Origin of the sequence: Mesorhizobium sp. ORS 3428 (assembly GCF_001854785.1) — a bacterium.
GTDB lineage: Bacteria > Pseudomonadota > Alphaproteobacteria > Rhizobiales > Rhizobiaceae > Mesorhizobium.
On sequence record NZ_MDFL01000159.1, the window covers coordinates 57,672 to 288,357 of the forward strand.

Here is a 230,686-nt window from a genome sequence, read left to right on the forward strand (position 1 = left end):
ATAGACCTTGTTGGGGTTGGCAAGCGGCGTCGCCGACAATTGCTGGCCGATCTTGACCGCGGCGGCGAAGCGTTCCGGCACCCAGAAATCGACAAGGATGCTGGAGCGGTCGTCAAGGGTGGCGATCGCCGACTGGCTGGTCACATAATTGCCGGCGGCGATCGGCAGGATGCCGACCGCGCCCGCAATCGGCGCCGCGATCGAGCGGCGCTCGAGTGCGAGCTCGGCGTCCCTGAGCGCGAGCTTGGCGTTGGCGAGCGTCATCTCCGCATCGGCGACGGCCACCGGCGTCGCGGCGTTGGAGGCGCGCAGCGACTTCACCCGGTCGAGCTTGGCCTGGGCGTCGTCGAGTCCGACCCTGGCCCGGTCGCGCGCGATCACCTCCGTCTCGGAATCAAGCCTGGCAATAATATCGCCCTTCTCGACATGGGCGCCCGACTGGACCAGCAGTTCGGTGAGACGGCCCGAGGCATAAGGATTGACGGTCACCGTCGCGTTGGCGCGGCCGGTGCCGATCGCCTGTAGCCGATCGTTGATGGTGGCGGTGCCGGCGGGTGAGGCGACGATGGTCACGACCTGTCCTGCTCGGCCACGCCCGGCCTGTCCGGAGCCCGCTATGGCGTTTTCGGTAGACGGCGGCATGGCGCCATAGGCCCAATCGATTCCCCAGCGCGCAAGCACCTCAGGCGCGCCCGGATAAAAGCGCCACCAGGCGGCCGCAGCGGCGACGAGGATCACAACAGCAAGGACGGTCTGCTTCCAGCTCGGCATCGACACTCCAGCGGCAGGAATCGTCTGTCGGTTCCAAGCGGAAGCGGACACAGCGACGACAAGGGCCGGCGGCGAAAACCGGCCTCGCCAAGCCCCGATATCACCGGTTTATGGCAATTATCACGCGATCGTGCACATTAAATCTCGGTAACGTGAAGCCGGATCGCACCCCCGGCCTCCATTTTTGCCGCATTTTTCGCGGGCGCCATTACGCGCTGTGCTGGGATGGTTTCAGCGCAGGCTCTCCAGGTCACGGATGCGCCTGGCGCCGGCGGCTTCAAGGTGCCTTGTGACGGCGCCAATCAGCGTTTCGGCGACGACGAAGAGAGCGGCGGACGAATCCCATGCCGATGGCACCGCTGTACGCCCGGCGATCACATGGCGGGCAAAGCGGGCGATCGGYGACAGCCACTGGTCGGTGAAGAGCACGATCTGGACGCCGCGCTGATGCGCCTTCTCGGCAAAGCGGACCAGGCTCTCCTGGTAGCGGCGGATATCGAAGATCACCAGCACGTCGCGCTTGCCCATATCGATCAGCCGGTCGCGCCAGATGCTCTCCTGGCCGGCCAGGTGATAGACATCGGGCTGGATGATGGCGAGGTGAGCGGCCATGTAGCGCGCCAGCGGGTCGGTGAAGCGCCCGCCGATCAGAAAGGTCTTGCCGCGCCGTTCGGCAAGTGTCGTAGCAATGTCGGCCAGTTGCTTGTCGGAAAGATGCCGGAACGTCTCGCGCATGTTGTCGAGCGTCGCCTCCAGCATCGGCGAGACGGCACCGCCGCCGGCGGGCGATGCCGCCGGGTTGAGCGTGCGCGATGCGGGGGATTGTAGCTGCGCCGCCAGCTCGTCCTGCAGTGCCGACTGGAATTCGGGATAGTTCTGGAAACCCAATCTCGCGACGAAACGCAGGATCGTCGGCGAGGAAACCCCCGCCGCGGCCGARAATTCGGCGACCGTCTTCAGTCCGGTCAGAGGATAGTTGGCAATGAGTGTTTGCGCGGCGCGGCGCTCKCCCGCCGGCATGGTGCCGATGCGGTCCGAGATCAGTTCGGCAATGCTGGAGATCATCGTTTTCCCCACCCCTTTTGGCCCGGTGGACGCCGTTTTCGGAATTCGCGTTTGACAAAGCCGGATAAAGTGTATGAAATCATTCACAGGGGCGCAATGAGACAAAATACGTAACATACGATACAGCGCTCCCCAAGGGGACGGCAGTATGGAGAAAGCACGGCCCGCCAGCCTTGCACCGTCGGAGACCRTAAGGGTGACCACCCCTGGCGGCTCGAGCCCCTTCGTCTTCACCTGTGACCACGCCTCGAACTTTCTGCCGGCCGAATTCGGAACGCTCGGCCTGCCCGTCGAGGATCTTTCCCGCCACATCGCCTGGGATCCGGGCGCTCTACCCGTCGCCARCCGCATGGCCGAGGCGCTCGACGCCACGCTGGTCGAGACCCGCATTTCGCGCCTCGTGATCGACTGCAACAGGCCGCTCGACGCACCGGACCTGGTGTCGCCGGTCAGCGAGACGACAGCCATCCCGGGCAACACCGGTCTTTCCGACAGAGAGCGCGCTGCGCGGGTCGACCTGGCTTGGCGTCCGTTCCATGACACGATCGCCGGGATCATCGAGCAGCGGCTCGCGCGTGGCCAGGAGACGCGGCTGGTCTCGGTGCACTCCTTCACGCCGGTCTACAAGGGCAGGAGCCGGCCCTGGCATATCGGCATCATCCACGACGACGACCGCAGGCTGGCGGCGCCGCTGATATCGGCGCTGCAGCGGCTGTCCGGTGTCAGCGTCGGCATCAACGAACCCTATTCGCCGGCCGACCGCGTCTATTTCACGCTGGAACGGCACGCGCGCTCGCGCGGCCTTGCCTGCGCGATGATCGAAATCCGCAACGACGAGATCTCCGGCGAGACCGGGCAGCGGAAATGGGCGGATCTGCTCACAGGCATATTTTCGGATCTGGAGCCCGAGGAGGCCATGGGCTCCCGACAACGCGTAATGGGAAAGTCAGTACAGTCGGCCAGCTAGAACAACAGGGGACTTCCAAATGACGACAAACGACTATACCGAAGTCGATAAGGCGGAGGACATAAAGGTCCTCCACAGCATGGGCTACGCCCAGGAATTGGAGCGACGCCTCAGTCGCTTCTCGAACTTCGCGGTTTCCTTCTCCATCATCTGCATCCTGTCCGGCGGCATCAACTCGCTGGCGCAGGCGACGTCGGGCGCCGGCGGCATCGGCGTCGGCATCGGCTGGCTGGTCGGCTGCTTCGTGTCGCTGACCTTCGCCGTCGCCATGTCGCAGATCAGCTCGGCCTATCCGACGGCCGGCGGCCTCTATCACTGGGGCTCGATCCTCGGCAATCGCGGCACCGGCTGGGTGACGGCGTGGCTCAACCTGCTCGGCCTCATCACCGTGCTCGGCGCCATCAATGTCGGCACTTGGACGTTCTTCGTCGGCGCTTTCGGCCCGGCGCTTGGCATCGAGGGCACGCTGACCAACCAGATGATCTTCCTGGTCATCATCACCGGCGCCCAGGCGCTGATCAATCACCTCGGCATCAAGCTGACGGCGAAGCTCACCGACTTCTCGGGCTACCTCATCTTCTTTGGCTCGATCCTGATCGCGGTGGTCTGCCTGCTTTCGGCCGAGACCTGGGACTTCAGCCGTCTCTTCACCTTCCACAACTACTCCGGCGACGCCGGCGGCGGTGTGTGGCCTCAGGTGTCGAATGCCTGGGTGTTCGCGCTCGGCCYGCTGCTGCCGATCTACACGATCACCGGCTACGACGCTTCGGCGCATACGTCTGAGGAGACCATCAAGGCGGCTTCTTCCGTGCCGCGCGCGATGGTGATGTCGGTCATCTGGTCCGCGCTGTTCGGCTACCTGTTCCTGGCCGCCTTCGTGCTGATGATCCCGAACATGGACGATGYCGCCAAGCAGGGCTGGAACGTGTTCTTCTGGGCCTTCGACCAGCGCGTCAGCCCCGGTGTCAAGGAGTTCGTCTACCTCGTCGTCTTCCTGGCGCAGCTCCTTTGCGGTCTCGCCACCGTCACCTCGGCCTCGCGCATGATCTTCGCCTTCTCGCGTGACGGCGGCCTGCCGGGCTCGGCGGSGCTCGCCAAGGTCAGCCCGGTTCATCGCACCCCGGTGGCGGCGATCTGGACGGCTTCGATCCTGTCGGTGCTGTTCGTGTGGGGCTCGTCGGTGGTCTCGGTCGCCGGCACCTCGGCCTACACGATTGTGGTGTCCTGCACCGTCATCTTCCTGTTCCTCTCCTTCATAGTCCCTATCGGGCTCGGCATGCTGGCCTGGGGAACGCCGAAGTGGGACAAGATGGGGCCGTGGAACATGRGCCGCGGCATCTTCATGCTGTTCGGCTTCCTGTCGATCGTGTCGATGATCCTGATCTTCGTCATCGGCATCCAGCCGCCGAACGACTGGGCGCTCTACATCACCGTCGGCTTCTTTATCCTGACGGCGATCGTCTGGTTCGCCTTCGAGCGCAACCGCTTCCAGGGTCCGCCGCTCGGCGACATCATCGCGGCGCGCCAGGCGGCAATCAAGGCGGCGGAGCAGGCGGTCGGCGAAACCGGCCACTGATATTTCGCCTCATGACCATGGCCGGCGTGGCGCCGGCCATGGCTTCGTTCAATCGACCAGTATTGGAGTGCCAAAGGAATGGCCGTGAATTTCTCGTTCGATCAGTTGAAGGAAGCGGTCTCGAACGGCGAGATCGACACGGTGCTGGCCTGCATCGTCGACATGCAAGGCCGGCTCGCGGGCAAGCGCTTCCTGGCTCAGTATTTCGTCGATTCGGCACACGGCGAGACGCATGGCTGCAACTATCTCCTGGCCGCCGACATCGATATGGAGCCGGTGCCCGGCTATAAGGTGGCAAGCTGGTCGAAAGGTTATGGCGACTTCGTCATGAAGCCCGACCTTTCGACGCTGCGGCGGATCCCCTGGCTGGAGAAGACGGCGCTGGTCATCTGCGACGTGCTCGACCATCACACGCATGAGGACCTCTCGCATTCGCCGCGCGCCATCCTGAAGAGGCAGGTCGAGCGGCTCAAGGAGCGGGGCTATATCGGCTATTTCGCCTCCGAACTCGAATTCTACCTGTTCAGCGAAACCTACGATACCGCCCGCAAGAAGCACTGGCAGGGCCTCGACACTGCATCGCCCTATATCGGCGACTACCAGATCGGCATCACCACCAAGGAAGAAGGCGTCATGCGCCGGCTTCGCAACGAGATGGAGGCGGCCGGCATTCCGATCGAGAACTCCAAGGGCGAGTGGGGTCCCGGCCAGGAAGAGATCAATGTGCGCTATGCCGAGGCGCTCGAAATGGCGGACCGCCACGTCATTCTGAAGAACGGCGCCAAGGAGATCGCCGATTCCGAAGGCAAGGCCATCTCCTTCATGGCCAAGTACAATTACGGGCTCGCCGGCAATTCCAGCCACATCCACAATTCGCTGTGGAGCGCCGACGGCAAGACGCCGCTGTTCTTCGACAAGAACGCGGAGTGGACCCTATCCACTCTCGGCCAGCAATGGGCGGCCGGCCAGCTCAAATATGCCAAGGAGTTCACCTGGTTCCTGGCGCCTTACGTCAATTCCTACAAGCGCTTCCAGGCCGGCACCTTCGCGCCGACCAAGATCATGTGGAGCGAGGACAATCGCACCGCCGGCTTCCGGCTCTGCGGCGAGGGCACCAAGGGCATCCGCATGGAGTGCCGCATCGGCGGTRCCGACCTCAACCCCTATCTCGCCTTCGCGGCGCTGATCGCCTCTGGCCTTGCCGGCATCGACGAGAAGCTGGAATTGCAGAAGCCGTTCGTTGGCGATGCCTATCAGGCGTCGCAACTGCCGGAAATCCCGAAGACGCTGCGCGACGCCACCGAGACGCTGGCGAACTCCACGATGCTGAAGCTGGCCTTCGGCGAGGAGGTGGTCGAGCACTACGTGCACACCGCCCGCTGGGAGCAGTTCGAATACGACCGGCGCATCACGGATTGGGAGCTGCACCGGGGTTTCGAGCGGTACTAGCAACTTCGGCAACCGTAGTGCCGCCCCTTACCCTCTCCCCGTGAAGGACGGGGAGAGGGAGTCGCCAGCGCAGGAGCTTCTCCTGTCTTCCCGTCACGATACGGGGAGACGGTACCGGCAGGCGGATCCAGGGGCGGCCGATACGCCATGTGATTTTCGATTGTTGTAAAAACTGCGAGGAAGAAATGACCGAAACGGTCAAACTCAAATCCCCGATCGACGGCTCGATCTATGCCGAGCGGCCGGTCGCGACCGACCAGGCAATCAACGCGGCGGTGGAGCGCGCCAGAGCGGCGCAGGAGAAATGGGCCGAGACGCCGATCGCCGAGCGCGGCAAATACATGCTGGCGATGCTCGAAGCTCTCATCGGCATGAGCGACGAGATCGTGCCGGAGATCGCCTGGCAGATGGGCCGGCCGGTGCGCTATGGCGGCGAGTTCGGCGGCGTCAAGGAACGCACCAGCTACATGGTCGAGATCGCCGAACACGCGCTGAAGCCGGTCATGGCCTCCAATCCGAAGGACGGTTTTCGGCGCTATGTGAAGAAGGTGCCCCTCGGCGTCGTCCTGGTGATCGCGCCGTGGAACTATCCCTATCTCACCGCGGTCAACACGATCGTGCCGGCGCTGATGGCGGGCAGTGCCGTCATCCTCAAGCATGCGGCGCAGACGCTGCTGGTCGGGGAACGCTTCCAGCAGRCCTTCGACAAGGCCGGCCTGCCCAAGGGTCTGTTCCAGAACCTGGTCATGAACCACGCCCAGACGGAAAAGCTGCTCGGCTCGGGCAAGATCGACCATGTCAACTTCACCGGCTCGGTCACCGGCGGCCGTGCCATCGAGAAGGCCGCAGCCGGCACCTTCATGACGCTCGGCCTCGAGCTGGGCGGTAAGGACCCCGCCTATGTGCTGCCCGACGCCAAGATGGACCATGCGGTCGCGAACCTTGTCGACGGCGCCTTCTACAATTCCGGCCAGTGCTGCTGCGGCATCGAGCGCGTCTATGTGCACGAGAAGGTCTATGACGAGTTCGTCGAAGGCTTCATCGCCGAGACGAAGAACTATGTGGTCGGCAATCCGCTGGAGCAGGCGACTACCATGGGGYCGATGGCGCAGGCGCGCTTCGCCGACCTGATCCGCGAGCAGAAGGCCGAGGCGCTGCGCAAAGGGGCCACCGCGCACATCAACATGAAGGTCGAGAACGACAGGCCGGGCTCGCCCTATCTGGCGCCGGAAGTGCTGACCGGAGTCGACCACCAGATGAGCGTGATGCGYGAGGAAAGCTTTGGGCCGATCGTCGGCATCATGAAGGTGCGCGACGACGAGGAGGCGATCGCGCTTATGAACGACAGCCCCTACGGGCTGACGGCCTCGATCTGGACGCGCGACACCGAGCGCGCGGTGGCGATCGGCGACCGTGTCGAAACAGGCACCGTGTTCATGAACCGCTGCGACTACCTCGATCCGGCGCTGGTCTGGACCGGCGTCAAGGATACCGGCAAGGGCGCCGCACTCTCAGCCATCGGCTACGACAACCTGACCCGGCCGAAATCCTACCACCTGCGTGAAGCGATCTGATTTTTCGAAAGACAAGCAATGTCCAAGCTCATCTCCAAATGGAATTACCCCACCACTGTTCGCTTCGGCGCCGGCCGCATCAAGGAACTGCCGGATGCGTTGGCCGCCGCCGGCATCAAGCGCCCGCTCTTCGTCACCGACCCTGGGCTGGCGAAGCTGCCGGTCGTCGCCTCGACGCTGAAGATCCTCGATGATGCCAAGGTCCCCTATGGCGTATTTTCCGAGGTGAAGCCGAACCCGGTCGAGTCCAACCTCACGGCCGGTATCGCGGTGTTCAAGAAGGGCAAGCATGACGGCGTCATTGCCTTCGGTGGCGGCTCGGCGCTCGACCTCGGCAAGCTGATCGCCTTCCAGGCCGGGCAGACCCGTCCGGTGTGGGATTTCGAGGATATCGGCGACTGGTGGACCAGAGCCAATTCGGACGCGATCGCGCCGATCATCGCAGTGCCGACGACGGCCGGCACCGGCTCGGAGGTCGGCCGCGCCGGCGTCATCACCAATGAGGAGACCCACACCAAGAAGGTCATCTTCCATCCGAAACTTTTGCCGGCAATCGTCATTGCCGATCCCGAACTGTCGGTCGGCATGCCGCCCTTCATCACCGCCGGCACCGGMATGGACGCGCTTGCCCATTGCCTCGAAGCCTATTGCGCGCCGGGCTATCACCCGATGGCCGACGGCATCGCCGTGGAAGGCATCCGGCTGGTGTTCGAGAACCTGCCCAAGGCCTTCGCCAACGGCAAGGACCTGGCCGCCCGCGCCCATATGATGAGCGCGGCCGCGATGGGTGCAGCCGCATTCCAGAAGGGGCTGGGCGCCATCCATTCGCTGTCGCATCCGATCGGCGCGCTCTACGACACCCATCACGGCATGACCAATGCCGTCTTCATGCCCTATGTGCTCGCCTTCAACCGCGAGGCGATCGAGGACCGCATCGCCCGGCTTGCCGCCTATTGCGGCATCAAGGGCGGCTTCGACGGCTTCGCCAAGGCGATCGTCAAGCTTCGCAAGGAACTGAAGGTGCCRCACGCGCTGCCCGGCCTGATCAAAGGCCTCGACATGGACAAGAAGCGCAAGGCGCTGATCGCCGACATGGCGGTGGTCGACCCCACCGCCGGCGGCAATCCGGTCAAGCTCACCAAGAAAGCGGCGCTGACACTGCTCGAAAACGCCATCGCCGGCACCGCGTGAGGCAGGTTCCGGCGGCGAAAGCTGATTTGAAAACGAGGGGAAAGGGAAGGGGACAGGCGAGGCAAGTCACAGAATGGTTAGCCGGAAAAAGATTCGCGAGGCGATTGCTACAACCGGTTAAAAAGAGTTTACTTTTTCGTGCTGCGGGGTGCCGGTTTCACAAAGGTTTCATCTGGCTGTCACACGAAAACGATACCGCATCGCAGGCGTCCAATGGCGTCAGTTCAACGGAGAGAACAAATGTTGAAGTYCACGGGGAAAGTGCTTTCCCTTTCGGCCGCGGCGCTCTTTGCGTCGACGGTGATTTCGTCGGCGGCTTCGCTGGACGATCTCGTCAAGGCTGCAAAGGCTGAGGGCCAGCTCACCACGATCGCCCTTCCGCACGACTGGTGCGGCTACGGCGACGTCATCGCCGCCTTCAAGGCGAAGTATCCGGAAATCACCGTCAACGAACTCAATCCCGACGCCGGCTCCGGCGACGAGGTCGAGGCGATCAAGGCCAACAAGGACAACAAGGGCCCGCAGGCGCCCGACGTGATCGACGTCGGCCTTTCCTTCGGTCCGTCCGCCAAGAAGGACGGCCTGCTGATGCCTTACAAGGTGTCGACCTGGGACTCGATCCCGGACAGCGCCAAGGATGCCGACGGCTACTGGACCGGCGACTATTACGGCGTTCTCTCGTTCCAGGTGAACAAGGACATCGTCAAGCAGTCGCCGACCGATTGGGCCGATCTGCTGAAGCCCGACTATGCCAACACCGTCGCGCTCGCCGGTGACCCGCGTGCCTCGAACCAGGCCATCCAGGGCGTCTATGCCGCCGGCCTGTCGACCGGTGCTGCCGCCGGCGAAGCCGCGGGCACGGCCGGTCTCGACTTCTTCAAGAAGCTCAATGCCGGCGGCAATTTCGTGCCTGTCATCGGCAAGGCCGCGACGCTTGCGCAAGGCCAGACTCCGATCCTGATCACCTGGGACTACAACGCGCTTTCGGGCCGCGACACGCTGAAGGGCAATCCGCCCGTCGACGTTATCGTGCCGAAGACCGGTGTCGTCGCCGGYGTCTACGTTCAGGCGATCAGCGCCTATGYGCCGCATCCGAATGCCGCCAAGCTCTGGCTCGAATTCCTCTACTCCGATGAGGGACAGCTCGGCTGGCTGAAGGGCTATTGCCATCCGATCCGCTTCAACGATCTCGCCAAGAACGGCAAGATCCCGGCCGAAATGCTGGCGAAGATGCCCCCGGCCGAGTCCTATGCGGCGGCTGTGTTCCCGACGCTCGACGAGCAGGGCAAGGCCAAGGAAGCCATCACCAAGAACTGGGATGCCGTTGTCGGCGCCAACGTGAAGTAACATTGCGATATCGGCCGGGCGGCTCTGCCGCCCGGCTTTTCTCTTGACGGTAACCGGCGCATGACCGATCTCTCGCTATCCAACAAGGCAATTGCGGGAAAGACCGCGCCGCCGACCGAGGCGCGAAGCCTGCGGCTGCCGACGCAGTGGCTCGGCGTCACGCCGTTCTTCGTCTTCGCCATCATGTTCCTGATCCTGCCCACGCTCTATCTGATGCTGGGCGCGTTCCAGAACGAGGCGGGCGAGTTCACGCTTGAAAACATCATCGCGCTTTTCTCGGCCAACATCGTTGCCGCCTACTGGATCTCTATCAAGGTCAGCCTGGYCTCGTCGCTGATCGGTGCCTTTGCTGGACTGGCCATYRCTATCGCCATTGTRCGCGGCGGCCTGYCGAACTGGATACGCTCGGCGACACTCACCTTCTCAGGCGTGGCCTCCAATTTCGCCGGTGTGCCGCTGGCCTTCGCCTTCATCGCGACGCTCGGCCGGCTGGGCCTGGTCACCGTGCTGCTCAACACGCTGGTCGCCTTCAACATCTATGCCCACGGCTTCAACCTTCTGTCGTTTTGGGGGCTGACCRTCACCTATGTCTATTTCCAGATCCCGCTGATGGTGGTCATCATCGTGCCGGCGATCGACGGGTTGAAAAGGGAATGGGGCGAGGCCGCCGCGACGCTCGGCGCCACCCAGGCCCAATACTGGCGCATGGTGGTCATTCCGGTGCTGTGGCCGAGCTTCCTCGGCACGGTCATCCTGCTCTTCGCCAATGCCTTCGGCGCCATCGCCACCGCCTATGCGCTGACCGGGTCCTCGCTCAACATCGTGCCGATCCTGCTTTATGCGCAGATCCGCGGCGACGTTCTGCACAATGCCCATCTCGGCTATGCGATCGCCTTCGGCATGATCGTCATCACGGGACTTGCCAACATCTTCTACATCTGGTTCCGGACGCGCTCGGAGAGGTGGCTGAAATGAAATCCGGCAGGTTCTGGGCCTGGGTCATCTTCATTCTCGGCGCGGCCTATTTCTTCATACCGCTGATCGCAACGTTCGAGTTCTCGCTGCGCATGCGGCGCGGCGTCTATTCGTTCGATGCCTACAAGGTCGTGCTTGGCGACAGCCAATTCCAGGCGACCTTCATGTATTCGGTGATCGTCGCGATCTTCACCATCATCCTCGGCGTGCTGGTCGTCGTTCCCACTGCCTACTGGATCCGGCTGAGGCTGCCGCAACTGCGCCCCGWGGTCGAGTTCKTGACTTTGCTGCCCCTCGTGATCCCGGCGATCGTTATCGTCTTCGGCTATATCAGGATGTACGGCTCAAATTCGCCGCTGCCCTTCCTGTCGAACAACACAGCGACCAATGYCCTGCTGGTGATCGGCTATTCGACGCTGGCGCTGCCCTATATGTACCGTGCCGTCGACACCGGGCTTCGCACCATCGATGTGCGCACGCTGACGGAAGCAGCCCAGATCCTGGGCGCGGGCTGGGGGACGATCATCAGCCGGGTCATCCTGCCCAATGTGCTGATCGCCGTGCTGTCCGGCGCCTTCCTGACCTTCGCCATCRTCATCGGCGAGTTCACAATGGCCAGCCTGCTCAACCGGCCTGCCTTCGGCCCGTATCTGCAGAATCTGGTGGCCAATCGCGCCTATGAGCCGGCGGCGCTGTCCATCATCGCTTTCATCATCACTTGGGGCTGCATGTCGCTGATCCAGATCCTGTCCCGCTTCGCGCCGAAATCGGCGAACCGCCCGAACTGAAAGTCAAAGCCATGGCCGAGCCGTTCCTCTCCATCCAGCATGTGCAAAAGTCCTTCGGCGCCACCACCGTGGTGCAGGACTTCAATCTCGACGTCGAACCCGGCGAGTTCGTCTCTTTCCTGGGCCCGTCCGGCTGCGGCAAGACGACGGTGCTGCGCATGGTCGCCGGCTTCGAGGAACCGTCGGCCGGCAAGATCGTCGTCAGCGGCAAGGACATAACGAGGCTGAAGCCCAACCAGCGCAATGTCGGCATGGTGTTCCAGGCCTATGCGCTTTTCCCGAACCTGACGGTGGCGCAGAACATCGGTTTCGGCCTCAAGGTGGCCGGCGTGCCGAAAGCGGACGCCGACAGGCGCGTCGCCGAGATGCTCGACATCATCAGGCTGCCGCAGATGGGCGACCGCTATCCCTACCAGCTTTCCGGCGGCCAGCAGCAGCGCATCGCGCTCGCCCGCGCTCTGGCGCCGAAACCGAAGCTACTGCTCCTCGACGAGCCGTTGTCGGCGCTCGACGCCAAAGTGCGCATTTCCCTGCGCGAAGAAATCCGCTCGATCCAGAAAAAGCTCGGCATCACCACCATCTTCGTGACGCATGACCAGGAAGAAGCGCTGTCGATCTCCGATCGCATCGCCGTCATGTATGGCGGCAAGGCCGAGCAGGTCGGCACGCCTTTCGAGATCTACAACCGGCCGGCGACCAAATTCGTCGCCAACTTCGTCGGCACGCTCAACGTGCTGGAGGGCAAGGTCACCGACGCCGCCTCGGGCAAGGTGCAGGTGAACACCCAGGAAGTGTCGCTGAAGGGCAAGCTCAACGGCTCAAAGGCCGGCGACACGCTGTCTCTGGCGCTGCGGCCGGAAGCGATCTCGCTCGGACGCCAGCCCGGCCACGACACCAGCCTCTCAGGCGAGATCGCCGAAGTGCATTTCCTCGGCTCGGTCATCCGGGTGCGCGTCGGCATCGGCGGCAATACGGTTTCGCTCGACACGTTCAACAACTCGGCGACGCCGCCGCCCGTCGTCGGCCAGAAGGCCGATATCTCCTTCTCGTCGGGCGACATGCTGGTGCTGCATTAGGAGACAACATCGTTCCGCAGCGATTTTCTGACGCGCCGAGCGGCGAACCGACCTTTGCAAACCATCAATCCTGGGGGAGCTGATGTGTCATCAACCGTCGGCGCCGCCCCTCATCCGCCTGCCGGCACCTTCTCCCCGTAAAGTGACGGGGAGAAGGGGGGCTGGCGCGATGCTGGCGTCTCATGCTGCAACGGCGACAGTTAGCGAAGCCATCGGCGATGGCGTCTTTCTCCCCGTCACTATACGGGGAGAAATGCCCGGCAGGGCAATGAGGGGCGGCGCCGACCTGAGCCGGTAGCTTTGAAATCCAAGTCGAAGCTGTTCGCCTGTCGGGGCCGGCCAACAGTCCCACAATCAAACAGTATCCTGCCTGGGGGTACTGCCAAGCTTGGCGCTTCGCCGCTACGATGAGCCATGGCGCTCTTCGAACTCACCCTTGTCCTGCTTCTCATCGCCGTCGCGCTGACAGCGCTGTCGCGTCGTCTGGAGGTTCCTTATCCTGCACTGCTGGCGCTGGCGGGTGCAGGCCTTGCGTTCCTGCCCGGCGCGCCGACGATCGAGATCGACCCGGAGCTGGCGCTTGCCCTGTTCATAGCGCCGGTTCTCCTCGATGCGGCCTATGACACCTCGCTGCGCGATCTCAACCGCTACCGGCTGCCGCTGACGCTTCTTGCGCTCGGCGCCGTCGTCTTCACCACCGTGGTGGTTGCCTTCGTCGGCTGGAAGATGGCCGGCCTGCCGATCACGGCTGCGATCGCGCTCGGCGCCATCGTCGCGCCGCCGGATGCGGTGGCGGCAAGCGCCGTGCTCGGGCAGTTCAAGGTGCCGCATCGCGTCACCTCCATCCTGCACGGCGAAAGCCTGCTCAACGACGCTACAGCGCTTCTGATCTACCRGATATCGGTCTCGGCGACGCTCGGGGCCGTCATGCTGAAGGATGCGGTGCCGATTGTCCTTCTGTCGACGGTGGGCAGTGTCGTCGCCGGCTATCTGTTTGGYCGCTGCTCGCTGCTGACGCTCACGCGCATCGAGGATGCAGCGAGCAGCACGGTGGTGYAGTTCGCGGGAACCTTCGCCGTCTGGATCATCGCCGACAGGATCGGGCTGTCGGCCATCATCACCATCGTCGTCTATGCCATCACCATCGCACGCTCGGCGCCGCGCCGCATGTCGGCGCGGAGACGCGTCAGCACCTATTCGGTCTGGGAGTCGGCGGTCTTCGTCCTCAACGTGCTGGCCTTCGTCCTGATGGGTCTCCAGGCGCGGCTGATCGTCAGCCGGCTCGAAGGGCAGGGGCAGGCAGAGGCGTTCGCCTTTGCCGCAACGGTGCTCGCTGTCGTTATCGTTGCGCGCCTAGCCTGGGTGCTGAGCTGCGGCGCGATCCTCAGATGGCTTGCGCGTTTCGGCGGCGAGGCCCGCAAGCGCGAAGCGCCGTCGTTCCGCGGCGGCGTGCTGATCGGCTGGTGCGGCATGCGTGGGCTAGTGACGCTGGTGGCGGCCTTTGCCCTGCCGGCCGGCTTTCCCGGTCGTGACCCCATCGTGCTTACCGCCTTCGCGGTGGTGCTTGGAACGCTGGTGCTGCAAGGCATGAGCCTCAGACCCCTGCTGCGCCTGCTCGATTTCGAACGGGACACGACAGTCGAGGTCGAGGTGGCAAAGGCGCGCGTCGCTATCATGCAGGCCGCGCTCGACGTGTTGAGCCGCAAGACGTCGGCCGCGGCAGCCGTCGTGCGCGAGCAATACGAGGCCCAGCGCGCGATCGCGGAGAACCCGGAGGATGCGCAGRCCGCGACCGAGTACGACCGTTTGYGCCTCTATGCCATCAAGCGGCAGCGCGACACGCTGGAGGAACTGCGCCGCAACGGGACGATCGGCGACGAGGCCTACCACCGGCTGGAGGAGGAGATCGATTGGGCGGAACTGGCGGCGTCGCCGGCCGGCCGGTTTCAGTCGCTCACCACCTAGGCTGTGTTGATATTCAGGTGAGRTCGAGGCGCCTCGGCCTGACCTGAATCTGAACGCGGCCGGGCGGCGGCGGGAGGTAGCTGGACTATTCCGAGTGCCGCCGCGGTTCATTGCAACGCCATGGCTGAGGCGCTACTGGCATGGCTACATATTCAGCCGGTTAATCGATGAAGCTGATCAGCTACAACATCCAGTACGGCTATGGCAGCGACGGCCGTTACGATCTGACGCGCGCCGCGCGCCTCGTCGACGGCGCCGACATCATCGCCCTGCAGGAGGTCGAGCGGCACTGGCAGCGCAGCAATGGCGACGACCAGCCGGAAATACTTTCGCGGCTGCTGTCCGGCTACCACTGGGTCTATGGTCCGGCTTTCGACATGGATGCCAGTGAGCGGCGCGACGGCCGTATCGTCAACCGCCGCAGGCAGTTCGGCACCATGGTGCTGTCGAGGCTGCCCATCGTCTGGTCGCGGCTGCATGCGCTGCCGCTGCGTCGCACGCTCAAGCCGCTCAACACCCGCAACGCGGCGCTCGAATGCATGATCCGCACGCCGGCGGGACCGGTGCGGGTTTTCTCGCTGCATCTTGCCCATATCGCGGCCGAGGAGCGGCTGGAACAGATCGACTACCTGCTTGCCGAGCATCGCCGTGCGCCATCCGACGGCGGCCCGTGGAGCGGCGCCGATGACGAGCCGAAGCGCAACTGGAGCAATGGCGAGCCGGAGCCGGAAAACCCGCTGGCGGCGATCTGGCTCGGTGATTTCAACATGGAGCCGGGCAGCGCCGAATACCGGCGCATCGTCGGCACCGCGCCCTACCATCGCGGCGCGGCCTATATCGACGGATTTGTCGATGCCGCCGCCGTCGCTTCCGAGCCCGTGGCGGACTTCCATACGCATGAAAAGATAATCGACGGCAGGCTGGCGAAACGCCGGCTCGATCACTGCTTCGTCGGCGGGATGCTCGCCGGGCGCGTGCGTTCGGTCAGCGCCGATATCGGTGAGGCGGCTTCCGACCATTTCCCGCTCAGGGTCGACATCGATCTGGAAACGCCGGGCATCGCCTCAGCGCTTGTGGGCGGGTGAGGCTGACATGACGCTTTTCGTTATCCTCGCGGTGCTGTCGGCAGCCGCCATGCATGCGATCTGGAACGCGCTGGTCAAGGTACATCTCGACCGGTTCCTGTCGATCACGCTGATGACGCTCGGCACGGGGTTTGCCGCGCTCCTTGTTCTTCCCTTCGTCGAGGTGCCGAAGGCTGGGGTGTGGCCCTACATCATCGCCTCGGTGGTCTTCCATATGGGCTACAGGACCTTCCTGGTCGGCGCCTACAAGGCCGGCGATTTCGCCCAGACCTATCCRCTCGCGCGCGGCACGGCGCCGCTCCTGTCCGCGCTCGGCGGCATCGTCCTGCTCGGAGAGGTTCCGGCGCCGCTCGCCATCGTCGGCATCGTGATGTTGTCGATCGGCACGCTGGTGATGTCGTTTCGCGGCGGCGCGCATCTAGAAAGGCTCAATCTGCGCGCCGTCGGCTTCGCGCTCGGCACGTCGATCTTCATCGCCAGCTACACGCTCTCCGACGGCACCGGCGCGCGGCTTGCGGCAACCGCGCAAAGCTATTCGGCCTKGGTGTTCGTCTGCGACGCGCTCTCGGCACTGGTGGTGTGTGTGGCCTTTCGCGGACCACAGTCACTGCCCGTGCTCGCGCGCGATTGGAAGGCCGGGCTTCTAACCGGCGTGCTCAGCGGCGCCGCCTACTGGATCGTGATGTGGGCCATGACCAGGGCGCCGATCGCTTCGGTCGCGTCGTTGCGCGAGACCTCGATCCTGTTCGCCATGCTGATCTCGGTGCTGGCGCTGGGCGAGAAGATGACGGCCTGGCGGGCCGCCGCGGCGCTAGGCATCGTCGCGGGCGTCGTCGCGCTCAGGCTGGGTTAAGGCAATCCACGAAAAATCAGCCGAATACGTCGAGAAAGCGAGCAAGGACGCAGTGCGGATCATCGCTCGTCGATTAAGCCGCCTTGTTGCCCTTGAAGACGGCCGGCGGCAACGGCTCGCGGCCGAGGATCAGGTCGGCGCCCTTTTCCCCGACCATGATCGTCGGCGCGTTGGTGTTGGAGGAGGGGACGCGCGGCATGACAGAGGCGTCGCAGACACGCAGGCCGTCGATGCCGCGCAGCCTGAGGTCCGGCGTCACCACGCTCAGCTCGTCAAGGCCCATGCGGCAGGTGCCCACCGGATGGTGGTCGGTCTTGGACGTGCGGCAGGCATAGTCGAAGAGATCGTCGTCGCTCTGCAGGGAAGGGCCGGGCAGCACCTCGCGCAGCACATAGGGCTGAAGTGCCTTCTGGCGCATGATCTCGCGCGCCAGCCTCAAGCCCTTGATCGACATGTCGCGGTCGTAAGGATCGGACCAATAGTTCGGGTCGATCAGCGGGTGGTCGGCCGGGTCGGCGCTCTTCAGGCGGACGGTGCCGCGCGAGCGCGGACGCAGGAAGGCGGAGTTCAGCGTCACGCCAGGGTTCTTCAGCTTCTCGACGCCGGCCTCAATGCCGGAGCCGAGGCCGAGATGGAACTGGATGTCGGGCGAGGCGGCCGTCGGGTCGGCGTACCAGAAGCCGCCCGTCTCGAACAGGCTGGAGGCGACGGGACCTTTCTTGAGCAGAAGATATTGCAGGCCGGCCCACATCGTGCGGTGCAGCTTGGCATAGTTGTCGTAGGTGTGGTCGCCRGTGCATTCGGCGATCACGAACAGGTCGAGATGGTCCTGCATGTTGGAGCCGACGCCGGGCAGATCGTGGAGCGGCGTCACGCCGACGGACTTCAGATGGTCGGCCGGGCCTATGCCGGACTGCATCAGCAGCTTCGGCGAGCCGATGGACCCCGATGAGACGACGACCTCGCGCTCGGCGCGCAGGATGGTCTTTTCGCCGCCCGGCCTGTCGACGATCTCGACGCCGATGGCGCGGCCCTTCTCGATGACGACGCGGGTGACGAGCACGTCGGTCCTGACCGTCAGGTTCTTGCGCGCACGGATCGGCTTCAGATAGGCGACAGAGGCCGACGAGCGGCGCGCATCCTTCTGGGTGAGCTGGTAGTAGCCGACGCCCTCCTGGCTGGCGCCGTTGAAATCCGGGTTGAAGGGGATGCCCATCTCCTGGCCGGCGCGGAAATAGGCCTCGCAGATCGGCAGCGGCGAGATCGGGTTGGACACGCCGAGCGGGCCCTGGTCGCCGTGATAGTCATTGGCGAAGCGCTGGTTGCTTTCGGCGCGCTTGAAATAGGGCAGCACGTCGCGATAGCCCCAACCGACCAGGCCCTCTTCCTTCTCCCAGGCATCGTAGTCGCGGGCATTGCCGCGCGTGTAGATCTGGGCGTTGATCGACGAGCCGCCGCCCACCACCTTGGCCTGCGTGTACCAGAAGACACGGTCCTTCATGTTCTTCTGCGGCACGGTCGACCAGCCCCAGGAGGCGATGCCCTTGGTCATCTTGGCGAAGCCCGCCGGCATGTGGATCAGCGGATGCCAGTCCTTGCCGCCGGCTTCGAGCAGCAGCACCGAATGGGAAGGATCCTCGCTCAGCCGGTTGGCCAGAACGCAGCCGGCCGGACCGGCGCCAACGATGATGTAGTCAGCCATGTTCCACTTACTCACAAGCGAGGCAYGGAGAGCGCGCCGTCGACATCGATGACCGATCCGGTCGWAAAGCCGAATTTTCCGCCGGCAAGTGCCGCCACCACCGCGCCGATGTCRGCGGCTTCGCCCCAGCGTCTGGCCGGCACCAGGCCGCCTTCGATCAGCGCGTCATATTTGGCGGAAACCCCTGCCGTCATGTCGGTGCGGATGATGCCCGGCCGCACCTCGAACACGCCGATGCCTTCGGCGGCGAGCCTGAGCGCCAGGTTCTTCAGCCACATGGAAAGGCCGGCCTTGGAGATGCAGTAGTCGGCGCGCTCCGGCGAGGCCATCGTCGCGCTCACCGAGGTGATGGTGATGATCGACCTGGCCGGGCCGCCGGGCGTCGCGAGCATCGCCTTGGCGACCGCCTGGCTGAGGAAAACCGTACCGCGCAGGTTGATGTTTAGCGCGCGGTCGAAGTTCTCCGGCTTCAGCTCCAGGAGATCGCCGCGCACCACGGCGCCGACGCCGGCATTGTTGACCAGGCAGTCGATGCGGCCGAAGGCGCGCATGGCAGCCCCGATAAGCGTCGTGTGATCAGAAAGGTTGGCGATATCGCAGCGATGGTAGGCGAAGGCTGCACGACGCGTCGTGATGTTCYCCACAAGGCGTTTGGTCGGATCGTCGGCGAGGTCGGCGACGAGGATGTCGAAGCCGGCATCGGCCAGCGCTTCGGCGCAGGCGAGCCCGATGCCGCGCGCGCCGCCGGTGATGATRGCCGCCGGGCGGGTCATTGGAGCACATCCTCTCGAATGTTGGCGCCGCCCCTCACCCTTACCCTCTCCCCGTGAAGAACGGGCAGAGGGGGATCGCCGGCGTTGGAGCCATGTCCCTTCTCCCCGTCACTCACGGGGAGAAGGTGCCGGCAGGCGGATGAGGGGCAGCGCCGACCTGTCATACCGATAGCTCCGTCTTGCGGATGTGGTCGGCGACGCGTAGTGCCTGGGCTGCGATCGACAGCGCCGGGTTGACCGCGGCGGAGGTCGGCAGGAAGCCGCCATCGACGACGAAGAGATTGCGGTGATCGTAGGCCCGGCAGAACGGGTCGAGCGGTGCCGTCGCCGGATCGTTGCCCATGCGCACGGTGCCGCACTGGTGCGAGGGCGTGCGCTTGTCGAAGGGGCGCGACAGCACGATCGGATAGCCGCAAGCTCGAAAATTCTCGCGCATCACCTTGGTCAGGCCTTCGAGCGACTGCATGTTGGAGCGTCGCCACTGCATGACAATCTCCTTGCCGTCGACCATGATGCGGCTTTCGGGGTCTGGCAGGTCCTCGCACATCAGGTACCAGTCGACGGCATGGCCGGCCATGAAGTCGAGCGCGAATTTCGGCGCAAGCTTCACATTGGCCCTGAGGATGTTGCCGTCGATCTTGCCGAGAAGCTGGACATTGCCCAGCGGCTTGCCGCCCTTGCCGTCCGACAGATAATAATCGTTCAGCATCAGCGTCTTCTGGTAGACGGCGTCGTTGCGGCGCCGCGGGTCGATCGCCAGCATCGCGCTCGAATTGTGGTTCATGAAATTGCGCCCGACCTGGTCGGAGCTGTTGGCGAGGCCTTTGCCCCCTTTCTTGCCGGTATTGGCCGAGGGCGAGCGCAGCAGGATGACGGCCGAGTTGATGGCGCCGGCCGACAGGATGACCAGCTTCGGCGACAGGGTCTTCTGCGCGCCGTTCCGGGTGTAATGGATCGCGGCGATCGATTTTCCATCCGGCGAGGCTTCGAGCCAGTCGACATGGGCGCCGGTCTCGAGCCTGATATTCGCGTCGCTGAGCGCCGCCGCCAGCGGCCCGGTCTGGGCATCGACCTTGCCCAGGCCGGTGTTCGGGAAGGCATCCCAGCCCGTCTTGCCTTCCTTCAGCCAGGCTTCGATGTCGACGCCCAGCGGCAGCGAAGCCGGATGCAGGCCGAGGGACTTCAACTCGGCGCGAGCGCGGGCGATCGGCGGCTCGTCAGGCACCGGCTCGAAGGCATAGGGGATCGAGTGGAACGGCTCGGTCGGGTCCTCGCCGAGACAGCCGCGGACGCGGAAAAGCTGCTCGGCCTTCGAATACCAGGGCTCGAATTCGTCGTAGGAAAACGGCCAGGAGGGCGAAACGCCGCCGAAATGCTCGAGCTCGGAAAAGTCCTCCTTGCGGTAGCGGATCAGTACCGCGCCGAAGAATTTCGAGTTGCCGCCGACGTAGTAGTAGTTGCCGGGGTTGAAGACGGGGCCGCCGGCCTCGCGCCACATCTCCCTTGGCCGGTAGTGCCCGTCGACGAAGATGGAGCGCGTCGAGCGCGCATGCGGCGTCGTCGGCAGGTGCTCGCCGCGCTCCAGGATCAGGATCGAGGCGCCGCTGCCGGCCAAGCCGGAGGCGATCGTGGCGCCGCCTATGCCGGAGCCAATGATGACGATATCCGGATTTGTCATGGCCTAAAGCGCGTCGTGTTTGAACTGATAGGGACGACGCGCTTTTGATTCTTGTTTTTGATGCATGTCGTTACCCCAAAAACCGGATCCACTTTTGGGCGATATGCATCAGAGAATGCGCTTCTCGGTCGCCGGATCGAAGAACACCGCCTTGCTGAGGTTGAAGGCCAACGGCGTGCTGGTGCCAGGCTGGATCCTGGCATCGGCGCGCAGCCGCGCCACCACGCCCTTGCCGCCGAGATTGGTGACGGCGAAGGTGTCGGAGCCCGYCGGCTCGACCACTTCGATGTGGCAGTCGGCCGTGGCGATCTCGGAGCCGTTGCGCTCGGCGCCTTCCGGATCGGTCAGCGCTTCCGGGCGGACGCCGAAGATGACCTGCTTGTCCTTGAATGCTGCAAGGCCGGCCGGTGCGCCGGGAAGGGAGAGCGTGATCGGCTGGCGCGCCTCGCGATCGAGCACGACGGACAAGCCGCTGCCATTGGCGCCGATCTTGGCCGGGATCAGGTTCATCGCCGGCGAGCCCATGAAGTCGGCGACGAAGACGTTGGTGGGGTTGTTGTAGACTTCCGCCGGCGTGCCGAATTGCTGCACCTCGCCATCGCGCATCACGGCGATCTTGGTCGCCAGCGTCATCGCCTCGATCTGGTCATGCGTGACATAGACGATCGTCGTGCCGGTGGTCGCGTGCAGGCGCTTGATCTCGATGCGCATGTCGACGCGCAGCTTGGCGTCGAGGTTGGAGAGCGGCTCGTCGAACAAGAAGAGTTTCGGGTCGCGCACCAGCGCGCGGCCCATCGCGACACGCTGGCGCTGGCCGCCGGAGAGCTGGCTGGGCTTGCGGTTAAGCAGGTGACCGATCTGCAGGACCTTGGCCACTTTGTCGATCGCGGCCTGCCGCTCCGCTGCCGGCACGCCGCGCATCTCCATGCCGAAGGCGATGTTTCCMGCGACCGTCATGTTCGGGTAGAGCGCGTAGCTCTGGAAGACCATGGCGATGTCGCGCTTCGAGGGATGCAGATCGTTGATCGCGCGGCCGTCGACGCGGATCTGTCCCTCGGTGATGGTCTCCAGGCCGGCGATGGTATTGAGCAGCGTGGACTTGCCGCAGCCGGAGGGGYCGACCAGCACGAGGAAGCCGCCCTTTTCGAGTTCGACATTGATGCCCTTCAGGATCTCGACATTCCCGAAGCGCTTCTTCAGCCCATCAATTTCCAGAAAAGCCATGGTCGTTCCTTAGCGAAAACAGGGTCAGCCCTTGACGGCGCCTGCCATCAGCCCGCGCACGAAATAGCGGCCGGCGACGACGTAGACGATCAGGGTGGGGAGCGCGGCGATCATCGCCGCAGCCATGTTGACATTGTACTCGACGACGCCGGTCGAGGTGTTGACGACATTGTTCAGCGCCACCGTCATCGGCATCACGTCGCCGGTGCCGGCATAGGCGGAAGCGAACAGGAAGTCGTTCCAGATGTTGGTGAACTGGTAGATGACGGTGACGACGAAGATCGGCATCGAGTTGGGCAGCATGATGCGCCGGAAAATCTGGAAGAAGGAGGCGCCGTCGACCTGCGCCGCCTTGATCAGTTCGGTCGGGAAGGCCTCGTAGTAGTTGCGGAAGAACAGCGTGGTGAAGCCCAGGCCATAGACGACGTGGACGAAGACCAGGTTGACGGTCGAATTGCCGAGGCCGAAGGAAAAGCCGGTCGCGTTCCGCACGTTGGCGCCGAAGCGGCCGATGCTGCCGAGGATCGTCGCCATCGGCAAAAGCACCGACTGGAACGGGATGAAGCAGGCGAACAGCATCATCGCGAAGACCAGTGTGTGGCCGCGGAAGCGCCATTTGGTGAGCACATAGCCGTTGAGCGCGCCGAGCAGCGTCGAGATCACCACCGCCGGAACCACCATCTTGATGGAGTTCCAGAAGTAGCCCTTGATGCCGGCGCAGGTGAGGCCGACGCAGGCCTGGCCCCAGGCCTTGAACCAAGGCTCGATGGTCGGCGATTGCGGCAGCGCCAGCATGTTGCCGTTCTGGATCTCGTCCATGGTCTTGAACGAGGTGACCAGCATGACGAAGAGCGGCATCAGGTAGAACAGCGCAAACAGCGCGAGCAGCCCGTAGATGACGATGCGGTTAAGCGTCTTGGCGCTGACGCCGGTGCCGGCCTGGGCGGCAGGAGAGGTGACGGCACTCATCGCGGCTTCTCCCTGAGCTCGGAATAGAGGTAAGGCACGATGATCGCGGTCAGCGTCATCAGCATGATCACCGCGCTGGCGGAGCCGACCGCCATCTCATTGCGCTTGAAGGTGAACTCATACATGAAGTTGGAGGGCAGCCAGGCCGAGCCGCCGGGGCCGCCGCTGGTCAGCGCCACCACAAGGTCGTATGACTTGATGGCGAGGTGGGCGAGCACGATGAAGGCCGACAGGAACACTGGCCTCAAGAGCGGGATGACGATGCGGCGATAGAGCTGGAAGGTGGACGCGCCGTCGATCTGCGCCGCCTTCATGATCTCGCTGTCGATGCCGCGCAAGCCAGCCAGGAACATAGCCATGATGAAGCCCGAGGCCTGCCACACGCCGGCAATCACTACCGTGTAGATGACGAAGTCCTTGTTCTTGATCCAGTCGAAATGGAAGCTCGTCCAGCCCCATTGATGCAGCGTCTGCTCGAGGCCGAGGCCGGGGTCTAGGAACCATTTCCAGGCGACGCCGGTGACGATGAAGGAGAGCGCCATCGGGTACAGGTAGATCGGCCTCAACATGCCTTCGCCGCGGATCTTCTGATCGARCAGAATGGCCAGGAACAGGCCGAGCGCCAGGCAGATCAGGATGTAGAGGAAGCCGAAAATGCCCATGTTGGTGATCGAGGTGTACCAGCTCGACGGCGGGTCGCTCTCGAAGGTCCAGCGCCACAGCCGCTGATAGGCGYGGGCTCCGGTGAGGTCATAGGACGGGAAGGTCTTGGAGTTGGTGAACGACAGATAGATCGTCCACAGGATGAAGCCATAGACGAAGACGAGCGTCGCCGCGAAGCTCGGCGCCAGAACGATCTTCGGCAACAGATCCTGCAATCGCGAGCGGACGGTCGCGCCAGGGCGGGCGTCGGGCCCCCGTGTCAGCTTGATGGTGGTCTCGGCAACTGTGCTCATCGGCTCATCCAGTACCGGCTAGTGGGGACCAGCCGGCGCGCAGCGCACGCCAGGCAGCGATCCCGGATATTGTCTTTGCAGGAGACCTCCCCCGCCGAAGCGGGGGAGAGCCTCGAGTTCATGGCAAACTGCCTTACTTCGCGTCGTCGATTGCCTTGACCAGTTCGGTCACAGCCTCGTCCGAAGACTTGATCTGGCCGTGGACGAACTTCGAGATGACGTCCTTGTAGGCATTGGCGACAGCCGGAGGCGCGCCGTAGCCCTGGGCCAGCGAGCCGAACAGCGTGCCGCCTTCGTTGGCCTTCTTCAGGTCGGCGATGCCCTTCTTGCCGCAGGCGTCGAAGTCGGTGTCAGGCACGTCGGTGCGGGCCGGGACCGAACCCTTCACGACGTTGAAGGCCGACTGGAAGCTCTTCGACAGGGTGGCGGTGGCCAAAGCGACCTGGGCGGCCTTGCGATCGTCCGGGACGTTGAACATGCCGAACATGTCGGAGTTGTAGATCACGGTGCCGTCGGTGCCCGGGAAGCGATAGCACAAGAAGTCGGTGCCCGGGGTCTTCTTGGCGGCGTGGAACTCGCCCTTGGCCCAGTCGCCCATGACCTGAACCAGCGCATCGCCCTTGATGACCATGGCGGTGGCAAGGTTCCAGTCGCGGCCCGAGAAGTTCGGGTCGACATATTTGATGAGCTTGGCGAGGTTGTCGAACGACTTCTTCATCGTGTCGGACTTGAGCGACTCCTCATCGAGGTCGTTCATTGCCTTCTTGTAGAACTCCGGCCCGCCGGTCGACATCACGACGGAGTCGAACATGGTGGCTTCCTGCCAGTTCTGGCCGCCCAGCGCCAGCGGGATGACGCCTGCAGCCTTCGCCTTGTCGAGCAGGGCGATGAAGTCGTCGAAGGTCTTTGGCTCGGTGCCGCCGATCTTGTCCATCACCGCCTTGTTGATCCACAGCCAGTTGACCGAGTGGACGTTGACCGGAGCCGCCACCCACTTGCCGTCATAGACGGAGAACTTCTGCAGGGCGGCGGGAACGGACTTGTCCCAGCCTTCCTTCTTCGCGGTCTCGGTGAGATCGCCCATGACGCCGGCGGCAGCATAGTCGAGCACGGTGTAGCCCAGCATCTGCGAGGCGGTCGGATAGTTGCCGGCCGCGACCATCGCCTTTAGCGCGGTCATGGCGGCGTCGCCGCCGCCGCCGGCCACCGGCACGTCCTTCCAGGCATAGCCTTCCTTGGCAAGGTCCTGCTTCAGCACGTTCAGAGCGGCCGCTTCGCCGCCCGACGTCCACCAATGCAGCATCTGCACTTCCTTGACGTCTGCGGCATGCRCCGAGAACGCAAAGCTCGTCGCAAGAGCCGTTCCGATAAGCAGTTTGCGCAACATTACACTACCTCCCTATGTTGCATTCACATAACCGGCGGGATGTCCGCCGGGGTCCTCCCAACTCAGCCGACCCACCACCCGGTGCGCTGGCCGCGATGAAACTGAATGGTCTTTTCCTCGGTATAATCCTCGACGGCGCGTTTGCCGAGTTCGCGTCCGAGACCGGACTGCTTGTAGCCCCCGAAGGGCAGCTCGGGATAACCTTCCATGAACGTGTTCACCCAAACGGTTCCCGAACGCACACTCCGCGCCACCAACATACACGTGTCGATGCTGGCGCTCCACACGCCCRCAGACAGACCATAGGGCGTGTTGTTGGCGATGTGCAATGCCTTTTCAATCGTTTCAAAAGTGAGCACCGACAGCACCGGGCCGAACACTTCCTCGCGCGCGATGGCCATGTCCTCGGTGACGTTGCGGACGATGGTCGGATCGAGATACTGCCCGGCGTTGGACGCGAGCTGCCCGCCGCCGCTGTAGACGCTGCCGCCGTCGGTTTTCGCCGCAGCAACATAGCCGGCTACCTTTGCCATGTGGTCGGCCGAGATCATGGCGCCGACCTTGGTGCGGTCGTCGAGCGGATCGCCGACCCTGACTTTGTCGGCTAGCGCCTTGACCGCGCTGAGGAAATCGTCGGCGATCGCCTCGTGAACGATCAGCCGGCTGCCGGCGTTGCAGCATTCGCCGGCGTTGAAGAAGCCGCCGAATACAGCCGCATCCGCTGCCGCTTCGAGATCGGCATCGGGGAAGACGATCTGGCCGTTCTTGCCGCCGAGCTCCATCGAGACCTTCTTAAGCGAATTGGACGCAGCCGCCATCGTCATCTTGCCGACACGGGTCGAGCCGGTGAAGGACACCATTTCGACCAGCGGATGGCTGACCATCGGCGCGCCGACATCGGCGCCGAAGCCGGCGAGGATGTTGACGACGCCGGCCGGCAGGCCGGCCTCGAGCAGGATATCGCCCAGCACGAAGGTCGAGGCCGACGTCATCTCGCTCGGCTTGACCACCGCCGCGCAGCCGGCGGCGAGCGCGAAGGGCAGTTTCTGGCTGATGATCAGGAAGGGGAAATTCCAAGGCGTGATGATCGAGACGACGCCGATCGGCTCGCGCAGCACCACGCCCAGCATGGTGTCGCCGAGATTGGCGTAGCTCTCGCCATGCAGCGTGCGGGCGAGCGAGGCGGCATAGCGCCAGATGTCGACGGCGCCGCCGATCTCGCCGCGCGCCTGGGCGATCGGCTTGCCGGATTCCAGCGCGTCGAGCCTGGCGATCTCTTCCAGCCGGCCTTCGATCAGGTCGGCCGCCTTGAGCAGCACGGCGGCGCGTTCGGAGGCCTTCATGCGCGGCCACGGGCCGGTCTCGAAGGCCTTGTGCGCGGCCTGCACCGCGGCTTCCACTTCCGCAGCACCCGCCTGAGCGTAGCGCGAAACGGCAAAACCGTGGCCGGGGCTATTGCGCTCGATGATACGACCGTCGCGGGCGTCGACATGCTTGCCGTCGATCAAAAGCCTGTAGGCCTTCGGCGCCTGGGACGCCTCGACCGGCATGGAAATCTTGAGGGGGGCGTTCATCGAATTCCTCTAGGATCTCGAAAAGGCCGGCTTCTGCTTGGCCTTGAAGGCGCTGACGCCGGCCTTGAGATCGGCGGTCAGCGCAATGAAGCCGCTGGCCAGCGCCTCGGTCGCCGCTGCATTCTCCTCGCCCTCGGCAACGCCGATCATCAGCTTGGCGGCCTCGGTCGCCAGCGGGCCGCGCTCGGCGATTTTTTCTCCCCAGGCCTTTGCTTCATCGAAGGCCTTGCCGGTCTCGACGACCCTGTCGACGACACCGAGCGCAAGCGCGTCGGCTGCCAGAAAGATCTCGCCGCCGAGCGCCATGCGCCGCACCGCCTGCGCACCGAAGCGGCGCACCGCGCGCTGCGTGCCAGACCAGCCCGGGACCACGCCGATCGAGGTCTCGGGGAAGCCGAGCTTCACCTGGGTTTCGGCGACGCGGAGGTCGCAGGCCGCGGCAAGTTCCAGCCCGCCGCCCAGCGCATGGCCCGAGAGCACCGCGATGGTCGGCTGGCGCAGACGCGCCAGTCGGTCGAAGACGCGGTGGCCATAGCGGACCCACTGCACCTGGAAGTCGGCGGCGCTCATGGCGCCCCAGGCCTCGACGTCGCCGCCGGCGCAGAAGCCCTTACCTTCGCCGCGGATCAGCACGACGCGGACGCCTTCGGCCGCTTCCGCATCGTCGAGTGCTGATTCAAGCGCGCGCAGCATCGGGATGTCGAGCGCATTGAACTTTTCCGGCCGCCGCAGCGTGACGATGCCGAGGGCGCCGTCCTGCTCGAAGGTGACGAGGCGCTCAGCCATGCGCGCCTCCAAGCGAAGCGCCGCCATTGAGCGACAGGCCGATCGGCCGGTCCTGGTAGAGCAGGGACGGTGTGACCTTGAGGTCGTTGGCAACGGCGAGCGGGATTTCGGCCTGTGCCAGCACATCGCGATCGAGGTCGATGCCGGGCGCCAGCTCCGTCACCATCAGCCCGTCCGGCGTCAGCTTCATAACGCAGCGCTCGGTGACATAGGTGATGTCCTGGCGTTGCGCGACCGCGCGCTTGCCGGAGAAGGAGATGTGCTCGACCTCCTCGACGATCTTCTTGACCTTGCCTTCCTGGTCGATGBGGATGGCGCTGTTCGCCAGGGAAAGCTTGGCGCCGGCGTTGAAGAAGCCGGAGAAGACGATCTTCTTCGCCCGCGCCGTGATGTCGACGAAGCCGCCGGCGCCGGCCGTCACATGCGGCCGTGCCGAAAGCTTCGACACGTTGACCGAGCCGTGGCGGTCGATCTGCAGGAAGGAGAGCAGCGAGGCGTCAAAGCCGCCGGCCTGGAAATAGATGAACTGGTGCGGCGAGGGCATGATCGCCTCGGCGTTTGAGGCGCAGCCGAACTTGAAGTCGAGCAGCGGCACGCCGCCGACCGCACCCTGCTCGATCACCCAGGTGACCTTGCCGTGCTGGCCTTCCTCGAGAAGGATGCGCGGCACGTTGGCAGAGATGCCGAAGCCGATATTGACGGCCATGCCGTCGCGCAGCTCCATCGCGACGCGGCGCGCGATCACCTTCTGGATGTTCATCTCGGGAGTGCGGAAGGTGGAGAGCGGCCGGAAGATCTCGCCCRAGATCGCCGGATCGTAAGGCGTCTGCGTCGTCTGCAACTGATCGGGCGCGAGGACGATATGGTCGACCAGAACCCCCGGCACTCGCACATCATGCGGCTTCAGCGTGCCGTTCTCGACAACGCGCTTCACCTGCGCAATCACGATGCCGCCATTGTTGCGGGCGGCCAAAGCCTGCTCCAGCCCGCCGAGATAGGCACCCTCATGCTCGTAGGTGAGGTTGCCGCGCTCGTCGGCGGAGGTGGCGCGGATGATCGAGATGTTGGGAACGATGGCGCGGAAATAGAGCCATTCCTCGCCGTCGAACTGCTCAACCGAGACGATCGGCTCGCTGGCCGCGGCATTCATGGCGCAGCCCTGGTGGCGCGGATCGGCGAAAGTGTCGAGACCGACCTTGGTCAGCACGCCCGGCCGCTTGGCGGCTGCCTCGCGATGCATGTCGAACAGGATGCCGGAGGGCACATTGTAGGCGGCGACAGAGTTGTCGCCGATCATCTTCCAGATCTGCGGCGGCTCGGCGGAGGAGGGGCCGGAGGGATAGGAGCCGCACAGCGTACGTTTCAAAAGGCCCGGCTTGGCGAGATGATCGATGCCCTTGATGCCATACATGTCGCCGGCGGCGATCGGGTGCAGCGTGGTGATCRCCTTCGGATGGCCTTCGGCGTCGAAGCGCTCGCCGATCGCGGCAAGCACGGCGTCGGGGCACCCGAGGCCGCTCGACGACGACACCGAGACGACCATGCCGTCCTTGATCAGGCTGGCGGCATAGGCCGCCGAGACGAGCTTGCTCACGCGAGGCTCCCGAGTTGCGGATCGATAATGACARCCTTGCCCGTCTTGGACGATTGCAGCGCAGCTTCGGCCGATGCCAGCGACCAGATGCCGTCCTCGCCGGTGGCTGAGGGCTGGCCTTCGCCCCGGATCGCGGCGTGGAATTGGCGCAGCGACCGGGTATAGAGGTCCTCGCGGTCGAAGGTCAGCTCCTCCTCGCCGCTAGCCGTGCGCAGCAGCACAGTGCCGACCGGCTTCTGCGTCATCACATTGGTGGCGAACAGCGAGCCTTCCGATCCATGCACCTCGAAGCCGGTGCCGGCGAATTTCGTTGTGAAGCCCTCATGCGACTGGGCAATGATGCCGGACTTGAAGCGCCAGATGCACATGGCGCCGTCCTCCAGCCCGCCGCCCGCCATGCCGGCCGACTGCGTGAAAGCCGAAATCTCGACCGGGTCGTCACCGAGCACGAAGCGCAGCGTGTCGGCGTCGTGCACGGTGATGTCGAGCACCACGCCGCCGCCGGCGTCGGGCCTTGTGATGCGCCAGCCTTGCAGATTCTCCGGCAGATAGACGGAATGGAAGACGCGCGCGGCGATCGGCCTGCCGATACGGCCGGCGGCAATTGCCTCGCGCATCGCCCGGTGCGCGCCGGCATTGCGCAGATGATGGTTGGTGCCGAAGACGATCCCGGCGGCATTGGCGGCGGCGACCATCCTGCGCGCGTCGGCGCTGGTCAGCGCCAGCGKCTTTTCGCACAGCACATGCTTGCCCGCCTCGACCGCGGCGAGACCCTGTTCGAAGTGCAACTCGTTCGTGGTCGAGATGTAGACGGCATCGATATCCGCGCCAAGCAGTGCATCGAGCGTCGAGACGGCCGCCGGTATGCCGTTTTCCCTGGCATAGGCCTCGGMGCGCTCCTGGCTTGAACTCATCACGGCGGCGACCTCGCCATCGGCCTGCGCGCGGATGGCGTTGATCATGAATTGCCTGGCGATCGTGCTTGCGCCGATCAGGCCCCATCTTACGCTCATGCCGCGTCTCCCATTCCTGTGTCGCGCGCGCCGCGGCTCGGGCCGCAGCTTTCCCTGACAACGAGGCTGACCGCGCCGATATGGTCCTCGGCGCGCGTCGTGCGCGACTGGATCATCTTCAGCATGACGTGGGCGGCGCGCTCGCCGAGGCCTGCGGTATCGACCGCGACACTGGTCAGCGCCGGCATGTAGTGCTCGGCCTCGGCCACGTCGTCGAAACCGACCACGGCGAAATCCGCTCCGGCTTCCAGCCCACGCTTGCGCAGCGCCAGCATGACGCCGAAGGCGACGGCGTCGTTGAAGCAAAGAGCCGCCGTGGGCGGCTTCGATGCCGCAAGTGCCGTCTCCAGGCATGCCATGCCGCCCTTGCGGCTGGTCTCGCCCTCGACGATCGTTCTGTCGACGATTGGGATGCCCAGCGTTTCGCATGCCTCCAGAAAGCCGCCCAGCCTCTGTTGATAGACCACCAGGTCGGACGAGCCGCCGAAGAAGGCCAGCCGGCGATGACCCTTGCGGATCAGATGCTCGGTGGCGATGAAGGCGCCGCGATGGTTGTCCGGCGCAATCACCGGGATGCGGCTCTCGGGCAATCGGCRCATTGTGAAGACGATCGGCACGCCGGCGGTCTCGATGCGGCGGAAGGCGCCGGGCGTGGTGCCGCGCGCCGGCGAGACGATCAGCCCGGCGACGCCCTGTTCCATCAGCGACTTCAGCACCTCTTCCTGGCGAACGGGATTTTCGGCGGTATTGGCGATGAAGGGCACGATGCCGGCCGCCTGGAAGACGCGCTCCATGCCAACAGCCAGTTCGGCGAAGAAGGGATTGGTGAGGTCGTTGATCACCATTCCGATGACGTTGGAGTGGGCCTTGCGCAGATTGGCGGCGCCGCGGTTGTAGACATAGCCGACATCCTCGATCGCCTTGCGGACCTTGACCGCGGTCTCGGGCCGGATCAGCCCGCTGCCCTGCAGCACGAGCGATACCGTCGATTTGGACACGCCGGCCTCGCGGGCAATGTCCAGGATCGTCGCCTTGGCCCGGCTGGCCATATCCGTTCTTTCCTCCGCGTCCGGCAGCAAAATCTATTGGAACGTTCTAAACATCATGCCTAACCGGAGTCAACTGGGATTCTGGCGGAACTCGAAAAATTGATGAATGGCCCACAAATGCAAGGGTCCGCTGGCGCAGCGTGCTGTTGAATCGCTTCAGTCGTCAGAATCACAAAGGCTATTGATTTATTGGAACGTTCCATCTATAGCCTCCCACAAAGGGAGATTTCCATGGATATCATCCTGCCTGCGGAGAATGGCGACCGTGTCGGCTACCGGCTGGTCGGCCAACCGGCGGAGCCCGTCATCGGCGCGCATTTCCCGCGCGTCGCCTATGCCGCCGCCCATGTCGTCGCCAACCCCTTCGCCATGACCGATCCGTGGTCGCGGCCGGCCATCGACTGGGAGAAAACGATGGCCTTTCGCCRTCATCTGTGGCGGCTCGGTTTCCGCATCGCCGAGGYAATGGACACCTCGCAGCGCGGCATGGGCTTTGACTGGGCGAGCGCCAAAGAGCTGATCCGGCGCTCGATCGCCGAGGCGCGCACCGTGAAGGGCGCCGATCTCGCCTCGGGCGCCGGCACGGACCAACTGGCGCCTGCGGCGGCAAGGACGCTGGACGACGTGATCCGCGCCTATAAGGAGCAGTTCGCCTTCATCGAGGGCGAGGGCGRCAAGGCGATCATGATGGCGAGYCGCGCGCTGGCTGCCATCGCCAAAGGACCGGACGACTATGCCCGCGTCTATGACCGCATCCTCAGCCAAGCCTCCGGCAAGGTCATCCTGCACTGGCTGGGCGACATGTTCGACCCGGCGCTCAAGGGCTATTGGGGCAGCCGGGATTTCGAGCCCGCGCTGGAGACGGTCGTTGCCATTATCGAGCGCCATGCCGGCAAGGTCGAAGGCATAAAGATTTCGCTGCTCGACGCCGGCAAGGAGGTGCTGCTGCGCGACCGGCTGCCGGAAGGCGTCGTGATGTTCACTGGCGACGATTTCAACTACCCCGAGCTGATCGCTGGCGACGGCAAGCGGCATTCGCATGCGCTGCTCGGCATCTTCGACGCCATCGCGTCGGCGGCGAACGCTGCGCTGGCCAGGCTCGGCGCAGGCGACAGGGCCGGCTATGACGCCCTGATGGCGCCGACCGTGCCGCTATCGCGAAAAATCTTCGAGGCGCCAACCGAATATTACAAGGCGGGCATTGTCTTCATGGCCTGGCTGAACGGCCACCAGGATCATTTCGCCATGGTCGGCGGCATGCAGTCGGCACGCGGCATATGCCACTACGCCGATGTCTTCCGCCTCGCCGATCAGGCCGGATTGCTGGCCGATCCCGAACTCGCCGTCRCCAGAATGAAGAGCCTCCTGGCGGTTGCGGGCGTCTGAGCCGGATACGGCTTCCAACTCCTGGAGCCGGCCAACGGGCAGCGGCTCCTTTGACGCCGCAATTAGGAGGGGAGTAGGGGAGCCGCAATTAGGAGGGGAGTAGGGGAATAGGACAGTAGGGGAGCAAGGAATCAGGATACGCGGCGGCGAAGGCCTACTGCCTTACTTCCCTATTGCCTTAATCCCTAGATTTGGTTGGATGGTGGGCGTGACAAGGATTGAACTTGTGACCCCTGCAATGTCAATGCAGTGCTCTCCCGCTGAGCTACACGCCCAWCCGAAGCCGCGCATACACCATTTTTGGTTCGGCGCGTCAATAGCGGGAATGCGAAAAGAAAGCTTCGCTTTGCCGCACCGGCGGACGCCCGCCGGAAATCCTTCAGGCTGCCTGCAACATTTTCTCGACCTCGTTGACGAGGTCGCGCAGATGGAAGGGTTTCGACAGCACCTTGGCGTCCTTGGGCGCCTTGGAATCCGGATTGAGCGCGACGGCGGCGAAACCGGTGATGAACATCACCTTGAGGTCCGGATCGATCTCGGTGGCGCGGCGGGCGAGCTCGATGCCGTCCATCTCGGGCATGACGATGTCGGTCAGAAGCAGCGAGAAAGGCTCCTCGCGCAGCCGCTCATAGGCGCTGGCGCCATTGTCGAAATCGCTAACCTGGTAGCCAGCTCGTTCCAACGCTTTGACGAGGAACCGGCGCATGTCGTCATCGTCTTCCGCCAGCAGAATGCGTGCCATCTTGTCCCGTCCGAATCACCCGCTCCAAGCCTGTCGCCGGACAGGCCCGTTAACCATCCTGTATATGAGGAAGAGACGGTAAACATCAAGTGAACGTTGGCTTGTCCGCGCCGCTTGGGCCAGCGTTTCGCGCGGCTGAAATGCTGGACATGCCGGACGCAAGATGGCAGTTTTGATTCATGATGCAGTGCTGTTTCCTGGTTCATTCAAATTGAAGACGGCAGCCGAGGATTTTTCGGTCGTACCACCCTTCGAAATCCGATCGGGCGCCGAGCAGCGCGTACCTTTCCTCTTCAGTTCGCCGCATAGCGGCCGCCACTATCCCGAGCGCTTCCTCGCCATGACGAGRCTTGACCGCAACGCCATACGCCGGTCGGAGGACTGCTTTGTCGAGGAGCTTTTCGGCGGCGCCGTCGCRCTCGGGGCGCCCATGCTGGCGGCGAATTTTCCGCGCGCCTATCTCGACGTCAACCGCGAGCCATGGGAGCTCGATCCGCGCATGTTCGCGGAGCCGGTGCCGCCCTTCTGCAACATACGCTCGGCCCGAGTCGCGGGCGGGCTGGGCACGGTGCCGAAGCTGGTGGGCGAGGGGCTCGACATCTATCCCGGGCGGCTGCCTCTGGCCGAGGCGGTGGGACGCATCGAGGCCGTCTACAAGCCGTATCACGAGACACTGAAGCGGCTGTTGACGAGGACCCACGCCAGGTTCGGCTATGCCGTGCTCATCGATTGTCATTCGATGCCGGCGAGCATCCGGGTCGGCGACAACGGCGTGCGGCCGGATTTCATCATCGGCGACCGTTTCGGCATTTCCGCAACTGCGGCTCTTACCGAGACTGCGATCGGCCTGCTGACCGGCATGGGCTACACGGTCGCGCACAACAAGCCCTATGCGGGAGGCTTCATCACCGAGCATTACGGGCGGCCGGCGCGCCATCTCCACGCGCTGCAGATCGAGGTCAATCGCGGGCTTTACATGAACGAGCGGACGTTCCAGAAATCGGCCGGCTTCGACGCGCTTGCCGACGACCTGACGCGGTTTTCGGCCGAACTGATGTCGCTGCCCGAGCAGCATTTCGCCGATCTGCCGCTCRCCGCGGAATGACATCGGCGTCGCGGTCCGCGGTTGAAAAAAAGACCGCATCGCTTTCACGACACGGTCGAAGTCTAGGGAGGAAACGCCCAAGGAGGGCATGGACAGAACTAGCTGTCCGAGAACAAAGCTATTGTGCGATGCACAAATGTCAATCGACTTCGGGCTTTTTTAATTCAATATGATGTGCAAATTCCGTTTCGGCGGCTGAGGTGTGACATTGAGGCAACAAGAGAGGGCGCCTGGCCGCGCCTCTCGTTGTCAGAAACAGCGGCTGCCGCTGGCCGCCGCAATGGGGAGATTGAGTTGGATATCAGCATCGATTTCATGCGGCGCATCGCGCGCGCCGCGGCCGCCGAGACCTTGCCGCGCTTCCGCAGCCAGGGTGCGGTCGCCAACAAGCTGGCGGAGAGCTTCGACCCGGTGACCGAGGCGGACCGGGAGGCCGAACGGGCGATCCGGGCGCTGATAGCAGCGGAATATCCCGATCACGGCATTCTCGGCGAGGAACATGGCAGCGAGAACATTTCGAGCCGGCATGTCTGGGTCATCGACCCGATCGACGGCACGCGCGCCTTCATTTCCGGGCTGCCGGTCTGGGGAACGCTGGTCGGGCTGACGGTCGACGGCGACGCCGTCGCCGGCCYGATGTCGCAGCCCTTCACCGGCGAGCTGTTCTATGCCAACGCTTCCGGCTCGCACTACGAAGGCCCGGGCGGCCCGCGCAAGCTCACGACCCGCAAGACGACGGACCTTTCGCAGGCGACGCTGTTCACCACCACGCCGGCACTCTTCAAGGGAGAGGCGCGCAACCGCTACGACCAGTTCGAGAAACAGGTGCAGCTCGCCCGCTACGGCACGGACTGCTACGCCTTCGCCATGGTGGCGGCCGGAAGCGTCGACATCGTCGCCGATCCAGGCCTGAAGCCCTACGACATCGTGGCGCTGATACCGATCATCGAAAAGGCGGGCGGCGTCGTCACCACCTTCGACGGCGGGCCGGCGGAACAGGGCGGCGACATACTGGCGGCGGCGACACCGGAATTGCACGCCTCAGCGATGGCGGCGCTGCGCGGCTGAGTCGCGCCGCTCCGGACGCCGGACGGAAGATCGCTGCCAGTTCTGGGCGAGATGCCTAAAACATGTCTTCTCGAAAGTGGGACCGGTTTCGGGACAAAGACAGTCGTAAAATCAAAACCCGAAGCGGATGAGCGATTCTGAAAGATAGCGACGCTTTAGCCGTCGGCGTGCCGAACGTCCGCGAGACGCAGGCCCCACAGAATGAGCGCGAAAGAGATCAGGCCGGCCGGCGCGGACGAATACGCCACGCCCTTGATCAGAGTTTCCTGAAAGGGGCTCCCGTGGAAGGCTCCGGCCGCCAACGGCATTGTCTCGTTGCCGGCGCCCCAGACGCCGGCGATCACGTAGGCCGCCAGGATGGCCAAAGCCGAATAGATCAGCAGCCAGAACGCGACCCGGGACGTCGCCGCGCCGAGGTTGAGCCTGGACCATGTGAGACCCAGCGCCAGCAGGAGAACGCCCTGCAGGGCGCTGAGCGTGTGCGCGGACAGCCCGAGCCGCGGCGCCGCGAGGTACGGTATCGCAAACCCTTCCAAAGATGAAAACAGCAGCAGGGCGACGCCAATCTGCAGCAGACGATATCCCTGACGTGCCAGCGAATTCGATGCGTCCATGGCCGTTTCTCCCGATTTTCGGCGCCTGACCTCTTTGGGCAGCAACCTAGCGCTCGACGCTTGAACGGGAATAAGAGGTCGATCTCGGCCCTGCGGAGAAGGCCTGTTCAGCCGATGGGCTGGGAGGCCATCCGGGTCGCGAAGTTCGCGCGCGGATCGTGCGCCGGTCCRCATGAGCCGTGTGAGGTCAAACTGCGTCGCCGGTTCCGGGAATGAACGCGTCGAAGGCTGYGAGCAGCTGTTCTCGGAAAAGATCCCTTTCCTGCAGTATCTCGTGATGCGCGCCGTCGATCATCAGCAGCGAACCGACGCGCAGCCGCCGGGCGTAGGATTCAACCGCCTTGGTTGAGACGACCTGATCTGCGCCGGCAGCAACGATCAGAGTCGGCACCCTGATCCCGGYCATGAAATCCGGATCGCTGACGGCCTCGGAAGCTGCGGCGGCAGCCTTCAGCCAGCGGATGGTCGGGCCGCCGAGCGCCAACTGCGGCCAGGCCTCGTAGATGCCGGTGTTGCGGCGATAGCGCACTGGGTCCGACGTCACCTTGTTGGTCTCAAAAGGTGGCGTCTCTTTCGGCCGCGGTCCCCAGGCGGCGTAGAGGCGGCCGAGGCCCAGTGCGCAAAACACCGCGCAGACGCGGCGGACGGTGGTTATCGAAACCGGCAGGTCGGGCACGGTCAGGAAGGGCGCGATCAGCACCATGCGCTGCACCCGGTTGACCATCGAGGGCGATGCAAGGAGCGCGATCACCGCCCCGGCCGAGTGGGMGAGTATGTAATAGGGGCCCCGGCAATCCGGCAGCACGATCTCCTGGAAGAACTGCTCAAGATCGCGCGTGTAGTCGCGGAAACTGCGGACATAGCCGCGCTGCCGGTTGCGCAGCAGCCGGCTTGAGTCGCCTTGGCCGCGCCAGTCGAGGATGRCAACGCCGAAGCCGCGGTCGGCGAGATTGCGGATGGTCTCGAAATATTTCTCGATGCACTCGTTGCGGCCGGTCAGCAGCACCACCGTGCCCTGCAGCGGGCGGGCGACCGCGGCGAAGACGCCGTAGCGGATCTTCTTGCCGTCACGCGTGGTGAAGAAGCCGCCGGCGGCGTTCTCCGGCGGCGGATTGCCCTCAGTCAGATGGAAAAGGTCCGTCATTCGGCGCTTCGTTGATGGTTCTTTGCCCGAACGGGCCAGGCGTTCGCCATGGTGATAGACGGCCATGCGGCAAAAGCAAAGGCGTTCCGGGATTTGCGCGCCCTGTCGTGAAACGGTAAGGCCGGAAGTGCCTGCGGCGCACTTCCGGCCTCTGTCGATCCGGGAGGAAGGGACGTAGCACCCGGTTCGGCCTCGTCGCGGCGCCCAAGAGAACACCGCTTGTCTGTCATCTTGGCCAAAGCCTAGCGTCGCGTGGCTGAACGTATGCCGAAGCCGCGGTTCATCTGCCGTTCATGGAGGGACGGCCTTCCGAACGCACCCCAAGCGGGGTCTGATCGGCGCGCTTAAGTCCTTGTTTTGATGCATGTCGTTTCCCTGAGCCCGCAGCGCATTTTTGGGCGACATGCATTTGGCCGAAAGCCTTGAAATGAGTTTTTCCGCTTCCCAAATGAAGGTTGCGGCCGCCGATCGTCGGGGCCGCTGGCCTATCCGAGACGCCTTTCCAGGGTTTCGCACCAGGTCAAACGCAAACCATGTTGCTCAACAGGAGAACACCTTATGCGTCACGTTGATTTTTCCCCGCTTTATCGTTCGACCGTCGGCTTCGACCGGCTGTTCACGATGCTCGACACGCTCGGCCAGCCCGAGAGCGCGCAGACCTATCCGCCCTATAACATCGAGCGCACCGGCGAGAACGCCTATCGCATCTCGATGGCCGTTGCCGGCTTCTCGGAAGACGAGATTTCGATCGAGGCGCATCGCAACGTGTTGACCGTGAAGGGCGAGCGCAAGGAAGAGAACGACAGCGAGGGTTCCGAGCTGCTCTATCGCGGCATCGCCTCGCGCGCCTTCGAGCGCCGCTTCCAGCTCGCCGACCATGTCGAGGTCGAGGGCGCCACGCTGAAGAACGGCCTGCTCTATGTCGACCTCAAGCGCAACATCCCCGAGGAGCTGAAGCCGCGCAAGATCGCTATCACCACGTCTTCGGACAAGGCCAAGCAGATCGAGGCCAAGGCTGCCGCGTAACCAGCGGGCTCCAACTGCAATACGTCTCCCTCCCGAGACGAAAGCGGCGCCGAGAGGCGCCGCTTTTTGTTTGAGCATTTTCTGAACGGAAGTTCGGCCAGCCAAGAAATGCTGAGCACGTCGCAGGGATCATGCTCCAGCTAGCCGGCGAGCAGGGCGCCGAGCCGGTCGATCTCTTCGGTCGTGGTCGCGAAGCTGGCGACGAAGCGATAGATCGCTTCATTGTCGCCGAGATGGCCCTCAAAACCCTGCGGCACGCCCCATTCGTAGAATTTGGCGCCGGCGGCTTGCAGCCTGTCGGCAAGGGCGCGGTCGAGGATCGCGAACACTTCGTTGGCCTGCGGCAGCCAGGCGAGCCTGCCTGCCGGCGCATCCTCGATCGTCTCGGCCAGGAGTGCCGYCATCGCATTGGCGTGGTGCGCCATCCTCAGCCACAGGTCGTCGGTGAAATAGGCCTCGAACTGAGCCGAGATGAAGCGCGCCTTGGAGAAGGTCTGCCCGGCGCGCTGGCGCAGCAGGCGCAGGTCCCTGCCGAGGTCCGGATTAAGGATGACGACCGCGTCCGCCATCCAGCAGCCGTTCTTGGTCCCGCCGAAGGAGATGAGGTCGACGCCGCTCTTCCAGGTCATTTCCGCCGGCGTGACGTTGGTCGCGGCAATCGCATTGGCAAAGCGCGCGCCATCCATGTGCAGCGGCAGGCTATGGCGGTGGCAGACCTCGGCGATCGCCTTGACATCGTCGACGGTGTACACCGTGCCCACCTCCGTCGCCTGGGTGATGGTCACGGCCATCGGCTGGCCGGCAGGCGCAAGGTCTTGCGAATAGCGCTTGATGGCCTTGTCGAGGGCCTGCGGGTTCATGCGTCCCAGTGGGCCCGGAATCGGCGCCATGCGCGCGCCACCGGTATAGAAACCCATCGCGCCGAATTCATCGACATTCATATGTGCTTCGGAATGGCAAAGCGCGATGCCGCCGATGCGGTTCAACGCCGCCATCGAGAGCGCGTTGGCTGCCGTGCCGGTTGCGACGAAGAACACCTGAACGTCCCGTTCGAAGATCTCGCTGAAGCGCCGGTAGACTTGCCGATCCAGTTCGCCGTCGCCATAGGCGGTCGCGATGCCGGCTGCATGCCGGGACAGGTTGGCCGAAATGTCGGGATGGACGCCCGCCCAGTTGTCGGATGCAAAGAACATCGAAAGTCTCGTAGCTGATTTGCGCAAACGGGCGCGACTTGAACGCTTTGACCTTCCGAGCGCAAGGGCCAAATGTCGCGAAAGCGGTAAAGCCAGCCGACAGCCTAACGAGGGCTGAGACCGAACCTTACGTTTTGCAGGCATCTCACGAAATTTTGTGTCGCGCCGCGTCCAAGTTTTTTGTGAATCGGTCTTGTGCGGGCCCCTGAATTCTGTCATAAAAAATTTAGGACAGTAGTGCTGTCTTATTTTGTCGCACAAAGCAGGCTGGACTGGCGTATCATCCATGCCATTCCGGCCATTGTTGCGAGCGGCGGGTAGACGGCTCCGCTCTGGCCTGTACGATACCGGATGCGAACCGGGCGTATGGCCGTATGGTTCGGCAAGAATTTCGCGAGACGTGCAGCAAGGATGAAGGGGAAGCATCGTGCTTCCCAAGGCAAACCAGCGCCCGAGGCAAAGCAGTGCCAAGCGGGCGGAAAAGGAAGGACAGGACGATGACGGAACTGACGCCATCTGCGATCAACGGCCAGGCCGCGCAGACGAAAGCGGCAGYCGTCAAAAATCCGACTCGTCCGACCAACGGCCTGACCAATGGCTTGACCGCGCGAGGGMTCTACGACCCGCGCAACGAGCACGACGCCTGCGGCGTCGGCTTCATCGTCAACATGAAGGGCGTGAAGTCGCACCAGATCGTCGAGGACGGCATGGCGATGCTGGAGAATCTGACCCATCGGGGCGCCGTCGGCGCCGATCCGCTGGTCGGCGACGGCGCCGGCGTGCTGGTGCAGATACCGGACCAGTTCTTCCGCGAAGAGATGGCGGCGCAGGGCATCGAATTGCCGCCGGCCGGCCGGTACGGCGTCGGTCACTGGTTCATGCCGCAGGACGCCACACTTCGCGCCCATATCGAGGACATCATCGCCGAATCGGCGCAGTCGGAAGGGCTGCCGCTGCTCGGCTTCCGCGACGTGYCGGTCGACAATTCTTCGCTGTCGAAGGCGTCGGAAATCGTGGCATCCGAGCCGTTCCATCGCCAGGTGTTCATCGGCCGCACGCCGGACATTCCGGACGACGAAGAGTACGAGGCGAGGCTCTATCTCCTGCGCAAGGTGATCTCGGGCCGCATCTATGCCGAGAACGACAACAAGGACGTCGGCGCCTATTGCGTGTCGCTGTCGGCGCGCACCATCGTCTACAAGGGCATGTTCCTCGCCTACCAGGTCGGCGCCTATTACAAGGACCTCAACGATCCGCGCTTCGAGACGGCGCTGATCCTCGTCCACCAGCGCTTCTCGACCAATACCTTCCCGTCGTGGAAGCTGGCGCATCCCTACCGCATGGTCGCGCATAACGGCGAGATCAACACGGTGCGCGGCAACAACAACTGGATGGCGGCGCGTCAGGCCTCGGTCGATTCCGAACTGTTCGGCAACAACATCTCGAAGCTCTGGCCGATCTCTTATGAGGGCCAGTCCGACACCGCCTGCTTCGACAATGCGCTCGAGTTCCTGTTCCAGGGCGGGTACACGCTCAGCCACGCCATGATGATGCTGATCCCGGAAGCCTGGGCCGGCAACAARCTCATGGATGCCGACCGCAAGGCTTTCTACGAATATCATGCCGCGCTGATGGAGCCGTGGGACGGGCCGGCGGCGGTCGTCTTCACCGACGGACGCCAGATCGGCGCCACGCTCGACCGCAACGGCCTGCGCCCGGCGCGCTACATCGTCACCGATGACGACCGCGTCATCATGRCTTCCGAGGCCGGCGTGCTGCCGGTGCCGGAGGACAGAATCGTGCAGAAGTGGCGGCTGCAGCCCGGCCGCATGCTTCTGATCGACCTCGCCAAGGGYCGCATCGTTTCCGACGAGGAGATCAAGTCGGAGATCGCGACCAGGCATCCCTACAAGACCTGGCTCGCCAACACGCAGCTCATCCTGGAAGACCTGAAGCCGGTCGAGCCGCGCGCGCTGCGCAAGGACGTCAGCCTGCTCGACCRCCAGCAGGCCTTCGGCTACACGCAGGAAGACACAAAGCTCCTGATGGCGCCGATGGCCACCACCGGCCAGGAAGCGGTCGGCTCGATGGGCACCGACACGCCGATCTCGGCTATGTCGGACAAGTCGAAGCTGCTCTACACCTATTTCAAGCAGAACTTCGCCCAGGTCACCAACCCGCCGATCGACCCGATCCGCGAGGAGCTGGTGATGAGCTTGGTGTCCTTCATCGGTCCGCGGCCGAACATCTTCGACCTCGTCGGCACGTCGCGCCGCAAGCGGCTCGAAGTGCGCCAGCCGATTCTGACCAATGGCGATCTCGAGAAGATCCGCTCCATCGGCCACACCGAGGACCGCTTCGACACCAAGACGATCGACATCACCTATGCCGCGAACGAGGGCGCCGCCGGCATGCCGGGCGCCATCGACCGGCTTTGCGAGCGGGCCGAGGCGGCGGTTGCCGGCGGCTACAACATCATCATCCTGTCCGACCGCCAGGTCGGGCCGGACCGCATCGCCATTCCGGTGCTTCTCGCCACCGCCGCGGTGCACCACCACCTGATCCGCAAGGGGCTGCGCACCGCGGTCGGGCTTGTCGTGGAATCCGGCGAGCCGCGCGAGGTGCATCATTTCTGCTGCCTTGCCGGCTACGGCGCCGAAGCGATCAACCCCTATCTCGCCTTCGACACGCTGCTCGACATGCACAAGCGCGGCGAGCTGCCGGAAGAGGTCGACGAATACGAGGTCGTCTCCCGCTACATCAAGTCGATCGGCAAGGGCATCCTCAAGGTGATGTCCAAGATGGGCATCTCGACCTACCAGTCCTATTGCGGCGCGCAGATTTTCGACGCCATCGGGCTCAAGTCGGATTTCGTCGAGAAGTATTTCAAGGGCACTGCCACGCTGATCGAAGGCGTCGGACTCGACGAGATCGCGACCGAGACGCTCAGCCGCCACACCGACGCCTTCGGCAACGACCCAGTGCTGCGCAACAACCTGGAGGTCGGCGGCGAATACATGTTCCGCATGCGCGGCGAGGCGCATATGTGGTCGCCGGATGCGGTCGCCACCCTGCAGCATGCGGTGCGCCAGGGCTCCWGGGACACGTTCAAGGAGTATTCGGCGCAGATCGACAGCGCGACCGCGCGGGCGCAGACCATCCGCGGCCTGTTCAAGATCAGGCTCGCCGAGGAAACCGGCCGCAAGAAGGTGGCGCTCGAAGACGTCATGCCGGCGGCCGAGATCGTCAAGCGCTTCTCGACCGGCGCGATGTCCTTCGGCTCGATCTCCAGGGAAGCGCACACCACTCTGGCGCGCGCCATGAACGCCATCGGCGGCAAGTCGAACACGGGCGAAGGCGGCGAAGAGGCCGACCGCTACCTGCCGCTGCCGGGCGGCGGCAAGAACCCGGAACGCTCGGCGATCAAGCAGGTCGCCTCGGGGCGGTTCGGCGTGACGGCGGAATATCTGGTCAATTCCGATGTCATGCAGATCAAGGTCGCGCAGGGCGCCAAGCCCGGCGAAGGCGGCCAGCTGCCCGGCCACAAGGTCGATGCGACCATCGCCAAGGTCAGGCACTCGACGCCCGGCGTCGGCCTGATCTCGCCGCCGCCGCATCACGACATCTATTCGATCGAGGATCTGGCGCAGCTGATCTACGACCTGAAGAACGTCAACCCGGCGGYCGACGTGTCGGTCAAGCTGGTGTCGGAGGTCGGCGTCGGCACGGTCGCGGCGGGGGTCGCAAAGGCACGCGCCGACCACATCACCATCTCCGGCTATGACGGCGGCACCGGCGCTTCGCCGCTGACCTCGCTCAAGCATGCCGGCAGCCCGTGGGAAATGGGCCTTGCCGAAACGCATCAGACGCTGGTGCTCAACGGCCTGCGCAGCAGAGTTGCGCTGCAGGTCGACGGCGGCCTGCGCACCGGCCGCGACGTCATCATCGGCGCGCTACTCGGCGCCGACGAGTTCGGCTTCTCGACCGCGCCGCTGATCGCGGCCGGCTGCATCATGATGCGCAAGTGCCACTTGAACACCTGTCCGGTCGGCGTGGCGACGCAGGACCCGGTGCTGCGCAAGCGCTTCAAGGGCACGCCCGAGCACGTCATCAACTTCTTCTTCTACGTGGCGGAAGAGGTGCGTGCGCTGCTGGCCGAAATGGGCTTCACCCATCTCGACCAGATCATCGGCGACACCGACCTCCTGGAGAAGCGCGACGTGATCCAGCACTGGAAGGCGCGCGGGCTCGACTTCTCGAAGATGTTCTTCAAGCCCGATGCGCCGCACGAGGCGCTGCACTGGACCGAGCGGCAGAAGCATCCGATCGACGACGTGCTCGACCGCAAGCTGATCGAGCTGGCGAAGCYGGCGCTGGAAGCCAAGYAGCCCGTCACCAYCGAGCTGCCGATCCGCAATGTCGACCGTTCGGCGGGCGCGATGCTGTCGGGCGAAGTCGCCAGGCGCTTCAAGCACAAGGGCCTGCGCGAGGACACCATCACCGTCAAGCTGACCGGCACGGCCGGCCAGTCCTTCGGCGCGTTTCTGGCGCGCGGCGTCTCCTTCGAGCTGGTCGGCGCCGGCAACGACTATGTCGGCAAGGGGCTGTCGGGCGGCCGCATCGTCATCCGGCCGCCGCAAGAGGCCAAGATCATAGCTTCCGAATCGATCATCGTCGGCAACACGGTGCTCTATGGCGCCACCGAGGGCGAGGCCTATTTCGCCGGCGTCGCCGGCGAGCGCTTCGCGGTGCGCAATTCCGGCGTCGTCGCCGTCGTCGAAGGCGTCGGCGACCACGGCTGCGAATACATGACCGGCGGCATCGTCGTCGTCATCGGCAAAACCGGCCGCAACTTCGCCGCCGGCATGTCGGGCGGCGTCGCCTATGTGCTGGACGAGAAGGGCGATTTCGCCGAGCGCTGCAACATGGCGATGGTCGAGCTCGAGCCCGTTCCGGAAGAGGACGACCTGATGGAGAAGCTGCTCCACCACGGCGGCGACCTCGACCACAAGGGACGCGTCGACGTGTCGGGCGACATGACCAGTCACGATGAGGAGCGGCTCTACCAGCTGATCTCGAACCACGTCCACTACACGGGCTCGGTGCGCGGCCGCGAGATCCTCGAKAACTGGCAGAGCTTCCGGCCGAAATTCCGGAAAATCATGCCGGTCGAATATCGCCGCGCGCTGATCGAGATGGAACGCATGCGCATGAGCGTGGCGGCGGAATAGGCTTTCGGGCACGGCCGGGGAGACGACGCCCCGGCCGGCATCCTCACCAACAATCCTGACCTCGGAACGAAGGTTGCCACGGCAGCCTTATGAGGTTAACGGGTGCGCGACAAAAGCGTGCCTTCGGGCAGCAGGGACTGGACTATGGGCAAGGTAACAGGGTTTCTCGAGATCGACCGGCAGGTGCACAAGTACCAGCCTGCATCGGACCGCATCCGGCATTTCCGCGAATTCACGCTGCCGATGTCGGACAAGGAGGTCGAGAAACAGGCCGCGCGCTGCATGGATTGCGGCATTCCTTACTGCCATGKGCCGACCGGCTGCCCGATCCACAACCAGATCCCGGACTGGAACGACCTCGTCTACAATGGCGACTGGGAAAGTGCGATCCGCAACCTGCACTCGACCAACAACTTTCCGGAATTCACCGGCCGGATCTGCCCGGCGCCCTGCGAGGAAGCCTGCACGCTGAACCTCRAGGACATTCCGGTCGCCATCAAGACGATCGAGCAGGCCATCGCCGACAAGGCCTACGAGACCGGCCAGATCCGGCCCTATCCGCCGGAGAAGAAGACCGGCAAGCGCGTCGCCATAATCGGCTCCGGCCCGGCCGGCATGTCGGCGGCGCAGCAGCTCGGCCGCGCCGGCCATGATGTGCATGTCTACGAGCGCGAGAGCCGGCCGGGCGGGCTCATGCGTTACGGCATTCCCGACTTCAAGATCGAGAAACACTACATCGATCGCCGCATCGAACAGATGCAGGGCGAGGGGGTGACTTTCCACTGCGGCGTCAATGTCGGCGTCGACAAGAAGGTTTCGGAACTGCTCGCCGAGTATGACGCGGTGCTTTACTGCGGCGGGTCCGAAACGCCGCGCCCGGCCAACATTCCGGGCGACGATCTCGTCGGCGTCTATGACGCGATGCCCTATCTGGTGCAGCAGAACCGTCGCGTCGGCGGCGAGCCGATCCAGTCGGTGGCCTGGCCCTCGCACCCGATCATCGCCGGCGGCCAGCATGTCGTCGTGGTCGGCGGCGGCGACACCGCGTCCGACTGCATCGGCACGGCCTTCCGGCAGGGAGYGGTGCGCGTGACGCAGCTCGACATCCGCCCGCAGCCGCCGGAAAAGGAAGACAAGCTCGCCGTCTGGCCCTACTGGGCGACGAAGATGCGCACGTCCTCCTCGCAGGCCGAAGGCGCGGAACGCGAATTCCAGGTGGYGACGCTCGAATTCATCGGCGAGGACGGCCAGCTGACCGGCGTCCGTTGCTGCGAGGTCGACGAGAAGCGCAAGCCGATCCCCGGCACCGAATTCGTGATCCGCGCCGACCTCGCCTTCATCGCCATCGGCTTTGCCGGCCCGGCGGCCGACAGCGTGATGAGGGAGCTCGACGGTCAGATAAAGGTGATCACCGACAGCCGCCGCTCGCGGAACGTCGAGGCCAACGACCGCGATTACAAGACCAACGTCGACAAGCTCTATGCGGCGGGCGACGTGCGCCGCGGCCAGTCGCTGGTGGTGTGGGCGATCCGCGAGGGCCGCCAGGCGGCACGCTCGATCGACGAAGCGTTGATGGGGTCGACGGTCCTGCCGCGCTGAGACCGGCTTGAAATTCTACGCCTGCGGCCAGGCCGCAGGCATTCTCACTGATCAGCAGAACTACCGGTTGATCGCCGTCGTCGTGTCCGACCCGGCTGCCGCGGCGGCAGCCGGTGGCGTCTTCGGCGGCCACGAAAAGTCGTCGGCGCGGCCGGGCGAGGCGGCCGGCGCCTTGCCTTCGACGGTCAGCTTTTCACCCGGCAGATTCGGATCCGCCTTGGCGGGCGGAGCTGCRCCCAGCAGTTCGGTGCCGCCGTCCAGCGCAGGATCGCTGAGCAGCATCGGCGGGGTGCGGACGACGATGACAGGTGCCGCGGCAGGCTTGGACGTCTCGACCGGGGCGCCCGCCGGCGCGGAGACCGTCGTCACACTTCCAGGTGCCGCCAGTCCAAGAATCTTCGCCAGCGGCTTTTCGGTATAGAAGGCCAGCTTGCGCTTGCCGGCCTTGGTGACGTTGATGCCGTCGTCGGAGCGCAGGCGCACCGGCTGACCATTGATGTCGGGGCCGGAGGTGACGAAGGCGCCGTTCTCGTCGACGAAGCCGTCCCAGACATCGACGAACTCGCCGCCGTGGCTCTGGGCGGCCGAATGGTAGATGWCGTTGAAGGCCAGCATATCCGAGCTCATCTTCGCCACCCGGAACGCCGGCATGCCAACCCACAGGAACGGCACCTTCGCGTCCTGTATGGCCTTGCCCAACGCATCGGTGCGGCGCTCATATTCCTTGGTCCAGTTCTCGGAACGCGGCTGCTCGCGCACGTCGCCGACTCGCATCTGCTGGCGGTCGTTGGAGCCGAGCATCACCACCACGACGGAGGGTTTCTCGGTCTCGATCAGCGACTTGATCTCGACCGGCCAGTTGTAGAAATCGTCGCGCACGAAGCCGGACGAACCATTGGCACGCGAAACGATCCTGATAGCGGGATTGTCGGCAAAGGCGGTATCGAGGCCTTCGGCCAGGCCGCCCGCCATGAAATCGCCGACCACCAGCACGACGCGCGCATCCGGCGCCTTTTCGACGATCGGCGTCTCCGGTTCGGCCGGCGGGCGCGGCTTGGGTTTTCTCACCTTCGGCCTCGGCCTCACCGTCTGGATATCGGGCGGCGGCAGCTCGATGCGCTCGCTGCGGCGCGGGAAGAGCAGGTCGCGGAGCGACCAGCCATGGCTTTCCTCCTGCGCGAATGCGGGCGTGTGGAAGGCGCTGGAGCCGGCGACGGCCAGCACGGCGACGGCCAGGACGAGGATCGGCAGGCGGCGAACGATCAGCCAGATACGCGCAACCGTAACCACTCACCTCTCCATCCCTTTGCGCATGACCATGCAAATCCGGGAAAGTCATGCGCAGGCCGAAGCACTACAGCATCCCTTCGCATTTGAAAGGATGCTTCACGCCATGGACGGCTCTACTGCTTGCGGAGCCATTTCAGCACTTCCATGCTCGGATAGCCATCCTGGGTCAAGCCGACCTTCGCCTGGTAAGCCATGATGGCGGCCTTCGAGCCGTCGCCGATCTTGCCGTCGAACTTGCCGTCATAATAGCCGTGCTCTGAAAGCCGCTTCTGCAATTCCTGGCGCTCCTCGAAGGTGAGYTTGGTGAAGGGCCGCTGCCAGTCCTGCACAAGGCCGGTGCCGCCGGCGATCTCGTCCGCGAGCAGGCCGACGGCTAAAGCGTATTTGTCGGCGTTGTTGTAGGCTTTGATCACCGAGAAATTCCTGATCATCAGGAAGGCCGGGCCACCCCTGCCGTCAGGTACCTTCAACGTCGCCTTGTCGGTCAGGTTCCTGAACGGCTTGCCGTTGGCCCTGACGACGCCGAGCGCCTGCCACTGCGCCAGCGTCTTCGACCCGGCGGGCGGCTTGCCGGCCGGCAGCGTCACTTCGTAGCCCCAGGTCTTGCCGCCCTGCCAGCCGTTCTTCTTCAAAAGGTTGGCGGCGGTGGCCAGCGCATCGGGGATCGAATTCCAGATGTCGCGCCGGCCATTGCCATCCATGTCGACAGCGTAGCGCTGGTAGCTGGTCGGGATGAACTGCGTCTGGCCCATCGCGCCGGCCCAGGAGCCCATGAGGTGGCTTTCGTCGATGTCCCCGGTCTGCAGGATCTTCAGTGYGGCGATCAGCTGGGTRYGGGCATATTGCGATCGCTTGGAGTCGCCATAGGCAAGTGTGGCCAGCGAACGGATGACATTGCGCATGATGTCGTCGCGCTTCAGGGTTTCGCCGTAGTTCGATTCCATCGACCAGATGGCGAGAAGGATGTTGCGGTCGACACCGAACCTTGCCTCGATGCGATCCAGCCACGGCTTCCATTTGCGCGCCATCGCCTGGCCGTTGGCCACTGCCTGGTCATGCACGCGATTGTCGAAATAGTCCCAGGCAGGAGCGGTGAATTCCGGCTGGGTGCGGGCCTTTTCCAGCACGACCGGGTCGGGTTCGATGCCCCTCAAGGCCCGGTCGTAGACGGCACCCGAGACGCCGCCCTCGATCGCAACAGCGCGGAAGCCCGCGACCCACTGGCGGAATCCGGCATCTGCGAAAGCGGGTCCGGCGGGCATCAGCAGGGCGAGGGTCAGGCCGGCGGCCGTCACCAGTGCCGTCAGGCGCCTTGCGGTGTTGCGAACGGACATCTTTTCACTCCTTCGTCAAATCAGGAAGGATCATTGAACGCCGAACCCGGTTAGTATTTAGTTTACCATAGGCGCCGGGGGCGAGAAGAGAGGTCGCGGCTTTAGGCCTGCACGTTCAACTTGTGCCGTTCGGTAGTTCAACATTCCGGCGTGAAAATGTCCGGGGGGTTGCCGAGGAGGCGGTCGAGCGGATAATTGGCCCCAAAACAGGTGGGTGACGCAGCATGAAGCGAGTTCGCAAAGCAGTTTTCCCGGTCGCGGGCCTCGGTACRCGGTTTCTTCCGGCCACCAAAGCCATTCCGAAGGAGATGCTGACCGTCGTCGACCGGCCGGTCATCCAATATGTGGTCGATGAAGCGCGCGATGCCGRCATCGAGCATTTCATCTTCGTGACCGGGCGCAACAAGGCGGTCATCGAGGACCATTTCGACGTCCAGTTCGAGCTCTACGATACGCTCGCCCAGCGCGGCAAGGACGACCAGCTCGCCCGCCTGCAGCGGCTGCAGCCGGCGCCGGGGCAGACCAGCTTCACCCGCCAGCAGGTGCCGATGGGGCTTGGCCATGCCGTCTGGTGCGCCCGCGAGCTGGTCGGCGACGAGCCGTTCGCGCTGCTGCTGCCCGACATGATCATGCAGTCGGAAAAAAGCTGCATGAAGGACATGGTCGACCTCTATGCCGAAACCGGCAACAACATCATCGCCGTGCAGGAATGCGACCCGGCCGAGGCGCATAAATACGGCATCGTCGGCCGCGGCGAGGACACCCATCACGRCTTCCGCATCACCGGAATGGTGGAAAAGCCGAAGCCGGGCACGGCGCCGTCCAATCTCTACATCAACGGGCGCTACATCCTGCAGCCGGAGATTTTCAGCATTCTCGAAAACCAGGAGCGCGGCGCCGGCAACGAGATCCAGCTGACCGATGCGATGCTGAAGCTGGAGAAGCAACAAGCCTTCTACGGCTATCATTACAAGGGACGCACGTTCGACTGCGGCTCGCCGGAAGGTTTCGTCGAGGCCAATGTCGCCTTCGCGCTCTGGCGCAACGACATGAACGAGAGCATGGCCGGCGTCATCCGTACCCTGCTGGATGAAGTGCGGCCGGCGGAGCGGCGCGGCGCGGCGTCTTAGGTGCCTGGCTAATGCATGTCGCCCAAAATGCGCAGCGGTTTTGGGGGAACGACATGCATCAAAACAAAGACCTGAAGCGCGTCGGCTGAATACGTTTCAGCGCGACGCGCTTTAACGGCTGCCCGCCTTCGTCAGCGCTGTACCTTCAGGCCAAGATAGACGCTGTTGGCGGTGTAGTTGCGGCCAGGAAGGTTGCTGGTGAGCTTCTCCGTCCTCACCCGCGTGGTGAGGCCGGCATAGCGGTTCAGCCACCATGTCAGCCCGGCCTCGGCGCTCAGGATCCGATCGTGGCCGTCGGAGCCGGTGTAGTCGCGCCAATCCAGTCCAAGCGCCGAGTTCGCCGTCAGATCGGCGCGGACCTGCCTTTCGCCGGTGAGCCGGCCCGAGTAGAGGATGTCGCCGCTCTGGCCGGCCGTCGTCGTGGTCTCGACCGTGGTCTTGCCGGTGAGCCCGACGATGGTGCCGCGCTCCGGCGACCATTTGAGATCGGCGTTGACATATGGCCCGGCGATCGCCGGCAGGCGGGAGTCATCGATGCCTTCGCGCAGCCATCCAACGGAGAATTCGCCGGAAAGTTTCTCATCAATGTCGAGCTCGAGGCCGGCGCGCGCGCTGAGCCGCGTCGAGGAGCGCTCGAAACCGTTGCTGTCGACGCGCAGGTCATACACCCGCCGCCCGGTCTCCACCTCGGCGAACGGGGTGATGGCCGGCGATATCTCGTAGCCGGTGCGCAAGGTCGCGGAATAGAGCGTGTTGTCACRATCCTTCTGTGACAGCACCGTGCCGTCCGAGAGCTTGGCGTCGCCGTAGACATCATGCGTGACCGAGCCGGTCAGCGCATAGCGCATCTTGCCTATGTCCTTMTCGATGCCGAGGCTGCCGTCGATGGTCTGGCGCAAGGGCTGCGAGGTGACGCCGGYAATCGCGCCCGGCGACGAGGCCGATTCCGGCGCGGCTTCATAGCCAAGCTTGGCGATGGCGCGCAGTTCATGGTCGAGGTCGACATTGAGCTGGCCCTCGATCCGGCCTCGCGCATCGTTGATCTTCTGACCCGAGAGGGTRTTGCGGAAGAGGCCGTAGCCGTCGATGGCGGCCGAATTCTCGCGCCAGTCCGAGGCGGCGGAGAAGCGCAGCGCCGTTTCCGACAGAACCGCCGGCCTGCCGCCGCTGCTGCCATCGGCGTTGGATGTCGCGGTGACGCCCTGCTCGAGCGACGGCCGGAAGACAAAGGTGCYGACCTTGATACCCGGGGCGGCGAAGGGATCTTCCTGGGGTTTGACCTTCTGGCCATCGATCGACCCGGTGCGTTCCGCGCCGGGATCGAGCTTCTGCCTGTCGACGCTGTCGATCGTGACGGCGCGGCGGTTCGCGCCGTCATTGTCGGCGGCCGCGGTATCGGGCGGGTCTCTGGTTACGGCGGTGCTGGCCGTGCTGTCGGTGGTCAGGCCCGATTTCTTCCTGGCGTTTTTCTTGCCGGCCGTCCTGGTGTCGCTTTTCATGTTGGCTTCGGCCGTCCGCTGCCTGGCGGTCGAGGGCCGGCGCGGCCGGGCGGTGGCCTGAGTGTCGGCGAAGGGATCGCCGCTCGCATCCGGCGGGTCCAAGATGCTCCCCGTCGTGCCCGCCGTCTGGTCGTCGTCCGGAACCGCCCCGGGGCTCTCCGGCTGGTAGGGATTTGCGGGTGTCAAGTCCTCAGCCGCCTGGGCCGCCGAAGCCGCCTGATCCTGCGATCCTTGCGCGCGCAATTGTCTCGCCTTGCGCTGCTGATCGGCGAGAATCGCCGATTCGGAGACCTCGCCGCGCAGCTCGGTTTCCTGCGCCAGGACCGGCTGAGCGCGCAGCAAGGCAAGAACGCTCGCCGCCACCAGCAGCGTGCCGACGGCCATGCCCTTTCGACCTCTTTTCGTTTCAGGCTGGGGCCCGGACATAGTCACCACTGCTTGCGCGGCGCAGGCGCGCCATACTTACCGGACCGTAAATGGGGATGGTTAACGGAGCGTTGAAACGGGCCGTTTCCACTGCCCTGACGCACGCGAAACGGGAATTCCGTTGGACAGGAGGGCGGCAAAGCGTTAATCGCATCTGCCATGCATGCGGGGTCCCAAGAAAGAAAGCGGCCGGGTGGCCAGGTGGTCGAGTCGGCGCTGAGAACCGTGGCGACGGAACAGGCCGGACTGGCGGCGCTTGCCGCTGCGCTCGACAACGGCCTGGCAGAGCCCTTCGCTGCCGCAGTCAACCTGATCTCGCGGATCGAAGGCCGCGTCATCGTCACCGGCGTCGGCAAGAGCGGCCATATCGGCTCCAAGATCGCGGCCACGCTCGCCTCGACCGGCACGCCCGCCTTCTTTGTTCATCCGGCCGAGGCCAATCACGGCGATCTCGGCATGATCGCCAGGGACGACGCCATCGTCGCCATGTCCTGGTCGGGTGAAAGCAGGGAGTTGATGGGCATCGTCGCCTATTCCAGGCGCTTCTCCATCCCGCTGATCGCCATCACGTCCGGCGAGAACTCGGCGCTGGCGCGTGCCGCCGATGTGGTGCTGCTGCTGCCGCCGGCGGCGGAGGCCTGTCCGCACGGGCTGGCGCCAACGACATCGGCGCTGCTGCAGCTGGTCATTGGCGATGCGCTGGCGATCGCGCTGCTAGAGGCGCGCGGTTTCACGCCGGATCACTTCCGCACCTTCCACCCCGGCGGCCAGCTCGGTGCAAACCTGACGCAGCTGCGCGAGATCATGCATGTCGGCGAGCGGCTGCCGCTGGTGCCGTCGGGCACCAGCATGCGCGAAGCGATCGTCGAACTGTCGCAAAAAGGCTTTGGCTGCGTGGCGGTCACCGGCGCCGACGGCGCGCTGATCGGCATCATCACCGACGGCGATATYCGCCGCCATATCGCCGACGATCTCATGTCGATGAGTGTCGATCAGGTGATGACGAGGCAGCCGAAGACGGCGGCCCCCGACACGCTGGTGGCGACGGCGCTGCAGACCATCAACGCCTCCGCCATCACAAGCCTCATGGTGGTGGAAGGCGGTCRCCCCGTCGGCCTCGTGCATCTGCACGATCTGCTGCGCATCGGCGCCGCCTAGGTTCCCGGAAAGATCAAATAGCTTCCACCGTAAGCTCCAGATCGGTGTCAGCAGCCCCCGTGACACGGACCTGGGTGCCGGCGGGCAGATCGGGGCCGGAGACGCGCCACAGCGTGTCTCCCAGCCGGATGCGGCCGCGGCCGTCCTTGATCGGCTCGACGAGCCTTGCCGTGCGGCCGACCATCTGGGCGCCGCGGCGGTTGAGCAGCGGCTGGTCTCCTTCGCCGGCGCTCCCGGCCGTCAGCCTCTTGCCAATAAAGGCCGAGATGACCGACAGGATGAGAAAGGCGAGAACCTGAACCTGCCACGTCCAAATCGCATCATTCAGCTGGGCCTGCCAGTTCCAGATGGCGGCATAGCTGACAAGCAGCGAGATCGCGCCGATGATGAGCGCCGCGATGCCGATCCAGAGCATGAACACGCCAGGCGCGACGACTTCCATCACCAGGAGCACGAAGCCGAGAACCATCCAGTTCCACGGACCGAGTTCCGATACGATGCGCTCGATCATTGACGTTCTCCCAGCCAGACCGCCTCACATCAGTTGTCGCTCGGCCGCACCAGCGGYGGTCGCGAAACCTGTCGCGGCGTGCCGGCAGCGGCAGCGCCATCGTTGCGGAAGACTTCCCTGGCGATTTCGCCGATGCCGCCCAGGGTGCCGATCAGCGACGAGGCCTCCAGCGGCATCAGCACGATCTTGTTGTTGCTGGATGAGCCGATCTTCGCCAGCGCCTCGGTGTATTTCTGGGCGATGAAGTAGTTGATCGCCTGCACGTCGCCCTTGGCGATGGCTTCCGACACCACCTGCGTTGCTTTGGCCTCGGCTTCAGCCGAGCGCTCGCGCGCCTCGRCATCGCGGAACGCGGCCTCCCTACGGCCCTCGGCCTCGAGGATCTGCGACTGCTTCAGGCCTTCGGCGGCGAGAATCTGGGCGCGCTTGTCGCGTTCGGCCATCATCTGGCGGCCCATCGATTCCACCAGATTGGCCGGCGGGTTGATGTCCTTGATCTCGACGCGGGTGATCTTGATGCCCCACGGATGCGCCGCCTCGTCGACGACGCGCAGCAGGCGCTCGTTGATCGCGTCGCGGTTGGAGAGCAGTTCGTCGAGGTCCATCGAGCCCATGACGGTGCGGATGTTGRTCATGGTGAGGTTGAGGATGGCGTTCTGCAGCCCGGCGACCTGGTAGGCCGCCTGGGCGGCGTTCAGCACCTGGTAGAAGGCGACGCCGTCGACGCCGACGATGGCGTTGTCGCGGGTGATGATCTCCTGTGTCGGGACATCGAGCACCTGCTCCATCATGTTCATCTTGGCGCCGACGCGCTCAAAGATCGGGTTGATGATGTTCAGGCCTGGCGTCAGCGTCTTGGTGTACCGTCCGAAGCGCTCCACCGTGTAGTTGTAACCTTGCGGCACCGTCTTGATGCCTTTGAAAAGAAGGATGATGACGAGAAAGACAAGAACAATGATCGCAATATCGAAACCGCTGAAGCCCATTTCGTTTCTCCCTCAAAAGGCGGCGACCTCACGGAATCACTTAAGTGTGTTTCCGTAATGTTACAATCAGGTGATCACGAATATTGTTTAGCGAAGGCTCTTGCGCACCGGTTTCAGGGCCTGTCGGTGAAGCCCGTCACACCCAGCCGGACAACTCGCGCCGCACCATAGCTTCGATCACCGCCATGCCCTCGGAACTGTCGTTGAGGCAGGGGATGTGGGCGAAGTTCCTGCCGCCGGCATGGTGGAAAGTCTCGGCCGCTTCGCGGCCGATCTCGTCCAATGTCTCTATGCAGTCGACGGAAAATCCCGGATTGACGATGGCGATCGACTTCACGCCATCCTTCGCCAGCTTCTCGACGGTGACGTCGGTGTAGGGCTGCAGCCATTCCTGGGCGCCGAAGCGCGACTGGAAGGTGGTGATGAGCTTCTTCTCGTCCCAGCCGAGCCTTGCCCGCAGCAGCCGTGTCGTCTCGAGGCAATGCGCCCCGTAAGGGTCGCCCTTGTCCGAATAGGGTTTCGGGATGCCGTGGTAGGAGGYGATCACCACCTCCGGCACGAAGTCGAGCGTCGCGAGATGTTGCTCGATCGAACGGGCGAGCGCCTCGATATAGACCGGCTCGTCGTAATAGGGCGGCACGCTGCGCATCGCCGGCGCATGCCTGATCTTCATCAGCGCGCGGAACAACTGGTCGTTGGCGGTTGCCGTCGTCGTCGCCGAATATTGCGGATAGAGCGGGAAGGTGAGGATGCGCTCGCAGCCCTGCTCGACCAGGCGGCGGGCGACGCTTGCCGTCGAAGGATTGCCGTAGCRCATCGCCCAATCGACCACGACGTTCGGCAGGTCGGCGAGGGCGCCGGCCAGCTTCTCGGCTTGCGAGCGGGTGAAGGTGCGTAGCGGCGACTCGTTCTTTTCGGTGTTCCAGATCCTGGCGTAGTTGGCGCCGGATTTTTTCGGCCGCGAGGTGAGCACGAGTCCGTAGAGGATCGGATACCAGATCGCCTTATTTAGCTCGATGACGCGCGGATCTGAGAGGAATTCCCTCAGATAGCGCCACATCGGCGTGAAGTCGGTGCCGTCGGGCGTGCCGAGATTGATGAGCATAATGCCGATCTTGCCCGCCTTCACCGGCGCGGCACCCGCCGGCGCCAGACCGGCGGTCTTGGCGGCTTTCGCATCGGCGGGGTTGGCAAGCGTCATCAATTGTCTCCAGGCACCGAGGGCGCCATCTGCGCAATTCCGGATGGAAAACCGCTGGGCAGTTTTCCTGAAATTGCTTCAAGCGCGGCGAACCTATCGATGCCGTGCCGGTTTTCAATGCTGCGTCTGGCCGCACCTTACCCCGTCCCCGCCTGAAAACGGAACACCCGCCCGGTTTCCCGGACGGGTGCGATGATTTCCGGGCKGGGGATTACTTCGCGGCCGGCGGAATGGTCAGCGTCGCGCCGAGCGGCAGCCGGCGCGGCCTGTAGTCCTTGTTGGCCTCGGAGATCAGCTTCCACTTGGTGCCGTCCCCATAGTTTGTCTTGGCCAGGTCCCAATAGGTGTCGCCGGCAGCGATCACGTGGCTGGTCTCTGGCCTGGTCCCGGCCGGCTTGGCCTCGGCCGGTGCTGTCTCGGCCGGCTTTGCGGGCTCAGCCGAAGGGGCAGGCGCCTGCTGCGCAGGCTTCGCCGGTTCGGCCGGGGCCGGCGTGGCCGGAGCGGTTTCGGCCGAAACCGTCGGCGGTGTTCCGGCGATGTCGCTGGAGTTGGACGGCAAAGCGGGCATTGCGGGCTCGGCGGGTTTGGCAGGCTCGGCCGCCTGGCTGGCGGCAGCGGGTGAAGTCTCGGCCGGCTTCACAGGTTCGGCAGGCTTTGCCGGTTCCGCCGCCGCGACCGTCGCGCCGACCTCGGTGATGCGGCCGTCGAGCTTCGGCGTGTAGGGCCGGTGCGCGCCGAGATAGTCGGCCACCACCTGTTCCAGGCCCGGACCATAATCATAGGCGTCGGTGGCCTTCTCGGCAAAGACCTTGTAGCCGTCGCCGCCCTGGCGGACATAGTTGTTCGTGGCAACGAGATACTGCTTGTCCGGATTGAGCGGCGTCCAGGTGCCGTTCTCCATCACCTCGACCGATTTGACACGGCCGGCATTGGGCGCCACCGATTTGTCGAAGGAATATTTGAGCCCGGCCACCTGCGGGAAACGGCCGGCGCCGTCCTCGATCTGGCTGAGGCCGTTCTCCAGGCCGGCGACCAGATCCTTGCCGGAAATCTTGAACGTCGCCAGCGTGTTCTGGAACGGCAGAACTGTCAGCACCTCGCCCATGGTCACGGTGCCCTGGTCGATCGAGGCGCGCAGGCCGCCACCGTTCGAGATGACGATCTCGACGCCCTGGCCCTTCACACGATCGAGGATGGCGTCGGAGACGAGATTGCCCATCTCGCATTCGCGGGCGCGGCAGTTCTCGCGACTGCCGTCGATCGCCTTGGTGGTCTCGGCGACCTCCTTGTTCTTCAGCGCCTCGATCGGCGCGCCAAACTCCTTGATGCGCGCAAGCACCGCGGGGTCGGGCGTGATCGACTTGTCGAGAAGGATCGGGTCGCCGCTCGCTTGCTTGACGACGCCATTGTCGTCGAACACCACTTTGAACTCGCCGAGATATTTCGAATAGGACGCCGCCTGCACCACCGGCACCTTGTAGCCGTCGGGGTTGTCGACCATCGTCGGATAGGGGCCCGCCGCCTTCGGGTCGGTGTTGGACAGGAGCGTGTGGCTGTGACCGCCGACCACCACGTCGATGCCCGGGATCTTGGCGATCACGTCACGCTCGCGGTTGTAGCCGATATGCGTCACGGCGATGATCTTGTTGATGCCTTGCGCCTTCAGCTTCTCGACCTCTGCGGTGATCGATTTGACGTCGTCCGCGATGGCGATGTTCGGGCCGGGCGAGGCGAGTTCCGRCGTGTCGTTGGTCACGGYGCCGACGATGCCGATCTTCTGGCCGCCGACCTCGACGACGATTGACGGCTTGATCTTGCCCGCGGCGCCGGACTTGTCGTTGGGCATGACATTGGCGCTGACGACCGGGAACTTCGCCTTGTCGAGGTAAGGCACCAGCGCGCTTTCGCCGTCGTCGAATTCGTGGTTGCCGAGCGTCACCGCGTCGGGCTTCATCTGATTGAGGAATTCCTCCTCCGCGGCGCCCTTGTAGGTTATGTAGAACAGCGAACCCTGGAAGCTGTCGCCTGCATTGAGCAGCAGCACGTTCTGGCCTTCGAGCTTCTTGCGCTCCTGCGCGATCGCGGTGACCAGCCGGCCGGCGCCGCCGATGCATTCGCCTTTGGTCTCCTCCTCCGCCGAACAGGTCGACTCGTATTTGTTGTTGCCTTCGATACGGCTGTGCCAATCGTTGAAATGCAGGATGTTCAGTGTGTAGTCGGCAAATGATGTTCCCGCCGACAGGCCAAGTGCTGATGCGGAAAGGGCGGCAATGGCGGCAAATTTCTTCATCTTCGTCTCCCCGTATGAGCTGACCTGAAGTGTTTAGTGCCCTCGCTTGACCGAAACATAACAGTCAGCTTCGGGTCATGTTCACAGAGCGTTTTGGTCGATGCAAGCGGAAATCGGGAAGAGCTTTGCCGGCACAAAAAAGGACGGCGGCTCACGCCGCCGTCCTGGATCGATTTGGCAGATTGCAGTCGTTAAGCCCGGCGCGTCAGCACGAAGTTCTGTCCGCTGGCGCTGGTGCAGTTGAGCTGGCTGATCGAAACCATCAGGCAGTTGAAGCTGACCGGCGTCTGGCGGATCAGCGAGGTGCCGTGGATCTCGACCGAGGTCGGGCTGGTCATGGTGTAGCTGCCCTCCGACAGCTTCTGGCCGGTATCGGTCGCGACGGTGGTGAAGCTGCCGGCGGCGAAAGTCGACAGGCCGGTGCCCTTGGCGTCGATCCAGTTGCCTTCGACGCCCTTCGGTGCCGCCGAAATCGGCGGTTCTGAAGGTCCGGTGGTGCTGCAGGCGGCAGCGRCCAGAAGGCTTGCCGCGGCGCCYGCCGAAAGCAATTTGCGCGCAATCGTCATTTGAAAATCCTCTCCTCTCGCATCGRCCCGAAAATCGGTGTTCCGATTTTCGGAAAGCACGATGCKTCCATTCAAAGTGCTAGAGCGTACTTTGTGCGTCCGAAGGGACGCACGTCGCTCTAGGCCGCCCATCTTCAATCGCCCGATTTCCGGGCGATTGCAAGGCGGGGAGGGCAGTAGGCCAGGGTGCTATCGCACCAGGATGTTGCGGAACTGCCACGGGTCGTCCCTGTCGAGATCCTCGGGGAAAAGGCTGGGACGGTTATCGAGCGGCGTCCAATCGGTGTAGTAGCCCCTGACCGGTCCGAGATAGGGCAATTGCACTTCCAGGCAGCGCCTGTAGTCCATCTCGTCCGATTCGACGATGCCGGCCATCGGGTTTTCCAGCGCCCAGACCATGCCGGCCAGCACGGCAGAAGTGACCTGCAGGCCGGTGGCGTTCTGATAGGGAGCGAGCTTGCGCGCTTCGGCCAGCGACAGCTGCGAGCCGTACCAATAGGCGTTCTTGTCGTGACCGTAGAGCAGCACGCCGAGTTCGTCGACGCCATCGACCAGCTCGTTCTCGTCGAGCACATGGTGGACAGGCTGYGCCTTGCCGGCGGCGCCGAACATCTCGTGCAACGACAGCACCGCATCGTTGCACGGATGGTRGGCGTAGTGGCAGGTCGGGCGGTACTGAACCTTGCCCTTCTTGCCGCGCACGGTGAAGAAATCGGCGATCGAGATCGCCTCGTTATGGGTGACCAGGAAGCCGTATTGCGGGCCGGGCGTCGGRCACCAGCTGCGCACGCGCGTGTTGGCGCCCGGCTGCTCCAGGTAGATCGCCGCCTGCGAGCCGTTCTTGTGCTTCTTGCCGTTCTTCGGCATCCAGTTCTCATGCGTGCCCCAGCCGAGCTCGGAAGGCTGCAGGCCTTCGGAGATGAAGCCCTCGACCGACCAGGTGTTCCAGAACACGTCCATGGGCTTCGGCTTCTTGGTGCGCTGGGTGTCGCGCTCGGCGATGTGGATGCCCTTGACGCCTGCGTTCTTCATCAGCTTCGCCCAGCCGTCGCGGTCGTGCTCCGCCGGTTCGACAAAATCGAGCCCGAGATCGGTGGCGAGGTTGACCAGCGCCTGCTTGACGAACCACGAGACCATGCCGGGATTGGCGCCGCAGCAGGAGATCGCCGTGGTGCCGCCGGGGTTCTTCTCCTTCTCCTGTCGCACGCTCTCGCGCAGCGAATAGTTGGTGCGCGAGGCACTGTCGGCCGTTTCGTCGAAATAGAAGCCGAGCCAGGGTTCGACCACCGTGTCGACATAGAGCACGCCGAGCTTGCGGCAGAGCTTCATCAATTCGAGAGAGGAGGTGTCGACCGACAGGTTGACGCAAAAGCCCTGGCCGCCGCCATTGGTGAGAAGCGGGGTCAGAAGCTTCTTGTAGTTCTTCTTGGTGACCGCATCCTGCATGAAGGTTATGCCGCGCTCATCGAGCAGCCTGCGGTCAGTGTCGACCGGGTCGATGACGACCATGCGCGATTTGTCGAACTTGAAATGGCGTTCGATCAGCGGCAGCGTTCCCCGTCCGATCGAGCCGAAGCCGATCATCACGACAGGGCCGGTGATTTCACCGTAAACGGGCCAGTTTTCATTCGCCATTTTTTCGCACACTCCTTCAAACATGGGGGGAAAGCCCCGGCATTTTCGCCGGTAGCCCTACACCACAGATCATTGTCACAAACCAGCGAAAAGCGCCAATCGCCGGTTGAGCCCAGCCTGGCGGTTGGCTAAGCCGCCCTGGCCACACCGGCGAGATATGCGACCAGCCGGTCGCGGTCGGCGGTCAGTCCCTTGTAGTCGAGCTGCGCCTGATCGAGGGCGTTGAGCTGCTCGGCAAAGGAGTCCGCAAGCGTGGCCCGGTCGGGGTGGCGCACGAGCACCGCCAGCGGATCGAGATGAATGCGGATGGTGAAGAGAATGTCGCGCGAGACCGGCAGCTTGCGCAGCGTCTGCCGCTCGACCCGGATGAAGGCGTGGGCGTTGATGTCGCCGTCGGGAAAGCGCGTTGGGCGGTTGGTGGCGCGGTCGATGCGCTGGACGTTTGAGAGCGGGTGATAGAGCGCGTCGCCCRCCTGTATCGACCAGTTGAAGCGCTCGACCGCCTGGCCCTGCAGGCCGTCGAACATGCGGTTGATGATGTCGGCCGGCCGCGTGCCAGGGCCGAAGCCCGGTACCGGTGCATGGATTTGCTGCAGCGGCTTGCCGAATTTTTCCCGGAGCGACCAGGACGAGGGAAAGCAGAGCGACCCGGCGGCGAGCCGCCAGCCGCGCTCGTCGCGGCGCATGATGATCAGATCTTCCTGGACCAGCAGGGACGCCTGGGCGAGCGGCGCTCGGCTCAATTCGGGAGGCAGTACGTCGATCGCTCCTTCGAGGCCGACGACCTCGACGCCGGAGCCGGTGCCGCCGTGGGTCTGCGGATATTTTGCCGGAAGATAGGCGGCGAAAAGGTCCAGCACTTCTTGCTGTGCATCGCGGGTATCGTCTTCCTCGACAAAGACCTTTTCCGGGATCTCTGCGTAAAGCCGACGCTTCTCGGCGAGATGGGGTAGAAGGAACTGATCGACCTCGATCCAGCGGTCGAGCTCCAGCGGTTTCAGCCCGATGGTGAAGAGCTTCGAGGACCCGTCATAAGGCGTATGGGCGGGCGACGTGTGGTTCGGCTGGCGAATGGTCATGCCTCTCTCAAACAGATATTGGCCGGCGGCTCCAGGGCGCTACGCGGTTTTCCTGGAATTGCTCCAGTCAGCTCAGTCGCGCCGGGATCAGCCCGCGCAGCGAATTGCCGACGAAGATCGACTTCGCAGACTTCAGATCGTCGAAACTGTAGATCGCTTCTGCGGCGCGGCCTTCGTCCAGAAGCTCGCCCCGCAATATCCCAGGCAGGAGGCCACAGTCCAGCCGGGGCGTCGCCAGCACGCCGTCGCCGAAGTCGGCGAAGAGGTTGGTGATCGTGCCTTCGCAAAGCTCGCCGCGCTCGTTGGCGAGCAGCACTTCGTCGGCTTGCGCGATGAGAAATTCGGCACGTGCGTGCGTGTAGACCTGCCGCCGGCTGGTCTTGTGACGCAACAGCACGTCGCTGGAATCGAGCCGGGTTCGCGCCAGCCGCAGCCGCCAGACCTTGTCGGCGGGGAGCGGCTCGTAGGGCTGTGCCGACGCTGTCGCCTCGCCACTGCGTTGCAGGGCGAGGCGGGTACGAAGAGCGATCTGCTGTCTGCCGACCGTGCTCGAAAGGACTTCACCGATCCGTTGCGGATCGCAGGCAAAGCCGAGCTCGGCCGCCGAAGCGTAAAGCCGCGCAAGATGCCTGTCGAAGCGCAGGAAGCCCGAGCCCGGCTCCCAGCGCATGGTCTCGATCAGCTCGAAGTCGGCACGGTTCCCGTCGCGAAGCGCGCTTTCAGAAGACACTCCCGATACTCCTCCTGGGCGGTGGAATCGAAGACGACGCCGCCGCCGACATTGTAGACGGCCTCGCCATTGGCAAAGAGCGAGATGGTGCGGATCGCCACCGAGAAGCGCATCGTGCCGCCGGGCGCGACCCAGCCGATGGCGCCGCAATAGACGTCGCGCGGCACGCCCTCCAGATCGTGCAGGATTTCCATGGCACGGATTTTCGGCGCGCCGGTGATCGAGCCGCAGGGAAAGAGCGCGGCGAACACCTGGCGGATGCCGACATCCGGCAGGAGCTTCGCCCGCACCCGGCTCACCATCTGGTGCACGGTCGGATAGGTTTCGATGCGGAAGAGCTCCGGTACGTCCAGCGTGCCGACCTCGCTGATCAGCGAAATGTCGTTGCGCAAAAGGTCGACGATCATCCGGTTCTCGGCCTGGTTCTTCTCGTCGTTGCGCAGGAACGCCTTCAGCCGCGCGTCCTCGGCCTTCGTCGCGCCGCGCGGCGCGGTGCCCTTCATCGGGTGCGTCTCGATCATGCCGTGGGCATCGATCTCGAAGAAGAGTTCGGGCGAACGCGACAGGACGATCGGATCGCCAAGCGAAATAAGCGCGCCGTATTTCACCGGCTGGCGCCCGGTCAGCGCGTCGAAGGCAGCGATCGGATCGCCCGACCATTGCGCGTGGACCGGAAAGGTAAGATTGCCCTGATAGCAGTCGCCCCTGCAGATGTGGTCGTGCAGGCGAGCAAAGCGTGCGGCGTAGTCCTCGGCGGACCACTCCGCCCTGGCGTCGAAGATCGGACCGTTGCTGGCGGGGCCTGAACTGCGCGGCACCGGCTCGTCGTGCGGCGCGTCGAAGACGCCGAGACAGATCAGCGGCGCGCGGCGGCCCTCAGGCAATAACGGCACCAGCTTCGGCTCGAGGAGGTAGCCGGCCTCATAAGAGAAATAACCGGCCAGCCATTTGCCGGCGTCGGATGCCGCCTGCGCTGCCTCCAGCGCCGGCGTGAATTCGTCAGCGCTGCGCGCGACAATGATTTCGTGCGGCCTGTCGAAGACGAGCTGGCGGGCCGTCTCGTCGTTGCGGAAGATTGCTGAGGGCAGGGACATAAGCTTCAGATGCGGTCAATTCAGTCGACCGCTCTATATGGGGGTTTGGTCAGGCGCAATCGAGGGAACGGCGTCGGGCGCCGCATAGGCATCTGGCCCAAACAAAGGCGGCGCCCGTGGTGGGCGCCGCCTCTCCCGGCCGATCCGACCCAATCAGCTGTTGCTGGCGGTGCCCGCAGTCGGGAAGCGGCGGGCGAATTCGGCCTCGTCGCCCGCGGCCAGCAGCTTCGCCTGTTCGATCCATTTCTCGCGTGCGATGCGGCCATCGAAATTGAGGACCTCCTCGATGCGCTTCACGTCGGTGTCGGTCCAGGCGGCGATCTGGGCATAGGTCGTGACGCCCTGACCCTTGAGCAGCCTTTCGTTGACCGGGCCGATGCCGATCAGGCGGCGCAGATTGTCGGCCTTGCCGGCGGGCGCTTTCGGGGCGGCAGCTTTCTTCGGTGCCGGGGCAGCCTTCTTTGGCGCCGCGCTTGTCTTCGAGGCGGCGGACTTGGCCGCCGGCTTCGGCGCAGCCGCCGTCTTGGCCGCTGCCGGCTTCCTGGCCGCGGCCGGTTTGGTCGAAGCGGATTTTGCCGCGGATGATTTTGCAGGCGACGATTTGGCTGCAGCCGGCGCAGGCGAGGCAGCTTTGTCGGCACTGGCCTTGGCGGGCGCGGAAGGCGCTTCGCGCAGCTCGCGTTCGAGATCGGCGCGGGTGCGGCGAGACGCGTCGAGTTCGCCGCTCAGGCGATGCGTCTCGGCGCGCAACATGTCGCGTTCGCTCTTCGTACGGTTAAGCTCACCGCGCAGGCCGTCGAGCTCGCTGCGAAGGCGGCCCCAGATGAACCAGCCAACCAAGACACCCACAATGAACGCCAGGAGCATGTAGAAGAAAGTGCTCATTTCCCTCTCCAGTCCGATCTGCCGGCCGCGGCCCGGAATTGCGGGCTTGCCGCAGGGATCGTCATCGTTCCGCGGTCGGCGGAACAGCCGCTTCAAATCGAGCTGTCGGCGCTTGGCTCTCCTCCGCCCACGGCCGACGRCCATCATCGCATTCGCCGAAGCGCCGCGAGGCCGTCTCTGGCCTTGGCGATGCGTCCGGCTGAGCTTGGGGCCGGACGCTACCATATGGCCTGCGGAAAGCTAATGGAAAATTGAAGCGGAGAGTCATTTAAGAACAGGTATTTAGGGCAAGAATGGAGCCGCCCTAAATATCCGTTCCAGCTAAACTATTCCGGCTCGCGCGTCGTGCATGAGCGTCTTCAGTTGTCGAGCGCTTCCAGCTCGTCGATCAGGGCGCCGATCACGCCAAGTCCGATCTGCCAGAAGGCCRGGTCGGTGGCGTCGAGACCGAAGSGCGCCAGCAGCTCCGAGTGATGCTTGGTGCCGCCGGCGCGCAACATTTCGAAATACTTCTCCTGAAAGCCGCGTTCGGCATTCTGGTAGACGGCATAGAGCGAGTTCACCAGGCAATCGCCGAAGGCATAGGCGTAGACGTAGAAGGGCGAGTGGATGAAGTGCGGGATATAGGTCCAGAAGACTTCATAGCCGTCGCGCAGCTTGATCGCCGGCCCCAGGCTCTCGGCCTGCACTTCCAGCCAGAATTCGCCGAGCCTGTCCGAGGTCAGCTCGCCGTTGCGGCRCTCGGCATGCACCTTGCGCTCGAACTCGTAGAAGGCGATCTGCCGCACCACGGTGTTGATCATGTCCTCGACCTTCTGCGCGAGCATCGCCTTGCGCTCGCGCTTGTCGGCGGTCYGGTCGAGCAGTGAGCGGAAGGTCAGCATCTCGCCGAAGACCGAGGCCGTCTCGGCCAGCGTCAGCGGGGTGGACGCCATCAGCGCGCCCTGGCCGGCGGCCARCACCTGGTGCACACCGTGACCGAGCTCGTGCGCCAGCGTCATGACATCGCGCGGCTTGCCCATGTAGTTGAGCAGCACGTAAGGGTGCGCCGAGGGCACCGTGGGGTGGGCAAAGGCACCGGGCGATTTGCCGGGCCGCACCGGCGCATCGATCCATTTGCAGTCGAAGAAGGTTCGCGCGATCTCCGCCATCTCCGGCGAGAAACGCTGGTAGGCCGACAGCACCGTATCCCTGGCGTCGTCCCAGCGGATCACCGCCTGCGGCGTCTCGGGCAACGGCGCGTTGCGGTCCCAGTGGTTCATCACCTCCATGCCGAGCCAGCGCGCCTTCATCGCATAGTAGCGGTGCGACAGGCGCGGATAAGCCTCGCGCACGGCGGCCGCCAGCGCATCGACCACGCCGCGCTCGACGCGGTTGGCGAGATGGCGTGAATCGGCGATGTCCTGGAAGCCGCGCCAGCGGTCGGAGATCTCCTTGTCCTTGGCCAGCGTGTTGGTGATGAGGGTGAAGGTGCGCAGGTTCTTGCGGAAGGTCGCGGCGAGCGCCTCGGAGGCGCGGCGGCGCACTTCCCCGTCCGAGTCCTGCAGCCTGTTCAGGGCCGRCTCCAGCGTCAGCTCCTCGCCRTCGACGTCGAAGCGCAGGTCGGTCATCGTCTCGTCGAACAGGCGGTTCCAGGYGCCGCGTCCGGTGACCGACTTTTCGTGGAAAAGCTGCTCGACCCGGTCCTCGAGCTGGTAGGGCTTGTCCTTCCTGAGGTCGAGCACCCAAGGCCGGTAGTGGGCGAAGGCCGGGTCGGCCGCAAGCGCGCTTTCGATCACCGCATCGTCGATCAAATTGAGCTCCAGCGCGAAGAACAAAAGATGCGCGCTGGCATCGGTCATCTTCTCCTGGACGTCGCCATAGAGCTTGGCGCGCTGCGGATCGGCGGTGTTGCCGGCATAGACCAGTCCTGAATAGGAGACGATGCGGCCGATCAGTTCCTCCAGCGCCTCATAGGCCTTCAGCGCCTCGCCGAGCCTGCCGGCGGTGCCGCGCTCGGCTTCCGCGGCGAGCGTGCCCTTCCAGCGGGCCTCGAAAGCGATGGCATCGCTTGCCGCCCTGGCGATGTCGCGCTTCAGTTCGGGCGCTTCCATGCCCGAATAAAGATCGGCGAGATTCCACTCCGGCAGATCTCCAAGCTCGGCGGCGCCGTGACCGGACGCCGTCGCCGCAAGCCGCCGATCAAACATCATGCGCATCACCAAATACCTTCCAGGACCAAGGGAAAGGAGAAGCCGGTCAAATCCTAAGGAATTCGTTCACCGGGTTTTTTGAAACCTTATTTAGAACCCTGTGCCAAGATGATCCATGGGGATTTCTTAGGGCCGGGCAGCCAACACAGTCATGACAGGTTCCATACTCATAGTCGATGACGATCCCGTGCAGCGCAGGCTGCTCGAGGCGGCTGTGACGAAATTCGGCCACAGCACCATCGTCACCGATGGTGGCGAGGCGGGCCTCGACGTGCTCGACGGACCGAACGCGCGCGACGTGTCGGTCGTCATCCTCGATCTTGTCATGCCCGGCCTCGACGGGATCGGCGTGCTGAAGGCGATGCGCGAGCGTGCGATCAGCCTTCCGGTCATCGTGCAGACGGCGCAGGGCGGCATCGAGACGGTTGTGTCGGCCATGCGCCACGGCGCGTTCGATTTCGTCGTCAAGCCGGCCTCGCCGGACCGGCTGCAGACGTCGATTTCCAATGCGTTGAAGGTCGAGGCTGTGGAGGACGAGATGAAGCGCACGTCGCGGCGTCGCGGCGGCCATCTCACCTTCAAGGACCTGATTACCCGCAGCCCGGCGATGGACCGGGTGATCCGCCTCGGGCAGAAGGCGRCAGCCTCCAATATCCCGATCCTCATCGAAGGCGAGTCGGGCGTCGGCAAGGAGCTGGTGGCGCGCGCCATCCAGGGCAGCGGCGACCGCCGCTCGAAGCCTTTCGTCACCGTCAATTGCGGAGCGATCCCCGACAATCTCGTCGAATCGATCCTGTTCGGGCACGAGAAGGGCTCGTTCACCGGCGCCACCGACAAGCACACCGGCAAGTTCGTCGAGGCGCATTCGGGCACGCTGTTCCTGGACGAGATCGGCGACCTGCCGCTCGATGTCCAGGTCAAGCTGCTGCGCGCTGTCCAGGAGGGCGAGGTCGACCCGGTCGGCGGCCGATCGACCGTCAAGGTCGACATCAGGCTGATCTCGGCGACGCACCGCAATCTTTTGCAGCAGGTCAAGGACGGCAAGTTCCGCGAGGATCTGTTCTACCGGCTGAATGTCTATCCGATCTTCGTGCCGCCGCTGCGCGACCGGCGCGACGATATTCCCTACCTAGTGAGACACTTCATGGAGAAGGTGGCGCCGGCCGATCCGCGCCGCCGACTCACCGGCATATCGGCCAGGGCGCTGGYGATGCTGCAGGCCYATGACTGGCCGGGTAACATCCRCCAGCTGGAAAATGCCGTGTTCAGGGCGTCCGTGCTCGCCGAAGGCGAATTGCTGACCGAAGAGGAATTCCCGCAGATCCGCGCGCAGGTCGAAGGCACGGTCAACCTCGACGTCGAACCGGCTCAAGCAGCCGTACCGGCGGCGGATGAGCCACGGCCAAGTGACCAGGCCACCCCCGGCAAGGCAGGAGCAGCGTTGCCCGAGAGCGAGGCGCTGGCACGGTTGCAGCCTCGCTTCGGCACGCTCAGGGCCTTGGACGAGCGCGGCAATGTGCGGGCCCTGGCCGATGTCGAACTCGAGATGATCAAGCTTGCGATCGACCACTATAACGGCCAGATGAGCGAAGTGGCGCGTCGCCTCGGCATCGGCCGCTCCACGCTCTACCGCAAGTTGAAGGAATATGGCATTGATCCCGAAGCGGGTCGGCCGGACCGCCTTGCTTCCTGAGACGCAAGCCACAGTCCAGCTTGCCAACCTAAGATCCGACTCAAATCGTCGCTTTTAGTCTGCAAACCRCTGTTTTCAGCGGCCTGCGGACTGGCGATCACGCATTTGCGGCAGGCGGTAACGTATCGTGTATTCCGTTCGCGCCGAATTATCGATCTAAACCAGCGATTTACCACGAAATACAGTGCACCATTTTTGACTGGATATCGCCACTGTGCTACCGCATTTCGACTTCAATAAGCGATGATTAACCATTAGGATCGATATTCGGATGTGAGAACCACACGTCCGTCTGGGCAAATCCGGGGACAAACGGCAGCCTGCAAGGCCATTTGATTTGAACCAAGTCCAACGACACAAGTACGGACGGCATTTTCATGTGAGCGTCTGGCCGAGGTGGCTGACGTTTGTGATTTTGGCCGTTGGGTTCCTCTCGGCAGCCGCCTCCGGYGCGAAGGCCGAAATTCGTTCGCTGAAGCTCTATCACCTGCATACGCACGAAAAGGCCGAGATCGTCTACAAACGTAATGGCCGTTACGATCCGGAAGGTCTACGCAAGATCAACATCATCCTGCGCGACTGGCGCCRCAACGAGCCGACCAAGATGGATCCGCGGCTGCTCGATCTGGTGTGGGAAGCCTATCGCGAGAGCGGCGCGACGGACTACATCCAGGTCGTTTGTGGCTATCGTTCTCCGTCCACCAACGCCATGCTGCGCAGTCGCAGCCGCGGCGTCGCCGAGAAAAGCCAGCATATGCTCGGCAAGGCGATGGACTTCTACATTCCCGGCGTGCCGCTGAAGAAGCTGCGCAACATTGGCCTCAAGATGCAGGGCGGCGGCGTCGGCTACTATCCGACGTCCGGCTCGCCGTTCGTCCACATGGATGTCGGCAATGTGCGCCACTGGCCGGGCATCAGCCGCCAGGAACTGGTCAGCCTGTTCCCGAACGGCAAGACGCTGCATGTGCCGAGCGACGGCCGCCCGCTGCCGGGCTATGAGCAGGCCTTGGCCGCCTACAAGGCGCGCGCAGGCGCCGGCACTCCCAATATCGAACTGRCCAGCGCCGGCGGCTCGACCAAGCGGTCCGGCGGACTGCTTGCCGCTCTCTTCGGCGGCGGTGGCGCAGACGAGGCCGACGACAGCGCCGACGTCGCCACCGCCGAGCCCGCATCCCAGCCGAAGGCTGTGAAGCCGGCAGCGACGGCCAAGAGCGGCAACCTTCCGGGCATCGCGATCGTGGCGCCGCAGGATGCCAAGCGCGCCAACATCCCGCAGATTGCCGACGACAGCGCGGACGATTCGCAGCCCCAGCAGCAGGATACGCCTGCGACAATCATCGCCGCGCTGCCGCCGAAGGAGATTCCGCTGCCGGCCTTCGCGCCGCGCCCGAAGGCCGATGTCGGCCAGCAGACGCCTGAGAACGTGCCGTTCGCCACGGCCGACGCCACGGCTACCACCGCGCAGGCGGTGGCGACCGCGCAGGCGCCAGCGCCGGCGGTGAAGGTTCCGTCCGGCATGGYCAATGCGGGTGAGCCCGTTGCCGCCGGTCTAGCCCAGGTCGCGGTCGCCAACATCCCGRTGCCGACCTGGCGTCCGGACCGCTCCACGCCGGCAGAACTCGCGCCCAAGGACGCGAGCGTGCTTTTGGCGCTGGCCGAAACGGCCGCGCAGGACAAGAATGCCACCGATGCCTTCTCGGTGCTGCCGACGGCGCGCCCCGATACAAGCAAGCCGGATGAGATCAAGGCTGTTCTCGAACAGGCCAGCGCGACCACCGAGGCCGCGGCTAGCGGGGCCGAATATGAGGTCGCTTCGCTGTCGGAGCCGCAGCCGCGCTCGGCGTTCAACGATCCGTCGGGCGTCGACGCCGCCTCGCCGCGCCAAGCCATCGCAGCCCGTCCGGCCGGCACCGACCCGGCACAGGCGATCGGCGCCGGCGTGAAGACGACGCGCAAGGAGGCCAGGGCTTCCGCCAACGATCTCAAGCCCGGGCCGAAGGCCATGGTGGTCGCGACACCGCCGCAGGCCGCGCGCTGGGCGTTGGGCAGAGGCGAGAACATCGCCACCGTTGCCGACCCGACGACGGCGCCGCGCTATGCCTATAACATCGTGCACACGCCGCCGAGCGAGGTCTACACGGCAGGCTTCCAGACGGATGCCGAGATGCCCGATGCCAGCCGGTTCACCGGAAACGCCGTCAAGTTCCTTTCGGTCGCGCGCTTCCAGACGAAATAGTGAGCCTGCCGGAATCGCAAAAGCCGCGTTGGAGACCAGCGCGGCTTTTTATTTTACGGGTGCAAGTCCAATGCGGCTGAGGGAAGAATCACTTCCTGAGCTTGCTCGCCTCGCGCGCCAGCGCTTCGATCTCATCCCACTTGCCGGCCTTGATGAGATCGTCCGGCGCAACCCATGAGCCGCCGACGCAGATGACGTTGGGGAGGCTCAGATAGTCGGCGGCGTTCTTGCCGGTGATGCCGCCGGTCGGGCAGAATTTTACGTCGGCGAGCGGCGAGGCGAAGGCCTTCAGCGAGGCGATGCCGCCCGACTGCTCTGCCGGGAAGAATTTCAGGAAGCGCAGGCCGGCTTCGCGCGCGGCCATGATCTCGCCGGGCGTGATGGCGCCGGGCAGCAGCGGCACCGGGCTGTCCTTCGCCGCGTCGAGAAGCTGGCTCGTAATGCCGGGACTGACGATGAATTTCGAACCGGCGCGCGCCGCCTCGTCAAATTGCCTGGCGTCGAGGATGGTGCCGGCGCCGACGACCGCATCCTCGACCTCGGCAGCGACTCGGCGGATCGCCTCAAGCGCGTCGGCGGTGCGCAGCGTGATCTCGATCGCCCTCAGGCCGCCGCGCGACAGAGCGCGGGCAAGCGGCACGGCGTCGGCGAYGTTGGCGATCTTGAGCACCGGGATGACCGRCTGGCCGTTGAGGAGCGACAGGAGCTTTTCGGTCTTGCTGGTCATTGGCTTGTCTCTCCGTTGCGATCGATTTCAACCGATTAGCAGAAGGGGTATTCCAAGTCCACGAAGGCCGGCGTGTCGCGATGTCACGCCGCAAATCCATCGTCCCTCTGCCTTGAAACCGCTTTCAGCACGGTCTAGTGGCATGGGCATGACAAGAAAGACGGAAAGTCAGCCGATCCGCGTCGCCGCGCTCTACAAGTTCGCGCGGCTCGACGGGTACGAAGCCCTGCGCGCGCCGCTTGCCGCCTTCTGCTGCGGACGTGGCATCAAGGGCACGCTCTTGCTCGCGCATGAGGGCATCAACGGCACCGTCGCCGGCAGCGAGGATGCGATCGCCGCGCTGATCGATCACCTCCAGGCCATCGAAGGCCTTGCCGGGCTGGAAGTCAAATACAGCAGCGCCGTCGAGATGCCATTTCACCGCATGAAGGTGCGGCTGAAACGCGAGATCGTCACCATGGGTGTTGAGAATATCGATCCGGCGGCCAGCGTCGGCACCTATGTCGCGCCGGCCGACTGGAATACGCTGATCTCTGACGCCGATACGGTCGTCATCGACACGCGCAACGCCTACGAAGTATCGATCGGCACCTTCAAGGGCGCGGTCGACCCCAAGACCGCCAGCTTCCGCGAATTTCCGGCCTGGGTCGAGCAGCGCAAGGGCGAGTTCGAGGGCCGCAAGGTGGCGATGTTCTGCACCGGCGGCATACGCTGCGAGAAGGCGACGGCCTATGTGAAGTCGCTGGGCTTTGCCCAAGTCTTCCATCTCAAGGGCGGCATCCTGAAATATCTCGAAGAGGTGCCCGCCGAAGAGAGCCTGTGGCAAGGCGAGTGTTTCGTCTTCGACGAGCGGGTGTCGGTGTCGCACGGGCTGACCGAAGGGGAGGCGGAGCTCTGCCGCGCCTGCCGGCATCCGCTGACGGTCGAGGACCGGCTTTCGCCGAAATATACGGTCGGCGTCTCGTGCCCGCATTGCTTCGAAGCGCGCTCGGACGAGGACCGCGCCCGCTATGCCGAGCGCCATCGCCAGGTGGAGCTGGCGCAGGCGCGAGGCGGCCGGCGGCATATCGGAAGCTGAGCAGCGCTGGCTTCGTCGAAACAGCCGCCCGTCATTGTAATGTCAGTGCACGGGGCCTACGTCTTGCCGGTCCGAAACCCCGCCCGGGCGCATTCGGCCGGGCCAATTCTGGAGGCATTGATGCTCGACCCCAAGAAGCTGCTCGACGACCTTCTCGGCTCGCAAATTCCCGGCACGGGATCGACCGTTCGCGACAAGGCGGGGCAGGCGGTGCAGATGGCGAAGGACAATCCGCTCGCGGCCGGCGCGTTGGCCGCCGTGCTGCTCGGCACCGGCCCTGGACGGCAGGTGACGGGCGCCGCCATCAAGCTCGGCGGCCTAGCGGCCCTAGGCGGCCTCGCCTACAAGGCCTACCAGAACTACAAGAATGGAAGCGAGCYGGCGCAGACGCCCGCCGCCAGCGAGCCGGAACTTTTGCCGCCGCCGGCCGATACCGCCTTCCATCCCTCGCAGGCGCCGCAAGGCGAGGACGAATTCTCGCTGACCCTGGTGCGGGCGATGATCTCGGCAGCGAAAGCCGACGGCCATGTCGATGACGAGGAGCGCCGGAAGATCGCCGACAAGCTCAAGCTCGCCGGCATCGGCGCGGAAGCCGAGCAGTTCCTGATGGCCGAGCTCGAAAGACCGCTCGATGTCGACGCGCTGGTCGCCGGCGCCAAGACCGACGCGCAGAAGCTCGAACTCTACACGGCCTCTCGCCTTACCATCGATCCCGACACCCGCGCCGAGCGCGGCTATCTCGACCTGCTTGCCGGCCGGCTCGGCCTGCCGGACGCGCTGGTCGACCATGTCGAGGCGACCGTCTCGGCGGCAAAGGCAGCCGCTGAGGCTTAACCACACAGCGGCGGTAGGGCATGGAGGGGCGAAAAGGTCGCGAGATTGCCGTTAACCTTTCGTTAACCCAGTAAGCGCATGATTCTAGCCAGTCGGGGCCGGCTTTCCTCCTCCCAAGCACGGTTCAGATCGGGGCGGTCGCCAATGACCGCCCTTTTTGTCGGCCTTCCGCAAGAGCCGCTTGCCACGATCTCCATCATTTGCGATGCCACGTCTTCATGACCGGGGAGGCTGCCCATGACCGCTATGCCAGAGAAGACCGCCATCGTTACCGGCGCCGGCACCGGCATCGGCAAGAGCGTCGCCACCGCGCTGCTCCAGGCAGGCTGGAACACGGTCTTCTGCGGCCGCCGCAAGAAGCTGCTCGATGAGGCGATCGCGGAGGCCGGTCACACCAAGGCCAAAGCATTGGCCGTTGCCTGCGACATCAGCAAGGCCGACGAAGTCGACGATATGTTCGAGACCGTGGTGGAGGCGTTTGGGCGCGTCGACCTGCTCTTCAACAATGCCGGCACGAGCTACAAGTCGACTTTGATCGACGAGATCCCGGTCGAGGTCTGGAACGATGTCGTCGGCGTCAACCTCACCGGCTCGTTCCTGTGCGCCCGCGCCGCCTTCGGCGTCATGCGCAGGCAAAAGCCGATGGGCGGGCGCATCATCAACAACGGTTCGGTGTCGGCCTATGCGCCGCGCCCGGGCTCGGTGCCCTATACGGCAACCAAGCACGCCATCACCGGGCTGACCAAGACGCTGGCGCTCGACGGCCGACCCTATGACATTGCCTGCGGCCAGATCGACATCGGCAATGCACTGACCGAGATGGCGCAGCCGATGACGGTCGGCGTGCCGCAGGCCAACGGCTCCATCGCCGCGGAGGCGGTGATGGATGTCCAGCGGGTCGCCGACGCGGTCCTTCACATGGCTGGCCTGCCGCTCGACGCCAATGTGCTGTTCATGACGGTGATGGCGACCAAGATGCCGTTTGTCGGCAGAGGCTAGCGCGACTGCTCCTTCATCCGGCGGTCACTTCGTCAAAAACGCCTCGATCCTCTCCAGTGCGCGCAGGATGTTCTCCTCAGAATTGGCGTAGGAGAGCCTGATATAACCTTCGCCGAGCACGCCGAAGTCGGGACCGCCGATCAGGGCGACGCCGGCATCCTCCAACAGCGCCGAGGCGAGCTTCTTGGCCTTCCACCCGGTCTTCGACACGTTGGGGAAGGCATAGAAAGCGCCCTTCGGCGTGATGCAGGAAATGYCGGGCAGCGCGTTCAGCCCCTCGACCACGATCTTCCTGCGGTTGTCGAAGGCACGCATCATCTTTTCGACCTCGTCCTGCGGGCCGTCTATCGCGGCGATGCCGGCATACTGGCTTGGCGCGTTGACGCAGGACCAGCAGTTGACCGCCAGCTTGCGCACCTTGTCGTAGAGATGGGCGCCCTTTTCGCCGTTCGGCCAGATCGACCAGCCCAAGCGCCAGCCGGTCATCGCCCAGGTCTTCGACCAGCCGTTGAGCAGGATCAGCCGGTCGCGGATTTCTGGAAAATTGAGCAGCGAGCAATGCGTCTCGCCGTCATAGGTCATGACGTCGTAGATCTCGTCGGACAGGATCGCGACCTGAGGGTGCTTCTCCAGTCCTTTGACCAGCTTCTCGATCTCGGCCCGCGGCGTCACGCCGCCGGTTGGATTGGCAGGCGAGTTGAGGATCAGGAGCCTTGTCCTCGGCGTGATCAGCGCCAGCGTCTCCTCGGCCGAGAAGGCAAAGCCGTTCTCCTCGCGGATCGGCACCGGGACCGGCGCCGCGCCGGTGAACTCGATCATCGAGCGATAGATGGGAAAGCCGGGATCGGGGTAGAGGATCTCCGTCCCCGGTTCGCCGAACATCAGGATCGCGGCGAACATGGTCGGCTTGCCGCCGGGCAGGATCATGACGCTTTCGGGCGAGACCTCGACGCCGGTGGTGGCGAGCGTGCGGCGCACGACCGCTTCGCGCGTGGCGAGCAGGCCGTTGGCAGGTGTGTAGCCATGATGGCCGTCGCGGAGCGCCTTGATCGCCGCCTCGACAATGTGCTGCGGCGTCTTGAAGTCGGGTTGGCCGATGCCAAGGTTGATGATGTCGCGGCCCTGATGGGCAAGTGCTGTCGCCCGCGCCAGCACAGCGAAGGCATTTTCCTCGCCGAGACGGTCGAAGGCCGCGATCGTGTGGAGCATTTTTCCCGTCCTTGTGGTTCTTTCTGTGGGCGAGCGTTTTTGTGAGCGTCTCTTCCGGAAAGTCAAACGGATTGGAGTCCCGGTGTCTGAAAATCTGAAAGATTGGCGGCCCCGCCCGCGTCCGCAACGCAAGGTGCTCGAAGGCCGCACCGTCCGGCTCGAGCCGTTGAGCGCGGCAAGGCATGGCGATGGGCTCTACGAAGCATCGTCGGTTCCCGATGCCGGCGGCCGCTTCGCCTGGCTGCCCGACTATCCRCCGGAAAGCCGCGCCGCCTTCCAGCCTTGGCTGGACAAGGTGGAAGCCAGCGAGGATCCGCTGTTCTTCGCCGTCATCGACAAGGCGAGCGGCAAGGTCGCCGGGCGCCAGACGCTGATGCGCATCGATGCCGCCAACGGCGTCATCGAGATCGGCAACATCTATTGGGGGCCGCTGATCTCGCGCAAGCCGCAGGCGACCGAGGCGCAGTTCCTGTTCACGAAATATACCTTCGACGAGCTCGGCTATCGCCGCTATGAGTGGAAATGCAACAACCGCAACGAACAGTCGAAGCGCGCCGCCACGCGATTCGGCTTCAAGTTCGAAGGCATTTTCCGCCAGCATCTTGTGGTAAAAGGCGAAAACCGCGATACGGCGTGGTATTCGATCATCGACAAGGAGTGGCCGGCTCTGCGCAAGGCCTATGAGGCCTGGCTCGATCCGGCGAATTTCGATGGCGAAGGCCGCCAGAAGCGGCGGCTCGAGGATTTCCGCGCCGAGTTCGGCGCATAGACCATGATCCCGAAAAGCGGGAGCCGCTTTGCTGCGCTGACCTTCGGTTCGGACAAGATCATGGTCAAAATAAAAAACGAGCCCCTATCCCGATTTTCTCGGGATGGATAAGGCTCCGACAGGAGTTCGCCAATGGCGCATGATCACGGCTCACTTGGGCACGCCGCTCATGGGCACGGCCACAGCCACGGCCCCGAGCACGTRCATGGGTCGACCGACAAGAAGCGGGTGCTTGTCGCGACCTTGCTGACAGCCGGCTTCATGGTGGCCGAGGTGCTCGGAAGCCTGCTCACCGGGTCGCTGGCGCTGCTTGCGGACGCCGGYCACATGCTGGCGGATGCGATCGCGCTTGGCCTCGCCTGGTACGCCTTCCATCTCACCGGCCGCCCGGCCACCGGCCGTCTCACTTATGGTTTTGCCCGGGTGAAGACGCTGGTCGCCTACACCAACGGCGTCGCCATCTTCGTCATCGCGCTCTGGATCATCTATGAAGCCTGGGGACGTCTGATGCATCCGGCGCCGGTGCTGGGCGGGCCGATGCTGGTGGTGGCGGTCGCCGGCCTCCTGGTCAACATCGCTTGCTTCTTCGTGCTGCATGGCGGCGACCGCGAGAGCCTCAACATGCGCGGCGCGATCCTGCATGTGCTCGGCGATCTCCTCGGATCGGCCGCGGCAATCGCGGCGGCCCTCATCATCCTCGCCACCGGCTGGACGCCGATCGATCCGATCCTCTCCGTACTGGTGGCGCTGCTGATCCTGTCGACGGCCTGGTCGTTGATGCGCGAGGCCGCGCATGTGCTGCTCGAAGGCGTGCCGGCAAGCCTTGACCGCGACCTGATCGCGAGGGATCTGGAAGCAGCGGTCAAGGGCGTGYGCGAAGTGCATCACATGCATGTCTGGTCGCTCGATGGTACGAGCAACATGGCGACGCTGCATGCCTGCCTGAATGAAGGCGTCGACCCGCATGCAGCGGTGAGTGCCATCAAGAAACGGCTTGCCGCCAAGCACGGCATCGATCACRCCACGGTGGAACCCGAATTCGGGCTCTGCGCCGACGGCCATGATGAGCACGACCAACACCATGACCACGATCATGCACATGATGCGTCCCGCGATCGCCGCTATTATCACTGAGCCGGTGATGACCTTGAAGAGCCTCGGATCGAGGGACGGCTGCTGATGGATCGCGAGACGCGAAACTCGGCGATCGCCGCGGCCTGCATACTGCTCCTGTTCGGCCTCGCCGCCTATTTCCTGCCCACCATAATGCTGGCTGCCGGTCGCGTTTCGACGGTGCTTGCGGCAATCGTTGCAGCAATCTTCATAGTGGCGTTGTTCGTCGTCTTCTGGCTGCGCGGACGCAGCCAGCGCAAGAAAGGTCGTTGAGATGAGAATTCTGATTACCGGCGCCGCAGGCATGGTTGGGCGCAAGCTGATCGCAAGGCTGGCCAAGGACGGTATGCTGCGCGGTCGCAAGATAACGGCGCTCGATCTGCACGATATCGTGCCGCCGCAGGCGCCGACGCTTGCGGGCGTCGACGTCTCGATCCACACCGGCGATCTTTCCGCACCAGGCGCGGCGGAGAGCCTGGTCGCTTCCCGCCCGGATGTCATCTTCCATCTGGCCGGCATCGTCTCCGGCGAGGCGGAGGCCAATTTCGATCTCGGCTACCGCGTCAATCTCGACGGAACACGCGCGCTGTTCGATGCCGTGCGGCTGGCGGCCTTCGCGCCGCGCCTCGTCTTCACCTCGTCGATCGCGGTCTTCGGCGCGCCGTTCCCGGATGTCATCCCGRACGAGTTCCACCCGACGCCGCTGACTTCCTACGGCACACAGAAGCTGATCAGCGAGGCGCTGCTCTCCGACTACTCACGGCGCGGCTTCTTCGACGGCATCGGCATCCGGCTGCCGACGATCTGCGTGCGCCCTGGAAAGCCGAACAAGGCGGCGTCGAGCTTCTTCTCAGGCATCATCCGCGAGCCGTTGAGCGGCCAGGAAGCGATCCTGCCGGTGCCGCGCTCGGTGCTGCACACGCATGCCAGCCCGCGCTCCGCGGTCAATTTCCTGATCCATGCGGCGGAGATCGACGGCGATGCGGTCGGACCTCGCCGCAGCCTAACCATGCCCGGAGTCGCCGTCACGGTCGGCGAGCAGATCGAGGCGCTGGAGCGTATAGCGGGGCCTGAAGTGGCGAAGCTGATCCGCGAACAGCCCGACGAAACGATCTGGGCGATCGTGAAGGGCTGGCCGACGCGCTTCGAGGCGCGGCGCTCGCGGGAGCTGGGTTTTGTCVCCGAGAAGAATTTCGACGAGATTATCCGCGCTTATATCGAGGACGACCTGGGCGGGAAGGCGCATTGATATTCAGGTGATGCCGGCCTGCAAACGGCGGTGCTCACGTACTTCAAGTACGCTCCGCTCCGGTTCTCGGAATCCACCGTTTTCGGCTCGGCCTGACCTGAATCGCAACACACCTTCGCGCAACCTATAGTCAGGCGCCGCCGGTCAGGCCGGCCGACAAAAGCAGCAGGCCGACCAAGAAGATGAAAGCCGCGMCGCCGATTTCGACGATTGAATGGATGCGGTTGCCGAGGCGTCCGTCGCCGGCGAAATAGACCGCCCAGTTCTTGGCCGTCACAGCGATCGTCGCCAGCGCCGAGACGGTGATCGCAGTGCCGATCGACATGRCGAACACCGACAGCAGGCCGCCCATCCAGAGCCCGTTGAGCAGCGCGAAGCTCAGCACGATCAGCGCGCYGGAGCAGGGGCGGATGCCGACCGCGGCCACCGCCGACCAGGCCGTACGCCAGTCGAAACGATCGCCCGAAAGCAGCGCCGGATCCGGTGCATGCGAATGGCCGCAGGTCTCGCAGACTTCGCCCGGGCCGTGGTGATGATGCCCGTGATCATGATTGTGCGCCGTGTGGTCGTGATGGTGATGATTGTGCCCACTGTGATCATGGGTGTCTTGGCTTCGCGCATGCGAATGCGCCGCATGATCATGGTCGTGATGCGCGTGCAACGCATGGGCATGCGCGGCGTGGGAATGCGTGTGGGCATCATGCGAATGGCTCGCATGCGAGTGCCCGCCATGCGAATGACCGGCATGGGCGGCCGACAGACTGTAGGCCGGACTGGCGCCGAACAGCCTGAAGATGGYCGGGCCGGCCTTGCGCCAGAGCAGCCAAGCGCCGAACAGGGTCACCAGCACATAGCTCGAGATTTCGAGGAACCATGCCGCATCGGTCATCGACACCGCGGTGCCGCGCAGCACGAAATAGGCAAGCATCATGACGACGACCGCGGTGAGGCCCTGCAGCAGCGCCGAGACGAAGGAGAGCATGATGCCGCGCCGGAGCGCGACCTCGTTGGCGACCATGTAGGACGAGATCACCGCCTTGCCGTGACCGGGTCCGGCGGCGTGGAAGATGCCATAGGCGAAGGAGAGGCCGACCAGCAGCCAGAGCTTGCTRCCGTCCTGGCGCATCGCCTTCATCGCGGCAGCAAGCGAATGATAGAATTCCTGCTGCCTCAGATTGATCCACATCAGAATATGGGCGAACGGGCCTGACGTGCTGGGCGCCATGCCGTCATTGGTGCCGATGCCGAGCGAGCTCTGGGCATGGGCGAGGCCGGGCAGATGCGTCATCACCAGGGTGGTGGCCGCGAGGCCGAGCGCCAAGCGCAGCGATGGTTTCATCACCGATTATCCTTCTGGCGGACAGTTCAGTTCGAGCTTGGTGGCAAAGATCTTGCTCATGTTGGTGYCCGTCGGATCGTTGAAGAACGCTTCCGTCAGGGTCTTCTGGTTTTCCTTGATCGCTTCATCCGGATCGGGACGGATCACCTTCTTGGTGCAGTTCGAGGGCAGCCCTTCGACGGTGAGGTTGGCGTCGTCGGTGAAGTCGATCGCYGTGTAGAAGGTCGGATCGTAGACGCCGATGTCGATCTTGCCGGCAAGCTTTATCGGCGTCTTCGGTTCGGACTCGAACAGGATGATCAGCTGATCGTTTTCGAAATTGGCCATCAGATGCGGCGGCGGGACCATAGTCACGTCCTTGCCGTCCTGCGTGACCAGCTGGAAATAGTTGAACTCGGYCAGCGAGGAATGGACAGTGTCGGCCACTTCCTTGAGTTCGTTGTCGTCAAGCTTCAGGTCGGAGTTCTTGTCGAACTCCATCATCACCGTGCTCGAAAAGAGATCGTCGAAGCGCCACAGATGCCGCAGCGCTTTCACGCTTTGGTGATCCGGGGAGAGGATCACGTCGAGGCGGGCCTCGGCGAAGACATGCGGATGCACCTCGGCCGGCTCGACCGCGRCAAATGTTGCCGCCAGGGCAGAAGCCAGCATGGTTGCTTGCCGTTTCAGGTGCATTCTAGGCTGCGATTCCGTCGACTTCGGGAGCGGGTCACGAGAGTTACCAGAAAGGGGGCGAAATTGGGACCGCGCCTGGGTTTGTTGGCTAGGCGGCGTCGCGCGTCCTGAACCAGTGCACCAGGAAATCGACGAAGACGCGGACTTTGGCCGGCAGGTAGCGGCGGTGCGGATAGACGGCGAAGATGCCGCTGCCCGAGAGAATGCGGTCATCGAGCACAGTTATCAGCTTGCCGGACGCGATTTCCGGGGCAGCGATGAAATCCGGCAGGATCGTGAAGCCTAATCCCGACACCGCAGCGGCTCGTGCCGCCATCGGGCTGTTGACCTCGATCGGACCCGATACGGTGACAGTTACGGAATCCTCGCCATCACCCTTGAAGCGCCAGTTGGCCAAGGAGCGGCCGTTCGTGTCGATAATGCAGGGCATATGAGAGAGGYCCTGCGGGCGGGTCGGTGCGCCATGCTTCGCGACAAAGTCCGGCGATRCGCAGATCTTGACCGAAAACGGCGCCAGGCGCCTGGCGATCAGCGAGGAATTCTCCAGCCGCGAGATGCGCACGGCGAGATCGAAACCCTCCTCGACCAGATCGACGAAGCGGTCGTCGAGATGGATGTCGAGGACGATGTCGGGGTGCTRCTTGGCGAAGTCGATCAGCGACTGGCCGATCGGCGCGTCGGCGAAGGTGCGCGCCGCCGAAAGCTTGATGCGGCCGCGCACGTCGCCGGAGGATTCGCGCACGGCGTCGGCCAGGCTGTCGACCTCGCGCACGATTTCGGAGGCACGCTGGTAGTAGGTGTGGCCGGCCTCGGTCAACGAGAACTGCCGTGTCGTGCGGTTCAAGAGCAGCGCGCCGAGTTCGTCCTCCAACTCGCGCACATATTTCGACAGCAACGCCTTCGAGCGGCCGATCTTGCGCGCGGCGGCCGAGAAACCTTCTGCCTCGACCACATCGATGAAGGCGCGCATGCGGGTCAACGTATCCATGATCAGACCTTTCGTGCCGCGTCGAGAATCCTGCGGCCGACCCGTATCAAAGCGACATCGCTGCCGGAAGGGCCGAGCAGCGACAAGCCGAAGGGCGCGCCATCGACACTTCCCAAAGGCAGCGTGATCTGCGGGAAGCCAGACAGGCCGGCCAGGCACAGGAGATGCAGTGCCCTTTCGCGATAGGCCTGGAACTGCTCTGGCGTGCTGGCGGCAAGCGGCGCCGCGCCCGGAACGGTCGGCAGAACGAGGAAGCCATTGTCGCCGAGCAGGGCGCTGAACTCTGAACGGAAAGCCGCCCGGCGCGCCGTCTCGGCGGCAGCCGTGCCGGCATCGATCGTGCGGCCGAAGCCAAAACGCTCGTCGACGCCGGGGCCAAGGCCGTGGTTGYCCGCCGAGATCCAGCCGCCATGCACCTGCCAGGCCTCGAATGCCTGCAGCCCGCGAAAGCACCAATAGAGGTCGTCCGGAGACGAGGCGAAAGCATGTTCCGTCTCGGTCGGCTCGCCGATGACGGTGGCGGCCAGCTTCTTCATCCGGTCAAATTCGGCAGCCTCGGCCGGGCYGGCAACGAAAGCGTCCAGCCAGCGGATCGACAGCGGACGGCTGAGCGGGTGCTGGTGCGAATCATGGCCGAGCAGCAGCTTGCCGACGGCTTCGTAGGTTTCGATGCCGTCGGCGAACCAGCCGAAAGTGTCGAAGCTCGGCGCCAGCTTCATCGCGCCGTCGAGCGAGATGCGGCCATGCGTGGTGCGAAGCCCGATCAGGCCGCAGAAACTCGCCGGGGCGCGGATCGAGCCGCCGGTGTCGGAGCCGATGGCTATGTCGGCAAGGCCTCCTGCGACTGCGGATGCCGATCCGGAGGAGGAGCCGCCGGTGACGCGCTCGGGCGCGGCCGGGTTCACCGGAAAGGGAAAATGCGAATTCTGGCCGAACAGCGAGAACGCAAGCTCGTCGGTTTGCGTCTTGCCAACGAATCGCGCGCCGGCATTGAGAATCGCTTGCACGGCATCGGCCGTCCGCGAGGCGGCATCAGCTTCCTCGAACTTGCGCGGGTTGCCGCAGCCGGTGCGGTAGCCGGCAACGTCGTAGATGTCCTTGACGRCCAGGCGCAGGCCGGCAAGCGGGCCCAATTCCGCATTGGCCACAGCGACTTGGCGCAGATCGAGGAAAGCGTTGAGCGGGCCCTGGGTTCCTGGCATCGTTCGATTTCCGGATACGGTCCACAAACATTGTTCGATGCCGGAATTTTTACAACCGCCGCTTACGATTTTTATTGATTGTAAAACCCTTCGCCCTTATATCGCGGTTGCCCAAAGTCGCACGTGCCTGTGGGTGTCCGCCGATCCTCGAATGGTGAGGGCAATCGGTAAGGTAACTGGAGCCAACCCCTCCAGTCGGTCTAGTGGCCAACCGCCAGACCGAGGACATCTTGAAGCAACGACGGTGCGGGCCTTTCTAGTGTCTGCCGGTCGTCCAAAGACCGGGGTTACTGAAGAGGCACACCTTCATTGCCGGCAGTGAGGACGGGAGTCTCCCATCCAAGCCAAGGCAGACAAAGCGAACCGAGGCCGGGCAAGGCCAGGTTCATCGCCGCGAGACGGCGATTCGTGGTTCCGGGGTCTCCACCGGCTGGTTCCACGGATTTTTCGTCCCGCCTTTGTCCACCGCGAGTTCGCGAGGCTGAGCGCCCGCATCYCGCAGCTTTGTGCGCGCCCGAAAGGCGCAGATGGGGAGACCTCTATGGYCACTCAGCGCATCCTTGACTTTCTCGCCACCCGACGTCCGAACGGCCCCTGCCTCGTCGTCGACCTCGATGTCGTGCGCGACAATTTCCGCGCCTTCCAGCGGGCGCTGCCCGATTCCAAGATCTATTATGCGGTGAAAGCAAACCCGGCGCCGGAGATCCTGCGCCTTCTTGCTGCGATGGGCTCGTCCTTCGACACCGCATCGGTTGCCGAGGTCGAGATGGCGATGGACGCCGGCGCGCCGGCGGACCGCATTTCCTTCGGCAACACCATCAAGAAGGAGCGCGACATCCTGCGCGCCTACCAGCTCGGCATCCGCCTCTACGCTGTGGACTGCGTCGAGGAGGTCGAGAAGATCGCCCGCGTCGCCCCCGGCTCGCGCGTGTTCTGCCGCGTGCTCACCGACGGCGAGGGCGCCGAATGGCCGCTGTCGCGCAAGTTCGGCTGCGTGCCGGCGATGGCCGTCGACGTGCTGCGCCATGCCAAGGGCCTCGGCCTCGATGCCTATGGCGTGTCGTTCCATGTCGGCTCGCAGCAGACCGATCTGTCGGCCTGGGACCGTGCGCTGGGCGACGCCAAGAAGGTGTTCGCTACGCTCGCCGAGGAAGGCATCGTCCTGAAGATGGTCAATATGGGCGGCGGCTTCCCGACCCGTTACCTGAAGGACGTGCCGGCGGCGCAGGCTTACGGCCAGGCGATCTTCTCGGCGCTGCGCAAGCATTTCGGCAACGCGCTGCCCGAGACGATTATCGAGCCGGGCCGCGGCATGGTCGGCAATGCCGGCGTCATCAAGTCGGAAGTCGTGCTGATCTCGAAGAAGGCCGACAACGACAATGTCCGCTGGGTGTTCCTCGACATCGGCAAGTTCGGCGGTCTCGCCGAGACCATGGACGAGGCGATCCGCTATCCGATCGTCACGCCGCGTGACGGCTCGGAGACCGCGCCTTGCGTGCTCRCCGGCCCGACCTGCGATTCGGCCGACGTGCTCTACGAGAAGACGCCTTATCCGCTGCCCCTGTCGCTGACCATCGGCGACGAGGTGCTGATCGAAGGCACCGGCGCCTACACGACCACCTACTCGGCGGTCGCGTTCAACGGCTTCGAGCCTCTCCGATCCTACGTGATCTGAAGGCGCTTTCTTGGCGCATTTTCGGACGGCGAACCGGATTCCACGTCGCCTGAAAATGCGCTGAGAGCCTTCAGATCATCCGGCGCAGGCGACGCTGATCGCCCGCCTCGGCTCGCTTGTGGAACAGATCTCCGCTCGTGAAGGATCGCGGAAATGGACATTGCAGATTTCATCATTGAGGGCGCCGCGCGCCGGGTAGTCTCCCCCCTCGAGGGGGAGATTGCGCGCGCTTTCGTCGTCATCGCCGAAGGTGCCRGCGACGCGCCGGCGCGCGAAGCGTTGCTCGACCGTGCCATGGGGCCGAAGCGCAGGAAGAAGTCGTCCGAAAAGCTGCGGCGCGGCCGCCGGCCATCGGAAGGCCTGGCTTTCGTCGCGCGCGATCCGTCGGGCGCGATCGTCGGCACGGTTYGGCTGTGGGATGTGATGCTGGGCGAGGGCGGTCCGGCAGCACTTCTGCTCGGTCCGCTGGCGGTCGAGCCGTCGCTGAAGAGCGCCGGCATCGGCTCGGCTTTGATGTGGCACGCGATCGTTGAGGCTGCGCGCCTCGGGCATGGTGCGATCCTGCTCGTCGGCGATGCGCCCTATTACGGGCGCTTCGGCTTCTCGGCCGACCGCACGGGCTCGCTCGCCATGCCTGGTCCCTATGAGCGGCACCGTCTGCTGGCGCTGGAACTGAAGGAAGGCGCGCTCGATGGCGCCAGGGGCACGATCAAAGCCGCCGGCCGCAAGATCAAGGGACAGGCGCTGGGTTTCGTGGCCTGACAAGCGCTAGGCCGATGGAAAATACGAAGCGGCGCTGCGCGCTTGGTGGCGCGGCGCCGCTTCGGTTTGGCTTTTGTGCATGTCGTATTCGCAAAGCCGCTGCCCAGTTTTGGGCGACATGCATTGATGCGAGGACGATCCGCTTCCAGGTGGATCGTCGGTCAGCCGAGCAGTTGGCTGAGCGCCATAGCGACGGTCATATCGCCCTCGACTTTCAGCTTGCCGGCCATGAAGGCCATGGTCGGGTTGAGGTCGCCGGCGATCAGTAAGTCGAGGTCCTCGAGCGAAAGCTTGACCGTGCAGTCGGTCGGGGCATCGTTGGTCGAGACGGTCGCGCCGTCGATGACGATGACGCCGTCGCCGTCGGTGTCGAACTTGACCGAGTGCTCGAAGCCGGCGTCTGYTATGCGCGACCTGATCCTGTCGGCAATCTCCTGAACGCCCATGGCGGTTCTCCTCGTTTGGTTGCGTTTGACGCGCACCGGCCCTTGGCCGCTGGGCGGAGGGCGCCGCGTCGCGCAGGGCGCGCCACGGCCACCAGCGCATATAGCGTTCGGTTGACGTTTACGTCAACGTGGTGRCATGCGGCATCTCGCATCATGTCGGGCCAGAGAAGCCTCTGGCAACGATCAATGCTGTTTGAACGCCTTGGTCATTTCCTGGGCTGTCTCGCCGGCATTTTTGCGGCGGCGAATCGCGTTGTCGCGGATTTCGTCCTTGGACAGGAAGTTCACCTGGTCGACCARCACGTCGTGCACCAGCTCGACGCCGACGCGGGCGTTGACGGTGTCGCGGATCGATTTGCGGAAAGCGTCGAGATCGATCGTCTCCTTCTTGGTGAAATCGATCTGCGGATTGGAATAGAGGTAGGAGTAGACCTGGTCGGTTATCAGCGCCRGCGCCGGAACCGACAGTTTCTTTATCTGGTCCGGTTCCACCGTGTAGACGAGCTTGGTGAGGAAATAGCCGTCGATCTTGGCATTGCGGATAAGCGGCACCGAAATGATGTCGGTCTTGACGTAGTCGAGCCCGCCCAGCATCGGCTTCGGCGGCTGGCCGACGCCGCGCTCGCCCGCCGCCTGGAAGGAATAGAACACCGCGCCGAGCGTTACGGCGCAGATCCAAAGCGCTGCGGCGATGAACTTGATCACCGGATCCTTCCTTGCGCCGTCGTCATACGATCAAGCCCGTGCGTATCCGAATTCGCCGGCAGAATAGGTGCCGTCGGCATCGGCGCGCTGGATGGCGTTCTTCAGCAGCGTGGCGACCTCGTTGACGGCGTTCAGATGGGCAAGGATCGCCGCCTCGTTCTTCGCCAGTTTCTGGCGCAGCCGTGCCAGCGCCTCGCGATGCTGCTCGAGGAACTCGATCTCGTTGGCACCTTTCAAGGCCCGCGTCAGTTCGTAGAGATATCGGCTCTTGCGGGCGTTCGAGGCCTTGAGATCGTAGCCGGTTCCGCTGCGGATACCGGCCGTTTCCTCGTCCACCGCTTCCTCGATGCGRCCGATGATGGCGGCGAGGTTGCCGGGCCGCGCAGACGCGATCGGCGCCTCCGTGGCGGTGGTTCGTGCTGGCAGATTGGAAAGGTCCGTTTGGTCGGCCATTTAGGTCCCTAGATCTTGGTGTCTGTTTTTATGGTTGTCTCGTCGCCGGTCATCGAGCGGGCGACCTTGCGCTCAAGCTCCTCGACCATGGAGGTCGAAAGGCTGGTCTGCCGGTCGATCTCGGCCTTCTGTGGTCCCCCTCCAACAGGGCCCACGGGCACGGTGCGCTTGCCGTCGAGATAGTGGTCGGCAAGCATCGACCTGGCGATGCCGATGCCGCCGCGCGCGGCCATGACATTGGCGAGCTGCTCGGCGAGCTGCGACTTCCACATGTCGCCGGCCAGGCCCTTGCCATAAACGCCCTCGGCATCCTTGGGCATCATGTTCTGGATGAAGGTCTGCAGCACCATCGCCTCGAAGCGCTGGAACTTCTTCGCCGGGTTGGCTGCCTCGGCCTTGTCGGCGGTGGCGCGCGACAGTACGGAGCCGGCATCGATGGATGYGGCCTGGTCGATCGAGAACGTGCCCGGAGCCCCACCGGCCCGTCTTGCAAGCGCCGCGCGCGCGGCCTCGACATCGGCCGGCTCCGCCGCGCGGGCAACATCCATCACGATGTCGCTGGGGGGTGAGATCGCCAAGAAAGTCCGCCTCTCTGCCGGTTTTGTTATCCTCAGAATGGCCCAACAAGCTTGTGGCAGGCTTACCAGGGGGTTGGCCTTGCCGATTGGTTGCCGAAGCCGGATCGTACGGCCGCTGTACGCAGGTACGCATCGCTGGCATGACAGCTCGTGCGCGGGCTTTTCGCGCAGCCGGAGCGTTTCGCGTTCGAGCGCGCGATCAAGCCATGGAAACTTCGCAGGTCAGCGCCTGCACGTCGCGGCCGATGGCGGCAATGGCGACAACCTTGCCGTCCTTCTTATAGCCGACCAGACAATTACGATCGGCAATGCTGCCGTCGATCTCGACGGAGTCCCATGACCGGGCGTAGCCGACATAGYGGATCGATACGTCGTAGTGCTCGCTCCAGAAGAAGGGAACGCTGGAGAAGGGCTGCCGAAGGCCGAGCATGTTTTGCGCCGCGATCTGCCCTTGGCGCTGCGCCACGACCCAATGCTCGACGCGCCGCGATTCAGCCGTATTCAAGTCAAGCCATTGGGCGACGTCGCCGGCAGCGAATATGYCGGCCACGCTCGTCTCGAGGAATTCGTTCACGAGCACACCCTGGTCGACAGCGATGCCCGCTTCGGCGGCCAGTGAAATGCGCGGCCTCACGCCGACGCCGACGACGACCAGATCGGCATCGATCACACTGCCGTCGCTCACCGCGACYGCCTCGGCGGTAATCCGCTCGGCCCGGGCGCCCATATGGAAAACGACGCCACGCTCTTCGTGCAGCGAACGGATGAATGCGCCGAGCYCCGATCCAAGGACGGCTCCGAGCGGATAGTCCTCCGGCGCGACTACATGGACCGCGATGCCGCGCTTGCGCAGGGAGGCCGCGACTTCCAGGCCGATGAAGCCCGCGCCAAGCAAGACAGCCGTCTTCGAGTTTTGGGCGCGCTCGATGACGGCGCGGCTGTCGGCCAGCGACCGCAATGTGAAGACATGGTCGGAATCGGCGCCGGCAATCGGCAGGCGAACCGGCTCAGCCCCCGTCGCCAGCAGAAGGCGGTCGAAGGGAAAAGCCCGCCCGTCGCTCCCAATCGCCGCCCGCCCATCGACGTCGATATGCTCACATGTCGTCCGCAACTGGAGATCGATGTTGTTGCGGGCGTAGAATTTGGGGCCGCGCAGCGGAATCCACGCCTCCGGCGCCGTCCCGGCAAGATAGTCCTTGGACAGATTAGGTCGATCGTATGGTGCGTCATCATCCGAACTGAGCATGGTGATTTCGCCGGCGAACCCACTGCGGCGCAGCATTTCGGCCGCCGCGAACCCGGCCGCGCCACCACCCACAATGACGATGCGCTCCTGTTGACCAGCCGCATCGTTCTGCGGCGACGGCGTGGCCTCTTTGTCTGCCTTGCCGGTCACGAAGATGCGATCGCCTCGGCGCTCCACATTCCATCGCTGCAGAGGGTCGAAGGCGGGCGCGGCGACTGCCTCGCCGGTACGGAGATTGAAGCAGGCGTGGTGCCAGGGGCAACGAACCGTGTCGTCGACTACGATCCCTTCGGCCAGCGGCCCGCCGTAGTGAGTGCACTTGCCCGTGACCGCCAGCACTTCCTCGCCGACACGCGCCAGAAGCACCGGCTCCTCGCCGACATGCCCCCCGAGCATCCCCCTGTCGCCAAATGCGTCAATCGACACTCCGACCGTCAGGTCGGGGCCTACATCAGGATTTTTCTGCGCGGCCATCGGTGGCTCTCCTTTGGATGGTTTGCCGACGATCCATCCATCCAGGATGTCGGACCCAGAATTGACGCCGCGCCGGGCAAAAGGTTCCTGAGATTGATTGCCCGGCGTCATCGCTGCCGCATCGCCGCGCGCGACGGTGTCAAAACGTCAACATCGGGCCGGCGGCGGAATTCTCGCCGCTACTCGTCGCGCCGCCTCTGCATGATAAGGTCGAGACGCTCGCGGTCGGAGCGCTCGCGCTCGTCGCGGCGGCGCACGTCCCTGTAGGCGCGCTCGACCATGTTGGTGYGGGCGGTTGCGGTGGCAATCAGCGCCGCCTCCTGCCGGGCATTCTCGAGGCTCTGTTTCTGCCGGCCGAGCGCGTCGGCAATGCGGCGATGGTAGAGTTCCGGAAACAGGCCGGCCAGCGAGCCACCGGCATCGAAATGCCCGATAAGTTCTTTCGCTTCCGATTCCGCGGCCGCTGCCGCTGCGAGAAAGCCGGCATGGCGGGTCTCGTGCAGCGCCTTCAGTTGCTCCTGCACCTTGACCAGCTTCTTCAGGCGATCCTTGCGCGTGGTCATCGGCCTATCTCGCCAGCGTGAGGTCGACGAAGCCGTCGACGAACAGCGACAGCAAGGTGCCGATGGCGAAGTAGAAGATGATCAGCCCGCCGGCGATGACGAAGGGCAGCGAGATGAAATAGACCGGGATCTGCGGCGTCAGCTTGTTGACGAAGCCGATCGTCAGGTTGACCAGGATGGCGTAGGCGACGAAGGGGCTGCCGAGCCGGATGACGAGGAAGAAAGCGTCCGCCACGGTGTCGGTGACATCGACGAGCGCCGCCTGCGGATTGAAGAACACGTTGACCGGGGCGACCGTGTAGGAAGCGACCAGGGCGCGCACGATCTCGTGGTCGAAATCGAAGACGAAGAGCAGAAGTAGCGCCGAGAACGAGATGATAGCGGCAAGCGCTGCCTGCGGCTCCGGCTCCTCGATCGCCGGTCCGCCCGAGCCGCCATAGCCGATCATCATGGCGATGGCCGAGCCCATGAAGCGGAGCGCTTCCATGTAGAGCCTCGTCATGGCGCCGATCAGGCCGCCGACCAGAAGCTCGGAGACGATCATCGGCGCCAGGATCTGCGGGCGCGAGTCGACATGGGGGTAGATGCGATCCCACAGGAAGGCGAGCAGGCCGCCGGTGGCGGCGACCGACGCGAACAGCCGGACCTGGATCGGCACGCGGGCGCCCGACAAGCCCGGCATCARCATGAAGCAGGCGCCGATTCGGCAGAAGGCAAGGAAGGCGGCAATGACGACGCCTTGCGTGAGCGCGTTCACGAGATCGTCCCAAGCACCTTGATCTCGACGCCCTTGGCGATCTCGACATGGGAGAGAACGGGAAGCGTCGTGAAGAGCCGCTCGATGATCATGCGCACATAGGGGCGCGCATCCGGCGCGGTGACGAGCACGAAGCGCTCGCCGGCCTCGAGATGTTTGCGGATCGCCTTGGTCGCGTCCTGGCCGAATTCCTCGAGCTGGCGCGGGTCGATGTCGAACTCGCGCACCTCGCCCTTGGCGTCACGCTTGAGGCTCTGGTGGAAGGCAAGATCCCAGCGGTTGCCGAGGYGCAGCACCTTGAGCATGCCGCCCTCGGAGAGATCGCCGCAAATCTGTTGCGCCATGCGGATGCGGACATGTTCGACGATCTGCTCGGTGCGGCGTACATGYGGGGCGATCTCGGCGATGGCCTCGATGATCAGGTGCAGGTTGCGGATCGAGACCCGCTCGGCAAGCAGAAGCTTCAGCACCGCCTGCAGGCCGGGATAGGAGATGTGCGAGGTGCAGATCTCGTCGGCGAGCTTGCGGTATTCGGGGTCGAGCCGCTCGAGCAGCGCCTTCATGTCCTTGTAGGACAGGAGCTGCGGCAGGTTGTTGCGGATGACTTCCGAAAGGTGGGTGAGCAGCACCGACATATTGTCGGCGAAGGTGTAATTCTCGCGCTTCAGATCCTCGGCGAAGGTTTCAAGTACCGAATAGGCGCGCATGCCGAAGRCCGGCTCGCGGATCTCCTCGCCGGGGATGTCGGGCACGCCGCGCGTGCCGAGCAGCACCATGATCTCGCCGACACGCATCTGGTATTCGGCAACGACCGTGCCGTGGACCTTGATCTGGTAGCTCTTCGGCGGGATGGCGAAATCGTCGGCGACACGCACTTCCGGYACGACGAAGCCGTATTGCTGGGYGAATTTCTTGCGCATTTTCGACATGCGGAACACCAGTTCCTGATGCGCCACCAGCAGCCTGGTCGAGAGCTGCTTGCCGATCAGAAGCTCGATCTCGGCAGTGGCGAGCGACGCCTTGACGGAGTTCTTCTCTTCTTCGGCCTTGTCGGCCTTTTCCTTGTTCTTCTGCGCTTCGACCGCGGCCAGCGCCCGGCTTAGGCGCAGCGGGATGACATAGCCGAGGCCGGCCATGGCGCCGGCCAGCGCAAAGAACGGGAACAGCGGCAGGCCTGGCATCAGACCCAGGATGACGAGCAGCGAGGCCGCGACATAGAGCGCGCGCGGATGCGCGCCGAGCTGGCCGAACACCGCCTGGTTGGCCGAGCCGCGTGTGCCGCCCTTGGAGACGAGCATACCGGCTGCGAGCGAGACGATCAGGGCCGGGATCTGGGTGACGAGGCCGTCGCCGACCGACAGCTTGATGAAGACGTCGGCCGCCTGGCCGAGGCCCATACCGTGGCGCAGATAGCCGATAGCGATGCCGCCGACGATGTTGATGGCGGTGATGATGAGGCCGGCGATAGCGTCGCCGCGCACGAATTTCGAGGCACCGTCCATCGAGCCGAAGAAGGAGGATTCTTCTTCCAGCTCGCGGCGACGCAGCTGCGCCGTCTTCTCGTCGATCATGCCGGCGGAAAGGTCGGCGTCGATCGACATCTGCTTGCCGGGGATGGCGTCGAGGGTGAAGCGCGCGCCGACCTCGGCGATACGGGTGGCACCCTTGGTGATGACGATGAAGTTCACTACGATCAGGATCATGAAGACGATGAGGCCGATGACGAAGTCGCTCGACATCACCAGCTTCGAGAAGCCCGAGATGACGTAGCCTGCGGCATGCGTGCCCTCATTGYCGTGCGACAGGATCATGCGCGTTGTGGCGATGTTGAGGGAGAGCCTGAGCATCGTGGCGATGAGCAGCACGGTCGGGAAGGAGGAGAAATCCAGCGGCCGCTGGATCCACAGCGCCACCATCAGGATCAGCACCGACAGCGCGATCGAGAAGGCAAGGCCGATATCGATGAGGAAGGCGGGGATAGGCAGGAACAGCACCGCCAGGATGATGACGATGCCGAGCGCGAAGAAGACGTCGCGGCCGTTCTTGGCCACCAGGCCCGACGGGATTGTTTCGCTGATCGCCATGTCGCCCTCGAATCCAGATCTGCCCGGTACAGGGCAGGCCTCGACCGTAACGAGCCAAGCTTGCGCGAAGGTGGGAGAGTGGACGAGTTATGACTGTGCCGCGTCAGCCGTCGCGATGCCGACCAGCCAGCGGCGGACGGCGCCTTCTTCGTTTGCGGAAAGTCCGACGGCCAGTTCGCGTTCGAGCCGCTGCACGCGCTCGCGGCACTTCTTCAGCAAGGCGCGGCCGCTGCCGCTGAGATCGAGATGCTGGATACGGCCGTGCACCGCATGCGGCTTGCGGACGAGCGATCCGGCCTTCTCCAGATTGCCGACGATCACGCTCACCGTCTGCGGGGTCAGCATCGCGAGCCGGGCGAGATCGGCGTTGGAGATGCYGGGATAGGCAGACAGCATGGTCAGTGCGGCAAATTRYRGCTGCGTCACGCCGAATTCGGCCAGCTCCCGCTCCACCCGCAGCCGGTAGGCACCCGCCGCCTGCCGGAGCAGGTAGCCAAGGTAGCCTTCCTCGCCGCGCTTGCCTTCGCCGGGCGCGGGGATTGCAGGTGACGCACTGCGCTTGCGCATGATGTCATAGCTCTTATTTGTTGTTCGAACTCTGATATTATCGCGATATGGAGCGGAAGACGATGGGCCATCGAATCTTTCTTGCCGGCGGTTCCGGCGCGATCGGCCGCCGCTTGGTTCCGCAGCTGCTGGAAGCCGGCCATCAGTTGACGGCGACGACGCGCCGGGCTGCGAAGGTCGCGGAGCTGCGCGCGCTCGGTGCCGATGCGGTTGTGGTCGATGTGTTCGATGCCGGCGGCCTGYGCGCCGCCGTTGCCGCGGCACAGCCCGAAATCGTCATCCATCAGCTCACCGATCTCCCGCCCGGGCTCGACCCCGCCAGGATGGGCGAAGCGATCATCGCAAACGCCCGCATCCGCGACGAGGGAACCCGCAACCTAGTCGAGGCGGCAGAGGCCGCGGGCGCCAGGCGCCTGATCGCGCAAAGCATCGCCTGGGTCTACGCGCCCGGACCCGAGCCGCACGCGGAAGCCGATCCGCTCGACAGCGGCGCCGAAGGCGGCCGCGGCATCAGCGTTGGCGGCGTCATCGCGCTCGAACGGCAAGTACTCGAAGCTCCCATGACAGGCATCGTGCTGCGCTATGGCCACCTTTACGGGCCCGGCACAGGGGTCGACAGCGCCGCCGATCCGGCATTGCATGTCGACGCCGCTGCCTATGCGGCGATGCTTGCGGTGGAGCGCGGTTCGCAGGGCGCCTTCAACGTCGTGGAGCCGGGCACTTACGCCRCAATCGAGAAGGCTGTCAGCGAGCTCGGCTGGCGCGCCGATTTTCGCCTTGCCGGGTGACCGATTGACAAAGGGGCCGGTTGCCGTGGTCGAAGCGGCAAGCAGTGTTCCGGAGCACATCTGGCGGATCGCGGGCCATTCCCGATTGATCACGATCCGGGGTGCCGGCCTTGGCGGCCGCGGTTAATCGGCGCAGCGCCAAAATGGCGCCATAAGCGGTCGGCATTGCGGTTGTCACGCACTGCCGCCGGGCRTATCACGCACGGCAGCTTCCATCCTCTGCATACCCGGCGAGCCGTTCCGTTGCCTGCCAGAAACGAACCGCAAGTCTAYGCCCGCCGGCTTCGGGCGGTGCTGATCAATTCGATCCCCGTGCTCGAGGCGCGCGGCATCGTCATCGTGATGCTTGCCGGCCTGGTCGGCGTGGTCGCCGGCGCGCTGGTCACCGGAATGAGCGAGTTCGTGCAAGTCATGCATTGGCTGCTCTTCGACGTGCAGCCTGGCGGCCGGCTTTCGGCGATGTTTTCGCTGGCCAATCCGGTGCAGGCGATGTTTCCGGCGATCGGCGGGCTTCTACTCGGGCTCACAGTCATCTGGCTGCGCAAGCGAAAATTCCGCACGCCCGTCGACCCGATCGAGGCCAATGCGCTTTACGGCGGGCGCATGTCGCTCACCGATACATTCATCATCGTCGCCCAGACGATGGTCTCAAGCGGCTTCGGCGCCTCGGTCGGTCTCGAGGCCGGCTACACGCAGATCGGTTCCGGCATTGCCTCCCGCCTGGCGCGCGCCTTCCGGCTGCGCCGCAACGACGTCCGCATCCTGGTCGGCTGCGGCGCCGCCGGCGCCATCGCGGCCGCCTTCGATGCGCCGCTGACCGGTGCCTTCTATGGGTTCGAGCTGGTCATCGGAATCTACTCGGTCGCCAATGTCGCGCCGGTCATGACGGCGGCGATCTCGGCCGCGTTGACGGCGGAAGTGTTCGGCGGCGTGCCGTTCCCGCTGGAGCTCGCCGGCCTGCCGACGCTGACCGCCAGCCAGTACGTGCCGTTCCTGCTTCTAGGCTTGCTCGGCGGCGCTGCCTCGATCGCCATCATGCATCTGGTGAGCATCGTCGAACGCCTCTTCGCGCAGCTGGCGATCGACCCCTCGGTGCGGCCCTTCATCGGCGGCATCCTTGTCGGCTTGCTCGGGCTGGTCACGCCGCAGGTCCTTTCCAGCGGCCACGGCGCGCTGCATCGCGAGTTCGCGATGAATTACGGGCTCGCGGTGGTGGCAAGCGTCTTCGTGATGAAGCTCGCGGCCTCCGCCATATCGCTCGGCTCCGGTTTCCGCGGCGGCCTGTTCTTCGCCTCGCTCTTCCTGGGGGCGCTGCTGGGCAAGGTCTTTGCCGGCCTCATGGCGCTCGCCGCACCGTCCACGGGTCTCGACCCGGCGGTCGCAGCCGTCGTCGGCATGACCTCGCTTGCCGTCGGCGTCGTCGGCGGCCCGCTGACCATGACTTTCCTGGCGCTGGAATCGACCCGCGACCTCACGCTTACCGGCGTGGTGCTGGCGGCTTCCATCATGTCGGCGATCCTGGTGCGCGAGACCTTCGGCTACTCCTTCTCGACCTGGCGCTTCCATCTGCGCGGCGAGACGATCCGCAGCGCCCATGACGTCGGCTGGATGCGCAGCCTCACCGTCGGCTCGATGATGCGCAAGGATGTCCGCACCATCGAGGCTTCGACGACCTTGGCCGAATTCCGCAAGGAAATCCCGCTCGGCTCGGCGCAGCGCGTCATCGCCGTCGAGCAGGGCGAGCATTATGTCGGCGTGYTGCTCGTCGCCGAACTGCACAGCGATCTCTCCGACGGCGAGACGCCGGTCAAGGCGCTCGCCCAGTTCAAGGATGCGGTGCTAGTGCCGTCGATGAACGTCCAGTCCGCCGCCGAGACTTTTCAGCGCGCCGGCGCTGAAGAACTGGCCGTCGTGGAGGATTTCGACGATCGCATCGTTCTCGGTCTGCTGACTGAAAGCCATCTGATGCGGCGCTACGCCGAAGAACTCGACAAGGCGCGCCGGGATCTCTCGGGCGAGGGGTAGCGGGATTTCCCGCTCCATCTTGTCGATGCGCCGCAGCATCTTTCTCCCGCGGACATACCCTCCAGCTTGCCAGCCTGGCCCAAATAGTGGCGTGGGCCTGGCGCCACGCGCGGCTTGTCACTTGTACAGTGGTACTGTACAAAGTGTTCAGTGGAGGAAAACGGGATGCCCAAGGCGTCGAATAACGGCCAGGCTCCGGCGGCCAATAGTGCCAGTTCGGCCGCGACGCATGCCCAACAGGTGCTGGGCATGCGCCTCAAGAGCCTTCGTCTTGCCCGGCGGCTGTCATTGCGCGACCTCGCGGAGGCGACGGGTACCAGCGCCAGCTTCATCAGCCAGCTTGAACGCGGCCTGACCGGCGCAAGCACGGCCTCGCTCAACCAGATGGCCTCCGCGCTGGGCGTCAGCGTGGCATTGCTGTTCGAGGAGAGTGCCAGCCAGAACCACGGGGTCCTGAGGCGCAGCGAGCGGCCGAGCCTTCCGCCCAGCGGCGGCTGCCGCAAGATGCTGCTGTCGCGCCCGCCGTTGAGCGACATGGAAGTCTATGTCGGCGAGTTCGACATAGGCGGGTCGACCGGCTCCGAACAGTACACGCATGGCGAGGCGCACGAGATGCTCGTCGTGCTTCGCGGGATCGTCGAGGTGTCCCTCGGCGACGCACGCCATGTGCTGGAGGAAGGCGACAGCATCGAATACGCGACATCGACACCACATCGCACCGAGAACATCGGCAGCGGCCGGGCCGAGGTGATGTGGATCATCGCGCCGCCGACCTCGGCGCGCGCGGAGCTTGATCAATACAAGGCCTGGAAACCGCTCGCGGCCAGGTAGTGCGACCAAACGCGGGCCTCAATGGGAGAGTTACAGTTATGCTGAAGTCGAAACTTGCAGGTCTTGGCGCCGTGCTCGCGCTGAGCGTTCTGACATCCGCCGCCTTCGCGCAGGACAAGCCMGTGGCGGGCGAGGTGAAGGAAGGTTCGCTGAAGGGCAAGACCCTGACCTTCGTCTCCTATGGCGGCATCTACCAGGACGGCCAGGTGGCCGCGCTCAAGGAATTCGTCGACAAGTCCGGCGTCAAGCTGCTCAATGACGGCCCGACCGAGATCGCCAAGCTGCAGGCCCAGGTCGAATCCGGCAACGTCACCTGGGACGTGGTCGATACCGGCGATCTGCCGCCTTACGTGCATTGCGGAAAGCTGTTCCAGAAGCTCGATCTCACCAAGCTCGACGTGTCGAAGATTCCCGATGGCCAGGTCGGCGAATGCTCGGTGCCGGCGATGAACTACGGCGTCGTGCTGATGTACAACAAGGAGAAGTACAAGGATAACCCGCCCAAGAGCTGGGCCGACTTCTTCGATACCGAAAAGTTTCCGGGCGTGCGCGCGCTTGACGGCTCCGGCGATCCGACCGGCGGCCTGCTCGAACAGGCCTTCAAGGTGGCGGGCGGCGATCCCAAGGCGATGACGGCTGCCGAWATCGACAAGGCCATCGACGTGATCCGCAAGCTCGGCCCGGATACGATCTACTGGAAGACCGGCGCGGAATCGCAACAGCTCGCCGAGTCCGGCGAAGCCGACATGCTGATGATGTGGACCGGCCGCGCCATGGCGGCGGTCAAGAACGGCGCCAAATACGYGCCCGCCTGGCAGGACTGGCTGGTGGTGATGGACCAGATGACCATTCCGGTCGGCGTCAAGGATACGGATGCGGCCTACGCGCTGCTCAACGCCTATCTCGGCAAGCAGTCGCAGGAGATCCTGGCGCAGCAGACCTCCTACACGCCAATCAACAATGACGCCCAGCCCAAGGTCGACGACTCCGTCGCCGCTTTTCTCACCAACACGCCCGAGCGCCAGAAGCAGGGCTACAAGCAGAACATCAAGTTCTGGGTGCAGAACTTCCCGCTGGCGCAGGAAAAGTGGTCCGCGCTGATGGCCGGCAACTGACCGACCGACGGAGGCAAGGTCCGTGAGCGCGCTYGAACCGACGACGCCTTCCGCCGAAAGGCGGGCAGGATGGGCATGGCGGCCGTTCGCGCTCACGCTGCCGGCTCTGCTCCTGCTCGCCGCGGTGATCGGCTATCCGCTGATTACCATCATGCTGCGCAGCCTGTCTGAGCCGGCATGGGGCGTGCAGAACTATTCCTGGTTCTTCGGCGCGCCCGTCAATCTCACGGTGCTCCAGCGTACCTTCGCCATCTCGGCGTGGGTCACGCTGGTCTGCGTGGTCTGCGCTTATCCTTACGCATATCTGATGACGGCGGTCGGGCCGCGCGTCCGGCTCGTGCTGGTGCTCTGTGTGCTGATCCCGTTCTGGGTGAGCGGGGTGGTGCGCACCTTGTCCTGGGTGATCCTGCTGCAGGATTCAGGCGTCATCAACTCGCTGCTCCGGTCGGCAGGCTTCGGCGGCGTGCGGCTGATCCGCACCCAGACCGGCGTGGTGATCGGCATGGCGCAGGTGCTTTTGCCATTCATGATCCTGCCGCTCTATTCGGTGATGAAGGGGATCGACCTGAGGCTGATGCGGGCGGCGCAGAGTCTGGGTGCGCGACCCTTCCGCGCGTTCTTCACTGTCTACCTGCCGCTGTCGCTGCCGGGTGTCTATGCCGGCGCCATCATCGTCTTCATCCTGGCGCTCGGCTTCTACATCACGCCGGCACTGCTTGGCGGGCCGCGCTCGACCATGCTGTCAACCTTAGTGCAGACCCAGGTGCTCAGCCTGCTGCAATGGGGACGCGGCGGCGCGATGGGCGTGGTGCTGCTGGTCACCACTTTCGTGCTCCTGGCGCTCGCCGCRCCGGTGATGCGATCGCGGCACCGGGAAGCGGGACGGCGCTGATGGAAATGAAGCCGCTCACACGCCTCATTCTCGGCCTCGTCTGCCTGCTGGTAGCGATCTGGCTGGTGGCGCCGACGCTGGTCGTCGTGCCGATGTCCTTCAACGTCAACAAGTCGCTCGCCTTCCCGCCGCAGGGTTTTTCCTGGCAGTGGTACCAGAATTTCGCGACCAACGCGGAATGGTCGACCAGCTTCCTGAACTCGCTCAAGGTCGCCTCGATCGTGGCGGTGCTGGCGACGGTGCTCGGCACGCTCGCCGCCTTCGGCCTCGACCGCATGAAGGCGCGGCCGGCCAACCTGTTGCGGATGCTCATGCTGACGCCGATGGTGGTGCCGGGCGTGGTGTTAGCCATCGGCATCTATGCGGTCTATCTCGACGCCCAACTCGTCGGAACGCTTCCCGGCTTCGTGCTCGCCCACACCATCCTGGCGTTGCCTTTCGTGCTGATCGCGGTCTCGGCCAATCTCGAAGTGTTCGACAGACGCCTGGAGACGGCGGCGGCGAGCCTTGGCGCGGGTGCGCTCACCACGTTCCGCACGGTGACGCTGCCGCTGATCCTGCCCGGCATCCTCTCCGGTCTGCTCTTTGCCTTCGCGACGTCCTTCGACGAGATCGTGGTGTCGCTGTTCATCACCAACTCCTATCTCAAGACGCTGCCGGTGCAGATCTTCTCCTCGATCACGCGCGACGCCGACCCGACGGTGGCCGCCGTCGGCACAATCCTTTTGTGCGCCACCACAATCCTGATCGGCGGCGGCATGCTGCTTCTTGGCCGCGAGCGGAAGGGACGCCTATGAATCCAAGACCGGACAATCGCGGCGCGGCGATCGACCTCGAATCCGTCACCAAGGCCTATGGCGCGTTCAAGGCGCTGAACGGCGTGTCGCTCAGGATCGAACCGGGCGAGTTCATGACGCTGTTGGGCCCCAGCGGCTCCGGCAAGACGACGACGCTCAACGTCATCGCCGGCTTCACCGACGTGACCAGCGGCAAGCTGCTGGTCGGGGCAAAAAGCGTCGTCGGCGTGCCGGCGCACAAACGCAACATCGGCGTGGTCTTCCAGCACTATGCGCTGTTCCCGCACATGACAGTCGGCCGCAACGTCGCCTATCCGCTGACACTGCGCGGCGTCGAGCAGGCGAAGCGGAAGCGGCGCGTGGCGGAAGCGCTCGACATGGTCAAGATGGGCGACTTCGCGCATCGCTATCCGAGTGAATTGTCGGGCGGCCAGCAACAGCGCGTGGCGCTCGCCCGCGCCATCGTCTTCGATCCGTCGCTGCTCCTCATGGACGAGCCGCTCGGCGCGCTCGACAAGAAGCTGCGCGAATGGCTGCAGCTCGAGATCAAGCGCATCCACCGCGAGCTCGGCACCACCTTCGTCTATGTCACGCATGACCAGGAAGAGGCGCTGGTGCTGTCCGACCGCATCGCCGTGTTCAATCGCGGACGGATCGAGCAGGTCGGCACCGGTCGTCAGCTTTATGACGAGCCGGCGACCCTGTTCGTCGGCCGCTTCATCGGCGACTCCACGGTGCTGCGCGGCGAGGCGAGAAGCGACGGCACGAGCACTGCCCTGACCGTCGCCGGCGAGACGGTCACGGCCCCGCGCCGCATCGCCGGCGAGGCGAGCCCCGTGATGCTGCTGCGACCCGAAAAGCTCACCATCCGGCGGCCTGGCAAAGCGGATGCTGGCGCAAACCGACTATCGGGGACGATCGCCGAGGCGATCTATCTCGGCTCCGGATCGAAATACGAGGTGAAGCTCGGCGACGGCTCGACGGCAATCGTGCGCTCGCCGCTGACCGGCGAGAGTTTTGGCCTCGGCGAAAAGGTGGAACTCTGCTTCGACGGCGCCGACGCCAAGCTGCTGCCCGACGACTGCACGGCCGACACAACGCTGACCTGATCCCTCTCTCACTCGCTCCCTGGAAATCATCCCATGCAAGTCAAGCGCAACGGCAACATCTCGTTCTGGTATGCGGATCTCGGCGCGGTTCCCGCGCCGCGCCCGCCATTGCCCGGCGACCTCGAGGCCGACGTCGCGATCGTCGGCGCCGGTTACACCGGGCTCTGGACCGCCTACTACCTGAAGAAGGCGAAGCCCTCGCTTCGCATCGTCCTGCTCGAACGCGAGTTTGCCGGCTTCGGCGCCTCGGGCCGCAATGGCGGCTGGCTGTCCGGGGGCTTCGGATGGTCGCGCGAGAAATATCTCAAAACCTCGACCCGGCACGGCGTGACGGCCATGCAGAAGGCGATGGCGGGCTGCGTCGACGAGGTGATCCGCGTGGCGACAGAGGAAGGCATCGATGCCGACATCCGCCGCGTCGACAATCTGACTGTCGCCACCAATCCGGCGCAACTCGAGCGCGTCCGCGAGGATTGCGAAACCATTCGCTCGTGGGACGCCGACCCGGAACGCATCGAATTGCTCGACGCGGACGCGACACGCGCCCGCATCAACATCAAGAATGTCATGGGCGGCTTCGTCGTGCATGGTCAGGCGCGGGTGCAGCCGGCCAAGCTGGTGCGCGGACTGGCGGAAGCGGTCGAGCGGCTCGGTGTGCCGATCTACGAAAAGACCAGCGTGACATCCATCGTCAAGGGCAGTGTTGCCACGAACCGCGGCACGGTGYGGGCCGAAACCGTCATCCGCGCCACGGAAGGATTCACCGCCGGCATCCCTGGAGAAGAGCGGACATGGCTGGCGCTCAACAGCGCGCAGATCGTCACCGAACCACTGCCGCCGGAGCTTTGGCGCGAGATCGGCTGGGAAGGGCACGAACTGCTCGGCAATGCGGCGCATGCCTATTGCTATGCCCAGCGCACGCGCGAGGGACGCATCACCATGGGCGGGCGCGGCGTGCCCTATCGCTACGGCTCGCGCACCGACGTCAACGGCCAGACGCAGCAGGCGACGATCGACCAGCTGCACAGGATCCTGACGACGCTCCTGCCGCAGACCGCGGGCTGCCGCATCGACCATGCCTGGTGCGGCGTGCTCGGCGTGCCGCGTGACTGGTGCACGACGGTCGGCCTCGACCCCAAGACCCGCATCGGTTGGGCCGGCGGTTATGTCGGATTGGGCGTCTCGAGCTCAAACCTTTCGGGCCGCACGCTGGCCGACCTGATCCTCGGCCATGACACGGAGCTTACGCGGCTGCCCTGGGTCAACCGCAAGGTGCGGCGCTGGGAGCCAGAACCTTTCCGCTGGCTCGGCGTCCACTCGATGTACCAGCTCTACCGCATTGCCGACCAGCGCGAGGCCGCGGGGCTCGCGCACACCTCGAAGCTTGCCGCTTTGGCTGACAGCATCACAGGCCACTAGCGCGGTTCAGCGTTCGCCGAACCGCGCCAACTATTTGTTTTCACGCAATTCGGGGCGGGGCCGTTGCCCGCTTTCCTGGAATTGCTTCAGCCCATGGAGCCCAACTTGATCGACCTTTCGACCTTTCACGACCTCGCCAAGGCCGATATCGGCGCTTTCTCGCCCAAGCCGACATCGATCGAAGGCAATCAGGTGGAGGCCGCGCGCTCGCTTTTCCAGTCGCCTGACGGGACCGTCGATATCGGCATCTGGGAATGCACGCCGGGCCGCTTCACCGCCGACCGTTCAGGCTCGTCGGAAATCTGCCACATCATTTCGGGCCGAGCGGAAGTCAGCCGCGCCGACGGCGAGATGCGCGAGYTGGGTCCGGGCGACCTTCTCGTCCTGCCGCAAGGGTGGAAAGGCGAGTGGCTGATCCATGAGACGACGCGCAAGCTCTACATGATCCAGAGCGCCGGCTGATCTCAAGTCTCAATGTTCGATCGGYCCTTTGGGTGAGACAAGGGCTGTGCCCGCAGTGGTCGGGCGCTCGATCATGCGGCGCACCCGCGGCGGGTTCTCGCCGCTGTGCAGCGCGCGGATGCGCTCGCCGACGACCGCGTCCGCATKGGTGGCTCGCCGGTTGTGACGGATGTACTCGACCCAGGTCGGCGTGTGGTAGTRCTCGATCCAGATGCCGGGATTTTCGAGATCGCGCGCGAGCGTCCAGTTGCGGGCACCGTCGCGGCGACGGATGYGGCCGCGCTCGGCCATGGTGGCGAGGAATTCCGGCACGTCCTCCTCGCGGATGACATATTCGATCATGATGGCGATCGGACCGCTGCGAGGCTTGAGGTCGAGCGCCAGCATCGGCTCCTTGAAGCGGTTGAGCGGATCGAGGTTGAGAACCGTCTGCCGCGGCAGCGGCAGGAAGAAGCCGATGGCGCCGCCGGCAAGCATCGCGATCGCCGCGACCATCAAGGCGGTCTCCGCGCCATGGGCGTCGGCGACGACGCCCCAGATCCAGCTGCCCAGCGCAATGCCGCCGAAAGTCGCCGTCTGGTAGATCGACAGCACGCGGCCGACCACCCAGCGCGGCGTCGACATCTGCACCGTGACGTTGAAATGCGAGAGCGCGATCACCCAGCAGGCGCCGCCGACGAGCAGTCCGGCCGAGGTCTGCCAGGCGTTGTGGCTGACGGCGGCGTTGAGGGCGCAGAGCGCGAAACCGGCGAAGGCGGCGCGCACCATCGTTTCGCTGGAAAGCAATTGTCTCAGCCTGACGCTGATCAGCGCGCCGCCGACCGCGCCGATGCCGAAGGCGCCGAGCATGATGCCGTAGGTCAGCGCGTCGCCCTTGACGACGTCGCGCGCCACCAGCGGCAGCAGCGCCAGCACCGCACCGGCGCTGAAGCCGAAGGCCGAGCCTCTCGCCAGTACCTTGCCGATGTTGGGCGACATGGCGACATAACGCAGGCCAGCGCCCATTGCAGCGCCCAGCGATTCGCGCGGCAGCGTCTGCTCGGGCAGGTTCGGCTTCCAGCGGAACAGCACGACGATCAGGCCGATATAGCTGATAGCGTTGGCGGCGAAGGCGGCGGCCGCACCCGCGGCCGCGACGATGATGCCGCCGATCGCCGGACCGACGCTGCGTGTGATGTTGAAGCCCATCGAGTTCAGTGCGACCGCCGCTGGCACCTTGGCGCGCGGCACCATGTCGCCGACCGAGGCCTGCCATGACGGGCTGTTGAGCGCCGTGCCGCTGTCAATCAGGAAGGTGAAGGCAAGCAGCGTCCAGGGCGTCATCCAGCCGAACCAGGTGAWTACCGTCAGCAGTGCCGAGACGACCAGCATGAAGGTCTGCGCCACCAGCATGATCTTGCGGCGGTTGAAGCTGTCGGCGATCGCGCCGGCAACGAGCGCGAACAGCATGATCGGCAAGGTGGTCGAGGCCTGGACCAGCGCCACCTGGTAGGAGGAGGTGGCGATCGTGGTCATCATCCAGGCCGCGCCCACGCCCTGGATCAGGCCGCCGAAATTCGACACCAGGCTGGCCGACCAGACGGCGCGGAAGATGCCGTGCCGGAACGGCGCCAGCGCCGAGACGCGTTCGCTTTCCGGCTCGTCGTCGATCATGGTCGCTGTCCCGCCTTTATCTTRCCGTCACRCGTGCCGGGGCCAAGCACGCGACTCGCTAAGGATCGCGGTCCAACAACAGGAAGGCAAAGGCGAAAATGCGTCGGCGAAGTTTTAGGCCAAGCATCTTGCCGGTCTGGACCAAAGTTTCGCGTCCGGTCTCGGCGAGCGTCTCGTTGGTCAGGCAAGGCCTCGGCGGCCAACAGGGTATTAGAAACCGTGTTCGATGCGCTCGAAGATGACGTTGGTGAAGGCCGAGATCTGGCTGCCGATGAAGGGGCCGGTCAACGCCACCACCAGCATGATGGCGACGATCTTGGGCACGAAGGTGAGCGTGATTTCCTGGATCTGGGTCAGCGCCTGGATGAGCGCGATGCCGATGCCGACGGCCATCGCCACAAGCACTACCGGCGCGGATGCGGTGAGCACCGTCCACACCGCGTATTGGACAATATCGAGGGCATCGGCCTCGTTCATGGGCAGACCCTTGCGAAACCGGCTAGGCGGCCGGCTTGATCGAGACGCCCGTGCCGACCGGCACTTCGGTGCCGTTCTGTAGCACGGCGATCAGGCCGCTGCTGGCGAGTTTCACCGAAGCCACGGTTCCCGTGGTCTTGCCGTCGGCGGAGGTGATCGAGCGTCCGATCAGCGCGTCGGCCTGCGACAGCGCCGACGACTGGATGATCTGGTCGAGCTTGGTGTTGGTCTGCACCGACTGCTCGACCTGCGAGAAGGTCGCAAGCTGAGCGACATATTGCGTCGAATCCATCGGCTTGGTCGGATCCTGGTTCTTCATCTCGGCGATCAAAAGCTTCAGGAACGACTGATAGTCGACCGCCGTCTTCGAGGTCGATGTAGCGGTCGAGTTGGCGCCCGCCGGAATGGTCGTCGTCATGTCCACGGTCATCGGTCTCTACGCTCCCATAGCCAGCGCGCGCGGCGCTTGCGGAATGTCGTCATTGCCGCCAAGCGCCTGGCGCTCGAGCGGATAGAGGGCGCGGATCGCCTTCAGCGCCTCGTAGATGTGATCCTCGCCGACCATGCGGTCGACCTGCTTCAGCGCGTTGCAGATATCCTGATTGTCGAAGCTGGCGATGAGCATCGGCAGCGAGCGGCGGAACATGTCGCGGGCCTCCGACGCTCCCAACGGGTTCATCAGCATGATCTGCACGATGAAGTAGAGCTGCCTCAGCGGCGTCGAGGCCTGCTCGGCCTGGATGACGTGGCTTTCGAGCAGGAACTGGACGTCGTTCATCAGCTCTATGGTGACCTTGCGGTCGRCGCGGATGACGGCGCCGTTGATGTAGATCTTCTCGTTCGGTTTCAGCGAGATCTTCAGCGTATTGCTCATTGGATGCYGTCTCGGATGATCTGGGAGACCTCGATCAATCCTTCGAAATTGTTGGTGCGGCCCTGCCGGATGTCTTCCGTTTCGCGCAGCAGCCACAGGCCGATCGAGATCAGGTTGGCGCGCAGTTCCTTCGGCAAGGCATTGTCGCTGGAGCCGAGATCCTCGACGAAGGTTGTCCAGACGCGGTTGGTGAAGTGCAGCGCCTCGGCCGCCTCCATCGACTCGGGGCCGATTGCCGCGGCCGCCGACAGCAGGTCGATCGAGCGGGTGAGCAGCTGACGCTCCCGGTCCTTGGCGTCGGCGACGGAGTCGGTCTGGATGTCGGCGTAGGRGAATTGATACATCGTCGGAGCTCTGGCGTTCCGGTGAGAGTGTTCAGGTGAGATAGTTCAGCAGTGAGAGCTGCTGCAGGCGCGCGGTCAAGGCGAAGGACGTTTCGATATGCTGCGTCAGGTCGGCCACGCGGGTGGCGGCTTCCGACGGATCGACGCCYTCGAGATCGATGATATGCTTCTCGAAGAGGTCGACCTGGGTCTTCATGCGGTCGCTTGSGTCGGACACGCGCTTCTGGGCAAGGCCGGCCTCCGACCGCACCTGGACGATACCGCCGATGGCTTCGCCGACCAGCTTCTGCGCGCGGCTGACGACGGTGTTCTGGCCGGCCTGGCTGATGTTGCCGGTGAAGAGCGTGCTGACCATGGCGGCTGCCATGGCGAGCTTGCGGATGCCCTGCTCGTTGGCGCTGACCGAGGTCTGCGTGGTCTCACTGAGCGAGATGCGACTGGTGATCTGATCATCGGTGGCGCTCGACCAGTTGGCCTGCCATCCGGAGCCCAGGAATTGCGGCTCGACCGCGGTGGTGATGAAGTCGTCCATCTGGGCGGCGGTGATGCTGGCGGCCGCCGGGTCGTTCTGGGTGAAGCCGAAATAACTGGTGAAGGCAGCATCGAACGCGGCCTTGGCGGGCGAGCCGGAGGCGCTGAAATCGTCGATCGGCTTCACGTCGGTGTTGGTGCCGGCGAACAGGTATTCGCCGTTGACGCTGCTGTTCAGGATACCCGTCATCTGCTGCAGCGCCGAGGCGCCAGCCGTCTGGGTGATGCTGGTCGAGGAGTCGCCCGACACAGCGCTGGTCAGCGCCGACAGGAAGCTTTGCGCGACATCGGAGAGCTGGCCGAGCGAATCCTGCGTCGATGTCAGACGTGCCGCTACCAGCGCATTGGAATCGATGATGCCGTTCAGGCGATCGAGGTCGCGCTGGAAAGTGACCGCCTGGGTCGTGCGTCCGCCAAGCGCCAGAGCGACATCGGCTACCTTGCCGGTCTGGGATTCCTTCGTCGCTTTGACGAGGTCGGCCTGCATGCGCATCTGCTGGTAGCGCAGCGCGTTGGAAATGGCGGCGGAGGATACGGCTGTCGCTTTCATCGATTATCCCACCGCGTTCAACAGGGCGTCCAGCATGTCGTTGACGGTCTTCATCATGTGCGCCGATGCCTGATAGGTGTGCTCGAGGTCGAGAAGCAGCGACATTTCCTGATCGACATTGACGCCGGTATCGTTCGACAGGGCCTCGGCGGTGCGCGTGGCCAGCGCCTCCTTGGCGTCGGCGTTGGTCGAGGCCTGCTGGCGAACGCCCGCGAACCAGCCGATGGCGTTGGCCGCATAGTCGGAGACGCCGGAGCTGACGGTGATGCCGGCGGACGCATCGAAGGCCATCGGCTGGTCCAGCCTGTTGCCATAGGCGATCAGCAGGTCCGAAAAGGATGCCGCGCCGGTGGTGTTGGCGACATAGGCCGCGCCGTTGGCGCCGCCGTCACGCAGCAGCGCCGCGCTGCCGCCGGCGCTCGGATCGAACGCGGCGTTGACGCTGATCGAGCCGGCAAGGCCGTTGACAAGGGTGCCGGCAGCGGGCACCGCCGGCGCGCCGGGCCAGGTGAACAGGCCCGCCTTGTCAGGCTGCGCGGGTGCGGTCTCGGCAAATGCCGTGACCAGGCCGCGGGCGATCTCGTCGAGCTGGCTCTGCATGGTCGCGGCGACGCCGTCGCGCAGCCTGAGCATGCCCGCGAGCTTGCCGTCGGCGGTGGCGTTGTCGGCAGCGCCCGCCGAAAGCGGCACGTTGTCGATGTAGATGGTGTTGCCGGGCGCGCCGGCCGTATAGCCGGCCGAGGGCGTGAAGGTCACCGACCGCGGCACCGTCTCGAACAGCGTCGTGCCGTCCTTGGTGGTGATGACCATATCATTGTCACCGCGCGTGAAGGTCGAGACCGGGACATATTCCGCGATCTTCTTCAGAAGCGCGTCGCGCTGGTCGAGCGCGTCCGATACATCCGTGCCCGAGCGCGTGCCGGCGATGACCGCCTTGTTGGCGTCCTGGAACTGGCTGAGCAGCGAGTTGAGGTCGTCGACCGCGGTCGCGATCTGGGCGTCGGTCTGGGTGCGGAAGTCCTGGATCGCCTTGGTGCCTCCGTTCAGCGAGTTCACGACCTGCTTGGCCGCGTCGATGACGCTGGCGCCGAGGTTCTGGTTCGACGGCGTGGTGGCGTAGAGCTGCAGCRCCTGCTGCAGGTTCGCGATCGCGGTCGACGGAGACGACGCGTTGTCGACCCCGTTGACCGAGAGGTYGAGCTGATCCATGCCGCTGTAAAGCGCGCTCTGGCCGCTCCATGCCGACAGCGCGGAAAGGTTCTGCCGGAACAGAAGGTCATTGGCGGCGCGCTGGATCTCCACCGCCCGCGCGCCGGGCGCCGTGCTGGTGACGACGGCGACGCGGCGGGCATAGTCCGGGTTGGCGGCGTCGGCCACATTGCGCGACACGACACTGGTTTGCTTGGATGTGGCCAGGAGCGCCGACTGGGCGATGCTTAGTGCGGTGGAAAGCGACATGCGGGTCTTTCACGGGCCGGCGCCCGATGGGTTATCTCTTCAGGTTGACTAGGACGTCCATCAGGTCGGAACCGGTCTGGAAGACCTTCGAGTTGGCGGTGTAGCTGCGCTGCGCCGCGATCATGTTGGTCAGTTCCTCGGCGATATCGACGTTGGAATTCTCGAGCGCGCCGGAAACGACGGAGCCAAGTTTTCCTTCGTTGGCGAAGCCGATGCGAACGGCGCCCGAGTCGGCGCTCTGCACATAGACGTTGCCCGGCATCGCGGTGAGGTTGTCGGGGCTCTGAACGTCGGCCAGCGGGATCTTGTAAAGCGGCTTGGTGGTGCCGTCCTGGTACTGCGCGTAGATGACGCCGTCCTGGCTGATCTGGATCTTCTCGATCGTGCTCGGCGGATTGCCGTTGACCTTGGCGTCGGAGACCGTGAAGCCGGCGCCGAGTTGCGTTAATTTCGAGAGATCGAGGTTGAGGGTCGAGCCGTTCGGCACGGTGAAGGAGACGCCAGTGGTGGCGCCGGAGAGCTTGCCGGTGGTCGTGTCGAAGGTGAGGTTGGCGGTGCCCAGCGCTCCGCCCGTATAGGGGAAGGAGGTGCCCGCGGTCGCCTTCGACTGATCGAAGACCGAAACCTCCCAGGTGCCCGAGCCCGTGTTGGTGAAATAGACGTCGAGCAGCACCTTGTTGCCGAGATTGTCGTAGGCGACCAGCGAGGATTTCGAGGTGTATTCGGCGCTCGGGCTGTTGGTGGACGGCAGGTTGCCGGCTGCGACCGGGGTGGCGCCTGCCGGCAGGTTGCYGGTGAAGGTTCCTTCGGTGCTCGGCGTCGCCGTCATCTCCTGGTCCGAGATCTGCACCGGCACCAGGCCCTCGAAGCCGTTGGCGGTCGCGGCCGGATCGCCATTGGCGTAGCTGTAGGCCATGAGCTGATAGCCGGCGGCATTGACCAGGCGCCCTTGTGCATCCGGAACGAAGGAACCGGCGCGAGTGAGATAGGGCGTGCCGCTCGGATCCTGCACGACGAAGAAGYCGTCGCCGTTGACAGCGAGATCGGACACCGAGGTGGTGTACTGCAGGACGCCTTGCGAACTGATGGCGGAGCGGATCGTCGTGGTGATGCCGCCTGAATTGTAGGCGCCGCCGGTGGTCGGCATGATCAGTGTCGAGAATTCGGCGGAGGATCGCTTGTAGCCGGTGGTGTCGGAGTTGGCGATGTTGTCGGCCACCGTGGACAAGCGGTTGGCCTGCGCGTTCATGCCGGAAACRCCGGTCCGCATCATTCCGTAGAGGCTCATCGATACATCTCCTCGGTGCTTGAAAGCGCGTCGCTCAGAAACGGATTCAGGCGAGGCGCTTTAAGTCTTTGTTTGATGCATGCCGCCCAAAACCGCTGCGCACTTTTGGGCGACATGTACTAGGTCGGAGGCCATAGGGTAGGCTTCGTGTCTTGCGCGAGGCTGGCGCGCGGCTGCCATCAGAACACCAGCCGGTAGCCGAGGAACCTCTTGGAATCGATCGGGTCGTGACCGAGCTTCTCGCGCAGTTTCTTGCGCAGCTTGCTGATGTGGCTCTCGACCACGTTTTCCTCGACCTCTTCGTCGAAGATGCCGTAGATGGCGTTGAACACCTGGGTCTTGGTCACGCGCCGGCCGCGATTGCTGGCCAGATATTCCAGGATCCGCCGCTCGCGGCGCGGCAGCGGCAGCGGCTCGCCGTCGATCTCCGGGTCGCGCCCATCCATGAAGATGCGCATCGAGCCGACCTCGGTGTAGGCAACCTCTTCGTGGGCGCGGCGCCGGATGGCGGTGATGCGGGCAAGAATCTCGCGAATGTGGACAGGCTTGCGGACGACGTCGTCGACGCCGCTCTCGAAAAGCCGCAGCGTGTGTTCGAGCGAATGCTGTTCGCTGAGCGCGATCACCGGCGCGCCGGTGCGGTCGCGGATCTGGCGCGGCGAGATGGCGCCGTCGCGGCAGTCGCCGATGAGGAAGGCCCTGACGGATCTGAGATCGGTGTCGGCGGCGGAGTTCACCCACTCACCGAACTCGCCCGGCGCGAAGCCCGCAGTGGCGACGCCTTCGCGGTCGAAAAGCGAGCTATATCCCTCTGTTACGAGCTCGCGCTCGTCCACGATCACGATCATCGGACCACCCTTCCGAATCAGCTCATCTGCCCCGTGCGGAAAGCGGTACCCGGTGCCGTGAATCCTGAAAAACCGTCATTTCTTGTAGCTATTTTCTTGGGAGTTTTTTTGGGGCCCGTAATAAAGGCGGCTGTACGGCGGCGTAGGCGGCAGCGGGAGGAACGGCGGCATTGGAGCCACCAGGCACCTCGACTGCGGCCGGCTCGCGTCGCTACAATAGCAACTATTGGTTGCAGAAGGTGCTGGCGTTCGGCGTCCATTTGCCGAAGCCGGTGGCGACCATGTTGGCAATGACGCGGCAGACATAGATCTTCTGCGCCGGGTCATTGTCGGGCCCGGCATGATAGCGCGCGACGGCCATCGACCAGGTCATATGGCGCGCATGCAGGCTCGCCAGGAAGCGCGCCGCGTAGTCGACATTCTGATGCGGGTCGAGCATGTCCTCGACGCTGTGGAAATGATCGCCATGATAGCGATGGTTGATCTGCATGCAGCCGAGGTCGATCAGCGTCTTGCCCTCGCGGCGGGCATTCTCGAATGTCGCCAGTGCCTCGCCGCGACTGCGCGGGAATACGGCTTTTCCTTCGATATTCAAGGCGTTGGGCTGGAGGCTGCCTTTCTTTCCGGTCTCCGTCAGGCCGACGGCATAGAGGATGCCCGCCGGCACGCCGTAGCGATCGGCGGCACGCAGGATCTCCGGCTCGCAGGGGTTGGCGGCGGCTTTGGCGGCGCCAGTGGCCAGGCTAGATATACATATCGTCGCCAGCGCGCTCGCGAAGAGGCGAAGCAGCGCGGCCGAATTCCTGTGCGCCATTGCCGTCGTTTCTTCCCGGTTGCCGGCCGCCRCCGGCGCTGTTGCCGCCCGAATTCCCCGGWTGGAACGAAGACTGGTCGCGGCCCGCCGACATCRGYAGGGCGCCGTTCGCATCGGCGCGGCCAACCGAATGCACCGCTATCGAGGGTTGCAGGATGGTGACATGATCGACCTCGAAACCGAGACCGCGCATGGACTTGACGATGGCGTCGCTGTCGGCGGTCAGACGGCGGTATGCCTCATGCGTCTCCGGCTTCATCTCGATCGAAAGCTGCTCTCCCGAAAGCCGCAGGCTGGCAGTCACCGTGCCGAGTTCCGAAGGGTGGAGCTCGATCTTGAGCACATGTGTCGGAACGGCAACAGAACTGGCCGTTTGGGAGGCAACCGAGGCGCTTGAAAAGGCCTGCTGAACGCCTTTGTCCGAAGCGATCGCCTCGACCAGCGCCGATGCCGTCTGGCTGATGGGATTTTGGACCGGCGCCGGGAAGCTCTGCTGGCTGACGACATCCATGCGCCCAGCGGCGGACGAGGGCTTGGCCTGATTGAGCGATGCGATTGATTGCGCCGTTTGCGCGGCCTTCTGCGCAGCCGCCGGTCGCCAGCCTTGCGGTGTCGCGGCTCCGGTCCCGGTTTCTTGCGTTCCGGGCAGGATGTCGTCCTTGCGGACCAACGCGTCCGCGGCCGGATCGGTGCTGACCGGTTTCTGTCCGAAGTCGGGTCCGGGCTTCTCCGTCGACATCATCGCACGAGTGGATCGCGGCAACGGCTCGGAGCCTTCGGAATCTTCAGCCAATGTGCGCTTGCCCTGGCGGATCGCCAATTGCGAAGAGGCCGACTGGCCGATGGCGGGCTCGCTTTCCGCCTCGCCCTCGGCGGTCGATCCGCCGCGATCGGCATTCGTCGACGATGCGAAATGGCGGATGTCGCCCAGCGCCATCAGCAAGGGCAAACGRTCCTGCAGGACCGCATCGGACGACGCCGCTGCGGCATCATCCCCGGCGCTCGCTCGATCGGCATCGGCGTCGTCCTTCGCGGCTTTTCCGGCCGGAGGCTTTTGCGCGGCGGTCTTGCCCTGCCCATCCTGGTCGGGCTGAATTTTGGACGAACCCGCCGGGGCGGCGCGGCGCGCCGCATGTGCATCGGAGGATGCAGGCTCCGCCGGCTGCTTGCCTTGCTGGGCCGGCTTCCCGGAGCCATGCACCATCTCGCCGAAATTCGAGCCTTTTTCCTTCCCGTCGACGGCCTGCTGGCGCGACTGGGCTTGGGCAGGGCCGAGTCCCGGCAAGGCCTGGCTGACGCTGGTCATTTGGGAGCGGCTCCGAGTAGTTGGTCAATCTGGTCGAGCTGACGGCGCGCGCTGAGCATCGCGGCGTCGGTGGCATCATGCGAATCAAGCCCGGCGGTTGCCGGTGCGGACGCCGGCAGTACCGGCGACGCTTGAGATTGCGCCGGAGCAGCGGCTGCAGGTTCGGCCATGGACTGCGCCGTCGTTGGCGGGGCCGGCGACGCGGCGGCTGCGGCCTGCGTGTCGGACGGCGCCGGCTTGGCCGAAGCGGCGACAGCCGGTTGCTCGGACATCGCGCCTTCCACCGGCGGCAGCGCCTCGGCGTCGGCCTGGCTCACTGGGCTGGCTTCGCCAGCGGGTTTCGCCGCGTCGCTTCCTGCCGCATCCGCGGCCTCTGTTTCGTCCTTGGCGGCCGCCGGCACAGGGGCGACGACCTCGCCTGCAACGGCCTGGGCCGCGTCGAGCAGGGCGCGGTCGCTCTCGGAAAGCTTGTCGCGATCGATCTTGCCAAGCCTTGCGCGCACATCGTCGATTGTCGCCGACGTGACCGTGGAGAGGCTCGAATAGAGCACGGCGCGCGGGTCGTCCTGATTGCCCTTCCCCTTGCGGCCCTGCTCGGCCCGCGCCGAGGCGAAGGCGGAAAGGTCGGCCAGTCCGTCGATGGCGGCGCGGCGGGCGATGCGCAGATAGATCACCTTCTCGCGCTCGGGATCCATCATCGATGTGATGTCGGCGAGCTTGTCCTGGCTGATCGACTGATGCAGCGCAATCACGCCGGAGACGAAGGAATCGGCGAACTGGCTGGCATAGGGCGAATAGAGATAGCCGGCGACATACTGCGTCGAGGCGAGCGCGAAGCGCGCGGCGTCGCCCTGCGTCGCGGCGATGCCGATCGAGCGGCGAAGGGCTGCTTCCTCGACCAGCGTGCCCGGGCTGAGCAGGCGCGCCTGATCCAGCAAGGCAAGTGCCGCGGCCGGTTCATCGGTCGCAAGCAGCGAGCCCTTGACCAATGCCAGGAAGGCGCCGAGATCGGGCGGCACGCTCATCGGATCGATCGGCCTCAGGATCTCGATCGCCGCGGCCGGCCGGCCGTTCAGGTAAGCGACGATCCCCTTGGCGATGGTAAGGCCTTGCGGGTCGGTCGTTGCGCGCGAAGCCGCCGCCTCGACCGTGATCGGGTTGCCGCCGCTCATGCCATAGACGAGAAGAGCGCGGAAATTCTTCGGATCCTTGAAATCCTCGGCGTCGGCGGCGCGAAGCCTGGCATCGGTCATTTCGAGCAGCTTGGCCTGCATCGGCAGCGCCGCATGATCGCCGCCGGCGATGCGGTCCTGGATCAGCTGCAGCGAGCGCACCAGCTGGTAGGGCTGCAATCCGTCCTCGGCGAAAGCCGCCGGCGATGTTGCGGTTAGCAGCAGCAGGCCGACGGCGCGGCCGATGACGGTCCTGCCTATCATCCGCCGGTCGCCATCAGGATCTCGATGCGGCGGTTCGCGGCCGCCAGCGGATCAGTCGGGATCTTGGGCTGGCGGTCGGCGAAGCCGGCGACCTCGGTGACGCGGCTTTCGTCGACCCCGCCGCGGACAAGCATGTAGTAGGCGGAATGGGCGCGGGCGGTGGACAGCCGCCAGTTGTCGTAGGTGCCGCTGCGGAACGGCCGCGCATCGGTGTGGCCGCTGATGGTGATGGAGCCCTTCTTTTCGTTGATGATGCGGCCGATCTTTTCCATCGCCAGCACCAGCTCGCGGCGCGGCACGGCCGAGCCGATCTCGAACATGYCGAAATCGAGCTGGTCGGTGATCGAGATCACCACGCCCTTGTCAGTGGCCTGGACAGAGACACCTTCCGCCAGCTTTTCGCCCGGCGCGAAGGCCTTGGCGAGCTCCTGCTTGATTTCGGCGGCGGCTTTGAGGGCGGCGCTGCTCGGCGCTTTTTCGCCTTTGTCGGCCGCCTGAGTCGCCTCGGCTTTTGCGTTCTCGGCCTTGGCGGTTTCGGTCGCGGCTGCCTCGATTTCTTCCTCTCCGGCCTTTTCGCCTTGCGCTTTCTTGCCCCCGATCTTCTTGCCTGCGGACTTCCCGGCGCTGGCATCCGCCTTTTCGGGGGTCGCCAACGGCTCGAGCGGAGCGTCCAGCTGCGGCGGCGCGGGCGGGACGGCCTTGACTTTCGGCACCTCGGTTTCGGCGACCTTTTCGCCGGGCATGGCCGGGTCGCCTTCGATCTTCTTGCGTTCAGCGCTGGCTTCGGCGCCGGGCGTGGCCACCTGCTGCGACCAGAAATCCGGCTGGAAAGGATCGCGATAGGATTCGCCGCCGGAAGCCCCGGTCGCCGGACCGGCGTTCTGCGCCCCGCCTTCGCCCTTGGCGCTGACATTCTGCATCACGCCTGTGTCGGTGGCGATCTCCGAGAGCACAGCATAGGGATCGGCAAACAGATGTTCGTCGGAGAGGTCGGATGACTTCTGCGAGGCTTCCTTCGTCTGCCTGCGATCGGAGGAGCCGGCGCCGCCCTTGCCGTTCTCGCCGGCCTTGCTTGCGCCATCCTGCGGGTTGTCGGCGGTGAGGCCGACCTTGCTCGGGCCGTCGCCAAGATCCTCCAGGCCTTTGCGGCTGGAGTTGCGGTCGATCAGTTCGACCGGGTTGAAGTAGCTGGCGACCGCAGCCTTCGTCTGCTCGTTGGCGGCGTTGATCAGCCACATGACGAGGAAGAAGCACATCATCGCGGTCATGAAATCGGCAAAGGCGATCTTCCAGACGCCGCCATGGTGGCCATCGTCATGGCCGTCGTGACTGCGCCTGACGATGATGATCTCGTGCCTGGGCTCGCCGTGGTCGATGGCGCTCATGACAGGACCTCAGACAAGGAAGCCGACCATTCGGCGATGCGCGTTTCGAACACGGTTTCATCGATGGTCACGGTCAGGTCGAAGCCGGGGGCTTCGGTGAAGTCGAGATTTGCCGCGCGCAACCGGAGCGCGGCCTTGAGCGGCTCGAACAGCGACAGCGGCCCGCGCACGCCGATGCGCACGGCCTCACTGTCGGCGATCGCGGCGCTGACGGTGCGGGCAAGGGCTTCGAGCGAACGCTTCTGCAGTTCGTCGCTGACGATGCCGCCGATGATGCGGGCGATTGTGGCGGCGGTGAGTTCGGCAACGCGCGTCTCCATGGCTTCGAGGCGCGTCGCGACCGCGGCGCCGAGATCGCCGCCGAAGGTTTCGAGGAACGCCTTCGCGGCGGCCTCATTGGCCTGGCGTTCGGCCTCGAGCGCCGCCTGATGCGCGGCCGCGAGGCGCGCCTCAAGTGCTGCTTCCGCATCGGCTACCGCCTCGGCGATCAAGGCGCCGATGTCGGCCTGCGGCGCTGATGCCTGCGGCTTGTGCTCGTGCGGCGCCGCCGGCGACTGGCTGGTGCGCGGGCCGCGCGAACCGAAATCAGGCAGGAGATCGAAAAGGGCTGCCGAAGCCATGGCTTAACCCGCTGCTTCCGGGGCGGCCGCCCATTTGCGCAGGATCTGGGCGGTGCGTTCCTCGTTGAGGTCGACCATGCGCGCCAAGCGCTCCTGCGGTGCCGGCCTGATCTTCTGGCGCAGATCATCGAGCGGAGTGGCGGGGCGCGCGTCCGGCAAGGCGCCGACCGGCGTATCGGAAGCGATCGCGGCCACCGGCGCGTCGGGCGTCGGCAGCGAGCGCTGGACATCGTCGAAGCTCGGGCCGGCGATGGCCGCGGGCTTCGCCGATGGAGACAGCGCGGCCGCCATAGGCCTGAGACCGAAGAAGGCGACCAGGAACACGACGACGATGAAGGCCCCGGCGTTGATGAGCGTGCCGGCATGGGTGCCGATCTGGGCGAGGACGCCCGGCTGATCGATCGGCTCGCCGTCCAGCCCGTCGATGAACTCGACCGCCGAGACGTCGATGATGTCGCCGCGCTTCTCGTCGAAGCCGGTGGCGGAGGCCACCATCTTCTGGATGTCTGCAACGCGCTTGGCGATCTGCTCGGGCGTGGCGTCCTTGCCGAGGATGGTCTTCAGCCGATCCTGGTTTACCACGACGGCGATCGACATCTTGGTCACCGAATAGCCGTTGGAGACGGTGGCGATCTTCTTGGAGTTGATCTCGTAGTTGGTGATCTCTTCCTTGCGGTCGTTCTGCGAGGAGGACTGCGGTCCTTCCGTGGTGGTCGTCTGCGTCTCGGGCAGGTTCTGCTCGACGCTGGTCGGGGTCGAGGCCTGTTTCTGGTTGCTGGCCTCGTTGGTGCGCACCGACTGGACGGAACGTTCGACGCGCGATTCGGGATCGAAGATCGTCTCTTCGGTCTGGCGGGTGTCGGTGTTGACATCGGCCTTGACGCTGGCGCGGAAATTGTCGGGTCCGAGATAAGGGGTCAGCGCCCGACGGATGTTGTCGCCGATCTGCGCCTCGACCGTCTGCTCGACGCCGAGCGTGCGGGCCGCGCTGGTGTTGGAGGGATCGTCGCCGGCGGCGAGCAGGTTGCCGTTGGAATCGAGCACCGTGACCTTGTCGGCCGACAGGCCGGGAACCGCGGCGGCGACCAGGTGGCGGATCGACTGCGCGCTCTTCTCGGCATCGTCGCCGGCATAACGGATGACCACCGAAGCCGAGGGTTGCTGCTCGTCGCGGCGGAAGTTGGCGCGCTCGGACATGACGATGTGGACGCGCGCCGCCTTGACGCCGGCGATCGACTGGATGGTGCGCGCAATTTCACCTTCCAGCGCGCGCACGCGGGTGATCTGCTGCATGAAAGACGTCAGTCCGAGCGAGCCGACATTGTCGAACAGCTCGTAGCCGGCGTTGGCACTGGTCGGCAGCCCCTTTTCGGCAAGCAGCATGCGCGCCTGCGCGGTGGTGCCCGCAGGCACCAGCACGGAGGTTCCGTCGGCGCCGACGTCGAAGCCGATGCCGGCCTCGCCCAGCACCAGGCCGATCTGGTTCACGTCGTTGCGGTCGAGCCCGACATAGAGCGTCTCGTAGGCCGGACGGTTGAGATAGATCGAGGCGACGCCGATGACGGCCATGACCAGCGCGGCGATGCCACCCATGAGGGCGAGACGCCTGACGCCGAATCCGCGGAGGTTCGCGATGAGGCTCTGGATCTGTTCCGGCACGATTCAACCGCTCCCAGCATGACTGTCCGCCGGAAGACTAGACCGCGAAGCTTGTGCGAGGATGATAAGGCTTCGCCGCCGGCGGACCGGCGAGGGTAGTGTCTTTAGGACCCGGAGCAGCAACTGGGCGTGAAATCAAAAAGGCCGCGCCTCGGGCGCGGCCTTGCGACTGGAACTGGATCAGACGGGTCTAGCCGTTCTTGAAGAGGGCCAGGATCGACTGCGAGTTGCCGTTGGCGATGGACAGCGCCTGGATGCCGAGCTGCTGCTGCACCTGGAGAGCCTGCAGGCGGGTCGATTCCTTGTTCATGTCGGCGTCGACCAGGGCGCCGACGCCCTTGTCGATCGAATCGGAAAGGTTCGACAGGAAGCTCTTCTGGGTGTCGATGCGCGATTTGGCGGCGCCAAGATAGGCGGCCCCCGTGGAGAGCTTGGCAAGGGCTGTTTCAACAGCGTCGAGCGCTGCGTCAATATTGGCGTCTGAAACCGCCGCGCTGCTCGGATCGAAGAGGGTCGAGGCAAGCAGACCACCGACGATGCCGCCGGTGCCGGCCGTGTCGAGGACTTGCGTATCGGTTGCCTTCACATCGATCGTGTCGATGGAAACGGTGGTGCCGGTGCGGTTGTAGGAAGCGACGACATGCAGGTCGGAGGCGGCGGTGCCGTCATTCTGCAAGAGGTTCGAGCCCGCATAGCTCGCATTGGCGACCGACGACTTGATCTGGTCCTGGATGGCCTTGATTTCGGTGGCGATCTTCTGCTGGTTGTCCTGGCTGGCGCCGCGGGCGGTGACGAGCTTGGCCTTGATCGAATCGACCTGGTCCTTGATGTCGGTGATGGCGGTGTAGGCGGTGTCGACCTTGCCGGCGCCGAGGCCGAGCGCGTCCTGGACGGCCGAAAGCGCCTGGTTGTCGGACCGCATGGAGGTGRCGATCGACCAGTAGGCAGCGTTGTCGGAGGCGGTGGCGACGCGATAGCCGGTCGAGATGCGGCCCTGCGTCGTTTCAAGCGCCTTGTTGGTGGCGTTGAGGCTCTGCAGCGCGGTCAGCGCGGCGGCGTTGGTCATGATGCTTGCCAAGATACACCCCTTCTCAAAACAGACATGCCTTGCGCATGCCGGTCAAACTTCTGGCGGGGCGTCATGCCTGTCGACCACTGGTCTGCCCGTCATAGCGATTGGTTAACCATAACTAGCGCGTCATAGTTAATGGCGCGTTAAAAGCCAGGCTTTGAATCGTAAACGGCAGTATTCTCGCAATAAAAAATCGGGCCGCGCTGATGGCGCGGCCCGACGTGGATTTTCGAAGTTCGCTGGGCGATCAGCCGCGGAAGAGCGACAGGATCTGCTGCGAGTTGCCGTTGGCGATCGACAGCGCCTGGATGCCGAGCTGCTGCTGCACCTGGAGGGCCTGCAGGCGGGTCGATTCCTTGTTCATGTCGGCGTCGACCAGGGCGCCGACGCCCTTGTCGATCGAGTCGGAGAGGTTCGACAGGAAGCTCTTCTGGGTGTCGATGCGCGACTTGGCGGCGCCGAGCGAGGCAGCGCCGGTGGACAGCTTGCTCAGTGCCGTTTCAACGGTGCCGAGCGCGGTGTCGACGTTGGCGTTGGAGACAGCGCCGGAGCTCGGATCGAAGAAGGTGGAGGCAACCACGTCCTTCAGCAGACCCTGCGTAAAGTCCGTTGCGCCGGCGGTTACACCGAAAATCTGGGTGCTGGCGGCCGTGACGTCGACGGTGTCGATCGACACGGTCGTGCCGGTGCGGTTGTACGAAGCGACGACATGCAGGTCGGAGGCGGCGGTGCCGTCGCTGATCAGCAGGTTGGAACCGGCGAAGTTGGCGTTGGAGGCCGACGACTTGATCTGGTCCTGGATGGCCTTGATTTCGGTCGCGATCTTCTGCTGGTCTTCCTGGCTGGCGCCGCGGGCGGTGACCAGCTTCGACTTGATCAGATCGACCTGGTCCTTGATGTCGTTGATGGCGGTGTAGGCGGTGTCGACCTTACCGGCGCCAAGGCCGAGCGAGTCCTGGACAGCCGAGAGCGCCTTGTTGTCGGACTTCATCGACGTGGCGATCGACCAGTAGGCGGCGTTGTCGGAAGCGGTCGCGACGCGGTAGCCGGTCGAAATGCGGGCCTGGGTGGTCTCGAGCTGCTTGTTGGTGTTGCTGAGGCTCTGCAGCGCGGTCAGCGCGGCGGAATTGGTCATGATACTGGACATGGCTACACGTACCTTGATTTTTACAGGATGTTTTTTGACATACCGGCTTGTCCGGTATGACGGTGCGGCATCATGCCAATGATCGCTGAAACCCGATCACCCGCCATCTGGGGCGACTATGCGGGCAACTTCCTACCAAAGCGCTAAACTGGTCGGTTAATCGAAAAAAGTTTTTGCGCGAAATTTGAGCGGTCCGCGGTCGCGTGGCCCGGRCTATCAGGTAAAGGACCGCACCAGGCTGCCGACCAACAGGTTCCAGCCATCGATCAGCACGAAAAACATGATCTTGAACGGCAGGGAGACCACCGTCGGCGGCAGCATCATCATGCCCATGGCCATGGTGACGGTGGCGACGATGAGGTCGATCACCAGGAACGGCAGCACGATCAGAAAGCCGATCTCGAAGCCGCGCCTGATCTCCGAAATCATGAAGGCCGGCACCAGGATGCGCAGGTCGACGGTATCGCGCGAAACCGTCTGGCCGCGCTCGCGGGCGAGATCGGCAAAAAGGTCGAAATCCTTGTCGCGCACATTGTGCAGCATGAAGGTGCGGAACGGATCGGAGATCTTCTCGAAGGCTTCGGCCTGGGTGATCTGGTTGTTCATCAGCGGCTTGACGCCCGTGTTCCAGGCCTGGTCGAAGGTCGGCGCCATGACATAGAAGGTCATGAACAGCGACAGCGAGATCAGGATCAAATTGGCCGGCGTCGACTGCAGGCCGATGCCGGCGCGCAGGATCGAGAAGGCAATGACGAAGCGCGTGAAGCTCGTCACCATGATCAGCAGGCCCGGCGCCACCGAAAGCACGGTGAGCAGGCCGAACATCTGGATGAGGTAGCCGACCGTGGTGCCGTCGGYCTTGCCGATGCCGCCGAGATCGAGCTGTTGGGCCGCGGCGACAGAGGTGGTGACGACGATGAGCGCCGTGGCKATGAGGAATTTTCTCATTCGAGCARCATCGTCCTGATGAGTACCTGTTTGACATGGCCGCCGCTGCGCAGCGCCGCTCGCTCGTCGAGATCGGCCTTGAGATGCTGGTAGCCGCTGGCGCCTTCAATCTGATGCATCTTCAGCGTGCGCACGAATGCAAGCAGGTCCTGATGGATCTGCTCGGCCAGCTCCGGCGGCTGCGGCGCGTCGTAGAGCACCGATGCCTCCAGCCTTATCCAGACCTCGCTCGGCGAAGCGATGTTGGTGGTGATCGGCGCGAGCTGAACCACCGTCGGTCCGGCAGCGCCCGGCTTGCCGGCGTCGACGGGCTTCTCCGGGTTGCCGGCGTTCTCCGGCGCGGCGGGCAGCGGCGCAGGCGCCTCTCCCTGCTTGAGGTAGCCGCCCGAGACCCAGCCCAGGCCGATGGCCGCACCCGTCATGACCAGAAGCATGGCGAGCTGGACCACGGGGGAGGGCCCCTTTTTGGACTGCGCCTGCTCGACATTCGCCACGACAGCCGTCTCCCCGTCCTAGAAAGGAAGAACCTGGTCGAGGATCTGCTGGCCGTAGGCCGGCTGCTGGACCTCGCTCACGCGGCCACGGCCGCCATAGGAGATGCGCGCCTCGGCGATCCGCTCGTAGGGGATCGTATTCTCGGCGCCGATGTCGGAAGGACGCACCATGCCGGCGATGGTCAGGACCCGCAGCTCGTAATTGACGCGCACTTCCTGCGAGCCCCTGATCATCAGATTGCCGTTGGGCAGCACCTCGGTGACGACGGCGGCGACATTGAGCTCGAGGTTTTCCGAGCGCTTGATCTCGCCATCGGCGTTGGTTTCGGTACTGGAACTCAGGCCGGCATCGCCCTTGCCGCTGGTGCTTCTGCCATCCCATCCGAGAGTGATGTCGTAGCCGAGCTTGYGCGCGGCGGTGCGGCTCCGGTCGTTCTGGWTCTTGAAGTTGGCCTTGTCGTTGAGCTTGATGTTGAYGGTCAGGATGTCGCCTTCGCGCAGCGCCCGCGGATCGGTGAAGAGCCTGCTTTGGCGATCATCCCAGAGCGAGAATTTCTTGACAGGCGCGGCCGGCGGCTGAGGGTAGGAGTAGGGCGCCGTGACGCCGCCGCCGATGCCGGAGCCGACGGGCGACAATGCGGGCTCCCTGCCGATCTCCCTGAGATCGGCGCCGCAGCCGGACAGCGCCGCAACCGCGACCAGGACGAGCAACTTCAACTTCATGACGGATCAACCCTTCGCGCCGCGCTGGCCATGATGCCGGTAAGCGTCGCCGCCGCCTTCTGGTCCATTTCGTTGAGGATGACGCCGGCCTTGCGCGAGTCGAGCTTCATCAGGATGGCCGCTGCGAGTTCGGCATTGACCATCGCAAGACGTTCGGCCGCGGCGTCGGGCTTCATGCCGGCGTAAATCTTGACCACGCTGTCCTCGGCGCGCGCCAGGAACACCTCGCGGCGTTTCAGCCACTGCTCGTATTCGGCCCGCTTCTCCTCCAGCGCCTTCATGCGCTGGTCGATGCCGGCCTGGAGCTGCTTCAGCTCCTCGGCCTGCAAGGCGTAGCGACGGTCGCGCGCGGCATCGGCGATGTTGGAGCAGAAGCGCTGGATCTCGCTTTCGTCCGGCGCTTTCTCGCGCTTGAGCTGGGCCGGCTGAGCCGGCGCCTGCCCGCCGGGTAGCACCTGGCGCACTTCGTCGGCGCGGCCAGCGGTGCCGCTGAGCAGCGCGGCGACCGCAGCAGCGGCAAGCAGGGCGAGGGGACGATGCGTCTTTGAGATGGGCTCGATCATCGGCGTGCCTATTGGAGAACCAGATCGGCCTGCAGGGCGCCGGCCGACTTGATGCCTTGCAGGATGGCGATGATGCCGTCGGGCTTCACGCCGAGACGGTTGAGGCCGGAGACAAGCGTCTCGAGGTCGGGGCCGTCGAGCACGGCCACGCGCGCGTCGGGTCGCGTGGCCTCGATGGCGGTGAAGGGTTCGACCGCTGTCTCGCCCTTGGAGAAGGGTTCCGGCTGCACCACCTTCGGCGCCTCGGTGATGCGCACGGTGAGCGTGCCGTGGCTGATCGCCACGCGCGAGATCTTGACGTTGTTGCCGATGACGATGGTGCCGGTGCGTTCGTCGATGACGACGCGGGCAGGGGCATCCGATTCGACGACCAGGTTCTCGATCTCTGCATAGAAGCGCGCCGCCGAGACGTTCTTCGGCCGCCTGATCTGCACCGTGYGGGCGTCGCGCTCGGCAGCGACGCGCATGCCGAAGCGCTGCGAGGTGTAATCGTTGACGGCGTCGGCGATGCGGATGGCGGTCGAGAAATCGGGATTGCGCAATTGCAGCGTCAGCACGCCCTGGTCGTCGAATTCGGCCGGGACCGAGCGCTCGATGATGGCGCCGTTCGGCACGCGTCCGGCGGTGGGCACGCCCTGCGTGAGCTGTTCGGCCTGACCCTTGGCGGTGAAGCCGCCGACGATCACGGAGCCTTGCCCGACGGCATAGATTTCGCCATCGGCTGCCTTCAGCGGCGTCATCACCAGCGTGCCGCCGGCGAGCGAGGTGGCGTCGCCCATCGAGGAGACGTCGATGTCGATGCGCGCGCCCGACTGTACGAAGGGCGGCATGTTGGCGGTGACGATGACGGCAGCAACGTTCTTGGCGCGCGCGCTGCCGCCCTCGGTGGCGATGCCGAGGTTCTCCAGCATGGCCCGGATCGACTGTTCGGTGAAGGGCGAGTTGCGCAGGCTGTCGCCGGTCCCGGCGAGGCCGATGACCAGGCCGTAGCCGACAAGCTGGTTGTCGCGCGAGCTCTGCAGCTGGGCAATGTCCTTGATGCGCGCGGCGACCTGGCCGGGCGGCAGCGTGCTCGGCCCGGACGAGACGCGGAACATGCGCGTGGTGGTCGCGGGATCATAGTCAGGATCGTCGTAGGCGCCGCCATTCTTCAGGGCGAGCTCGCGCTTAGCCTTGGGCGTGAGCCCATCGGCCAGAGCCGGCTGGAGCCCGATGGCGGCGCTGAGCAGCAGGGCAAAGGCGCGCATCACGATGCGCCGACCCGAATGGTGCCGTCCGCCATCACCGTGCCGGAAATGATCTTGCCGCTGTCGACGTTGCGGATCTTGATCTGGTCGCCGGCGGCGCCGGGCTGCAAGGTGACGCCGGCGGCCGAGATGGTCAGCGTGCCCGCAGTGAAATAGACCTGCACGGAAGCGCCCTGTTCGACCAGCCATGCATCGCGGATGGCGGCCGCCGGGATATAGCGGCCAGGGACCAGCGTGCGCTTGGCGACCTTGCCCTGAAGCTCTTCGGAGCGCGTCGCCATGCCGTCGGGCTTGTGCTTGCCCGGGACAAGGGTCACCTGCTTCAGCGCCGCAAGCTCGATGGTCTCGCCGGGATAGATGACCCGGTTGGGGATCAGCACCACCTCGCCGGCCGCCTGACTGGCGGCGATCTGGCTGGCCGACTCTGCCTGTGTCCGGCTGRCCGTTTCCTGCGCAAGCGCCGGCACGCCGCCGGCCACCAGCGCAAGGGTGAGTGCGGCGCAGCGGAAAGTTGGGCAGGAGGCCGGCATAGCCATCATCCGTTACCTGATGTTCTTGGAAACCACCGATGCCATGTCGTCGGCGGCCTGGATCACCTTGGAGTTCATTTCATAGGCGCGCTGCGCCGAGATCAGCTCGGTGATCTCCTTGACCGGGTCGACATTGGAGGACTCCAGATAGCCCTGCTGGATCGAGGCGAAGCCGGGATCGCCGGGAACGCCGACATTGGCAGGGCCGGAAGCGGCCGTCTCCTGGAACAGGTTGTCGCCGAGCGGCGCCAGGCCGGCCTCATTGGCGAAGTTGGCGATCTGGAGCTGGCCGAGAAGCTGGAGGTTGGTCTGGCCGTCGATGCGGGCAAAGACCTGGCCGGTCTTGTTGACGATGACCTCGACCGCATTGGTCGGCACGGTGATCGCCGGAATGACGTTGGCGCCGTCGACGGTGACCAGCTGCCCGGTGGCGTTGGTGTTGAAGGCGCCGGCTCGCGTGTAGAGCGTGCCGCCGTCGGCGCCTTCGATCTGGAACCAGCCCCGGCCGGTCAGCGCGAGGTCGAAGCTGTTGCCGGTGCTGGTCAGCTCGCCCTGGGTATGCACGTTGCGCACGGCCGTCGTCTTGACGCCGAGGCCGATCGAGACGCCCTCAGGCACCAGTGAGGTGTTGGAACGGTTGGGCACGCCCTGGGTGCGGTCGACCTGGTAGAGCAGGTCCGAGAATTCGGCGCGGGCACGCTTGTAGCCGGTGGTGTTGATGTTGGCGATGTTGTTGGCGATGACTTCCAGGTTGGTCTGCTGGGCATTCATGCCGGTCGCGGCGATGGCAAGGGCTTTCATGACGCGGTCCTAGATACTCATGCGACTGATTTCGAGGTAGGCCGAGACGACCTTGTCGCGGATGGCGATGGTGGTCTGCAGAGCCTGCTGCGCGCTCATCACCGCATCGACAACCTGGCGGGTGTCGGCATCGCCTTTGAGCGCCTGGATCGACATCTGCTCGGCGTTCTGCAGGGTGTTGACCGTTTTCGTCGCGGCCTGGCTGAGGACTTCAGCGAAGCTAYTGCCGACACTGTCGGTTGCTTGTGTCCCGACACCGCCCTGAAGCAGGCCTGGCGATGCGGTCTCCGCGCCGTCGATTGCCGGTTTGAACTGTAGTGCCCCGATACCGCCGATCATTACTGGTTCCTCATCAGGTCGATGGTCATGGAAATCAGATCGCGAGCCTGCTTGATCACCTGCAGGTTGGCTTCGTAGGAGCGGTTCGCCTCGCTCATGTCAGCCATTTCGACCAGCACGTTGACGTTGGGCATCTTCACGTACCCTTTTTCGTCGGCCGCTTCGTTACCGGGCTGAAACTCGATCGGGAAGTCGGACGGGTCATGCGCGATCGAGCTCACCTCGACCAGCGAGCCGCCGGTCGCGCGGTCGAGCTCGGACTGGAAGGTGATCGTCTTGCGCCGATAGGGATCGGAGCCAGGCGTGTTGCCCGTCGACTGCGCGTTGGCGAGGTTCTCCGACACCACGCGCAGGCGCTCCGACTGGGCGCCAAGGCCGGATGCCGCGACTTTGAGGGCTGAGGTCAGCGCATCCATGTTCAGCTCTTCACCACCATCGTCATCATCGAATGGAAGGYCTTGACGATGGCCGTGTTGAGCTCGAAGGTGCGGCGCACCTCACCGGCCTTCATCAGCTCGTCCTCGAGCACCACCGTGTTCTTCGACGRCATGATCGAGCCGGTGTCTTCCTGCGGCTTGATGTTGAAGCCGGCATTGGTCGTCTCTCCACCGAGATGGCCGACCTCGGTGGCTTTCAGCGTCACCGCGGTCCGATCGAGAACCTTTTCGAACGGCTCGACATCGTTGGCCGTGTAGCCCGGCGTGTTGGCATTGGCGATGTTGGAGGCGATCGCCGACTGGCGCACGGCCAGCCATTCAGACTGCCGTGTGGCGAGATCAAAAAGGTTGACTGGTTCCATCGGACTCTCCGGGCGAGTACGCACAAGACTAGGCTGCCAGTCTTGCGCGGACCTTGCGCGCGGTCCGCCCGCGGATTCACCTGGAAAGTTCGATCACCTTGTTTGCGTCCGTGACGATCACCCATTTGCCGCCGCGCTGCTCGATCGTGGCGACGCGGCTGGAATCAGGCAGGACCGAACCGCGCTGGACGATCCACAGGCCGGTATCGTCCTCGATCATGGCGCGGYCGTTGGCGGCATGCACCATCTTGAACTCCGGCGCGGCCGGGAAGGGCTGCTCGCCAGGCGACGGCGCGGGGGCAGGCTCGTCCTGCACCGTTCCGGTGGCAAGCAGGTCGATGTCGGGATTGGGAACATCCTTGGCCGTCAGCGGCGCGCTGTCTTCGGCTGAAACGCCGCCGCCTGCGCGTCCGGAATTGCTGCCGCTGCCGCCGAACTTGATGGCCTGTACGCCGAACTGCTCCTGGTTGAAGAAGATGTACCAGGGAAACAGCGCGCAGATCAGCCCGAGCGTGATGCCGAGCGCGGCGACGACGAAATCGCTGCGCCGGTCGGCCCTCTTGTCGACCAGGCGCGGGAATTGGGCCGGGGGCGGCTGAGGCCATTCCACCTTCGGAAACAGGCCGTTGATGAGCGAGTCGCGACTGGCCTCGGCCTCCTCGGCGGCCTCGGCCTCGGCGATCATCTCGCGCAGCATGCGCTCTGTCTGCCGCAGATCAGTCTCCTTGATCGCCATTCTGCTTCCCCTTGAGATGGCGGGCGAGGTCGGCGAACGGATCGGCTGAAGCGCGGTCCCTCGGCGATTGCGTCAGCGCCTCGTAGATCAGCGGCACCTGGCGCACGGCCATGTCGAGCTCGGCGTCGGCGCCGCCCTGATAGGCGCCAAGCAGGCGCATATCGCGCGTGTCCTCGAAACGCGCGATCATCGACTTCAGCCGGGTCACCAGCATGCGCTGCTCCGCGCTCCAGGCCTTGTCGGCGAGACGCGAGATGGACGATAGCGGATTGACCGGCGGGTAGCGGCCCTGTTCGGCGATCGCGCGGTCGAGCACGACATGGCCGTCGAGGATGCCGCGCACCGAATCGGCCACCGGATCGTTGTGGTCGTCGCCGTCGATGAGTACCGAGATGATGGCGGTGATAGAGCCCCTGCCTTTAACCCCGGGGCCCTCGGCGCCCGGCCCGGCTCTTTCGAGCAGTTTCGGCAGGTCGGTGAAGACCGAGGCCGGGTAGCCGCGCGCGACCGGCGGCTCGCCGGTTCCCGTCGCCACTTCGCGCAGCGCATGGGCAAAACGGGTGATCGAATCCAGCACCAGGAGCACGCGATGGCCCTGGTCGCGGAAATGCTCGGCAACGCRCATGGCGGTGTCGGGCGCGCGCCGGCGCATCATGGCGCTCTCGTCGCTGGTGGCGACGACGGCGACGGTCTTTGCCATGCTCTCGGCGCCGATCGTGTCCTCGAGGAATTCGCGCACTTCGCGGCCGCGCTCGCCGATCAGCGCGACGACGACCGTATCGAAGGCGTCGGCGCGCGCGAGCATGGCAAGCAGCGTCGACTTGCCGACGCCGGAGCCGGCGAAGATGCCGAGCCGCTGGCCGAAGCAGAGCGGGGTGAAGATGTCGATGACCCGCACTCCGGTGAGGAAGCCGGTGCCGACCCGCTGGCGCGACATGGCGCCGGGCGTTGCCCAGACCACAGCGTCCGCGGGGTTCGACCTGACCAGCGGCGGCCCTCCGTCGATGACGCGGGTCAAAGCGTCGATGGCGCGCCCGCGCCAGGATGCGTGCGGGACGACCGCGAGCGGCCCGCGACGGAACACGGCGTCGCCGATGCCGGCGTCGGCGCTGCGCTCGAACGGCGCGACCACGACCTCGTCGCGGCCAATTCTGACGATCTCGCCGCGGCGCGTGCCGGCCTTGTCGCGCTGCTCGACGATGTCGCCGAGCCTGGCGATGTCCGAAAGGCCGCGGACCTTGTAGTGGGTGGGCGAGATCTCGACGATGCGGCCGCCGCGGCTGAGCAACATCTCAGGGTTGTCGAACCGCCGCCAGACGCGTTCGAGCGCCGCCAGCCGATCCGTTGGACCGGCTTCGGCAGGCTTCTCGGGCGCACGGAGCAGGGACGGGCCGGTCGCCATGCCGCTACTTCGAGCCGAGCGTCTTGATCGCGTCGTCGCTCGAGGATGCGCTCTGCCGGATCAGCGCAGCCGTGTTTTCAAAGGCTCGCTGCACCTGGATCAGCCGGGTCATCTCCAGCACCGGATTGACGTTGGATTCTTCCAGAAAACCCTGCGCGACACCAACGTCGGAACGGTCGGTGACCGGTTCGGGGGAACGCGCGGGAACGATGCCCGAATTGCCGTAACGGACGAAATTTTCGCCGGGATCGAATTGATAGAGGCCGATGGCGCCGACGAGCTGGTCGTTCTGGCGCAGCGAGCCGTCGGCACCGGCCTTTGGCGGGCCGTTGCGCGGATCGAGCTGGATCGGCGCACCGCCGCTGTCCAGCACCGGATAGCCCTCGATCGACATCAGCTCGCCGTTCTCGTTCATGGAGAATCGGCCGTCTCGGGTCATCACCGTGCCGGCCGGCGTATCGATGGCGAACCAGGCGTCGCCCTGGATGGCGAAGTCGAAGGGGTTGCCGGTTTCGGTCAGCGAGCCGTGCGCGGTGGAAAGATAGGTCTTGCCGGAGGAAGCGAAGGAGACCGACCTCGGCCCGGTGCCGGAAACCACGTCCTCGAATTTCACGCCGGTGGCGCGAAAGCCGATGGTCGAGGCATTGGCGACATTGTCGGCGATGGTGTCGAGGCGGCGCTCGAGCGCGATCTGCGAGGATAAGGCGACGTAGAGACTGTCCTGCATGGTGTTCTTTAGAATTTCAGCTTCTGCATGGCCATCATCAGATCGGTCGAGATGCCGACTGTTGTCGGCTGCGCATAGAGCACGCTGATCGATGTCTGCGCCGTCGTGGTCGGGTTGTTGATCTCCCACAGGCTGGTGAAGCGGGTCAGGAACGTGTTCAGCTTGTCGGGATCCTTGAAGTCGGCGATGTCGAGCTTCTGCTCGAAGAGCTGCGTCTGCTTGTCGATGTCGGCGGCGGCGAAGGAATCCGGCAGGCCGAGCGCCGTGCGGACAACACTGGCAAGCGCAGTGTCGGCGAGCACGTCGTACCAGTTGTTGATGTCCGGCGCCTTGCGCTGGAAATAGAGCGCGAGCCGCACGCCCTGATTGGTCTCGCCGGCATTTTCCTCCAGCGTCTGGCGCATGTATTTGTCGACGGTGCCCTGCTGCGCGGATGGAAAGAGCGTGGCGCTCGAGCCGTAGGCCGCGAAGTTGAACGCCTTGACGAATTCGGCATAGCGCTTGTCCGAAAGCTTGTTGGCGAAGCTGTCCGGATCGGAGACGCCTTCCTTCAGTGCCTTGACCATGAAGGCCTTGGCATAGGCCATGTCGCCCAGGCCGTAGGCTTTCATCGCGTAGTTGAACAGGCGCGTGTCCTTGACGAAATCGTCGATGGTTTTGATGTTGCCGATATTGGCCAGGTAGTAGTCGGTATCGTGCTTCACGACAGGCTGCGACTCGACCTGGTCGATTGCCTTGGGAATGTCCCGGGCGATGAGCTGATAGCTCGTAAAGGTGTTCAGCATTTGCGCCTCCGGCCGAAGCTATCCCAGGACGATAGCGAGGCTTGCTTGCGCGAAGCTGAATCGGTTTTCCGCATTACCATTCAAGCCTCACACAAGGCACGGCGACTATCCCTATCCACGACGTGACATGGGGAAGGACCTGTCGTGGGTATTCTGATCGGACTTGTGGTTACGCTTGGCTGCGTTCTCGGCGGCTTCATGGCCATGGGCGGCCATCTGCACGTGCTGCTGCAGCCATGGGAGGCGGTGGTCATCTGCGGCGCGGCACTCGGCACCTTTCTCGTCGCCAATCCGATGAAGACGGTCAAGGACACGGGCAAGGGCATTCTCGAAGCCTTCAAACAGGCCGTGCCGAAGGAGCGCGACTATCTCGAGACGCTGGGCGTGCTGCACAGCCTGATGCGCGAGCTGCGCTCGAAGTCGCGCAGCGAGGTCGAGGCGCATATCGACAATCCGGAAGAGTCGGCCATCTTCCAGGCCTTCCCGACCGTGCTCAAGAACCACGATCTGACGCATTTCATCTGCGACTATTGCCGCATCATCATCATCGGCAACGCCCGCTCGCACGAGATCGAGGCGCTGATGGATGAGGAGATCCAGACGATCCGCAACGACAAGCTGAAAGCCTATCACGCGATGGTCGCGGTCGGCGACGGCCTGCCGGCGCTCGGCATCGTCGCCGCCGTGCTCGGCGTGGTGAAGGCGATGGGCGCGCTCGACCAGTCGCCGGAAATCCTGGGCGGCCTGATAGGCGCAGCGCTCGTCGGAACCTTTCTCGGCATCTTCCTTTCCTATGCCGTGGTCGGCCCGGTCGCGACCAAGATCAAGATGGTGCGGGAGAAGAGGAACCGCCTCTACATCATCGTCAAGCAGACACTGCTCGCCTACATGAACGGTGCCTTGCCGCAGGTCGCGATCGAGTTCGGCCGCAAGACCATCTCGTCTTACGAGCGCCCGACGATCGATGCCGTCGAGCAGAGCACGATGAACACGGGCACCGCCGAGAAGAAGGCGGCCTGAGCATGCAGAATTCCAGTCTGGGGCGCTTGCCGTCATGACCAGTCCGGGCAGTCCGTCGCAAACCCGGGCCCTCATCATCGAGCGTCTCGTCGGCGACAGCGGCGAGGCCGCGCATGTGATCGGCGTCGGCCGCGGCATGGCCGAACGCGCGCTGCCGCTGCTGCAGAAGGCGCTTGCCGGCGAGCTCGGCGCGCCGGTCACGGTCGATCTGCAAGCCGTGGAGACCGGCCGCGTTCCCGATGCGCGCACGCACGCCGGCGAGACCTTCGCCATGTCGATCGTCTCGTCGCCGGCCTCGGGCGATGCCCTGACGCTGGTCATGGACGCGCCGGCGATCGCCGTCATGGTCTGCGCGCTCTTCGGCGGCGACCCGGACCAGCCGGTGGCGCCGATCGAGCGCGACCTGTCGCAGATCGAGACTGACGTCGCGACCACCGTCTTCCAGGAAGTCGCTTCGGCGCTGAACGGGTCGGACAAGCGCTCGCTCAATCTGCGCCTGCCGGTCCCCAGGGCGATGTCCGGCAACGAGGCAAGGCGGCGCGTGCTGCGCGATGGTGCCGCGGTTCGGATCGTCTACGCCATTTCGACGCCGACCGACACCGGCACGGTGACGGTAATGGTCCCGCAGCGTGTCCTGCTGTCGATGCGCGGCGCCACCGCCGGTCATGGCGGCGACCAGACGACGGAGTTCGACTGGCGGGCCCGCTTCTCGGAAGAAGTGATGCGCTCGACCGTTCCGCTTGAGGCCACCATGCCGCTCGCCAGRCTGACGCTCGGCGATCTCRCCGCTTTCCGGYCCGGCCAAGTGATCGAGCTCGAGGAGAACGCGCAGGTGYAGGCCAAGCTCAGCGCGCGCGACAAGACGCTGTTTGTCTGCGAGTTCGGCAAGCTCGGACAGAATTACACGGTCCGCATCCGGCATCCGCACGATGCCGGCCAGGACTTTATCGACGGACTTATGCCCGGCTGAGTCCGGGCCTGGGATATTGGAGACGAGGCATGGCAAAGACCAAGGTGGAAGCCGAACCCGATCAGCCGGACGAGCAGCTCGACCGCGCCATCGAGGAATTACGCGGCGTGCTCCGGGAAGAGGAAAGGCGCCCGGACGCCGCCCTCCAGTCCGGCGCCAATTCCGGCATCATCATGACGATCCCGGTCGATGTGCAGATCGTCCTTGGCAGCACCGAAATGCCGGTGTCGGAACTGATGGCCCTGCAGAAGGGCTCGACCGTGGCGCTCAACCGCCGCATCGGTGAGCCGGTCGACGTGGTGGTCAACGGCCGCAGGATTGCGCGCGGCGAGATCACCGTCCTGGAAAACGACCCGTCGCGCTTCGGCWTCAGGCTCACCGAGATCATTGCCGCGACAAAGAGCGCCTGAGCATGGACAGCGAGAGCATTCACCGGCGGCGGAGCCAGGCACAATGACGTCATTGACGCTGACGCGACCGCAAAAGGCCGCCGCCATCCTGGTGGCGATGGGCAAGCCCGCGGCCAGCCGGCTGCTCAAATTCTTTAAGCAGGAAGAACTGAAAGCGCTGATCGAAGGCGCCCGCCTGCTGCRCACGATCCCGCAAGCCGACCTGGAACGCATCGTCGCGGAATTCGAGGCCGAATTCACCGAAGGCGCCGGCCTGCTCGATTCGGCCGACCGGATGGACACGATCCTCAACGAATCGCTGTCGCCCGAGGAAATGAGCGTCATCATGGGCGACAAGCAATTCGAGCCGGCGCCGGAGGGACCGCCGCCGATCTGGCCGGACCTCGAAAAGCTCGAGCCCGTGCGCCTCGGTACCTTCCTCGCCGGCGAGCACCCGCAGACGGCGGCCATGGTGCTGTCGAAGCTCGCGCCGCAGAGCGCGGCCAATGTGCTGCTGACGATGGCAAAGCCGATACGCAGCCAGATCGTCAGGCGCATGGTGACCATGGYCAACATTCCGGAAGCGGCAACCAGGATCGTCGAGAACCAGTTGCGCGCCAGCGTGCTGTCGCAAAAATCGACCAGGGATACGTCGGCCGGGCAGGAGCGCGTTGCCAGCGTGCTCAACGAGATGGCCAAGCCGGAGCTCGACGAACTCATGCAGGACCTGGAAGAGGCCGGCACGCCGGATCTCGCCGGCGTCAAGTCGCGGCTGTTTGCCTTCGACGATTTGCCGCTGCTCACCCAGAAGGCGCGCGTGCTCCTGTTCGACGGGCTGTCGACAGAACTCGTGACGCTGGCGCTGCGCGGCGCGCCGGCGGCGCTCACTGAATCCGTCCTGTCGGCAATCGGCGCGCGCTCGCGCCGCATGATCGAATCCGAGCTCGGACAGGGATCGGAAGGCATCGCGCTCGCCGACATCATGGCGGCGCGCAAGACCATCGCCGTGGCGACCATTCGGCTGTCGCGGCAAGGAGCGTTCGAGCTTCCCGCCACGCAGACCGCCGCCGAAGCCGCCTGACGATAGCAGCCGGGTCAGATCACCATGGCTGAGGCGGTCGACAAGGATTCCAAAACCGAGGAAGYCACAGAAAAGAAGATCCGCGACACGATCGAACAGGGCAAGCTGCCCCATTCGCGCGAGACCGCGATCTTTGCCTCCTTCCTGGCCATACTGGTGTTCACCGTCTTCTACGCCAAGGACGCCATCGTCGATCTCGGCATGTTTCTGTCGACGTTCCTGGAGAAGCCCGAAGCCTGGCCGATGGACACCGAGACCGATGTCATCACGCTCTACAAGCAGGTCGTGATCGAAATCGGCCGCGCAGTCGTCAGCCTGCTGGTGCTCCTGGTGGWTGCCGGTGTCGGCGCTTCCGTGTTCCAGAACATGCCGCAGATCGTCGGCGAGCGGATCAGGCCGCAACTGTCGCGCATCTCGATCGCCAAGGGCTGGAAGCGCCTGTTCGGCCTGCAGGGTTTCGTCGAATTCGGCAAGTCGCTGGCCAAGCTTGCGTTTGYCATCGCCGTGCTGACGTTCACGCTTTCGGGAGATCACCGCAAGCTGCTCGCCGGCATGATCACCAGCCCCGCCGCCTTCGGCCTGGAGATCCGCGGCATCGCCGTCGACATATTGACGGCGATCGTCTTCGTCATGGGGCTGATCGCGGTGGCCGACATCGTCTGGTCGCGCTTCCACTGGCGGCGCGACCTGCGCATGACCAAGCAGGAAGTGAAGGACGAGATGAAGCAGTCGGAAGGCGATCCGATCGTGAAGTCGCGCCTGCGCTCGCTGGCGCGCGACCGGGCGCGGCGGCGCATGATGACGGCGGTGCCGCGCGCGACGCTCGTCATCGCCAATCCGACTCACTACTCCATCGCGTTGAAATATGTCCGCGAGGAGGATTCGGCTCCGGTCGTGCTGGCCAAGGGCCAGGATCTGGTGGCGCTCAGGATCCGAGAGATCGCCAGGGAGCACAACATCCCGATCTTCGAGGACGTGGCGCTTGCCCGCTCCATGTACAAGCAAGTTTCGGTTGATAGCGTGATCCCGTCGCAATTCTACCAGGCCGTCGCCGAGCTGGTGCGGATCGTCTACTCGAAGAAGGCCGAGCRCAGGGCAACCTCATGAACGGACGCTGCTTGTAATCCATGAACCGGCAACCACACGCCAATACACGCGAGCAGATCGTCGCCGGCGCCATCCAGGACGTGGTGGGCGAGTTGCGCCTGATCGAGGTCGCCGACTACATCGCCTTCATCCGGCTGGAGCATTTCGCCTGCCTGTCGGACCTGGTGGACTCGGCCGCGGAACTGTTCTTCCAGCCGGGCACGCTGCGGCTCGGCCATGGTGGCGAAGCGCATGTCGACTGGAGCGGCAGCCCGCGCATCGTGCTGGATCTGGAGCTGCGGCCGCGCGGCGTCACCGTCTATTTCCAATTGACGCTGACCGAGCGCGGGACGTCCGTGGTGGTCAACTACGTCTCGTTCGAAAAACCGGGCGAGACGCCGGAGCACAATACGGCCCTGCTCGAAGGCGCGATCGAACAGGCGCGCATCCRCAGGACCGAGCCGCTCGCCTATCCCTGACGACAAATCTGCGGAGTGTTAGACGCCTGGCCTGAACGAGCTACTCGATCAGGCCGAGACGTAGCGCCTTGGCCACCGCCTGGTTGCGGTTGACCGCGTTGAGCTTCTGCGTCGACTGCGTGAGATACTGGTTGGCGGTGTGCACCGACAGTTTCAGGAGCTTCGCGATCTCTTCGCTGGTGTTGCCGTTGGCGGTCAGCTTCAGGCATTCCAGCTCGCGCTTGGAGATCGCGCGCATCCTGCCGGTGTCGCCTGGACGGACGCGCGCGACCGCCGCGAAAAGCGCAAAGCAACGCGCGTGGATTTCACAGAGGGTGTCGTCCGACAGCGTGATGTCCGGCCCCAGGAAGACGACCAGCCCGCACTGGCCGCGATCCGCATGCACCGGAAAGGCGATGCCGTTGGTGCCGGGTGCCAGCGGCGCGGCCCGTTCGGCCCATGTCAGGTTCTCGAGCGTCTGGCGCGAACCGGCAACGCCGTCATCGGCCCACCAGCGCGGCGCCGTCGAGACGCGGCTGTGGCGTACCATCTCCTCGCCGTTTGCGCCTGAGATGAATTTTGTCGTGACCGCGGTCGACGGGTAGTCGGAATCGAAACAGGCGACCAGGCGGGCACGCTCCAGCGAAGGGCTGACGAAGAACAGTCCGAAGCCGGAAGCGTTGATGTCGATGGCGATCCAGCGGCAACGGCGCACCGCATCGGGGATGGTGACCGCGTGATGCGTCTCCGATCCGAGCGCGAAGGCGCCGAACGGACTGCGCTGATCGTTGAAGAGAGCGGCGGCGGTCTCTTTGACTTGTGCGTGCTTCAAATGATGCCGCTCCTGATCGCGGTTGCAATCGCCATCGCGCGGTTGCTGGCCGCGAATTTCTGGATGGCGTGYGTGATGTAGCTGTTGACGGTGTTCGACGAGACGCCAAGGATCAGGGCCACCTCGTCGGTGGTCTTGCCTTCCGATACCCAGAACAAGCATTCGCGCTCGCGGTCCGACAGCGGGTCCTGCATGGATGCCGCGGCGATCAGCTGCGGAATGCTGGACAGCGCATAGCAGCATTTCAGCTGCGCCTTCATCAGAGCCGCAATGTCGATCTTGCCGGACTCGGCAGCGGAAAACAGCAAGAACAGGCGCTGGCGACCGACATTCAACCTCAGCGAATAGATTTCGGCGTGGCCGAGCACATCGAGCAGCCGGGCTTCTTCGCCGGTCAGCAGCGCGCCGGCGTCGGGCGCGCGCGCGGCGACCAGAGGCTTGGGGCGCAAGCCGGGCGCGGTCGTCAGCGGTCCCAGCGCAAGGTTGGCGATCAGCCTTTTGCCGATCAGCTCGATGGCGTCGAAAATCCAGTTCGACGATACGATGCGCGCGTCGTTGCGGTCCTCGTCATGGACGATGGYCACAAGCATGTAACTGTCGGYGCCGATGTCGGCGGCAAGCTCCATGAAGAAGCTGGTGAGGTCGCCGCGGGACGTCAGGCGCGAGCCTGAGGCACCGGATTGGAGAAGCGCGGCGGAGCTGTTCATTAGTATTCTGGATTCTTGCCGGAATCGATCTTTGTGCCCGGTGCTGGCTTAACCAGCGGCCGGACCCCGAACATGAGTCACGTTGACGAAAACACACACAAGGACGCGGAGAGCGCCCAACCTAGCCGAATCCCTTCAGGGAACGCGAAACCGTCCGCGTCTGGTGCCGGCAGAACCCGCCGGAACTTGAGACTGTGGGTGGTCGCCGTGCCCCCGTGGACCGGCTGATTCGGGCCTAATCTACCCGTAGTTGAATCCGACATCAAACGCGATTTGACAAAATCGAATCCGGTGGACTCGAACGGCGACTCAGTGGCCGGCCTTTGCGTCGCGTGGCGGCGATTTCAGCGCTGAATTACGCCTGTGTTCTTGCGGCAATCGCCAAGAACGCCCCCGATCAATTTCGAGGGCGTTTGTCCTTTGCACCGGGTGTGGTCAGCGATCCTCRAAGCCGGTCAGCACGCCGACGGCGTTGATGCCGATCTCTTCTACCGCGTAGCCGCCCTCCATGACGAACAGAGTCGGCAGGCCGAGCTTGGCGATGCGGCGGCCGATCTTGGGATAGTCCTCGCTCTTCAGCTTGAACTGGCTGATCGGATCCTTCTCGAAGGTGTCGACGCCGAGCGACACCACGACGACGTCCGGAGCGTAGGCCGCGAGCTTGGCGCAGGCGTCTTCCAGCGAGGCGCTCCAGCCGTCCCAGGTCGTGCCGAAGGGCATCGGATAGTTGATGTTGAAGCCCTGGCCTTTGCCCTCGCCGCACTCGTCGGCATGGCCGAGGAAGAAGGGGTATTCGACCATCGGGTCGCCGTGCAGGTTGAGCACCTGGATGTCGCCCCGGCGATAGAAGATCTCCTGCGTGCCGTTGCCGTGATGATAGTCGACGTCGAGAATGGAGACGCGGCTTGCGCCCTGGTCGCGGAACCATTGCGCGACGACGGCGGCATTGTTGATGAAGCAGTAGCCGCCCATGAAGGCCGCGCCCGCGTGATGGCCGGGCGGACGGCAGAGCGCGAAGGCGGTCCGCTCGCCGCCCTTGACCAGGGCCGCCGCCGTCAGCGCGACATCATAGGATGACTTGATCGCCGCCCAGGTCCCTTCGACGAAGGTGGCGCCGGCATCGAAGGAATAATAGCCAAGCAAGGCATCGATGCGCTTCGGCGRCACATCGCCTCGCAGACCGCGCGTCGGCCAGGTGAAGCCCATGGCCGAGCCCTTGAAACCGGCGGCGACCCATTCCGGCCAGACGGTCGGCAGGAAGTCGATGTAGTGCGCTTCATGCACGYGCTTGGCGGCAGCGAGGTCGTGCTCGACCGGCCCGATGATCGGTCCGAGCTTCTCGCTCTCCACCCTTGCCTTGATGAATTCTGCCCGCGACGGCTTTTCGAAACCCGGCACGATAGCCGACGTGACCAGTTCCATCTGCCCGGCGTGACCGRCATGGAGAGGAGAAAAAACTGTCTTCATTTTGGGAGTTGGCTCGCTCTTCGGGTTGCTTTTTGGAAGGCCTCAAACAGCTTTGTGGCAGAGAGTTCCGGCGCCGCCAAGAGGCATCGCAAATTGTTCGCTGGGGCCAGCACAGGACGACTTGTCAGCCGCCAATACTCTGCTAGCCTAGGCGCAAATGGGGAGAAAATGATGCCGCAATCGGCCGATCTGATCGTCGAGAATGCCAGCATTTTGACGATGGATCCGGATACCCCCGTCGCTCAGGCCATTGCCATCAAAGGCGATCAGATAGTTGCGATCGCAGATCGCGCCAGCGTTCGCGACCACAAGGGTCCTGCCACCCGCGTCATTGACGCCCAGGGCGGCTCCGTCCTGCCGGGCTTCATTGAAGCGCATATGCATCTGTTCGGCGGCGCGGCCGAGCTCGACAATCTGCATCTGGCGGGCGTGCGTGGTTTCGACGCGCTGCGCGATGCTATTCAGACTTTCGCCGCGAAACGCCCTGACGCCAGGCTGCTGATCGGCGCCGGCGTCGACTATTCGATCCTGCCGGAGCCGGTGACGCGCCATCATCTCGACCGTATCATCCCCGACCGTCCCTTCGCTATGTCGGCTTCCGACCATCACACGATGTGGGCGAACACCAAGGCGCTGGAACAGGCTGGCCTGCTCAACGGCAAACAGGTTGGGCCGGGCAACGAGGTCGTCATGGGCGCGGACGGACTTGCCGCCGGCGAGCTGCGCGAAGGCGAAGCGTTCGGCCCGATCCTCGAGCATTTCGGCGCTAACCGGACGCGCCTTGGGCTCACAGGTCAAGAGCCGGAGCCCTATCCGTCGGCGCAAGAGCTTGCCGCCGATCGCGACCTCATGCATTGCGGGCTCGAATGGTGCGCAAAGCACGGCATCACCTCGATCCAGAACATGGACGGCAACCTCTATCAGCTCGAGCTGCTTGCCGGCCTGGAGAGGGAGGGGCGCTTGCTATGCCGCACCAAGATCCCGTTCCACTTCAAGAATTTCATGAAGCTGGACATGCTCGAAAAAGCTTCGCGCATGGCGGCGACCTACAATTCCGAGTGGCTGTCGTCCGGCATGGTCAAGGTCTTCTATGACGGCGTGCTGGATTCCTGGACGGCGGTGATGGTCGACGACTATGCAGACCGGCCGGGCTGGCGCGGCGAGCCGCTGTTTACGCCCGAGCATTTCGCCGAGGTGGCGGTCGAGGCCGACAGACGCGGCCTGCAGATCGCCGTGCATTCGATCGGCGACGGCGCGGTGCGGGCCGTGCTCGACGGCTATCAGGCGGCACTGAAGAAGAACGGCAGGCGCGACAGCCGGCACCGGATCGAGCATATCGAGGTGACAACGCCGTCCGACGTGCTGCGCTTTGCCGAACTCGGCGTCATCGCGTCGATGCAGCCGCCGCACCCACCGGGCGCGATGAATTTCCCGCTGGAGCCGACGATCTCGCGCATCGGCCGCGATAAGTGGCCGCTGAGCTATGCCTGGCGCACGCTGAAGAATGCCGGAGCGCGGGTCGTCTTCGCATCCGACTGGCCGGTTTCGCCGGTTGACCCGATTCTGGGCATCCAGGCGGCGGTTATGCGCAAACCTTGGGCAGAAGACCTGCCGGACCAGAGCTTCTCGCTGCATGAATCCATTGCCGGCTATACGGTCGAGGGCGCCTATGCCGAGTTCATGGAACACCGCAAGGGGCGGCTGAAATCTGGATACCTCGCAGACCTCGTGGTGCTTTCCGCCGACATGGAAAAGACCGCGCCGGAAGCGCTGCATACCGTGCGGCCGGTGACCACCATCTGCGGCGGGAAGATCACCTATCAGGCCTGAGGGTGGCATGGGAATTGCCTTCAAAAGTCAAGTTGCAGCTCCGCAGTTGCCAAGCCGATTGGCTTGTGGTGACAATCAAACAGGAACCAACCTGCCGCCAAGAGCAGGCTCTCCCAATGGGGTAATCGTGCCGGAACAACCRGGTAAGAACGCGATCGAAGTTCGCGGTGTACGCAAGGTATTTGGAACCGGCGAAAACCAGGTGGCCGCTCTCGACACGGTGTCGGTGTCGATCCGCGAGAACGAGTTCTTCACGCTGCTCGGCCCGTCCGGATGYGGAAAGACAACGCTGCTGAGATTGATTGCCGGCTTCGATTTCCCGAGCGCCGGCGAAATCCTGCTGCACGGCCAGGACATTGCGCCGCTGCCGCCGTTCAAGCGCCCGGTCAACACCGTCTTCCAAAGCTACGCACTGTTCCCGCACATGACGGTGGCACAGAATATCGGCTTCGGGCTGGAGATGCTCGGCAAGCCAAAGGCGGAGATCGAAGCGCGCGTCGCCCAGATGCTGAAGCTGGTCAAGATGGAGGCGCTCAAGGCGCGCCGCACYAGCCAGATCTCGGGCGGCCAGCAGCAGCGCGTGGCGCTTGCCCGCGCGCTGGCGCCGCAGCCGAAGGTGCTCTTGCTCGACGAACCGCTCTCTGCGCTCGACTACAAGCTGCGCAAGGAAATGCAGATCGAATTGAAGCGGCTGCAGAACGAGACCGGCATCACCTTCATCTTCGTCACCCACGACCAGGAAGAAGCGCTGACCATGTCCGACCGCATCGCGGTGATGTCGGCGGGCAAGATCCTGCAGGTCGGCACGCCCCGCGACATCTACGACCGGCCGGCCGAACGCTTCGTCGCTGACTTCATCGGCGAGACGAATTTCTTGGCAGGCACAGTGGTGTCAAAGAAGCCCGGTGTGGCGACGGTCAAATTCGCAAGCAATGCGACGGTCGCCGCGGGCCATCCGGAGGGCTTCGACCCGTCCGGCGACGTCACGCTGGTGGTGCGTCCCGAACATGCCGATCTTGTGCCCGACCCGGCAAAGGGCACGATCACTGGCACGCTCTCCAACATCGTCTATTTCGGCACCGACACGCATTACCACGTGAAGCTCGACGGCGGCGGCGAGAACTTCATCGTGCGCCAYCAGAACAGCCGCTCGAGCCCGGTCACTTACGAGACCGGCGCCAAGGTCGGTATCCAGTTCGAGGAGGACGCGGCCCGCGTCCTGAAAGACTGATGACGACAGCCGCGCTCTCCCCTGTTGCGCTCTCCAAGGCCGCGTCGTTTGAAGCCCAGGCCGTGAAGACAAGCGCGCGGCGCAACCGGCTGCTGTCGCTGCCGGCGCTGATCATCATCGGCATCTTCGGCGTACTGCCGCTCATCATCATCTGCGTCTATTCGTTCCTGGTCGCCGCGCCCTATGGCGGCGTGCAATGGCAGTTCTCGACGGACGCCTATCTCAACTTCCTGTTCCAGCGCGACATTTTCGACGACACGCTGCAGTTCACGCCGGACTTCCTGATCATCTATCTGCGCTCGTTCCTGTTCGCGGTGGTGACAACGATCGTCTGCCTGCTGCTCGGCTTCCCGACCGCCTATTTCATGGCGACCAGGTCACCGGCGCAGCGCAACTGGTGGGTGCTCCTGATCACCATTCCGTTCTGGTCGAACCTGCTCGTGCRCACGCTGGCGATCATGTTCATCATCCGCGACGAGGGCCTGATCAACAACGCGCTGCTGGCGCTCGGCGTGATCGATAAGCCGATCACCATGCTCTACACCAATTTCGCCATCCAGCTCGGCCTGCTCTATGYCTTCTTGCCGTTCATGGTGCTGCCGCTTTATTCGAGCCTGGAGAAGCTCGACTTCCGGCTTATCGAGGCGGCCTACGACCTCTACGCGACGCGGCGGCAAGTGCTGTGGCGGGTGATCATTCCGCTGTCGAAGCCGGGCATCATCGCCGGCTGCCTGCTCGTCTTCATCCCGGCGCTCGGTGCCTATGTGACGCCGCTGATCCTCGGTGGCGGCGTTCACCTAATGATCGGCGACCTCATCGCCCAGCAATTCGGCTCGGGCCGCAACTGGCCGCTCGGCTGCGCGCAGGCGCTGATCCTGATGGCCGCGGTGCTGGTTGCATTGTACTTCTATGTCCGCAACACGTCGGGCAAGGTGCAGCATGGCTGAGCCCCRCACCATCGACATCAAGGACCAGCCCGGCTTCGGCTCCATCGCCATCATCTGCCTGCTGGTGCTTTACGTGCCGGTCCTCATCCTGATGATCTTCTCGCTGAACAGCGDCTCGCTGGTCACGCATTGGGAGGGCGTCACGCTTGGCTGGTACGGCAGCGCGCTGCGCAATGATGAGTTCCACAACGCCGCGCGCAACACGCTGATCATCTCGGTCACCGCCACGATCGTTTCGACCATCTGCGCAACGCTGGCGGCCATCGGCATGACCAGGGTGAAGCCATGGCGCGGGCTGGCGGCGGCCTTCATGGTGATCAACCTGCCGCYGATGGTGCCGGAGATCATCACGGCGGTGGCGACGCTTTCCTTCTTCGCGCTGATCGCCGGCACATTCGGGCTCAATTTCGGCATCGGCAATCTGATCTTCGCCCACACCGTGTTCTGCATCCCCTTCGCCTACATGCCGATCCGGGCACGGCTCGAGGACATGGACCTGACGCTGGAATATGCGGCGGCCGACCTCTACGCCACGCCGTGGAATACCTTCAAGCGCATCACGCTGCCGCTCCTGGTCCCCGGCATCATGTCGGGCGCAGCACTCGCCTTCATCGTCTCCTTCGACGATTTCACCATCACGCAGCTTGTCGCGGGTCCCGGCCAGACGACGCTGCCCCTCTACATCTGGAACCAGATCCGGCGACCGATGACGCCGGAGATCAACGCCATCTCCACCATCCTGCTTCTGGTGTCGATTCTGTTCGTCTCGGTCTCATTCCTGATCGCGCGCCGACGCGCGAAATGACCAAGCTCCAACACAACAATGGGAAGGCAAGGAGAACATAGAATGTCTGGAAAACTGATGGTRGCCGTTTCCGCGGCCGTCCTGTTATGGGCGGTGCCCGCGCTCGCCGACGGCGAACTGCATATCTACAACTGGGGCGACTACACCAACCCCAAGCTGATCGAGAAATTCGAGAAGCAATACAACATCAAGGTGACGCTGGACGACTATGATTCCAACGAAACCATGCTGTCCAAGGTGCGTGCCGGCAATTCCGGCTACGACATCGTGGTGCCGTCCGACTACACYGTGAAGATCATGATCGAGGAAGGCTTGCTCGAGAAGACYGAGCCCAATGCGATGCCGAACGGCAAGAACATCGATCCACGCTTCGTCGACGTCTATTGGGACAAGGGCCGCCACTACACCGCGCCGTGGCAGTTCGGCACGACGACCTTCTCCGTCAACACGGATAAGTTCAAGGGCGACATCAACACGCTGGRCATCCTRTTCAATCCGCCGGAYGAACTGAAGGGCCAGATCAACGTGCTCGACGACGTCAACACCGTCATGCATGCGGCCGAGCGCTATGCCGGCGTGCCCCGCTGCGGCGCGGACAAGGCCAACCTGAAGAAGATCAATGACATACTGACGGCCGCCAAGCCGTCCTGGAAGACCTTCAGCTACGACACCATCACCAAGATCACCTCCGGCGACGTGGTCGTGACCGAACAGWGGAATGGTGCAGCCTACCGCTCGCGCCAGAAAATCCCGGCGATCAAATATGCCTATCCGAAGGAAGGCGTCGAAGGCTGGATGGACAATGTCGCGGTGCTGAAGGGCGCCAAGAACCTCGAGAACGCCAAGCTGTTCCAGGACTTCGTCATGGCGCCTGAGAACGCGGCGCTGATCTCGGAGTTCGCCGGCTATGACAACGGCATCGCCGGCAGCCACAAGTTCCTGCCGCCGGAGTTCGCCAACTCGCCGGAGATCAGCCCGCCGGCCGGCTCGCCCACGCCGGAATTCGTCCAGCCGTGCTCGCCCGACGTGGTGGAGATCTACAACAAGATCTGGACCAACCTGCGCAAATAGCTCCGGCATAAAGCATGAAGGAGGGGAGGCCCATGCCTCCCTTTCTTTTGGCTATTTCTGTGCATGTCGTTTCCGCAAAACCACTACGCACTTTTGCGCGACATGCTTTGGGGGAGGGTTCCATGACGTCATACCGCAATTCCGATCCGCGGCCGCCGATCATGCAGGGCTCGCCGCCGAAGCTGGTCCCTCCGAAGCTTGATTGGGACCGCGGCCCTTGGAACCGCTGGGCATTCCAGAACATCCGCGCGGTCCTGCCGACCGTCGAGGTCTGGCGCGGCCACGGCCATCGCCGTCGCCTCGAGCGCGCCGAGGTCGATCTCGACGATCTGCCRGTGGCGGACAGCACGGGTGTCGCGACGACGCTCGCCGGACTGCTCGACGAGACCTATACTGACGGCTTCCTGGTGCTCAAGGACGGCAGGATAGCCTATGAGCGCTACGTCAACGGCATGGACGAGCGCACGCTGCACCTGTCGCAATCGATGGAGAAGTCGGTGACCGGGTCTGTGTGCGGCATCCTGGTCGGGCGCGGCCTGATCGACCCGGCCAAATTGGTCACCGACTATCTTCYGGAGCTCGGCGAGACCGCCTGGGCCGGGGCCACCGTGCAGCATGTGCTCGAYATGACGACGGGCGTGYGCTTCWCCGAGGAGTATACCGACCGCTATTCCGAGATCGGCCAGGTCGACGTCGCCAGCGGCTGGAAACCGGTGCCGCCGGGCAGCGATCCCGGCTTCCACTGGCCGACGCATATGTTCGAACTGATCCTGCGGCTGAAGGATAAGGTGCGCGAGCATGGCGAGGCCTTCGAATACCGCTCGATCGAGACCGACGTGCTTGCCTTCATCATGGAGCGGGTGAGCGGAAAGCGCCTGGCGCAGCTGGTTTCGGAAGAGCTCTGGYAAAAGCTCGGCGCCGACGAGAGCGCATGCTTCACCGTCGACAGCGCCGGCTATGCGCTGGCCGATGGCGGCTTCAACGCGACRCTGCGCGACTACGGCCGCTTCGGCCAGCTCATGCTCGACAATGGCGGCGGCGTGATCCCGGCCGAGTGGATCGAGGCGACGCGCAGCGGCAAGCATGGGCCGAATTTCAGCCCAAGCCTCCCGGACGGCAGCTACCGCAACCAGTTCTGGATCGAGGACCCTCGCTCGCGCTCGCTGATGTGCCGCGGCGTGTTCGGCCAGCTGATCCATATCAGCTGGGAGCATAGGATGGTCGTGGTGAAGCTCTCGACCTATCCGGATTTCGTCAACGCCGCCTATTCGGTGGCGACGCTGAAGGCCGTGCACGCCATAGCCGCAGCGCTTCGCTGACTCGCAAGAAAAACCGGGAGAAGATCGTGACCGGAAAGACCGCGTTCGAGACGAAATACGGCTTTGCCCGCAAGCATGTGCGGCTCGACAACTGGCGGCTGAGGCCGTTCAGCCAATGGTCGTTCCAGAATGTCGGCGAGCTGGTGCCGAGCGTGYATGTCGCTGCCGCGCCGGGTGGCGAGGAACAGGCCAAATCCCTTGGCGGGTTGCTTGACGAAAAACTCACGCTGGCGGGCGGAGCCGAAACCGTCGGGGCCTTCCTCAAGCGCTCCGGCACCGATGGGCTGACGATCCTGAAGGGCGGCAGGCTGGTCGGCGACTGGTCGGCGCCCAATATGGCATTCGGCCAGCGCCACATCATCTTCTCGATCAGCAAGTCGGTGACGGCGGTTCTCGCGGGTATCCTGGAAGGCGAGGGGCTGTTCGACCTCGAGGCGCCGGTGACGCAGTATATCCCCGAGGCCAAAGGCTCGGCCTATGGCGATGCGAGCGTGCGCAACGTGCTCGACATGACGGTCAGCCTCGATTTCGAGGAAGCCTATCTCGATCCGGAAAGCGCCTTCGCCCGCTACCGGCGCGCGACGCTGTGGAATCCGGGCGGCGGCTCGGAGAGCCTTGCGACGTTCCTGCTGACGATCCAGCGCCTCGCCGAGCCCCATGGCCAGACCTATCGCTACCGCTCGCCCAATTCCGACATGCTGGGGATCCTTCTCGAACGAGCGTCCGGCAAGCGCATCAGCGATCTGCTCAGTGAGAAACTTTGGCTGCCGCTGGGTGCTGCGAGCGAGATGTCGGTGACAGTCGACATGGAAGGCACCGCGCGCACCGCCGGCGGCATGTCGATGACGCCGCGCGACCTTGCCCGCATCGGCGAGATGATGCGGCAGGGCGGCGTGGCCAATGGCCGCCGCATCGTGCCGGAAGCCTGGGTGCGCGACACGGTGGCCGCCGGCGGCAGCCATGAAGCCTGGCAGCGCGGCACGATGGCCTTCCTTTTCCCCGAAGGCCGCTACCGCAACAAATGGTACCAGATGGGCACGGCCAGYGGCGCCTTCTGCGGCATCGGCATCCACGGCCAGTGGCTTTACGTCAACCCCAAGGCAGAGGTGGTGGTCGCCAAGATGTCGTCGCAGCCGGAGCCGGTGGATGACAAGCTCGACGTCGAAATCGTCGCATTCCTTGAGGCGCTGAGCGGCATGGTTTGAGGGCGCTTATCGAGCCGACTGTCTATGTCGGCGCTGCCCCTCATCCGCCTGCCGGCACCTTCTCCCCGTATAGTGACGGGGAGAAGGAGGATGGCCGCAACTTCGGCGCTCTTCCTGCAGCGCTGACGATTGGCGAAACCGGCGATGAGAGCGTCCCTCTCCCCGTCACTATACGGGGAGAGGATGCCGGCAGGCAGGTGAGGGGCGGCGCCAACGTTAGACGGTTTCCTGTGGACCCCTCATTCGGTTGAAACCAACCCGGTTGGCGGAACGGGCGTCCCGGCCTATGGTCGCCGCTCTTTTCGACAGGGACCAGCATGGCATCGGACATCAAGCGCATCGCAGCAATCATCGCGGCTGAGATCGGCTCGCGGYCGGAGCAGGCGGCGGCGGCGATCGGGCTTCTGGACGAAGGCGCGACGGTGCCGTTCGTGGCGCGCTACCGCAAGGAAGTCACCGGCGGGCTCGACGACACGCAGTTGCGCGACCTTTCCGAGCGGCTTGCCTATCTGCGCGAGCTCTATGCGCGGCGCGACACGATCCTCGGCTCCATCCGTGAGCAGGGCAAGCTGACCGAGGAGCTCGAGGCGAAGATCGCGGCGGCGAGCACCAAAGCCGAGCTGGAAGACATCTACCTGCCCTACAAGCCGAAGCGCCGAACCAAGGCCGAGATCGCCAGGGAGCGGGGGCTCGGGCCGCTGGCCGAGGCGATCCTTGCCGACCGTGCGGCTGTGCCCGCTGAACTCGCGCTCGCCTATGTTACGGAAGAGGTGGCCGACGTTAAAGCGGCGCTCGAAGGCGCGCGAGACATCCTGTCGGAGCAGTTCGCCGAGAATGCCGACCTGGTCGGCAGACTGCGCGCCTATATGAAGGAGCGCGCCTTTCTGCGTGCCAGGGTCATGGACGGCAAGCAGGAGGCCGGCGCGAAATTCTCCGACTATTTCGACCACGTCGAGCGCTGGGCGAATGTGCCCAGCCACCGCGCCTTGGCCATGCTGCGCGGCCGCAACGAAGAAGTGCTGTCGCTCGACATCGAGGTCGATGCCGACGATCAGTCGCCGGTCAAGCCAGTCGAGCGGATGATCGCCAACGCTTATGCAATCGGCGCCAGCCTGCCGGGCGACCGCTGGCTGATGGAAGTCGGCGGCTGGACCTGGCGGATAAAGCTGTCGCTGCATCTGAGCCTCGACCTGGTGCGCGACCTGCGCGAGCGCGCGGAGGAAGAGGCGATCCACGTCTTTGCCCGCAACCTGAAGGATCTTTTGCTCGCCGCCCCCGCCGGCTCGCGGCCGACCATGGGTCTCGATCCCGGCATCCGTACCGGCGTCAAGGTGGCAGTGGTCGACGGCACCGGCAAGCTGGTGGCGACGACGACCGTCTATCCGTTCCCGCCGAAGAACGATGTGCGCGGCACGCAAGCCGAACTCGCCCGGCTCATCCGCCTGCACAAGGTCGAGCTGATCTCGATCGGCAACGGCACCGGCAGCCGCGAGACCGAGAAGCTGGTCGCCGACATGCTGTCCAGCCTGCCTGCGGATGGCGGGCCGAAACCGATCAAGGTTATCGTCAGTGAGGCCGGCGCTTCGGTCTACTCGGCCTCAGCCGTGGCGGCGGCCGAGTTCCCCGAGCTCGACGTGTCGCTGCGCGGCGCGGTGTCGATCGCGAGACGCCTGCAGGACCCGCTCGCCGAACTGGTCAAGATCGAGCCGAAGTCGATCGGCGTCGGCCAATACCAGCACGACGTCGACCAGTACCGGCTCGGGCGTTCACTGGAGGCGGTGGTGGAGGATGCGGTCAATGCCGTCGGCGTCGACCTCAACACGGCGTCCGCACCGCTCTTGGCGCGCGTCTCGGGGCTCGGCCCGTCGCTTGCCGAGGCGATCGTCGCGCATCGCAACGCGACCGGTCCTTTCGGAACCCGACGCGACCTGTTGAATGTAGCCCGGCTCGGACCGCGCGCATTCGAGCAATGCGCCGGCTTCCTGCGCATCCCAAACGGGACTGAGCCGCTCGACGCTTCGGCAGTGCATCCGGAAGCTTATGGCGTGGCGAAAAGAATAGTCGCCGCCTGCGGGCGCGACGTGCGTTCGCTGATGGGCGACAGCGCAGCACTGAAGGCGCTCGACCCTCGCGTCTTCGTCGACGAGCGCTTCGGCCTGCCGACGGTGCGCGATATCATCGCCGAGCTGGAAAAGCCTGGACGCGACCCGCGCCCCGGCTTCAAGACGGCGACCTTTGCGGAAGGCGTCGACGACATCAAAGATTTGAAGCCCGGCATGTTGCTCGAAGGCACCGTCACCAATGTCGCAGCCTTCGGCGCCTTCGTCGATATCGGCGTGCATCAGGACGGGCTGGTGCATGTCTCGCAGCTGGCCGATCGCTTCGTGAAAGACGCGCATGAGGTCGTGAAGGCCGGCGACGTGGTGAAGGTGCGGGTCGTCGAAGTCGACATCAAGCGCAACCGCATCGGTCTGTCGATGCGCAAGGATGGTGGCGAGGGGGCCTCGCGTGGCGGCCAGCGTGATAGCGGCGGCAAGCTCGCGCCGCGCTTGCCGGCGCCGCAACGCCAGCCAGAACGGCCGGCGCAGGGTGCCTTCGGCGCGGCGCTCGCTGAGGCGATGAAGCGAAAATAGCTACCACGCCAGAACAGCCGGCTCTTTCTCAACCTGACCCAGGAGCCAGTCGCGAAAACTGGCAACCGGCGGGTGGCCGCGCTTGTCGTGCGGCACGACCAGGTAGTAGGCGCTGCGGCTCTGCATCGGCTTGCCCGGCGCCGGCACCAGCTGTCCGCGCTGCAACTCGCCGGCGATCAGGATCTCCGGCAGCAGCGCGACGCCGAGCCCCGCCATGCAGGCCTGGGCGACGGTGCCGAACTGCTCGAACTGCATGCCGGGGCCGGTCGGCGTGTCGAGCCCCTGATGCTCGAACCATTCGCTCCAGGCGCCTGGGCGCGTCGCCATGTGCAGCAGCGGCAGCCGGCCGATGTCGGCCGGTGTGGCGACCTGCCACCCCGCCAGGAACTCGGGGGCCGCGACCGGCACAACCGTCTCGCGCATCAGAAGCGTGCAGTCCGCGTCCGGCCAGTCGGGCATGCCGTGATGGATCGCGGCGTCGAGCCGCTCGCGGGCGAAATCGAAGCGGCCGATGCGGGTGGCGAAATTGATGGTGATGTCCGGGTGCCGGGCGACGAAATCCGGGATCAGCGGCATCAGCCAGCGCGTGCCGAAGGTTGGCAGAATGGCAAGGTTGAGAACGCCGCTATGCTGATTGCTCATCAATCCGAGCGCGGCATCGCGCAGCTGGCCGAGCGCCGAGCGCACCGCTTCGGCATAGATTTCGCCGGCCGCCGACAGCCGCACATTGCGGCTGTCGCGCTCGAACAACCGTCGTCCGAACTGTTCTTCCAACAGGCTGATCTGCCGGCTGACGGCGCCTTGCGTCAGATCGAGCTCGCGGGCGGCGGCGGTGAAAGAGCCGAGGCGCGCTACCGCCTCGAAAGYGGCGAGGGCGCTGATATTCGGCAACAGGCGGCGCTGGACGTTCATGATCCATTACTAACGCTCATTGATCCGTGATGCAATTTTGTTTGATTTTTTGCATGCGGAGGCCGATAAGCCGGGCACATCAAAAATATGTTGGGAGTCCAAGGTCATGGCCGCCGAGAAGAACGCCTTTGTCTGGAACGATCCTTTCTTGATCGAGAACCAGCTTTCCGAGGACGAGCGCATGGTGCGCGACGGCRCAGCCGCTTTCGCCGCAGACAAGCTGGCACCCCGCATCGAGGAAGCCTATGCCGACGAGAAGACCGATCCGTCGATCTTCCGCGAGATGGGCGAAGCCGGCTTGCTCGGCATCACCATTCCTGAGGAGTATGGCGGCCTCGGCGCCAACTACGTGACCTACGGGCTGGTGGCGCGCGAGGTGGAGCGCATCGATTCCGGCTACCGTTCGATGATGAGCGTGCAGTCGTCGCTGGTCATGTATCCGATCCACGCCTATGGCTCGGAAGAGCAGCGCAGGAAGTATCTGCCGAAGCTCGCGTCGGGCGAATGGATCGGCTGCTTCGGCCTGACCGAGCCGGATGCCGGTTCGGACCCGGGCGGCATGAAGACGCGCGCCGAGAAGACGGCGAAGGGCTACAGGCTTTCCGGCTCCAAGATGTGGATATCCAATGCGCCGATCGCCGATGTCTTCGTGGTTTGGKCGAAGTCGGCCGCGCATGACAACCAGATCCGCGGCTTCGTGCTGGAAAAGGGCATGAAGGGGCTTTCGGCGCCGAAGATCGGCGGCAAGCTTTCGCTGCGCGCCTCGATCACCGGCGAGGTGGTGAWGGAAGGCGTCGAGGTCGGCGAGGAGGCGCTACTGCCCAATGTCTCGGGCCTAAAGGGTCCGTTCGGCTGCCTCAACCGGGCGCGCTACGGCATTTCCTGGGGCGCGATGGGCGCCRCCGAGGATTGCTGGCACCGGGCGCGGCAGTACGGCCTCGACCGCAAGCAGTTCGGCAAGCCGCTTGCCGGCACGCAGCTCTTCCAGAAGAAACTCGCCGACATGCAGACCGAGATCGCGCTCGGCCTGCAGGGTAGCTTGCGCGTCGGCCGGCTGATGGATGAGGGCAAGATGGCGCCGGAGATGATCTCGATCGTCAAGCGCAACAATTGCGGCAAGGCGCTCGAYATTGCCCGCCAGGCCCGCGACATGCATGGCGGCAACGGCATCCAGATCGGCTACCACGTGATGCGCCATGCCCAGAACCTKGAGACGGTCAACACCTATGAAGGCACGCATGACGTGCATGCGCTGATCCTGGGAAGGGCGCAGACCGGGCTGCAGGCGTTCTTCTGAGAGCCGAAGGCCTCGAGCAACGACCATTTCACCACCGGCTACGGCCGCGCCCATTCCGACGTGGCGCCGATCGTCAGCGTCCTGAAACCGCTGGCGGCCAGGTCGGCGAGCAGGCGGCCGACATTATTCCGGTGGCGGCCTAGCCATATCGGCGCGATGGCTCTTTCTGGTGAATTGCTTCTTGCGATTGGCCGAATATCCTGACAATGAGGTTTTGAATACTGCTGCTCCATTTCGCGGCAGGGAGTTTTCATGACAGTCAGCGTCATTATCCCGGCGCACAACGCGGCAGCGACAGTCGGCAGGACTTTGGCTTCGCTTGCGTCGGAGGCCGRCGTGATCGGCGAGATTCTGCTAGTCGACGATTCGTCGTCCGACAGCACAGCGGCTGTCGCATTGCAGGCGGCTGGGCAGCTGGGATTGCCGCTGCGGGTCATCAGGTCGAGTTGCCGCGATGCCGGCGGTTCCAGGAACCTGGCTTTGGAACAGGCTTGCTTTCCTTGGATCTATATGATCGATGCCGACGATCTGCATCTGGAGCGCGGCCTGCGCACATTGCTGTCGAAGACCAAAATGCAGCCGAGTCCCGAGATGGTGGTTGGCGCCTATCGCAGGCGCACCGATGGCGTGGATCGACATTTCAAAGTGCCGGCCGGTTACACCGCCACGGGACTCGCCAACGCTTGCGCCTATCTGGAAGGGCGGATCCGGTCGATTGCCGTCGGTAGCGCACTGGTCTCACGGCGTGCCATCGGTGACGCGCGCTTTCCAGTCGGGCTCGCCTATGACGAGGATACGCTGTTCTGGGTGCAGGTGATGAGCAGAGCGTCGCTTGCGGTAACAAGCCAGCCCACCATGACCTACTTCGTCTCRTCGGAGCGCTCCGACGATCGGTTCATGGTCAAGCCGGTGTCACGTTTTCTTCAGTGGCGGCTGGCGCTTCGGGACCTGACCGACAGCGGCATTCAGAAATCGTCGCTCAAGGTGAGGGAGGGGCTTGTAGCACTCAAGATTGCACGCGTTCACTACGCGCGCGGCGATATCGAAACAGCAGCAAAATTCCTGGCGGTTGCCAAAGCCGCTCCCAAGGTTTCCGCCGACACGTTGCGCTGCCTGYGCTACCAGCTGAAAGTCGCGGCGCGGCGCCGGTTCTCGGYCCATCAAATCCAGTTGCAAAGTGCCTGATGGCCGAGAGGCCCGAGCTCGCAGTCGTGGTTATTGGTTTTCGAGCGCCGACCGAACTGGTCGCAGCGGTAAGATCGGTGCTCGGCCAGAACATCCCGCTTGAAATCGTGGTCGTAAATTCCGGTGGGGGAAATGCCCGGGCGCTTCTGGCCGACGCCGGACTCGACGTGCCCGTCATCGAATTCGAACACAGGCTGTTTGTCGGCGCCGCGAGGAATGTCGGCATAGCGGCGACGACGGCTCCCTTCGTCGCCTTTCTCGCGGATGATTGTCTGGCGTGTCCCGGCTGGGCCGCAGCCAGGCTGCGGCATCACAGTGGAGGCGCCCCGACCGTGGCGAGCGCGATTTTGAACAGCCATCCGCGCAATCTGGTGGCATGCGCGGCGCATCTTGTCATGCATATGCGGCGTTTGCCCGGCCTTGCCGCGCATAAGGCGCTTCGTTACGGCGTTTCCTTCGACCGCAAGCTGTTCGAACGGTACGGGCTGTTCGACGAGCAAATGGCGTCGGGAGAGGACACCGAGTTCATGGCGAGATTGCCGAGGGCGATGGAGCCATTGTGGGAGCCCGCGGTCCTCACCGTCCATCGCAATGAGACGAGGCTGGCCAGGCTGATTGCCGACCAGTACCGGCGCGGACGCCGATACGGCGCTTACCTCGGATCCGTTCAAGGCAAAAAGCCGCTGCGAGTTTTCCAAGGGGTGTTTCGCGACCGACGCAATGTCGGCAAATTCGCGAAAGAAGGYCTACCCGAAAAGGACAAGAATTTCGCAATGCTTTCGCTGCCGATCGTTTGGCTGGCATTGTTTGCGAAATCGCTGGGGGCGGCCGTCGGTGCCAGGTACAGCAACAAGGCTGGCCGACACCCATGATCACCGTCGAGATGAGGCCGCCGCGCCGGCGGCGCGGCCGATGGCTTTGGTCGCGGCAAAGGATCGTAGCCATCTTCAGCTATCGCTACGATGCACATCTGGTGCCTGACCTCATCGCCAATCTCGATCCTATCGTGGACGGCTGGATCGCCTTCGACGACAGGGCTGCAACCGGGCTTTTCAGCAGCGAACCGCAGAGGCGGCACGCCCTTATCGCCGCAGCCTACGAGGCTGGCGCCGACTGGATCCTGGCAATGGATCCCGATGAGCGACTGGAAGTCGCGGTCGCCGATCGAATCGGCCAGCTGACCAGCGGGTCCAGGCGCATCGCCTGGGGGTTCCGCTGCCGGGAGATGTACACACCRGTCAGCTATAGGATTGATGGAGCCTGGGGCCAGAAGATACAGCACAGGCTTTTTGGCGCCTATCATCCGGATCGGTACCGGTCGAAGGACCTGCACGGCGTCTGGTTTCCCGAGGACCTCGGTTTGAAGCTCAAGGACAGCCATCTTAATCTTTATCATTTGAAGATGATCGAGCCGAAACGGCGCGCAGCGCGCCGCGATCTCTACATTCATCTCGATCCCGATTGCCGGCACCAGGCTATCGGCTACGACTATCTCGCGGATGAGGCTGGAGCGGTCCTCGAGACGATACCGGCGGGGCGCCACTATGTTCCCGCCCACATCGACGACGGCGGGCTCTGGATGGCGGATTTGTCCCCTGCGAGGCAGGAGTGAACGGGGCTCTCCCGGAGCTATCCCGCGAAAAAGCGCGCAGCGGCGTGGTTCGGCTGCCCGACGAATGGCGGGGACGGATTTAAACCCGTGATCGCCTTATAAATTTTTTATCGACGTTGTGTCGGGAAGGGTCCTACTGTCTCGTCCTTTGATACGGAAAGGACGCACCATGCTCTACGCCATCCTCTGCTATGCCTCCGAAGACGTCGTCTGCTCCTGGAGCAAGGAACAGGACGACGAGGTCATGGCAAAGCTCCTCAACGTCCAGGACAAATACGCCAAGGCAGGCCGGCTTGGACCTGTGGCGCGTCTCTTGCCGACCACTGCCGCGACGACGCTGAGAAAGGTCAAGGGCGAATCGGTGGTGCTCGACGGACCCTTCGCCGAGACCAAGGAGCAGTTCCTGGGCTTCTACACGCTCGACTGCCAAGACTTGGATGAGGCCGTCGCGTTCGCCCGCGAACTCTCCGAGGTCAATCCGAGCGGCGGCTCCTACGAGATCAGGCCGATCTCCCTCTTCAATCCGACCAAGGTTCCCGCATGACCGAACTTGCCTGGATCAGCAACGCGATCAGCACCGCCCGTCCACAGGCGATGGGCGCGCTGCTGCGTTATTTCCGCGACCTCGACGCCGCGGAAGAAGCTTTCCAGGATGCATGCCTGAGGGCACTGAAGAACTGGCCGAAAAACGGCCCGCCGCGCGATCCGGCGGCCTGGCTGATCTTTGTCGGCCGCAACAGCGGCATCGACGCGGTGCGCAAGCGCGCCAAGCAGGCGCCGATGCCGGAAGAGGAGCACATTTCCGATCTCGAGGACGCCGAGAGCGATATCGCCGAGCGGCTGGACGGCGCGCATTATCGCGACGACATCCTGCGGCTCCTCTTCATCTGCTGCCATCCGGACCTGCCGGCCACGCAGCAGATCGCGGTCGCGCTGCGCATCGTCTCCGGCCTCACCGTCAAGCAGATCGCGCGCGCCTTCCTTGTCGGCGAGAGCGCCATGGAGCAGCGCATCACCCGGGCCAAGGCGCGCATTGCCGATGCCGGCGTGCCGTTCGAGACGCCGGGCCCGGTGGAGCGCTCCGAGYGGCTGGCGGCGGTTGCCGCCATGATCTATCTCATCTTCAACGAGGGCTATTCGAGCAATGGCGGCGAGGCACCAGCCCGCGCGCCGCTCTGCGAGGAGGCGATCCGGCTCGCCCGGCTGCTGCTCAGGCTGTTCCAGGCCGAGCCCGAGATCATGGGCCTCACCGCGCTGCTGCTTCTCCAGCATGCACGCGCGCCGGCGCGCTTCGACGAGAATGGCGAGATCGTGCTGCTCGAGGACCAGGACCGCTCGCTCTGGAGCCGCAAAATGATCGACGAGGGCCTGGCGCTGGTCGACAAGGCGCTGCGCCACCGCAAGCCCGGCCCTTACCAGGTGCAGGCGGCGATCGCGGCACTGCATGCGCGGGCGGCAACGCCCGAGGACACCGACTGGACGGAGATCGACCTGCTCTACGGCCTGCTCGAGCAGATGCAACCGTCGCCGGTGGTGACCCTCAACCGGGCGGTCGCGGTGAGCAAGGTGCGCGGCCCGGAGGCAGCACTTGCCATGATCGAGCCGCTGGAAGACAGGCTGTCGGGCTATTTCCACTTTTTCGGTCTCAAGGGCGGCCTGTTGATGCAGCTTGGCCGTGGCGAGGAAGCGCGTGTGGCCTTCGACCGCGCAATCGCGCTTGCCAACACCGCCGCCGAGGCCGCCCATATCCGCATGCATATCGACCGGCTGATCAAGGAAAGCGCCGAGACGTCGTCGATCAAGAAGGCGCACTGATCCCGCTTCCGCCGCCTGGCCCAATTTTGCGCGCCGGGCTTGGACCATGCCGGGGTGGCGGTTTTTCCCTGAAACGAGTAATGCCACGGCATGAAAGCACCTGGATAGCACGACCAAGCATGGCGCCAGGCTTCGACGCTCGCCATATCAATGGCGGGATCTCATAGGGAAAGACAAAAATGACGATAGCGAAGGAAACGGCCTCACTTCTGGAGAAACTGGGCGTCGCCAAGGATGCGCTCTCCGGCGGCGACCYCATCGTGCGCAGCCCGGTGACGGGCGAACAGATCGCGGCGCTGAAGTCGATTTCGGCGACCGATGCGGGCAAGGCCATCGACGACGCGCACAAGGCCTTCCAGGCCTGGCGGCTGGTGCCTGGACCGAAGCGCGGCGAACTGGTGCGCCTGCTCGGCGAGGAACTGCGCGCGGACAAGGCCGAACTCGGCCGGCTGGTGTCGATCGAGGTCGGCAAGATCCCGTCCGAAGGGCTCGGCGAAGTGCAGGAGATGATCGATATCTGCGATTTCGCGGTCGGCCTCTCGCGGCAGCTCTACGGCCTGACCATCGCCACCGAACGTCCCGGACACCGTATGATGGAGACCTGGCATCCGCTCGGCGTCGTCGGCGTGATCTCGGCCTTCAATTTCCCGGTCGCGGTGTGGTCGTGGAACGCGGCACTCGCGCTTGTCTGCGGTGACGCGGTGGTGTGGAAGCCGTCGGAAAAGACGCCGCTGACGGCACTTGCCTGCGACGCGATCTTCAAGCGCGCCGCAAAGCGCTTCGGCGCCGACGCGCCGGAAGGCCTGCTTCAGGTGCTGATCGGCGACCGCGCCGTCGGCGAGGTGCTGGTCGACCATCCGAAGGTGCCGCTGGTTTCGGCCACCGGCTCGACGCGCATGGGCCGCGAGGTCGGCCCCAGGCTCGCCAAGCGGTTTGCGCGCGCGGTGCTGGAACTTGGCGGCAACAATGCCGGCATCGTCTGCCCGACCGCCGATCTCGACATGGCGCTGCGGGCGATCGCCTTCGGCGCCATGGGCACGGCCGGGCAGCGCTGCACAACGCTCAGGCGCCTGTTCGTGCATGAAAGCGTCTATGACACACTGCTGCCGCGGCTGAAAAAGGCCTACCAGACCGTCTCGGTCGGCAATCCGCTGGAAGGCAAGGCGCTGGTCGGGCCGCTGATCGACAAGGCCGCCTTCGACAACATGCAGAAGGCGCTCAAGGAAGCCGAGGCGCATGGCGGCAAGGTAAGCGGCGGCACGCGGTTCGAGAACGGCCACCCCGACGCCTACTATGTGCACCCGGCGCTGGTCGAGATGCCGAAGCAGGTTTCGCCTGTAACGGAAGAAACCTTCGCACCGATCCTCTATGTGATGAAATATTCCGATTTCGACGAGGCGCTCGAACTGCACAATGCCGTGGGTGCGGGCCTGTCCTCGTCGATCTTCACTCGCGACCTGCAGGAATCCGAGCGCTTCCTAGGCGTCGACGGTTCGGACTGCGGCATCGCCAACGTCAATATCGGTACCTCCGGCGCCGAGATCGGCGGCGCTTTCGGCGGCGAGAAGGAGACCGGCGGCGGCCGCGAGAGCGGCTCGGACGCGTGGAAAGCCTATATGCGCCGCGCCACCAATACGGTGAACTTCTCCAAGGCGCTGCCACTGGCGCAGGGCGTGTCGTTCGACATCGATTGAGACTGTGAGCCCGTTCGGGACGGACCAGCGTTGAATCGGAGCGCTGGTCCCCTTCAAGTCTCCGCTTTWCCGAATTCCGCGCGGGAAACCGCCAAGCATGGCGGCTTCTCCCGCACGGGGACAATGTTCCTCAGAAGGCCTTTCCCGTCGCCGGGTCGAAGAGGCGGAGCGCGTCTTGGTCGAAGACAAAGGCGCGTCGCTCGCCCTTGGCGACCCGGGCGCGCGGCGGCAGGGTGGCCGTCAGCCTCTGGGCTCCGATCCTGGCAGTGGTGACCTGTTCGGGGCCGGTCAGCTCGACGACGTCGATCTCGACAGGCAACGACAGTTCCGCGCCGCTGCCCGGCCCGAGGCGGAGCGCTTCAGGCCTGATCCCGACGACAGCCGGGGCGCCGCTCCGGGCCGCTTTCGCATAGCGCGCCGGCAACGACAGCCGTGCGTCCGCGCCGGCGATGACGAGCTTGCCGTCCTCGACAACCGCTTCCAGCATGTTCATCGACGGGGCGCCGACGAAGCCCGCGACATAGAGGGTCGCCGGCTCATTGTAGATCTCCTCCGGCGTGCCCAATTGTTCGATGCGGCCGTCGCGCATCACGGCGATCCGGGTCGCCAGGGTCATCGCCTCGATCTGATCGTGGGTGACATAGACGACGGTTGTCCGCAGCATCTCATGCAGGCGCTTGAGCTCGGTGCGCATCTCCAGGCGCAGCTTGGCGTCAAGATTGGAGAGCGGCTCGTCGAACAGGAAAACCTGCGGCTTGCGCACCAGCGCCCTGCCGATGGCGACGCGCTGGCGCTGGCCGCCCGAGAGCTGGCCAGGCTTGCGGTCGAGCAGGTTTTCGATCTGCAGGAGCTTGGCGGCCTCGCGCACCGCCTTGTCGCGTTCGTCCACCGGGACCTTTCGCATCTCCAGCCCGAAGCCGATATTCCGGTGCACGCTCAGGTTCGGGTAGAGCGCGTAGGACTGGAAGACCATGGCGATATCGCGGTTCTTGGGATGCACGCCAAGCACCGAGCGGCCGCCGATCAGCACGTCGCCACTCGTCGCCTCGGCAAGACCGGCGATGATGTTGAGCAAGGTAGACTTGCCGCAGCCTGACGGGCCAAGCAGCACCAGGAACTCGCCGCYTTCCAGCGCGATGTCGATGCCTTTCAGCGTTTCGACGCTGCCGTAACTCTTGCGGACAGTGCGGATTTCAAGCGCGCTCACTTGGTGGCATCCTCGAGAAGCGTCGGCCCGCCATAGTCGCGGGGCAAGGTTGAGATGGCGCGCGACGCCACCCTGACGGCAGCGGAAAGGCAGCTCTCGAGTGGCCGCTCCTGCGCCAAAGCCGCGAGGAAGGCAGCGTTGAAGACATCGCCGGCGCCGATCGTGTCGACGACCTCGACGCGTGGCGCCGGCACCTGAATGAGCTGGCCATTGGCGCCGATGGCAATCGCGCCGTCGGGTCCGCGCTTGACCACGACGGTTGCGCCTTTGCGCATGCCGTCGCGGATCTTGCGCGCCGCCTCCACCGGGTTTTCCAGCCCGGCCAGCGTCGTCGTCTCGACCTCATTGAAAAGAGCAAACGCGCAGCGCGACAGCCAGCTGCGCGCAGCGACGCAGTTCGCCGGAGTCCAGCCGTCGATCGGCCAGCCGGTGTCGAGCGCAACGGCGATTTGATGTGCATCCGCCCAGTCGAAAAAGGCGTCGTACTCTCGGGTGAGGTCGTCAGTCAGGAAGGAGCCGCAAAGCAGCGCATAGCCGCCGGAAAGCCGCTTGCCGTCAAGAACGCAAAGCACATCGGCCAGGCTGAAGCGGGGCAGATGGCCGCGCGTGGTGAAGAAGGTGCGTTCGCCATCGGGATGGGTCATGCCGACCGACAGCGTCGTGCCTTCCGAATGAACCGGCCATTTTTCCGCACGCGAGTCGAAGGCTTCGCTCAGCCAGCGGCCGAACTGGTCGTCGCCGAGATTGGCGGCGATCTCGAAATCGATGCCCAGTGCCTGCCAGGCGAGCGCGCTGTTGCCGGCCTGGCCGCCGACGCGCAGATCGTCATGATCGACGACGGTCTCCGTGCCCGCCTTCGGCCAGGGCGCGACCGGCCCGACGATCAGGTCGACATTGACGTTGCCGATCACTGCCAACGGCCGCATCATTCGCTCCGCGTGATCTTGGTGGTGCGGACCGGCGTGCCGGCATTCTCGACCCGGGCATCTGCGAAGGCGACCATCAGGCGCTGTGCCACCRGCAGCATGGCGAAGATCGCTGCCAGCCCGGAGGCCGGCTTGAAGGTCAATGTGACGGCGCCGGCAACCGGCGGCCAGCCGGACGCATCGAAGATGACGAGCGGCGCGCCGGCCTCGACCACGGACAGGGCCATCGCAGTGACGAGATCTGCGGTGGCGTCGTTGCCGCGAAACAGGACGACGCCGATTTTCGGACCGAGCATCTCCATCGGCCCATGGCGAAGCTGGCCGCCTTCGAGCGAAAAGCATGGCAGGCGCGACAATTCGGTGAGGCCGAGCGCCAGCGCTTCGGCCAGTCCCTGCAGTCTGCGCCCGGAGGTGACGACGGTGGCCACTTCGCGCAGCGCAGCCAAGGCTGCGTCGGTCGCAACGGTCTCTGGAGTTTCCAGCGCCGCGAGCGCCGGCACAGGATCCTCGCCGAGGGCCGAAAGGATCGCCAGATGCAGGGCGAAGGTTACCATCAGGCTGCGGGTCGCAGCGAAGGCAAGTTCGGTGCCGCCGGCGCCGACAAGGCAAGGAACTGTCCGGCCGAGGAAGGAACCGGCTTCCAGCGTCAGGCCGAAAATGTCGGCGCGCTGGTCTGTCTCAGAGAACCACCGGACCACCTCCGCGCTTTCGCCGGACTGCGAGGTGACGAGCACCGTGCTGCCGGCAAGCGGCAATGGCTGGCCAAGCTGCTCGGAGAGCGGCAGCGCAATAGCATCGAAGCCGTGGGCGCGATAGAGYGGCTCGACAGCGCGGGCGACCGCATGCGAAGCGCCCATGCCGAGCAGGATCAGCCTGCCGTTTTGCCTGATCGAGGCCGCGACCTTGCCGGCGATGTCCTTGTTGTCCTCGAATGACGCGATCGCATCGCCATGCTGGCGCGCCATCTCGCGGTCGATTGCGACGAGCCCTACCGGGCGTTCCTTGTTTGCAGTCATCATTATCCTTTCACACCGCCGCTTGTGAGGCCCGAGATCAGCGCACGTTGCATGACGAGGCCGATCAGCACCGGCGGCAGGGCCGCGAGCACGCCGGCGGTGGCGATCAGCCCGTAATCGGAAACGCGGCCGCCGGCCAGATCGGCGATGGCGACGGTCAGCGTCTTTGCCCGCTGGTCCGAGGTGAAGAGCAGCGCGTAGAAGAACTCGTCCCAGGCAAGCAGCACGGCAAACAGCGCCGATGTCGCAACAACGGGCGCTGYCAGCGGCAAGGTGAGGATGCGCCAGGTCTGCAAAAGCCCGGCGCCGTCGATCATGGCCGCGGCCTCGATCTCGCGCGGGATGGAATCGAAGCCCGATTTCATCAGCCAGGTGGTGAAAGGCGCCAGGATCGTYAGGTAGATCAGCGCCAGGCCGAAGACATTGTTGAGCAGGCCAAGATAGGAGAGGCCCATATAGAGCGGCACCGAGAGCGCCACCGGCGGCAGCATGTAGGTGGYGATCACCATGGACAGCGACCAGCCCACCGAAGGCGTGCGCGACACGGCCCAGCCGGACGGCACGGCAAGCAGGATTGCGGCAAGCGTCGCCATGCCGGCGACCTCGATACTGTTGCGCAGCGATGCGGTGAAGGCGGCGCCGGCGCTGTTTTCGGCCGTCGACAAAARCTGCCTATAGCGGGAGAAGTCCGCGCTCTGYGGCCACCAGCGCAGCGGCTTGGCCGCAAGATCGGCCGCCGGCGAAATGCTCATGACGAAGAGCCAGACGAGCGGGGCCAGAATCACGACGGCAAGCAGGATGGCGCAGGCATAGATGAAGGTGGTGAAGATGGGGTTCTTGCGTTCCATCAGGCGGCACTCCCGGCAGTCTTCCTGACCAGCACCGCATAGGCCACGGCAAGCACCGTGACGAGCAAGGTGACGATCAGCGCCAGCGAGGCGCCGGAGCCGGCGCGCTGGAAGGAAAAGGCTTCCTGGTAGACGAGGATCGACAGCGTGCGGGTGCTGTTGGCCGGGCCGCCGCGGGTCATGACCCAGATGATGTCGAAGACCTTGAAGGCTTCGATGGTGCGCAGCACCAGCGCGACCATCAGCGGCCCGGCGAGATAGGGCAAAATGACGAAGCGGAATCGGGCGAGGGGACCGGCGCCGTCGACCAGCGCGGCCGCCGTGATGTCGCGCGGAACCGCCTGCAGGGCAGCGAGCGCGATGAGCGCCACCAGCGGAAAGTTCTTCCAGCCGTCGGCGACGATCAGCGCCGCCAGCGCCGTTCCGGGTTCGCCCAGCCAGGAGCGGTACGTGTCGATCAGGTGCAGCTGCGTCAGCGCCGCGTTGAGCGCGCCATATTCGGGATTGTAGATCAGCCGCCAGAGCGTGGCGTTGACGACAGTCGGCAGCGCCCATGGCAGGATCATCAGCCCGCGCAGCAGTGTGCGGCCGCGGAATTCTTGGTTCAGCAGAAGCGCCGCGAGCACGCCGAGCACCATTTCGGCGGCAACCGAGATGACGGYGAACCAGGTGGTCGTCGTCAGCGTGCGGGTGAAGTTCGAACTGGCCAGCATCTTCGAATAATTGTCGATGCCGACGAAATTGCCCGCCGTGCCGACCAGCTTGGCGTCGGTGAAGGAAAGGCCGACCGTGTCGACCAGCGGCCAGCCGATGACGGCGACCATGATCACCAGAAGCGGCAGCATCAAGAGCCACGCACGAGTCGTCATCCAGGTGCCTGACATCCGAAGCGCCTCTCCCTGATCATCGAAATTTCAGCGATAACACGGGCGGCGCGAGGCCGCCCGTGTTTGAGAAAACGCCGGCTTAGAGGCCGCTGTTCTCTGCGGCCGTCTTCAGCGCGTCCTCCGGCGTCGTCTGGCCAAGGAGCGATTCCTGGATCGCCTGCTGCAGGGCGGTCGACAGTTCCTGGTATTTCGGCGTGGTCGGACGCGGATACATGGCGGCGAGGCCGACCTTTGCCGTGGCGATCAGTTCCTCCTGGCCCTTGGTGACGGCTGGGTCGTCATAGGACGAGGCCCAGATCGGCAACGAGAGCTTGRCATACTGGTTCTGCGTCTTCTGCGAGGTCATGAACTCGATATATTTCCAGGCTTCATCTGGATGCTTGCTGACGGCGGTGATGCCGAGTCCCATCGAGCCATTGACGGCCGAAACCTCGCTCTTGCCGGCAATGCCCGGCGCCGGCACGACGCCGACCTTGCCGGCGACCTTGCTGTCCTTCGGGTCGTTGGCCATGTTGTACATGTAGGTCCAGTTGAGGGCGAAGGCGGCGTCGCCGTTCTCGAACACCTTGCGGACGTCCTCCTCGAGGAATTCCTTGGAGTTCGGGTTGGTCAAACCGGACTTGTAGCTCGCCACCATGTATTTCAGCGCCTCAAGCCCGCCGCCGTTCTGGAAGTTGGGCTTGCCGTCCTTGAGGAAGTCGCCCTTGTAGGCGCTGACCAGCGTGGTGTAGTCGCAGATTGCGGCTTCGGCCTGTGACCAGCTCCAGGCGATCGGCGTGGCGAGAAGGCCCTTGTCCTTGATGATCTTGGCCTGCTCGTTGAGCTCGTCCCAGGTCTTTGGCGGCGCCTTGATGCCGGCCTTCTGCAGGATTTCCTTGTTGTAGAACAGATACTTGGTATCGAGGATCCAGGGCATGCCGTAATATTTGCCGTCATACTGGACGGTGGTCCACGCACCCGGCAGCACGCCCTTCTTCATGTCGTCGGTGATCTTCGAGGAGACGTCGACCAGCACCTTGTTGGTCGCGTATTCGGCCGGCCAGATGACGTCGAACAAAACGACGTCGTAGCCGCCGCCGGAGCCCTGCGCGAGCACTGTCTTGTCGTGCAGGCCTTCGTAGGGAACGAATTCAAGGTTGATCTTGATGTCCGGATTGGCCTTAGTGAAGGCTTCGGTCATGGCGCGGACGTCGGCCTCGCTATAGGCGGCCTGCGCCATGAAGAGGGCATTCAAGGTGGTTTCGGCGAAGGCGTGGGGAACCAGAAGTCCGCCAACAAAGACTGCGCCCAAAAGTGTCTTACCGATCGATTTCAGCATTTGTCTTCTCCCATTTTTCGACATTTGCGAGTCGGCGGCGACGGCGGCATGCCGCTTCCTCGATTGCTATCGCGCGTGACCGGATCTGCCGGAACGGTAGGGCGGCGGACAAAGAGCTCAAGGCCTTGCCGTCTTTTTCTCAAACCGTCCCGTTTCACCATTAAGTCAATTCGCTTGACTTAATTAGTCGATCAATCCTTTAATGGAGTCAAGGGGAAACGAAGGTGCACGATATCAGCCCGATCCGCGCTAAGAGCGGCACCAACCAGGAGGGGACCAGCGCCCACAACCGCCGCGTCATGATCGAGGCGCTGCGGCTCAACGGCGCGCTTTCGCGTGCCGACCTGGCGCGGGCGACCCAGCTCACCAAGCAGGCGGTTTCGAACATCATCGAGGATCTCGAACGCGACGGCCTCGTCGTGGCGCTGGATACGGTGCGCAAGGGCAGAGGGCAGCCTTTCACGCCCTATCGGCTGGTGCCCGAGGGCGCCTTCGCCATCGGGCTGCAGATCGACCGGCACCTGACGCGTGTGGTGGTAGTCGACCTGGTCGGCAAGGTGATGGCTCGCGCCGAGGCCAACCTGTCGCTCGACGAGCCTTCCGAAGGCGTCAGCATCATCCTCGACCTGATTGCCCGCGTCAGGCGAGAGCTCTCAGGCATTTCCACGCAATCGGAGAGAAGGCTGGTCGGGCTCGGCGTCGCCATGCCGGGGCCGTTTGGGCTCAAGGATTCCGAMGATCAGTGGATGATGCCGGCCTGGCAGCAGTTCCCGCTGCTGGAAAGGCTGGCGGCCGGCACAGGGCTTAATGTCGGCCTGCAGAACGACGCCGCCGCCTGCGCCACGGCGGAGCGCATCGTCGGCGCGGCGCACGGCGTCGACCACGCCGTGTGCCTTTATGTCGGCTACGGCATCGGCGCCGGGCTCATCCTCAACGGCGAGCTCTACAGCGGCGGCCATGGCAATGCCGGCGAGATCGGCATGGCGCTGCTGTCGCCGCCAGGCCCGGGCTCGACGCCGCTCGAGCACCGTGCCTCACTTGCCTCTCTCTACCAGCACCTTGGCCTGAACCCCGCAGACCCACACCTCTACGAACTGCTGGATGCGCTGGCGCTGGCCGAGGATCCGAAGGTGATGGGCTGGGTAGAGGGCGCCGCGCAGGATCTGCGCTGGAGCGTGCATCTGATCGAAACGATCTTCGATCCGCAAACCGTCATCCTCACCAGCGGCGCGCCGGGATCGCTCGCCCGGCGCCTGCTCAAGGCCATGCATCCGCTGCTGCCGTCGATTGCCGACAGGCCCGGGCGGCGATTGCCGCGCCTGCAGCTCGGCACCACCGATCCCTGGGCGATCGCCGTGGGCGCCGCGGCCGAGCCGATCAGCCGGGCTTTCGATCCACGCTTCTCGGCGATCCTCAAGGCGGGATAAGTCGTAACGCATTGYTGGTTTTCGAGGCGTCGCAGCAGGCATAGGCGYCTTTCGGCACTCAGCTGCCTTTGCAATGGGAAATGCAAGCTTCGAAGGCCGCGTCGACGACGGCGAGCTTGGCTGCCTGGACGGCCATGTATTCCTGGAGGAACTGCTGCGAGACCCACATCACCGAATGGCCGCGTTGGCCGACCCAGCCGATGCTGCCAAGCACCTCGGCGTCGTGGAGCTTGCGCGCCAGATGGGTGCGCGACAGCTTCAGCCAATGCGCGAATTCGCTGATCGAGATGACGCTGGTCGGAATCCTGTCGAGGTTGGCATCCTCCGGGTTGATGCCTGACATCAGCCAGTCCATGACGATGCCGCCATTGTTCAGCCAGATGAACAACGAGAAGGTCGGCTCGGGGTCCCGTACCGGACCGGAGGCAAGCAGCCCGTCGCAGATCAATGGCTGCAGCTTTGCCAGCATTTCGGGCCGCTCGAGGAAGGTCGCCAGCCGGTTTCCACCATCGATGCGATCGAGCGTTCTCAAATGGGCATGGATCCAGCCGGTGAAGGTCTCAATCGTGGCCGCGCTCACGCGCAAGGGGTGAGCGCGGCCATCGCCGCTCGTCGAAAGATATTCCGCGATGTTGTAGTGAAGCATTTCTTTGACAAACGCCTCGGCGGTGTTGCGGCTGGCGACTGCATTGCGGCGCACGACCTCTAGGAAACGCGCCACCGTCATTTCGGTGCAGCGATCGTTGGGATCGCGCCTGAAATGCAGGGCTAGCCCGACATGACCCAGCAGCCAGCGCTGCTGGGTGGCAAAGACGGCGGCGAGGCGCGGGCTGGTTTCGTAGATATGGATGAGCGCGCGCGACTGCTCCTGGACGTGACGAAGCGCTGCCGGATGACCGGCGATCTCCTCGGCACTCAGCGGCATCCTGCGGTACTCCCCATCCCATCCGACCAACGCAGATGAAGATTTATAGCCTTCGCCAATTGTGTCCAGTTGCCCTTTGGAACAACCTATGCTGGTTCAGCATCTTCTTGCTAACCCTTTGCACCGGTTTGGAAAACCTGACCTGGGAAATGCCGGTCGGCGGCCGTGCACAGAATGTCTCGCGTCAGCCGAGCAGGTCTGCTCCGGTATTCGCGGCCGACCCGGCTCCCCGCCGCAGTGCGGCCTTTGCAATCCGCGCGCGGCAAACCTATCGTGGCGGCCTGAAATTCTTAGCCTCAGGCCGCCGCCGAGTTGAAGCGATGCTGAGAACGATCCGGACGCTGACCGCCAGCGAGGTGGAAACGCTCGTCGACTGGGCGGCTGGCGAGGGGTGGAATCCGGGTATCGGCGATGCCGCCGCGCTGCCGGYGGCCGACCCGGAAGGCTTCATCGGCGCCTTCGTCGGCGGCGAGATGGTGGCCGGCATTTCGGCTGTCGCCTATGGCGAGGGTTTCGGCTTCATCGGCCTCTATATCAGCCGGCCGGACAGGCGCGGCGAAGGCCACGGCAAGGCGGTCTGGGACGCCGGCATGGCCCGGCTCGGCACCCGCATCATCGGTCTCGACGGCGTGGCCGAACAGCAGGCCAACTACCAGCGCAAAGGCTTCGTGCCCGCCTATGAGACGGTCCGTTACAGCGGACGTGCCAACCAGCTGACCGGCGGYAGCCACATACTGCCGGTAACGGCCACCGACGTAGCCGATATCTTGGCATACGACCGCAAGTGCTTCCCGGCGCCGCGCGAGGCCTTCCTCCGGGGATGGCTGCAGGCGCCCCGGAYTGCGCTGATGTCTGCCGGCGCGGCCGGCATTGCCGGCTATGGCGTGGCGCGCCGATGCGGGGAGGGTTTCAAGGTCGGACCATTGTTCGCCGACGTGATGGACATAGCCCTGGCACTGCTGGCGGAACTGGCGGGCAGGACGGAGGGAGAAGCATTGCATATCGATGTGCCGTCCACCCAGGTCCGATTCACCGCCATGCTTCAGGCTGCCGGGATGGTTCCGGGCTTCACGACGACCCGCATGTATAAAGGAGGCAAGCCGGGCAACGCTCCGGTGAATGTTTTCGGCATCACGACGCTGGAGTTGGGGTGATCGCAAGACGGACAGGCTCGATCTCTTGTGATCATTGTTTGTACGGCGTGGTYCATGCAGCATGCCCGCGAGACATGGTTCGCATTGGGCTCGAGGCGGYGTTTCGCGGAGGTTATCGATGGCTGGAAGAACGGTCCTGATCGCGGGCGGCGCCGGGGGAATGGGTCTTGCGACGGGGCTTCGTCTTGCCGCCGATGGCGAGCGGATCGCGCTGGCCGACCTTCCAGGTCCGAAACTCGACGACGCCGTGGTGAAAATCGCCGCGACCGGCGCGGATGCGACGGGACTGCCGCTCGATATCCGCTCCGTCGCCGCCTGTCGTGAGGTTGTCGACAAGGCCTGCGAATGGGGTGGCGGCCTAGACATTCTCGTGAACTCCGCCGGGGTCTGGCTCGAGGGACCGGCAAACGAGGTCCGGGAAGAGCAATGGGACCTGGTGCTGGACGTCAATCTCAAGGGCGCGTTCTTCCTGATCTCGGCCGCCATTCCGCATCTGTCGGCGGCACAAGGCGCCGTCATCAACATTGCGTCCGACGCCGGCATCGTCGGCAACAACGGCGCGGCGGTCTATTGCGCCTCCAAGGGCGGGCTGGTGCTTCTGACCAAGGCTCTCGCGCTCGAGCTTGCTCCCCACGGCATCAGGGTCAACGCCGTCTGTCCCGGCGACACGGCGACGCCGATGATCGAGTACCAGGCGAGGACCTATGGCGGTGACGACCCGGACGGCTATAAGCGGAAGCTTCTGGGGCACTACCCGCAAGGGAAGAGAGCGCGCTTCATCAGCGTGGAAGAGATCGCTTCCTTCATCCACTATCTTTGCCAGCCCGGCGCGGCGCCGATCACCGGCGCCGCGCTTTCGATCGATTTCGGCATTAGCGCCGGGTACTGAATTGCGGCGGGGTCGGTGTCATTAGCGGGTAGTGGCGGGGTTTAAGTCCCGGAGGGCCTATGATCGTGTTTCGCAAATCCCGCAAGGCACTGGTGACCGGCGCGGGCGCCGCCGACGGCATCGGCGTTGCGGTCGGGCGCGCGCTCGCCGAAGCCGGGCTTTCAGTCGCCATTACCGCCTCGTCGCAACGCATCGAGCAGCGCGCCGAAGAGCTGCGGGCCGGCGGGCTTGATGTCCGCGCCGTGGTGGCCGATCTGACACGCGCGGCGGATGTCGGGCGGCTGTGCTCGGAGGTCGGCGAAGTCGACATCCTCGTCAACAATGCCGGAATGGGCACGGTCGCCCAGCCGGCGCTGCAACGGAGGTTCCTCGACCTCAGCGAAAGCGACTGGGACCGGGGCATCGATGTCAGCCTGAAGACCGCGTTTTTGAGCACACGCGGATTTCTGGCCGGCATGGTTGAGCGCGGCCACGGACGCGTGGTCAACATGGCCTCGGTCACCGGTCCCTATGTCTCCAACGAAGGCGAGGCCGCCTACTCAGCCGCCAAGGCTGGCATGGTCGGGCTGACCCACGCGCTTGCCCTGGAGGTCGGCCGCCACGGCGTCACGGTGAATGCAGTGGCGCCGGGTTGGATCGCAACCGGCGCCTCGACGCCGGAAGAGCGGGCCGCCGCGCAAAACACGCCGCTTGGACGCGCCGGCACACCAGAGGAAGTCGCCGCCGCCGTCCTGTTCCTGGCGTCAGACGCGGCCAGCTACGTCAACGGCGCCGTTCTCGTCGTGGACGGCGGCAACATCCTGCAGGAGCGCAAGGGCTGAACCGTGACCCCTACAGGTTCGCCACTGCGTCCGGCACCACCACCAGCTTGCCGACGAAGTCCTTGGCCATGAAGTCGGTCTGGGCGCGGTGGAAGTCCGAAAGTTTGTAGACGCCGCCGACCAGAGGCTTGATATTCTTCTCCTCGATGTAGCGCACGATGCGGCGGAAATCGCCCCTCGTGCCCTGGCTCGAGCCATGGAGCTGAAGCTGCTTCAGATACATGGTGCGCAGATCGAGCTGCACCACAGGCCCGGCGATGGCGCCCGCCGTGGTGTAGCGGCCCTCGGGGCGCAGGATGCGCAGCAGGTCGTTGAAGATTGCGCCGCCGACAAGGTCGGCGACCACGTCGATCGGCTTACCGCCCGTCGCGTCGTTGACGGCGGCCGGCAGGTCGGCCACGCCGCGCGTGATCACCTTCTCGGCACCGATGTCGAGCACTGCCTGCTCCTTGCCCTTGCCGACCACGGCATAGGGGATGGCGCCGCGCGCGCGTGCCAGCTGCACGATGCCGGAGCCGACACCGCCGGACGCGCCGGTGACCAGCACCCGCTCGCCGRCCTTCAAGCCCGCACGCTCCAGCATCTGCTCGCCGGTAAGATAGGCGCAGCAAAAGGTGGCAAGCTCGACATCGCTAAGATCGGTATCGACGACATGCGCATTCTCGGCCGGCAGGGCCTGATATTCGGCGTAACCGCCGTCGCGCCCATGGCCCATATAGTCGATGTCGGCCAGCGAATCGTCTTCCCGGTTGTAGATGGAGAAGTCGACCATGACGCGCTGGCCGATGCGCTCGGCAGGCACGCCGTCGCCGACGGCGACGATCGTGCCGACGGTGTCGGTGCCCTGGATGCGCGGGAAGGTCAGCGTGTTGCCCTGCCGGCGCCAGGTCGACACCGCGGCCGCGTCCTCTTCCGTGCCATAGGCGCCCTGGCGCACCCACACGTCGGTGTTGTTCATGCCGCAGGCGGTGACCTTGACCAGCACCTCGCCAGCCGCCGGCGAGGGCACCTTCACGTCGGTGCGGTAGACGAGTTTGTCCAGACCGCCATGGCCGGTGAGCTGAACGGCGGCCATGGTTGCTGGGACGGTGGGATGAGACTTCATGGATGTTGCTTCCAACTGTGCAGGTTCGCGCTGCCCCTCACCCTTACCCTCTCCCCGTGAAGGACGGGGGGAGGGGGTCGCCGGCGACGGAGCGCGTCCCTTCTCCCCGTTTTTCACGGGGAGAAGGTGCCGGCAGGCGGGCGAGGGGCAGTACCAACGGTAAAATCAGAGAGCCGAGAGCACGCTGTTCACGGCATCGGCGGTCTTCGCCACCACGGTGTCTGCCTCCTCTCGCGTCAGGCAGAGGGGCGGGGCGAAGCCGAGGATGTCGCCCTGCGGCATGGCGCGGCCGATGACGCCGCTTGCCGCGAGCGCCGTGGCGATCTGCGGACCGACCTTCAGCGCCGGGTCGAAGAAGACGCGATCGTCGCGGTCCTTCACGAACTCGACCGCCGCCAGCATGCCGTCGCCGCGCACCTCGCCGACGTTCTTGTGGCCGCCGACGGCCTTGGCGAGCTCGGCGCGGAAATAGGCGCCGGTCTCGCCGGCGTTCTTCACCAGGTCCAGCTCGTCGATCAGCTCGAGATTGGCGATGCCCGCCGCGGCGCAGATCGGATGCGCCGAATAGGTCCAGCCATGGCCGAGGGAGCCGAGCTTGTCCGAACCCTTGACCAGCACCTGCCAGACCTTGTCGGAGACGATGACGCCGGAGAGCGGTGCATAGGCGGACGTCAGGCCCTTGGCGATGGTGATCAGATCGGGCTTGATGCCGTAGTGGTCGGAGCCGAACATCGTACCCAGCCGGCCGAAGCCGGTCACCACCTCGTCGGCGATGAGGAGTACGTCGTATTTGTTCAGCACGGCCTGGATCTTCTGCCAGTAGCCTGCCGGCGGYGGCACGATGCCGCCGGTGCCGAGGATCGRCTCGCCGATGAAGGCCGCGACCGTGTCCGGCCCCTCGGCCAGGATCATCTCCTCGAGCTTGTCGGCGCAATATTGCGAGAACTGCTCCTCGCTCATCGAGCGGTCGGCGCGGCGGAAATAATAGGGCGCCTCGGTGTGCATAATCGGGGCGCGCGGCAGGTCGAAGGCGTTGTGGAACAGCTCCAACCCCGYCAGCGAGCCCGTCATGACGCCCGAGCCGTGATAGCCGCGCCAGCGCGAGATGATCTTCTTCTTCTCCGGCCGGCCGAGAACGTTGTTGTAGTACCAGATCAGCTTGATGTTGGTCTCGTTGGCGTCGGAGCCCGAGAGGCCGAAATAGACCCGGCTCATGCCCTTCGGSGCGCGGTCGATGATCATTTTGGYGAGCGTGATCGAGGCCTCGGTGCCGTGGCCGACATAAGCGTGGTAGTAGGCGAGGTTCGTCGCCTGCTCGGCAATCGCATCGGCGATCTTCTGGCGGCCATARCCGACATTGACGCAATAGAGGCCGGCAAAGGCATCGATGCTCTTTTTGCCGGTATTGTCCCACACGGTGACGCCTTCGCCGCCGGCCATGATGCGCGCSGGCGATTCACCCCGCGCATGCGTGCCCATATGCGTCGAGGGATGGAAGAAGTGGTCGCGATCCCAAGCGGAGAGTTCGTTGGATTGTTCGAGCATTTTTCTACTCCTTGAAGGCGGTCCGGGCGGCGCTTAGGCCACGTCGAGACAGAGATATTTCAGATCGGTGAAGGCTTCGAGGCCATGGCGCGAGCCCTCGCGGCCGATGCCGGACTGCTTGACGCCGCCGAACGGGATCGGCGCGCYGGTGATCTTCACCCGGTTGATCGCGACCATGCCGTAGTCCAGCGCGCGGCCCATGCGCGCCTGCCGCGCACCGTTCTCGGTCACGACATAAGCGACCAGGCCATATTCGGTGGCATTGGCGCGGGCGACAACCTCGGCTTCGTCGTTGAACGGCGTCAGCGCGGCGACCGGGCCAAAGGTTTCTTCGCGCATGATCAGCGCCTCGTCTGGCACGTCGATAAGCAGTGTCGGCTGGTAGAACAGCGGCCCGGCTACATGGCGCTTGCCGCCGGTCAGGCAGCGCGCGCCGTGTGCCTGCGCGTCGGCGACCTGTTCCTCGACCTTCTTGACGGCGCGCTCATGCATCAGCGGCCCGATGTCGGCGTCGGCGGAAAGCCCGTTGCCGGTGCGGAGCTTTTCGATGCGGCGGGCGAAAGCGGCGCAGAACCGGTCATAGACCGGCCGCTGCACGTAGATGCGGTTGGCGGCAAGGCAATCCTGGCCGGAGGTGGCGAATTTGGCGTCGAGGGCGATCGTCACCGCCTTCTCGATATCGGCATCGTCGAACACGATCAGCGGCGCATGGCCGCCGAGTTCCATGATCAACCGCTTCATGGTCGGCGCGCTCTGCGCGGCGATGAGTCGGCCGACCTCGGTCGAGCCGGTAAAGCTCATGGCCCGTACGCGAGCGTCAGCGCACATCGTGCCGACGATCGTGCGGGCATCGCCGGTAACRACGTTGAAGACGCCCGCCGGCAGCCCGGCGCGCTCACTGAGCTCGGCCAGCGCCAGCGCCGACAGCGGCGTTTCGGAGGACGGATGCGCCACCACGGTGCAGCCAGCGGCGAGCGCCGCCGCGGCCTTGCGGGTGAGCATTGCGGACGGAAAATTCCACGGCGTGACGACGCCGACGACGCCGAGCGGCTCGCGGCGCACCGTCATCTCGGCATTGGGCAGATGGCTTGTGACGCTTTCAGCCTTGAGGCGCTTGGCCTCCTCGGCATACCACTCGACAAAGGAGGCGGCGTAGTCGATCTCGCCGAGCGATTCCTTGAGCGGCTTGCCCTGTTCGAGCGTCATCAGCAGCGCCAGATCCTCCTTTGCCGCGATGATCAGATCGAACCATTTCCTCAAGACTCTGGAGCGCTCCTGCGGCAAGGCCGAGCGCCAGGCAGGCAGGGCGCGGGAAGCCGCGTCGATCGCCTGGGTCGTCTGCCCGGCGCCAAGCGCGGCGACGAAGGCCACTGTGGCACCAGTGGCGGGGTCGGTGACTTCGAAGCTGGCGGCCGAGTCGCCGGCGGTCCAGTGACCGCCGACATAGCCGAGATCGCGCAGCAGCCGGCGATCGGCAAGACGGTCGAGTGCTTCATGGCGGTGTGGTCGTGCAAAATGCGCGGACATCGATATCTCCCTCGATTGGGCGAAGCATCGGACGTGCCGAGCAAAAAAGGAGACTGTTTCAGCGTCCGTCCGTAGAGAGATTGTCTCTATTGGCTTGTCCGGAGAGAGGATCTCTCTAGGCTAAAGCGCGTCGCGATCTTTCAGTTCGCTCCGTGCGCTTTAGGTTTGATTGTTGGCATGTCTTTTCCCGAAACCGGTTCCCACTTTCGGGAGACATGCCTTACGATTGTGCCGGCAACAGATCGGCCACCGGCAGCACGGTCTCCTCCTTCACCGTCTTGGTGACGATATAAGTGAAGTAACGGTCGATGCCGATCTCGCGTTCCAGCAGGGCATCAACCAGCCGCTGATAGGCGTCGATGTCGCGCGCCATCACCTTCAGTACATAGTCGACGCCGCCGCCCACCGACCAGCAGGCGACGATCTCGCGGATGTCGCGCACGACACGCTCGAAACGGTCGAAATCGGCCTGGCGGTGGCTGGCTAAAGTCACCTCCATCAGCACGGTCGCCACCGGCGTGATCGCGCGCATGGCGACCGAGGCGTGATAGCCGGACACGATGCCGGCCTTCTCGAGCTTGCGCAGCCGCATCCAGCAGGGCGTCGGCGACAGGCCGACCTTCTCGGCCAGCGCCAACTTGGTGATGCGTCCGTCGCGCTGGATGGCATCGAGGATTTTCAAGTCGATCGGGTCGAGTTTCGCTGCCGCCATGCCGGCTCCGCTTCTTGTTCAATACACCATGACGATGCATTATTTCGATTGTCAATTGCACTGATTTCGATCTCTAATAAGTCATGACATTATGGCAGCCAGATCCTTCTCTCATCCGCCGGCCCGCCTACCTGTCGCTCGCCGACCAATTCGCACGCGCCATCCATGACGGGCGGCTCGCCAACGGCGCGCGGCTGCCGACGCACCGCCGCCTTGCCGATGACCTGAAACTTTCGGTGCAGACCGTCAGCCGCGCCTATGAGGAACTCATTCGTCGCGGCCTGATCTCCGGCGAGGTCGGACGCGGCAGCTTCGTCCAGACGCAGCGCCGCGAGCCGGAACCGCCCTACCTTCCGGAGCGGCTGGGCGAGGTCATCGACCTTTCCATCCTGAAGCCGGTCTGCGAGCCGATGCATCTGGAGAAGCTGAAGCAGGCGCTGGGCTGGCTGGCCGAGAACCTGCCGTCGAGCTCGGCACTGTCGTTCCGGCCGAACATGGTGTTTCCGCGTCATCGCGCGGTGGCGGTCGAGTGGCTGAAGCTCTGCGGCCTCGACGCGTCGCCGCAGAATATCTGTCTGACCAACGGCGCCACCGCCGGCATGACGGTGGCGCTGATGAGCGTCGCGCCGCCCGGCTCGACCGTCGCCACCGAGGCGATCGGCCACCACACGCTGGTGCCGCTCGCCCGCTATCTCGGCTTCAACCTCCAAGGCCTGCCGATTGATGACAATGGCCTGATTCCCGAGGCGCTCGACGAAGCCTGCCGTCTGTCGGACATCCGCGCCGTCTTCGTCCAGCCTTCGGTCATCAATCCGACGGCCACCTTGATGGACGGCGCCCGGCGCGAGCAGATCGCGGCGGTGGCGCGCAAGCATGATATTGCCATCATCGAAAAYGATGTCCTTGGCCCCCTGGTCGAAGGCCGGCCTCCGGCCGTCGCGGCCTTCGCTCCAGAGCGGACCCTCTACGTCACCTCCTTCACCAAGATCGTCTTGCCGGGCCTGCGCATCGGCTATCTCGCCGTGCCGGACCGCTATGTCGCGGCCGCCGCCAACCGCCATCTCGTCTCCAACTGGATGGCGACGCCGATGGTGGCCGAGATCGCGACGCGCTGGGTGAATGACGGCACGGCTTTTGAGCTGGTCAACTGGCAGCGCGGCGCGCTCAGACGCCGACAGGAGATCGCCGCGGAAGTGCTGACGGGTGTCGACTATCGCTGCCATCGCGACGGGCTGCATCTCTGGCTCCAACTGCCGGGCGACCGTGCCGAGGAGAGCTTTGTCGCGCAGGCGCGCCTGCGCGGGGTGGCGATCGCGCCGGGCACGTCGTTCCGCATCGCCGACACGCCGTGGCAGCCCGCGATCCGTATCTCGCTCGGATCGACAACCGAGGGGGAACTGCGCGCCGGCTTAAGCGTTGTCGCCAAGTTGCTGCTTGGCGAGCCGGAACATCTCCTGCTCGCCATTTGATGCACGACAGAAGCGCAAATTGCCCTGAGATCGTGCCGCGCTCGAAATATTGTCATGATATTATTTTCCCAATTGACATGATTTGGBGCGTTTCGCATCGTTAAGGGCATAGGCTTCTCCAGAAGGGGAAATGGATTGCCCGCGCCCATCATCAAGGTCGATGCGATTTCGAAGAGCTTCGGTACCTTCAAGGTGCTGGACGGTTTGTCGATGCAGGTCATGCCGGGCGAGAAGCTAGCATTGATCGGCCCATCCGGCTCGGGCAAGACGACGATCCTGCGCATTCTGATGACGCTGGAGAAGATCGACAGYGGTCACATCCAGATCGACGGCGAGCAGCTCTATCACATGGAGCGCAATGGCCGGTTGCTGCCAGCCGACGAGCGGCATCTGGCGAAGATGCGCCAGAAGATCGGCATGGTCTTCCAGCTCTTCAATCTGTTCCCGCACAAATGCGTCATGGACAATGTGACGCTGGCGCCGATGCTGACCAAGGGTGTCGCGCGTGCCGCCGCCGAGAAGCGGGCGATGGAACTGCTCGACATGGTGGGGCTCGCCGACAAGGCCAAGGCGATGYCGGCACAGCTTTCCGGCGGCCAGAAGCAGCGCGTCGCGATCGCCAGGGCGCTGGCGCTGTCGCCAAAGATCATGCTGTTCGACGAGGTCACCTCGGCGCTCGATCCGGAACTGGTCGAGGAGGTGCTCAACGTCATGCGCAAGCTCGCCGCCGAGACCGACATGACGATGCTGCTGGTCACCCATGAGATGGGCTTCGCCCACGATTTCGCCGACCGGGTCCTGTTCTTCGACCGCGGCCGTATCGTCGAGGAAGGCAAGCCCGATGAGATTTTCCGTCATCCCAAGCAGGAGCGCACACAGAGCTTCCTGAAGAAGATCATCGCGGCCGGACATCGTGTCTGACCGCTATGCAAGGGCGACAAAGCGTCCCGAGGCGAAAAAGTCGTCCGCAAGAGGCGAAAGCCACCTGAACTGAGYAAACCAAGAAGATAGAGATAAGGAGTTGGGAACGATGAAGAAACTTGGCATTCTGGCTGGCGTCGCCGGCCTCGCAGTGGCCGCGGTACTGGTCGCCTCTGGTGCGCGTTCGGCCGATGACGCCAAGCTGGAGCAGCTCAAGGCGCAAGGTTTCGCCCGCGTCGCGATCGCCAATGAGCCGCCCTATACGGCGGTGGCGGCTGACGGCAAGGTCTCGGGCGCAGCACCCGACGTGGCGCGCGTGATCTTCAAGCGCCTCGGCGTCAACGACATCGTCGCCTCCATCTCCGAATATGGCGCCATGATCCCCGGCCTGAAGGCCGGCCGGTTCGACGCCGTCACCGCCGGCCTGTTCATGAAGCCGGAGCGCTGCGCGGCGGTCGCCTATTCCGAGCCGGTGCTGTGCGATGCCGAGGCGATGCTGGTGAAGAAGGGCAATCCGAAGCACTTCAAGAGCTTTGCTGACATCGCCAAGGATTCTTCCGCCACCGTCGGCGCGCCGGGCGGCGGCACCGAGGAGAAGCTGGCGCTCACCGCCGGCGTGCCGCGTGATCGCGTCATCGTCGTACCGGACGGCCAGAGCGGCCTGAAGATGGTGCAGGACGGCCGTATCGACGCCTATTCGCTGCCTATTCTGTCGATCAATGACCTCATCAAGAAGGCCAATGATCCGAACCTCGAAGTGATCGCCCCGGTGCAGGGGACGCCGGTCTCCTGCGACGGCGCCGCCTTCAAGAAGGGCGACGAAGCGCTTCGCGATGCCTTTGACGTCGAACTCGCCAAGATGAAGAAGTCCGGCGAGTTCGCGAAAATCGTCGAACCTTACGGCTTCTCCGCCAAGGCGGCGATGTCGACGTCGCGCGAGAAGCTCTGCGCGGCGAAGTAATGCTCTTAGCCTTCTCCCCGCTTGCGGGGAGAAGGTGGCCCAAAGGGCCGGATGAGGGGCGGCGCCAAATTCTGCTAGCTGGCTCCGCCCCTCATCTGCCTGCCGGCTTCTCCCCGTTAACGGGGGGAAGGAACTTRATCGCAAACGTTGGAACCTAGATGATCCAGTGGTCCGGCTATCTCGGCCTGATATTGCAGGGAGCGCTTGTCACCATCGAGCTGACGCTGATGGGGTCGGTGCTTGCGCTGGTCATGGCCTTTGTCGCCGGCCTCGGCCGCATCTCGCGCTTCTTCATCATCCGCGCGCTGGCCACGGTCTACATCGAGTTCTTCCGCGGCACATCGATCTTCGTGCAGCTGTTCTGGGCCTATTTCGTCCTGCCCTTTGTCGGCCTGGAGCTGACGCCGCTGCAAGCTGGCGTGCTGGCGCTGGGGCTGAATGTCAGCGCCTATGCCGCCGAGGTCGTGCGCGGCGCCATCCTGTCGATCGGTCACGAGCAGTATGAGGCCTGCACCGCCCTCAATCTCGGCCGCTGGCAGGGCTTGCGCCACGTCATCCTGCCACAGGCGTTTCTGGTCATGCTGCCGACCTTCGGCAACAACGCCATCGAGTTGCTCAAGGCGACATCGGTCGTATCGCTGATCTCGCTCGCCGATCTAACCTTCCAGGCACAAGTGGTGCGATCGCAGACAGGCAGCACGCTGGTGCCGTTCGTCTCCGTGCTCGTCATCTATTTCGTGTTTGCGCTGATCATCTCTTGGGGCGTGCGCTCGCTGGAGCGCAGCAGGGCCCGCGGCCTCGACGGAGTGCGCGTGTGATGGATTGGGTCCGCTGATGGAATGGGATTGGGACTTTGTCCGGCAGATTATGCCGATGCTCATCCAGGGCGTGAAGATCACGATCCTGGCGACAGTGCTCGGCTCGATCCTGGCGGCGATCATCGGCCTGGCGATCGCGCTGGCCAGGCGCTCGCCGAACCGGGCCGTGGCGCGCAGCGTCGGCTGGTTCGCCGAATTCATCCGCGGCACGCCGCTGCTGGTGCAGCTCTATTTCATCTTCTACGTGCTGCCCGATTTCGGCATCCTGCTGCCGCCGCTGGTGGCAGGCGTCRTCGGCCTCGGCCTGCACTACGGCACCTACACGGCCGAGGTTTATCGCGCGGGCATCGACAATGTGYCGCGCGGCCAGTGGGAGGCCGCCAAGGCCTGCAATCTGAGCGGCAATCATACCTGGTCGCATGTCATCCTGCCGCAGGCAATCCCGCCGATGATCCCGGCCTTGGCCAACTATTTCATTGCCATGTTCAAGGAGACGCCGCTGCTTTCGGCGATCACCGTGCTGGAACTGATGAACCAGGCCAAGAGCGTCGCCAACAGCTATTATCGCTACATCGAGCCGATGACGCTGGTCGGTGGATTCTTCCTCGTCATCAGCCTCTGCTCCGTCGTGCTTCTGCGCTGGCTGGARCATCGTTACGGCAGGATCGAAAGATGAAACTCATGAACCCGCTCCCCGAAATCCAGCTGGCATCGTCTCGGCCAGCGCTCGATGCGCGCCCGCTCGAAAAACGCGTCGGCCTGGTCGCCCTTGCCACCGACCACACGAGCGAAGTCGATTTTCGCCGCATGGTGGCGAGCGAGCGGATCGGCGTCTATGTCGCGCGCATTCCCTATGCCAATCCGACGACGTCGGAGAACCTGCGCAAGATGCAGCCGTCGCTCTCGGCGGGCGCAGCCCTCATCCTGCCGGACGAGCCGCTCGACGCCGTCTGCTATTCCTGCACGTCTGCCTCGGTGGTGATCGGTGACGCCGAGGTCGAAGCCGCGATCCAGGCGGCGAAGCCGGGCGTTCCCGTGGTCACGCCACCCATGGCGGGCGTGCGCGGCCTCAACGCCTTCGGGGTCAAACGGATCAGCATCCTTACGCCCTACACCGTCGAGACCAGCCGGCCGATGGCCGCCTATTTCGCCGCGCATGGCTTCGATATCGCCAGCTTCACCTGCCTCGGCTTCGAGGACGACCGCGAGATGGCGCGGATCACCCCGGCTTCGCTCGTCGAGCAGGCGCGCAAGGCCATGCATGCGCAAGCCGATGCGCTGTTCGTCTCGTGCACGGCGCTGCGGGCGGCGCTTGTGGTTCCGAGCATGGAAGAGGCGATCGGGCGCCCGGTCGTCACCAGCAACCAGGCCAGCGCCTGGAACTGCCTGCGGCTTTGCGGCGACGACACGCCGCGGCCGCAGTTCGGCCGGCTGATGACGAAGCCCTTGGCTCAGTGATCGACATGGAAGTCACGCTTCAGCATATTCGCGCTGCGCGCGAGCGTATTGCCGGCAAGGTCGAGCGGACACCCGCCGTGCAGTCGCAAAGCCTCTCTGACCGCACTGGCCACCCCATCCATCTCAAACTGGAGCACCACCAGACCACCGGCGCATTCAAGCTGCGCGGCGCCTCCAACGCCATTGCTGCCTTGAGCCCGGACCAAAGATCGCGCGGCGTCGTCGCGGCGTCGACCGGCAATCACGGCCGCGCGCTCGCTCATGCCGCTCGACTCGAGGGCATGCGCGCGGTGATCTGCATGTCCAAGCTGGTGCCCGAGAACAAGCTCGATGCCATCCGCCGCCTCGGTGCCGATATCCGCATCGTCGGCAACAGCCAGGACGACGCCCAGCAGGAAGTCGACCGACTGGTGGCGGAGGAGGGGCTCGTCATGCTGCCGCCCTTCGATCATCCCGACATCGTCGCCGGGCAAGGCACGCTCGGGCTGGAGATCATGGAGCAGGTGCCCGACGCTTCAAGCGTGCTGGTGCCGCTCTCGGGCGGCGGCCTGGCGGCCGGAGTCGCGGCGGCCATCAAGGGCGTGAGCCCGGGCACGAAGGTTCTCGGAATCTCGATGGAACGAGGCGCCGCGATGAAGGCGAGCCTCGATGCCGGCCGGCCCGTTCAGGTCGAGGAGCTCTCGACGCTGGCAGACTCGCTCGGCGGCGGCATCGGCCTGGACAACCGGCTGACCTTWGCCATGTGCCGCGGCCTGCTCGACGATGTGATCCTGCTTTCCGAGGACGAGATCGCCGCCGGCATCCGACATGCCTATGAACAGGAGCGCGAGATCGTCGAGGGTGCCGGCGCCGTCGGCATCGACGCGCTGCTTTCCGGAAAGGTGAAGGCGAACGGCCCCACCGTCATCATCCTCTCCGGCCGCAACATCGACATGAGCCTGCATCGCCGCATCGTCTGCGGCGAGCCTGCACAGACGGAGCGCGTTGCATGAGCCGCATGACCATCCTTACAGAAGCCGAACTGCGCAAGATCGTGACGCTCGATCTCGACGCCGTCGCCTGTGTCGAGAATGCTTTCCGCGCATTAGCCACGCTGCCGGTGGCGATGCCGCCGATACTTCGGCTAGACATCCCCGAGCATCGCGGCGAGGTCGACGTGAAGACCGCCTATGTGCCGGGGATCGACGGCTTCGCCATCAAGATCAGCCCCGGCTTCTTCGACAATCCGAAGCTCGGCCTGCCCAGCGTCAACGGCATGATGGTGCTGCTGTCGGCCAAGACGGGACTGATCGAGGCGCTGTTGCTCGACAATGGCTACCTCACCGACATCCGCACGGCCGCCGCGGGCGCGGTGGCAGCCAAGCATTTGTCGCGGGTGGACTCCAAGGTCGCGGCGATCTTCGGCGCCGGCGTGCAGGCTGGCCTCCAACTCGAAGCGCTGCGCCTGGTCAGGCCGATCGAGGAAGCGCGCATCTGGGCGCGCGACGTCGCCAAGGCCGAGGCGACCGCCACCCGCTTGCGCGAAAGTCTGGGCATCATGGTTCGCGCCGAGCCGGATGCGGCAAAGGCGGCGGCCGAAGCGGACATCATCGTCACCACCACGCCCTCGACCGAGCCGCTGATCAAGGCCGGGTTCGTCTCGGCCGGCCAGCACATCACCGCCATGGGTTCGGATGCCGAGCACAAGAACGAGATCGCGCCGGCGATCCTTCGCCTGGCCGATCTCTATGTCGCCGACAGCGCGAAGCAGACACGGCGTCTCGGCGAGCTCCACCATGCCATCGAGGCAGGCGTGATGGCGGCCGACGCGGACGTCACCGAACTCGGCCAGATCATCGCCGGAAAAAGCACGGACGACGCTCGGCCGGCGACATCACCATCGCCGACCTCACCGGCACCGGCGTGCAGGACACCGCGATCGCCACGCTCGCGCGCGACCGCGCCCGGGCGGCCAATGCCGGAACCGTTTTCGAAAGCTGATAGCTGGCCAGAGCGTGATCCGGAAAAGTAGGAACCGGTTTTCCGAAAAGATCACGCCCAATCAGAAATAGGCGACGAGCCTGATTCAACAAAGTTGAATAGGACTCTGCGCCCAACAATGAGGATCAAGAACGATGCAGCCAAACCTTAAATTCTCGCGATCGGAATTTGCCGATCGCCTCGCCAAGACTCGGAAGGCCATGGAGGCCAAGGGGGTCGATCTGCTGATCGTCAGCGATCCCTCGAACATGGCCTGGCTGACCGGCTATGACGGCTGGTCCTTCTATGTGCACCAGGCGGTCATCRTGCCGCCTTCGGGCGAGCCGGTCTGGTACGGCCGCGGCCAGGACGCCAACGGCGCCAAGCGCACCGCCTATCTCGCGCATGACAACATCATCGGCTACGCCGACCATTACGTGCAGTCGACCGAGCGGCACCCGATGGACTACCTCGCCAGTGTGCTTGCCGATCGCCGCTGCGACAAGCTCACCATCGGCGTCGAGATRGACAATTACTGGTTCTCTGCCGCTGCCTTCGCTTCGCTGCAGAGGCACCTGCCGAACGCCCGTTTCGTCGACGCGACCGCGCTGGTGAACTGGCAGCGCGCGGTGAAGAGCCCGACCGAGATCGACTATATGCGCAAGGCCGCCCGCATCGTCGAGGCTATGCACCAGCGCATCGTCGACAGAATTGAGGTCGGCATGYGCAAATGCGATCTGGTCGCCGAGATCTACGATGCCGGCACGCGCGGCGTCGAAGGCATCGGCGGCGACTATCCGGCGATCGTGCCGCTGTTGCCGTCGGGCGCGGACGCCTCGGCGCCGCATCTCACCTGGGACGACAAGCCGATGAAGGCGGGCGAGGGCACGTTCTTCGAGATCGCCGGCTGCTACAATCGCTACCATTGCCCGCTGTCGCGCACCGTCTTCCTCGGCAAGCCGACGCAGGCTTTCCTCGACGCCGAGAAGGCGACGCTGGAAGGCATGGAAGCGGGCCTCGCCGCCGCGAAGCCGGGCAATGCCTGCGAGGATATCGCCAATGCCTTCTTCGCCGTGCTGAAAAAGTACGGCATCGTCAAGGACAACCGCACCGGCTACTCGATCGGTCTTTCCTATCCGCCGGACTGGGGCGAGCGCACCATGAGCCTGCGCCCCGGCGACCGCACCGAGCTCAAGCCCGGCATGAYTTTCCACTTCATGACCGGCCTGTGGCTGGAGACGATGGGRCTGGAGATCACCGAGTCGATCCTGATCACCGAGACCGGCGTCGAGTGCCTGGCCAATGTGCCGCGCAAGCTGTTCGTGAAGGAATGAGCCCGATGTCAGCCCTTCGTCCATCGCCGATCACGCCGACGGTCGACTTCGGTCGCGACGGCGTCCAGCACGGCTTCCTGCGCCTGCCCTACAGCCGCGACGATTCCGCCTGGGGCTCGGTGATGATCCCGGTCTGCGTCGTCCGCAACGGCAAGGGGCCGACGGCGCTGCTTACCGGCGGCAATCACGGCGACGAGTATGAGGGGCCGCTGGCGCTCTACGAACTCGCCCGTACGCTCGATCCGAAGAACGTCGCCGGCACGGTCATCATCGTGCCGGCGATGAACTATCCGGCCTTCCGGRCCGGCACCCGCACATCGCCGATCGACAAGGGCAACATGAACCGCAGCTTCCCCGGTAGGCCGGACGGCACGGTGACGGAGAAGATCGCCGACTATTTCCAGCGGGAATTGCTGCCCCGGGCGGACATCGTCTTCGACTTCCACTCCGGCGGCAAGACGCTGGACTTCGTGCCGTTCTGCGCCGCGCACACGCTGCCCGACAAGGCGCAGGAAGAAAAGGCCTTCGCCGCGGTCGAGGCCTTCTCGGCGCCTTTCTCGATGCGCATGACCGAGATCGACACGGTCGGCATGTATGACACGGCTGCCGAGGAGATGGGCAAGGTCTTCGTCACCACCGAACTCGGCGGTGGCGGCACGTCACGGGCCGAGACTGTGCGCATCGCGCGGCGCGGCGTGCTCAACGTGCTTCGCCATGCCGGCATCGTCGCCGGTGCGGTCGAGAAGACTCGAACCCGCTGGTTGGATATGCCCTCAGGCGATTGCTTCGCTTTCGCCGAGGAGGACGGCATGATCGAAACCATGGTCGATCTCGGCGAGAAGGTGGACGAGGGCCAGGTCGTGGCGCGCATCCATTCGGTCGGCCGCACCGGCAACGCGCCGCAGGAGATCCGGGCCAGGATGTCCGGCCTGCTCGCCGCACGGCACTTCCCGGGCCTGGTCAAGGCCGGCGATTGCGTCTCGGTGATCGCAGTCGAGGTCGGCTGACGCGGAACGCGCCGCATGGCATGGCGCTGAGCGTCTGAGCGTTGAATGCGAGCCGTGACGCGGGCGATCAGGCCCGCATTACGGCATTGCTTTTTCAACCGCGATATTGATGGGCGGCAATGGATTCCGGCTTCATCTCGATTGAGAAGCCCGGCGCTGTCGGCGGCATGTAAGCCGCATTCTCGATGACACAGGGCTCGCGGAAATGCTCGTGCAGGTGATCGACATATTCGATCACCCGGCCCTCTTTGGTGCCTGACACCGCGACACAGTCGATCATCGACAGATGCTGGACATATTCGCACAGGCCGACGCCGCCGGCGTGCGGCCAGACCGGCAGGCCGAACTTGGCCGCGATCAGCAGCACGGCTAACACCTCGTTGAGACCGCCCATGCGGCAGGAATCGATCTGCACGACATCGATCGCGCCGCCGGCGATGAACTGCTTGAACATGATTCTGTTCTGGCACATCTCGCCGGTCGCGACCTTGATCGGCGCCACGGCCTTGCGGATCTTCGCATGGCCGGCGACATCGTCCGGGCTGGTCGGCTCCTCGATGAAGAAGGGCTTGGCGAAGGCGAGGTCGCGAAGCCAGTCGATCGCCTGGTCGACCTCCCAGACCTGGTTCGCGTCGATCATCAGGTGGCGGTCCGGACCGATCACCTCGCGGGCGATCCTGAGGCGACGGATGTCGTCCGCGCGGTCACGGCCCACTTTCAGCTTGATGTGATCAAAACCCTGTTCGATCGCTTCCTGGCAGAGCCGCCGCAGCTTGTCGTCGGGATAGCCGAGCCAGCCGGCCGAGGTGGTGTAGCAGGCATAACCTTCGCGCTCGAGAATGGCGATGCGCTCGGCTTTGCCAGCCTCGGCCTTCTTCAAGATATCAAGCGCCTCCGACGGCGTGATCGCATCCGTTAGATAGCGGAAGTCGACGATCCGCATGATCTCTTCCGGGCTCATCTCCGCAACCAGCCGCCAGACCGGCTTGCCGGCTTCCTTCGCCCACAGGTCCCAGACCGCGTTGACAACGGCGCCGACCGCAAGATGCATGGCGCCCTTGTCCGGGCCGATCCAGCGCAATTGGCTGTCGCCGGTCACGTGATGCCAGAAGCGGCCGGGGTCCTCCCTGACCCAGTCGAGGTCGAGCCCGACGACCAGATGGCGCAGCGCTTCGATCGCCGCGCAGCAGATCTCGTTGCCGCGGCCGATGGTGAAAGTGAGCCCATGGCCTTTCAGCGACGGGACATCGGTGTCGAGGATGACGTAGGCCGCGGAATAGTCCGGGTCAGGGTTCATCGCGTCCGACCCGTCGAGGCTTTGCGACGTCGGAAAACGCAGGTCGAAGGTGCGAAGATCGGTAATGCGGGTCATGCTTGCTGCCTCGTCAGATCGACCAGCCGCCGTCGATATTATAGGCCTGCCCGGTCGTATAGGTGGCGCCGGCCAGATAGACGGCAAGGTCGGCGATTTCCTCCGCCGTGCCCAGCCTTCCCATCGGCTGGCGGGCGATGAAGGCCGCGCGGGCGGCTTCATAGTCGCCTTGGGCGCGCATGCGGGCTTCGAGCGAGGGGCTTTCCACCGTGYCGGGGCAGATCGCGTTGCAGCGGATGCCCCTGGCGACATAGTCGGCGGCGATCGATTTGGTGAGGCCGATCACGGCCGCTTTGGTCACCCCATAGGCGAAACGGTTGGGCACGCCTTTAGGCGCGCCCGCCACCGACGCCATGTTGATGATCGCGCCGTCGCCGCGCTCCAGCATGCCGGGCAGCGCGCCGCGGATGGTGCGGATCATGGCGCGCACATTGAGATTGAAGGCGAAGTCGAGATCCTCGTCCTTCATCTCCAGAATGGAGCCGGAATGGACGAAGCCGGCGCAGTTGAACAGCACGTCGACGCGGCCGATCTCGGCGAAAGYGGTCTTTACGGCCTCGTCGTTCAGCACGTCGAGCTTGCGAGTCTTGATACCAGGCGTCTTGCCGAGTTCGGCCAGAACGGCTTCGTTGATGTCGGTGGCGTGGACGATCGCGCCGGCCTTGGCGAAGGCAAGGGCGCTTGCCCGGCCGATTCCCTGCGCTGCCGCGGTAACGACAACGACCTTGCCTGTCAGATCAGCCATGTTGTTTTGTCTCCGTTCTTTCAACCGAGCCGGGGGCGCCGCTCGACGATATAGATGTGGTCCGCAGCCAGCACGACTTCGTCACGCTGGTTCAACACTTCGATGCGTTCGATGACGCGGCCCGATCCCGGGCGTTTCGGATCATCCTCCTTCGCGGCGATCGTGGTGCGCGTGCGGATCGTGTCGCCGATGAACACCGGCTTGATGAAGCGCAGCCTGTCATAGCCGTAGGAGAAGGAGACCGGGTTGATCACGCTCGCCGTCAGTCCGACCCCGACCGAGAACACCAGCGTGCCATGGGCGATGCGCTGCCCGAAGGGCGTCGTCTTCATGAACTCGGCGTCCATGTGGTGCGGAAAGAAATCGCCGGTGTGTCCGGCATGGACGACGAAGTCCGTCTCGGTGATCGTGCGGCCGCTGGTCAGCCGCGACGAGCCGATCTCGTAGTCCTCGAAATAGGTGACCTGTTCCATGCCGTTCCTTACGGTTTTTCAGCCAGCGGCGTCGCCGGCGCGGCGCTCGATCGATAGGCGRCTTCCACCAGCGCCATCGTGTTCCAGGCATCCTCGACGGAGCTGACCAGCTCGCTGTCCTCGCCGCAAGCGAAGCGCTGGACATTGGCCATGCGCCCGACAAAGGCGTCAGGGAACCACTCACCGGCTAGCGGCACGCTGACCCAGTCGGAGCCGCCTTTCGGATGGATCTCCAGCACGTCGGGCTCGCCGCGCGGATAGTCGAGATTGAGGCCGAGCTTGACGTAGGCGGCACCCTCGGTGCCGCAGATGCGGAACTCGCAGGCCTGGTGCCGGCGGCCGAACTTGTGGTCGTGGTTGATCGACAGCGCACAGCGCACCGTGTCGCCATAGTCGAGAATGGCGCTGGTGCGGGTTTGCGCGACAGCGTGGCTGGGATGGCCGAGGGTTTTTGCGTGAACCCCCTTGGGGTCGCCGAGGAGCTGCCGGATCAGGTCGAGATAGTGGATCGAATGCATGGCGATCTCGACACGCGGCGCCTTGAGCAGGAATTCCCAGAGCTGCCACGGGGTTGCCAGCGCCAGCCAGGCATCGAAGTCGACGACCTCGCCGAGCCAGCCCTTGGCGATCGCGTCCTTCAGCGCCAGCATCATCGGCGCGAAGCGGAGCTGGAAGTTCACCGCTGCCCTGAGTTTCTTGGAGCGGCAGATTTCGAGGATCTCGGTCGCTTCGCCGAGATAGTTGCCCATCGGCTTCTGGATCAATGCGACCGCGCCGTCGGGCAGGGCCTTCAGCACCTCGGCGTGCCGCCCCGGCGGGGTCGCCAGATCGAAGATCGCATCCTTGACGGCGGCCGCCTCGTCCACCGAGCGGAACGCCGTCACGCCCCATTGCTCTGCCAGCTTCTCAGCCTTGGCCCGGTCCGGATCGTAAAGTCCGCCAACCGGAAAGCCGGCCTTGCGGTAGGCCGGGAAATGCGCATCGCCAACGATCGAGCCGGCGCCGAAGGTGACGATCGGGCGCGCGTTCGCAGGCCTTGCCCAGGACTGCGACAGCGAGGCGGGATCAAAGGCGTCAGTCATGGTGGAAGACTTCATCCATCATAGCCCACCATTCACCTTCCTTCCTGGTCGGCAAAGGCTCCTGGCAAGGCATGCAGACCGCCCACCATTCCTGGGTCTTGGGATCCGCGGCCATCTTGGCCATGTCGGCGGCGTAGTCTGTGCCGTGATACTCGTAATAGGAGAACAGCAGGTTCTCAGGCCGCTTGAGATAGATCGAGTAGTTCTTGATGTTGCAGGCGGAGATCATCTTCAGAACGTCCGGCCAGACCGCGGCGTGCAGGCGCACATATTCCTCGACCTTCTCCGGCTTCAGGCCGAGCACCATGCCCATTCGCTGCATTTTCAATTCCTCCGTTCGGTGACGGTGATGCTGAACTCGGCGATGCTGCGCGCCTTGATCGCATCGAAATCCCAGTCGATGCCGAGGCCCGGCTCGTTCGGCGCCAGCGCATGGCCGTTCTCGATCACCATCTTCTTGCCCGTCAACGCATCCAACTGCGGAATGTATTCGACATATTTGCCGTTCGGCACCGCRCAGGCCAGGCTGACATGCAGTTCCATCAGGAAATGCGGGCAAACAGGCATGTCGAAGGCTTCCGCCATATGCGCCACCTTCAGCCAGGGCGTGATGCCGCCGATGCGGCCTACATCGACCTGCACGATGCTGCAGGCGCCTTTCTGCATATATTCGCGGAAATGGCGGATCGAATAAAGCGACTCGCCGACCGCCACCGGCGTCGCGGTCGCATTCGACAGCCGCGCATGGCCGTCGATGTCGTCGGCCGGCAGCGGTTCCTCGATCCAGGCGAGATCGAGATCGCGCAATCGCTCGGCACGCCGGATGGCTTCGTCGACGGTAAAACCTTGGTTGCAGTCGGTCATGATCTCGTAGCCGTCGCCGACCGCCTTGCGCACCGCGGACAGCCGGGCGAAATCTTCAGCGCCATGCGGCTTGCCGATCTTGACCTTGGAACCGGTGAAGCCTTTCGCCTTGGCGGCCACCGCATCCTCGACAAGTGCTGCCGTCTCGATATGCAGCCATCCACCTTCGGTGGTGTAGAGCGGGCAGCGATCCCTGGCGCCGCCCGCAATCTTCCAGAGCGGCAGCTTCTGCTTTTTCGCCCGAAGGTCCCAGAGCGCGGTGTCGATGGCCGCGAGCGCGATGGCTGTGATGGCGCCGATGGTGGTGGCGTGGGTGGCGAATTCGAGATCGTGCCAGATCGCCTCGATCCGGTCGGCATCCTCACCGATCAGGCGCGGCGCGAGGTGATCGRCCAGAAGCCGCATCACCGAGGAGCCGCCGGTGCCGATCGTGTAGGAGTAGCCCATGCCGACCGCGCCGTCGGCATCGGTGATGGTGACGATCGGCGTCTCCTGGCTGACAAAACTCTGGATGGCGTCGGTGCGCTTCACCTTCGGCACCAGATCGACCATCGAGAGCTCGACTTTTTCGATCTTCGCCATCGTCAGGCCCTCAAGGATTTGCCGGTTTCGGCGGAAAAGAGATGCGCCTGCGACAGGTCGAAACTCATGGCGACACGGTCGCCCGCCTTCAGGGGCCTGGGGTTCAGCATGCGCGAGACCCAGTCGCGGCGGTCGAATTCGGCGAACACCAGTGTCTCGTTGCCGAGCGGCTCGGTCACCGTCACCGGCAGCTCCATCTCATGGACGTCGGCGGCATCGCCCGAATGCAAGCCGTGGCCCACGGGGTAGAGATCGTCGGGACGCAGGCCGAACACAACCTTGTCGCCGGCGCTCACTTTGGCCTTGAAGCGGCCGGGCAGCGGCAGGCTCTGACCGCTGGCGAAGACGACCTTGCCGTCGGCGACCGTCGCCTCCTGCAAATTCATCGGCGGYGAGCCGATGAAGCCCGCCACGAAGCGCGTCGCCGRCCGCTGGAAGACTTCGTCCGGCGTGCCGACCTGCTCGATATAGCCGTCGCGCATGATGACGATGCGGTCGGCGAGCGTCATCGCCTCGACCTGGTCGTGCGTGACATAGATGACCGTGGATTTGACCTTGGCGTGCAGCTTCTTGATCTCGGTGCGCATCTGGGTGCGCAGCTTGGCGTCGAGGTTGCTGAGCGGCTCGTCGAACAGGAAGACATCCGGATCGCGCACGATGGCACGGCCCATGGCGACGCGCTGGCGCTGGCCGCCGGAAAGCTGGGAAGGACGGCGCTCCAGCAGCGCGTCGAGGCCGAGAATGGCCGATGCCTCGGCCACGCGCCGGTCCATCTCCTCTTTCGGCGCGCCGGCGATCTTCAGCGAGAAGCCGAGATTTTCGCGCACTGTCATGTGCGGATAAAGCGCGTAGGACTGGAACACCATCGAGATGTTGCGCGAGCRCGGCGGCAGGTCGTTGACGATGCGGCCGCCGATCTCGATCGTGCCACCGGAGATATCCTCCAGCCCGGCGATCATGCGGAGCGTCGTCGACTTGCCACATCCCGACGGCCCGACGAGCGCAATGAACTCGCGGTCGGCGACGTCGAGGTCGATGCCGTGCACGATCTCCATATTGCCGTAACGCTTGGTCAGGTTTTTGAGCGAGACAATCGCCATCGGATCAACCTTTCACCGCGCCGGAGGTCAGGCCGCCGACGAGGTGCTTTTGCACGATGAAGGTGAGGAGAAGCGCCGGAATGATCATCACCACTGCCAGCGCGCACATGCCGCGCCAGTCGATGGTGAATTCGGCGGTGTAGTCGAGCAGCCCGACGGGCAACGTCTTCGAATTGATCGAGCGCGTCAGCTGCGAGGCGAGCGCGAACTCGTTCCAGGAGGTGAGGAAGGCAAATATGCCGGCGGACGCAATGCCGGGTCCGGCGAGCGGGAACTCGACCTGCCAGAAGGCCTGCCAGCGCGTGCAGCCGTCGATCTGCGCAGCCTCGGCGAGGTCCTTCGGCACCTGGCGGAAGAAGCCGTCTATCAACCAGATGGTGAAGGGCACGTTGAGTGYGACATAGGCCAGGATCAGGCCGAAATGCGTGTCGATGATGTCGAGACGCGCATAGACGAAGAACAGCGGCAGCGAGAGCGCGATGCCTGGCACGGTGCGCGTCAACATCAGGCCGAGGAACATGGCCGACTTGCCGCGGAAGCGGTAGCGGGCAAAGGCGTAGCCGCCGGCCATGCCGATGGCGATGRCAATGACCGTCGACGTCACCGAGATGATCAGCGAGTTGCGGAAATAGTCGAGGACGGGAATGCCGCCCTTGCCGACGCCGCTGAACATGGCGACGTAGGCGTCGAGCGAGACCTGCTGCGGGACCCAGACCGGCGGCTTGGCGAGGATCTCGACCGTTGGCCTGAGCGAGGACAGCACRATCCAGATGCCGGGCAGGCAGATCAAAAGCATGGCGAGGRACAGGCCGACGCGGTGCGCGACGGTTGCCGCACGGCGCTTGAGGCGGGCGGATGCGTTGGCGTCCATTCTCACCACTCCGCGCCAATCTGGCTGCGCGCCGCGGCGAGCTTTTTGAAGAAATAGACGGTGAAGACGATCGACAGCAGGATCGAGACATAGGCCATCGCGTTGGCGACGCCCATGCGCGCATCGCTGTAGGCGGTGCGCGCGACCAGCGTCCACAACAGTTCCGTGCGGCCGGCCGGGCCGCCATCCGTCATAACCTTGACGATGTCGTAGGCGCGCGCGACGTCGAGCGAGCGGATGGTCATGGCGATGTAGGCGAAGGGCATGATGAAGGGCCAGGTCACATAGCGGAAGGTCTGCCACGGCGTGCAGCCATCGACGCGCGCGGCTTCGACCGGCTCCTTCGGCATGGCGAGCAGGCCGGYGAGGATCAGGATCGCGAAGATAGAGGTCGACGACCAGATCTCGGCGATGGCGATGGCGATGAAGGCGAGATGGCCTTCGATCAGCCACGGGATCGCGTCCTGCGTGATGCCCAGCGACTGCAGCGCGTTGTTCACCAGCCCGATATTGTCGTTGAACATGAACTTGAACTGGAAGCCGACCAGGATCGGCGAGAACATCATCGGGAACATCATGATGGTGCGCAGCAGCCGCTGGCCCCGACTGGCCTTCTCGACCAGCAGCGCAAGGCCGAGCCCAAGCAGCATCTCGAGATTGAGCGCAATGGTGAGCAACAGCACGGTGCGGCCGAAGGCCCACCAGAAATTCGCGTCGGAGAGGATATTGCGATAATTGCGCAGGCCGATGAAGGTGAAGAAGGTTTCCGGYCGCGTCAGCCTGAACGGCGTGAAGCTGGAATAGAAAGACAGGCACAGCGGCACGACCACAACGGCCGCCAGCACGAGCACGGCCGGCAGCAGGAGCAGGGTTGGCGCGGAAAGCCGCTTGGCCTTCATTCAATTTTCCCAAATGTGTTTGTGCGGCCGGCGATCATCGCATGACGGCCGCGTCAGGCAACAAGCGGCGCCGGTCCTGAGGACCGGCGCCGCAGCGAGGATGGCGTCAGAGCTTGCCGGCGTCCTGGAGGATCTGCGTTGCCTTGGCGGCCGCGTCGTCGAGCGCCTGCTTGGAGGTCTTGTCGCCGAGGATTGCYGCCTGCAGTTCCGGATAGACGGCGTTGGAGATTTCGATCCACTCCGGCGTCTGCGGCACCGGGAAAGCGTTCTTGGCGGCTTCCTGGAAGGCCTGCAGCACTTCGGTCTTGTACGGGTCGGACTTCGCCTGCTCGAGGTCCCACTCCCACACCTTGGTGCGGGTGGGCAGCGGGCCGGCCGCGGCTTCCAGCTTCTGGCTGTCCTCGTTGGTCAGCCACCAGACCAGCGAGGCAGCGGCCTCCTTGTTGGCGCAGTTCTCGGTCACCGAGAAGCCATGCGCGCCCGACCAGCCGGAGCGCTTGCCGGACGAGCCTTTCGGCTGGACCTTGACGCCGACGTTGCCGGCGACCTTGGACGACTTCGGGTCGTTGAAGAAGCCTGCCCAGCCCGGCCAGTCGAGGTTGATCGCCACGGTGCCGGAGGCGAAGCCCTGGCCGAGGTCGTCCCACAAATAGTTGGTCGTGCCGGCGGGCACGGCCTTGGCCTTGTAGAGCTTGACGAACCAGTCKAGCGCCTTGACGCCGGCCTCGGAGTTGAAGGCGGGCTTGCCGTCCTTGTCGAGATATTCGCCGCCGTCGGCGATCAGCATCTCGTAGAAGCGGCCGTTGATCGCCTCTTCCTTGCCAGCATATTGCGTGCCGTAGAAATCCGGCGGGCTGGCGAAGAATTCCGCCTGCTGGGCCATCTCCTCGAACGTGTCCGGCGGGGCGAGGTCCTCGCCGTACTTGTCCTTGTAGGCCTTCTTCTTGGCTTCGTCCTGATAGAGGCTCTTCTGGTAGTAGAGCGCCGAGACGTCGAATTGCGCGCGCGGCAGCATCACCAGCTTGYCGTCGAGCGTTCCGGCGGCAATGTTGGCGGGAACGAAGGCATCGATCTCCTCCTTCGGCAGGAGCTTRGCGAGGTCGGTGTAGATGCCCGGATATTGCGGCGCGAACGAGGTGTGGTTGGAGCCGACGCACCAGGTGATCGAGTTGGAGGCGATGTCGGACTTGATCTCCTTGTCGAGGTCGAAGTGGTTCTTCTTGGAGATGACGTTGACCTTGGCGCCGGTCGCCTTCTCCCACTCGCCGATGCGCTCGTAGAGCTTCTCATACTGCTGGCCGCCAATCAGCTTGGCGTCGATGGTGACGCCGGGAAACTTGCCCRGCAGGTCGGCCGCGAATGCCGCGCCCGATGCCAGGAGCAATGCGCCGGCGGCGACGCCGGAAAGCAGTCCGTTCATGAATATCCTCCCTGGGACGGCAGCGTGCCGCCGCGGCCGAAGCTCCATCGCTTCATTCATATGCAAACAAAATATTCATAAGTCGTCAAGCTGAAACTTCTTTCCAATGGGCTGTCTCTTGCGTATATGAAGATACAAATTCACCAGAGAGGCATCCGGTGCAGGACGACGAGGAAGACCGCTATCGCGCGCCGGCTCTCGACAAGGGGCTGGACATTCTGGAGCTGCTGGCAAGCGTCGACGGCGGCCTGACGCAGGCCGAAATCGCCAAGCGGCTGGACCGCARCCCGAACGAGTTCTACCGGATGCTCGACCGGCTGGTGAAACGCGGCTACGTCACCCGGCCCGAGGGCGACCGCTACTCGCTGACCCTGAAGCTGTTCGGCCTGGCGCAGTTGCACGCGCCGGTGCGCCGGCTTGTCTCCTACGCGACGTCGATCATGCGCGAACTGGCCGAGACCTCGTGGCAGGCCAATCAGCTCGTGGTGTTCGACCGCGGCAATGCGGTGGTTATCGCGCAGCAGGAAGCGCCGCATTACTGGGGCATCTCGATCCGCGTCGGCTCGCACATCAGTCTGTTCGACACCGGCTCGGGGCATGTGCTGCTCGCGTTCCGCTCGCCGGAAGAGCGCGAGATGATGATCGCCGAGCACCTGCGCACCAATGAGGAGATGAAGCAGTCGCCGGAGTTCTTCGCCCGCCTCGACCAGGTGCGCGACCGCGGTTACGAGATGATGGCCTCGCTGCAGACCGCCGGCGTCTACAACCTCTCGGCGCCGGTGATCGGCTCGGACGGCCGCGGCATCGCGGCGCTCACGATCCCCTACATCACTCTGGTCAATGCGCCCGCCGCGCCCGATATCACCAGGACGATCGCGCTCCTGCAGGCCGCCGCGGCGAAGCTGTCACAGCTCGCCGGGTCGGATGTGAAGATGCGGATGTAATTCTTATTTGAATGATGAATTCTCCCGTGAGATCATCCAGTTCTATGTTTTGATGCATGTCGTTTTCCCAAAGCCGTTGCACGATTTTGGGCGACATGCATATGCGCGACGAGGGAGGAAGCCATGATCGTCGACACACACCTGCATCTCATCGACAAGGCGGCGCTGCGCTATCCATGGCTTGCCGGCGTGCCGGCGCTCGACCGCGACTTCTCTCACGATGAATACGCCACCGAGGCGCGCCGCGCCGGCATCGAACTGGCGCTGCATATGGAGGTCGACGTCGACCCGGCCGATATCGAGGCGGAGACGGCTCACACCGAGGGATTGTCGAAAAAACCGGGCAGCCTGGTGAGGGGCGCCATCGTGTCGTGCCGGCCGGAAGAGCCGGGCTTCGCCGCCTGGCTGGACAAGGCGAAGGCCGATCCTTTCGTCAAGGGGTTCCGCCGCGTGCTGCATGTCGTGCCCGACGACGTATCCGAGGGCGCCCTGTTCCGTGAGAATATCAGGCGCATCGCCGGCAGCGGGCTGACCTTCGATCTCTGCGTCCTGCCGAGGCAGATGAAGCAGGCGATCGCGCTGGTCGATCTGGCGCCGGACGTGCAGTTCGTCCTCGATCACTGCGGTGTGCCTGACATCAAGGGCAAGGCTGAGCATCCCTGGCGCGAGCAGATTACCGAGATCGCGCGGYGGCCCAATGTCGTCGGCAAGATTTCCGGCGTCGTCGCCTATGCCGATCCCGCGACCTGGACCGTCGACACGCTGCGGCCCTATGTCGAGCACACGATCGGCAGTTTTGGTTGGGATCGCGTCGTTTGGGGCAGCGACTGGCCAGTCTGCACCTTGGGCGGCGGGCTGCTCGGCTGGGTCGCGGCGACGCACGCGCTTATCGCCGGCGCGAGCGAGACCGAGCGCGCCAAGCTGCTCTCCGGCAACGCGAAGAAGCTCTGGCGGCTGTAAAGCCAATACCGCTACACAGGCTAAGCGGTGTTAGCCGGCCGCAACGGCCGGCGCGAAACTCTCCCGGAACAGGCGGTTGATGTCGGCGACGACCAGCCGTGCATCCTGCCTGCCGGCAAGGGCCTCATTGATGCGGTCGGATGCCGCCTGCTGGAACGCCATGTAGCCGTCATGGCGCGGCCGCACCCAGGCGCCTTCCAGCGTTGCCCGTGTGCCGCGATAGAACTCGCCGGTCGCGGCGTTGACGGCCTCGTCCTCCCAGGCGGCGGCATGACCGGGCTGGCCGCCGGCTGCCGCATAGGGCCCACGCTGCACCTCGCCGCTGGCAATCCAGTAGGCGAAGTCGATCGCTTCCATCGCGGCAGCGGAAAAGGCCGAGACGGCGATGCCGGTGCCGCCGAGCGCGGAACCGACCGGGCCGTCGCCRCCTACGGAGGGCATGTCGCAAAAGAAAAGCCGGTTCGGGCGGAAGCCGGCGGCTGCATAGGGCACGTAGCCGTAGATGAGCGGCGCGCAGGCGATGCGCGAGCCGGCTTCGGCCATCTTCTCGAACACCGCAATCGGGTCCATCGTCAGGCACTGGGGATCGACCAACGCCGCGATCTCGCGCARCATATCGAAGACGGTCTCGCCGGTCTCGCGATCGACCAGGTCGGGGCCTTCGACGGTGCATGGACGGCCGAGATCGGCGGCGAGCGTGAAGAAGCACATCAGCGAGTGCGGCGGCCTGAGCGGCAGGAGCACGCGGCCTTGCTGCGCAAGCTCCAGCACTTCGGTCCAGATGGTCGGCGCGGCGTCGATCAGATCAGGCCGCCAGGCCTGCACCTGGGTGGCGGCATCGATCGGAAAGGCCCATTGCCGCCCTTGCCAGGTGTAGCTCGAATAGGAGCGGCCGACGCTTGCCCTCGCAAGCGCTTCGCGCTCCGCCTCGCGGCCCGGCGCGTCGAGCGGCGCCAGGCATTTTTCGGCGGTGATCTGGCCGACATGCGGATGATCGATCACGATCAGGTCATAGGCGCGAGCGAGTTCTTCGACGGGGAAGGACTCGAAATCCTGCAGCGAGCGCTTCTCCCATTCGATCGCAACGCCGGTCTTTTCCTTCCACAGCCTGGAGCAGGCGACCATCGGATCGTAGCCGCGCGGATGACTCCACGTCATGCCTTTGAGCGAAGTCACAGTCCGAACTCCTCACGGATTTTTGCGCTGTGCTCGCCGACGAGCGGCGCCGCCCGCTCGACCTTGGCGCGAACGCCGTCGATCCTGAGCGGCGAGCGGGTGGTGTCGATCGAGACGCCGTCCTGGYGCGTCACGGTCTGCAGCAGGTCGAGCGCCTTGAAGCCGTCACTTTCCAGCAACTCCTGCCAGTTCAGCACCTTCGCGCACCAGATGTCGGCGGGCTCGAGGACCGCCAGCCACTCGTCGACCGATTTCTGCGCGATGCGCTGCGCGATGATCGCCTTGATCTCGTCGCGCGCGGTGAACCAAGTCGCCGGCTGGTCGCGGTAGGGCGCCAACGCCTCGATCTCGAGCAGGTCGGCGAGCTTCGGGATCGGCGTCATGGCGATCGCCAGGAAACCGTCCTTGGCCGGATAGACGCCGTAGGGCGCTGCCAGATAGGCGTGGGCGCTGCGGAAGGACGAGCGGCGCGGCAGCCGCCGTCCGTCGTTGAGGTGAGTCGTCAGGACCTCGAACTGGAAATCGATCAGCGCCTCGAACAGGCTGGTCTCGACATGGYCGCCTTCACCGGTGATGCCGCGCCGGACCAGGGCGGCAAGGATGCCTTGCGCGCAGGCCRCCCCCGCCAGCATGTCGGCGACTGCCAGGCCAAAGGGCACCGGCCCCTGATCCTCGTCGCCGTTCAGCCACATCACGCCGGAGCGCGCTTGGGCAAGCAGGTCCTGGCCCGGCCGTTTCACCCAGGGGCCTTCCTCGCCATAGCCGCTGATCGAGGCATAGACTAGGCGCGGGTTGAGCGAGCGCACATGCTCATAGTCGAGGCCAAGCCGCTCGATGACGCCGGGCCGGAAGTTCTGGATCAGCACGTCGGCTTTGGYAAGCAGCCCGCGCAGCGCTTTCAGGTCGTCCTCGTTCTTCAAGTCGATGGCAAAACTTTCCTTGGCCCGGTTGATGGCGTGGAAGATGGTGGAATCGCCGCCGATCTCGGTGTCGCTGAGATAGAGCCTGCGCGAAARGTCGCCGCCATCGGGGCGCTCGATCTTGATGACGCGGGCGCCAAGGTCGAGAAGCCTCAGCGAGCAGTAGGGTCCCGAYAGGAACTGGCTCATGTCGACAACGACAAGGCCGGACAGCGGCAGGTCGGCAGCCATGATCACTTCTCCGTCTTGCCGGCGAAGTCGGCCGGGTTCTTGTATTTCACCGTCTGCAGATGTTCGCAGTAGAGCACCAGCTCGCCTTCGCCCTTGAACACTTCGTAGCTAGCGCGGATCAGCCCCATGTCGCGGTAGCGAGGCTTTTTCTCCATATTGGTGCGGACCGAATAAATGGTGTCGCCGATGAAGACCGGCTTGATGAAGCGCAGCTTGTCGTAGCCGTAGGAAAAGGCGTTGACGCAATTCGTGGCGACGAGGCCAAGCCCGGCGGAGAAGACGAACGCGCCCGCCACAAGGCGCCTGCCGAAAATGCCTTCGCGCTCGGCAAACATCTGGTCCTGCACATAAGGATGGATGTCGAGCACCAAGGCGTTGAAGAGGTGGCTGTCGCCTTCAGCCATGGTGCGCCGGAGCGAGCGGATCTTCTGGCCGACGGGCCAATCCTCATAGAACCAGTTTTCGGCGTTCCACACCGGCAGCTCGGCATGATCGGCTGGCATGTCGGAGGGTCGTGTCGAGGCGACGCCGACGGTGGGCGGGAAGCTGGTCATGATCCTGTTCATCCGTTGCCTGAGAATAGTTCGCGCCGTCCGGTCAAGGCCGGAGCGGGAGCCGCGATCGATCCTCCCCAATCTTCTCTTGTGAAGATTATATTCATGTATGAGTTTTCAGCACAAGCGGGCCAGGCAGAAATTTTGTTCGATCGTCAAGCCAGGACCGCGAGCGTGCGCCAAGTACGTCATCGGCCTGCCGCTTGCCACCAGCCTACCGCCGACTTACGGCCGTCGCGGTGAATCCGGTTGCGCCGGGCTGGTTCGCGACGGCGCAGGCCGGAAGGCTGGCAGYAACTCCAGGWAGAGCACTGGCATACCTTCTGCCTGGAAATGYCCGATTCAACGCTTCTACAACCTTGAACTACCTGGGGTGCAATTCATGTCAAATGCAGGTTGCATTGAAGGATAAATAGATCTTTTCGCTCGCATCGAAGCATCCAATAAAATTGCTTCCGGGATCGGTGCGTTTTGTTAACTGTCGACCGCGAGTATAGTGTCGGTACTGATCATATTTGGTTTCTCTTATATTTGAGTTGGCGATGGCGGTTCTCGGCGCATTCCCTCCCGGTGTCGGCTGTCGCCCCTTCGATGAGGCCGACTGGGAAGGTGTGGCGGATTGCCTGCACAGGGGCTTCCCGGAACGCAGCCGCGGCTATTGGATCGAGGCGCTGACGCGCCTGTCGCGGCGACCCTCGATCGCCGATTTCCCACGCTATGGTTTTGTCCTCGAGAAATCGGGCAGTATCGTCGGCGCCGTGCTTACTCTTTATGCCAGGCACAGGAGTCTGGAAGTCGACGAAATCCGCTRCAATCTCTCCAGCTGGTCCGTCGACGCCGAGTTCCGTCCCTATGCCAGCAAGATGATCGCGACAGTCATCTCGCGAAAGGACGTGGTCTACACCAATATTTCCCCATCGCCCGGAACGCTGAAGCTCAACAAGGCGTTCGGTTTTCGCCTGTTTTCCGGCGGACAGGTCGCCTTCCTTCCCGTGCTGAACGCGATGCCGCGCCCGGACCGCGTGCTGGAAGCCCGTGCGGACCTCGCCGAAATGGCTGAGCTCACCGACAATGAACGATACATACTGCTCGAGCATGCGGCGCTCGGCTGTTTTTCGCTGATCTGCGTTTGCGACGGTTTGGCGTTGCCGCTTGTGCTGAAGCCGCGGCGGATTTTGCGCGGTCTCATCCCGTGCTGCCAGGTCGTCTACTGYCGCTCTCACGCCGACCTGGTCCGCTGTGCAGGGGCCGTGGGGCGCTTTCTCCTGCGGCGCGGACAATTGCTTTGCCTTGTCGATGCCATGGGCCCGGTTGCCGGTCTCTCGGGAAGGTATTTTGCGAAGAAGGGGCTGAAATATTTCAAGGGCCCGAAATCGCCCTCGCCGGGAGACCTGACATTCACCGAGATGGTGCTGTTCGGCTCCTGAACGACGTCGAGGAAACGGCTGATCCTCGGAATCAGCCCGGCGCCCCGGCCCTTGCCGCCGCGGCCGCGCGCCAGCGTGTCCCGAGCGAAATTCCCACAAGCAGCAGGCAGAAGGCGAGAGCAAGAGGGGAATAGAACGCCTCCTCCTGCAGCACGGCATTGGCCGAGATGGTGGCGATGCCGACAAAGCCGAACAGGAAGTCCGGGTCGCCGGTTTYGATGAGCTGCCGGCGCAGCGCCGCCAACAGCGCCGCCAGGAAACCGAAGAACACCAGGCTGCCTATTCCCATTTGATAGAGCATCACGCCAACCRCGCTCTCGACGGGAACGGAGGCGACGCCCTCGGCCTGGGCGGTTTGCCAGTTGAGATTGATGCTGGTGCTCGACAGGTTGCCGCCGAGCCCCAGTCCCTGCCCGAGCGGGTCGGCCAGGAAGCCGCGCATGCCGGCGATCAGGCCGAGGACGTGATAGTCGCCATGGGTTGCGCCGTAACCGATCGCTGCGATGGTCCAGACCACGGCCAGGGCGATGACCGCCGCAAGCGCCAGTCCGGCGCGGGACGGGCTGTAGATCAGCCGTACGGCAAGCGCGACGAGCAGCATGAATGTCGCTCCCTTCGAACCGATGACGAGGAGGAGCGGCAAGGCTGCGATGGGCACCAGCCAGCGACCCTTGAACAGCAGCCAGGCYGAGATGATGCCAAGGCCATAGGCATAGCTGATCGGATGGAAGTTCGGGCCGCCGATGCGGAAGACGCTCGGCAGGATGTCGTTGAACAGCGGCGTGTTGAAGAAGGTCGTGGTCATCACGTCTTCGATCCCGCGGAAGACGAAACCCGTTTCCTGGAGCGCCTTTTCCCACACGCCGGTCTCGATCTGCCGCGCTATGCTGCGCTCGACGTAAAGGTCGCCATGGAACAGACCGAGGAAATTCATCGTGAAGGTCAGTTCAGCATAGCCATAGACGACCGCGCCGGCGCCGAGCCAGAGCATGCTCTTGCGCAGGTCGACCGGATAAAGGCTGGCGGCGAGCACCGCGACGTGAAAGCAGGCGAGCGGCGTGATCGTATTGCGGAAATAGACCACGGCGTCCTTGGCGCCGCCATGAACGACGCCGAGGGCGAAGTAGAAACTAACCGTGCCGCACAGCGCAATGCTCAGCAGCAGCCATGGGCGCAATTCGGTCAGGGCGCGGACGCGGTACTGAAACGAGGCGGCCAGGAAAATGCAAAACGCGGTCATCAGTATGATGAAGTTCGTGCCGCGCAGCGCGTCGAACGTGTCGTTGTCGGGAATGTAGGGGGTGAACCAGGCGACCACGAGGTTCTGGTAGAGGAAGGCGCAAATGATCAAAACAGGGACGCCTGAAGGCATCGCGTTCGCAATGATCAGCGTCAGCACGAAGGTCGCGGCAATCCCGAACGGAGTCCAGACGGCAAAGGCGGAGACGGCAAGCGCAACGACGAGCAGGGCCGTGCCGACATGCAGCAGCGCCTCTGGCGTGTCGCGACCCGGTGCGCCCGACCTGACCGGCGAATAGACCTGCGTCGTGCTCATCGCCGGCCCGCTCCGTTCACTACCTGCCGAGGCAAGGATTTATGGCGGTAGTTGTCCATGTCGGTCCTCGCTCAACTTCCGAGAAGCGCTGCGATCATGGAGCCGTCGAACCCTTCGGCGCTCTGCCTGTTCTTGATGAAGCCAAAGCCCTGATCGAGTTCCCAATAGGTCCATGCCACATGGTTCGCTTCAGCCGCTTTGCGCACAGCGCGCGCCCAGGCCGCGCGGCTTTGGGGATCCACGCAGAAGTTGAGYACGCCGAATTCGTTCAGCATAACCGGGCAGTCATGCGTCGCGGACCAGCGTCCAAGACCGGCGAAATCCGCCGCGATCCGCGTTTCCGTCCAAGGGGCCGACAGTTCATCCTCGACGAGGCTCRCTGCCTCTTCATCGCCCGCCGCGCGCAGCTTGGAGAGCAGCCGACTCACCGGCGCCATTTCCTTTGCCGCGGGAAAGGGCAGGTTCGCGATACGGGCAAGCGGCGACGCGTCCCAGTTCTCGCACTGATGGGTGAATGCCATGGGCGCGTAATAGTGAACAGCGGCAATCTGATTGTCGTCGGCGAGCGGCGGGGTGTCGGCGATTTCCCAGATGCCCTGGAACCGCGCTGGTCCCCAGACCAGCGTGTGGAGCGGACAGCTTGCTCTGAGCGTTGCGGCGATCTGCTCCCGCAGCGCCAGCCATTTGGTCCGTTCCATGGGCGGCTCGTTCAGCAGCTCCGGATAGACCCAATCCGCCGGCAGGTCCGCGACGACGACACGAAGCGCCGTCCAGCCCTGAAGGACGCGTGCGCCCGCTGCCGCAGGATCAGTGCGGAAAGCCTCAACCAGCTCGCCCGAGGGATGCATGTCGAGGAGGACCGAAAAGCCCAGCCCGACGACATCCCTGACCCCGTTTTGGATGCGGCGAAGCCTGCCCGTGTCCCCGGTTGAGAGGAGATCGCCGTTGACGGGCAGCCGGATCGTCTCGAATCCCGCCTGGCGCAGCTTTTCAAGCGTGGCCGTGGCGGGCGCAAGCCCGCCGTTGCGGTCGAACCATCCGGGGAGGTTGAAGCCGCGCGAGGGAACACGTTCGCCGGCCGTCGCCAGCGCTGCGGATTTCGGAAGAGGAGAGGTGGCGAAAAGAGCTCCCGCGGCAAGCGCCAGCGCATGCCGCCGCGACAGCCTGGGTGGCGATGTCATCGGCCCACCGTCTCCACGGCCTACCCCCTGGCGGCAGCGCCGCGGCGCCATTCGCCGACCTCTTGAAGACCGGCAATCGTACCGGCCGGCCGCGCGCTGTCCGGCGCGACGACAAGAGTGGCGCTGCGGCCGATCTGGCCGGCGCCGAATTGCTGCGCAAGCAGCCTCGCGGCCTCCGAAGGCTGCTCGGACGGGCCGAGCGCGACAAGCGCAAGATCGGCTTTGGCGAAGAGTTCCGGATTCCAGCCGTTCTCGTTGAAGGAAGGCGCGATCACCAGGACGAAATCGAAGGCGCTGCCGGCCTCGGCCAGAATGCTGCGGAACGTGTTGCGGTCCGGCGCGCCGGGACCCTTCTCCGCCACGGAGCTGCACACGACCGTCCGCAGACCGGTCGCGCCGTCGATGAACAAGCCAGCTCCGCTCGTCATCGACTCAGACAGCTGATCGCCGATTTCCACCATCAGCACGTTCTGGTCGGCGCGCTGCACGCCGATCCCCAGCATCGCCCCCGCAACCCTTGCCTCAAAGCTGCTGCGGATCGAGGACACGAGGATCACGAAGGGCTTGCCGTGGTCGTCGAGGTGCAGAACCATCTGCCGCATGATCTTCAGGACGTCGAGCGAAAGCGTTTCGCCTCCCGTCTGGAACAGCTGCTTYCTGATCGCCTTGATGCTGGAATAGGCGGTCCCGCCGGCGACGCCGGGCAGGCGGTATTCGCCGAAATTGGCCGGCATCGGCAACGGCCGGGGGGTGACGGGCGCGCTCTCCTTGCGATCCGCGACCGGTTCGGGCGCGACATCGCTCGGCGCTAGCGGTTCGTCTTCCGGCTGCGGGATAGGCCCAAGCGCCAAGGCGAGGCCGCATCCGGCGAGCAGCCCCAGAACGGCGCTCACCAGAAGCAGCAGAACCGGCTTCGGCCATGTCGGCTGCACAGGCGGCGAGGCCGCGCCGATCTTGCGCGCCTCGGAGGTCTGCGCACCCTGCATCTGGGAGGTTTCCTGCGCGCGCTTGAGGAAGTCGTCGAGCACGGCGCGCGCGGCCTGCGCCTTGGATTCCAGCTGCCGCAGCTGTACCTGGGCGATGTTCGAGTTCGTCGACTGCTGGCGCAGGGCTTCCTGCTTGTCCTGCAGCTTCTGGACGTTCTGCACGGCAAGATCGTAGTTGGCCTTCAGCTGCTGCCTTATCCGGTCGGCTTCGGCCGCCATCAGACGCTTCATCCCATCCAGTTCGGATTGAAGCCGCCCGATAGTCGGGTGACGCGGCCCGTACATGGTTTGTAGGCTCGCAAGTTCAGCGGCGCGCTGGTTGTAGTCGTCGCGCAATTTGATGGCAGAGGTGGAGCTAAGAATGTCGGCAAGCCTGGCAAGCCCGGCCGGCGAATTGCCTGCCGCCAGCGCCTGGTTGTACCGGTCCTTGGCCTGATCGGCGTCGCCCTGGGCGGCTATCAACTGGCTCGTAAGCTGATCGAGCTGCGACTGCAGCGTGCCGCCATCCGTCGAATTGACGATGTTGTGCTTTGCCTTGAAATCCTCGACTGCGCGCTCGGCATCGCTGACGTCCTTCTGCAGGCCAGAGATCCTGTCCGTCAGCAACGTATTGACGTCACTGTTGGCGGTTTCGCGCTCTCCCACCAGGCCTGCCCGGTACTGGTCGACGATGGCGTTGGCGATGCRCGCGGCCTTTTCGGGGGAGGGGGACGTGAAGCTGACATTGATGACGTAGGTAAGCCCTTCGCGCTCCACCGACACCTTGCTCTGGAAGCGCTTGAAGGCGGCATCCTGCGCCGAGGTCGCRCCGGCTCCGAACGGCGACAACAGGCGCGACATCAGGCCGGTTCCGGCAAATTCCGGATCRCTGTCGAGCTTCTGACTTTTGAAGACCGAGCCCAGCAGGTCAGGCGATTGAATGACGAAGACCTGGCTGGCGATGGCGGCGCTGTCGGACCCGATGCCCGGGAGCACGTTGTTGAAATTGGTCGCGCGCGTATCGCGTGGGTCAATCAGTATCGAGGCAGTTGCCGTGTAGCTCGGCTTGGTCACTGCAAGATAGGAGAGCGCCAGCAGCAATGTCGCGCCGGCGATGGCTAACACCATCACGCGACGCGCCCACAGGATGGCCCACACGGCACCTATGTCGAACAGCGGCGGAAGAGTGCGCTCGTCGATCCTGGCTGGCTTCATCATTTCCCTCGTGCGGAGCCGCGGCGTCACGACCTCACTCTTCTCCACATTATTAAGGATTATCGTTAGCCATCCGTTAAGGGTGGTGCGGCGACCATGCGATCCGTGCCGAGCGACGACGGTAACCATGCGCAGTGATCGCTCTGGCGCAGATGCGGGCTTTCGCTCTATTCAGGGCCGGGTTTTTGAGCGGCGGCGCGCAGGCCAAGGGACAAGCCACAGCCGGTCGTCTCGGGAGGCGAAGTTGGACGACAACAAAGGTAGCCGCGAAGCTGGCCTGGCCGGGCAGGCCAGCTCGGCATCCGACATGCGCATGTCGATCGCGGCCCTTGCCAGGAGCGGCGCCGTCGCCGGCATCATCAAGCTCGCCAGCGCGGGCCTTTCCTTCCTCGTGTTCGTGGCCGTGGCAATGGTGACGGACGWACGCCAGTTCGGCCTTTACAGCGCGACCTATGCCGGTGCGAGCCTGGTCTCCTTCTTCGCATCGGTCGGCCAGCAGAGCACCGTGCTCAGGTTCTGGCCTCAGTATGYGGGGCTGGGCGATCTCGCCTCCGCTCACGGACTGATGGCGCGCGCCATCCTCGTGGCCCTGGYAGGGCTTGTCGCCACCAGCCTGCTCGTCATCGTGGTGGGATTCCTGCCATTCGTCGGCAGGGGAGCACCCGAGTGGCTGCCGCTGTGCGTGGCGGCCGCGGTGCTGTCCTTCTCGCTGGGCTGGTCGGAATTCACTTCCGGCGCCTTCCGGGCCAAGAACGCGCTGATATCCGGACTGCTGCCGCGGGACATCGTCTGGCGCGCGGCGACGATCGTTGCCGTTCTCGTCCTCCATGTCCTGCATGTCACAATGAGCGCGGTGGCGGCGACATACCTGACGGCCTTGCTGCTGATCCTTTCCGTCGTTCCGCAAACGGTGGTCCTGGTGCGCGACACCGCGCGCGCCGACCGCGGCCGTCTGACGGAAGGACAAAAGCAGGAATTCAAGACCGTCACTCTCGGCCTGTGGGGCGTGACCTCGCTGCCGCCCGCTCTTGGCCAGGTCAGCACCCTGCTCGTGGCGATGATCCTGGGCCCGGAGGCGGCCGGCGCAATCTTCGTGGCGGATCGGACCACGCGTTTCGTGACCCTTGCCCTCAACGGCCTGAACCAGGCGCTGGCGCCGCAGATATCGGCCGCCTTCTACAGCGGCGACCGGGCTCACGTTCAGCGCATCACCAGTCTTGCCGCTCTCGGCGGCTCGGCCATTGCGCTATGCGTGCTGGCGACGTTCTGGATTTTCGGCAACTTCATCCTGGGCATTTTCAATCCGGCCTATGCCACGCCCACCATGAGGGCAACGCTGGTCATCTTCGGTATAGGGGCGACATTCGGCACCGCCTGTGGGCCGATCGAAGTCCTGCTGCAGCTGACCGGTCTGCAGCATGCGCTGTTCAAGGTGCTTGTCGTGGTCAACATCGTCGGACTTTGCGTGACGGCCGTGGCAACCTACTATCTTGGACCCATTGGAGCGGCGCTCAGCATTGCCGGGACCGTCGTCGCCTGGACGGGCATCGGTGTGTCGATCGCCCGGCGCAGAATCGGCATCAACCCGTCGATCCTCGGCTTGTCCCTGGACAGGATTGGTCTCGTGCCTCACCTGCTCCTGAGAGGGCGCGCGTGAAGATCGTCCAGGTGCAGACCCAGGCGGAGGCGGCGGGAGCGCAACGCATCTCCGACATGGTGGGCGAGGGACTGCGGGCGCGCGGRCACGAGGTGCGCACGGTCTTCATGTACCGGAAAACCGAAGCCTATGACCGCGATCCCAACGCGGATTTCATCGTGACGCAGCGCCCGGGAGGACTGCCCGGACAGGTCCGGGCGACCATCGGCCTGGCGCAATATCTGCGCACGGCCCGCCCCGACGCCGTCATCACCTACCAGCATTACGGCAATATCTTCGGCACGATCGGCGCCAGGCTGGCCGGCGTCAGGCACATCGTCGCAAATCAGAGCGGCGCTCCGCACAGCAGGGGCGTCATGGGTCTGCTCTCCCAGATCGACAAGCTGATGGGCATGGTCGGCCTCTACCAGGCGAATGTCGTCAATTCCGGCTGGACGGAGGCGCAATTCGATCGCTATCCGCGATCCTATCGGCGGCGCATCCGCCGCATCGATCACGGCGTTGCCGCGCCGGGCGAGGATTTCGACAAGGCGGCGGCGCGTGCCGCATTCGGCCTGCCGCAGGATGTTTGGCTAGCCGTCTCGTCCGGCCGGCTGACGCGCATGAAGAACCAGATCGCGCTGGTCGGGGCGCTCGACAAATTGCCTGAAGTCCATGTCGCGCTCGCCGGCGCTGGGCCGGAGCGCGAGGCGCTCCTTGCCTTCGCCGAAGGCCGAGGCGTGGCGAACCGCCTGCATCTGGTCGGCGAGGTTCCTCCGGCGCGCATCTTCGAATTCCTCGCGGCGGGCGATGCGTACGCGTTCCCGTCGATGACGGAGACCTTCGGCCTCGCCTGCGTCGAGGCGGCCATTTCCGGCCTGCCGGTCGTGGCGAGCAACCTCGATGTCCTGCACGAGGTGCTGACCTCGGATGACGGGGAGTCCGCTGCGCTGTTCGTCGAGGCCGACGCCGCCGGCATGGCAAGAGGTCTTGCCGACCTGTTCGCGCAGCCGGAGTTCAAGGCTAGGCTGTCGGCGGCGGGGCGGCGGCTGCGGGACAAATATTCGCCGGCCAGGATGTGCGCAGGCTACGAGGCGCTACTTCTTGCCTGAGAGCCTGTTTGGAAACTCCACTCCTACGGCCATCTGAAGGCGCTTTCTGCGCTTCCGGTGCTCACGTACTCAAGTACGCTCAGCTCCGGTTCTCGAAAAACGCCTTCATATGACTCGCAGGAGCGAGTTTCGAAACGGGCTCTGACTACTTCCGCACTGCGGCGATCCCGTCGATCACCTCCAGCCGGCCAGCCCGATTGAGCGTGTGGATCTTCGGATAGGGCCAGTCRCCCGCGGCGTCGATCGGTCGGGGCGTCGAGAGCCGCACCGTCTGCCGGTCGAGTTGCAGCAGCTCGGACAGGCCAAGCCCGCCGCCGTAGCCAAGCGTTCCATCCTGAACCGGCAGGAGGACGCGGCCCTCGCTGTTGCGGACGAAGGCTCCGCCGGGGCGGGCCATGCGATGGTCGATCAGGATCGGGTTCGCGGGATGCGGCCGCCACGGGCCGGCAAGTGCCGGAGCCGAGAAAACCACCAGCATGTCGGAAGTGCTTCCGTGGCCGTCGCGATCCGTGGCCAACAGCCAGAGCTGCCCGTCATGCTCGAGCAAGGTGGCGTCAGAAATTTCGCCTTCCACCAACACGGCTTCGGGGATCCAACCGTCCGGAAAGCCGGAGGCGCGGTAGAGCGTGAGCTTGCCGCCGGCGCTCGCCTCCGGYAGCATCCAGATCGCGCCGTCCCGCTCGAACACCTGCGGGTAGGAGAGGTGATGCGCTTCCTCCAGCACGACGCGAGGCGTACCGGGCACCCCGCTTGCATTGAACGGCACTACGGAGATGACCGCCTTGCCGGTCGCGTGCGGATAATCCTCGACGAACACGAAGGGCTGACCCTGCCACCAGAAAGGGAACGGGTCGGCATAGAAATGATCGCCCGGGTCCGGCAACACCGACCAGCCGGTCCCGAGCCTGCCTGTTTCGGCGACGCCGGGTGCATCGGTGAAGCGGTAGCCGACGCGCCAATGCGCATGGCGGAAGCGAGCGCGCCGCAGCGCTTCCCGACCCAGCCGCGGCAGCGCCGCGCCGAGATAGGCCGATGTGAACCGGGTCGAGCTTCGCTCGGTGCGGCCAAGGTCTTTAGCCACCGGCTCGCGCGGCAGCCGGTCCGTCGCGAAGGCGCGAGCGACCGACTGAACCAAGGTGACGGCTCGGGCGAACACGTCCTCGGTGCCGAGYGCCGTGGATTCGCGCTTGTCCACCATCGGCCGCGCCCGGCCCACCACCGTTTTCCTGTCGAGCACGGCCTCGATCACGGGCAGCCGCCCGGCCGCGACGGCAATCGCCGCCGAGAGATCGGCGCCAGAACCGTCGAACAGAAAGCCGATCGTCGGGACATCCGACGGTGGCGCATCGCCGGCAAGATCGAGCCTCAGCGCGGCGGGACGCTTGCCGGATCTTGCCTGGATTTGCGGCAGCGGGGCGGCGAGATTGGGTCCGCGGCGCCGGAAAAGACGTTGCTCGAACTGGAAAGCGGCCTTGGCCGCGGCTGGCCAGCTTGCCGGCCCCGGCTGATGCCGCACGGCGACATCGTGGCCGTCCGCCTGCAGCCGCTCTATAGCAACCTGCTGCCAACGGCGTGGCGCCGATTGCGGCACGATAACCTCGATCGCCAGCATGTCATTCCCGTCCGCGTTTGTCTCCCACCTGGGGTTCACACAATGAGGAGCGGAAGATTGGTCGAAAATACTTACATCGGGGTTACACGCAAAATCCGTTTTCTACTGTCATGGCGAGATTCTCGACTTGCGGTCCCAAAGCGGTTGTGGTCGTGCGTCTGACCGGCTGTGCAACGCGCCATTAGCACTTTCGGCATATACCAAGATTCCAACAATCCCGGCGATCGATCTTGACCTGGAACGCAAGACGTCGTCGATAGCGCGCTGTCTCGCCGGTTCGGATCACATGTTTGAAGTCACTGCCGAGGATGCGTTCGATTTCCGCTCGACGGAATACGCCGAGCTCTTCGCCAGCTCGGCGGCGACCRCATTTCAGCATCCCATATGGCTCGCGCAGCTGTACGAGAAGATCGTGCGGCAGAGCGCCGCCACGCCGCTGATCATCGTCGTGCGTGCGCGTGCAAGCGGAAAGCTTGCGATGGTCCTGCYGCTGGTCAGGCGCCGCTACGCGCTGCTGAAGGTGGTGGAATTCGCGGATATGCGGGTTTCCGACTATGTGTCGCCGGTCGCCGACGAGGAAACGTTCTCCCGCATCCTCGGCGATAGCGGCACCGTCGCCGCCATCCGCAAGCATCTTCGGCCCTACGATCTCCTGCGTATCGGCAAACTTGCGGACCGCTCATTGGCGATGGAACGCCTGTTCGGCATCGACAAGCGCGACAGCATGGGCATGAGCGCCTACTCCAGCAAGCTGGAGCCGACATTTGCGGGCTGGCGCGAGCACCGGCTGGACCATTCGTATCGCAAGGAGCTCGACAAGAAGTCCCGGCAGCTCAACCGCATGGGGGAGGCACGCTTCGAATGCGTAGACGGGCCGGCCGCCATCCGCACGACATTCGATGYCCTGAAGGTCTATCGCGGCAAACGATTCGACGGCAGCAATGGTCCCGCCGACCTTTTGCAACTGCCCTCCTATTTCGACTTCTACCTCGCCGTCGCCAACGAAGGATGCGGCAGTTTTGCCCGCACCTATGCGTTCTGGATGAACGGCCGGCCGATTGCCGGCGCGCTCGGGCTTGCGCATCGTGGATCGCTCCTGGTCATTCTCGGCGGCTTCGACGAGGCCGGCTACAGGAAGCAGTCGATCGGCAGCCTGATGTTCGAGCAGATCGCCCGCGACTGTATCGAGCGCGGCGACCATCACCTCGATTTCACCATCGGCGACGAGYCCTACAAGCGCATCTTCGGCGGCCGCCCCTCACCGATGTGGCAGATCTACCGGGCAGGGAGTCCGCTCGGYTATGCGGCGCATCTGACGGTGGAGAAATTGCCGGCAGCAAAGGCATTTGCCCGGCGTATCCGGGAAGCCGCGCATGGCAAGACAGCCAAGCCGGCTCCCATCATGGTGCCGCCGGCGCCCGATGAGGCCGCCGAATCGTCCTGAGATCCGAAAGATCAAAGCGCGTCGAATTGAATGCCTCACGCGCTTCGCATTGCCTGCAGCTGTGATCCCCAATTAGCCACGCGCGTTAATGCGCGGGCGCGGCCCCCGCGAATCAGCTGACGGCTTCGACGCTTGGCCGCTTCAGACCGCGCAGTCTTGCGGCAAAGCTCGGGCTCAACTTGTCGAGCTCGTGCAGGATGCGGCGCCGGCTGAAGTGGACCTGCCGGCGCGCGCGCCAGCGCAGGTCGGTGTCGATGGTCAGGCCGCGGCGGAAATTCGCGAGTTCCAGTCCGTGCTCGTCCATCGCCAGCTTCACGGGATCGTCGTAGAAGGTGGCGATCTTTGCCGCCGCCATGCCGGGCGAGGCCATCCATTGCGGCACGTGCACCATGCACAACCGTTCCACGTCGGTGAGCAGCCGGCTGACGCCCGTTCCGGCGGCCGGACAGGATGTCTGATAGGCGTCCCCGATCAGGACGACGCCGTCGCGCTTGCAATTCTCGGCAACGGTGATGTCGGTGAGCCAGCTCGAGACACGGTCGATGACCTCGAAATCGCCGAATGTGCCGACCAGTCCCGGAAGCGTCTCGATGAGCGTTTCGCGAGGACGGTCGCGCAGCGCCTTGACCCACGGGTCGTTATGCTCGCGGAAAACAAACAGATTGGCGCGAGTGACGCCTCCAGCCGGGAAAAAGTTCAGATAGTCGATCCCGTCGGAGACCCGCTCGCCGTAGTAGGTTAGCGCCGGATGCTTGAAGGCGCCTGCGCCCGCCGGCCGGACATTGAAGCCGAAAGTCAGCGATTGCCGCTGGTGGACGAACCGGCGTTCGATGCCGAGGTCGCGCCGCAGAATATCCCCCATCCCTGTGGCCAGTACGAGCAGGCGCGCCGTTACATCTTCCTGCCCGATGATCGATACACGCTGGCGCTCGGGGCCCGCCTCGACCGCGCTGACCCGGCCGGCGATGAAACGTACGGTCTCGGGCAGTTCGGCGCGCATCGCGGTGACGAGGTCGTCGTAGAAGAGGCCGTAATGGCGGGCGCGCGTGCGGTCGAGCACACGTCCCTTGCGCACGTTGACGATCTCGTCGAATGCCGCGGCGGCCGCGGAAAGACTGTCCAGCAGGCCGATCCGGCGCAGTTTTTCGATCTGGTCGCCGGCGATCTTCTCGACGCGGAATTCCCGAGGAAAAACGGCGTTGCGGTCAATCAGCGTGACGCGGTAGCCCGCCCGCCCGAGGAGGGTCGCGGCAAGGGTCCCGGAGAGCCCACCGCCGACGATGGCGATCTCGGTGTCGGTTCCCGCCGGCAGCGGATGCAGCGAATGTTCGGCTGTCACTGGGAATACCTCAAAAGAGCGTAGATGGCGCGGGGATTGGTGGTGAAATAGCGCCAGAAGAGCCGGCGCGGCTCCATCAGCATGCGCCAGAGCCACTCGAAGCCGGCCTTCTGCACCCAGAGCGGCGCGCGCCGGACCTTGCCGGCGATATGGTCGAAGAGCCCGCCGGAGGTCTTGATCAGGCCGACATTCGAGAGCCGCGAGGCAAAATCGCGGACGAAGATCTGCTCGCGCGRCACGCCGAGGCCCAGCCACAAAATGTCCGGTGCAAGCGCATTGATCTCATCGAGCTTTTTCTCAAGCGCTTCGCCGGTGAGATAGCCGTGGCTATGGCCGACGATACGCAGTCTCGGATAGCTGGCCCTGATCGCGGCCACCGCCTTGGCGTTTCCGGCTTCCGTCGACCCCAGCAGGTAGAAGGTCGCGGCCTCCTTCTCGGCGAGCCCTGCAACGTCATGGAACAGATCCGTGGTGGCCACCCGTTCCGGCAGCGGCGTGCGGCACAAAAGGCGCGAGGCGAGTACAAGCGGCTGGCCGTCGGCGAAGATCTGGTCGGCTTCACGGAAGAGTGCCGCTATCTCCGATTTCGCGCGCGCCTGGGCGATGACCTCGCCATTGGCGGAGGTGAAATAGTACGGACGGCTGCCGCGGCGATGCTGCCGCGCCGCAGCGATCATCAGGCGCGCTGCGCCTTGCCGGTCGATTACGGTGACGGGCAGCCCCCCAAGCTGCACTGTCGGCAATGCAAGCAGGTCCTGCGGGGAAGGCGCTGCTTCCAGCTTTGCCACGGCGGTCACGCTTGCGCGCCCTCTTGAAGTCTGATGGTGCAACCGGGGAAAATGAGAAGTCTCATGATTGGCAGGCGTCAGGTTCTGGCTGGGAAAGAGCGGATACGATCCGCCGCTTATAGAGCAGTCTTCTTCAAGATCTCTTTTTGTACTTCCTAAAACTTTTCGCATGGGAGAAGTCGCCCTATTCCCCGATATTCAAACTTCCCCATTCATGGATATCATAAGTAAAAAAATCAAAAAGATAAGCGCAATGTTAATAGTTAGTTAATATGAAAAATTTGATTTAAATTCGATTAGTGGTGCACCTGGAAGCTTTGATAGCCAGGCAACTTTTCGTCGACTTTGTATTGATTTACTCCAGCAAGCGTAGGCCGCAATCGCAGGGATCGGTTTTCCGGCGCCCATCCGCGTTCGGATGGGTGACGRCAAATGATTGACCTAAACTCCGGACGCCGACGCGGTCATCGCCTTATCGGCGCAGCCTGTTCCTCGGCTTGGTTACTCCGGCTTGGAACGAAGCATCGCATGCTGCTTTTCGTCGGCAATGTCGGCACCAATCATCAGCGCCACCAYGGCACAGCTTCCTTCGAAGCGGTCGATGGCGGCCGGTCTTGATGCCGGCAGGCCATGAACCGGTGGCAGTGTCGATGCGTTGTTCWTCAGCCGGGGTCGGTTTGGAACCAGCGAAGGAATGACAAATGACCGAGCATCCCAGCACCAATCGCTTGTCCGAGCAGGCACTGCACGACATCGATGCTTACTGGCGTGCCGCCAACTACCTGACGATCGGGCAGATCTACCTGCTCGATAATCCGCTGCTTCGCGAGCCCCTTCGGCTGGAGCACGTCAAGCCCAGGCTGCTCGGCCATTGGGGAACTTCGCCGGGCCTCAGTTTCATCTACGCGCATCTCAACCGTGCCATCAGACTGCGCGACGCCAACGTGATCTATATCTGCGGTCCCGGCCATGGTGGGCCTGCAATGGTGGCGAACGCCTACCTCGAAGGCACCTACAGCGAGATCAACCCGGATATCGCGCTGGATGAGGCCGGAATGAAGAAGCTCTTCCGGCAGTTCTCCTTTCCGGGCGGCATTCCAAGCCATGCGGCGCCTGATGTGCCCGGCTCGATCCATGAAGGCGGCGAGCTTGGCTACGCACTTTCGCATGCTTATGGCGCTGCCTTCGACAACCGTGATCTTGTTGTCGCCTGCATCGTCGGAGACGGCGAGGCGGAGACCGGGCCGCTCGCCACGTCCTGGCACTCCAACAAGTTCCTCAACCCGGCGCATGACGGCGCGGTGCTGCCGATCCTCCATCTCAACGGCTACAAGATCRCCAACCCCACCATTCTCGCCCGCATGCCCGAGGACKAATTGCGCGCGCTGTTCGTCGGCTATGGCTACGAACCGCTGTTTGTCGAGGGCGACGATCCGGCCTCTATGCATGAGCGGATGGCCGTGGTGCTCGACGACGCGCTGGACCGAATCGGGGCGATTCAACAGGCGGCGCGAAGCGGAGCAAAGACCGCACAGTCCCGTCCGACATGGCCAATGATCGTGCTGCGAAGCCCGAAGGGCTGGACAGGCCCCAAGGAGGTCGACGGGCTGAAGACGGAAGGATTCTGGCGGGCCCATCAGGTGCCGCTCTCCGGTCTCGCAGACAACCCCGCGCATCTGAAGATGCTGGAGGAATGGCTGCGGAGCTACCGGCCTGAAGAACTCTTCGATGCCGCGGGCTCTCCCGTGCCCACGGTCCGCGCCACCGCCCCGCAAGGCGACAGGCGCATGAGCGCCAATCCGCACGCCAATGGCGGCCTGCTGCGCCGGTCTCTCGAACTGCCCGCCCTGCATGAGCATGYGGTCCCGGTCGAGCGGCCCGGAGGCGTCAAGGCGGAGGCGACCCGCGTCATGGGCGCTTTCCTGCGCGACGTCATGGCGCTGAACCAAGGCGCCRGGAATTTCCGCATCGTTGGTCCCGACGAGACCGCTTCGAACCGGCTGCAGGATGTCTTCGAGGTGACGGAGCGCGCCTGGATGGAGAAGATCCTGCCCGAAGATGTCCATCTCGGCCGCGAAGGCAGGGTTCTGGAGGTCCTGTCCGAGCATACCTGTCAGGGCTGGCTGGAAGGCTATCTGCTTACAGGCCGGCACGGGTTCTTCTCCTGCTACGAGGCCTTCACGCACATCGTCGATTCCATGTTCAACCAGCATGCGAAATGGCTGGATGCCTGCCGTGAGTTGCCCTGGCGACGACCGATCGCCTCGCTGAACTATCTGCTGTCCAGCCACGTCTGGCAGCAGGAGCACAACGGCTTCAGCCATCAGGATCCAGGCTTCATAGATGTGGCGCTGAACAAGAAGGCGGACGTCGTGCGGGTCTACCTGCCGGCGGATGCCAACAGCCTGCTTTGTGTCACCGACCATGCGCTGCAGACATGGAACCGCATCAACGTCATCGTCGCAGGCAAAGCCAAATCCTGGCAGTGGCTGTCGATCGAAGAGGCGAAAGTTCACTGCAAGGCCGGYATCGGCATCTGGGACTGGGCCTCGACCGATCGCGAGACCGAGYCGGATGTGGTGATGGCCTGTGCCGGCGACGTGCCGACGCTCGAGACGCTGGCCGCCGTCCAAATCCTGAGAGACCATATTCCCGGACTGAGGATCAGGGTGATCAACATCGTCGACCTGATGACGCTGCAGCCGAAGGAACACCATCCGCATGGGCTGTCCGATCACGAGTTCGACGCGCTGTTCACCAGGGACAAGCCCGTCATCTTCGCCTATCACGGCTATCCATGGACCATCCATCGCCTGACCTATCGGCGGACCAACCACGAAAACTTCCATGTGCGCGGCTACAATGAGGAGGGGACGACAACCACGCCCTTCGACATGACGGTGCTGAATGGGCTCGACCGGTACCATCTCGTACTGAGCGTGCTCGACCGCATTCCCGAGCCGGCCGGCGCGCATATCCGGCTGAAGCAGGCCATGGAAGGCAAGCTGATCGAGCATCGGGCCTATATCCGTGAGCGCGGGCAGGACATGCCCGATATCCTCGACTGGAAGTGGGAGCAGCYGACTCCCAAGCGCCGGGCTGAACAGACGAGCGTCCAAAATGCGGCCGGGACCGGCAGGCCGTGACCGAGGCAATCCTCATCCTCAATGGCGGGTCCTCGAGCCTGAAGTTCGCGGTGTTTCAGAAGCGCGACGAGCTTCACCTGACGGTGCGTGGCAGCGTCTCGTCGATCGCGCACCAGCCGCGGCTGCACGTCGCGCCCACGGCGTTCTCACCCGAGATAGACAAGCACCTGGGGGACGGGCCGATCGATATTGCGAAGGCATTCGAAGCCGTGGCGTCTTTCCTCGCCGACGGCGGTCTTTTGCGCCGGATCGGCAAGGCCGGGCACCGGATCGTGCATGGCGGGCACGAATTCGCCCGGGCGACCCTGCTCGACGATCGCACGCTCGATGCCCTGCACAGGCTGGAGCCGCTCGCTCCGATCCATCAAGCGATCAACCTCGAGATCGTCCACCTGGCCAGGCAGCTTCTGCCTGAGGCTAAACAGGTCGGATGCTTCGATACGGCCTTTCACGCGACGAGGCCGGAACTCGCCAGGCTTTATGGCTTGCCGCGCGAGATGTCGGAGCAGGGCATCGTCTCCTACGGGTTCCACGGGCTCTCCTACAGCCACATCGCCGCGAGGCTCCGTGACCGCTACGGCGAAGGCGCCGGCGGCCGAACGATTGTCACTCATCTCGGCAGCGGCGCGAGCCTTTGCGCGCTGAAGGCCGGCGTAAGTCACGCCACCACCATGGGCTTTTCGACGCTCGATGGTCTTGTGATGAGCACGCGTTGCGGCGCTATCGATCCAGGTGTGCTTCTGCATCTTCTGCGGGATCGCAAGCTGTCGGCCGACGAACTGTCAACCCTGCTCTACGAGCGATCCGGCCTGCTGGGCGTGTCGGGCATTTCCGGCGACATGCAAACGCTGCTTGCGTCGCAGGAGCCGGCAGCGGCCCGCGCCGTCGATCTCTTCGTCTATCGGGTCGCACGCGAGATCGGATCGCTCGCGGCCGCGATTGGAGGGCTCGATACGCTGGTGTTTACCGCGGGCATCGGCGAGCACGCGCATCAGATCCGGCAAAGGATCAGCGAGGCCGCCGCATGGCTTGGCGTCGCTGTCGACTACGGTTTGAACCGCCGCGGCGAAGAGCGGATCAGCGCTCCGAATTCCCGCGTCGACGTTCTTGTCATTCCGGCCGACGAGGAACGCGCGGTGGCCAGCGAACTGCTCGACCTCGAAACGGCTTGATTGCCCGATGGTCATCAGCGTTGGCTGCGACGATGAGGTCCAGCAAGGCTTCGGCGAGGGGCGCCATTTCGTCTGATGCAATTGACGACGATCAATGTCGGCGAGGACTGGCCCAGCGAAGGACGGGCGCCCACGACAGGAACGGGTGCCGGGCCAACGCGTTTTCCATTCCTCGCTGCCGAGCGAGAGCTGGCCCGTCTCCGAGAAACCGGGGAAGTGTGATGAAGGCAATGGTGCTGGAAAAGCCCGGCACGCCTTTGAACCTCGTCAATCGTCCCGATCCCAGGCCGGGACCGGGCGAGATCAGGCTCAAGGTGGAGGCATGCGCGGTCTGCCGGACCGATCTGCATGTCGTGGACGGCGATCTTCCACGGCCAAAGCTGCCGCTCGTCCCGGGTCACGAAATCGTTGGCATCGTCGATCTTGTCGGTGAGGGCGTGAGCCAGTCGCGCCTGGGGCAGAGAGTGGGCGTTCCCTGGCTCGGACACACCTGCGGACATTGCCGCTATTGCAGCGCCGGCGCCGAAAATCTCTGCGACCAGCCGCTCTTTACCGGCTACACACGGGACGGCGGCTTTGCCAGCCATGCCGTTGCTGACGATAATTTTTCCTTCGCGCTCGATGCCGCGGCGGACCCCGTGTCGCTCGCGCCGTTCCTATGCGCAGGGCTGATCGGCTGGCGCTGCCTCAAGAAGGCAGGCGACGATCGGCGGCTGGGCATCTATGGCTTCGGCGCCGCCGCTCACATCATCACCCAGGTGGCGATCTGGCAGGAACGCGAGGTCTTTGCCTTCACCCGGCCGGGAGACGTTCAGGCCCAGCAATTCGCGCGCTCGTTGGGCGTTGCCTGGGCAGGCGGCTCGGATGAGTATCCGGCCGTCGAGCTCGACGCCGCGATCATTTTCGCGCCGGTCGGCGCATTGGTGCCGGCCGCGTTGCGGGCCGTCCGCAAAGGCGGCCGCGTGATCTGCGGCGGCATCCACATGAGCGACATTCCGTCGATGCCTTACAAGCTTCTCTGGGRAGAAAGAGAGTTGGTGTCGGTCGCGAACCTCACTCGCCGAGACGCGGAGGATTTCTTCCCGATCGCGCAGCGCGCACAGGTGCGCACGCATACCAAGACATATCCGCTCGAGCGGGCCAACCAGGCGCTGGACGATTTGCGCATGGGCCGATTGAGCGGAGCCGCAGTCCTGCAGCCGTGAGGGTCTGGAGCGCACGGTGGGCGTAGGCGATGGTGGCGTGCTGTCGGATCGGCCGTCACCCGGCAGTTCGTAGTTGAGCGGCCTCGTCCAGGATTGCGACGACTTCGCCGTCCGAAAGTTGAGGAAAATCGAGATAGTGCTGGCTGAGCGCCTGGAAATGCGGCGGCTGGCTGAGGCAGACAGTCCAATCCGCCTCCATGGCAAGTTCGGTCATCGTTTCAGGCGGCGCGACGGGAAGGGCTACCACGATTTCCCGCGGCGAGCGCCGTCTCAGCGCGCGAATGGCAACCTTCATCGTCGTTCCGGTGGCAGCCCCGTCGTCGACGACGACCACTGTCTTTGCGTCAACCGACGGCGATGCGCGCTCGCCGCGGTACGTCGTTCGACGCCTTTCCAGTTCCGGACGCTCCTTTGCGATCAGGTCGCGAAGCTGGTCGTCATTGAAAGAATAGGCGTCCACGACCTCCCGGTTGAGAACGATGTCCGGTGGGTCACCATCGACGATCGCCGCGACGGCCAGTTCCGGATTGTCCGGTGCCCCGACCTTGCGGACGAGGATCAGATCCAGCGGCGCCTTGAGAGCCTTGGCCACCTCGACGGCGACAGGGACGCCGCCGCGCGGCAAGGCCAGAACAACCGGATCCTGCAGCCCGCGCTTGGCAAGCTCGGCAGCGAGTTTCAGGCCGGCGTCCTTTCGATCTTGAAACATCGGTCACCCCTGCGGCCATGATTGACGGAGGGATTTACTCATCGCTTCGTGAACCGTGGGAAATGTGGCGGTCGGGAAGCTTGAACCGCCGCGATCGGCTTGTCTATGTCGACGCTCCGGCCGTAGCCGAAGCTGTTCCTGACAGAGATGACGAAGTCACGCTTCTTCGCTGCCGCCCTGGTTCGGCGGGGTTCCATCCCTTCGAAGTAAATCCCTCTGATCAGTGTTGGCAGTCGCGCAACCCAAGCAACACTGATCTTTCAATAACCGGAATGCGCTCCGTTCGTTCCAACCCGTATCTGTGGGAGTTCGTTCACCCGGATCCCCAGATCGCAAGGTCGTTTCCGCCGACATGGGCGGAGTCTGCACTACGCATGTCCTCATCCCAAAACCGCTACGCACTTTTGAGCGACATGCGTTAGATATCTTCCAGGACCAGATGACCCTCAACCATCAAGCGAAAGCGGCCACGGCAGCATTTGTCGATGGCGATGCCGGCGTTGCGCTCGCATAGGCGCCGCTGCAGCAGGACGAGGCGCGCTTCGAGGTTCTCAGCATGTTCCGGCAGGCGAAGGGCCGGATCGAGGCGCAGCTCTCGGTTGGTGAACTCGACACGACCGGTGCTCGCATGCTCGCATGCGAGCTTCCAGAGGATCGCGCCGGCGACGCCCTTGATCAGATATTCGTGGCCGACGAACACCGTATTGTCGGCGCGGTAGTGGCGGATGCGGATCTCGCGCCCGGTTGCCATTCCCGATGCCGGCCGAGGCGGCGCCTTCTCGGCCCCTTCCTCCTGTTGCAGAAGAGCGATCAGGACCGACACGTGCCCGACCATGAGCGAGAGGGCGTCCTCCTCGTCATAACCGAACTTGTTTGGCTCGGGACTCTCGGCGAAAATCACGCCGATCGTCTTGCCGTCGTGCAGAATCGGCATGGCGATCTGGCTCTGCGGCGCCTTCAGCCCAGGATAGGGAATGGCCGTATTGCGCTCCCAGTCGAGCCCGGCGGCGCGTGCCGTGTCGCGAACCGCGGTGCCATAGGAATATTCCGACGCCATGCGGCCGATGCGGATCGGCACCCCTTGCGCCGCCGCGACGCCGATCACGCCTTCGCCCAATCCAACTTCCGAGCCGATACCGGAGACCGGATAGCCGCGCGAGGCGACGGTGTAGAGCCGGTCCGACGTCCGGTCGAGCATCATCACCATGGCATGCTCGATGCCGAAATGCTGCTGCAGGCCGGCAAGCGCGGCGTCGAACAACTCGCCCAGTTCGTCGCAGCTTGCGATCTGCTCGCAGGTGCGGCGTGCGGCCGACAGGAGGTTTATGCCGATCGGCTGCGGCATCGTCGTGCTGGGAAGCGGCTCGATCTCCGCGACCCGGAAGACGTCGGAACCGAGCAGGCGAAAGACGCCCTGCATGCCGGAATGCGAGGCGATGCCGGCGAGCTTGGCGCGCATGRCCTCGAACAGCGGTCCGCTGGTCTGCGTCTCTAGATATTCGAGCGCCAGCCGGTATTGCGCATTGGTGTCGGGGTCGACGACGACCACCGATGCCCGTTTCGTCGCCAGGAGATTGCGCCGGGTCTTGTTGAAGAACTGGTAAGACAGCCCAACGCGCTCGGGATCGACATACTGGACTTGCGAGATAAGCGACACGTTGGGTGTGCCATCGGCGTCCGCGGTGGCGATCACCGACGGGACGATGCCCTCCAGGCAATTGCGGATGGCGGAAAGYCGCAGCGGCGTCACGGCTTCAACTCCGCGCCCGCACCGGGACCCGGCGTCTGCACGAATGCTGCATCGAGGCTGATATCCACCGCGACGACGATCTCGGGGTCTACCCTGCAATAGGCTTCAGCAAAGGCGGGCGGATAGCCGACAACGACCAGTTCCCGACGCAGGCCCTGGCTCTGCCGCGCTGCTTCGCGACCGTCCTCTCCGTTCATCGTGGTGACGACGGCTTGCGATCCCTTCACCTGGATCGAGCGGTGCGTGAAAGGCTGGGTGAAGGTGACTGCGATGCCGGCGCCGCGTTCCAGCATCGCCAGCAGTTCCTCGTTGCCGGGCCGGGGCAGCAGGAGCCGCATTCGACCGTCGGGCCGCATCCGGCAGCCGCAGCCCAGCCCGGCGACAGGCGCCTCGGCCGGCCGACACGCCGCGACGACGATACTGACGCCGCTTTGGCAAAAGGCCTCGAGGTCAGGCGTGAGCACGCCGGCCTTGTCTCCGTCGGCGGCGTAAGCGCGTCGCGCTGCGATCTCGAAGTCAGGCGTGTGAGGCTGGGATGCGCGTGGCATGGTTCGCCTGCCTGTCGCTCCCTCAGGTCGGTTGGCGAGATGAACTGTGAAAATTACCCCTGAGGATTCTTTTAGCATTCTTTTACGGTTTCTTGCAGGACCATTTAGCGAGCGGACGCGACCCTGCCGGATTATTTCACCGCCCCATCGACGCCGGGTCGCGACAAGGCCTGCGGCGTGCGATTTCAGACCGAACAGAGGATCAGAGACATGAAATCCACAACCTTGGTCGCGTCCGCCGTCGTGGTGCTGACAGCCACCGCGGCCCTCGCCTGCAACATTCACACCGACAATGCAGCCGGCATCCGGCCCGACGACCCGGCACGCATCGACGCATCCTCCTCGCCTGCGCCGGGCGAGCCGAGCCTCGCCCAAATCCGTCGCGCCACAGAGCGCTTTCGCGATATCGGGGTTGCGCTCGCCGAAGGCTATGTCCGCGACCCCGCCAACATGTGCGAGACCGCCGACATGATGGGTCTGCCGAAGTCGCTTGGCGGCATGGGCGTGCACTATTTCCGCCCGGACCTGCTCGGCATTTCCGCGCCGCCCAACCCGCGCGTCAACGRCTCCGGCACGCATACCGATTTCGTCAACCCAGGCGTCCTCATCTACGAGCCGCAGGCCAACGGGTCGCTCGAGCTGATCGCTATCGAGAATCTCGTCTTCGCCAAGGCATGGAGTGATGCAGGCAACCATGCCCCGCCGTCGTTCCACGGCCTGGCTTACAACACGATGAAAGACGATCCCGCGACGGCAATCGACGAGGCRCACAATTTCGAGCCGCACCATGACCGGCACATCTGGCTCTATCGCGAGAATCCGAACGGCACCTTCGCCCAGTTCAATCCGCGTGTGACGTGCGAGCACCACGAGCACCAGCACAGCAACTGACCCGGATCTCCCGCGAACCGAGGATCAAGAGGAACCAAAAGATGGTGATCAACCCTCTGAGAAAGGCGGTTCGCGGGACGGCAAAGACTCGCGAGGACGCGGCCGCCGTGCCGATCTCGATTGGCCGTTATATCGGGGCGGCCGATCTGGATCTCGCCGAACGGTCGCGCCATCCCGACCGCCTCTTCCACCGCCTAAGACTGGACGAGGAACCGCTCAGAAGGGCGCTCTGATCTGATCAAGCGCGTCGCGCCGAACGGATTCGAGCGACGCGCTTTAAGTCTTTGTATTTGCGTATGTTTCAAAAGACCGCCGCGCATATTTGGGCCGCATGCGTCAGTCGTTTGACATCGAGCGAGCCATGTCGAGAAACGCGCGCACGAGCTTGCCGCCGCTGCGCTCGCGCAGGCAAATCAGGGCTTCGTCCATCAGCGTTTCGGGGGCGTCGATTGGAATCGGCACAAGCCGCGTGTCGTGGCCGAATTCCGCCGCCGAAACGAAACCGACGCCGGCCCCCGAGGCAACGATCTCCCGGACGGCTTCGCGGCCTTCGGCCTCGATCGCAGGCTTGAGTTCGATGTTCGACACAGCGGCAAGATCCTCCAACTTCTTGCGCGTCTTCGAACCACGCTCGCGCATGACCAGCGGCTCTTGCGCAAGTTGCTTGAGCGTCAGCGACTTCCTCGCCGACAGCGGGTGACTGGCGGAGACGAAGGCGATGATCGGCGTTGAATTGAGTTTGAGCATCTCGAAATCGCGGCCTGCCGGCAGTTCGCCAAGCACCCCGACATCGGCCTCGTAGCTGTAGAGGCTGCTGATGACGCTTTCGGTGTTGCCGGAGCGCAAGGAGACCTGGACCCCCGGGTAGCGGGCGCGAAAGGCGCCGAGAATGTGCAGAAGATGATGCGCCGCGTCGGCGACGATCCGCAGCGTGCCGGAACGCAGCGCGCGCGATTCCGTCAGCAGTTCCAACGCTTGCTGCTCGGTTTCGAACATGCGGTGCGTTATCTCGAGCAGCCTCTGGCCCTGAGCGGTCAGCGTCACCTGCTTCTTGTTCCGGTTGAACAGGAGCACGTCATACTCTTCCTCRAGCTTGCGAACCTGGTCTGAGATCGCAGGCTGGGTGAGGAACAGCGCTTCGGCGGCGCGCGAGAAGCCGCCGGAAATCGCGACCTGATGAAATGCTCTCAATTGCACATAGCGCATTCGCTGTTCCATTCGTGGCCGTTTGAGCCGCCAAGTTAGCATAGACAAGACTGATATAAAGATAGAAACGAACGATTTGATTTATGTCTTGCCCGGCTTCACCTTCGGTCGGAGCCAACCAGGGTTGGCGCCGGTCGGAGCCAACCATGCAATTTTCCATCATCCTGCTGCATCTCTCCGGCGCCGTCATGCTGCTGCTCTGGGCGGTCCGCATGGTACRCACAGGCGTCGAGCGAGCTGGCGGCCCGGCATTGCGCGATGTGCTGCGGCGGGCTCGCGGCGGACGGCTTCAATYGGCGGCGGCGGRCACCGCGCTTGYCGTGCTGCTGCAAAGCTCGACGGCGGTCGCGGTCCTTGCCGCAGGCTTCGCCGCAAGCGGCATGGTCCCGGTTTCGGTCGGCCTGGCGATCCTGCTTGGCGCCGACCTTGGGTCCGCCCTCGTCGTACAGCTGCTTTCGTTCGATCTGAGCTGGCTGATGCCGGTCCTGATCCTGATCGGCGGCGTGCTGTTCCTCAAATTCGAAGCGCGCTCCGTCAGGCAGGCCGGACGCATCCTCATGGGCATCGCCTTCGTGCTTCTCTCGCTTCGCATGATCGGCGAGGCGACGGCGCCTATGCGGCAAAGTACGCTGCTGCCGATCATGATCTCATACCTGCGCGGTGACTTCCTCACCGCTTTTGCCGCAGCCGCGCTGTTTACGTGGCTGATCCATTCCAGCGTCGCCGCGATACTGCTGTTCGTCACGCTTGCTATGCAGGGYATGGTGCCCATCGATGTCGGGCTGTCGCTTGTACTCGGCGCCAATCTGGGCGGCGGCTTCATCGCATTCTGGCTGACGCGCGGACAGCAGGTCCTGGAGGCGCGCCGCATTCCACTCGRCAATCTCCTCTTTCGCGCGGCGGCTGCGCTCACGGTGCTGATTGCGCTTCAGCTTGTGCCGTTCCCGGCCGATCTTTTCGGCGCGACCGAGGGACGGCAACTGGTCAACCTGCATCTGGCCTTCAATCTGGGGCTCGTCGTGGTCTGCCTGCCTTTCACCGGCATGATGGAAAGATTGGTTGCGCTGCTCGTGACCGACACGTCGACGGAGAAGGCCGCTGCGGCGGAAAGCGGGATGGCGGCACGGGCGAGCGTGCTCGACCGCACGGTCATGGGCACGCCCAGTCTTGCGCTCGCCAGCGCCACACGTGAGCTGCTGCGCATGGGCGAAGTCGTCGAGCTCATGCTGCGCCCGGTCATGGATTTCTTCGACGCYGGCTCCCTTGAGCGCATCCGGCAGGCGCAGAAGCTCGACGACGAGGTGAACCGGGCTCATACCGACATCAAGCTCTATATAGCCGAGGTCAATCGCGGCGCCATGACGCCGGCCGAGGCGAGGCGCGGCATCGAGCTGACGGACTTTGCCATCAGCCTCGAGCGGGCGGGCGACATCGTCGCCAAGAACCTGTTGGTTCTCGCCCAGGAGACCGTCGAGAAGAAACTGCGCTTTTCGCGCGACGGATGGAGCGAACTTGTCGGGCTTCACGATCGCGTCATGGCGAACATGCAAGTTGCCCTGAATGTCCTGGTGTCGAGCGATCTCGATTCGGCGCGCCAGCTGGTCGTCGAGAAGGAGCGGATGCGCAAGCTGGAGCGGCTGAGCCATGACCGGCATTTGCGGCGCCTGCAATCGGGCACACCTGAAAGCATTGAGACCAGCGATATCCATCTTGAGGCGGTTCGGGCGCTGAAGGAGATCAACTCGCTRCTGGCTTCGGTCGCCTATCCGCTGCTCAGCGAGAGYGGCGATCTGCTCGAAAGCCGGCTGGCGCGGGGCGGCCAAGCGCCAGGCAACGCGCCAGAGAAAATGGYGCATCAGCCGGTGTAAGACTATAAGCGATTCCGATACATCGATACAAAATAACGATTTTACAAATAGATCGGCGAAATCGAGAATGGCTCCATATCGAAAAGGGCAAGGATTGAGGTGGAGGGGCAGCATGCTCGCTGAGATGGAACTTGCGGCATCCAAGCCGATGGATGCGCCGGCGCTGGGGGAGCCCTACCTGCTGAYGCCCGGACCGCTCACGACCTCCTATCTCGTCAAACAGGCGATGCTGCGCGATTGGGGCTCCTGGGACGGCGATTTCCGCGCCATGACCGCCGAGATGCGCCGCCGCCTGCTGGCGCTCACCGGCGACAGCCGCGACGAATTCGACTGCGTGCCGATGCAGGGCAGCGGCTCCTTCTGCGTCGAGGCCATGCTCGGCTCCTTCGTGCCGAAGGACGGCAAGGTGCTGGTGCTCGCGAACGGCGCCTACGGACTGCGCGCTGCGCAGACCATGCAGTATACCGGCCGCGCCCATACCCTGATCGACAAGGGCGACTACCTGCCGCCACGCGGTGAGGAGGTCGCCGCGGCCCTCAAGGTCGACCCCGCCATCACCCATGTCATCGCCATCCATTGCGAGACCAGTTCGGGCATTCTGAATCCGGTCGCCGAGATTTCGGAAGCCGTCTATGCCAATGGCCGCAAGCTGCTCATCGATTCCATGAGCGCGTTCGGCGCCATTCCCCTCGACGTCAACGAGATCCGCTACGAGGCGATGGTGTCGTCGGCCAACAAATGCATCGAGGGCGTGCCGGGCTTCGGCTTCATCATCGCCCGCAAGAGAGAGCTGGAGGCTGCGAAGGGCCGCAGCCATTCGCTGTCGCTCGATGTCCATGCGCAATGGRCGCATATGAACAAGACGGGACAGTGGCGTTACACGCCGCCGACGCATGTCGTGGCGGCCTTCCTCGAGGCGCTGCGCCAGCACGAGGCGGAAGGCGGCGTCGCCGGGCGCGGCGCGCGCTATACGCTGAACCGCGATGTCATGGTGGCCGGCATGCGCGAACTCGRCTTCGAGACGCTGCTGAAAGACCGCTGGCTGTCGCCGATCATCGTCACCTTCTTCAATCCGGCGCATGCCAATTTCGCCTTCGAGAGGTTCTACGAACTGATGAAGGCAAAGGGCTTCATCATCTATCCGGGCAAGCTCACCGTCGTCGATTCCTTCCGCATCGGCTGCATCGGGCAGATGGACGAGCATGTCATGCGCCGCGTCGTCGAGGCCGCCGCCCAGTCGCTGAGCGAAATGGGTGTCGACTCCRCCGCACCGTCTCCCGCCGCAATCGCCGAGCGCGCTAAGCTCGCCGCCTGAAGGTCTTTCGAGGATTTCCGATGAACCAGATGTCTCCCGTCAACGTCACCGCCAACGGCCGCACATATGCCTGGCCGCGCGTGCCGGCCATCGCCATCTGCCTCGACGGCTGCGAGCCGGCCTATCTGGACGAGGCCATTCGCGCCGGGCTGATGCCGGCGCTGGAGAGGATCAAGAAGAAGGGCACGGTGCGCTTCGCCCATTCGGTGATCCCGAGCTTCACCAATCCCAACAATCTATCCATCGCCACGGGGCGGCCGCCGGCCGTGCACGGCATTTGCGGCAACTACCTCTACAACCCGGAGACGGGCGATGAGGTGATGATGAACGATCCGAAGTTCCTGCGCGCGCCGACGATCTTCAAGCAGTTCTACGACGCCGGCGCCAAGGTCGCGGTGGTGACGGYCAAGGACAAGCTGCGCGCGCTGCTCGGCCACGGCCTCGCCTATGACGACGGCCGCGCCGTCTGCTTCTCCTCGGAAAAGTCGGATACCACCACCAAGGCCGCCAACGGCATCGATAATGCCTCAAGATGGCTCGGCCGGCCGGTGCCGGAAGTCTATTCGGCCGAGCTGTCGGAATTCGTCTTTGCTGCCGGCGTCAAGCTGTTGAAGGAGTTCCGGCCGGACGTGATGTACCTCACCACCACCGACTATGTGCAGCACAAATACGCGCCGGGGGTGAAGGAGGCGAACGCGTTCTACGAGATGTTCGACAAGTATCTCGCCGAACTCGACGCGCTGGGCGCGGCGATCGTCGTCACCGCCGACCACGGCATGAAGGCGAAGCATCACGCCGACGGCTCGCCCAATGTCGTCTATGTCCAGGATCTGCTGGATGAGTGGCTCGGCAAGGACGCAGCCCGGGTCATCCTCCCGATCACCGACCCCTATGTCGTCCATCACGGCGCGCTCGGCTCCTTCGCCACCGCCTATCTTCCGAAAGGCGCCGACCGCGAGGCGATCATCAGGAAGCTCCGCCAGGTCGAGGACATCATCCTGGTGCTTGGCCGCGAGGAGGGCTRCAACCGCTTCGAGCTGCCCGGGGACCGGATGGGCGACATCATCCTGATCTCCGGCGAGAACAAGACGATCGGCACCTCGGAGCACCGGCACAATCTGGCGGCGCTCGACGAGCCGCTGCGCTCGCATGGCGGCCTGACCGAGCAGACCGTGCCCTTCATCGTCAACCGCGTTTTGCCGGACCTGCCGAACGAGCCGGTGCTGCGCAATTTCGACGCCTTCTACTACGCCACAATGGCGGCAGCGCAGGCATGAGCCGAGCGTGATGTCGACCCCCACTCCACCGAGCTTCGGTCGGCACCTCTCCCCTGATCGACGGGGGAGAGGAAAGGCGCCAGAGGCTAGCCGCGGCTTAGTCTGCAATCGTCCGGGCGCTGACCTCGTCGGATTCCTCTCCCCCGTCGATCGGGGGAGAGGTGGCCCGAAGGGCCGGAGTGGGGGTCGATCCTCCGCTGCAACGCGCCCATAAATCTGCTGGAGCAGGGCCCATGACCCAACTCGACCCCTCCATCAATCTCCGCCACGAACCGATGCGCATTGCCGGCCGCAAGGTCGACGCCGAGCGCAGGCTGGAAGTGCGCTTCCCTTGGAACGATGCCGTGATCGGGACTGTGGCGRCCGGCGGGGCCGAGCATGCGAGGCGAGCCTTCGAGATCGCGGCGAAATACGAGCCCAAGCTCACGCGCTACGAGCGGCAGCGCATCCTCCTTAAAACCGCCGAGCTGTTGAACGCCCGCAAGGACGAACTGTCCGACCTCATCACGCTGGAGCTCGGCATCTCCAAGCAGGATTCGCTCTACGAGGTCGGGCGCGCCTTCGACGTGTTCACGCTGGCGGGCCAATTGGCAATCGTTGACGACGGCGAGATCTTCTCCTGCGACCTCACTCCGCACGGCAAGCAGCGGAAGATCTTCACCCTTCGCGAGCCGCTCAGGGCCATCTCGGCGATCACGCCGTTCAACCATCCGCTCAACATGGTGTCGCACAAGGTGGCGCCGGCGATCGCCACCAACAATTGCGTCGTGGTCAAGCCGACCGAACTGACGCCGATCACGGCGCTGATTTTGGCAGATATCCTCTACGAGGCCGRCCTGCCGCCGGAAATGCTCTCGGTCGTCACCGGCTGGCCGGCCGACATCGGCGACGAGATGATCACCAACCCTAATATCGACCTGATCACTTTCACCGGGGGCGTGCCGGTCGGCAAGATGATCGCGTCGAAGGCCGGCTACAAGCGGCAGGTGCTGGAGCTCGGCGGCAACGATCCGCTGATCGTGCTCAATGATCTTTCGGACGAGGACCTGGCGAAGGCGGCCGACCTCGCCGTTGCCGGCGCCACAAAGAATTCCGGCCAGCGCTGCACGGCCGTCAAGCGCATCCTGGTGCAGGAAAAGGTCGCCGACCGTTTTGTGCCGATGGTTCTGGAGCGGGCGAAGGCGATCCGCTTCGGCGACCCGCGCGATCCGGYCACGCAACTTGGCACTGTCGTGCATGAGAAGGCGGCTGCACTGTTTGAGAAACGTGTCCACATGGCCGCCGAGCAGGGCGCGGAGGTGCTCTATGATCCTGGCCGCAAGGGTGCGCTGCTTCCCCCGATCGTCGTCGACCGCGTGCCGCACCAGTCGGAACTGGTGATGGAGGAAACCTTTGGCCCGATCGTGCCCATCGTGCGCGCGCCGGACGACGACGAGGCGCTGATCGCGCTCTCCAACTCGACGGCTTTCGGCCTGTCGTCCGGGGTCTGCACCAATGATTTCCGCCGCATGCAGAAATACATCACCGGCCTGAAGGTCGGCACCGTCAACATCTGGGAAGTGYCGGGCTACCGCATCGAGATGAGCCCCTTCGGCGGCATCAAGGATTCGGGHAACGGTTACAAGGAAGGCGTCATCGAGGCGATGAAGAGCTATACCAACGTCAAGACATTCTCCTTGCCGTGGTAGGCGCCATGGCGGACTCCTATGACCTTGCGGTAGTCGGTTCCGGCATTATCGGGATCGCCCATGCGCTTGCCGCCGCGCGGCGCGGTTTGCGCGTTGTCGTCATCGATCGCGACCGCCAGGCGAATGGGGCCTCGATCCGCAATTTCGGCCTCGTCGTCGTCACAGGGCAGGAGCCGGGCCCATCGCGCCGCCAGGCCGAGCTCACCCGCAGGATCTGGCTTCAGCTTGCGAATGAGGCGGGCATTGAAATCCTCCAGCGCGGCAAGCTGATCGCGGTGCAGCGTCCGGAAGCGCTTGCCGTGCTCGAGGCCTTCAAGGCCGGGGAGCATGGCGCCGATTGCAAGCTGCTGACGGCGCGGGAGACAGTCGGGCAGCTGGGCGGCCTCAATGGAGAGGCGATCATCGGCGGGCTCTTCAGCCCGTTCGAGTTGCGCGTGGAATCGCGCGAGGTGCTGCCGCAGTTGGCATCTTTCCTGGCCGAGCGCTTCGGCGTCGTGTTCCACACCGGCACATCGGTCACCGACATCGCACCGCCGCTCGTGGTGACGAGCACCGGGCGCCTGCGTGCGGAAAAGGTCGTCATCTGCCCCGGCGACGACCTCAGCACGCTCTATCCGCAGCGCATCGCCGAGCGCGGTGTGCAGCGCTGCAAGTTGCAGATGCTTCGCCTGGCCTATCCCGGCTTCCGGCTGTCGTCGGCGCTGATGTCCGATCTCAGCCTGTTGCGCTATGGCGGCTTCGCCGGCCTGCCGGAAACCGCCGCATTGCGAAGCAAGCTGGGCGAGCAGCGTGCGGTCGCGCTGGCCAACGGCGTTCACCTGATCGTCGTGCAGAGCGCGGACGGTTCACTGGTCGTCGGCGATTCCCATCACTATGGGCTGAGCCTCGATCCGTTCGGTTCGGAAGCCGTCGACCGGCTGATCCTGGACGAATTCAAGACACTGTTCGGCAAGGTGCCCGACGTGCTTGCGCGATGGACCGGCAGCTACGCGTCGGCAAAGAACGCAGTGCTTCGGGATGCGCCRCATGCCGATGCACGGCTGGTCATTGTCACCAGCGGCACCGGCGCCAGTACCGGATTCGCGCTCGGCGAGGAAACCATTGCGGAGTTGTTCGGCTGACGTCAGCTTGTCGGGGGAGCGAGTTCCCTGATCGCAATTTCGTCAGGCGGCTGGAGGAAAAGCATGACGCTCGTCCATACGGAAGGCGAATCCAACAAGGCGGCGGCGCGCCAGGAATGGAGCGCCAGGCAAAGCCACGCACCGTCGCAGGAACTCCTGCGCCGCGACGCCGCTGCCTTTCTGCATCAGAGCCTTTCCAGCCCTTGCGTCTCGGCGATCGCCAAGGCTGAAGGCATCTGGATCGAGGACACGGCCGGGCGCCGCTACATGGATTTCCACGGCAACAGCGTCCATCATATCGGCTACGGCCATCCGCGCCTGAAGGAAGCGATCCGGCAGCAGATGGATGCGCTGCCTTTCGCGCCGCGCCGGTTCACTTGCGAGCCCGCGATCGAGCTTGCCGAGACGCTTGGCGCGCTGGCGCCGGGAGATCTCGGCAAGGTGCTGTTCACGACAGGCGGGTCCGATGCTATCGAGGTGGCGCTCAAGCTGGCGCGAGCGGCCACCGGCCGGTTCAAGACGCTGTCGTTCTGGGATGCCTTCCATGGCGCCGGCTTCGGCGCTGCAAGCGTCGGCGGCGAGGCGACGTTCCGCTCGGGCATCGCCG

207 protein-coding genes, 1 tRNA gene and 1 pseudogene (2 of these 209 only partly in view) are annotated in these 230,686 nt (G+C 64.5%); 92 read left to right on the plus strand and 117 right to left on the minus strand.

Annotated features, from left to right (window positions below; genetic code table 11):
* Nucleotides 1-771, minus strand: the 5' portion of a protein-coding gene (locus ORS3428_RS26740; RefSeq protein WP_071101282.1) for an efflux RND transporter periplasmic adaptor subunit. Its footprint begins 387 nt before the window's first position; the window shows 771 of its 1,158 coding nt (coding positions 1-771); the start codon lies at nt 769-771; the stop codon falls past the left edge of the window.
* 231 nt (nt 772-1,002) lie between these two features.
* Nucleotides 1,003-1,836: a MurR/RpiR family transcriptional regulator gene (locus tag ORS3428_RS26745; RefSeq protein WP_071101283.1), complete on the minus strand. Its 834-nt coding sequence runs from the start codon at nt 1,834-1,836 to the stop codon at nt 1,003-1,005.
* Between the two features lie 148 nt (nt 1,837-1,984).
* Here ORS3428_RS26745 and ORS3428_RS26750 point away from each other — a divergent pair, with 148 nt between their 5' ends.
* The 12 genes from ORS3428_RS26750 (at nt 1,985) to ORS3428_RS26805 (ending at nt 16,682) form a co-directional block, all read left to right on the plus strand.
* Nucleotides 1,985-2,803: an N-formylglutamate amidohydrolase gene (locus ORS3428_RS26750; RefSeq protein WP_071101284.1), complete on the plus strand. Its 819-nt coding sequence runs from the start codon at nt 1,985-1,987 to the stop codon at nt 2,801-2,803.
* Between the two features lie 19 nt (nt 2,804-2,822).
* Complete coding sequence (locus ORS3428_RS26755; protein WP_071101285.1) at nt 2,823-4,379, plus strand: amino acid permease; 1,557 nt, start codon at nt 2,823-2,825, stop codon at nt 4,377-4,379.
* 78 nt (nt 4,380-4,457) lie between these two features.
* Complete coding sequence (locus ORS3428_RS26760; protein ID WP_071101286.1) at nt 4,458-5,828, plus strand: glutamine synthetase family protein; 1,371 nt, start codon at nt 4,458-4,460, stop codon at nt 5,826-5,828.
* A gap of 185 nt (nt 5,829-6,013) precedes the next feature.
* Nucleotides 6,014-7,402 (plus strand): aldehyde dehydrogenase family protein, encoded by a 1,389-nt coding sequence (locus ORS3428_RS26765; RefSeq protein ID WP_071101287.1) that lies wholly within the window; start codon nt 6,014-6,016, stop codon nt 7,400-7,402.
* 18 nt (nt 7,403-7,420) lie between these two features.
* Nucleotides 7,421-8,593: an iron-containing alcohol dehydrogenase gene (locus ORS3428_RS26770; protein WP_071101288.1), complete on the plus strand. Its 1,173-nt coding sequence runs from the start codon at nt 7,421-7,423 to the stop codon at nt 8,591-8,593.
* Nucleotides 8,594-8,833: 240 nt separating this feature from the next.
* A complete protein-coding gene (locus ORS3428_RS26775) occupies nt 8,834-9,940 on the plus strand; it encodes an ABC transporter substrate-binding protein (RefSeq protein WP_071101289.1) in 1,107 nt (368 codons plus the stop codon).
* Nucleotides 9,941-10,000: 60 nt separating this feature from the next.
* The gene (locus ORS3428_RS26780) at nt 10,001-10,915 is read left to right on the plus strand and encodes an ABC transporter permease (protein WP_071101290.1); all 915 of its coding nucleotides are present in this window, start codon (nt 10,001-10,003) and stop codon (nt 10,913-10,915) included.
* A complete protein-coding gene (locus tag ORS3428_RS26785) occupies nt 10,912-11,703 on the plus strand; it encodes an ABC transporter permease (RefSeq protein ID WP_071101291.1) in 792 nt (263 codons plus the stop codon). Before ORS3428_RS26780 ends, ORS3428_RS26785 begins: the two co-directional genes overlap by 4 nt.
* 11 nt (nt 11,704-11,714) lie before the next feature.
* Nucleotides 11,715-12,779, plus strand: coding sequence for an ABC transporter ATP-binding protein (locus ORS3428_RS26790; protein WP_071101477.1), 1,065 nt, complete (start codon nt 11,715-11,717; stop codon nt 12,777-12,779).
* 414 nt (nt 12,780-13,193) lie between these two features.
* Nucleotides 13,194-14,744: a cation:proton antiporter gene (locus ORS3428_RS26795; RefSeq protein WP_071101292.1), complete on the plus strand. Its 1,551-nt coding sequence runs from the start codon at nt 13,194-13,196 to the stop codon at nt 14,742-14,744.
* A 167-nt stretch (nt 14,745-14,911) separates the two neighbouring features.
* Nucleotides 14,912-15,829, plus strand: coding sequence for an endonuclease/exonuclease/phosphatase family protein (locus ORS3428_RS26800; protein WP_071101293.1), 918 nt, complete (start codon nt 14,912-14,914; stop codon nt 15,827-15,829).
* 7 nt (nt 15,830-15,836) lie between these two features.
* Complete coding sequence (locus ORS3428_RS26805; protein WP_071101294.1) at nt 15,837-16,682, plus strand: EamA family transporter; 846 nt, start codon at nt 15,837-15,839, stop codon at nt 16,680-16,682.
* Nucleotides 16,683-16,755: 73 nt separating this feature from the next.
* Here the strand turns inward: ORS3428_RS26805 and ORS3428_RS26810 are convergent, their stop codons facing one another.
* The 12 genes from ORS3428_RS26810 to ORS3428_RS26865 form a co-directional block, all read right to left on the minus strand.
* The gene (locus tag ORS3428_RS26810; protein WP_071101295.1) at nt 16,756-18,384 is read right to left on the minus strand and encodes a GMC family oxidoreductase; all 1,629 of its coding nucleotides are present in this window, start codon (nt 18,382-18,384) and stop codon (nt 16,756-16,758) included.
* An 11-nt stretch (nt 18,385-18,395) separates the two neighbouring features.
* On the minus strand, nt 18,396-19,157 hold the full coding sequence (locus ORS3428_RS26815) for a 3-ketoacyl-ACP reductase (RefSeq protein WP_071101296.1): 762 nt from the start codon (nt 19,155-19,157) through the stop codon (nt 18,396-18,398).
* A 160-nt stretch (nt 19,158-19,317) separates the two neighbouring features.
* Nucleotides 19,318-20,835: a GMC oxidoreductase gene (locus ORS3428_RS26820; protein WP_071101297.1), complete on the minus strand. Its 1,518-nt coding sequence runs from the start codon at nt 20,833-20,835 to the stop codon at nt 19,318-19,320.
* Nucleotides 20,836-20,943: 108 nt separating this feature from the next.
* Complete coding sequence (locus ORS3428_RS26825) at nt 20,944-22,059, minus strand: ABC transporter ATP-binding protein (protein WP_071101298.1); 1,116 nt, start codon at nt 22,057-22,059, stop codon at nt 20,944-20,946.
* Nucleotides 22,060-22,083: 24 nt separating this feature from the next.
* Entirely contained in the window at nt 22,084-23,028 is a 945-nt protein-coding gene (locus tag ORS3428_RS26830) for a carbohydrate ABC transporter permease (RefSeq protein WP_071101299.1), read from the minus strand.
* Nucleotides 23,025-23,984 (minus strand): carbohydrate ABC transporter permease, encoded by a 960-nt coding sequence (locus ORS3428_RS26835; protein ID WP_071101300.1) that lies wholly within the window; start codon nt 23,982-23,984, stop codon nt 23,025-23,027. The genes ORS3428_RS26830 and ORS3428_RS26835 overlap by 4 nt, the downstream gene beginning before the upstream one ends.
* A gap of 133 nt (nt 23,985-24,117) precedes the next feature.
* Nucleotides 24,118-25,371: an ABC transporter substrate-binding protein gene (locus ORS3428_RS26840; RefSeq protein WP_071101301.1), complete on the minus strand. Its 1,254-nt coding sequence runs from the start codon at nt 25,369-25,371 to the stop codon at nt 24,118-24,120.
* Nucleotides 25,372-25,433: 62 nt separating this feature from the next.
* Entirely contained in the window at nt 25,434-26,945 is a 1,512-nt protein-coding gene (locus ORS3428_RS26845) for an aldehyde dehydrogenase family protein (protein ID WP_071101302.1), read from the minus strand.
* A gap of 9 nt (nt 26,946-26,954) precedes the next feature.
* Nucleotides 26,955-27,731: an enoyl-CoA hydratase/isomerase family protein gene (locus ORS3428_RS26850; protein WP_071101478.1), complete on the minus strand. Its 777-nt coding sequence runs from the start codon at nt 27,729-27,731 to the stop codon at nt 26,955-26,957.
* Complete coding sequence (locus ORS3428_RS26855) at nt 27,724-29,325, minus strand: acyl CoA:acetate/3-ketoacid CoA transferase (RefSeq protein WP_071101303.1); 1,602 nt, start codon at nt 29,323-29,325, stop codon at nt 27,724-27,726. Before ORS3428_RS26855 ends, ORS3428_RS26850 begins: the two co-directional genes overlap by 8 nt.
* Nucleotides 29,322-30,338 (minus strand): Gfo/Idh/MocA family protein, encoded by a 1,017-nt coding sequence (locus ORS3428_RS26860; protein ID WP_071101304.1) that lies wholly within the window; start codon nt 30,336-30,338, stop codon nt 29,322-29,324. The genes ORS3428_RS26855 and ORS3428_RS26860 overlap by 4 nt, the downstream gene beginning before the upstream one ends.
* Entirely contained in the window at nt 30,335-31,387 is a 1,053-nt protein-coding gene (locus tag ORS3428_RS26865; RefSeq protein WP_071101305.1) for a LacI family DNA-binding transcriptional regulator, read from the minus strand. Before ORS3428_RS26865 ends, ORS3428_RS26860 begins: the two co-directional genes overlap by 4 nt.
* A 231-nt stretch (nt 31,388-31,618) precedes the next feature.
* On the opposite strand from ORS3428_RS26865, the gene ORS3428_RS26870 reads away from it, so the two are divergent.
* Complete coding sequence (locus tag ORS3428_RS26870; RefSeq protein ID WP_071101306.1) at nt 31,619-32,773, plus strand: dihydrodipicolinate synthase family protein; 1,155 nt, start codon at nt 31,619-31,621, stop codon at nt 32,771-32,773.
* 200 nt (nt 32,774-32,973) lie between these two features.
* Here the strand turns inward: ORS3428_RS26870 and ORS3428_RS26875 are convergent.
* Both ORS3428_RS26875 and cpdR read right to left on the minus strand, forming a co-directional pair.
* A tRNA-Val gene (locus ORS3428_RS26875) sits at nt 32,974-33,048 on the minus strand.
* 104 nt (nt 33,049-33,152) lie between these two features.
* Nucleotides 33,153-33,515 (minus strand): cell cycle two-component system response regulator CpdR, encoded by a 363-nt coding sequence (gene cpdR, locus ORS3428_RS26880; RefSeq protein WP_006199474.1) that lies wholly within the window; start codon nt 33,513-33,515, stop codon nt 33,153-33,155.
* Nucleotides 33,516-33,678: 163 nt separating this feature from the next.
* Between cpdR and ORS3428_RS26885 the strand changes: the two genes are divergently transcribed.
* Nucleotides 33,679-34,620, plus strand: a complete 942-nt coding sequence (locus tag ORS3428_RS26885) for an N-formylglutamate amidohydrolase (protein WP_071101307.1) — start codon at nt 33,679-33,681, stop codon at nt 34,618-34,620.
* A 294-nt stretch (nt 34,621-34,914) separates the two neighbouring features.
* Nucleotides 34,915-35,688, plus strand: a complete 774-nt coding sequence (gene hisN, locus ORS3428_RS26890; RefSeq protein WP_071101308.1) for a histidinol-phosphatase — start codon at nt 34,915-34,917, stop codon at nt 35,686-35,688.
* 155 nt (nt 35,689-35,843) lie between these two features.
* Here the strand turns inward: hisN and ORS3428_RS26895 are convergent, their stop codons facing one another.
* Complete coding sequence (locus tag ORS3428_RS26895; RefSeq protein ID WP_071101309.1) at nt 35,844-36,302, minus strand: hypothetical protein; 459 nt, start codon at nt 36,300-36,302, stop codon at nt 35,844-35,846.
* A gap of 187 nt (nt 36,303-36,489) precedes the next feature.
* Nucleotides 36,490-37,446, minus strand: coding sequence for an alpha/beta fold hydrolase (locus tag ORS3428_RS26900; protein ID WP_071101479.1), 957 nt, complete (start codon nt 37,444-37,446; stop codon nt 36,490-36,492).
* 558 nt (nt 37,447-38,004) lie between these two features.
* On the opposite strand from ORS3428_RS26900, the gene ORS3428_RS26905 reads away from it, so the two are divergent.
* On the plus strand, nt 38,005-38,472 hold the full coding sequence (locus tag ORS3428_RS26905) for an Hsp20 family protein (RefSeq protein WP_071101310.1): 468 nt from the start codon (nt 38,005-38,007) through the stop codon (nt 38,470-38,472).
* Nucleotides 38,473-38,612: 140 nt separating this feature from the next.
* On the opposite strand, the gene ORS3428_RS26910 is transcribed toward ORS3428_RS26905, so the two are convergent.
* Entirely contained in the window at nt 38,613-39,665 is a 1,053-nt protein-coding gene (locus tag ORS3428_RS26910) for a threonine aldolase family protein (RefSeq protein WP_071101311.1), read from the minus strand.
* Nucleotides 39,666-40,162: 497 nt separating this feature from the next.
* On the opposite strand from ORS3428_RS26910, the gene gltB reads away from it, so the two are divergent.
* Both gltB and ORS3428_RS26920 read left to right on the plus strand, forming a co-directional pair.
* Nucleotides 40,163-44,896: a glutamate synthase large subunit gene (gene gltB, locus ORS3428_RS26915; protein WP_071101312.1), complete on the plus strand. Its 4,734-nt coding sequence runs from the start codon at nt 40,163-40,165 to the stop codon at nt 44,894-44,896.
* A gap of 144 nt (nt 44,897-45,040) precedes the next feature.
* Entirely contained in the window at nt 45,041-46,495 is a 1,455-nt protein-coding gene (locus ORS3428_RS26920; RefSeq protein WP_071101313.1) for a glutamate synthase subunit beta, read from the plus strand.
* Between the two features lie 60 nt (nt 46,496-46,555).
* On the opposite strand, the gene ORS3428_RS26925 is transcribed toward ORS3428_RS26920, so the two are convergent.
* Both ORS3428_RS26925 and ORS3428_RS26930 read right to left on the minus strand, forming a co-directional pair.
* A complete protein-coding gene (locus ORS3428_RS26925) occupies nt 46,556-47,785 on the minus strand; it encodes an SGNH/GDSL hydrolase family protein (RefSeq protein WP_071101314.1) in 1,230 nt (409 codons plus the stop codon).
* A 113-nt stretch (nt 47,786-47,898) separates the two neighbouring features.
* On the minus strand, nt 47,899-49,119 hold the full coding sequence (locus ORS3428_RS26930) for a lytic murein transglycosylase (protein WP_071101315.1): 1,221 nt from the start codon (nt 49,117-49,119) through the stop codon (nt 47,899-47,901).
* Between the two features lie 224 nt (nt 49,120-49,343).
* On the opposite strand from ORS3428_RS26930, the gene galU reads away from it, so the two are divergent.
* Nucleotides 49,344-50,249, plus strand: a complete 906-nt coding sequence (gene galU, locus ORS3428_RS26935) for a UTP--glucose-1-phosphate uridylyltransferase GalU (RefSeq protein ID WP_071101316.1) — start codon at nt 49,344-49,346, stop codon at nt 50,247-50,249.
* A 131-nt stretch (nt 50,250-50,380) separates the two neighbouring features.
* Here galU and ORS3428_RS26940 read toward each other — a convergent pair whose 3' ends face one another.
* Nucleotides 50,381-52,132, minus strand: a complete 1,752-nt coding sequence (locus ORS3428_RS26940; RefSeq protein ID WP_244508114.1) for an outer membrane beta-barrel protein — start codon at nt 52,130-52,132, stop codon at nt 50,381-50,383.
* A gap of 201 nt (nt 52,133-52,333) precedes the next feature.
* On the opposite strand from ORS3428_RS26940, the gene ORS3428_RS26945 reads away from it, so the two are divergent.
* Nucleotides 52,334-53,332, plus strand: coding sequence for a KpsF/GutQ family sugar-phosphate isomerase (locus ORS3428_RS26945; protein WP_071101318.1), 999 nt, complete (start codon nt 52,334-52,336; stop codon nt 53,330-53,332).
* 13 nt (nt 53,333-53,345) lie between these two features.
* Here the strand turns inward: ORS3428_RS26945 and ORS3428_RS26950 are convergent, their stop codons facing one another.
* From ORS3428_RS26950 to ORS3428_RS27000, 11 genes are all read right to left on the minus strand, one after another.
* Complete coding sequence (locus ORS3428_RS26950; protein ID WP_071101319.1) at nt 53,346-53,843, minus strand: NfeD family protein; 498 nt, start codon at nt 53,841-53,843, stop codon at nt 53,346-53,348.
* 29 nt (nt 53,844-53,872) lie between these two features.
* The gene (locus ORS3428_RS26955; protein WP_071101320.1) at nt 53,873-54,829 is read right to left on the minus strand and encodes an SPFH domain-containing protein; all 957 of its coding nucleotides are present in this window, start codon (nt 54,827-54,829) and stop codon (nt 53,873-53,875) included.
* A 136-nt stretch (nt 54,830-54,965) separates the two neighbouring features.
* A complete protein-coding gene (gene hemH, locus ORS3428_RS26960; protein WP_071101321.1) occupies nt 54,966-56,030 on the minus strand; it encodes a ferrochelatase in 1,065 nt (354 codons plus the stop codon).
* Nucleotides 56,031-56,241: 211 nt separating this feature from the next.
* Entirely contained in the window at nt 56,242-58,320 is a 2,079-nt protein-coding gene (locus tag ORS3428_RS26965; RefSeq protein ID WP_071101322.1) for a 5'-nucleotidase C-terminal domain-containing protein, read from the minus strand.
* Nucleotides 58,321-58,511: 191 nt separating this feature from the next.
* Entirely contained in the window at nt 58,512-58,886 is a 375-nt protein-coding gene (locus tag ORS3428_RS26970) for a hypothetical protein (RefSeq protein WP_071101323.1), read from the minus strand.
* A 189-nt stretch (nt 58,887-59,075) separates the two neighbouring features.
* Nucleotides 59,076-60,521, minus strand: a complete 1,446-nt coding sequence (locus tag ORS3428_RS26975; protein ID WP_071101324.1) for a homospermidine synthase — start codon at nt 60,519-60,521, stop codon at nt 59,076-59,078.
* A 128-nt stretch (nt 60,522-60,649) separates the two neighbouring features.
* Entirely contained in the window at nt 60,650-61,600 is a 951-nt protein-coding gene (locus tag ORS3428_RS26980) for a heme-dependent oxidative N-demethylase family protein (RefSeq protein WP_071101325.1), read from the minus strand.
* Nucleotides 61,601-61,667: 67 nt separating this feature from the next.
* Nucleotides 61,668-62,330 (minus strand): aminotransferase class IV family protein, encoded by a 663-nt coding sequence (locus tag ORS3428_RS26985; protein WP_071101326.1) that lies wholly within the window; start codon nt 62,328-62,330, stop codon nt 61,668-61,670.
* Nucleotides 62,279-63,424: an aminodeoxychorismate synthase component I gene (locus ORS3428_RS26990; RefSeq protein ID WP_071101327.1), complete on the minus strand. Its 1,146-nt coding sequence runs from the start codon at nt 63,422-63,424 to the stop codon at nt 62,279-62,281. The genes ORS3428_RS26985 and ORS3428_RS26990 overlap by 52 nt, the downstream gene beginning before the upstream one ends.
* A gap of 153 nt (nt 63,425-63,577) precedes the next feature.
* The gene (locus ORS3428_RS26995) at nt 63,578-64,309 is read right to left on the minus strand and encodes an NADH dehydrogenase (protein WP_071101480.1); all 732 of its coding nucleotides are present in this window, start codon (nt 64,307-64,309) and stop codon (nt 63,578-63,580) included.
* A gap of 359 nt (nt 64,310-64,668) precedes the next feature.
* Nucleotides 64,669-66,507, minus strand: a complete 1,839-nt coding sequence (locus tag ORS3428_RS27000; protein ID WP_071101328.1) for a M3 family oligoendopeptidase — start codon at nt 66,505-66,507, stop codon at nt 64,669-64,671.
* Nucleotides 66,508-66,652: 145 nt separating this feature from the next.
* Between ORS3428_RS27000 and ORS3428_RS27005 the strand changes: the two genes are divergently transcribed.
* Both ORS3428_RS27005 and ORS3428_RS27010 read left to right on the plus strand, forming a co-directional pair.
* Nucleotides 66,653-68,194: a sigma-54-dependent transcriptional regulator gene (locus ORS3428_RS27005; protein WP_071101329.1), complete on the plus strand. Its 1,542-nt coding sequence runs from the start codon at nt 66,653-66,655 to the stop codon at nt 68,192-68,194.
* Nucleotides 68,195-68,573: 379 nt separating this feature from the next.
* On the plus strand, nt 68,574-70,430 hold the full coding sequence (locus ORS3428_RS27010; RefSeq protein WP_071101330.1) for a DUF882 domain-containing protein: 1,857 nt from the start codon (nt 68,574-68,576) through the stop codon (nt 70,428-70,430).
* Nucleotides 70,431-70,518: 88 nt separating this feature from the next.
* On the opposite strand, the gene ORS3428_RS27015 is transcribed toward ORS3428_RS27010, so the two are convergent.
* Complete coding sequence (locus tag ORS3428_RS27015) at nt 70,519-71,157, minus strand: 2-dehydro-3-deoxy-phosphogluconate aldolase (protein WP_071101331.1); 639 nt, start codon at nt 71,155-71,157, stop codon at nt 70,519-70,521.
* 148 nt (nt 71,158-71,305) lie between these two features.
* Here ORS3428_RS27015 and trhO point away from each other — a divergent pair, with 148 nt between their 5' ends.
* The 3 genes from trhO (at nt 71,306) to ORS3428_RS27030 (ending at nt 74,068) form a co-directional block, all read left to right on the plus strand.
* Nucleotides 71,306-72,235, plus strand: coding sequence for an oxygen-dependent tRNA uridine(34) hydroxylase TrhO (trhO, locus tag ORS3428_RS27020; protein WP_071101481.1), 930 nt, complete (start codon nt 71,306-71,308; stop codon nt 72,233-72,235).
* Nucleotides 72,236-72,355: 120 nt separating this feature from the next.
* The gene (locus ORS3428_RS27025) at nt 72,356-73,069 is read left to right on the plus strand and encodes a tellurite resistance TerB family protein (protein WP_071101332.1); all 714 of its coding nucleotides are present in this window, start codon (nt 72,356-72,358) and stop codon (nt 73,067-73,069) included.
* A gap of 237 nt (nt 73,070-73,306) precedes the next feature.
* Nucleotides 73,307-74,068 carry an SDR family oxidoreductase gene (locus ORS3428_RS27030; protein WP_071101333.1) on the plus strand — a complete coding sequence of 254 codons (762 nt, stop codon included), beginning with the start codon at nt 73,307-73,309 and terminating at the stop codon, nt 74,066-74,068.
* A gap of 24 nt (nt 74,069-74,092) precedes the next feature.
* Here ORS3428_RS27030 and ORS3428_RS27035 read toward each other — a convergent pair whose 3' ends face one another.
* Complete coding sequence (locus ORS3428_RS27035) at nt 74,093-75,277, minus strand: pyridoxal phosphate-dependent aminotransferase (protein WP_071101334.1); 1,185 nt, start codon at nt 75,275-75,277, stop codon at nt 74,093-74,095.
* Nucleotides 75,278-75,359: 82 nt separating this feature from the next.
* Here ORS3428_RS27035 and ORS3428_RS27040 point away from each other — a divergent pair, with 82 nt between their 5' ends.
* The 4 genes from ORS3428_RS27040 (at nt 75,360) to denD (ending at nt 78,408) form a co-directional block, all read left to right on the plus strand.
* Nucleotides 75,360-76,046 carry a GNAT family N-acetyltransferase gene (locus tag ORS3428_RS27040; protein WP_071101335.1) on the plus strand — a complete coding sequence of 229 codons (687 nt, stop codon included), beginning with the start codon at nt 75,360-75,362 and terminating at the stop codon, nt 76,044-76,046.
* Between the two features lie 132 nt (nt 76,047-76,178).
* Nucleotides 76,179-77,180 (plus strand): cation diffusion facilitator family transporter, encoded by a 1,002-nt coding sequence (locus ORS3428_RS27045; RefSeq protein ID WP_071101336.1) that lies wholly within the window; start codon nt 76,179-76,181, stop codon nt 77,178-77,180.
* A gap of 45 nt (nt 77,181-77,225) precedes the next feature.
* Nucleotides 77,226-77,432 carry a hypothetical protein gene (locus ORS3428_RS27050; RefSeq protein WP_071101337.1) on the plus strand — a complete coding sequence of 69 codons (207 nt, stop codon included), beginning with the start codon at nt 77,226-77,228 and terminating at the stop codon, nt 77,430-77,432.
* Between the two features lies 1 nt (nt 77,433).
* Nucleotides 77,434-78,408 carry a D-erythronate dehydrogenase gene (gene denD / locus ORS3428_RS27055; protein ID WP_071101338.1) on the plus strand — a complete coding sequence of 325 codons (975 nt, stop codon included), beginning with the start codon at nt 77,434-77,436 and terminating at the stop codon, nt 78,406-78,408.
* 130 nt (nt 78,409-78,538) lie between these two features.
* Here denD and ORS3428_RS27060 read toward each other — a convergent pair whose 3' ends face one another.
* From ORS3428_RS27060 to ORS3428_RS27075, 4 genes are all read right to left on the minus strand, one after another.
* Nucleotides 78,539-79,747 carry a nickel/cobalt transporter gene (locus ORS3428_RS27060; protein ID WP_071101339.1) on the minus strand — a complete coding sequence of 403 codons (1,209 nt, stop codon included), beginning with the start codon at nt 79,745-79,747 and terminating at the stop codon, nt 78,539-78,541.
* 6 nt (nt 79,748-79,753) lie between these two features.
* Nucleotides 79,754-80,422, minus strand: coding sequence for a DUF1007 family protein (locus ORS3428_RS27065; RefSeq protein WP_071101340.1), 669 nt, complete (start codon nt 80,420-80,422; stop codon nt 79,754-79,756).
* An 88-nt stretch (nt 80,423-80,510) separates the two neighbouring features.
* Nucleotides 80,511-81,410, minus strand: coding sequence for a LysR family transcriptional regulator (locus ORS3428_RS27070; protein WP_071101341.1), 900 nt, complete (start codon nt 81,408-81,410; stop codon nt 80,511-80,513).
* A gap of 2 nt (nt 81,411-81,412) precedes the next feature.
* Nucleotides 81,413-82,612, minus strand: coding sequence for an amidase (locus tag ORS3428_RS27075; protein ID WP_071101342.1), 1,200 nt, complete (start codon nt 82,610-82,612; stop codon nt 81,413-81,415).
* Between the two features lie 541 nt (nt 82,613-83,153).
* Between ORS3428_RS27075 and odc2 the strand changes: the two genes are divergently transcribed.
* Nucleotides 83,154-84,287, plus strand: a complete 1,134-nt coding sequence (gene odc2, locus ORS3428_RS27080; protein WP_071101343.1) for an ornithine/lysine decarboxylase — start codon at nt 83,154-83,156, stop codon at nt 84,285-84,287.
* A 153-nt stretch (nt 84,288-84,440) separates the two neighbouring features.
* Nucleotides 84,441-85,049, plus strand: coding sequence for a GNAT family N-acetyltransferase (locus ORS3428_RS27085; RefSeq protein ID WP_071101344.1), 609 nt, complete (start codon nt 84,441-84,443; stop codon nt 85,047-85,049).
* Nucleotides 85,050-85,210: 161 nt separating this feature from the next.
* Here the strand turns inward: ORS3428_RS27085 and ORS3428_RS27090 are convergent, their stop codons facing one another.
* From ORS3428_RS27090 to ORS3428_RS27130, 9 genes are all read right to left on the minus strand, one after another.
* Nucleotides 85,211-85,495 carry an SCP2 sterol-binding domain-containing protein gene (locus ORS3428_RS27090; RefSeq protein ID WP_071101345.1) on the minus strand — a complete coding sequence of 95 codons (285 nt, stop codon included), beginning with the start codon at nt 85,493-85,495 and terminating at the stop codon, nt 85,211-85,213.
* Nucleotides 85,496-85,678: 183 nt separating this feature from the next.
* Nucleotides 85,679-86,200: a hypothetical protein gene (locus ORS3428_RS27095; protein WP_071101346.1), complete on the minus strand. Its 522-nt coding sequence runs from the start codon at nt 86,198-86,200 to the stop codon at nt 85,679-85,681.
* 30 nt (nt 86,201-86,230) lie between these two features.
* Nucleotides 86,231-86,653, minus strand: coding sequence for a hypothetical protein (locus ORS3428_RS27100; protein WP_071101347.1), 423 nt, complete (start codon nt 86,651-86,653; stop codon nt 86,231-86,233).
* An 8-nt stretch (nt 86,654-86,661) separates the two neighbouring features.
* Complete coding sequence (locus ORS3428_RS27105) at nt 86,662-87,231, minus strand: rod-binding protein (RefSeq protein WP_244508116.1); 570 nt, start codon at nt 87,229-87,231, stop codon at nt 86,662-86,664.
* A gap of 199 nt (nt 87,232-87,430) precedes the next feature.
* Nucleotides 87,431-88,951: an FAD-dependent oxidoreductase gene (locus tag ORS3428_RS27110; RefSeq protein ID WP_071101349.1), complete on the minus strand. Its 1,521-nt coding sequence runs from the start codon at nt 88,949-88,951 to the stop codon at nt 87,431-87,433.
* Between the two features lie 179 nt (nt 88,952-89,130).
* Nucleotides 89,131-89,514 (minus strand): hypothetical protein, encoded by a 384-nt coding sequence (locus ORS3428_RS27115; RefSeq protein WP_071101350.1) that lies wholly within the window; start codon nt 89,512-89,514, stop codon nt 89,131-89,133.
* 4 nt (nt 89,515-89,518) lie between these two features.
* Nucleotides 89,519-90,271 carry a flagellar biosynthetic protein FliR gene (gene fliR / locus ORS3428_RS27120; RefSeq protein WP_071101351.1) on the minus strand — a complete coding sequence of 251 codons (753 nt, stop codon included), beginning with the start codon at nt 90,269-90,271 and terminating at the stop codon, nt 89,519-89,521.
* Nucleotides 90,268-92,355: a flagellar biosynthesis protein FlhA gene (gene flhA, locus ORS3428_RS27125; protein WP_071101352.1), complete on the minus strand. Its 2,088-nt coding sequence runs from the start codon at nt 92,353-92,355 to the stop codon at nt 90,268-90,270. Before flhA ends, fliR begins: the two co-directional genes overlap by 4 nt.
* An 87-nt stretch (nt 92,356-92,442) precedes the next feature.
* Nucleotides 92,443-92,922 (minus strand): MarR family winged helix-turn-helix transcriptional regulator, encoded by a 480-nt coding sequence (locus tag ORS3428_RS27130; protein ID WP_071101353.1) that lies wholly within the window; start codon nt 92,920-92,922, stop codon nt 92,443-92,445.
* A 62-nt stretch (nt 92,923-92,984) separates the two neighbouring features.
* On the opposite strand from ORS3428_RS27130, the gene ORS3428_RS27135 reads away from it, so the two are divergent.
* The 9 genes from ORS3428_RS27135 (at nt 92,985) to ORS3428_RS27175 (ending at nt 102,360) form a co-directional block, all read left to right on the plus strand.
* On the plus strand, nt 92,985-93,710 hold the full coding sequence (locus ORS3428_RS27135) for an NAD-dependent epimerase/dehydratase family protein (RefSeq protein ID WP_071101482.1): 726 nt from the start codon (nt 92,985-92,987) through the stop codon (nt 93,708-93,710).
* A 243-nt stretch (nt 93,711-93,953) separates the two neighbouring features.
* Nucleotides 93,954-95,735 (plus strand): chloride channel protein, encoded by a 1,782-nt coding sequence (locus ORS3428_RS27140; RefSeq protein WP_071101354.1) that lies wholly within the window; start codon nt 93,954-93,956, stop codon nt 95,733-95,735.
* A 165-nt stretch (nt 95,736-95,900) separates the two neighbouring features.
* A complete protein-coding gene (locus ORS3428_RS27145) occupies nt 95,901-96,566 on the plus strand; it encodes a helix-turn-helix domain-containing protein (RefSeq protein ID WP_071101483.1) in 666 nt (221 codons plus the stop codon).
* 38 nt (nt 96,567-96,604) lie between these two features.
* A complete protein-coding gene (locus tag ORS3428_RS27150) occupies nt 96,605-97,681 on the plus strand; it encodes an extracellular solute-binding protein (protein ID WP_071101355.1) in 1,077 nt (358 codons plus the stop codon).
* A 22-nt stretch (nt 97,682-97,703) separates the two neighbouring features.
* On the plus strand, nt 97,704-98,573 hold the full coding sequence (locus ORS3428_RS27155; RefSeq protein WP_071101356.1) for an ABC transporter permease: 870 nt from the start codon (nt 97,704-97,706) through the stop codon (nt 98,571-98,573).
* Nucleotides 98,573-99,370 (plus strand): ABC transporter permease, encoded by a 798-nt coding sequence (locus ORS3428_RS27160; RefSeq protein WP_071101357.1) that lies wholly within the window; start codon nt 98,573-98,575, stop codon nt 99,368-99,370. Before ORS3428_RS27155 ends, ORS3428_RS27160 begins: the two co-directional genes overlap by 1 nt.
* Nucleotides 99,367-100,479, plus strand: coding sequence for an ABC transporter ATP-binding protein (locus ORS3428_RS27165; protein ID WP_071101358.1), 1,113 nt, complete (start codon nt 99,367-99,369; stop codon nt 100,477-100,479). The genes ORS3428_RS27160 and ORS3428_RS27165 overlap by 4 nt, the downstream gene beginning before the upstream one ends.
* A gap of 33 nt (nt 100,480-100,512) precedes the next feature.
* Nucleotides 100,513-101,898, plus strand: coding sequence for an NAD(P)/FAD-dependent oxidoreductase (locus tag ORS3428_RS27170; RefSeq protein WP_071101359.1), 1,386 nt, complete (start codon nt 100,513-100,515; stop codon nt 101,896-101,898).
* A gap of 93 nt (nt 101,899-101,991) precedes the next feature.
* On the plus strand, nt 101,992-102,360 hold the full coding sequence (locus tag ORS3428_RS27175; RefSeq protein ID WP_083355311.1) for a cupin domain-containing protein: 369 nt from the start codon (nt 101,992-101,994) through the stop codon (nt 102,358-102,360).
* A gap of 9 nt (nt 102,361-102,369) precedes the next feature.
* Here the strand turns inward: ORS3428_RS27175 and ORS3428_RS27180 are convergent, their stop codons facing one another.
* The 31 genes from ORS3428_RS27180 to ORS3428_RS27330 form a co-directional block, all read right to left on the minus strand.
* On the minus strand, nt 102,370-104,013 hold the full coding sequence (locus tag ORS3428_RS27180) for an MFS transporter (RefSeq protein ID WP_071101360.1): 1,644 nt from the start codon (nt 104,011-104,013) through the stop codon (nt 102,370-102,372).
* 210 nt (nt 104,014-104,223) lie between these two features.
* Nucleotides 104,224-104,490, minus strand: a complete 267-nt coding sequence (gene fliQ, locus ORS3428_RS27185; RefSeq protein WP_027165133.1) for a flagellar biosynthesis protein FliQ — start codon at nt 104,488-104,490, stop codon at nt 104,224-104,226.
* Between the two features lie 22 nt (nt 104,491-104,512).
* Nucleotides 104,513-104,920: a flagellar hook assembly protein FlgD gene (gene flgD, locus ORS3428_RS27190; protein WP_071101361.1), complete on the minus strand. Its 408-nt coding sequence runs from the start codon at nt 104,918-104,920 to the stop codon at nt 104,513-104,515.
* Between the two features lie 6 nt (nt 104,921-104,926).
* Nucleotides 104,927-105,364, minus strand: a complete 438-nt coding sequence (flbT, locus tag ORS3428_RS27195; RefSeq protein WP_071101362.1) for a flagellar biosynthesis repressor FlbT — start codon at nt 105,362-105,364, stop codon at nt 104,927-104,929.
* Nucleotides 105,361-105,708, minus strand: a complete 348-nt coding sequence (gene flaF / locus ORS3428_RS27200) for a flagellar biosynthesis regulator FlaF (protein WP_071101363.1) — start codon at nt 105,706-105,708, stop codon at nt 105,361-105,363. Before flaF ends, flbT begins: the two co-directional genes overlap by 4 nt.
* A 31-nt stretch (nt 105,709-105,739) precedes the next feature.
* Nucleotides 105,740-106,789 (minus strand): flagellar hook-associated family protein, encoded by a 1,050-nt coding sequence (locus ORS3428_RS27205; protein ID WP_071101364.1) that lies wholly within the window; start codon nt 106,787-106,789, stop codon nt 105,740-105,742.
* A 3-nt stretch (nt 106,790-106,792) separates the two neighbouring features.
* Nucleotides 106,793-108,247 (minus strand): flagellar hook-associated protein FlgK, encoded by a 1,455-nt coding sequence (gene flgK / locus ORS3428_RS27210; RefSeq protein WP_071101365.1) that lies wholly within the window; start codon nt 108,245-108,247, stop codon nt 106,793-106,795.
* Nucleotides 108,248-108,278: 31 nt separating this feature from the next.
* Nucleotides 108,279-109,535 carry a flagellar hook protein FlgE gene (locus tag ORS3428_RS27215; RefSeq protein WP_071101366.1) on the minus strand — a complete coding sequence of 419 codons (1,257 nt, stop codon included), beginning with the start codon at nt 109,533-109,535 and terminating at the stop codon, nt 108,279-108,281.
* 179 nt (nt 109,536-109,714) lie between these two features.
* Nucleotides 109,715-110,383, minus strand: a complete 669-nt coding sequence (locus ORS3428_RS27220; protein ID WP_071101367.1) for a response regulator transcription factor — start codon at nt 110,381-110,383, stop codon at nt 109,715-109,717.
* 223 nt (nt 110,384-110,606) lie between these two features.
* Nucleotides 110,607-111,197: a transglycosylase SLT domain-containing protein gene (locus tag ORS3428_RS27225; protein WP_083355312.1), complete on the minus strand. Its 591-nt coding sequence runs from the start codon at nt 111,195-111,197 to the stop codon at nt 110,607-110,609.
* Nucleotides 111,127-112,503, minus strand: a complete 1,377-nt coding sequence (gene fliK, locus ORS3428_RS27230; RefSeq protein WP_071101368.1) for a flagellar hook-length control protein FliK — start codon at nt 112,501-112,503, stop codon at nt 111,127-111,129. Before fliK ends, ORS3428_RS27225 begins: the two co-directional genes overlap by 71 nt.
* Complete coding sequence (locus ORS3428_RS27235) at nt 112,500-113,939, minus strand: chemotaxis protein MotC (RefSeq protein WP_071101369.1); 1,440 nt, start codon at nt 113,937-113,939, stop codon at nt 112,500-112,502. The genes fliK and ORS3428_RS27235 overlap by 4 nt, the downstream gene beginning before the upstream one ends.
* Nucleotides 113,936-115,324 carry a MotB family protein gene (locus tag ORS3428_RS27240; RefSeq protein ID WP_071101370.1) on the minus strand — a complete coding sequence of 463 codons (1,389 nt, stop codon included), beginning with the start codon at nt 115,322-115,324 and terminating at the stop codon, nt 113,936-113,938. Before ORS3428_RS27240 ends, ORS3428_RS27235 begins: the two co-directional genes overlap by 4 nt.
* Entirely contained in the window at nt 115,321-115,944 is a 624-nt protein-coding gene (locus tag ORS3428_RS27245) for a hypothetical protein (RefSeq protein ID WP_071101371.1), read from the minus strand. Before ORS3428_RS27245 ends, ORS3428_RS27240 begins: the two co-directional genes overlap by 4 nt.
* Nucleotides 115,945-115,947: 3 nt before the next feature.
* The gene (gene fliF, locus ORS3428_RS27250; RefSeq protein WP_071101372.1) at nt 115,948-117,603 is read right to left on the minus strand and encodes a flagellar basal-body MS-ring/collar protein FliF; all 1,656 of its coding nucleotides are present in this window, start codon (nt 117,601-117,603) and stop codon (nt 115,948-115,950) included.
* A gap of 190 nt (nt 117,604-117,793) precedes the next feature.
* Nucleotides 117,794-118,681: a flagellin N-terminal helical domain-containing protein gene (locus ORS3428_RS27255; protein ID WP_071101373.1), complete on the minus strand. Its 888-nt coding sequence runs from the start codon at nt 118,679-118,681 to the stop codon at nt 117,794-117,796.
* A gap of 241 nt (nt 118,682-118,922) precedes the next feature.
* Nucleotides 118,923-119,822 carry a flagellin N-terminal helical domain-containing protein gene (locus tag ORS3428_RS27260; protein WP_071101374.1) on the minus strand — a complete coding sequence of 300 codons (900 nt, stop codon included), beginning with the start codon at nt 119,820-119,822 and terminating at the stop codon, nt 118,923-118,925.
* A gap of 216 nt (nt 119,823-120,038) precedes the next feature.
* Complete coding sequence (fliP, locus tag ORS3428_RS27265) at nt 120,039-120,770, minus strand: flagellar type III secretion system pore protein FliP (RefSeq protein ID WP_071101375.1); 732 nt, start codon at nt 120,768-120,770, stop codon at nt 120,039-120,041.
* Nucleotides 120,767-121,264, minus strand: a complete 498-nt coding sequence (locus ORS3428_RS27270) for a flagellar basal body-associated FliL family protein (RefSeq protein ID WP_071101376.1) — start codon at nt 121,262-121,264, stop codon at nt 120,767-120,769. Before ORS3428_RS27270 ends, fliP begins: the two co-directional genes overlap by 4 nt.
* Before the next feature lie 18 nt (nt 121,265-121,282).
* Nucleotides 121,283-121,987 (minus strand): flagellar basal body L-ring protein FlgH, encoded by a 705-nt coding sequence (gene flgH, locus ORS3428_RS27275; RefSeq protein ID WP_071101377.1) that lies wholly within the window; start codon nt 121,985-121,987, stop codon nt 121,283-121,285.
* On the minus strand, nt 121,984-122,550 hold the full coding sequence (locus ORS3428_RS27280; RefSeq protein WP_071101378.1) for a MotE family protein: 567 nt from the start codon (nt 122,548-122,550) through the stop codon (nt 121,984-121,986). The genes flgH and ORS3428_RS27280 overlap by 4 nt, the downstream gene beginning before the upstream one ends.
* A gap of 8 nt (nt 122,551-122,558) precedes the next feature.
* A complete protein-coding gene (locus ORS3428_RS27285; protein ID WP_071101379.1) occupies nt 122,559-123,800 on the minus strand; it encodes a flagellar basal body P-ring protein FlgI in 1,242 nt (413 codons plus the stop codon).
* On the minus strand, nt 123,797-124,336 hold the full coding sequence (gene flgA / locus ORS3428_RS27290) for a flagellar basal body P-ring formation chaperone FlgA (RefSeq protein ID WP_071101380.1): 540 nt from the start codon (nt 124,334-124,336) through the stop codon (nt 123,797-123,799). The genes ORS3428_RS27285 and flgA overlap by 4 nt, the downstream gene beginning before the upstream one ends.
* Before the next feature lie 3 nt (nt 124,337-124,339).
* Nucleotides 124,340-125,128, minus strand: a complete 789-nt coding sequence (gene flgG / locus ORS3428_RS27295) for a flagellar basal-body rod protein FlgG (RefSeq protein WP_071101381.1) — start codon at nt 125,126-125,128, stop codon at nt 124,340-124,342.
* A gap of 9 nt (nt 125,129-125,137) precedes the next feature.
* Nucleotides 125,138-125,467, minus strand: coding sequence for a flagellar hook-basal body complex protein FliE (locus ORS3428_RS27300; protein WP_071101382.1), 330 nt, complete (start codon nt 125,465-125,467; stop codon nt 125,138-125,140).
* Nucleotides 125,467-125,883 carry a flagellar basal body rod protein FlgC gene (gene flgC, locus ORS3428_RS27305; protein WP_071101383.1) on the minus strand — a complete coding sequence of 139 codons (417 nt, stop codon included), beginning with the start codon at nt 125,881-125,883 and terminating at the stop codon, nt 125,467-125,469. The genes ORS3428_RS27300 and flgC overlap by 1 nt, the downstream gene beginning before the upstream one ends.
* Before the next feature lie 2 nt (nt 125,884-125,885).
* Entirely contained in the window at nt 125,886-126,266 is a 381-nt protein-coding gene (flgB, locus tag ORS3428_RS27310; RefSeq protein ID WP_071101384.1) for a flagellar basal body rod protein FlgB, read from the minus strand.
* Nucleotides 126,267-126,342: 76 nt separating this feature from the next.
* Nucleotides 126,343-127,002 carry a hypothetical protein gene (locus ORS3428_RS27315; RefSeq protein WP_071101385.1) on the minus strand — a complete coding sequence of 220 codons (660 nt, stop codon included), beginning with the start codon at nt 127,000-127,002 and terminating at the stop codon, nt 126,343-126,345.
* Complete coding sequence (fliI, locus tag ORS3428_RS27320) at nt 126,983-128,404, minus strand: flagellar protein export ATPase FliI (RefSeq protein ID WP_071101386.1); 1,422 nt, start codon at nt 128,402-128,404, stop codon at nt 126,983-126,985. Before fliI ends, ORS3428_RS27315 begins: the two co-directional genes overlap by 20 nt.
* A 4-nt stretch (nt 128,405-128,408) precedes the next feature.
* Nucleotides 128,409-129,131 (minus strand): flagellar basal-body rod protein FlgF, encoded by a 723-nt coding sequence (gene flgF / locus ORS3428_RS27325; protein ID WP_071101387.1) that lies wholly within the window; start codon nt 129,129-129,131, stop codon nt 128,409-128,411.
* 8 nt (nt 129,132-129,139) lie between these two features.
* The gene (locus ORS3428_RS27330) at nt 129,140-129,916 is read right to left on the minus strand and encodes a DUF1217 domain-containing protein (protein ID WP_071101388.1); all 777 of its coding nucleotides are present in this window, start codon (nt 129,914-129,916) and stop codon (nt 129,140-129,142) included.
* A 144-nt stretch (nt 129,917-130,060) separates the two neighbouring features.
* Here ORS3428_RS27330 and motA point away from each other — a divergent pair, with 144 nt between their 5' ends.
* The 6 genes from motA to ORS3428_RS27360 are packed head-to-tail and all read left to right on the plus strand — an operon-like array spanning nt 130,061 to nt 134,941.
* Nucleotides 130,061-130,936, plus strand: a complete 876-nt coding sequence (motA, locus tag ORS3428_RS27335) for a flagellar motor stator protein MotA (protein WP_071101389.1) — start codon at nt 130,061-130,063, stop codon at nt 130,934-130,936.
* Between the two features lie 34 nt (nt 130,937-130,970).
* On the plus strand, nt 130,971-131,906 hold the full coding sequence (locus ORS3428_RS27340; RefSeq protein WP_071101390.1) for a FliM/FliN family flagellar motor switch protein: 936 nt from the start codon (nt 130,971-130,973) through the stop codon (nt 131,904-131,906).
* Between the two features lie 29 nt (nt 131,907-131,935).
* Nucleotides 131,936-132,316: a flagellar motor switch protein FliN gene (gene fliN / locus ORS3428_RS27345; protein ID WP_071101391.1), complete on the plus strand. Its 381-nt coding sequence runs from the start codon at nt 131,936-131,938 to the stop codon at nt 132,314-132,316.
* Between the two features lie 43 nt (nt 132,317-132,359).
* Entirely contained in the window at nt 132,360-133,376 is a 1,017-nt protein-coding gene (locus ORS3428_RS27350) for a flagellar motor switch protein FliG (RefSeq protein ID WP_071101392.1), read from the plus strand.
* Nucleotides 133,377-133,400: 24 nt separating this feature from the next.
* Complete coding sequence (flhB, locus tag ORS3428_RS27355; protein WP_071101393.1) at nt 133,401-134,483, plus strand: flagellar biosynthesis protein FlhB; 1,083 nt, start codon at nt 133,401-133,403, stop codon at nt 134,481-134,483.
* Nucleotides 134,484-134,503: 20 nt separating this feature from the next.
* On the plus strand, nt 134,504-134,941 hold the full coding sequence (locus ORS3428_RS27360; protein WP_071101394.1) for a hypothetical protein: 438 nt from the start codon (nt 134,504-134,506) through the stop codon (nt 134,939-134,941).
* A gap of 40 nt (nt 134,942-134,981) precedes the next feature.
* Here the strand turns inward: ORS3428_RS27360 and ORS3428_RS27365 are convergent, their stop codons facing one another.
* From ORS3428_RS27365 to ORS3428_RS27375, 3 genes are all read right to left on the minus strand, one after another.
* Nucleotides 134,982-135,752, minus strand: a complete 771-nt coding sequence (locus ORS3428_RS27365; RefSeq protein ID WP_071101395.1) for a helix-turn-helix transcriptional regulator — start codon at nt 135,750-135,752, stop codon at nt 134,982-134,984.
* Entirely contained in the window at nt 135,749-136,459 is a 711-nt protein-coding gene (locus ORS3428_RS27370) for a helix-turn-helix transcriptional regulator (protein WP_071101396.1), read from the minus strand. The genes ORS3428_RS27365 and ORS3428_RS27370 overlap by 4 nt, the downstream gene beginning before the upstream one ends.
* A gap of 435 nt (nt 136,460-136,894) precedes the next feature.
* Complete coding sequence (locus ORS3428_RS27375; RefSeq protein ID WP_071101397.1) at nt 136,895-137,926, minus strand: histone deacetylase family protein; 1,032 nt, start codon at nt 137,924-137,926, stop codon at nt 136,895-136,897.
* 171 nt (nt 137,927-138,097) lie between these two features.
* On the opposite strand from ORS3428_RS27375, the gene ORS3428_RS27380 reads away from it, so the two are divergent.
* The 8 genes from ORS3428_RS27380 (at nt 138,098) to ORS3428_RS27420 (ending at nt 148,967) form a co-directional block, all read left to right on the plus strand.
* The gene (locus ORS3428_RS27380) at nt 138,098-139,756 is read left to right on the plus strand and encodes an amidohydrolase (RefSeq protein ID WP_071101486.1); all 1,659 of its coding nucleotides are present in this window, start codon (nt 138,098-138,100) and stop codon (nt 139,754-139,756) included.
* Between the two features lie 127 nt (nt 139,757-139,883).
* Nucleotides 139,884-140,987 (plus strand): ABC transporter ATP-binding protein, encoded by a 1,104-nt coding sequence (locus ORS3428_RS27385; protein WP_071101398.1) that lies wholly within the window; start codon nt 139,884-139,886, stop codon nt 140,985-140,987.
* Nucleotides 140,987-141,934 (plus strand): ABC transporter permease, encoded by a 948-nt coding sequence (locus tag ORS3428_RS27390; protein ID WP_108723192.1) that lies wholly within the window; start codon nt 140,987-140,989, stop codon nt 141,932-141,934. The genes ORS3428_RS27385 and ORS3428_RS27390 overlap by 1 nt, the downstream gene beginning before the upstream one ends.
* Nucleotides 141,927-142,739, plus strand: a complete 813-nt coding sequence (locus tag ORS3428_RS27395; RefSeq protein WP_071101399.1) for an ABC transporter permease — start codon at nt 141,927-141,929, stop codon at nt 142,737-142,739. Before ORS3428_RS27390 ends, ORS3428_RS27395 begins: the two co-directional genes overlap by 8 nt.
* Nucleotides 142,740-142,796: 57 nt before the next feature.
* Entirely contained in the window at nt 142,797-143,810 is a 1,014-nt protein-coding gene (locus ORS3428_RS27400; RefSeq protein ID WP_108723193.1) for an extracellular solute-binding protein, read from the plus strand.
* A gap of 122 nt (nt 143,811-143,932) precedes the next feature.
* Nucleotides 143,933-145,129: a serine hydrolase domain-containing protein gene (locus ORS3428_RS27405; protein WP_071101401.1), complete on the plus strand. Its 1,197-nt coding sequence runs from the start codon at nt 143,933-143,935 to the stop codon at nt 145,127-145,129.
* A gap of 26 nt (nt 145,130-145,155) precedes the next feature.
* Nucleotides 145,156-146,334 (plus strand): serine hydrolase domain-containing protein, encoded by a 1,179-nt coding sequence (locus ORS3428_RS27410; protein WP_071101402.1) that lies wholly within the window; start codon nt 145,156-145,158, stop codon nt 146,332-146,334.
* Between the two features lie 317 nt (nt 146,335-146,651).
* Nucleotides 146,652-148,967: a Tex family protein gene (locus ORS3428_RS27420; RefSeq protein WP_071101404.1), complete on the plus strand. Its 2,316-nt coding sequence runs from the start codon at nt 146,652-146,654 to the stop codon at nt 148,965-148,967.
* Here the strand turns inward: ORS3428_RS27420 and ORS3428_RS27425 are convergent, their stop codons facing one another.
* Nucleotides 148,968-149,879 (minus strand): LysR family transcriptional regulator, encoded by a 912-nt coding sequence (locus ORS3428_RS27425; protein WP_071101405.1) that lies wholly within the window; start codon nt 149,877-149,879, stop codon nt 148,968-148,970.
* Between the two features lie 106 nt (nt 149,880-149,985).
* Between ORS3428_RS27425 and ORS3428_RS27430 the strand changes: the two genes are divergently transcribed.
* The 7 genes from ORS3428_RS27430 (at nt 149,986) to amaB (ending at nt 157,482) form a co-directional block, all read left to right on the plus strand.
* A complete protein-coding gene (locus tag ORS3428_RS27430) occupies nt 149,986-151,176 on the plus strand; it encodes an acyl-CoA dehydrogenase (RefSeq protein WP_071101406.1) in 1,191 nt (396 codons plus the stop codon).
* Between the two features lie 252 nt (nt 151,177-151,428).
* Nucleotides 151,429-152,361, plus strand: coding sequence for a glycosyltransferase family 2 protein (locus tag ORS3428_RS27435; RefSeq protein WP_071101407.1), 933 nt, complete (start codon nt 151,429-151,431; stop codon nt 152,359-152,361).
* The gene (locus tag ORS3428_RS27440; protein WP_071101408.1) at nt 152,361-153,233 is read left to right on the plus strand and encodes a glycosyltransferase family 2 protein; all 873 of its coding nucleotides are present in this window, start codon (nt 152,361-152,363) and stop codon (nt 153,231-153,233) included. Before ORS3428_RS27435 ends, ORS3428_RS27440 begins: the two co-directional genes overlap by 1 nt.
* Before the next feature lie 134 nt (nt 153,234-153,367).
* On the plus strand, nt 153,368-153,973 hold the full coding sequence (locus ORS3428_RS27445) for a hypothetical protein (protein ID WP_131802958.1): 606 nt from the start codon (nt 153,368-153,370) through the stop codon (nt 153,971-153,973).
* Between the two features lie 169 nt (nt 153,974-154,142).
* Entirely contained in the window at nt 154,143-154,517 is a 375-nt protein-coding gene (locus tag ORS3428_RS27450) for a YciI family protein (RefSeq protein ID WP_071101410.1), read from the plus strand.
* Nucleotides 154,514-155,788, plus strand: a complete 1,275-nt coding sequence (locus tag ORS3428_RS27455; RefSeq protein WP_071101411.1) for an RNA polymerase sigma factor — start codon at nt 154,514-154,516, stop codon at nt 155,786-155,788. The genes ORS3428_RS27450 and ORS3428_RS27455 overlap by 4 nt, the downstream gene beginning before the upstream one ends.
* A gap of 179 nt (nt 155,789-155,967) precedes the next feature.
* A complete protein-coding gene (gene amaB / locus ORS3428_RS27460) occupies nt 155,968-157,482 on the plus strand; it encodes an L-piperidine-6-carboxylate dehydrogenase (protein WP_071101412.1) in 1,515 nt (504 codons plus the stop codon).
* Nucleotides 157,483-157,612: 130 nt separating this feature from the next.
* Here amaB and ORS3428_RS27465 read toward each other — a convergent pair whose 3' ends face one another.
* The 6 genes from ORS3428_RS27465 to ORS3428_RS27490 all read right to left on the minus strand — a co-directional run bounded on the left by ORS3428_RS27465 (nt 157,613) and on the right by ORS3428_RS27490 (nt 163,684).
* Nucleotides 157,613-158,689 (minus strand): ABC transporter ATP-binding protein, encoded by a 1,077-nt coding sequence (locus ORS3428_RS27465; RefSeq protein WP_071101413.1) that lies wholly within the window; start codon nt 158,687-158,689, stop codon nt 157,613-157,615.
* Nucleotides 158,686-159,615, minus strand: a complete 930-nt coding sequence (locus tag ORS3428_RS27470; RefSeq protein WP_071101488.1) for a PfkB family carbohydrate kinase — start codon at nt 159,613-159,615, stop codon at nt 158,686-158,688. The genes ORS3428_RS27465 and ORS3428_RS27470 overlap by 4 nt, the downstream gene beginning before the upstream one ends.
* Nucleotides 159,615-160,631, minus strand: coding sequence for an SIS domain-containing protein (locus ORS3428_RS27475; RefSeq protein ID WP_071101489.1), 1,017 nt, complete (start codon nt 160,629-160,631; stop codon nt 159,615-159,617). The genes ORS3428_RS27470 and ORS3428_RS27475 overlap by 1 nt, the downstream gene beginning before the upstream one ends.
* Before the next feature lie 2 nt (nt 160,632-160,633).
* Nucleotides 160,634-161,479, minus strand: a complete 846-nt coding sequence (locus tag ORS3428_RS27480; protein WP_071101414.1) for a carbohydrate ABC transporter permease — start codon at nt 161,477-161,479, stop codon at nt 160,634-160,636.
* Nucleotides 161,479-162,363, minus strand: a complete 885-nt coding sequence (locus ORS3428_RS27485) for a carbohydrate ABC transporter permease (protein ID WP_071101415.1) — start codon at nt 162,361-162,363, stop codon at nt 161,479-161,481. Before ORS3428_RS27485 ends, ORS3428_RS27480 begins: the two co-directional genes overlap by 1 nt.
* A gap of 82 nt (nt 162,364-162,445) precedes the next feature.
* A complete protein-coding gene (locus tag ORS3428_RS27490) occupies nt 162,446-163,684 on the minus strand; it encodes an extracellular solute-binding protein (protein WP_071101416.1) in 1,239 nt (412 codons plus the stop codon).
* Between the two features lie 224 nt (nt 163,685-163,908).
* Between ORS3428_RS27490 and ORS3428_RS27495 the strand changes: the two genes are divergently transcribed.
* Nucleotides 163,909-165,111 (plus strand): ROK family transcriptional regulator, encoded by a 1,203-nt coding sequence (locus ORS3428_RS27495; RefSeq protein WP_071101417.1) that lies wholly within the window; start codon nt 163,909-163,911, stop codon nt 165,109-165,111.
* A gap of 58 nt (nt 165,112-165,169) precedes the next feature.
* On the opposite strand, the gene ORS3428_RS27500 is transcribed toward ORS3428_RS27495, so the two are convergent.
* Nucleotides 165,170-166,036 (minus strand): hypothetical protein, encoded by an 867-nt coding sequence (locus ORS3428_RS27500; protein ID WP_071101418.1) that lies wholly within the window; start codon nt 166,034-166,036, stop codon nt 165,170-165,172.
* Nucleotides 166,037-166,356: 320 nt separating this feature from the next.
* On the opposite strand from ORS3428_RS27500, the gene ORS3428_RS27505 reads away from it, so the two are divergent.
* From ORS3428_RS27505 to ORS3428_RS27515, 3 genes are all read left to right on the plus strand, one after another.
* Nucleotides 166,357-167,190 carry a GNAT family N-acetyltransferase gene (locus ORS3428_RS27505; RefSeq protein WP_071101419.1) on the plus strand — a complete coding sequence of 278 codons (834 nt, stop codon included), beginning with the start codon at nt 166,357-166,359 and terminating at the stop codon, nt 167,188-167,190.
* Between the two features lie 118 nt (nt 167,191-167,308).
* Nucleotides 167,309-168,079: an SDR family NAD(P)-dependent oxidoreductase gene (locus ORS3428_RS27510; protein ID WP_071101420.1), complete on the plus strand. Its 771-nt coding sequence runs from the start codon at nt 167,309-167,311 to the stop codon at nt 168,077-168,079.
* A gap of 59 nt (nt 168,080-168,138) precedes the next feature.
* Nucleotides 168,139-168,900 (plus strand): SDR family NAD(P)-dependent oxidoreductase, encoded by a 762-nt coding sequence (locus tag ORS3428_RS27515; RefSeq protein ID WP_071101421.1) that lies wholly within the window; start codon nt 168,139-168,141, stop codon nt 168,898-168,900.
* Nucleotides 168,901-168,910: 10 nt separating this feature from the next.
* Here ORS3428_RS27515 and ORS3428_RS27520 read toward each other — a convergent pair whose 3' ends face one another.
* The 4 genes from ORS3428_RS27520 to ORS3428_RS27535 all read right to left on the minus strand — a co-directional run bounded on the left by ORS3428_RS27520 (nt 168,911) and on the right by ORS3428_RS27535 (nt 173,789).
* Nucleotides 168,911-170,005 (minus strand): alcohol dehydrogenase family protein, encoded by a 1,095-nt coding sequence (locus ORS3428_RS27520; protein ID WP_071101422.1) that lies wholly within the window; start codon nt 170,003-170,005, stop codon nt 168,911-168,913.
* A 165-nt stretch (nt 170,006-170,170) separates the two neighbouring features.
* Nucleotides 170,171-171,550, minus strand: coding sequence for an aspartate aminotransferase family protein (locus tag ORS3428_RS27525; protein ID WP_071101423.1), 1,380 nt, complete (start codon nt 171,548-171,550; stop codon nt 170,171-170,173).
* A 33-nt stretch (nt 171,551-171,583) separates the two neighbouring features.
* Nucleotides 171,584-173,077, minus strand: a complete 1,494-nt coding sequence (locus ORS3428_RS27530; RefSeq protein WP_071101424.1) for an NAD-dependent succinate-semialdehyde dehydrogenase — start codon at nt 173,075-173,077, stop codon at nt 171,584-171,586.
* Nucleotides 173,078-173,297: 220 nt separating this feature from the next.
* Nucleotides 173,298-173,789: an Lrp/AsnC family transcriptional regulator gene (locus ORS3428_RS27535; protein WP_071101425.1), complete on the minus strand. Its 492-nt coding sequence runs from the start codon at nt 173,787-173,789 to the stop codon at nt 173,298-173,300.
* Between the two features lie 83 nt (nt 173,790-173,872).
* Here ORS3428_RS27535 and ehuR point away from each other — a divergent pair, with 83 nt between their 5' ends.
* From ehuR to doeB, 10 genes and pseudogenes are all read left to right on the plus strand, one after another.
* Nucleotides 173,873-175,258, plus strand: coding sequence for a MocR-like ectoine utilization transcription factor EhuR (gene ehuR, locus ORS3428_RS27540; RefSeq protein WP_071101426.1), 1,386 nt, complete (start codon nt 173,873-173,875; stop codon nt 175,256-175,258).
* A gap of 135 nt (nt 175,259-175,393) precedes the next feature.
* On the plus strand, nt 175,394-176,179 hold the full coding sequence (ehuA, locus tag ORS3428_RS27545) for an ectoine/hydroxyectoine ABC transporter ATP-binding protein EhuA (protein WP_071101427.1): 786 nt from the start codon (nt 175,394-175,396) through the stop codon (nt 176,177-176,179).
* Nucleotides 176,180-176,288: 109 nt separating this feature from the next.
* Nucleotides 176,289-177,140: an ectoine/hydroxyectoine ABC transporter substrate-binding protein EhuB gene (ehuB, locus tag ORS3428_RS27550; protein WP_071101428.1), complete on the plus strand. Its 852-nt coding sequence runs from the start codon at nt 176,289-176,291 to the stop codon at nt 177,138-177,140.
* Between the two features lie 158 nt (nt 177,141-177,298).
* Entirely contained in the window at nt 177,299-177,958 is a 660-nt protein-coding gene (ehuC, locus tag ORS3428_RS27555) for an ectoine/hydroxyectoine ABC transporter permease subunit EhuC (RefSeq protein WP_071101429.1), read from the plus strand.
* 16 nt (nt 177,959-177,974) lie between these two features.
* Nucleotides 177,975-178,634: an ectoine/hydroxyectoine ABC transporter permease subunit EhuD gene (ehuD, locus tag ORS3428_RS27560; protein ID WP_071101430.1), complete on the plus strand. Its 660-nt coding sequence runs from the start codon at nt 177,975-177,977 to the stop codon at nt 178,632-178,634.
* Between the two features lie 5 nt (nt 178,635-178,639).
* The gene (eutA, locus tag ORS3428_RS27565) at nt 178,640-179,416 is read left to right on the plus strand and encodes an ectoine utilization protein EutA (RefSeq protein WP_071101490.1); all 777 of its coding nucleotides are present in this window, start codon (nt 178,640-178,642) and stop codon (nt 179,414-179,416) included.
* Nucleotides 179,417-179,421: 5 nt separating this feature from the next.
* Nucleotides 179,422-180,408 (plus strand): hydroxyectoine utilization dehydratase EutB, encoded by a 987-nt coding sequence (gene eutB, locus ORS3428_RS27570; protein WP_071101491.1) that lies wholly within the window; start codon nt 179,422-179,424, stop codon nt 180,406-180,408.
* Nucleotides 180,405-181,396: pseudogene (locus ORS3428_RS27575) on the plus strand (cyclodeaminase). Before eutB ends, ORS3428_RS27575 begins: the two are co-directional and overlap by 4 nt.
* 134 nt (nt 181,397-181,530) lie before the next feature.
* Entirely contained in the window at nt 181,531-182,709 is a 1,179-nt protein-coding gene (doeA, locus tag ORS3428_RS27580) for an ectoine hydrolase DoeA (RefSeq protein WP_071101431.1), read from the plus strand.
* Nucleotides 182,710-182,714: 5 nt separating this feature from the next.
* The gene (gene doeB / locus ORS3428_RS27585) at nt 182,715-183,716 is read left to right on the plus strand and encodes a N(2)-acetyl-L-2,4-diaminobutanoate deacetylase DoeB (protein WP_071101492.1); all 1,002 of its coding nucleotides are present in this window, start codon (nt 182,715-182,717) and stop codon (nt 183,714-183,716) included.
* Between the two features lie 94 nt (nt 183,717-183,810).
* Here the strand turns inward: doeB and ORS3428_RS27590 are convergent, their stop codons facing one another.
* The 10 genes from ORS3428_RS27590 to ORS3428_RS27635 all read right to left on the minus strand — a co-directional run bounded on the left by ORS3428_RS27590 (nt 183,811) and on the right by ORS3428_RS27635 (nt 193,124).
* Nucleotides 183,811-185,088 carry an L-fuconate dehydratase gene (locus tag ORS3428_RS27590; RefSeq protein ID WP_071101432.1) on the minus strand — a complete coding sequence of 426 codons (1,278 nt, stop codon included), beginning with the start codon at nt 185,086-185,088 and terminating at the stop codon, nt 183,811-183,813.
* 13 nt (nt 185,089-185,101) lie between these two features.
* Nucleotides 185,102-185,833, minus strand: coding sequence for an SDR family oxidoreductase (locus ORS3428_RS27595; protein WP_071101433.1), 732 nt, complete (start codon nt 185,831-185,833; stop codon nt 185,102-185,104).
* A 20-nt stretch (nt 185,834-185,853) separates the two neighbouring features.
* Complete coding sequence (locus ORS3428_RS27600; protein WP_071101434.1) at nt 185,854-186,306, minus strand: MaoC/PaaZ C-terminal domain-containing protein; 453 nt, start codon at nt 186,304-186,306, stop codon at nt 185,854-185,856.
* Nucleotides 186,307-186,314: 8 nt separating this feature from the next.
* Entirely contained in the window at nt 186,315-187,388 is a 1,074-nt protein-coding gene (locus ORS3428_RS27605) for a Gfo/Idh/MocA family protein (RefSeq protein WP_071101435.1), read from the minus strand.
* A complete protein-coding gene (locus tag ORS3428_RS27610) occupies nt 187,381-187,710 on the minus strand; it encodes an L-rhamnose mutarotase (RefSeq protein ID WP_071101436.1) in 330 nt (109 codons plus the stop codon). The genes ORS3428_RS27605 and ORS3428_RS27610 overlap by 8 nt, the downstream gene beginning before the upstream one ends.
* A 2-nt stretch (nt 187,711-187,712) precedes the next feature.
* Complete coding sequence (locus ORS3428_RS27615; protein WP_071101437.1) at nt 187,713-188,834, minus strand: mandelate racemase/muconate lactonizing enzyme family protein; 1,122 nt, start codon at nt 188,832-188,834, stop codon at nt 187,713-187,715.
* Nucleotides 188,835-188,836: 2 nt separating this feature from the next.
* Nucleotides 188,837-189,934, minus strand: a complete 1,098-nt coding sequence (locus ORS3428_RS27620) for an ABC transporter ATP-binding protein (RefSeq protein ID WP_071101438.1) — start codon at nt 189,932-189,934, stop codon at nt 188,837-188,839.
* 4 nt (nt 189,935-189,938) lie between these two features.
* A complete protein-coding gene (locus ORS3428_RS27625; RefSeq protein WP_071101439.1) occupies nt 189,939-190,805 on the minus strand; it encodes a carbohydrate ABC transporter permease in 867 nt (288 codons plus the stop codon).
* Nucleotides 190,806-190,807: 2 nt separating this feature from the next.
* Nucleotides 190,808-191,704: a carbohydrate ABC transporter permease gene (locus tag ORS3428_RS27630; protein ID WP_071101440.1), complete on the minus strand. Its 897-nt coding sequence runs from the start codon at nt 191,702-191,704 to the stop codon at nt 190,808-190,810.
* A 106-nt stretch (nt 191,705-191,810) separates the two neighbouring features.
* Nucleotides 191,811-193,124, minus strand: coding sequence for an ABC transporter substrate-binding protein (locus ORS3428_RS27635; protein WP_071101493.1), 1,314 nt, complete (start codon nt 193,122-193,124; stop codon nt 191,811-191,813).
* A 158-nt stretch (nt 193,125-193,282) separates the two neighbouring features.
* Here ORS3428_RS27635 and ORS3428_RS27640 point away from each other — a divergent pair, with 158 nt between their 5' ends.
* Together ORS3428_RS27640 and ORS3428_RS27645 are read left to right on the plus strand one after the other, a co-directional pair.
* On the plus strand, nt 193,283-194,068 hold the full coding sequence (locus tag ORS3428_RS27640) for an IclR family transcriptional regulator (RefSeq protein ID WP_071101441.1): 786 nt from the start codon (nt 193,283-193,285) through the stop codon (nt 194,066-194,068).
* A gap of 123 nt (nt 194,069-194,191) precedes the next feature.
* Nucleotides 194,192-195,028: an amidohydrolase family protein gene (locus ORS3428_RS27645; RefSeq protein WP_071101442.1), complete on the plus strand. Its 837-nt coding sequence runs from the start codon at nt 194,192-194,194 to the stop codon at nt 195,026-195,028.
* Between the two features lie 30 nt (nt 195,029-195,058).
* Here ORS3428_RS27645 and ORS3428_RS27650 read toward each other — a convergent pair whose 3' ends face one another.
* Genes ORS3428_RS27650 through ORS3428_RS27660 form a run of 3 tightly spaced genes read right to left on the minus strand, consistent with a single transcriptional unit; the run spans nt 195,059 to nt 197,909 of the window.
* Complete coding sequence (locus ORS3428_RS27650) at nt 195,059-196,186, minus strand: extracellular solute-binding protein (RefSeq protein WP_071101495.1); 1,128 nt, start codon at nt 196,184-196,186, stop codon at nt 195,059-195,061.
* 14 nt (nt 196,187-196,200) lie between these two features.
* On the minus strand, nt 196,201-197,355 hold the full coding sequence (locus tag ORS3428_RS27655; RefSeq protein ID WP_071101443.1) for a CaiB/BaiF CoA transferase family protein: 1,155 nt from the start codon (nt 197,353-197,355) through the stop codon (nt 196,201-196,203).
* Nucleotides 197,356-197,357: 2 nt separating this feature from the next.
* Nucleotides 197,358-197,909, minus strand: a complete 552-nt coding sequence (locus tag ORS3428_RS27660; protein WP_071101494.1) for a MaoC family dehydratase — start codon at nt 197,907-197,909, stop codon at nt 197,358-197,360.
* Between the two features lie 542 nt (nt 197,910-198,451).
* Here ORS3428_RS27660 and ORS3428_RS27665 point away from each other — a divergent pair.
* Complete coding sequence (locus tag ORS3428_RS27665) at nt 198,452-199,336, plus strand: hypothetical protein (protein ID WP_071101444.1); 885 nt, start codon at nt 198,452-198,454, stop codon at nt 199,334-199,336.
* Between the two features lie 31 nt (nt 199,337-199,367).
* Here ORS3428_RS27665 and ORS3428_RS27670 read toward each other — a convergent pair whose 3' ends face one another.
* The 3 genes from ORS3428_RS27670 to ORS3428_RS27680 all read right to left on the minus strand — a co-directional run bounded on the left by ORS3428_RS27670 (nt 199,368) and on the right by ORS3428_RS27680 (nt 204,252).
* Nucleotides 199,368-200,891, minus strand: coding sequence for a hypothetical protein (locus ORS3428_RS27670; protein ID WP_071101445.1), 1,524 nt, complete (start codon nt 200,889-200,891; stop codon nt 199,368-199,370).
* A gap of 71 nt (nt 200,892-200,962) precedes the next feature.
* Nucleotides 200,963-202,123, minus strand: coding sequence for a glycoside hydrolase family 5 protein (locus tag ORS3428_RS27675; RefSeq protein WP_244508118.1), 1,161 nt, complete (start codon nt 202,121-202,123; stop codon nt 200,963-200,965).
* Nucleotides 202,093-204,252, minus strand: coding sequence for a GumC family protein (locus tag ORS3428_RS27680; RefSeq protein ID WP_083355316.1), 2,160 nt, complete (start codon nt 204,250-204,252; stop codon nt 202,093-202,095). Before ORS3428_RS27680 ends, ORS3428_RS27675 begins: the two co-directional genes overlap by 31 nt.
* Before the next feature lie 244 nt (nt 204,253-204,496).
* Here ORS3428_RS27680 and ORS3428_RS27685 point away from each other — a divergent pair, with 244 nt between their 5' ends.
* Together ORS3428_RS27685 and ORS3428_RS27690 are read left to right on the plus strand one after the other, a co-directional pair.
* Nucleotides 204,497-205,909: a lipopolysaccharide biosynthesis protein gene (locus ORS3428_RS27685; RefSeq protein WP_071101446.1), complete on the plus strand. Its 1,413-nt coding sequence runs from the start codon at nt 204,497-204,499 to the stop codon at nt 205,907-205,909.
* On the plus strand, nt 205,906-207,000 hold the full coding sequence (locus ORS3428_RS27690) for a glycosyltransferase family 4 protein (protein ID WP_071101447.1): 1,095 nt from the start codon (nt 205,906-205,908) through the stop codon (nt 206,998-207,000). Before ORS3428_RS27685 ends, ORS3428_RS27690 begins: the two co-directional genes overlap by 4 nt.
* A 145-nt stretch (nt 207,001-207,145) precedes the next feature.
* On the opposite strand, the gene ORS3428_RS27695 is transcribed toward ORS3428_RS27690, so the two are convergent.
* The gene (locus ORS3428_RS27695; RefSeq protein ID WP_071101448.1) at nt 207,146-208,612 is read right to left on the minus strand and encodes a glucosamine inositolphosphorylceramide transferase family protein; all 1,467 of its coding nucleotides are present in this window, start codon (nt 208,610-208,612) and stop codon (nt 207,146-207,148) included.
* Nucleotides 208,613-208,898: 286 nt separating this feature from the next.
* Between ORS3428_RS27695 and ORS3428_RS27700 the strand changes: the two genes are divergently transcribed.
* Nucleotides 208,899-210,056, plus strand: a complete 1,158-nt coding sequence (locus ORS3428_RS27700) for a GNAT family N-acetyltransferase (RefSeq protein WP_071101449.1) — start codon at nt 208,899-208,901, stop codon at nt 210,054-210,056.
* A gap of 112 nt (nt 210,057-210,168) precedes the next feature.
* On the opposite strand, the gene ORS3428_RS27705 is transcribed toward ORS3428_RS27700, so the two are convergent.
* On the minus strand, nt 210,169-211,395 hold the full coding sequence (locus ORS3428_RS27705) for an FAD-dependent oxidoreductase (protein WP_071101450.1): 1,227 nt from the start codon (nt 211,393-211,395) through the stop codon (nt 210,169-210,171).
* The gene (locus tag ORS3428_RS27710; protein WP_443136884.1) at nt 211,392-212,192 is read right to left on the minus strand and encodes a WecB/TagA/CpsF family glycosyltransferase; all 801 of its coding nucleotides are present in this window, start codon (nt 212,190-212,192) and stop codon (nt 211,392-211,394) included. Before ORS3428_RS27710 ends, ORS3428_RS27705 begins: the two co-directional genes overlap by 4 nt.
* A 692-nt stretch (nt 212,193-212,884) precedes the next feature.
* Here ORS3428_RS27710 and ORS3428_RS27715 point away from each other — a divergent pair.
* From ORS3428_RS27715 to ORS3428_RS27725, 3 genes are all read left to right on the plus strand, one after another.
* Nucleotides 212,885-215,329 carry a phosphoketolase family protein gene (locus ORS3428_RS27715; protein WP_244508119.1) on the plus strand — a complete coding sequence of 815 codons (2,445 nt, stop codon included), beginning with the start codon at nt 212,885-212,887 and terminating at the stop codon, nt 215,327-215,329.
* Nucleotides 215,326-216,501 (plus strand): acetate/propionate family kinase, encoded by a 1,176-nt coding sequence (locus ORS3428_RS27720; protein ID WP_071101451.1) that lies wholly within the window; start codon nt 215,326-215,328, stop codon nt 216,499-216,501. Before ORS3428_RS27715 ends, ORS3428_RS27720 begins: the two co-directional genes overlap by 4 nt.
* A 221-nt stretch (nt 216,502-216,722) precedes the next feature.
* Complete coding sequence (locus tag ORS3428_RS27725) at nt 216,723-217,706, plus strand: zinc-dependent alcohol dehydrogenase family protein (protein WP_071101452.1); 984 nt, start codon at nt 216,723-216,725, stop codon at nt 217,704-217,706.
* A 55-nt stretch (nt 217,707-217,761) separates the two neighbouring features.
* Here ORS3428_RS27725 and ORS3428_RS27730 read toward each other — a convergent pair whose 3' ends face one another.
* The 3 genes from ORS3428_RS27730 to ORS3428_RS27740 all read right to left on the minus strand — a co-directional run bounded on the left by ORS3428_RS27730 (nt 217,762) and on the right by ORS3428_RS27740 (nt 220,713).
* Complete coding sequence (locus tag ORS3428_RS27730; protein WP_071101453.1) at nt 217,762-218,415, minus strand: phosphoribosyltransferase; 654 nt, start codon at nt 218,413-218,415, stop codon at nt 217,762-217,764.
* A gap of 418 nt (nt 218,416-218,833) precedes the next feature.
* On the minus strand, nt 218,834-220,165 hold the full coding sequence (locus ORS3428_RS27735) for a GAF domain-containing protein (protein WP_071101454.1): 1,332 nt from the start codon (nt 220,163-220,165) through the stop codon (nt 218,834-218,836).
* Nucleotides 220,162-220,713 carry a hypothetical protein gene (locus tag ORS3428_RS27740; RefSeq protein ID WP_071101455.1) on the minus strand — a complete coding sequence of 184 codons (552 nt, stop codon included), beginning with the start codon at nt 220,711-220,713 and terminating at the stop codon, nt 220,162-220,164. Before ORS3428_RS27740 ends, ORS3428_RS27735 begins: the two co-directional genes overlap by 4 nt.
* Nucleotides 220,714-220,923: 210 nt before the next feature.
* On the opposite strand from ORS3428_RS27740, the gene ORS3428_RS27745 reads away from it, so the two are divergent.
* Both ORS3428_RS27745 and ORS3428_RS27750 read left to right on the plus strand, forming a co-directional pair.
* A complete protein-coding gene (locus ORS3428_RS27745) occupies nt 220,924-221,604 on the plus strand; it encodes a hypothetical protein (RefSeq protein ID WP_071101456.1) in 681 nt (226 codons plus the stop codon).
* Nucleotides 221,605-221,645: 41 nt separating this feature from the next.
* Complete coding sequence (locus ORS3428_RS27750) at nt 221,646-221,837, plus strand: hypothetical protein (RefSeq protein WP_071101457.1); 192 nt, start codon at nt 221,646-221,648, stop codon at nt 221,835-221,837.
* A gap of 103 nt (nt 221,838-221,940) precedes the next feature.
* Here the strand turns inward: ORS3428_RS27750 and ORS3428_RS27755 are convergent, their stop codons facing one another.
* Entirely contained in the window at nt 221,941-222,810 is an 870-nt protein-coding gene (locus ORS3428_RS27755; RefSeq protein ID WP_071101458.1) for a LysR substrate-binding domain-containing protein, read from the minus strand.
* 146 nt (nt 222,811-222,956) lie between these two features.
* On the opposite strand from ORS3428_RS27755, the gene ORS3428_RS27760 reads away from it, so the two are divergent.
* The 6 genes from ORS3428_RS27760 to pbfA form a co-directional block, all read left to right on the plus strand.
* Complete coding sequence (locus ORS3428_RS27760) at nt 222,957-224,678, plus strand: Na/Pi cotransporter family protein (protein ID WP_071101459.1); 1,722 nt, start codon at nt 222,957-222,959, stop codon at nt 224,676-224,678.
* A 112-nt stretch (nt 224,679-224,790) separates the two neighbouring features.
* A complete protein-coding gene (locus ORS3428_RS27765) occupies nt 224,791-225,993 on the plus strand; it encodes a 2-aminoethylphosphonate--pyruvate transaminase (RefSeq protein ID WP_071101460.1) in 1,203 nt (400 codons plus the stop codon).
* 20 nt (nt 225,994-226,013) lie between these two features.
* Nucleotides 226,014-227,270: a phosphonoacetate hydrolase gene (gene phnA / locus ORS3428_RS27770; RefSeq protein WP_071101461.1), complete on the plus strand. Its 1,257-nt coding sequence runs from the start codon at nt 226,014-226,016 to the stop codon at nt 227,268-227,270.
* Nucleotides 227,271-227,503: 233 nt separating this feature from the next.
* Nucleotides 227,504-228,958: a phosphonoacetaldehyde dehydrogenase gene (phnY, locus tag ORS3428_RS27775; RefSeq protein WP_071101462.1), complete on the plus strand. Its 1,455-nt coding sequence runs from the start codon at nt 227,504-227,506 to the stop codon at nt 228,956-228,958.
* Between the two features lie 5 nt (nt 228,959-228,963).
* On the plus strand, nt 228,964-230,079 hold the full coding sequence (locus tag ORS3428_RS27780) for a TIGR03364 family FAD-dependent oxidoreductase (RefSeq protein WP_071101463.1): 1,116 nt from the start codon (nt 228,964-228,966) through the stop codon (nt 230,077-230,079).
* Between the two features lie 63 nt (nt 230,080-230,142).
* Nucleotides 230,143-230,686, plus strand: the 5' end (the start) of a protein-coding gene (gene pbfA / locus ORS3428_RS27785; protein WP_071101464.1) for a (R)-1-hydroxy-2-aminoethylphosphonate ammonia-lyase. It continues 803 nt past the right edge of the window; 544 of the gene's 1,347 nt are visible here — the first part of the coding sequence; it begins with the start codon at nt 230,143-230,145; its stop codon lies off the right edge, out of view.

Coding starts and splice junctions, on each gene's coding strand:
- ORS3428_RS27225 (WP_083355312.1), bottom strand. CDS start 111,197: ATGGCGCACAGGAATTCGGCCGCGCTGCTTCGCCTCTTCGCGAGCGCG.
- cpdR (WP_006199474.1), bottom strand. CDS start 33,515: ATGGCACGCATTCTGCTGGCGGAAGACGATGACGACATGCGCCGGTTC.
- ehuC (WP_071101429.1), top strand. CDS start 177,299: ATGATCCAGTGGTCCGGCTATCTCGGCCTGATATTGCAGGGAGCGCTT.
- ORS3428_RS27235 (WP_071101369.1), bottom strand. CDS start 113,939: ATGATAGGCAGGACCGTCATCGGCCGCGCCGTCGGCCTGCTGCTGCTA.
- ORS3428_RS27245 (WP_071101371.1), bottom strand. CDS start 115,944: ATGGCTTCGGCAGCCCTTTTCGATCTCCTGCCTGATTTCGGTTCGCGC.
- ORS3428_RS27515 (WP_071101421.1), top strand. CDS start 168,139: ATGATCGTGTTTCGCAAATCCCGCAAGGCACTGGTGACCGGCGCGGGC.
- eutA (WP_071101490.1), top strand. CDS start 178,640: ATGAACCCGCTCCCCGAAATCCAGCTGGCATCGTCTCGGCCAGCGCTC.
- trhO (WP_071101481.1), top strand. CDS start 71,306: ATGACAAGAAAGACGGAAAGTCAGCCGATCCGCGTCGCCGCGCTCTAC.
- ORS3428_RS27500 (WP_071101418.1), bottom strand. CDS start 166,036: ATGCCGCTGAGTGCCGAGGAGATCGCCGGTCATCCGGCAGCGCTTCGT.
- ORS3428_RS27260 (WP_071101374.1), bottom strand. CDS start 119,822: ATGTCCAGTATCATGACCAATTCCGCCGCGCTGACCGCGCTGCAGAGC.
- ORS3428_RS27160 (WP_071101357.1), top strand. CDS start 98,573: ATGGAAATGAAGCCGCTCACACGCCTCATTCTCGGCCTCGTCTGCCTG.
- ORS3428_RS27600 (WP_071101434.1), bottom strand. CDS start 186,306: ATGGAACAGGTCACCTATTTCGAGGACTACGAGATCGGCTCGTCGCGG.
- flgD (WP_071101361.1), bottom strand. CDS start 104,920: ATGACCGTGGACATGACGACGACCATTCCGGCGGGCGCCAACTCGACC.
- ORS3428_RS27610 (WP_071101436.1), bottom strand. CDS start 187,710: ATGCAGCGAATGGGCATGGTGCTCGGCCTGAAGCCGGAGAAGGTCGAG.
- ORS3428_RS27145 (WP_071101483.1), top strand. CDS start 95,901: ATGCCCAAGGCGTCGAATAACGGCCAGGCTCCGGCGGCCAATAGTGCC.
- ORS3428_RS26950 (WP_071101319.1), bottom strand. CDS start 53,843: ATGATCGAGCGCATCGTATCGGAACTCGGTCCGTGGAACTGGATGGTT.
- ORS3428_RS26820 (WP_071101297.1), bottom strand. CDS start 20,835: ATGACAAATCCGGATATCGTCATCATTGGCTCCGGCATAGGCGGCGCC.
- ORS3428_RS27730 (WP_071101453.1), bottom strand. CDS start 218,415: ATGTTTCAAGATCGAAAGGACGCCGGCCTGAAACTCGCTGCCGAGCTT.
- ORS3428_RS27280 (WP_071101378.1), bottom strand. CDS start 122,550: ATGATCGAGCCCATCTCAAAGACGCATCGTCCCCTCGCCCTGCTTGCC.
- ORS3428_RS27450 (WP_071101410.1), top strand. CDS start 154,143: ATGCTCTACGCCATCCTCTGCTATGCCTCCGAAGACGTCGTCTGCTCC.
- ORS3428_RS27740 (WP_071101455.1), bottom strand. CDS start 220,713: ATGCCACGCGCATCCCAGCCTCACACGCCTGACTTCGAGATCGCAGCG.
- ORS3428_RS27590 (WP_071101432.1), bottom strand. CDS start 185,088: ATGACCCGCATTACCGATCTTCGCACCTTCGACCTGCGTTTTCCGACG.
- ORS3428_RS27380 (WP_071101486.1), top strand. CDS start 138,098: ATGCCGCAATCGGCCGATCTGATCGTCGAGAATGCCAGCATTTTGACG.
- ORS3428_RS27165 (WP_071101358.1), top strand. CDS start 99,367: ATGAATCCAAGACCGGACAATCGCGGCGCGGCGATCGACCTCGAATCC.
- flgC (WP_071101383.1), bottom strand. CDS start 125,883: ATGGATGCGCTGACCTCAGCCCTCAAAGTCGCGGCATCCGGCCTTGGC.
- ORS3428_RS26790 (WP_071101477.1), top strand. CDS start 11,715: ATGGCCGAGCCGTTCCTCTCCATCCAGCATGTGCAAAAGTCCTTCGGC.
- ORS3428_RS26905 (WP_071101310.1), top strand. CDS start 38,005: ATGCGTCACGTTGATTTTTCCCCGCTTTATCGTTCGACCGTCGGCTTC.
- flgF (WP_071101387.1), bottom strand. CDS start 129,131: ATGCAGGACAGTCTCTACGTCGCCTTATCCTCGCAGATCGCGCTCGAG.
- ORS3428_RS26990 (WP_071101327.1), bottom strand. CDS start 63,424: ATGTCCCTGCCCTCAGCAATCTTCCGCAACGACGAGACGGCCCGCCAG.
- ORS3428_RS26995 (WP_071101480.1), bottom strand. CDS start 64,309: ATGAGCACTTTCTTCTACATGCTCCTGGCGTTCATTGTGGGTGTCTTG.
- ORS3428_RS27030 (WP_071101333.1), top strand. CDS start 73,307: ATGACCGCTATGCCAGAGAAGACCGCCATCGTTACCGGCGCCGGCACC.
- ORS3428_RS27660 (WP_071101494.1), bottom strand. CDS start 197,909: ATGACCAGCTTCCCGCCCACCGTCGGCGTCGCCTCGACACGACCCTCC.
- ORS3428_RS27750 (WP_071101457.1), top strand. CDS start 221,646: ATGGTGATCAACCCTCTGAGAAAGGCGGTTCGCGGGACGGCAAAGACT.
- fliQ (WP_027165133.1), bottom strand. CDS start 104,490: ATGAACGAGGCCGATGCCCTCGATATTGTCCAATACGCGGTGTGGACG.
- ORS3428_RS26800 (WP_071101293.1), top strand. CDS start 14,912: ATGAAGCTGATCAGCTACAACATCCAGTACGGCTATGGCAGCGACGGC.
- ORS3428_RS27220 (WP_071101367.1), bottom strand. CDS start 110,383: ATGATCGTGATCGTGGACGAGCGCGAGCTCGTAACAGAGGGATATAGC.
- ORS3428_RS27470 (WP_071101488.1), bottom strand. CDS start 159,615: ATGCGGCCGTTGGCAGTGATCGGCAACGTCAATGTCGACCTGATCGTC.
- ORS3428_RS27535 (WP_071101425.1), bottom strand. CDS start 173,789: ATGGCGGCAGCGAAACTCGACCCGATCGACTTGAAAATCCTCGATGCC.
- ORS3428_RS26830 (WP_071101299.1), bottom strand. CDS start 23,028: ATGAGTGCCGTCACCTCTCCTGCCGCCCAGGCCGGCACCGGCGTCAGC.
- ehuB (WP_071101428.1), top strand. CDS start 176,289: ATGAAGAAACTTGGCATTCTGGCTGGCGTCGCCGGCCTCGCAGTGGCC.
- ORS3428_RS26895 (WP_071101309.1), bottom strand. CDS start 36,302: ATGGACGCATCGAATTCGCTGGCACGTCAGGGATATCGTCTGCTGCAG.
- ORS3428_RS27510 (WP_071101420.1), top strand. CDS start 167,309: ATGGCTGGAAGAACGGTCCTGATCGCGGGCGGCGCCGGGGGAATGGGT.
- ORS3428_RS27050 (WP_071101337.1), top strand. CDS start 77,226: ATGGATCGCGAGACGCGAAACTCGGCGATCGCCGCGGCCTGCATACTG.
- flgG (WP_071101381.1), bottom strand. CDS start 125,128: ATGAAAGCCCTTGCCATCGCCGCGACCGGCATGAATGCCCAGCAGACC.
- ORS3428_RS26850 (WP_071101478.1), bottom strand. CDS start 27,731: ATGGCTGAGCGCCTCGTCACCTTCGAGCAGGACGGCGCCCTCGGCATC.
- ORS3428_RS27330 (WP_071101388.1), bottom strand. CDS start 129,916: ATGCTGAACACCTTTACGAGCTATCAGCTCATCGCCCGGGACATTCCC.